Source organism: Vibrio sp. R12-SG2-ISO1 (assembly GCF_059834045.1).
On sequence record NZ_JCBDGO010000008.1, the window covers coordinates 576,714 to 769,496 of the forward strand.

Genomic DNA, 192,783 nt, shown 5'->3' on the forward strand with positions numbered 1-192,783 from the left:
CGGGTAGTTAGCGACAAAGCCCATGATAAAACAGCCAATCGCAGCGGCTAAACAGGTCGCAACAAAGACAGCGCCTTTGTCCATCCCTGCATCGGCCAGCATCGCTGGGTTGACAAAAATGATGTAAGCCATTGTCAGGAATGTGGTCACACCGGCAATGATCTCAGTTTTGACATTCGTGCCATTTTCACTGAGTTTGAACAGTTTTTCGAACATGATCGAATCCTAAAAGGGTAAAAAGTAAACGGTTGCGTAATCGATTGGCGGAATTATAAAGTCATCAAATAGTAAATTCCAGATAGAATTATGACTCTAATCAATATTTCGGGTTGTAAATGGCCAACCTATCGCTATAACAGAGCCACAAACAAAACAAAAACAAAGAAAATTCATAAAGATAGAAAAGAGAGACATCATCATTCAGACGGTGAACTTTTGTACTATGTTGTAAACTTTCAAATCCAGAACGGCAGTTTGTAACCTGAGTAACGCGTGCTTATGTGCATAATATGCAGAGAATGGCATTAATAACGAGAAATCGGTGAGTTGGCGGATAAAAAAACGCCACTCAAAATGAGTGGCGGTTGAATCATGTCAGCGAAAACGGCGCTGCAAATATATTCCAATATTAGGGGGTGAACATAACGTTCGAGATAAACAAGCTTTCAGTGTTAGTAACCAAAGCTAGTGGGGTAAGTAAAGCTTCCTGTATAAACAGATTTGTTTAGCCAGAACGCTGCACTTGGTAAACCTTTCATAACATCACCTTCTAAATCAATTAAACACATCACAATGATTGATTTCTCAGTTCCTTGGAGGCGATAACTCGGACTCATCCTTTGAGCGTTTTTACTTCGCTGCCGAAGTGGTTACAAATATACCTTATAGAAATTAAATTACAACACCCAAAGTGATAAAAGTCACAAAAAAGTGCGATTACTGATTCAAATCAAACCGCAACTGTAATTTAATTACATAAAAATCACTAGCATCTAAGTTAATCTGTCAGATTGATAATCACATAGTTGAATATCCCGTCGATAGAGAGGTAGGCACTTTTCGCTGCAGTTTGCATCAACTCACTTGGGTATCGATCTTGAGAGTGCTATTCTGACCAACATCAAATCGGCAAGTTTGGATGTTTGTGCTACTCATCATTTGGTGCATAAGACAATATTTGCCATCTCTCATTATAAGGAGTTATCCGTGTCTGAGTTCCATTCTGAAATTAGCAGCTTGTCACCAGCGCCTTTGTGGCAGTTTTTCGACAAGATTTGCTCCATTCCTCACCCATCGAAACACGAAGAAGCCCTGGCGCAAATGATCATTGATTGGGCGACCGATCAAGGCCTAGAAGTCAAACGCGATCCAACCGGCAACGTCTTCATCAAAAAACCGGCGACCAAAGGGATGGAGAATAAAAAAGGTGTGGTCCTGCAGGCGCACATTGATATGGTGCCGCAGAAAAACGAAGACACGGATCATGATTTTACCCAAGACCCGATCCAACCTTATATTGATGGTGAGTGGGTCACCGCCAAAGGCACAACCTTGGGTGCGGACAACGGCATTGGTATGGCGTCTTGTCTCGCGGTATTGGCGTCCAATGACATCAAACACGGGCCACTAGAAGTACTGCTGACGATTGATGAAGAAGCAGGCATGACTGGCGCATTTGGTCTTGAAGCGGGTTGGTTAGAAGGCGACATTCTGCTCAATACCGATTCTGAGCAAGAGGGTGAAGTGTACATGGGTTGTGCCGGTGGTATCGACGGTGAAATGACGTTCGAGATCCAACGCGAAGCTTTGCCCGCGGGCTATGTGACCCGACAGCTTATTCTTAAAGGCTTAAAAGGCGGACACTCAGGCTGTGATATCCACACTGGACGCGGTAATGCCAACAAACTCCTCGCTCGATTCCTAGCAGGTCACGCAAGCGAACTGGATTTGCGCCTGATTGAATTCCGTGGTGGTAGCCTGCGTAATGCAATTCCACGCGAAGCGTTTGTTACGGTCGCCGTCCCTGCTGAAAACGAAGCCAAGCTTGCCGAGCTTTATCAGTTCTACACACAACTGCTTATCAACGAGCTCGGCAAAGTGGAAACAAGCCTTGTCACGTTTAACGAAGTGAGTGACAGCCAGGAAGATGTGTTGTCTATTAACGATCAACAACGTTTTATCGCCGCTTTGAACGCTTGCCCGAATGGCGTGATTCGTATGAGTGACGACATTGAAGGAGTGGTCGAGACCTCATTAAACGTTGGTGTCATTACCACAGAAAAAGAAGCCATTCGCGTTCTCTGCTTAGTTCGCTCTTTGATTGACTCGGGTCGCCAACAAGTTGAAGGCATGCTCACCTCCGTGGCTGAGCTTGCTGGTGCTAAGATCGCTTTCTCTGGCGCCTACCCTGGCTGGAAACCGGATGCAGATTCAGAGATCATGGCCATCTTCCGCGACATGTATGAAGGCATTTACGGTCACAAGCCGAACATCATGGTGATTCACGCCGGTTTAGAGTGTGGTCTATTTAAAGAACCTTACCCAAATATGGACATGGTCTCTTTTGGTCCTACCATTAAGTTCCCTCACTCACCAGATGAAAAGGTTAAGATTGATACCGTGGCGCTCTTTTGGGAGCAAATGGTCGCCCTTCTGGAAGCGATTCCTGAGAAGGCATAGTCTTTCATCTACACATGGTATTACTGTACTAGCCGAGCTCTTGCTCGGCTTTTTTGTGGCTCAAAATCGCCGCGCGGCTTGGGCTACTATCGAGTGGTAACATTTGTTGTGACGACAATTAATTTTTGTTAGCCAAGCTATTTACCCCACTGCTAAGGTTCGCGTCCTTACAGCGCTGAGGCGTCAATATTGCCACTTTTTCGCGCTGACTCTTTATCTTAAAAGTCACAGGTGCTCGCTCTGGCATCTGAGTTTCTATTGTTTTGTTTGCACTCATTCGGAGACCATCGCCGGATGAGTATTGCCCTATTAGGAAATCACAGCATGAAAATCGGTGTTCTGTCTCGTAACGCTAAACTTTACTCGACCAAGCGTTTAATCGAGGCAGCAAAAGAACGCGGCCACGAAGTGAAGGTTATTGACGCTCTACGTTGTTACATGAATATCAACTCAGACAAACCTGAAATTCATTTCAAAGGCGAAGAGCTGTCAGGGTTTGATGCCATCATTCCTCGTATTGGCGCCTCGGTGACGTTCTATGGCACCGCTGTGTTGCGTCAATTTGAGATGATGGGTGTCTATCCGGTCAACGAGTCCGTGGCGATCACCCGCTCTAGAGATAAGCTTCGTTCCATGCAGTTACTTTCTCGTAAAGGCATCGGTATGCCGATCACCGGTTTTGCCAGCAAACCAGATGATGTGAAAGATTTGTTGGAGATGGTCGGCGGTGCACCTGTTGTGATCAAGCTTCTAGAAGGAACACAAGGTATTGGCGTAGTGCTTGCTGAAACACGAAAAGCAGCCGAAAGTGTGATTGAAGCGTTTATGGGCTTGAAGGCCAACATCATGGTCCAAGAGTACATTAAAGAAGCCGGCGGCGCCGATATTCGCTGTTTTGTGATTGGTGACAAGGTGATCGCCGCGATGAAGCGTCAAGGGGCGGAAGGCGAATTTCGCTCTAATCTGCATCGAGGCGGCAGCGCATCACTCGTCAAAATCACGCCGCAAGAGCGCCGCACTGCGGTTGCTGCGGCCAAAATCATGGGTCTTAACGTCGCTGGCGTGGATTTGTTGCGCTCAGAACGTGGGCCACTGGTGATGGAAGTGAACTCATCTCCTGGTCTTGAAGGTATTGAAGCCGCAACAGGTAAAGACATTGCAGGGATGATCATCGACTTTATTGAAAAAAATGCGGCGATAAAAGGGACAAAAACTCGTGGCAAAGGCTAAAAGGAATCGCGCGTTCGACTTTCTCGGTGAGACCATCGCACCGGGGGAGCGCAAAATTGTCGAACTCGAAGCGGCAAAACTCTATACCCACTCTCCGCTCTCTATCCCAGTGGAAGTGGTTAATGGTCAACTTGCCGGACCGGTATTGATGGTCAACGCGGCCATTCATGGCGACGAGCTCAACGGGGTCGAAGTGGTCAGACAGCTGATCAATACCATTGACGCCAGTAAGCTCAAAGGAACATTGATCGCCGTACCGATCGTCAACGTGTTTGGTTTCATCCATAAGTCTCGCTATCTTCCGGATAGACGCGATCTGAATCGCTGTTTTCCAGGGAGTGAGAAAGGCTCGCTCGCGTCTCGTATGGCACATACCTTCTTTGATACGGTCGCCAAACGCTGTGACTACATCCTAGACTTGCATACTGGGGCCATACATCGCACCAACTTACCGCAGATTCGCGCCGATTTAAGTAATCCGGAAACATTGCGCATTGCCCAAGCGTTTGCAACGCCGGTGATTGTTGATGCGCCGCTGCGGGATGGTTCACTGCGTAGTGAAGCTGAACGTTTGGGTATTCCAGTGCTGACCTATGAGGCTGGAGAAGCGCTGCGCTTTGAGCCAATCTGCATCAGTGCTGGCTTTCTTGGCGTGCAGCGTGTGATGCAAGCGATCGGTATGCTCAGAGCAAGTCGTAAAAAACGCCCAACATCGGTTATCGCCAAATCAACCAGTTGGTTGCGAGCAGAGAATGATGGCATCTTACGTACCGTGGTGACGCTGGGTGAGAAAGTTGAGAAAGGTCAAATCCTTGCCTACATCAGCGCGCCGCTAGGACATGGGGAAATTGAGCTTAAGGCCCGCAAAGCTGGTATTGTCATCGGCCAGCAAACCTTGCCTTTGGTCAATGAAGGGGATGCCATTTTTCACCTCGCCTATTTTGATGAAGATGAGGATGAGGTGGAACAAGTGGTGGAAGAATTCATCGAAGACGTATTCGATACGGATTCAGAGATGCTGACGACAGGGCAAATCAACTCACCCTCCTGAGAGCCTAGCCCATCACCAAATACACGACAGCCCGCAAACGCGGGCTGTCGTTTCATTCAATCTATGATTAACCGAATGATGCCCAGATCACCGTCGCGACAAGCAGAGGGCAGACAAATTTGACATACACTGGCCATACTTTGCCAAACCACCCCAGGCTAAACTCTGGATACCCTTGCTCTAGCTCGCGAACTTTCCCTTGACGACTCCAAACCCAGCCACCAAAGAGACAGAACATTAACGCCGCCATCGGCTGCAGATACTGCGTGGCGACCATCGCGACTAAGCCAAATAAGGCAGAGAAGTGATACACCACAACCACACTGACTAACGCTATCGCACCGCCCAACCACCAACTGGTCGCCGCTCTCCCCGTACCGAAACGTTCGCCGACTAAGGCAACGGGGCACTCAAGCATCGAGATTGAGGAGGTCAACGCGGCAATGGTCAGCAACAAGAAAAACACCACAGCAAAGAGTTGCCCAAGAAGCCCTAAGCTTTCAAACATCAACGGCAGTACCGTAAACACCAAGGTATCCGAGCTGAGTAATGAGCCATCTTCAGCGTAGATCTGAACACCTTTTTGCATCGCCACAAACATGGCAGGCAATACCACCAATCCCGCAATAAAAGCGACAGCGGTGTCAACCAAGGTGACGTTCATGGCCATCTTTGGCAAGTTCTCTTTTTTACTCAGGTAAGAGCCATAGATCAGCATGGAACATCCCCCTATGGTTAGCGAGAAGAAACCTTGCCCCATCGCTGCTAAAATCAGCTTACGATCCATAATCTTAGAGAAATCTGGCACCAAATAGTGTTTGAGACCTTCCATTGCGCCCGCTTGGGTCATGATGTAGACAAACAGCAAAGCGAAGAGCACAAACAACGCAGGCATGAGCCGAGTCGACCATTTCTCGATGCCCTGTTTAACACCACCTTGAACAATCAAAATAGTTAGAACATAGAAGATCACAGTACCCAATAGGTTACGCTCGATGCTAAAGCCTTTGAACCATGCACTCTGGGCGTCAAGCCCTGCCAGATCACACACCGCCGCGAACAAGAAGCAAATCAACCACCCGCCAACGATGCTGTAAAAAGCGAGCACAGCACACGGGACACTCAGACCAACCCAACCGACCATGGAGCCGATGTTTTTTGCCATAGGGTGAGAGTGAAGTGAGCGCATACTATCAATGGGGTTTGCTTGACCATGACGACCAATTGCCATTTCAACCACTAGCATCGGAAAGGCGACGACAAAGATCATGATCAAATAGACCAATAGAAATGCCCCGCCACCGTTGCTTGCCGCTTGGGTTGGAAAACCCCAAATATTCCCTAACCCCACAGCCGCGCCAGCCGCTGCAAGAATGAATCCTAAACGTGAACCAAAGTGCTCACGAGCTTGTACGTTGTCTGTTTGTGCCATACCACTTTGCACCATTGAACTAGTTGACTGGTACAATATAGATAAACACTGGCCATTTCAATTGCTGGACTACATTTCTCTAGCTTAGTGACATAGAAAACAAAGAAGATGCTAGTAAAGGTAATTTTACAAGCATCTTCATTATTATTAGAAAAGATAAAAAGTAGGGTTAGATGGTAAAGACCGGATAGTTTTTTAACTCTGGGATCTGTTGATGCAGCTGCTGCTCTTGCTCGACCATCTCTTCTAATGAATCACACAATGCATCGCCTTTTTTCTGCAACTGAGTACCATGCTCATCCAACCGAGCCGCAATACGCTCTTTCAGTTCGGCCATGGTTTCCGCCATTTCGGTGAGGTTAATCCCGCCTTCGGCGGTCATCTTCGCCTGAAGCGCAGCAAAACTGCTGGTAATAAACTCTTGGTTAAATAGTGCTTTGGCTTTTTCAAAATCTTCTGCCCAAGTTTGCGCCATTTCACGAAAGCTTTGCGCCGGCAAAATAAGATCACCGTCGTTGTAATATCTCGATTCCATATCCTCATAGAAGGCTCGCAGTGATGCTTTGACCCCCTCAAAGGCGTCGGGTGTATCAAAGCTATCGGCAATATCATCAATAATATCGTCCGCTAACGCTAAGCCATCTTGGGCTAACTGCTTTGCTTTAGGCACATAGCTATTGAGGTTTTGTTTATATTCTTCAATGGCTTTTTTCTGCTCGGCGCTGAGCGGTACGCGCTCGCCGTGAATGGTCAATTCGTTATTCCCATCCACCACCGCACTGTCACCACTGGTTTGATGGATCTCTAGCTGACGTTCATTGAGGTGAATCTCATTTTGCAGCCCAATATGGCATTGAGCCGCGAGCGTAGGTGCCGAAGCACTGAGTGCCAATACCAATACGATTTTTCTCATCATGATTTACCTATGTCTTTTTTGCTGACGCTAGCAGGGTTTTGTCAGTGTTATGCTGCCCCTGTGTCAACATTTAGAAGAAACTCAGCTGCTTGGTTTGCTCTTCAGGCTTCAACATCACGCTTAATCCAAGCAAGCGAATCTCCCGGCCTTGTTGTCTGGTTAATATATCACTAAGCAATTGCTTAAAATACGCCAACTCCAATTGATTGTGTCCATGCTCAATGGTGGTGAGTTGGAAATCGGCGAATTTCATTTTGATGCCCTGTTTGATGATCCCTTTATCCGGTGACGCTCTTTCTAAGCGCCGTTCCAGCTCTGGGAAGAGTCGCTCTTCAATCACTTGCCAGCATTGATCATAGCTGTGAATATTATGACTGAACGTGCGCTCCACACCCACAGACTTTCGCTCTCGCTCTGTCACGACTTCACGTGCATCAATCCCCTGACTCTTGTTCCATAAGGACGCCCCGAGGCGCCCAAAACGGCGCAACAGTTCACGATAATCGCTGTTTTTTATGTCCTCGCAAACATAAAAGCCCGCTTGATGCAGCTTCTCTAAACTTACCTTGCCGACACCGGGGATTTTCTCTAGCGGCAAACTGTCCACGACGCGTTGCACATCCTGCGGTGGGATCACACACTGGCCATTCGGCTTATTGATGTCTGAGGCTACCTTGGCGAGAAACTTCACAGGCGCAATACCGGCTGAGGCGGTCAAATTGAGCTCCTGATGGATATCCTGTCGAATCGCTTGCGCAATTAGGGTAGCGCTGCCATGGCAGTGGGGGGAGTGCGTCACATCAAGGTAAGCTTCATCCAAAGAGAGAGGTTCGATGAGCGGCGTATAGCGCGCGAAAATCTCTCGGATCTGCGCTGAGACCTCTTTGTAAACTTGCATCCGACCGGGTACAACCAATAGATGCGGGCACAGCTTCAGTGCCTGTGCGGTTGGCATGGCACTGCGAACGCCGAACTGGCGCGCTTCGTAGTTGCACGTGCTGATCACTCCACGTTGCTTTTCGCTGCCTCCGACGGCCAGAGGACGCCCACGATAAGCAGGGTGATCACGCATCTCGACCGCAGCGAAGAAGCAATCCATATCAATGTGAATGATCTTCCTCATCGCCTTCTGAACCAAAAACTGTATATCTAAACAGTATAATTTATCTTCCCACAACCACAAAGCCGAATTTTGGTTTGAGAATTGTTAAAAGATTCGCAAGTTAATGAGATACAGTTATTATTAACAGGTGAAATATAGATTAGGAGCACCACGTTGAATAATAAAGTGTTGGTCGTAGAGGATAGCCGCGCCTATCGCAACTATCTTACTCAACAACTTTCCTCACTCGGCTGTCACGTGATTGGTGTCGAATCGTATGCCCAAGCCAAAGAGACTTTAGAGACACATCCGTCGTTTCGCTTCGCGGTGTTAGATTACTGTTTGCCAGATGCGCAAGATGGCGAAGTGATTGATCTGGTTCTTTCTCATGAACAGAAAGTCATCGTCCTTACCGCCACTTTTAATGAGCAAGCACGGGAACGATTTATTGCCAAAGGGGTGATGGATTACATCCTCAAAGACAGCATGGCCTCAGTGTCTTATTTGCTGCCACTCGCCAAACGCTTGCTCAACAACGAAAATCATCATGGCTTGGTGGTTGATGATTCCCCCACCGTTCGTCGCCATGTCGCGCAGCTATTGGAACATCAATACATCAAAACCACTCAAGCAGAAAATGGCCAGCAAGCGCTCGAACTGATTGCGCAGAACCCAGACATTACCTTTATCATCACCGATCATGACATGCCGGAAAAAGACGGCGTGATGATGACAAGGGAACTGCGCCAGACTTACACCAAGAATCAGCTCGCGGTACTGGGTTTATCCGGTACGGGAAGCAAAACCTTAACCGCGCAATTTCTTAAAGCTGGGGCGAATGACTTTCTGACTAAGCCCTTCAATCAAGAAGAGTTTTATTGCCGTGTTCACCAGTTGCTTGATATGAAAGAGGCCACGGATGAGCTGTATAAACTCGCCAACCAAGATGCACTAACAGGCTTATGGAATCGCCGTTTTTTGTTTGATCAAGTGTGTGATGGCTGCGAAAAACGCAACATTGCAATGCTCGATATTGATCACTTTAAGCGAGTAAATGACAACTACGGCCACGATGGCGGTGATGCGGCATTGGTTATGGTCGCCAACATCCTAAAGATCTATTTTCCGGAAGATATTGTCGCCCGATTTGGCGGAGAAGAGTTCTGTATTCAATCTTGCCAACCGTATGACGACTTTGTAAAGCGGCTCGATAGTATGCGCCGCCGAGTCGAAAAGACGCCGATTCATTACGCTGACGACACCATCAATGTCACTATCAGCATCGGCGTTTCTTGTATTGAGGCGAGCCTTGATGGCCAAATAAAAGTGGCTGACGATCGACTCTACACCGCAAAAGCGAATGGTCGCAATCAAGTCGTCAGCCAATGACCTTGGCTCATAACCATTAGGGAATAACCGTTAGCGAATAACGGTTAGGCAATACGGTCCTTTTCCCAAGCGGCCAGCTTTTCTGCTCGCGCCGCTTCTCTTGCTTCGCGTTTTTTACGCGCATCACAAGGCTCAGGGCAATTACACACTTTTTCAATGCCCACAGCACCTAAACCGCCGCAACTGCCCTTCACCACTTTCTTTTGCACTATGTAGCCAATAGACATGGCTGCAATCACTGCAATGAAAACACCGAAGGTGATAATAAATGTACTCATAGTGACATGCTCTCTTGCCGTTTATTGATGTAAGTATGGCTTATAGGTAGACGAAGCGAACTCTTTAAAACCATCGTCTGTTTTTACAATCATGAGTGCCGGGATCTGATGCGCTTCTGCCACCTTCATTCCCTCTTCTTCACCTAATACCATAAGACCCGTCGCCAGCCCATCTGCGGTCATTGACGAAGGATGTAAAACCGTCACCGATACCACTTTATGGTCTATAGGTTTACCCGTTTCAGGGTTGATGATGTGGGAGTAGCGAACCCCATCACGCTCAAAATAGTTGCGGTAATCACCTGATGTGGCAATCGCCATATCGCCGGGTTCAATAATATCTTGAATCGCACGCTCATCGACCGAAGGTTTTTCGATCGCGATACGCCAGCCGACACCCTCACGGTTTACGCCTTTGAGGCGAATCTCACCGCCGACTTCAACCATGTAATTATCGACACCGATGGATTGGATGTAATCCGCCAACACATCCACTCCCCAACCTTTGGCGATGGTTGATAAGTCGACGTAAAGATTGGCAATCTCTTTGCGCAGGGTATTGCCCTCAACATGCAGATGCTCAATCCCCACTCTGGCCTGGCGCTCCGCCAGCTCGTCATCGGTTGGTACCACTTCACGGCGCGCTTCAGGCCCGAATCCCCATAAGTTAACCAAAGGCCCAACCGTCACATCCAATGCACCTAGAGTAAGACCGTTGAGGCGAATGGCTTCTTTCACCACCAACGCCGTTTGTGGCGACACGGGAAAAGGCTCCGTACTTTCACTTTGGTTAAAACGGCTGAGCTCTGAGTCCTTACGATAGGTCGACATTTGGTCGTTGACCTCCTCAAGCAGGCGATCAACCTCTTGCTGAATGACTTCAGGTTCAGGCAGCCCTTCGGTATTGAGGTACTTGATGTTGTAAGTCGTCCCCATCGTTGGGCCGCTTAAATGTATTTGCTCAACGGGCTGTTCACACCCTGCCAGTATCAGTAGGGAAGCAAACGCAACAAGCCACTTTTTCACAAAAAACTCCTGGGTTTCGGGTTGGTTTATCCAGTCAGGTATAAACGGGTCGTGTGGAATGCAAAATGGCTGACTCAAAGAGCCAGCCATCGTTTTAGAGGCGCGAACTATTAACCGCCAAAGTCATCGAGTAGGATGTTTTCATCCTCTACACCCAAGTCTTTTAGCATGCCAATAACGGCCGCATTCATCATCGGTGGACCACACATGTAGTACTCACAATCTTCTGGAGCTTCATGATCTTTCAGATAGTTTTCGTACAAGACATTGTGAATAAAGCCTGTGTAGCCATCCCAGTTGTCTTCTGGCATTGGATCGGACAATGCACAGTGCCAAACAAAGTTGTCATTCTCTTCTTGCAGCATATCGAAATCTTCCACATAGAACATTTCGCGCTTAGAACGTGCGCCGTACCAGAAAGACATCTTACGCTTGGAGTTCAAACGCTTAAGCTGATCGAAGATGTGAGAACGCATTGGCGCCATACCCGCACCACCACCGACGAAGACCATTTCCGCATCGGTATCTTTCGCGAAGAACTCACCGAATGGACCAGAGATCGTACACTTGTCGCCCTCTTTCAACGACCAGATGTAAGAAGACATGATACCAGGTGGTACCTCAGGATTATTAGGCGGCGGCGTAGCAATACGTACGTTCAGCATAATGATCCCGTGCTCTTCTGGGTAGTTAGCCATTGAGTATGCACGGATCGTCTCTTCGTTGACCTTAGACTCGTAGCGGAATAGGTTAAACTTATCCCAATCCTCACGGTACTCTTCTGGTACATCGAAGTCAGCGTATTTCACGTGGTGAGCGGGTGCTTCAATCTGAATGTAGCCACCTGCACGGAAAGGTACAGACTCGCCATCTGGGATTTGCAGCTTAAGCTCTTTAATGAATGTCGCTTTGTTATCGTTAGAGATAACGGTACATTCCCACTTTTTAACGCCGAAGATCTCTTCTGGTAACTCGATATCCATGTCGGTTTTCATCGCGACCTGACAGGCAAGACGCTCACCTTCACGAGCTTCACCTTTAGTAATATGGTCTAGCTCGGTTGGCAGGATATCACCACCACCGGATTTGATTTTAACGCGACACTGGCCACATGAGCCACCGCCACCACAGGCAGAAGATACGAACACACCCGCGCCCGCTAGAGCGCCAAGTAGCTTACCACCTGGTTGTGTAACGATCGCCAGATTCGGGTCATCGTTCACAGAAATTGTAATGTCACCTGTTGGTACCAGCTTAGACTTAGCGAAAAGAATCACTAGTACTAGCGCCAGTACAATCAGAGTAAACATCACTACACCAAGAATAATGTCCATTGACTATTCCTTAATTGTTGCGGTTTACCCGACTTACAGTTGAACACCAGAGAAAGACATAAAGCCCAACGCCATCAAACCCACAGTAATGAAGGTGATGCCAAGACCACGTAGTCCTGGAGGAACGTCAGAATACTTCATCTTCTCACGGATACCTGCAAGAGCGACGATCGCGAGCATCCAGCCCACACCAGAACCAAAACCGTACACGACAGATTCGGCAAAGTTGTAGTCACGTTGTACCATGAAAGATACACCGCCGAAGATCGCACAGTTTACGGTGATCAACGGTAGGAAGATGCCCAATGCGTTGTACAAAGGTGGGAAGAAACGGTCCAAAACCATTTCTAGGATCTGTACTAACGCTGCAATCACACCAATGAAGGTAATGAAGTTAAGGAAGCTCAAGTCAACGCCTTCGACTAGCGCGTTCTCTCGCAATACTAGGTTGTAGACTAGGTTGTTCACAGGAACCGCAATGGTCAATACCACTACAACCGCCACACCTAGACCGAATGACGTCTTTACTTTCTTGGATACCGCCAGGAAGGTACACATACCCAAGAAGAAAGAGAGCGCCATGTTCTCGATGAAAATCGATTTAACTAACAGACTAATGTAATGTTCCATGACGACCTTACTCCTTCGCTTCGACTTGTTCTGGTTTCAGGATACGAATACCCCAAATTAGGAAGCCGATCAGGAAGAACGCCGAAGGTGCTAGGAGCATCAGGCCGTTTGGCTGGTACCAACCGCCGTTGCTCACCAATGGCAGAACTTCTAGACCAAACAACTTACCGCTACCAAACAGTTCACGGAAGAAGCCAACAGTGATCAGAACGAAACCGTAACCCAAACCGTTACCGATACCGTCAATCAAAGACGGCAGAGGCGCAGATTTCATTGCAAATGCTTCTGCACGGCCCATAACGATACAGTTAGTGATGATCAGACCTACGAAAACCGACAACTGCTTTGAGATGTCGTAGAGGTAGGCTTTCAACACCTGGTCAACCACGATAACCAAAGAGGCGATGATCGCCATTTGGACGATAATACGCACACTGTTAGGGATGTGGTTACGAATCAGAGATACACAGAAGTTCGACAATGCCGTAACAAAGGTTACCGCCAGCGTCATAACAAAAGCTGTCTCAAGTTTGGTCGTTACTGCAAGCGCAGAACAGACACCGAGAACCTGTAGCGCGATCGGGTTGTTGTCCAACACCGGCGCTAAGATGCTCTTTTTCACGTTTTGTGCACTAGACATTAGTTCAGACCTCCGTCACGAACTTTTGCTAGGAACGGACCGAAGCCCATATCACCTAACCAGAAGTCAAAGGTGTGTTGAACACCGTTACTTGTTAGCGTTGCACCTGAAAGGCCGTCAACACCGTGCTCAGAACCCGCTGGTGCACCCCCTTTCACGACTTTAATCGCTGGCTTGTGGTTGTCGTCAAACAGTTTCTTGCCGACCCACTGTGCACGCCAAGATGGGTTTTCTACTTCACCACCAAGCCCCGGGGTTTCACCCTGCTCGTAGTAAGTAATCCCTGCCACTGTGTTGCCATCCGTTTCAACCGCGACGAACGCGTACATCATCGACCATAGGCCGTTGCCGTGAACCGGAAGGATAACCTTAGAGACAGAGTCGCCATCTTTCACGAGGTAAACCACGCCTGTGTTCGCGCGACGCAAGATTTTCGCTTTGTCGTCTGCCGCGTCAAGCTTGATGGACTCCGCTGGATCTTTCGCCGCTTTACGCTGATCGAATGTCGCTGCGTTACCTTCAACGAAATCGCCGGTAGTGAAGTCTACAAGACGAGGTTCAATATACTGAGCAAAGAGCTCAGGGACTTTTTGGCCCTGAGAGTCGATGCCAGACACTTCGATAATCTTGCTCTGCTTGTCGAGAACCGCGTTCGCTTTCTGCTTATCACGCAGACCGACCGCTGCTGTTGAAACGATGATTGAACAAACCAGGCTCAACCCGATAACAACACCCAGCGTCTTTTTAATGCTGTCGTTATTACTTGCCATAGCGTGCTAGTCTCCGCTTGATGTTCTTTTCAACTACTACATGGTCGAACAGAGGTGCAAATAGGTTCGCGAATAGTATCGCCAGCATCATACCTTCTGGGTACGCTGGGTTGACGACACGAATCAGAACACACATCACGCCGATGAGCGCGCCGTACCACCATTTACCTTTGTTGGTAAAGGAAGCCGACACTGGGTCTGTTGCCATAAAGAACATACCGAATGCAAAACCACCTAGAACCAGGTGCCAATGCCATGGCATGTTAAACATAGGGTTGGTATCAGAGCCAATCACGTTAAATAGCGTTGCGGTTGCGATCATACCGATCATCACGCCGGCAATGATGCGCCAAGACGCAATACGCATGTAAACGATCATCGCAGCACCGATCATCAGTGCCAATGTCGATACTTCACCAATTGAACCTGGAATGTTACCAATAAAGGCATCCATCCAAGTGATCGGCGCGCCAGTCACGGTGTTCATCAAGGCACCATTACCACCTTGAGCCCATTGGCTCAATGCAGTCGCGCCAGAGAAACCGTCAGCCGCCGTCCATACAACGTCACCCGAGATTTGAGCTGGGTAAGCGAAGAATAGAAACGCACGACCCGCCAATGCTGGGTTGAGGAAGTTACGGCCTGTACCACCAAAGATCTCTTTTGCGACGACAACACCAAAGGTGATACCTAAAGCGGCTTGCCACAATGGAAGCGTCGGTGGAACGATGAGAGCAAACAGAATGGAGGTCACGAAGAAACCTTCGTTGACTTCATGCTTGCGCACCATACAGAACAGCACTTCCCAGAAACCACCAACGATGAAGACCGTCGCGTAGATAGGAAGGAAGTAGGTTGCGCCAAGTAGCATTTTACTACCCACGCCCGCGTCTACTCCGATGGTACCGCCAAGCATTTCTGTTAACCAGTAATGCCAATTACCCGCAACCACAGCCGCAAGTTGATCCCCTGCGTACATATGGTTAAGAGCAGCGATGGCTTGGCCGCCAGCGTTGTACATACCCCAGAACATTGCTGGGAATACCGCAAACCAAACCATGATCATGATACGTTTTAAGTCAACGTTATCACGGACATGTGAGCTTTTCTTTGTCACTAGACCTGGTGTATAAAACAGCGTTGCCGCCGCTTCATACAAGGCAAACCACTTCTCGTGTTTGCCGCCCGGCTCAAAGTGATGCTCGATGTCTTCAAGAAACTTTTTAAGCGCCATGAAAATTACCCTTCCTTCTCGATCTTGTCTAAGCATTCACGAAGTAACGCACCGTACTCGTATTTGCCAGGACACACAAAGGTACACAAAGCGAGATCTTCTTCATCCAACTCCAGCGCACCCAGTGCTTGAGCACTGTCGGTATCACCGGCACACAGGTCACGAAGAAGCAGCGTTGGTTCCATATCAAGCGGCATAATGCGCTCGTAGTTACCAATCGGTACCATTGAACGGTCACTACCGTTGGTCGATGTTGTCATATTGAACAACTGACCATTGAATAGATGACCTAGGAAAGAACGAGTGATAGAGAACTTATTTTTGCCCGGCATCGCCCAGCCAAACAGTTCTTTCTCACGACCTTCGCGCAGGACAGAGACCTGCATGTGGTAACGACCTAAATACGCGTGCGGACCTGTGGCATGAACGCCAGAGAGGACAGAGCCTGAAATCACACGAACTTCACCAGGCATGAGTTCGTTGTCCGTCACGTCGTCTAGAGACGCACCGATCGTGGTACGAATAAGACGAGGGTTATTAACCACAGGACCCGCTAGTGAAATCACGCGGTCTGTGTAGAGTTCACCCGTCAAGAACAGCTGACCAAACGCGATCACGTCTTGGTAGTTGATGCTCCACGCCACATTTTCCGCATTCACTGGGAACAGGTAATGCATGTGAGTACCGGCGAGACCGGCTGGGTGTGGGCCATCAAACACATGTTCTTCAACGTTCGGTTGAGACGAGCGAGGAAGACTAGTGCCAGATTTACAAACGTAAACCTTGCCGTCAGTGAGGGTTGAGAGAATATCAAGACCAGCAACAAAGGCTTCTTGCTGTTCATTAATAATTAACTCAGGTTGAGCTGCCAATGGATTGGTGTCCATGGCGGTAACAAAAATCGCTTTTGTCGAAGACTCGATTGCTGGAACCTTGCTGAACGGTCGAGTACGTAAAGCTGTCCAAAGACCAGATTCAACCAGTTGAGACTTCACCGCTTGTGGGTCAAGACTGGCTAGTTGAGCTGCTTCGTACTTATCGAATGTCACCTGTTGCTCACCGGATACTTCAATCACAACGGATTGGAGTACACGTTTTGCACCACGGTTCACCTCGATCACTTTACCGCTTGCTGGAGAAGTAAACTTCACACCAGGATTCTTCTTATCTTCAAAAAGAACTTGAGCTTTCTTTACTTCATCGCCTACGCGGACATGCATGGTAGGACGCATGCCGACGTACTCTTCGCCAAGCAAGGCGACTTTCTTGATGGTTTTACCATCATTAATCACCTGGGTAGGAGCACCTGCGATAGGTAGATCCAAACCCTTTTTTATTGTAATCATACGCACTTGCACTACTTTTATCGGGAAAAAGATTCTTTGATTGCGTAACTTTTAGACACGACACTTGTGTCCGGTTTTGGTGATGTTTTAAACACCAAAATCGCAACATCCTCTTAAAAATCACATCGCAGAAATGCAACGAGATTTATCAGGTGCGATAGTCTATCATCTTTTGCAAAGACGACGCCATGACCAATACAGGTATTAAAGAAGATATTTCGAACGTTTTGAGTTTAAAAGGCTAAGGAATCGTCATAACTTTGAGCCATCGCACAAAGACCCAAATATCCACAAAGACTTTCTGTCACAATCCGTCATAAGGCGAAATATTTCATTTTAATACCTGCCGTCCATTCATATGTTTCTTTACTGTTAACAGATCGGTTTAATACCCCTACCCTTTAGAGGTATTTACACTGGCACTTTATGCTTTACTACCACCCATGCACATCGGGCTATCTGGCGCACTCTGGTTCTGCGCTTGCCACTCTTGCGCCGTGTATGTGTGGATGGATAAGGCGTGAATATGATTGGCCAATTCATCGGACAAGGCCTGATTTACAAGACGGTGCCTCGCAATTAACCGAGCGCCATCAAAGTGTTCACTCACAACAATGACCTTAAAGTGGCTCTCTGAACCTGCGGGAACATTGTGCATATAGCTTTCATTCACCACTTGCAGGTGGCTTGGCTGGAAAGCCTCGTGAAGTTTCGATTCTATTGTTTGCTGGAGCATGAATTCACCGTTACGCTAATCTGTTTAAGCGAGTTGGATTATGGGCGTGACCATAATAATGTGCTACTCAGTAAAGAAAAGGTTTTAGTTTTCACTGCCAGTAACATTTGCGACAATTTAGCCATTCCTATGATGAGACCATTGACTGCATGAAAACTGAGCTGACTCTTTTTGAGCGAACACTGTTCCTTTACCGTTACCCTAAGCGTAGCAACGACACCTTACAAGCCTGGGACGCCGGAGATGAGTACCTGATCAATCATGTCGAGCAACTTTCTCTCACAAAAGGGAGCCACATCGTTGTTTTAAACGATCATTTTGGTGCGCTCAGCACGTGGTTCTCTCGTGACTACCGAGTCACCATGATGAGTGACTCGTGGATTGCTCACCAAGCGACACACGCCAACCTTGAGGTAAATCAGTGCCCTAAGGTCACGCTCTGCTCAACGCTCGACCCTATCCCTAAAGATGCAGATCTAGTGTTGATGCAAATCCCGCGCACCAATCGCCACTTAGTGTGGCAGCTCGCTCAGTTAAGAGAGACACTGTCGCCAACCATCCCTGTCATTGCGGTCAACAAAGCAAAAGAGATCCACAGCTCAACACTGAAACTGTTTGAGAAACACTTGGGCGACACGACGACCTCTTTGGCGTGGAAAAAACACCGTCTGGTATTTAGTTTCGCTAATTGTGATACGCCTATCCCCGCAGTGGCGATCACTGAATGGCCCGTTCCTCAACACGGGATGACGCTAAAAAATTACCCCAACGTCTACTCAGGCGAAGGGCTTGATCAGGGAGCGAGCTTTTTTCTTGACCACTTGCCAGACAACCTAGGCCACGCTCGAGCACTCGATCTTGGCTGTGGCAATGGTGTGCTGTCCGTTAAGTTAGCACAGCTCAATCCAGCACTGTCACTCACCTGCGTCGATGAAAGTTTCAGCGCCGTGGCGTCGGCGCGAGAAAACTTACGCCCCTATGACACAGGTAAGCGTCAAATAGAGTGTATTGCCAACAACTGCTTGGATGGATTTGATGCTGATAGCTACGATGTGGTGCTTTGCAACCCACCGTTCCACCAGCAACAAACCATTACTGACCACATCGCTTGGCAAATGTTCTGTGATGCAAAGCATGTTCTTCGTGTTGGTGGGCAATTATTAGTTATCGGCAACCGCCACCTCGGCTACGATGGAAAACTGAAAAGAGTGTTTGGTAAACATCAAGTCAAAGTGATCGCATCAAATAAGAAATTTGTTATTTTACAAGCGACTAAATAGTCCTCTATTATCTTTGAACTGAGAGTTAACTTCATACGTGAAGCATTAAGGAAAAGACAATGAAAAAACTGGTATTAGCGGCGTCAATGGCCATCTTGACCGCCTGTGCGTCCCCTCAGCAAGAGCAACTGAACTTTATGCCACAAGCGGTACTCAGTCGCGGTGATTTAGTCCAGGACGCCACCTTTACTATTACCAGTAAAGATGTTCGCTCTGCGCAATATGTCGCCTTGGTCGACAGTGGCCGCTCTAACATCGAACCGATTCATTCAAAACAGAATGTGCGCATCACATTAGAAAATGCCCTGCTGGAGCAGTTCCAATCTCAAGGATTCCGCAACACCGTCAACAGCGAAAACGAACTGAAGATTGAAGTGCAGGAAGCTTTGGTGTCGGTCAAACACTCGGTAATGGAAAATGAGATGGACGGCAAAGTAGTGCTAGAAATCACCGCCGAAACGCCACGCGGCAAGTTAGTAAAAGCTTACACCGGCACAGCGAAACGCACAGGGGCACTCAGTGCATCCAACCAAGAGATCGAAACCGTTCTTAACGATGTGGTCAACTTGGTGCTAAAAGAAGTCGCGAACGATCGTGAATTGCAAACTTACATGCAGGAGCGTTTCTAATGTGGAAGTGGGCACTGACGTCACTGGCATTGGTGAGCCAACTTGTGTTTGCCGGACCAAAAGTCTTGGTGGAAACCACGCTGGGTAATTTCACCCTTGAGCTTAACCAAGAGAAAGCGCCGATTACGGTCGCTAACTTCCTCAAGTACGTCGAAGAGGGCAGCTATTCGGGGAGCCAATTTCACCGCGTGATCCCCGGTTTTATGGCGCAGGGCGGTGGCTTTGACACCAATATGAAACAGTTGAGTACGTACGCTCCAATTCAGAACGAAGCCGCAAACGGGCTAAAAAACGACCGTGGCACGATTGCGATGGCGCGCACCAACAACCCAAATTCTGCCACTCGCCAGTTTTTCATCAACTTTAAAGACAATCACTTTTTAGACTATGACCAGCGCCCTCCGGGCTATGCGGTGTTTGGTAAAGTGGTCGATGGCTTTGACGTCGTTGAATCGATGGCGGGCATCAAAACGCACAATGTCGGTCGCTATAGTGACGTGCCGTCGATCCCTATCGTCATCAAAAAAACCACCCTTATTGAATAAACCTCTACCCGCCCCGACACATGTTGGGGCGGTGGCATCTCCGTCGTTAGTGACCTGCCCTCTTATTTCAAACCGCACAGAACAAGGATACGTCTATGTCTGCGACATCATCGCCAATGTCATGGCGCGACACCATCAAAAGCTATCTCGATAAGCGTCTGCTTTGGGTATTTATGCTAGGCTGCTCAAGCGGCTTTCCGTGGGTGTTGATTGGCTCCAACATGTCAGGCTGGCTTAAAGATGCAGGCTTAACCCGAGCCGCCATCGGCTATTTTGGTAGCGTGTTCGCCGTCTACGCGATCAACTTTTTGTGGGCACCACTGGTTGACCGAGTCCGCCTACCTTATCTCACCGATAAGCTTGGCCAACGCCGCAGTTGGATTTTACTCTGTCAGCTTGTTGTGCTCTCTTGCACCCTGTTCATCGCCGGTGTCGACCCTGCAAAAAACTTAGCGTTCACATCGATGCTCGCGCTGGGTATTGCGATTGCCTCAGCGACACAAGACATTGCCATTGACGCCTTTCGTATCGACACCTTCCCTAAGTCTGAATCCTCTAAACTGCCTCAAGCCTCAGCGATGGCCGTGATCGGATGGTGGACGGGGTATTCTCTACCGGGTTATCTCGCATTTATCAATGCAGACAGCATGGGGTGGAATGGCGTCTATTACGGCATGGCGATCATCGTTGGCGTACTGATGCTCTTTACCTTGCTGGTCGGCGAACCCAAGACTGAGCGAAGTGCGCTGCAAGAACAAGCCGAGCAAAGACATTACCAAGTCGTCGATTCAAAAACTGTCGCGTGGTTAAGTGTCACGGTTGTCGAACCCTTCCTCGATTTCTTCAAACGTAACGGTGTGCGCGTCGCGATCACGCTGTTACTGTTTGTCTTCTTGTTCAAGATTGGTGAGGCGTTCCTTGGCCGCATGTCGATCCCCTTCTACAAAGAAGTCGGCTTTAGCAATGAGCAAATTGGTTACTACTCGAAATTGATTGGTTGGGGGGCAACCATTGTCTTTACCTTGGTCGGCAGTCTATTTAACGTCAAATTTGGCATCGTTCGCGGGCTGATGATCGGCGGTATTGCGATGGCGGGCAGTAACTTAATGTTTGCCTGGATCGCCAAGACAGGACCAAGTGAAACCCTCTTCTTAGCCACGATCATTGTGGACAACTTCACCACGGCTTTCTCAACCGTCGCGTTTGTCTCATTTTTGACTGTACTGACCGGCCAAGCCTTCTCCGCCACGCAATATGCGCTGCTGGCTTCACTGGGCAACTTCGGCCGTACGACCCTTGCATCATTCAGTGGCGAGCTCGCCGATTACTTAAACGATTGGTCACTGTTCTTCATACTGACCGCAGTAATGGTTATCCCAAGCTTATTGATGCTCTATTCTCTGCGTCACTACTTCTCGGATCTACTCGAAAAAGCACGCCAACAGAAATAGACAAGTTGGCAAGAACGACAAAGGCTTGGATTGCTCCAAGCCTTTTCTTTTGTCGATTATCAATCTAGGGAAGAGATTAAGGGTACAAGCCACGTCCAAACATATTGAAGACTCGGGCGACGCCTTGGGTGAAAATCATAGGCTCGGTGAGCACCGTTAAACACAAGCAATCCTCACCACTTTGAGTTTGCGGGCTGTGCTTGACCGATGCGTCTTTATAGAGAAAGTCGCCGACCTCATAGTGCCCTTCTTCGTCAGAAAAGCCACCATGAAGGACTAACGTCGATTCAAACCCTTTATGAGTGTGCTCGGGCACCTTGACCCCTTCCGCCATGTACATGAGATTGACGCGGGCGTTGCCGGAAATCGCGATAGGGGCACTAAACACCTTGCCACCATAATTGCGCCACTCGCCTATTCGATCATACAGCTTGGATAGTGCAAGCGGTAAGGTCATCGAGCGTCCGTTGACATCAATCGTTTTCGGCTGGCGCAGTAGCTTGATAGGATCTTTGATCTGCTCAGTTTGGGTGATGCTTGCCAGCATCTGCTCAAGACTTTGCACCGATGTTTGGTTGTCTGGCACCTCTTGCTCGAGCGCGAACCCGCACTCTTGCTCAAAGGATCTCACTTGCTCTTTACAATGTGGGCAACTTTCCAAATGCACGGCAATAGTGAACGCGTTGACATCATCCAATGACCCTTGTGCGTATTGCTGCAACATTTCGATGTGTGGATGGTAACTCATAAGCGATCGGCCTCTATGGAATGTTTCAGTTTTTCAATCGCGAGCCTTAGGCGCGACTTAACGGTACCAAGGGGAATATTCAGCATCTCTGCCACTTGCTGGTGAGGCATCTCTTCCAGATAGACGGCTTTCACCACGGTGCGTTGGGCATCCGGTAACGTATCTAAATATTTCACCACTTGCTCTTTAAGCATCTCTTGCTCTGGCGAATAGTGCTCAACTAAGTCAGGTGGGCAGTAATCATTGGGCCAAATGTCATCGGAGGACAAATGGGCGTCGCGCCCTTTTTGCTTGCGCAGCATATCAAAGCACAAGTTGCGCGCGATGGTGTAAATCCATGTGGAGAGCGAACTCTTACTGCCATCAAACATGATGCTCTTTTGCCAGACAATGGTCAGTGTTTCCTGTACCACTTCCATGCACACTTGCTCATTGCCCATGTGGCGATAGGTAAATTGCTTTAAACGCGGGGTAAAATGTTGGAACACCAGGGCGAACGCTTGTGTGTCCTTCTGTTTTACCCTATCCATACACTCAGTCCAATCGGCTCGAGTGAACGCCTGAGTATCTTCACTGACCATATCGATTCCTTGGTTTCACCTAGTCTTGAGATGCGAACGGATTACTATACGCGCTCTCGCGCGTTTCGATCACTCTCATTCTAGATCAAGGCTGAGGAGAGGGAATCATCTGATTAATAAAGGCAAGTGCCGCCTCACAAGTTTGCTGTTGGTTAAGTGAATCAAATCGACTGGGTGTGAGAGGCAGTAACTCCAACCAACGCTGTGTCACCCAGCTGGCGTCGTCCATAAAACGCTGTTGGTACAACTCCCCCACTTGCGGGTAGTCGTGATACACCTGAAGCAGATGTTCACCAAGATGAACGTCTGCAGGCGACATCTCTGCGACTTGCCAGTTAGGCAGCGTGCGAATTTTCGCCATGCGCAGCCCATCAAACTCAGTGCGCACCCGCTCGATAGTAAAACGCTGAAGTCCACACACCGTTATACCGAGCAGACCGTCGTCTAGCTGATCAAAATCGACGATGCGAACCAGAGAGCCGGTGTGTGACAGTTGAACGGCGTCTGACTGCTTGGCTCTTTCTAGCAAGCAAATTCCGAACGTGCCGTCTCCTTTCATCGCATCAGAGACGAGTCGTTTGTATCTGGGCTCGAATATCCTCAGTTTCATTTTCCCTTCAGGAAGGACAATGGAACTTAAGGGAAATAGCATGATCTCTTGCACTTTGTTTCACCTCTACATCGTTGCCAATGTGTACGCAGCGCTGAAAAAAACCGATCACTAACCAAATCTGTTGATTCATTGACAAGCATAAAATTTCGCATAAACGTTTGCGTAAACGATATCTGTATCAAAAAGTATGCAAAAGTGTGAAAGTTCCTCGATAACTGAGTTTTCTATCTATAAATGTGATCAACCTCACTAACTTTGTGTGTTTTTGCACTCTGTATCACTACCAATTGAGATTTAAATCGCTATTATGCTCACCAACTGAGCACGTCGGAGAACGTGCTACACAATATATGGACGTCATTTTTACACTTAACGAATACATAGAGAGTCCCACTATGCGTAAATCACTTCTAGCTCTTGGTGTTGTAGCAGCAATGTCTGCGCCTGCGATGGCAGCTGACTATTCAGACGGCGACATCCACAAGAACGACTACAAATGGATGCAGTTTAACCTGATGGGTGCATTCAACGAGAAGCCAGGCTTCCCAGATGATTCAACCCATGACTACCTAGAAATGGAATTTGGCGGACGTTCAGGGATTTTCGATCTATACGGATATGTTGACTACTTCAACATCACTGGCGACCAAGATAGTGACAAAGCTGGTTCTGACAAACTATTTATGAAGTTTGCTCCGCGTATGTCTCTGGACGCGATGACAGGTAAAGACCTTTCGTTCGGCCCTGTACAAGAAATGTACATCGCATCAGAAATGATCTTCAACGGCGGTGCATCTGAAGGCGCTCAAAAATGGGGTATCGGTTCTGATATCGATATGCCTTGGTTTGGCAAAATGGGTCTAAACCTTTACGGTGTTTACGACATGGCGCAAAAAGATTGGAACGGCTTCCAAGTTTCTACTAACTGGTTTAAACCGTTCTACTTCTTCGAAAATGGTTCATTCATCTCTTACCAAGGTTATATGGATTACCAATTTGGTATGAAAGATGAGTACTCAAGTGCTTCTAACGGCGGTGTAATGTACAACGGTATCTACTGGCACTCAGATCGCTTTGCAGTCGGCTATGGCTTGAAAGCATTTTACGATGTATACGGCATTAAAGATGGCGACGACATCCTAGATGATGACAAGAAAGTTATCGGCCAAACAGATTCAAGTGGCTTTGCACATTACATCGCTGTGACTTACAAATTCTAAGTTAACAGCAATTTCATAGCTAAATGGCGCCAATCGGCGCCATTTTTATTGGCATTCTCGCGGCCAATCCGTATCCTTGCCTCAAATCCTTAACCCTTTGCTTGATGATGAATATCGTGATTCTCGGTCCTGGTGCGATTGGTACCTTGTGGGCCCATGCGCTCTATCGAGCGGGGCACGCTGTCTCGGTCTATTCACGACATGACGTGACGAGCCTATCCCTTTGCCTAGATGGTGAATCTCTAACGTTCGCCAACAACCAACCGGACCGCTTAGCCAATGCCGACCTTTTGTTGGTCACACTCAAAGCCCCTCAGGTGTGTGAGGCACTGTCGCCACTCCTAGACCTCCTTCACCCCGATACCATGATCATGCTGATGCACAATGGCATGGGTAACACAGAGCAAGTACAGACCTGGCTGCCCAACAATCCTTTACTGCTGGCGACCACCACACACGGCGCCTTGCGCAGCGAAGGTGGATCGATTCAACATACCGGCCAAGGGGAAACCTATATCGGTTCTGCGAATCTTCGCGCTCAAGCGTGTGGCTTTCTGGCCGAGGTGCTCAACCACGCTTTACCAACAACGGCATGGCACCCAGACATCGAACAAGCGTTGTGGCTAAAACTTGCCATTAACTGCGCCATCAATCCGCTGACGGCTCTAGAACACGTCCGCAATGGCGAGCTGGCCCGAGACGATCTTCAAGCAACCATTGCCGAGATCGTCAGTGAAGTGCATAGCGTCATGCATGCTAAGGGCTACACCATCACTCAAAAAGAACTGTTCGAGAAGATCAATGCCGTGATCGCCAACACCGCTCGTAACTTCTCATCCATGCATCAAGATATTGTGCATAAAAGGCACAGCGAGATAGACTTTATTACTGGATACCTCCTCAAATGGGCGGCGCACTACGGGCTAACCACACCGATGAATCAACGCCTATACCAAGAGATAAAACTGAGAGAACAGAGCTGGAAAGATGACTAAAAAAGTACTGATCCCCATCGCCCCTGGCAGCGAAGAAATGGAAGCGGTCACCATCATCGATATGATGGTACGTGCCGGCTATGATGCCGTGGTGGCCAGCGCCGACTTTGATGGTCATCTGACCATGATTGGCTCACGCGGCATCCCACTCACGGCGCAATGCACACTGGTTGATGTGGCAGACGATGAATTTGACGCCGTCATCCTACCCGGTGGCGTTGGCGGCAGCGAGGTCTTTCGCGACAGCACCGTTTTGGTCGAGATTGTGCGCCAGCAGATGTACGAAGGTAAGTTGGTCGCAGCCATTTGCGCCGCGCCTGCGCTCGTTCTGGTTCATCATGGCTTGTACACCGATGCGCTGATGACCTGTCACCCTAGTTTCTGGCCGATGATTGATGAGCAGAGACGCCGTGTCAAACGCGTCACCTACGACATCAATCACAATCTAATGACCAGTCAGGGACCGGGCACAGCGTTAGAGTTTGCAATGGAAATCATCATTCATCTCTCTGGGAAAGCCCATGCTGCCACAGTTGCCGAGCCGATGGTCACGATTCCGACCCTGCAATATCACAAACTGGGTGAAGCGTGATGAGAGAAACCGCTGAGATCATTGGTCAATTTCCAGCACTCAACCAAGACGTGAATGGCCAGCGTTTGGTCTACCTTGATAGCGCGGCGACGACACAAAAGCCGCAGTGCGTCATCGATACATTGAGCCGTTACTACAGCCAGCAAAATGCCAATGTCCATCGTGGCAGTCACCGTTTAACGGCTCAAGCGACCAGTGAATTTGAAGCGGCCAGAGCTCACATCGCTGAGTTTATTGGCGCGCAGAGTCCGGCGTCCGTTATCTGGACACGTGGCGCAACCGAAGCGGTCAACCTAATCGCTCAAACTTACGCGCGCAGCGCTTTGTCTCCGGGCGATGAGATATTAGTCAGCGAACTGGAGCATCACGCCAATATCGTACCGTGGCAAATTGTCGCTGAGCAAACGGGCGCGAAAGTGGTGAAAGTGCCGATGACGCCACAGTGTCAATTTGATCTTGCAGCCTTTGACGCGCTCCTTTCACCGCGCTGCAAAATTGTCGCGTTAGCGCACGTCACCAACGTGACGGGCACGCGTCAACCGGTTGAAACCGTGATTGAGAAAGCCCATCAAGTGGGCGCGATCGTGGTGGTCGATGGCGCGCAAGGTATTGTGCATGAACCGGTCGATGTCGAGCGCCTAGACGCTGACTTTTATCTCTTTTCCGGCCACAAGCTGTTTGCGCCCGCAGGGATTGGGGTACTGTATGGCAAACTCGATCTTCTCAATGCCATGCCCCCTTGGCATGGCGGCGGAAAAATGGTCGAAAAAGTCTCCTTCTCCGGGACGACGTTCAGCAAGCTACCGGGGAAGTTCGAAGCCGGCACCCCCAATGTCGCGGGCGCGCTGGCGCTCAGTCGCGCAGTGGCCTGGCTGGAGACGTTCAATCTCTCAGACGTTGAAAAACATGTGCGCGCCCTCGCCCGTCAAACCAATGAAAGGCTCTCAGCGCTACCTGATGTTAAAGTGCTGGGTTATCAAGACAACGCCTCGGTGGTCTCTTTTATTGTTGAGGGTGTGCATCATCAAGACGTCGCGACCTTACTGGATCAACAGGCGATTGCGGTGCGCGCTGGGAACCACTGCGCACATCCTTTAATGGATGCTTTGAACGTCTCAGGTACGATTCGAGCCTCCTTTGCCCTCTATAACCAGCAGGATGATGTTGATCGATTGATTGAAGCCGTAGAAAAAGCACTCGATATGCTTTAGAGCGGCACTACGTATAGACAAAAAAGCGCCTTGCTGAACGATCGGCAAGGCGCTTTTTAATTCGTTGTGGTGATCAATCACGCTGACAGTTACAACTCATCAAACGCTTCAATCGCTTCAGACAGCTTTTTCACACCATGGATTTGCATGCCCGCAATCCCCCCTTTAGGCATGTTCGCAGCCGGCACGATCGCTTTTTTAAAGCCGTGCTTAAACGCTTCGTTCAAGCGCTCTTGACCACTGGGCACCGGACGAATCTCCCCCGCTAACCCGACTTCTCCAAACACCACAACATCTTTAGGTAGTGGGCGATCTCTAAAGCTGGATAGCAGCGCCATCACCAAGGCGAGATCGGCACTGGTTTCGGTGACTTTGACACCGCCGACCACATTAACAAACACATCTTGGTCAGCCATCTGCAGTCCACCGTGCTTATGTAGCACAGCAAGTAGCAGCGACAAGCGGTTCTGCTCAAGACCCACCGCCACACGACGTGGATTGGCCAACTGGGAGTAATCCACCAGCGCTTGTATCTCAACCAACAAAGGTCGTGTGCCTTCCCAGACGACCATAACGGAACTGCCTGAGGTTTCTTCTTCGCCGCGCGACAAAAAGATGGCCGAAGGGTTACTGACTTCTTTAAGCCCTTGCCCTGTCATGGCAAACACCCCCAATTCATTGACGGCGCCAAAGCGGTTCTTGTGACTGCGCAGCGTTCTAAAACGGCTGTCGGTGCCGCCATCAAGCAACACAGAACAGTCGATAATGTGCTCAAGCACTTTAGGGCCTGCGAGTGTGCCATCTTTGGTGACGTGGCCGACAATAAACACCGAGACGTTGTTTTGCTTAGCATAACGGGTCAGTGCGGTGGCAGACTCCCTCACCTGAGCGACGCTGCCCGGGGACGACTGCACATCCGAAACGTGCATCACCTGAATCGAGTCAATCACCATGATTTTGGGTTGTTCTTGCTCCGCGATCTGGCAGATGCGATCGACGTTTGTCTCCGAAAGCATTTTGAGGTTGTCTTTAGGTAGCCCCAAGCGCGACGCGCGCATTGCGACTTGCTGCAAGGACTCTTCCCCTGTGACATAGAGGGTCGGCATTTGCGATGCTAAGTAACACATGGTTTGCAGCAGCAATGTAGACTTACCTGCGCCAGGATTGCCGCCGATCAAGATCGCGGCACCTGGGACGACACCACCGCCCAATACTCGGTCTAGCTCTTTGAAACCGCTGCTAAAACGGGGCACTTCCTGTAGATCAATCTCAGACAACGTCTGTACTTTGGTTTCAGCGGCGTTGCCCGCGTATCCGCTCAAGCGCTCGTTACGCGCCGCAGCTGGTGAAGCGGCTAAACGCACCTCACTGATGGTATTCCAAGCGCCACAAGCATTGCATTGCCCTTGCCATCTTGGGAAATCTGCGCCGCAGTCGTTGCACACGTAGGCTCTTTTTGCCTTTGCCATGGTTCCTCACCTGCTATTTTGTGACCTTATCAATTCGAATCTGGGTCACTTTATCTTGATTCGATGTAACATATCATTAAAGATCGTGTTATCAAGGTCGATAGAGAATAATTAGGTAGATCTAACCATAAAATATGCAGCAACAGGAAATCCTTTCAATCGCTGAGCGGCTCATTGCCGCTTACCACTCACAAGACTTTGAGTACCTTCTTGCCCAAATGACAGAAGGCGAGCCTCCGTCGGTCAAAATATTGGTCAAAATGGAGCTCAATCGAGTGATGGCACCGTGCACCAAACCGGTGGACCTGCGCGGTCGGGTCAAAGGTGAGTGTCGAGAATACAAGCTTGATGGACTGCGCCACTGGTTAGATGATGTCGCCTTCAACGCTTATCACAAAAATGTGCGTAAGTTTGGCGGCTATACCGAAGGCGTTTGGGAAGCGCTGTCCAACACACACAACAACTTTCGTGTTATGCAAAAGCGCGGCAAGCCCATCGGCACCGAAGTGCAAGCCAAAAGCAGTGCACTGGAAGTCGAGCCGATTAACTTAGGCTATGACCTGAAGCGCAAAGAGAATCGTCTGCGCCTTTCATCCCAAATCGAGCTCAATCTCGCTAAAGGACAACTGGTTCACGGCGTCACCGTTGACCTCTCTCCTTCTGGGGCCAAGTTTAAAGTCCCGTCTGCGTTTGACTATAAGCTGGGTGAAATTGTCGAGGTACGCTTTGTAGAACTCGCCCAAAGCTCAGAAGTAGAGGCCATTCACTCAGCGTTTAGCTATCGGATTGTTGGTATCGACGAGTCTTACGAAAACGATGCAGTGAAGTTTCTGCGTACCATCATGCTCGACGAAACCCAAGCCATCGAAGCGATCATCGCAGAATGCCTCAACAACGACAGTAAAAAAGCCCGTCACGATAATCAAGATAAGATCATTCGCGCTCGCTCTCGAGGGTACGAGCACACTTATCTCAAACACACCTGCAATCTGCCGGTCTTTTTCAGTGGTGACGAGCTTAAACTGGTGTTGATGACGGAGAACAATCAGCCGATTTGGCAGTACTGGCACGACGAACGTAATCAACAAGCGCTCACCAGTTTGTTTAATAAACAGCGCATGAAACAGCTGACTACTCCGGGTATGCGCGGCAGCAGTAACGTACTTTACTCCTTCACCCATGACCATCAGGGCAAGCAGCTGTTTTTCTCGATGATGATGCCGGAAGCGACGCGCGAACAGCGACAGTTGTTTTGGCATGTGGGCGCGAAAAAAGAGAGTTGGCGAGCGTTTCGCCTCTCTGTGTTTGAGCTGGATGATGAAGAGAAAAGTGAACTGTCTACACACTCGACCGAGCTTGGTCTTGAGCCCAACACCTTGACGCACTGCGGCATTTTACAAGAGATATCAGACAGCAGCAGTCGCAATGACTACTTGCTGACGGATAAGCCGCGTCTTGCCAGCAGCGAGCTCAACCCGTTTCGTCACACTCGCAACCCTGAATCAAACCCCGCTTGCCTCTATTTTGATGCCAAATCCCGTCGCAAAGAGCCGAGGTATCAGTTTCAATCGCCTTTGCAACTGAAAACCGCCGATGGCCAGCGTCACGCTGGGGTTACGTTAGATATCTCCAAGCATGGCGCGAGCATTGCACTCACCTCACCTTGCGGATTAAAAGCGGGCGATCTGTGTCATGTCGACTTTAGTGAATTAAAGCTTTACGACAAAAAGCTGCCGCTTGATGAAGTGCCGTATACGGTGATACGCATCAGCCCTGGCGGCAAGCGGATGCAACTGGCGATCATCGAAGAGCGCCAGACGATGAAGACTATTGCCTTCTTTGGCTCGCTGATTGATCACAACCAAAATAAATTAGTTGCCAAACAAGAGCTACTGCCCAGTAATGCCCTGCTTGAAGGGCTGCACGATATTTTGTTGGATAAAATGGTCAGCTCACCGCTGTTTTTTGAAAAACGCGGCCCGAATCTGCGCCCACGTGTTATCGGGGTCAACTATCCTTTGCCTCCTTACCTTGGACTCCTGGCAAAGCTTGGGGAAGAGAAGAACTTTTCTCTCGAACCTATCTACAAAGGTCGCACCAATACCCTTATCGCCCAACCGATGCGCCGAATTGAAGGCGCTGAGCCTCAATATCATGAGATCTACTTGAGTGCAGTGAAGTTTGGTACGCGCATTCAGTCAATCGAATCGAAATTGGTCAGCGAGTTTGAAACACTGAAAGATCGTATTCGCTTCGTCAAACAAGCGATGTCGATTGGCGAATTTTATGCCCTGAGAATTTGCGCCGCGCCCGTGTTTGACCCTATGACCGCACTGGTACGCACTGACTTAGCCGAGCTTGCCAACATCAGCCTCCACAAGGCAAAAAGCTTAGAAAAAGAGATCGGTACCATCGTCGGTTACGGTGAGCTCAGCGACATCACAGAAGAAGTCCTAATCCGTCTTGAACTCACGCGCTAACCGCTCTTCGCTTTATCCCCATCACCCATCACCCAACATAAAAAAGCCCACTCGAAGGAGTGGGCAATGAGGTTGTCAATTCGGCTCTTATCACTGAGCCTATTGTCGAATCAAACGATTAGGCGTTTTCAGCGATTTTTGCGTGCAGCTCTTGTACAGAGGTGACTGATGCACATGCATCCGCGGTGTGAGACATACACGTTGCAAACGCTGCGTTTAGCGTTGTGGTGTAGTTCACTTTCTCTGCTAATGCGCCACGACGAAGCACTTTTGAGTCTTCAATCGCTTGGCGACCTGCTGCCGTGTTAACGATGTAGGTGTACTCATTGTTCTTGATACGGTCAAGAATGTGAGGACGACCTTCGTGCACCTTGTTCACCAAGCGAGGGTTGATACCCGCTTCACCAAGAATCACTGCAGTGCCGTGCGTCGCATCCAACTGGTAACCGAGCTTCACTAGCTTAGACGCTAGGTCAACCACGCGTTGCTTATCGCCTTCACGAACAGAAAGAAGCGCTCGGCCACCTTCTGGGTAGACGTTACCACAACCCAATTCTGCTTTCGCGTACGCTTCAGCGAATGTCGCACCCACGCCCATGACTTCGCCAGTAGAGCGCATTTCAGGGCCAAGCAGTGGGTCAACGCCAGGGAACTTGTTGAATGGCAACACCACTTCTTTCACTGAGTAGTATGGTGGGATGATCTCTTTGGTAAAGCCTTGAGACTCTAGAGATTGTCCAGCCATCACACGTGCTGCGATTTTCGCCAGTGGAGCACCTGTCGCTTTTGATACGAATGGTACGGTACGCGCAGCGCGAGGGTTAACTTCGATGAGGTACACTTCGTTGTCTTTCACAGCGAACTGCGTATTCATCAAGCCGCGAACACCCAACTCAAACGCCAACTTCTCAACTTGCTCACGCATCACATCTTGAATCTCTTGACTCAAGGTGTAAGCCGGTAGAGAACACGCAGAGTCGCCCGAGTGAACACCCGCTTGCTCAATGTGCTCCATGATACCGCCGATCACAACGCGCTCACCGTCACAGATGGCATCCACGTCAACTTCTGTTGCGTCATCAAGGAAGCGGTCAAGTAGGACTGGAGATTCGTTCGATACGCTGACAGCTTCGTTGAAGTAACGACGCAAGTCTTGCTCATCGTAGACGATTTCCATCGCGCGGCCACCCAGTACGTAAGATGGGCGAACCACCAATGGGAAACCGATGTCTTTCGACTTCTCGATCGCTTGTTCCATTGTGGTGACTGTCGCGTTTTCTGGCTGTTTTAGACCTAGACGCTCAACCGCTGCTTGGAAACGCTCACGGTCTTCTGCACGGTCAATCGCATCTGGGCTGGTACCGATAATTGGCACACCTGCCGCTTCTAGCGCTCGTGCGAGTTTCAGTGGCGTTTGACCACCGTATTGTACGATCACACCTTTTGGCTTCTCAACACGAACGATAGACAGAACATCTTCCAACGTCACTGGTTCGAAGTAGAGACGGTCAGAGGTATCGTAGTCGGTGGATACTGTCTCAGGGTTACAGTTAACCATGATGGTCTCGTAACCATCTTCTCGAAGGGCAAGAGAGGCGTGTACACAGCAGTAATCAAACTCGATACCTTGGCCGATACGGTTTGGACCGCCACCCAGCACCATGATCTTGTCTTTGTCAGTCGGGTTCGCTTCACACTCTTCATCGTAAGAGGAGTACATGTACGCCGTGTCAGAGGAGAACTCCGCCGCACACGTATCGACGCGCTTGTATACAGGGTGAATATCGAACTGATCGCGCAGACGACGAATTTCGCTTTCAGACACACCAAGCAGTGCTGACAAACGCGCATCTGAGAAGCCTTTACGCTTCATCACACGCAACACGTCTTCGGTTAAACCGGCAAAACCGCCTGCTTTAACTTGGTTTTCTAGGTTAACGAGTTCTTCAATCTGAACTAGGAACCAACGATCGATGTTGGTGAGGTTGAATACACCTTCTACCGACATGCCTGCACGGAATGCATCAGCGATGTACCAAATACGCTCAGCGCCCGCTTCTTTGAGTTCGTGACGAATGGTGGTGAGTGCGTCAGGCGCATCAAGATCAACCATTTCGTCAAAGCCATTCACGCCAACTTCAAGACCGCGAAGTGCTTTCTGTAGCGACTCTTGTTGGTTACGACCAATCGCCATCACCTCACCCACAGACTTCATCTGAGTGGTCAGACGGTCGTTCGCACCGGCAAACTTCTCGAAGTTAAAACGAGGAATCTTAGTCACGACGTAATCGATGGTTGGTTCGAATGATGCTGGTGTTGCACCGCCTGTGATGTCGTTTTGTAGCTCGTCAAGGGTAAAGCCAACCGCCAGTTTCGCGGCAATCTTAGCGATTGGGAAACCTGTTGCTTTAGATGCAAGCGCAGACGAGCGCGATACACGTGGGTTCATCTCGATGATAACCATACGGCCATCTTTCGGGTTGATACCAAACTGTACGTTTGAACCACCTGTCTCAACGCCAATTTCGCGCAGTACCGCTAGAGAGGCATTACGCATCAACTGGTACTCTTTATCAGTCAGAGTCTGTGCGGGTGCGACAGTGATGGAGTCACCAGTGTGGATGCCCATTGGGTCGAAGTTCTCGATAGAACATACGATGATACAGTTGTCCGCTTTGTCGCGAACCACTTCCATCTCGTACTCTTTCCAACCGATCAGTGATTCATCGATAAGAAGTTCGTTGGTTGGCGACAGGTCTAGGCCACGGCGACAAATCTCTTCGAACTCTTCTTTGTTATAAGCGATACCACCGCCCGTACCACCCATAGTGAACGAAGGACGGATGATACATGGGAAGCCAACCATATCGAGTACAGCGTATGCTTCTTCCATCGTTTTCGCCGTGTCCGCGCGTGGACACTCTAGACCGATAGACTTCATCGCTTTATCGAAACGCGAACGATCTTCTGCTTTGTCGATAGCATCAGCGGTTGCGCCGATCATTTCTACGCCGAACTCTGCAAGTACGCCGTGTTTTTCAAGGTCTAGTGCACAGTTAAGCGCTGTTTGACCACCCATTGTTGGTAGTACGGCATCCGGACGCTCTTTCTCGATGATCTTACGAACCACTTCCCATTGGATTGGCTCGATGTAAGTCGCATCGGCCATGTCTGGGTCAGTCATGATGGTCGCAGGGTTAGAGTTAACAAGGATGACTCGGTAACCCTCTTCACGCAGTGCTTTACACGCTTGTGCACCAGAGTAGTCAAACTCACATGCTTGACCGATAACAATCGGGCCTGCACCTAGAATTAGAATACTTTTTAAGTCAGTACGTTTTGGCATTCTCTACTACTCCGAATTAAGCGATGTTTTGCGTGTCTGAAATAGACTGTTTAATCAGTTCGATAAAGTGGTCAAAGAGCGGCGCCGCGTCGTGTGGACCTGGGCTTGCTTCTGGGTGACCTTGGAAGCTAAATGCTGGCTTGTCAGTACGGTGGATACCTTGAAGAGAGCCATCAAATAGTGACACGTGAGTAGCACGTAGGTTCTCAGGGAGTGTCGCTTCATCTGCCGCGAAACCGTGGTTCTGAGACGTGATCATCACAACATTACGGTCTAAGTCTTTCACTGGGTGGTTAGCACCGTGGTGACCAAACTTCATCTTCACTGTCTTCGCACCAGAGGCAAGAGCAAGAATTTGGTGACCAAGACAAATGCCAAAGATAGGTAGGCCTTTTTCTAGGAAAACCTTGGTCGCTTCAATCGCGTAAGTACACGGTTCTGGGTCACCTGGGCCATTAGATAGGAATACGCCATCTGGGTTGAGTGCCAATACCTCTTCTGCACTGGTCTCTGCAGGCACGACCGTTAGACGGCAGCCACGATCAACCAACATACGTAGGATGTTACGCTTAGCGCCGAAGTCGTACGCGACAACGTGGTAAGGTTGCTCGCTCTCTGCTTTCGCTTCTGGCAATCCACCTTCTAGCGTCCAAGAACCTTGATTCCATACGTACGCTTCTTTGGTTGACACCACTTTGGCCAAGTCCATGCCTTTTAGGCCAGGAAACTCTTTTGCTTTCGCCAGCGCCAATGCCTCATCAAGATTGTCACCCGCGATGATGCAACCGTTCTGAGCGCCTTTCTCACGCAAGATACGCGTCAGTTTACGAGTATCAATATCCGCAATGCCGACAATGTTTTGCGACTTTAGGTAATCAGAAAGCGTTTGTTCACTACGGAAGTTTGATGCGATAAGAGGAAGATCGCGAATCACAAGGCCTTGTGCATGAATTGAAGAAGATTCTTCATCTTCGGTATTGGTACCGGTGTTACCAATATGTGGGTAAGTAAGGGTGACGATCTGCTGGGAATAGGAAGGATCAGTGAGGATTTCTTGGTACCCCGTCATCGAGGTATTAAAAACAACTTCACCAACGGACGACCCATCTGCTCCAATGGAAACTCCGCGGAACACTGTCCCATCTTCTAGGACTAACAGTGCTGATTTACTCAAGACAACCTCCAGAATAAAAATGCAAAAATAATAAATTTAACTGCAAATTTGCCTTCCTGTGCGCAATAAAAAAGCGGTTTTAGGTATTTCAGACAAATTGGCGGTATTCTAATGAGGCCTGTGACATGTGTCAACACACACGTAAAAAAACACCGAAACTTTAGGGCTCTTTAGACAAAAAACAGACCAAAAGGCCTAAAAGAACAACTTTTGTAAATGAGTAATCGATTTCAATTCAAAAAACTCAAAATCCCTCTTGGTATCACCTGTACCAGATCACACTTTTTTTCTTCGCTCTCACGCAAACGATGAACATCACAGGTAAAGGTAAACTTTAAAGACATTAAAGAGAAAACCAACACCAAGCCATCAAAATAACCAACAAAACTTCAAGAAAAACGAGCATTACCTGAAGTTAACTCATTTTCTTTCAACGCGCAGATATAAAAAACGCCGGGCAAGCCCAGCGCATAATTATTTACAGCTCATTAAGTCCTAGGACATCCGTCATGGTATAAAAACCAGGGGATTTTTGGCTAAGCCAGACGGCGGCTTTGACCGCACCATTGGCAAAGGTCATTCTGTCCGTCGCTTTATGAGTGATCTCTACACGCTCACCAATATCAGCAAACATCGCCGTGTGTTCGCCGACAATATCGCCTGCGCGAATGGTGGCAAAACCGATCTCATCTTTAGTTCGCTCGCCGGTAATACCTTCACGAGCATACACAGCAACATCGCTGAGCTGATTACCCATAGCGCCAGCAATGGCTTCTCCCATACCAATTGCGGTACCGGAAGGCGCATCCACTTTATGACGGTGGTGCGCTTCAACGATTTCAATGTCGCAGTAATCGCCCATCACTTTGGCTGCCTTTTCAAGCAGTTTGAACACAAGGTTAACCCCAACAGAGTAGTTAGGCGCCATCACGACAGGAACACTCTGAGCAATCTCATCAATAGTCGCTCTCTCTTGCTCACTAAAACCAGTGGTGCCAATCACAATGCTTTTGCCATGCTGACGGCAAAGTTCCAAATTCGCTAGCGTGCTCGCCGGTGCCGTAAAATCGATAATGACATCAAAGTTGTCGATCTCTTTGGCAAGATCATCCGTCAGCACGACATCAAATTTGCCCTCTCCGCACAGTTCGCCGACATCGACACCCACCAAAGAAGATTCCGGACGCTCGGATCCTGCACCAACACGGGCGTCTTGATTTAAAAATGTCGCTCTGACTAAGTTACGACCCATTCGACCGGCCGCACCCGCAACTGCAATTCTGACCATTGCAAAAAACTCCTTGGTTCTTGTTCCATTTGTGCCAATAAACTATCAACAATCTCGGCTTGAAACCAGTATTAAAACTCTTGAATGACACGCTTTAGAATCGGCACGTTTGCTTCAGGAAAGGTGTAGTGACTCAAATCCGCAATCGCCACCCAGGCACCTTGCTGTCCCTCTTTGCCGTACGGCTCACCAGAAAACTCATGCACACAGATAAAATCAAACTTGAGCGATTTATCCGGATAGTCATACTCAAGATGTTCAAACGGGGTTTGATGTGACACGACAATCCCCACTTCTTCTTCCAGCTCGCGCGCCATCGCTTGCTCTATACTTTCCCCCGCTTCGACTTTACCGCCGGGAAACTCCCAAAAGCCCCCCTTATGTTTGTCATCCGGACGCTTGGTGATGAAAATCTTCGATTTGTCTTGGTTGAAGATGATCGCCGCAACGATATGAATACGTTTCATTGACTGGTTCCTATTTAGTTATTGCTATCCATCAGACGGATACAAAAAGAGCCGCCAAAGCGACTCTTTTCCTATAGTTCTCACCTTAATCGCTTACGCAATTTTACCGTGACACTGTTTGTATTTTTTACCGCTGCCACATGGACAAGGTTCATTTCGACCCACTTTACGTTCTTCGCGCACCATTGGCTGATGAGCATCATCACTTGCGTCTTCATCACTCAATGGGTTGTCGGCGCTCGCGTGTTGCGCTTGTGCCAAACGAGCCGCTTCTTCTGCTTGCGCTCGACGCTGAGCTTCCATACGTTCCACTTCTTCTTGCTGCTGAACGCGCACTTTAGACAAGACAGTGATCACGTCAGATTTCAGTGCTTCAAGAAGACCTTCAAAGAGCTCAAAAGATTCACGTTTGTACTCTTGTTTCGGGTTCTTCTGCGCATAGCCACGTAAATGAATACCCTGACGCAAATGGTCCATTGCAGCCAAATGCTCTTTCCACAAGGTATCGAGCGTTTGCAACATCACTGATTTTTCAAAGTTGCGCAGCACTTGCTCACCCACCACGGCTTCTTTCTCTTTGTAAACAGAGATAGAGGTCGCAATGATTTTCTCGCGCAGCGCTTCTTCATATAGTTTGTCGTCTTCTTCAAGCCACTGCTTGACCGGCGCATCAAGATCGAAGTCATTTTTCAGACGTGCTTGAAGCCCGTCCACATCCCACATATCTTCTAGTGATTGCGGTGGGATATACTCATCGATAACAGCGTTAAGCACGTCGTCACGGTTTTGCTCAATCATGTCACTGATGTCGTCAGCGCTCATCAGCTCATCACGCAACTCATACACCACTTTACGCTGGTCATTCGCAACGTCATCGTATTCCAGCAATTGCTTACGAATATCGAAGTTGCGTCCTTCCACTTTACGCTGCGCTTTTTCAATCGAACGTGAGAGCATTTTCGATTCGATCGCTTCACCCTCTTCCATACCACTTTGGATAAGGCTAGCCATACGATCCGAAGTAAAGATGCGCAGCAGTGAGTCTTCCATCGATAGGTAGAAACGAGACGAACCTGCATCCCCTTGACGACCAGAACGACCACGAAGCTGGTTATCAATACGACGTGATTCATGACGCTCAGTACCGATGATGTGTAAGCCACCAGCTTCCAGCACTTGATCGTGAACGATTTTCCATTCCGCTTTAATCGCGTCAATTTGCTCTTGAGTTGGGTTGTCCAGTGTCTCCACTTTTGACTGCCAACTGCCGCCGAGGACGATATCCGTACCACGACCCGCCATGTTGGTTGCGATGGTGACTGCACCCGGTTTGCCCGCTTCCGCGACGATCTCTGCTTCTTTCTCGTGGAATTTTGCGTTAAGCACGTTGTGCTTGATTTTCGCTTTCTTCAGCGCATTGGACAGTAGCTCTGATTTTTCTATCGATACGGTACCCACCAGCGTTGGCTGACCTTTTTCAACGCGCTGTTTGATGTCTTCGATAATCGCAGCAAATTTCTCCGCCTCGGTGCGATAAACCATGTCTGGCATATCATCACGAATCATTGGCTTGTTGGTTGGGATAACGACGGTTTCAAGACCATAAATCGATTGGAATTCAAACGCTTCTGTATCTGCGGTACCCGTCATACCAGACAGTTTCTCGTAGAGACGGAAGTAGTTCTGGAAGGTAATCGACGCCAGCGTTTGGTTCTCGTTTTGGATCTTAACGCCTTCTTTCGCTTCCACCGCTTGATGTAGACCTTCAGACCAACGGCGACCAGGCATAGTACGACCCGTATGTTCATCAACGATCACCACTTCACCCTCTTCAGTGACGATGTAGTCAACGTTCTTCTCAAACAATACGTGCGCACGCAAGGCAGCATTAACATGGTGCAGTAGACTGATGTTCGTCGGTGAGTACAAGGTGTCACCTTCGACCATCAAGCCGTTTTTAATCATTAACTCTTCAACAAACTCTTGACCGGTTTCAGTCAAATACACTTGCTTGGATTTCTCATCCACCGTGTAGTGACCATCACCACGGTACTCTTCGGAATCTTCTTTGTCTTGCTTTTGCAGCTGAGGGATGAGCGTGTTGATGCGAGTGTACAGCTCAGAGCTGTCTTCAGCTGGGCCAGAAATGATCAGCGGCGTTCTAGCCTCATCAATCAAGATGGAGTCAACTTCATCGACCACAGCGAAAAAGCGCGCGCGTTGAACGCGGTCTTCGGCGCGAAACGCCATATTGTCACGTAGGTAGTCAAAACCGAATTCGTTGTTGGTACCGTAAAGAATATCTGCTTTATAGGCTTCTTTTTTCTCTTGAGGTGGCATGTTCGGCACGTTAACGCCTACCGTCATGCCGAGGAATTCAAACAACGGTCGGTTAGTTTCTGCGTCTCGCTTAGCGAGGTAGTCGTTGACGGTCACGACATGAACCCCTTTGCCTGGCAGCGCGTTCAGGTACGCAGGGAGTGTCGCGGTGAGTGTTTTACCCTCACCAGTACGCATTTCAGCGATTTGTCCGTTGTTTAGGACCATGCCGCCGATAAGCTGAACATCAAAGTGGCGCATACCATACAAACGTTTTGATGCTTCACGAACCGTCGCGAAAGCTTCAGGTAACAGACTGTCTAGTGTCTCACCTTGATCTAAACGCTGACGAAATTCGACGGTCTTTTGTTTTAGCTCTTCATCAGATAGAGCCTCAAACGTCGGCTCAAAATTGTTGATCTCTTTTACTATTTTTCTCAGGCGTCGCAGGGTTCTGTCGTTGCGACTGCCAATTACCTTTGTCAGTAGCTTAGTTATCATTTGCTATGAATCTCTCTTAACTCAGATCGGGCCCGATCATCTTATAATGCCTTCAGTCTCTACCAGTTTTAAACTAAGAATACTGAGATAAATCACTTTCCTCAGATATTGTGCTATTTACTTTAGAATTCAAGGCTAGAACTGATTTTAGTGGCGCCTATCTTATGAAATTTTCACCCTGACAACCAATAGCAAGGTAATTTGTTTGAAGCACACTTTATTTTTTGTGCTTATATGACGTAAGTTTATCCAATGCAGTGCTACCTACTCGCACGAGCTTCGCTTAGAATGAAACAGACCGTCCAGCAATATAAGGCCCACTATGCGTGACCACCGCCCTACTTTAGGCGACGACATCATCGCTCAATCTCGCTTGTCGACACTGCAACAACACGCCGAAGAGATCATCTTGATCAACCGAGCACTGCAGGCCATTTTGCCTCGTGGTACGGAAACTCATTGCCGGGTGGCAAACATCCGTGAAGGACAATTGATCCTCGAGGTAGCTAGCGCAGGGATCAAGATGAAGATCGATCGTGATCGTCTGCATATTTTGAATCAATTACGATCTCAGGGATTCGCTCGACTGATCGCTGTCAGCGTACAAATCAATCCGGAGCTATATCGATCAAACAGTGAGAAAAGCGAGCAGCCAGCGCCACAAAGGGATCCGATCTCTTCCACTGCCGCGAGCTATCTTGAAATGATCGCCTCAAACGCCTCGCCGAAAGTAAAGGCACGACTTGAAAGCTTGGCGAAATTAGCCAAGAAATCGTAGGACTTCACCACACTGATATGTGGCTGATATTTGTTAGGGCGATCAAAAAAGGCCAGATCATTCGATCTGGCCTTTAAAATTTTTAGCCTGCTGGCTTAATACCCGCGTTTTATGCAAGCACCATATTAGGCTCTGCAAAAGCCATCGGTGCTGGTGCCTCTTCTTCAAAGGTCACCCACTCCCACGCCTCTTGGTCTGCGAGGACTGCACGAAGCAGCTGGTTGTTGAGGCCATGGCCCGATTTGTAAGCTCGGAATTCGCCAATGATAGGGTGACCACACATGTACAGATCGCCAATGGCATCAAGCACTTTGTGCGTCACAAATTCATTTTCAAAGCGAAGACCTTCTTCGTTCAGAATACGATATTCATCCAATACGATGGCGTTGTCAAAACTGCCACCCAGCACCAAGTTTTGAGACTGGAGGTATTCGATATCACGCATGAACCCAAAGGTACGAGCTCGTGAAATCTCTTTCACAAAACCGTTTGTCGAGAAATCAAACACCAAGTGCTGCTCGTCGGCATCAATAGCCGGGTGATTGAACTCGATTTCGAAATCCATACGGAAGCCATTAAACGGAACAAACTCCGCCCACTTGTCTTCTTCTTCAAAACGGATAGGTTTCTTGATACGAATAAAACGTTTTGCGACATTTTGCTCTTCGATACCCGCTTGTTGAAGCAAGAATACGAATGGACTTGCGCTGCCATCCATAATTGGGATTTCTGGCGCATCGACTTCAACGATAACGTTATCGATGCCCATACCCGCTAGGGCAGCATTCAAGTGTTCAACTGTTGAAATACGGACACCTGCGTCATTAACCAGAGCGGTACACAATTTGGTGTCGCGCACAGAGTCTGGGTTCGCAGGGAAGTCGACCGCTGGCTCTAAATCCGTGCGGCGATAAATGATACCAGTATTTGCAGCAGCTGGGCGTAGCGTGAGCGTGACTTTACGACCAGAGTGGAGACCCACACCAGTTGTTTTCACTATTTCTTTCAGAGTACGTTGTCTGATCATCTACCTTGCCTCAACAATATTGCCACAAAACGCGGTCAATCTTTAACATCGACCGCGAATCCTACCACATAATCGAACAGTGTCAAATTATGGATGTCATCAATCAGCTTGGCGACGTAGGAAAGCAGGAATATCTAAGTAGCCACTTTCTTTATCGGCTTTCGGTGCAGCAGCGCTTTGGCTTGCCCCACCGCCAACACCTGACGTCGTCGGCTGAGGTGAAACTTGTGGTTTCTCTTGCAAAGATGGTGCCGCTTTTTCTTCCACTTTGTTGACGCTCGCTTGAGGCGTCACCGTTTGTTGTGGTTGAGTTTGCGTAACCGGCTTCGCTTTTCCACCCGCAACCAGAGTAATGTCAGGTTTTTTCTCGTTACCGATACCTGTCGCTACAACGGTGACACGGATTTCATCAGCCATGTCTGGATCAAGAGAAGTACCAATCACCACAGTTGCATTGTCAGAAGCGAACGCCTTAACTGTGTTACCCACAGTTTCAAACTCATCGAGGCGCATATCCAAACCCGCTGTGATGTTGACCAAGACGCCACGAGCGCCCGCAAGATCAATATCTTCAAGCAGTGGGCTAGAGATTGCCATCTCTGCCGCTTCTTCCGCACGGTCTTCACCTTTCGCGACCCCACTACCCATCATAGCGTGACCCATTTCCGACATCACAGTGCGAACATCCGCAAAGTCGACGTTAATCATGCCAGGGCGAGTGATAAGCTCAGCAATACCTTGTACCGCGTTTTTCAATACGTCATTTGCACTTGCAAATGCTTCGAGTAGTGTGATGCCTCGGCCAAGAACCTTGAGCAATTTCTCATTGGGAATCGTGATAAGCGAGTCCACATGCTTTGAGAGCTCTTCAATACCTTGCTCAGCAAACGCTAGGCGCTTTTTGCCTTCGAAGCTAAATGGCTTAGTGACTACAGCGACGGTCAATACGCCGAGTTCTTTTGCCACTTCTGCAATAACAGGTGCCGCACCGGTACCAGTACCACCGCCCATTCCGGCCGCGATAAATACCATATCGGCACCTGACAACTCTTCTTTAATTCTTTCTCTATCTTCAAGAGCAGCGTCACGTCCTACTTGCGGGTTTGCACCTGCACCTAGACCTTTTGTCATGTCGCCACCAATTTGGATGACACTACTGACACTGGTTTTTCGAAGCGCCTGAGCATCAGTATTGATACTGATGAACTCAACACCTTCGATGGACTCACGCACCATGTGTTCGACAGCGTTACCGCCGCCGCCACCAACCCCAACGACTTTAATTACTGCATCGTCAGACATTTCCATCATCGGTTCAAACATGTGTTATCTCCGTTTTTCCTGCTGCTCAGGTTAAAACTCTTTTTGTATCCAATTACGCACTCGAGCAAAAAAACCGGTAACTGACTGGCGAGAAGGCTCGTTGTATTCCGTCTCATCATTTACCTGACTGTCGCGCGCGTAATGAAGTAAACCCACAGCCGTAGAATGATACGGCTCTTTGACATAATCCGTTAAGCCGCTCACCTCTAGTGGCTTGCCAACTCGTACTTGGTTGCGGAACACGCGCTCCGCACACTCAACCAAACCTTCAATTTGTGATGCGCCACCTGTGAGCACCACACCTGCGGCAAGATGGTGTTTAATCCCCTCTTCACGCAGTCTTTCTTGAACAGTATCGATCGTCTGGTTCACCAGACCCATTAACTCAGTATAACGAGGCTCTATCACTTCAGATAGAGTTTGACGTTGTAAACTTCGCGATGGACGCCCTCCAACGCTAGGAACGTTAACTGTGTCATCTTTGCTGACCAATTCACTCACTGCACAGCCATATTTGACTTTAATCTCTTCAGCATCGCTGACTGGCGTGCCAAATGCAAAGGCTATATCACTAGTCACCGCATTTCCTGCGTAAGAAAAGACCTCAGTGTGACGTAATGCGCCGCCGGTCCAGATGGCCACATCCATGGTGCCTGCACCAATATCAACCACACACACGCCTAGTTCACGCTCATCTTCTGTAATGACCGCATTACTTGACGCAAGGCCAGAGTAGACCAAATGCTCCACCGTTAAGCCGCAACGCTCAACCGCTTTAATAATGTTTCTCGCCATATCATTGTGGCAAGAAATGAGGTGCACGCTGACTTCCATGCGCACCCCTGACAGACCGAGTGGATTTTTGATTCCCTCTTGGTAGTCGATCGTAAACTCTTGTGGGATGACATGCAAAATACGCTGCTCATCGCCAATTTTAATAGACTTAGCGGTATGAATCGCACGATCCATGTCTTCTTGTGACACTTCTTCTTCGGAGATAGTGCCCATCCCCTTTTCGATACGGCTAGCAATATGGCGACCAGACAGCGAAATGTAGACGTTGCGAATTTGGCACTCAGCCATCAACTCCGCTTGGTCCACCGCGCGCTGAACCGATTTCACTACCGACTCTAGGTCGTTGACTCCGCCTTTATCCATACCACGCGACGGGCTAATCCCAGCGCCAATAATATTAATTTGACCATCAGGCAATACTTCGCCCACCAGAGCCGATACGGTTGCAGTGCCTATATCAAGACCAACAATAATGTTGTCATCAGCGGTCTTAGTCATCTGTACTCTCTTGTTCTAACTCTTGATCAGGGAACCATCCAACGGATGCTCCCGTGTCATACCTGAGGTCAATGTAGCTCACTCTTAACGTGTCGCTACCTAAATTCTGATACAGAGAAACAAATCGATTGATGCGTTCCTCTAACGACTCTTTACCCAATTCCAAACGAATGCCGTTATCTAGAATGATTTGCCACGCTCGGCGCTCGTTTTGCACCAAGGACGTAATCGACAAATTGAGCGCGGTAAATTTCGGGCTAATTCGACGCCACACGTCCAACACTTCTTGGCTGGTACCCTGTGGGCCGTAGAGCTTTACCCGCTCTTCTTCTAGTTGGCCGATGTCACCATTGAAGACGTCTCCCTGCTCATTCAGCAATGCGTTGCCATTCCAAATTGCCGCCGCTTGGTGCTCAGTAAGAAACACTTTGACGGTGTCTGGCCATTGCTTGCGTATTGAGGCGTGAGAGACCCAAGGGATCGCTTCAGCCATCGTCTGCAACACCTTGATATCTTGTGACATAAAGGTTCCGACATGATCCAAATGCGCAAAAGCACGTTGGACATCGAGGGCAGAGACGTAGTGCAAATCACCTTGCAAGACAATTTTTGAGAGTGGCAGACGCTGGTCATCCCACATCCATGAAATCGTCGAATAAAGAAGGGAGCCAATTAACAGCAAAACCACCAGTAAAAACCCACCGCCAACCGCGTGGTTTTTAACAAGTGGGGAAGAGGTTAGATGACGGCTTTCATTAAAAGCACTTTTAATCAAAGTCCATAGTCCTTGCTATTTGTTCGCAATTTTCCCTATCTTCTTTTGCAATAAGGCAAAAGCACTTATTTTAACTTTCGGATTATACTGGCGTCACTGAAAGTATCAAATACTGAAAGTGAGAAATCGCCGCTTAAAACACAGAAAGTGCATCAAACCGCGATTTTTCACCCTTAAATCTACGCCTGACGCATCTTATCGATATTTAACTCAAAAGCCGCCAACTGTTTTGCCACTTTACCGACATCCCCCGCCCCTTGAGTAAGCACTAAGTCACCGTCTTGTAAGACATTCGCAAGGACGGAAGGTAACGTACTGCTGTCTGGGACAAAAATGGGGTCAATACGACCACGTGAACGAATCGTTCTGCACAATGATCGACCATCTGCACCAGCAATGGGCTTTTCACCTGCCGCATAGACATCCAGCATGATCAAGACATCCACTTGTTCCAGCACGTTGGCGAAATCATCGTAGAGGTCTCGCGTTCTGCTGTAACGGTGGGGCTGAAAGATCATCACTAAGCGTTTTTCTTGCCAACCGTTTCTCGCGGCTTGAATGGTCACATCCACTTCTGTCGGGTGGTGGCCATAATCATCAACCAGCATTGCATGTCCCTTGCCAGTTTCGAAGTCACCTAGATGATCAAAGCGGCGGCCGGTTCCTTGAGTGCCTGCCATGGCGCGTAAAATCGCCTCATCGCTGACATCATCTTCCGTTGCTACGGCGATGGCCGCTGATGCATTGAGCGCATTATGGCGCCCTGGAATATTCAGGGTAATGTCTAGGTTAGCGCGATGTTTACGTACGACAGTAAACTTGCCCTGCTGGCCTTCTTGGCGATAGTTTTCAATGCGCACATCGGCATCTTCTGAAAAACCGTAAGTAATCACTTGGCGGCTCACTTTAGGAATCAGTTCACGCACGACCGCGTCATCGACACACAAAATCGCTTGGCCATAAAACGGCAGGTTGTGCAGGAAATCGATGAACGTTTGTTTGAGCGTTTCAAAATCCCCGCCATAGGTGTCCATATGATCCGCTTCAATATTGGTAACGATACTGACCATAGGCTGCAAATGGAGAAACGAAGCGTCGCTTTCGTCCGCTTCCGCAATCAAAATACGGCTAGAGCCCAATCTTGCATTGGTTCCCGCGCTTTTGACCAAGCCACCGTTGACAAACGTCGGGTCTAAGCCTTCTTCAGAATATATCTGCGTGACCAAGGCCGTTGTGGTGGTTTTACCATGTGTGCCCGCCACCGCAATACCGTGACGAAAACGCATCAGCTCGGCCAACATTTCTGCGCGGCGAACGACAGGGATACGGGCTTCACGGGCAGCCTTAATTTCTGGGTTTTGCTCGTTGATGGCAGTAGAGACAACCACCACACTGGCGTTGGCGACGTTGTCTGCATGGTGACCGATATAAATCATCGCCCCCTTTTGCTCGAGGCCCTGCGTAACCGGATTTTCTGCGATATCTGATCCCGTGATTTGGTAGCCTTCATTGAGCAACACTTCTGCGATGCCACTCATACCCGCACCACCGATGCCGATAAAGTGAATGCATTTCACGCGGCGCATTTCTGGCACCATGGCACGAATCTGCGCCAAATCTTGTGTATGTTGAATTGTCATAATCGTTCTCTATTTCTGTGCCAGTTCGATGATCGCCGTTGCCACCACTGTATCAGCGTCAAGTTTGGCGGCCGCGCGTGCCTTCTCTGCCATAGAGAGAAGATCATCACGGCTCAGATGGCGAATACCTTCGGTCAATGACGCCACACTGAGCGCCGGCTGCTCAATCATTTTTGCGGCGCCGCATTCTACCAGATGATCCGCGTTCAACGCTTGTTGGCGATCTTTGTGCATAAAGGGAATAAAAATAGCCCCGACCCCCGCCGCTGACACTTCCGACACCGTCAACGCACCAGAGCGGCAGACCAGAAGATCGGCCCAAGCGTATGCCGCAGCAACATCATCGATGAATTCCACCACTTCAGCCTGCTCGACGTTTTGATCTTGATAGGCTTTTTTCACAGAATCCGCGTTATTTTTACCCGCTTGATGGCGAACTTGATAACCACTTCCTAGGTTGGCCATCACCTCAGGTAAGGTTTGATTTAAAATCCGCGCACCTTGACTGCCACCCATAACCAAAATACGAATCTCATCGCTACGCTCACTCATGCGCACTGTCGGGCTTGGCAGTGAAATCACATCCTCACGCACAGGGTTCCCCACCACTTCTGCATGAGTAAATGCCCCCGGAAACGCCTGAAACACCTTGCTCGCAATACGTGATAACCATTGATTGGTGAGACCTGCAACCGCATTTTGCTCGTGCAGTACTACTGGAATGCCCAACAGTTTCGCTGCCACGCCACCTGGGCCACTGACATAGCCGCCCATGCCCAATACCACATCCGGTTGCCAGCGTTTGATGTGCGCTTTGGCCTGAAAGATCGCATTGATGATTTGAAACGGCGCCGCGAGAAGTTTCGCTAACCCCTGTCCACGCAAGCCTTTGACTTTGATAAAGTCGATATCGATACCGTGTTTCGGTACCAACTCGGCTTCCATTCGATCCGCAGTCCCTAGCCAGCGAATTTCCCAACCTTGCTGCTGAAGTTTTTTGGCAACGGCTAAGCCAGGGAAAACATGACCGCCTGTACCGCCGGCCATGACCATAAGTTTTTTAGTCTGAGTCATTATTCGATTTCTGTGTTGAGTCAGGCGCATCAACCCGGCATTCGAAGTCAATGCGAAGTAAGATAGAGACGGCCACCGCCATGATAATCAAGCTAGATCCGCCGTAACTGATAAGCGGCAAGGTGAGACCTTTGGTCGGTACCATACCGGCCGCAGCACCGACATTGACTAAGGTTTGAAACGCAAACCAAATGCCGATACCAAATGCCAGATAGCCGCCAAAAAGATGCTGGTGCTCAAACGCTTTTCTGCCAATAAAAATGGCTTTGATCACCAAGCTAAAAATCAGCATTAGCACGAGCACAACGCCGACAAAGCCCAACTCTTCGGCTAACACGGCAAACACAAAATCTGTGTGCGCTTCAGGTAAGTATTCGAGCTTTTGAATTGAATTACCAAGGCCTTGACCAAACCACTCACCTCGGCCAAAAGCCATCAATGACTGCGTCAATTGGTAACCGCTGCCGAAAGGGTCTTCCCACGGGTCGAGAAACGAGGTGACGCGGCGCATGCGGTAAGGCTCGATCCAAATCAATCCGACTACCGCTGAAATGCCGACCACCATCAAGGCAAGAAACTGAGTCAGCTTGGCTCCAGCGATAAACAGCATGCCAAACAGCGTCACCAACATCACGATAACGGTGCCTAAATCGGGCTGAAGAAGCAGCAAACCAGCTAATGTTCCAAATACGATGATGGGCTTAATAAACCCACCAAAGAAGCTCGATTGAACCTCATCGCGTTTACGCACTAAGTATCCGGACATAAAAATAAACAGTGACAATTTCGCCACTTCGGCAGGCTGTAAGTTAAACAGTCCTAGCGGAATCCAACGTGAGGCGCCATTGACCGATTTTCCCGCCACCAGCACCACGCACAGCAAGAAAATAGACAACAGCAGCAACCAAGTACTGTAGTCGAGCCATTTGCGCATCGGGACTTGTAAAATAACCGCGGACGTTCCGAGCGCGAGGACAAGAAACAGCGCATGGCGAAACATAAAGTGGAAAGGCTGGTCAGTCAGACGTGAGCTGATAGGAAACGATGCGGATGTCACCATCACCAGACCTGTCAACATTAACCCAAGCGCAATCCAGACCAATTGTCGATCGTACAGTGAGTCTGGGCTGTCACTGGTGAGCCAATGTTGCACTCTGTGGATGGCACTGGAAATCGGCATATCGTCCTTGCTATTATGCGTAGGTGAGAGCAAGCTCGCGGAATGCATCACCGCGCGCCATAAAGTTGTTGAACTGATCAAAGCTCGCACAAGCCGGTGAAAGCATCACCATGTCACCCTCGCTGAGCTGAGGGGCGACCCACTCAATCGCATCACTCATACGGTCAAATCGTTTTGCACTAGGGTGCAAGGGCATAAACGCCTCACCATCCACGCCAAAGCAGCAAAGCTGCACGTTGAGCTTCGACAGTGGCGATGCCAATTCGGAAAAATCCGCGCCTTTGCCGACACCGCCGACAAGTAGGTAGAGTCGTCCTGTCAAGGAGAGCCCAGATAGCGCCGCCAACGTACTGGCGACATTGGTCGCTTTCGAATCATTGACCCACTTAACGCCGCGTTTGTCAGCCACCACTTGGCAACGATGTGTTAAACCTTGATAAGCCTTGATAGCCGGTAAGGCTCCCTGGAGCTCTATACCCGCTTGATTCAGCAGCGCCAATACCACCATCACATTCGCAACATTGTGCTGGCCCACCAGAGCAAGCTCATCGGTCGCTAAAATAGGACTATCTTGACATACAATCCAGTCACGACCTTGAGATTGTCGTAAATGGTAATCCGCCTCTTGCTTGAGTGAGAACGTCACTAGGTCGCAAGCGTTGTGATCTGGGTAGGTTTGCTTGTCGTCTGCATTCACAACCCCTTTGATGGCATGGTCGAAAATGCGCAGTTTGGCCGCACGATACGCCGCCATTCCAGAGTAGCGGTCCATATGGTCTTCACTCAGATTGAGAAAAGCCGCGGCCACTAGATGCAAAGAAGAGGTCGTCTCTAATTGAAAGCTCGACAGTTCAAGAACGTAAAGATCCGCCTCTTGCTTTAGCAGATCCAGTGCGGGAACGCCGATGTTTCCACCCACGGCGGTCTTGACGCCCGCAGCGTTCGCCGCCAACCCCGTCAGATCCGTGACGGTACTTTTGCCATTCGAGCCAGTAATCGCGATCACCGGTTTGCTGACATGCCAAGCAAAAAGCTCAATGTCGCCCACGACTGGCGTGCCTTTAGCAATCACTTGCTGAATCTCAGCCGTTGCCAACGCAATACCCGGGTTGACCACGACCAAGTCTGCACGCTCTAGCCATTGCGTTTGCCATCCACCACTGTGCAATGCAACATCACTCGGCAGCGACTCTTGACCCGGCGGGCACTGGCGCGTATCGATCACCTTAATGTCGAGCGCATTCGGTAAACGCTTAAGGTAATTCACCACCGACAAACCGGTGATACCCAAGCCAACCACGACGACGTGGTGAATCGACTCCCATCGAGAGGGATTGGCATGAATAGACTCGCGCATGGCCATTCCTTTTATCCTATTGGCGAAACAAAGCGGGGATTAGCGAACTTTCAGCGTCGCTAGTCCAATCAAAACAAGTACGATAGAGATGATCCAAAAACGAACGATAACCCGAGGTTCCGGCCAGCCTTTTAACTCGTAGTGATGGTGAATCGGCGCCATACGGAAAATACGCTGTCCACGCAGTTTGTATGAGCCCACTTGAAGGATCACCGATAAGGTTTCCATCACAAACACGCCGCCCATGATCACCAATACAAACTCTTGACGCACCAACACGGCAATCGTACCAAGCGCACCGCCAAGAGCCAGTGAACCAACATCGCCCATAAAGACTTGTGCAGGGTAGGTGTTAAACCATAAAAAGCCTAGCCCCGCTCCCACGATCGCCGTACACACGACGACTAACTCTGATGCGTGAGGCACGTATGGAATGTGCAGGTAATTGGCGAAATTAACGTTGCCCGTGGCCCAGGCAATGGCGGCAAAACCTGCAGCGACCAGTACCGTTGGCATGATCGCCAACCCATCCAAACCATCGGTTAAATTGACCGCGTTGCTGGTGCCGACAATCACAAAATAAGTCAGCACGATATAGAACAGACCTAGCTGCGGCATAATATCTTTGAAAAAGGGCACCACCAGTTGTGTCGCCGCGGTATCTTTACCGTGAGCATAAAGTGCAAACGCCACCACTAATGCGATCGCGGATTGCCAGAAATACTTCCAACGCGCGATCAAGCCATCGGTGTTTTTGCGCACGACTTTGCGATAGTCGTCGACAAAGCCGACGGCCCCGTAGCCCGCAAGTACAGCAAGCACAGCCCAAACATACGGGTTAGCCAGATCCGCCCAGAGCAGAACCGTTGTCATGATCGCCGTTAAGATCATCACACCGCCCATGGTTGGTGTGCCACGCTTACTAAAGTGTGACTCTGGCCCTTCGTTACGCACCACCTGACCAATTTGCAACATCTGCAATCGGCGAATCATACGAGGCCCCATCCACAAAGAGATCGCTAAAGCCGTCAATACACTGACAATGGCTCGGAACGACAAATATTCGAACAGGCGAAAAAATGAAAAGTATGGCTGTAGCAGCTCCGCAAGCCAAATAATCATGCAAACATCTCCTTCACAGCAGCCGCGACTTTAAACATACCGGCGCTATTGGCACCTTTGACCAGCAAAGTTTGTGGCCCTTGGTGCGTCTTTATCTGCTGCTTAATATAATCAATCATGCTCTCATGAGAGCAAAAATGTGTCCCCTGGCAAACCTGGCTGATAACCTCTGCGTCATCACCATAGGTCAACACATAAGGGAAGTTAAAGGGGGCAGCATGTTCACCGACTTGACGATGAAGTGCAAGGCTTTCGTCACCAAGCTCTGCCATATTCCCCAAAATTAGCCAGCGCGTCCCATCAAAACTCGATAAGAGATCCACCGCCGCTTTCATGGCGGGGACGCTGGCGTTGTAGCTGTCATCGATAAGACGAATCTCATCGGTCAATGCGACGGTTTCAACGCGCCCTTTCACTTTGGCAAGACTTTCTAGCCCTTTGACAATCATCTCATCGCTGGCACCTAACTCTTTCGCCAGAGCCGCCGCAGCCAGTGCGTTGGCAACATTGTGCTGACCAATAATACCGAGTTTGACGCTCAGCTCACTACTTGGCGTGCGCAAAATAAAACTTGCCTCACCCATCGCGTTTAACACCACGTGAGTAGCAAAGTAGTCTGCGCTTGTATCGGTCATAGAAAAGGTTTTGACCTGTTTATCGGCCAAGACACTGCTCCAATGCTCACCACCATGACTATCGAGATTGACGATCGCCACTGAGCCAGGCGCAAGCCCTTGGTAGATCTCCCCTTTTGCTTGCTTCACGCCCTCTATCGAACCAAAGCCTTCTAAATGCGCCGCCGCAACGTTGTTCACGAGGGCTACATCGGGTTTGACCAAGGCGGTCGTATAGGCGATTTCACCAATGTGGTTGGCGCCGAGTTCAATCACGGCATAATCATCTTCCGGCGTCGAGCGGAGTAAGGTCAACGGCACACCTATATCGTTGTTGAAGTTACCCGCAGTAAACAGCACTTGTCCTTGAAGACTCATGATGCTAGCGACCATCTCTTTCACCGTGGTTTTACCGCAGCTTCCTGTGATCGCCACCGTCGGGGTTTCGCATAACTGATGAACGAAGGCGCCTAACTGCCCTAGCGCCACTTTGGAGTCTTTGACCAATAGCTGAGGGATATCAAGCGGCAAAACTCGACTGACCAACAGCGCCGCCGCGCCGGAATCAACGGCTTTGGCCGCAAAATCGTGCGCATCAAAACGCTCACCGACCAAGGCAACAAACAGCGCGCCCGTTTCGATGGCACGCGTGTCAGTTGACACACTCTCGATCGCCACATTTTGGCCAATCAACTCCGCCGACAGTGGCTCGACTAATTGAGATAACATCATAGTGATCATAATGGAGACTCCAATAGCTCTGCCGCCGACTCACGATCAGAGTAGTGCACGGTTTTATCTGCCAGAACTTGATAATCTTCATGGCCTTTGCCTGCAAGCAAGATAATGTCTTGCGCTTGGCTGTTGGCTAGCGCGTAACGCAAGGCTTGATAGCGATCATGCTCGACAATCGCTAGATTTGGCCTCGCCATGCCATCCAGCATATCTTGCACGATGGCCTTAGGATCCTCGCTGCGCGGGTTATCATCGGCCAAAATAACCTGATCAGCCAGTTGTTCACCAATCGAAGCCATCATTGGACGCTTACCCGTATCCCGATCGCCACCGCAACCGAAAATCGCCCACAGTTTGCCGTTACAATGAACGCGCAGCGCTTGCAACGCTTTTTCTAATGCGTCTGGCGTGTGCGCATAATCGACCACCACTTTCGCTTTCCCGGGTGAAGCGAACAGCTCCATACGTCCAATGACGGGCTCTAGTTGAGGCGCTGTCGCCATCAAGACCGATTTATCAAAACCCAACTCAAGCAACGTTGTCATCGCCACAAGCACGTTACTGGCATTGAACTGGCCGATGAGGGGCACCTGAAGCTCACCTTGGCCATAGAGACCATCAAAGTGCAGCTCGATACCCTGTTCTGAATACAATACATGATGAGCAAACACGGCGCGTTTGTGGGTCGTTGGAGAGAGAGAAACCGCCGTCGCGTGATCAAGCTCAGTCAGCCACTGGGCACCGACGGCATCATCGGCATTGATGATCGCGTGCTGGCAGACATGATCAGTAAAGAGCATTTGCTTAGCACGAGCGTATTCATCCATCGTGCCGTGGTAATCGAGGTGGTCACGACTTAAGTTGGTAAACACGCCCGCTGCAAACGGAAGCGCTTTCACCCGGCCTTGAACCAAACCATGAGACGAGATTTCCATCGCGGTGTAGTGTGCACCTCGCTGCTGAAGCTGAGACAGCATCTGACAAATCGTCACGGCACTGCCTGTGGTATTGACCGCAGGCTGCAAGTTCTCGAGAAAACCATTACCCGCAGTGCCGAGCACCGCCGCACGCAGCCCTAGCAGCTCTAACCATTGAGCGATGAGCTGCGTCACTGTGGTTTTGCCGTTCGTACCAGTGACGCCAATCAGATGATTCCCTGCGACTGGATATAGGGAGAGCGCCAACTGAGATAAACGCTGATCAAGTGCATCAACATAGACTACGGGCACCGACTGAATGTATTCCACCAGACCATGCGGAGCACGCGAACACGCCTGTGCAATAACGGCATTGGCCCCTTGAGCAATCGCAGCCGGAATAAACTTCCTCGCATCCAAAGCGTGACCTTGGATGGCAACGAAGGTCGATCCTTTGGTCACTTGGCGACTGTCGAGCTCAAGTTGGCGAACAGGTATCGCGAGCTCATCGCCCAACTCAAGCCAAGGTCGTAATAATTGCGTTAATGTGAGTGTTGTTGGCATTGGCTCTCTCACTTACTCATTTTTAAATCGGTTTTCATCAGGGGCGACATTGAGCAGTTGCAATGTCCCTTTGAGAATTTCGGCAAACACGGGACCCGCGACCGAGCCTCCGTAGTAGTTATCACCTTGAGGCTCATTGATCACCACTACCAGCGCCACTCGCGGTTTACTGGCCGGCGCTACCCCCGCGGTATAGGCGAAGTATTCATCTCCGTATCCCCCCGCGATCGCTTTGCGTGATGTGCCGGTTTTCGCCGCAACTCGATAGCCCGGTACTGCCGCTTTGGTTGCAGTGCCGCCCGGCTGTGTGACAGTTTCTAGCATTCTCAACACCATTTTCGCGTGCTCGCTGTCAATGACCTGACGTGAAAAATCTTGTTGGTTGTTCTCTATGATGTGCACGGGCTGATAGACGCCGAAGTTGCCCAAGGTGGAGTACGCATGCGCCAGTTGGAGCGGGGTAATGGTCAAGCCATACCCGAATGATAAGGTCGCAATTTCAAACTTCGACCAGCGACGGCGATTGGGGAAGATACCGGAGGTTTCACCGACCAAGTTTAATCCCGAAGGTTGACCAAATCCGACCGAACTGTACATACCAAGCAGAGCCTCAAGCGGCATATCGAGTGCCAGTTTGGTCACGCCGATGTTACTCGATTTCTGCAAGATGGTCGTCAGATCGGCTTTGCCCACTTTCGACGTATCTCTAACCTTGCTGCCACCAATTTCAAACACGCCATTGCCGGTATCGATGACCGTATTGGCATCGGCGCTGCCATTGTCAAGTGCCGCTAGTACCACAAAGGGTTTCACGGTTGAGCCCGGCTCAAATGCGTCGGTGATCACGCGGTTGCGCATTTTCGCTGATTGAAGGTCACTTCGATTGTTGGGGTTGTAGGACGGCGCATTCACCATCGCCAACACCGCGCCCGTTTGTACATCAAGCACCACAGCCGATCCTGACGTCGCACGGTGATCGGCGACCGACTGCTTAATCGCTCGATACGCAATCGCTTGAATGCGCTGATCGATGGTCAGTTCAAGCGGTTTGCCCTCTTCACGCTCTTCGAGTGAAATATTTTCAACAACTCGACCATAACGGTCTTTACGAATGATCTGTTTACCTGCCTCTCCGGTGAGCCATTTATCATAACTGCGCTCAACCCCTTCGAGGCCGTGACCATCAATTCCCGTCACCCCCACTAAGTGCGCACTGACTTCGCCCGCGGGGTAATAGCGACGTGATTCCGCTTTTAATCCTACGCCAGACAGCTTCAGCTCTCGCACGTAATTGGCCATGGCTGGGCTAACTTGCCGTTGCAAATAGACAAAGCGCCTTGAGCGGTTACGATTAATTTTGTCGATCAGCTCCTCGCGCTTAAGGCCCAATACATCGGCCAGCGCGTGCCAACGATCAATATCGCTCAGGCCACCATGTTTGAAAATGTTGACCGGATCGGCCCACACAGCCTCAACGGGCACACTGACCGCCAGCGGCTCACCATTACGATCAGAAATAATGCCGCGCGCCGAGTGTAAGGTTTTCGCGCGCACTGAGCGAAGATCGCCCTGTTTGATCAAGTTACCCGGCTCAACCACCTGAATAAACGCAATACGAGCAACGAGCGCCATAAAAATGCAGAACACAATAAAGAGCACCAAATAAAAGCGCCAGCGAATTAGGCTCGCCGGAGTGTCCGTTTCTTGCGGTTTGATGGGTTCGACGTTCTTTTTGCTCATGGGAGTGTAATGATGACTTCTTTGTCTGAATCGGGGCGCTTCATCTCGAGCTCTTTGATCGCCACATCTTGGACTCGGCTGTGCTCAGCCAGAGCCGTCTCTTCCAAGATCAAGTTGCGCCACTCGTTATCAAGGCGCTCTCGCTCACCAAGAGCACTATCTTTCTCAGTGACCGCCTGTCTCGTGTGATGGGTAGTAAAGACCACCGCCATAGCGCTGGAAAAAATCAACATCAATAAAAGCAGCGGCACTCGACCTACAGTCAGTAGATCGAGTGCGATAATTTTAGCGAGGTTCCCTTTTGCCTGACTCATAGGAGGTTACAGTTTCTCGGCAATCCTTAGCACCGAGCTGCGCGAGCGCGCATTGAGCTCAACTTCTTGTTGGCTCGGTTTAATCGCCTTACCCACCGCTTTGAGGTTGGCACTACCAAGCGCACGAATCTGCGCTTCAGTCATTGGGATGCCATGTGGCACCTCTGGGCCTTTGCTCTCTTTGCGGATAAAACGTTTCACCATACGATCTTCAAGAGAGTGGAAGCTGATCACTGACAGGCGTCCCTGCGGCGCAAGAATGCTCGCGGCGCCCTTGAGTGCGGTGTCGATCTCTTCAAGCTCACTGTTGATGTAGATTCGAAAGGCTTGGAAGGCGCGCGTCGCTGGGTGTTTTTTCTCTTTGAAGCTTTTCGGAGCCGCGTCGGAAATCAGTTTCGCCAGCTGACCGGTGCGCACCAAGGGCTCGTTCTCTTCGTTTTCTCGATAGGCAACAATGGCTTTGGCAATTCGGCGAGCATGCTTATCTTCGCCAAACTCACGAATTACCCAAGTAATATCATCAAGGTCTGCTTGTGCGAGCCATTGAGAGACCGGCATGCCGGAAGTAGGATCCATACGCATATCGAGGGGGCCATCTTTCATAAAGCTGAAGCCGCGTTCTGCGTCGTCAAGCTGTGGCGATGACACGCCAAGATCAAGCAGCACGCCATCCACCTTACCCACGAGATCATACTGTTTCGCGTATTCAGCCATGCCTGAAAATGGACCATGGATGATGGTAAATCGCGGATCATCAATCTTGTTGGCTTCTGCAATCGCTTGTGGATCACGGTCAATACTATAAAGGCGTCCGTTTTCACCAAGCTGAGATAAAATCGTACGGCTATGACCACCTCGTCCAAATGTGCCATCGATATAGACGCCATCAGGTTTAATGGCCAATCCATCAATCGATTCATGAAGTAAGACGGATATGTGTTTAAATGCTTCGGTCATAGTTATCTCGGTTTGCTCTCGCATTCACGTGCTAAGGGTTCCAGTGTACTGATTTAACGCTCATTCGCCACCTTTAGACACAAGGAAGGCGTGATTTTGCGCTAAGTTTATTGCTTACAAAATAAATTTCGTCAGCGTAAAGCAAAAAACCCATCATAACCTAAGTTACGATGGGTCTTAAAAAGGTGGAGCCGACATATAAGCCGGGTTCTGTACCGTTTGCACGGTGGTAGCCATTCGTCTAGGCCAGCAATCACTCACTGGCTCGAGCAACCTACCCGCCCCCTTACGCGAGCAACGCAATGTGGAGGCCTATTTGGTCTTGCTCCGGGTGGAGTTTACCTTGCTACGAACTGTTGCCAGTCGCACGGTGCGCTCTTACCGCACCCTTTCACCCTTACCTGTGCTCATTCCGAAGAAATTGAGCCATCGGCGGTCTTCTCTCTGCTGCACTTGTCGTAGGCTTGCGCCCCCCAGGCGTTACCTGGCACCCTGCTCTATGGAGCCCGGACTTTCCTCCCCTTCATCAGTCTCCCCCACACAAGGTAAGGGGACATCAATAAAGCAGCGGCTACCGAGTCGACTCCGGTGGCGGATTGTATAGAGAAGCCATCAGCCTGTCTAGGGGAATGTGTGTGAGCGCCTAAATAACCAACAACTTGACTAGATTAGAGGTGTTCAAGCCCCCACTTATAGAGTGCATTTTTTTTCAGGTTGTAGATCTCAGCCGCCAGCGCTGCGGCCTTTTTTAACGGCAGTTCTTGGGTCAAAATAGCCAATGTTCGAGTAGCTTCATCCGGCAGGCCGTCATCACTGTCGGCGCGATAACCGTGAATTAATAGCGCCATTTCGCCTTTTTGTTGGTTTTCATCACTGCGCACCCAATCAACGAGCTCACCCAGCGGCATGCCTTGAATGGTTTCGAACGTTTTCGTCAGCTCTCGCGCTAACACCACTTCACGCTCAGGGCCTAAGATCTCCAGCATGTCAGCAAGAGAGTCAAGAATGCGGTGTGGGGACTCATAAAAAATACAGGTTCGCTCTGCCTTTGCAATCTCTAAGAACTTGTCTTTACGACCTTTACTTTTGGCAGGCAAAAATCCCTCAAAACTGAAACGGTCAGAGGGGAGACCGGAGGCGCTTAATGCTGTGACCACCGCACATGCTCCAGGCAAAGGCACAACTTTGACGCCCGCTTGACGACATTGAGTGACCAAATGGTAACCTGGGTCACTGATCAGTGGCGTTCCTGCATCCGAGACCAGCGCAATGGAGTGCCCAGCTAACAATTTATCAACTAACACTTGCGCTTTTTGCTGTTCATTATGATCATGGAGGGCGAAAGTTCGAGTTGGGATATTGAAGTGAGACAGCAGCTTACCCGTGTGACGGGTATCTTCTGCAGCAATCAAATCCACCGATGACAACACCTCTATCGCTCGCTGAGTAATGTCGCCCAGATTACCGATCGGGGTGGGTACAATGTAGAGGGTTGGCACCTCTGTCGGTAAGGTTTTGCTATCTGTCATTTGTTTACCATCACTTCAACGATTAATATAGACACAATTTTATACGGAATTACGAAAGAACTCATGGCTAACAATCACCATAAGCGCCCAAGTGTAACACGCTTACTTACTCCTGTAGCACTCGCTATTACATTGGCTGCGTGTTCCTCATCGCCGAAAACGCCGCAGTCTGTCGATATTTTACTCGATCCCTCTCAACCGGTAGAAACCTACCTAATGCGGGCAGACAGCACGACCGGCAGTTTGCAAGTGGATTGGTTGATCATGGCACTGAAAGCCTCTGTTGAAGCCGGTGACGTGGTGCAGTCAGAGTTACTGATTAAGCGCCTTGCGAGACAAAGCCTCACGCCACAGCAGCAAGCAGAGTGGCAATTGACTCGCGCCGACTTGCTCATCAGTCAAGGTCAGCATGGTAATGCCTTGTCTCAGCTCAATTTTCCAGCGTCTTGGTCGCTGCCTCGTCAGCAGTGGCAAGAGTACTATCAAAAACGCGCCGCGCTGCAGAGCAAGCAAGGTCTCTACCTTGACGCGTCTCGATCCTTAATTGCCCAAAGCGAACTGCTCAATGCCTCAGAGCAAGCCTCTATCGCCGATGGCGTCTGGCAGAACCTGTCGCAGTACTCGCTGTCTGAACTTGCCAAACTGCGCGTGGCACCGAATGAAACCGTACTGACCGGTTGGCTAGAATTGGCCAATGACAGTAAAGCGTTTGCCAGCAACATTCCGCAATTAAAATCGCGCTTGGAACGTTGGATGGCGAGCAATCCTGACCATCCAGCCGCGCTGTATACACCCCAAGCCCTCAGCGACATTCTGGCACTCGATATTACAAAACCCGTGAACACTGCGCTGCTGCTGCCTCTTTCTGGCAAGTTTGCTAAACAAGCGCAACTGATTCGCGATGGGTTTATTTTCAATATGATGAATGATGATGCGCGTGATGAGAACGCGACCCTGACCGTCATTGATACCAATACACTGGATATGGCGAACTTAGACGCGACGCTAATCGAAAAGAACATCGACTTTATCGTTGGTCCGCTATTGAAAGAGAACATCGAAGCGCTGCAAAAAGCGCAACAAGCCAGTGCCCACTCACTGCCGATGTTGGCTCTCAATATTCCAGATGAAACCAACTTGGGTCACAACACCTGCTACTTAGCGCTTTCTCCTGAACAAGAAGTGGCACAAGCGGCGAAGCACTTGTTTGAACAAGGCGCTCGCTACCCACTCATCCTTGCGCCGCAAGGTCGTTTGGGCGAGCGCGTCGTCGAGTCCTTCGAACAAGAGTGGGATAAATACAGTGAGAATAAAGTGGCAGTGAGTCTCTTCGGTGATAAGCGCCAGTTGCAAAAAAACATCAACACCATTTTTGGTTTGCAAGAGAGCCAGCAAAACATCGCGCAAATGGAATCACTGTTAAATATCCCACTTGAAACACAGCCACGCAGCCGTCGAGATGTGGATGCGGTGTACATCGTGGCGACCAGTGCCGAAATAACCCTGATCAAACCTTTCATCGAAGTGGCGATCAACCCAGACACGACGCCTCCAGCACTCTACTCTAACTCTCGCAGTAACAGCGGCCAACGTCAGTACGAGGATTTGACGGGCGTCAGCTACAGTGATATTCCACTCCTTATCCACCCTGATGCCCACCTCAAGCAGCAGATGAACAGTCTGTGGGCCAATAGCTCACACGCGGAGAAACGACTTCAAGCGATGGGGATGGACGCCTACACCCTGATGGAAGTACTGCCACAAATGAAAGTGATCGAAGGCTACTCAGTCGAAGGACAAACCGGAATTCTGAGCATCGATGAGCACTGTGTCGTACAACGTGAAATCAGCTGGGCTCAACACGGCAGTGCGCAATAAACGCGCACACGGCGAACACTATGAACGCCTGGCTGAGCAGCATCTGCTGAGTCAGGGGTTAGTCGCGCTTGAACGCAACTTTACAGCGAAAAGCGGCGAGTTAGATCTGATCATGCGCGATGGCGACGCCATCGTATTTGTTGAAGTTCGTTACCGAAAGAGCACTTCGTTTGGTCATGCTGCTGAAACCGTGACCTACAGTAAAATGCAAAAACTCGTGCGAGCCGCCAATGTGTGGCTCATCAAGCATGGCCTTTCGGTGCACGATACCCATTTTCGATTTGACCTAGTGGCGATTCATGAGCAAGGTAGCCAAATCGAATGGATAAAAAACGCAATCACTCAAGGATAATCAATGCTAGAGAGCATTAAAGACAGTTTTAAAGAAAGCATTCAAATTCAAATTGCCGCCGCAGAAGCGCTACCCGATGCGATCACTCACGCAGCGCAAGGCATGGTGGCAAGCTTACTCAACGGTAACAAGATTCTCTGTTGCGGTAATGGTGGCTCCTCATCGAACGCACAACAATTTGTCTCTTGCTTACTCAATCGCTTTGAAACAGAAAGACCTAGCCTACCCGCGATGGCGCTGACTGCCGACAACACAACGCTGACCGCCGTCGCCAACGATTACCACTACACTGAGATTTTCTCAAAACAAGTGCGTGCTTTTGGCCAACCTGGCGATATTTTACTGGCGATCTCAACCAGCGGTAACAGCAAGAACATCATCAAGGCGATGGAAGCGGCAGTCACTCGCGATATGACCATCATCGCGTTAACCGGTAAAGACGGTGGCGAGATGGCTGGGTTACTCGGTGAGCATGATGTGGAAATTCGCATTCCATCTCACAGAACCGCGCGAATTCATGAGGTTCATATGGTGACTTTGCACTGCTTGTGCGATCTTATTGACCAAGTGTTGTTTCCTGCTCACGAAGAGTAAGCCATGAAGTCATTGAAAACGATTATCTTTGTATTAATTACCAGCCTATCCCTCACAGGCTGTGCCGGGTTGTTTATTGCCGGCGCTGCAACAACGGCCGCTATTGTGATTGATCCACGTACCACGCAGGAGATCTGGAACGATAACAATATTGAGTTCGAAGTGGCGGGAATCGCAAACAAAGAGCCAGTTCGCGGTAATGCTCGTGTTACCGCCAGCTCCTACGAAGGAACAGTCGTCCTAATGGGGCAAGCAAACGATGCGGCGTTGAGTGAGCAAATTGAACAAAAAGCTCGTGAAGTGAAAGGCGTTAAAACCGTCTATAACCAAATTCGCATCAAAGCACCGCTAAGCGCTGGCGAAGTAAGTCATGACAGTTGGATCACAACCAAAGTGAAATCAGCGATCTTGACCGACTCTGAGCTGAGCGGCATCAAAATCAAAGTGATCACAGAGGATAAAGAGGTCTTCTTGCTTGGCTATGTCTCACCACAACATGCCGATAAAGCGACCGATATTGCGCGCAATATCTCTGGGGTGAAACAAGTCATCCGCGCCTTCCAGATTGCGGAAAGTAATGAATAAGCGGCTCGTCGCTTATCTCTAATCGAGCTGCTCTCTAATCGATATATAAAAAAAGCCGCATCACAATGCGGCTTTTTGCTATCGTTTCATTCGCGTTACTTGATGACACGCAAACTCGGTCGACCTTTGGGTCTAGGTGGTTCATCACTTGGCTCAGTCTCTTCGACCTCTTCCTCAGTCGCTACAGACAGTGGGAATAGAGGTTCATCTTCCAAGCTTTCTTCAATCTCACCGAGGTAAGCATCTTCGGGTTCAAACATCGTCCCTGCACCATTTTCACGGGCATAGATGGCTTGAACAGCATAGAGAGGCACAATCACAGAGTGTGGGCGACCACTGAAACGGGCGCTGAAGGTGATCGCCTCATTGCCCAGCTCCAAATTACCCACAGCGCGAGGCGCAATATTGAGGATAATTTGGCCATCTTGAATAAACTCTTCCGGCACACGAACGCCTGGTAATGTTGCTTCAACAACAAGATGAGGCGTTAAATCGTTGTCCACCAACCAGTCATAAAATGCACGAAGCATATACGGTCGGCGTGGGGTCATTTTCTCGATATCCATGCCAACCATTAACGCATTAGACGCATTTCACGTTCAGCTTCAGTCAAGGATGCTAGGAATGAATCACGCTCAAAGACACGGTTCATGTAAACCTTCAGCTCTTTTGAGCCTGGGCCAACCAGTTCGATTCCCATTTGTGGTAAACGCCACAATAAAGGAGCAAGGTAACAATCGACCAAGCTGAACTCTTCGCTCATGAAGTATTCGTATTCCGCGAAGACTGGGCCAAGAGTCAAAAGATCCACTCTGAGTTTGTTACGTGCAGATTCTGCTTCATCAGCTGTGCCGTTAAGCACTTTTTCAGCCAATGAGTACCAGTTTTTCTCGATACGGTAGATCATCAAACGCGTGTTACCGCGAGCAACCGGGTAAACCGGCATCAATGGAGGATGAGGGAAACGCTCGTCCAAGTATTCCATGATGATCTTTGAGTCATACAGTGACAACTCACGATCCACTAAGGTTGGTACTGATTTGTATGGGTTCAGTTCACCAAGTTCCGCAGGTAGGTTTGCTTCATCAACAAGCTCTACTTCAACACTTACGCCTTTCTCTGCTAGAACAATACGTACCTGATGGCTATACATATCAGATGCACTTGAGAATAGAGTCATCACAGAACGTTTATTGGCAGCTACAGCCATGGAGCCCTCCAGCACACTTACATAAATAAAACAATGGAGGCTAAGCCTCCATTGTCAACATAAAAATTTGGAAATTAGCGCAGTATGATAGCACAATTAATGCACATCACGCCAATACTCTTTCTTGAGCAGCACAACCACGATACTAAAGATCACTAGGAAGCCCATTACCCACCAACCTAGCGCATGGCGCTCAAGTTTGACTGGGTCACCGGAGTACTCAAGGAAGTTCACCAAATCGCGTACCGCGTTGTCGTACTCTTCTTGGTTAAGCTCGCCCGTCCCATCCGATTCAATACCGACGACCACTTGCACCTCTTCACCATTCACGACTTTGGTGCCGTAAACAGGTTTAGGAATGCCTTGCAGCTCTTCCAATACATGCGGCATACCGACACTTGGGAACACAACGTTGTTGACCCCAAATGGGCGCGCAGGATCTTCATAAAACGAACGTAGGTAAGTGTACAACCAATCCGTACCACGCACTCGAGCGACAAGCGTCAAATCAGGTGGTGGCGCACCAAACCATTTAGCGGCCGACTCTTCAGGAATGGCATTTTCCATCAAGTCGCCAACTTTGGCTTCTGGGTCAAAAATCAAGTTCTCTTTGAGCAGATCCACTGGAATGCCAATGTCACGTCCAACACGCTCATAACGCTGATATTGCGCTGAGTGACAGCCAAAACAGTAGTTCATAAAGAGCTTGGCACCGTTTTGCAACGACGCTTGATCTGAGATGTCGTTGTTCGCTTTATCGAGTGGAACGCTCACACCCGCTGCCATTGCCAACGATGGCAGCATTGCAAATAAAACTACAATCCATTTTTTCATTTGAATGTCACCCTTTCTGGTAATGGTTTCGTCGCTTCATTTTTGCTGTAGAAGAACAGCAAGACGAAGAACATGAAGTAACCCAAGCTAAAGATCTGCGCAAGGAGTGTGTACGTCGGGGTCGCTGGAAGCGCACCCAAAATACCCAAGGCGATAAAGCTAATGGTGAACTGGATGATATTGAATAAATGGAACTTACTGCGGTAGCGGTAAGAGCGAACTTTACAACGGTCAAGCCAAGGCAAAATGAACAGCACAGCAATCGATGCGCCCATAGCAAGAACGCCGATAAGCTTATCTGGCACCGCACGCAAGATGGCATAGAATGGCGTAAAGTACCAAACAGGGGCAATGTGCTCTGGCGTTTTCAGTGGGTTTGCCGCTTCAAAGTTTGGCGGCTCAAGGAAGTAACCGCCCATTTCTGGGTTGAAGAACAACACATAACAGAACAGGAACAAGAAGCCAGCTACACCAATCAGATCTTTCACCGTGCCGTAAGGGTGGAACGGGATAGAGTCGATGATGTCGTATTTCTTCGTGTAGTACTCATGGAATTTAAATTGAGGTTGGTAATCGTCACCCATTGAGCCTTTTGGCAGCTTAGTTTCGATACCATCTGGGTTGTTTGAACCCACCTCGTGCAGCGCAAGAACGTGCAGCACAATCAGCAGCAGCAACACGATTGGCAGAGCGATAACGTGCAAGGCGAAGAAACGGTTCAATGTCGCGCCCGAGATAACGTAGTCACCACGAATCCAAAGTGTGAGATCATCACCAATGACCGGAATCGCGCCAAAGAGTGAGATGATAACCTGAGCACCCCAGTAGGACATTTGGCCCCAAGGCAGCAGGTAACCCATAAATGCTTCGGCCATCAAGACCAAGAAGATCAACATACCGAAGATCCAAAGCAGCTCACGAGGCTTCTGATATGAGCCGTAGATCAAACCACGGAACATGTGCAGGTAGACAACAACAAAAAACGCAGACGCGCCTGTGGAGTGCATGTAGCGAAGTAACCAACCGTACTCCACGTCACGCATGATGTATTCAATCGATGCAAACGCCCCATCGCCCGATGGCACGTAGTTCATGGTTAACCAAATCCCCGTCAGGATCTGGTTCACTAACACCAACATTGCGAGAGAGCCAAACAGATACCAAAAGTTAAAGTTCTTCGGCATTGGATACTCAGACAGGTGCTTTTTGTACGCATTCATTGCGGGTATGCGTTTTTCTACCCAATCAAGTAGAGCTTGCATTATGCCTCCCCAGTTTCATCAACACCGATAATGATTTTGGTATCACTCAGGTACATATGTTTAGGGACCACTAGGTTTAGTGGTGCCGGAACGCCTTGGAATACTCGACCAGCCATATCAAATTTTGAACCGTGACATGGACAGAAGAAACCGGATTTCACGCCTTGCACTTGCTCGCTAAAAGTGTCGGGTAGATAAGTCGGCGAGCAACCTAGGTGTGTACAGATCCCCACAGCAACGAAGTACTCTGGTTTGATAGAACGGTAGGCATTTTGTGCATATTCAGGCTGTTGTTCTTCGCCTGACTGTGGGTCTCGAAGTTGGCCTTCGAGGTTTTTCAATCCATCGACGACGGCTTGTGCACGACGGACAACCCAGACAGGCTTACCACGCCACTCAACACGAACCATCTGCCCTTCTTCAAGCTTTCCGATTTCCACTTCAACAGGGGCACCCGCAGCTTTTGCTTTTTCACTTGGGTTCCAAGATTTTATAAAAGGAACGGCGACAGCAGCAGCTCCTAAACCACCGACAACCGCAGTTGTCGCAGTCAAGAAACGTCTGCGGCCGTTATTTAAAGGCGCATTGCTCATCCAAACATTCTCCCATTTGCTCCCTATGGTCTGGGCCTCGTGACCCTATTAAAATCCCTTAAAGAGCATGGCTAACAAAATACGAATTTAGTTGTATTTATTTGATGGCAAATGATAAATAAAACCCTACTTTTTGACAAGATAAAGCTACCTTTTTGTAACATTCATCAAGTAATTCGCCTATGGCGTCACAAAAGATGAACCGTGTCTGAAGCAGAGTTGAGAAGAGTGACAGGAAAGCCAGAATGGGAAGACTAAAAAACAAAAAGCCTGGCATGAAGCCAGGCTTTTGAGACCACAATCCAGTAAAAACTGGACGCCAATCTTTGCAAGAAAGATTAACGCTTAGAGAACTGTGGACGACGACGTGCTTTACGTAGACCAACTTTCTTACGTTCAACGCAACGAGCGTCACGAGTAACGTAACCCGCTGCACGTAGAGTAGGACGTAGAGACTCATCGTATTCCATTAGAGCGCGAGTGATACCGTGACGGATAGCACCTGCTTGACCTGAAATACCGCCACCTTTAACAGTCACGTATAGGTCTAGTTTCTCAGTCAATTCAACTAGCTCTAGAGGCTGTTTAACAACCATGCGAGAAGTTGGACGACCGAAGTACTCATCAAGGCTACGCTTGTTGATTACGATGTTGCCGCTGCCTGGTTTGATGAAAACACGTGCAGCTGAGCTTTTGCGACGGCCAGTGCCGTAGTATTGATTCTCTGCCATTTTCGAAATCCCCGATTAGATGTCTAGTACTTGTGGTTGTTGAGCAACATGGTTGTGCTCAGCGCCAGCGTAAACTTTAAGCTTACGGTACATAGCACGGCCTAGAGGACCACGTGGAAGCATACCTTTAACCGCTAGCTCAAGCGCCATTTCAGGCTTACGATCGATCAACTTTTCAAAAGTGATTGATTTTAGGCCACCTGGGAACTCAGAGTGACGGTAGTAAACTTTGTTTTTAGCCTTGTTGCCAGTTACAGCAACTTTCTCAGCGTTGATAACGATGATGTAATCACCAGTGTCAACGTGAGGAGTGTATTCAGCTTTGTGTTTGCCACGTAGGCGAGATGCAATTTCACTTGCTAGACGGCCAAGAGTTTTACCTTCAGCGTCTACAACGTACCAGTCGCGTTTTACAGTTTCTGGTTTAGCAACGAAAGTTTTCATGCTAACAATAACCCGTTAATTTATTAAATTTACACTTAAAGGAGCTTTCGCTCCCACTGACTAAGAGTCCAGTCAACACCCCTTCGAGTGGTTGGTTCTCTCGACCCGTTATCTCGAAATACCTTCGATAATCAAGGTCTGCAGTAACGGTGGGTCGCAGGATTATAGAGAAGTCAGTAGAAAAAATCACCTTTTTTTTCAGTGAAAATTGCATTTTTTTTTCGCCTCCCCATTCCCTCGCAAGCGTGTCACGCTAAATGCTCGCGCGCAAGGTACTCATGACTTTGCATTTCGATCAAACGAGACTGGCAGCGCTTAAATTCGAACGCCAATTGCCCGCCGGTATATAGCGCATCGAGTGGCACTTCCGCCGAGATGATCAAAGTGACATGACGCTCATAAAACTCATCCACCAACGCGATAAAACGACGCGCCGCATCGTCTATGGTGTGGCCCATCTGTTTCACGTCAGCCAGCAACACTGTGTGGTAGAGTTTAGAGAGCTCAATGTAATCATTTTGACTGCGTGCACTTTGACATAGCTGCGCAAACGTCGCGTGCAGGACACCTTCAGCGCTTTGGACGACTTCTATCTGACGGTGGTTGATTTCAATGCGCACTTCACCGACCTTCCCATCGCCCACCAGTTGATGAAAGTAGTGGTCCAGGTTTTGACTGGCCTTATCATCCAGAGGGAAATGGTAAATTTCCGCTTGCTCAAGGGTGCGCAAGCGATAATCAATGCCGCTGTCGACATTCAATATGTCACAGTGCGTTTTGATTAATTCAATAGCAGGCATAAAGCGCGCACGTTGCAAACCATTTCGATAAAGATCATCGGGAGGAATATTGGACGTGGCCACTAAAATGACGCCGCGTTTGAACAGCGCTTGAAACAAGGTACCCAAGATCATCGCGTCAGTGATATCCGACACGAAAAACTCATCAAAACAGATGATCTCCGCTTCTGCCTTGAAGATGTCGGCGACCTGCTCTAGCGGATCGTTCCTTTCTCCTAGTCGATTCAACTCATCGTGAACTCGATACATAAAACGGTGAAAGTGCACACGCATTTTTTTCTCAGAGGGTAGCGCATCAAAAAACGTGTCCATCAGATAGGTTTTTCCTCGTCCGACGCCCCCCCAAAAATAGAGACCTTTCGGCGCTATCACAGGCGCGGCAGTACGCTTGCCAAACCATGCTTTCCAACCGGTGACTTGAGGCTGGGGCTGCGCTTGATAATCAATAAATTGGTGATAGAGACGATCCAGCGCTGTCACCGCTTGCAACTGAGCAGGGTCAGACTGAAAACCGTTTTTTTGGATATCGTTTTGGTAAATCTCTAGTGGTGTCATGACTTCACGGCCTATTAGGGAGTCGTTGAAACTGCTAACGAGAGCACACGCATTTTTCTTTATCGGCTCAGGAAGTCATAGTACCATGTCAAAACAGCATGTGTAATCAATCCGTAAAAAACATGTTAAATAACAATCATAAGGAGCCATTATGCCTTGGATTTACGCCCTCGTAGGTTTGCTTGTTGGTGCCGTTTTAGGCGTGCTTTTTTCCCGTATCAGCACTCCAGGTTACAAAAAACAGAAGAACATCCAAAAAGACCTCGACAACACTAAGTTTCAACTCGAGCAACAAAAGCAAGACCTTACCGATCACTTTGCCCAAACGGCTGAAATGCTTGATGCCCTCGGCAAAGAGTACACCAAGCTTTACCAGCACATGGCTAAGACTTCTGGCGAGCTTTTGCCGAATATTCCTGAACAAGACAATCCTTTTGTTAAAAAAATCACAGAGCAAGCCAGTACAGAATCTGAGGTAATTTCCGAGCAAACACACAGTGTGGATACACCAATGGATGAAGCACCTAAAGACTACGCTCAAGGTGCGACGGGTCTTCTTAAAGAGCAAAAGAAACCCGTCGTCGATGAAAAAGAAGTGCTGTCTGCTAAAGCTTCTTGATTGAATTTCATGAACTTTACAAAGGTTTTTGAGTCATAACTCCCATGAGTGGCCATTGAGTTTTGATTTTGACGTACAAATATCAGACGAGAGCCTTCACTTAATAGGAGTATCCGATGAAAAAACCTTTGCTTGCCTTAACCGTTCTATCCTTAAGCTTAAGTTCCATCATCGCCCCCATGCCGGCGAGCGCTGCCCTACCACTCTCCGTCAATGGAGAGCAGCTTCCTTCTCTTGCCCCGATGCTTGAGAAAGTGACGCCAGCTGTGGTGAGCATTTCTGTTGAAGGTACCCAGGTATCACGTCAACAGATCCCCGATCAGTTCCGCTTCTTTTTTGGTCCAGACTTCCCTACCGAGCAATTGCAAGAGCGTCCATTTCGTGGCTTAGGCTCAGGCGTCATTATTGACGCTAAAAAAGGGCACGTCGTGACCAACTACCACGTCATCAACGGCGCGGAAAAAATTCGAGTCAAACTGCATGATGGTCGTGAGTATGATGCCGAGCTAGTCGGGGGCGACCAGATGTCAGATGTGGCCCTGCTCAAGCTAGAAAAAGCCAAGAACCTCACTCAAGTCACCATCGCGGATTCTGATCAGCTGCGCGTCGGCGACTTTACCGTCGCGATAGGTAACCCGTTTGGCCTCGGCCAAACCGTGACCTCAGGTATCGTCTCAGCCTTGGGACGCAGTGGTCTCAATATCGAAAACTTCGAGAACTTTATTCAGACCGATGCGGCGATCAACAGTGGCAACTCTGGAGGGGCTTTGGTCAACCTCAAGGGGGAGTTGATTGGTATCAACACTGCTATTTTGGGTCCTAACGGCGGCAACGTCGGGATTGGCTTTGCGATTCCATCGAATATGATGACCAACTTGACCGATCAAATTCTTGAGTTCGGTGAAGTGAAACGCGGCATGTTGGGTGTACAAGGCGGTGAAATCACCTCAGAGCTGGCAGAAGCACTAGGCTATGAGTCAAGTAAAGGCGCCTTTGTCTCACAAGTGGTGCCGAACAGTGCCGCCGATGACGCGGGGCTGCAAGCCGGTGACGTGATCGTGTCGGTCAATGGTAAAGAGATCAACTCGTTCAGTGAACTGAGAGCGAAAGTCGCCACCTTAGGCGCGGGCAAACAGATCAGCTTGGGTATCGTGCGTGACGGTAAGTCAAAATCCTTCGATGTCACCCTAGGCGAACAAACCGATGTGAAAACCACCGCCGATAAGCTGCACGAAGGGCTATCGGGCGCTCAACTGACCAACACCAATGCGAGCGACACCGTTCAAGGGGTGAAAGTGGCTTCGGTTGAAAAAGGCTCGAAAGCGGAAGCGTATCAGCTTCAAGCGGACGACATCATCATCGGCGTCAATCGCAAACGAGTGAAAAACTTGGCTGAGTTCCGCAGCGCACTGGAAAAACAACCGGGCGTATTGGCACTCAACATCCAACGTGGTGAGCGTACCCTGTACCTTGTGATTCGCTAACCCGTTCGAGATTTTCTTTCGTTAAGGCAGCCTTCTCAGGGCTGCCTTTTTGTTGATGCTCGCACTGCGCCGCTCACTAACTTCACGTCTGACGGGGTTAGTGCTATTCTTGGCCAACTTACCTATTGAAAATGAATAACAAATGAGGAAAGCATGCTGCGATTTTTATTGCGCTCAGTCGGATTGGGGTTAATCACAGCATTACTCTTGTTATTGGCGATTCCGTCATTGCGCTCCAATATTTTACCGAAACATGTGCCTACTGACCTTCCTCTCTTCTCCCGTGAACAAATTTCGTTTAACCAAGCGGTTAGAAATGCTGCGCCAGCCGTGGTCAACATTTACAGTCGAAAATACACCGAATCCGATCGCACAAAGCTCTCGACACAAGGGCTAGGTTCTGGGGTTATCGTCAGTGAAAAAGGCTATATCATCACCAACTATCATGTTGTCGCTCAGGCGGTTCAAATCATCGTCGCAGTACAAGATGGTCGCGTTGCCGCTGCGCAATTAGTCGGGAAAGATCGCCGTACAGACATCGCGATATTGCAGATCGAGGGCAGCAACCTGCCGGTTATTCCGCTCAATCCAGAGTACACACCAAAAGTCGGTGATGTGGTGCTTGCCATCGGTAACCCATACAATCTCGGGCAAACCACCACATTTGGAATTATCTCCGCAACCGGTCGCTCCTCCATCAGCGCCGATGGTCACCAAGCCTTTATTCAAACCGATGCGGCAATCAACGAGGGGAACTCGGGGGGCGCTTTGGTCAATACTCGTGGTGAATTGGTCGGCATCAATACGGCCTCTTTCCAACAAGCAACCGAGCTCGAAACCTACGGTATCTCTTTTGCGATTCCCTACTCGTTAGCAAATAAAATCATGCAAAAAATCATCGCCGATGGACGCGTAATTCGCGGCTATATCGGTATCGATGGTCAAGACATCAACTCTGTGACGTCGCGTTTACTCGGCAATGAGCATCTCGGTGGCATCGTGGTGTTGGGGGTCGACCCGAATGGACCTGCCGCGCAAGCTGGGTTTGAATCGCAAGACATCATCTTGAAAATCGACGGCAATAAGATCAATGGTCGTCAAAGTGTGTTAGACATAGTGACAGAGCTTCGTCCGGGTACGGTTGTGGATGTTCTTATTCTGCGTAAAGGGGAAGAGAAGACGCTGTCTGTGACCATTGCTGAAGATACTCGTCTCAATTAACGCGACTTTTAGAACACACATAAACCAAATAAAACGCCCACCTTATTGATTAAGGTGGGCGTTTTGCTTTTCTATCACGATGATCTTAGCGTTAAGACTCCGACGTCTCGCTGTCCGAACTGACGTTGCCTACATCAATCTCAATGGCTGTCACACGCTGCAAGCCACGTGGCAGCAAACCACCACGACGACCACGCTCACCGCGGTAGTTGTCGAGATCGTTAGGCTTCAAGCCCAACTTGCGCTTACCGGCGTACAGCGTCACGGTTGCCGCTTTCGGCACTGCAATCAGGTGAGAGACAACCTCCTCACGCTCTTTGGCTTTGGCGGCAGGGATATTAATGATCTTGTTGCCTTTACCTTTACCAAGCTGAGGCAAGTCTTTAATTGGGAACAAGAGCATGCGACCTTGGTTGGTGATGGCCAAGATCTCATCATTGTCTAAATCGCCCACGGCATGAGGTGGCATGACTTCCGAGTTGGCAGGCAAGGTGACCAGCGCCTTACCACTGCGGTTTTTCGACAATAAATCACTGCCTTTACAAACAAATCCGTAACCGGCATCAGAGCCCACCAACCACAGCTGATCTTCTTCGCCCATCACAACCTGACGAACGGTCGAACCTGCACTGATGTTCAAACGACCGGTGATCGGCTCACCTTGGCTACGCGCCGAAGGTAACGAGTGCGATTCAAGCGAGTAACTGCGACCATCACTGCCAAGGAAAACCGCCGGCTGATTACTCTTACCACAGGCATGAGCGAGATAGTTATCGCCAGACTTATAGTTCAAGCTTTCCACGTTCACATCATGGCCCTTCGCGTGGCGAATCCAGCCTTTCTCTGACAGCACTACCGTGATCGGTTCACTTGGTACTAAATCACGCTCTGTAAGCGCTTTGGCTTCTTCACGCTCGACCATAGGTGAACGGCGGTCATCACCGTACTTCTCAGCATCGGCTTTGATCTCTTTCTTCAACAAGGTGTTGAGACGACGTTCAGAACCCAGCAGTTGCTCCAGTTTTTCTCGCTCTTTTTGTAGCTCGTCTTGTTCACCACGGATCTTCATCTCTTCCAATTTGGCGAGATGACGAAGTTTGGTGTCTAAAATCGCGTCAGCTTGAATATCGGTGATGCCAAAGCGTGCCATTAACACGGCTTTTGGCTCATCTTCCGTGCGGATGATTTCAATCACTTCATCCAAGTTGAGATAAGCGACTAGCAAGCCTTCCAAAATGTGCAAACGCGCCATGACTTTATCCAGGCGATATTGCAGGCGGCGACGTACCGTCGAACGACGAAACTCGATCCACTCAGAGAGGATCTGCACCAACCCTTTCACTTGAGGGCGATTATCCAAACCGATCATGTTTAAGTTCACACGATAGTTTTTCTCGAGATCCGTTGAGGCAAACAAGTGATTCATCAATTGGTCGCAGTCGACGCGATTGGAGCGTGGCACCACCACGATACGCGTTGGGTTCTCGTGATCCGACTCATCACGCAAGTCATCCACCATCGGCAGTTTTTTCGCTCGCATCTGAGCAGCAATTTGCTCAAGCAGTTTCGCGCCAGAGACTTGGTGTGGCAGCGCGGTGATCACAATATCACTGCCCTCTTTGTGCCAAACCGCGCGCATTTTTACACTGCCGCGACCGGTGCGATAAATCTTCTCTAGGTCCGCTTTGGGCGAGATGATTTCAGCTTCGGTTGGGTAATCGGGGCCTTGCACAAAGCCCATCACATCATTGAGGTCCGCTTTCGGGTGGTCAATCAGATGGATGGTTGCCTCAGCCACTTCGCGCACATTGTGCGGCGGAATATCAGTGGCCATACCTACTGCAATACCGGTGACGCCATTGAGCAAAATATGCGGTAAACGTGCCGGCAGCATTTGCGGTTCTTTCATCGTGCCATCAAAGTTAGGCTGCCACTCAACGGTGCCTTGACCTAACTCACCCAGCAATACTTCCGCAAACTTTGATAATTTCGCTTCGGTATAACGCATCGCAGCGAAGGATTTCGGATCGTCCGGCGCACCCCAGTTACCTTGACCGTCCACCAATGGGTAACGGTAAGAGAAGGGCTGAGCCATCAATACCATCGCTTCGTAACAGGCAGAGTCGCCGTGCGGGTGATACTTACCCAGCACATCACCGACCGTACGAGCGGATTTTTTGTATTTCGCCGACGCCGAGAGACCGAGCTCCGACATGGCGTAGATAATGCGTCGTTGAACCGGTTTTAATCCGTCACCGATATAAGGTAACGCACGGTCCATAATGACGTACATTGAGTAGTTTAAATAGGCGTCTTCCGTGAACTTGCGCATTGGCAACTGTTCGACACCATCATAGGTAATTTCTGTCGACATTCACTATACCTCTGCCAAATCGCCGTTGCTCTGTAACCATGAGCGGCGGTCATCCGCACGCTTTTTACCCAACAACATATCCATCATCTCTAATGTCGCTTCATTGTCATCAATGGTTAGCTGCACCAGACGGCGGGTGTTCGGGTCCATAGTGGTCTCACGCAATTGCAGTGGGTTCATCTCACCCAGACCTTTGAATCGCTGTACGTTGATCTTGGCTTTTTTCTTCGACAAACGCTCCAAGATGCCTTCTTTTTCATCGTCATCCAGTGCGTAAAACACTTCTTTTCCGCAATCGATACGATACAAAGGAGGCATAGCAACATAGATGTGTCCCGCTTCCACCAGCGCACGGAAGTGGCGAGTAAACAGCGCACACAGCAGCGTGGCGATATGCAGACCATCGGAATCCGCATCGGCAAGAATACAGATCTTGCCATAACGCAGTCCTTCAAGGTTGTCGTTGTCTGGGTCAATGCCTAGTGCCACGGAAATATCATGCACCTCTTGCGAAGCGAGCACTTGGTCAGCCGAGACTTCCCACGTATTGAGAATTTTACCCCGCAGTGGCATCACCGCTTGGAACTCTCTATCACGTGCCTGTTTGGCAGAGCCGCCCGCCGAGTCACCCTCAACAAAGAAAATTTCGGTTCGGTTGAGATCTTGCACCGAGCAATCGGTCAGTTTACCCGGTAAGGCTGGGCCAGAGGCCACTTTTTTACGCACGACCTTCTTGCTCGCTCGCATGCGGCGATGAGCATTGGCAATACAAACTTCAGCCAGTTGCTCCGCCAATTGCGGCTTTTCATTCAGCCACAAGCTAAAGGCATCTTTGACCACCCCAGAGACAAACGCTGCGGTTTGGCGCGAAGAGAGACGCTCTTTAGTTTGGCCTGCAAATTGCGGATCTTGCATCTTGACCGACAGCACGTAAGAACAGCGATCAAAAATATCATCGCCCGTCAGTTTGACGCCGCGTGGCAGCAAGTTGCGGAACTCACAGAATTCACGCATCGCATCCAACAAGCCTTGGCGCAAACCATTGACGTGCGTACCGCCTTGTTTGGTCGGCACCAAGTTAACGTAACTTTCCGTGATCATCTCGCCGCCTTCTGGCTGCCAAATCACGGCCCAATTGGCCATTTCCGTCTCAGCGACGAATTCACCAATGTACGGCTCCTCAGGCAAGACCGGATAGCCTTTTACCCCTTCTGCGAGGTAATCTTTGAGGCCATCTTCGTAGAACCATTTATGCTCTTCGTTGTTAACTTGATCGACGAAAGTGATCTCAAGTCCTGGGCAAAGCACCGCTTTTGCGCGCAGGTTGTTGACCAAGCGAAGGGCAGAGAACTTAGCGCTGTCGAAGTATTTGGCATCTGGCCAGAAGTGAACGGCGGTACCCGTATTACGGTTACCACAGGTGCCCGTAACCGTGAGCTCGGTGACGGCGGCGCCATGTTCAAAAGCTATTTCGTGCACTTGCCCTTGACGCCTAACAGTCACTTCCACGCGCTTTGACAACGCGTTTACCACAGAGATCCCCACCCCATGGAGACCGCCAGAAAATTTGTAGTTGTCGTTGGAGAACTTACCACCCGCGTGAAGCTTGGTCATGATGAGTTCTACGCCAGAAATTCCTTTCTCTGGGTGAATATCCACCGGCATGCCGCGGCCATCATCAATCACCTCTAATGATTGATCGGCGTGCAGAATGACTTTGATCTTCTTAGCATGTCCAGCGAGAGCCTCATCCACTGAGTTATCAATCACTTCTTGCGCTAAGTGGTTGGGTCGCTCTGTTTCGGTATACATGCCAGGACGATGTCGTACTGGGTCGAGACCTTCAAGAACCGAGAGGTCTTTCGCATTATATTGTTCAGTCATAATACGGAGTTCGTTATAAAGAATGAAAACATGACTGTGCGCTGATGAAATCAGGCTTCGAATTGAAAAAGTGGCTCGTGTGACAAATCAACACTTTTGCCAAAACCGCACAAGTATAGGTGGAACATAGTCTGGAAGAGTATCAACTATGTCAAGTGAGACAGCGAAGTAACAAGCAAATTTATGACTCTTCCCTCAATGAGGGCTAGAGCGCTAGGAACTCCACAATCGCCGCAGGGTAGTATTCAAAGCCGACAAAACTGTGATCGCCGCCTTCGATAACGGTCTGTTTCGCGCCAGCTAATTTGCTCACGGCTTGACGGTAGTCCAACACTTCATCGCCGGTTTGTTGCAGCAGCCAAAATTCACTCGGATTTGCAATCACCTCAGTGTCGAGCGCTTTAAGCTCCTCGATATGGCACGCTTGTAAACAATACTCTTCTTGAGTGTAGGGGTTTTTCTGAGGGCCTAAGAAATCCGCCAATAGTTCATAGGGCTTGATAGCAGGGTTAATCACCACCGCTTTAAAGCCAAACTTTTGATTGAGCCACATCGACAAATAGCCACCGAGCGAGCTGCCCACCAAGGCTATCTTATAGTCATGTCGATACTGTTCGACAATCGCCAGCAAATGCGCGGCCGCTTGCTCAGGAAAGCTGGGCAGACGGGGGATCTCTACTCGAATATCAGGGCGGTGAAACTGGCAATAGTCTCGCATCACATTGGCTTTTAGCGACTGAGGTGAGCTGTTAAAGCCGTGAATGTACAAGAGCATTGAAGGTTTCATGATCAGTATCCTGCTGAGCTAAAGTCCGGTTGAAATTGCCCTTCTGGCAATCGCTGAACACGAGTCTCAAACGAGCCATCGGCATTAAGAATCAGTTCTCGCCAGCCTGGTGAGCGCACATCAAGCGCAAAGTCGTTCGAGTTGGGTTTAAATTGCACGCAAGTAGACGGCGTCGCCATCACTTGTACACCCTGATGATTCACCTTCATATCCTGATGGACATGACCACACAGTACCGCTTTGGTGTTGTTGTGTTTACTCACCACCTGCCAAAAATTGTCTGCGTCTTTTAAGCAGTGCTGATCAAGCCATGCACTACCAACCAGAATTGGGTGGTGATGCAACAAAACCAAAGCGTGTTTGTCTGGGTATTGCGCCAGCTTGCTATCGAGCAGGTCTAACTGACTGTCGCTTAAACGACCATGAGGAACGCCAACCACTTGCGAGTCAAGTAAGATAAGTTGCCAATGCTCACCAAGCAGCACGTGCTCAGCAGGCTGAATTTGTGAGGTTGGCAATACCGAAGTCATACTGGGCTTGAAATCGTGATTGCCCGGTAGCCAAAAGCACGTTTTCTCAAGCGGAGCAATACCATTGACGAAGCGTTGATACGACTTTTCGGTGTGATCCTGAGAGATATCGCCAGTCGCCAGAATGGCATCAAACTCGACGTGACGTTCGACAATGGCGTTGACCACTGCGTGGAAGCTATCGCGCGTATTGACGCTCAGTAAGCTGCCATCTTCGGGTTCAAAAAGATGCGTATCGGTAATCTGAACTAATTTGATACTGCCATTCTGCGCTGTATTAGACACTACTTTCAAAATATAAACCTAGATATTTAACGGAGCTTTACTAATGCCCTGCTTCAAACAAAACGACAGCCAATCGCCTAAAAAGCGGTTGAGTTGCACTTTTTCATCTTGTTGAACCATCTTATCGTTCGGATAGTCGTAACGAGGGTTCACCCGTTTTAGATGCTCGCAACCACACACTTCCGCCACGCGAGCATCGTGGTAGAGCCTGACAGACATTTTTGGCAATGGAAATACTGGAACGTCATCACTTTGACAAATATCGACCAAAGTTGTGTACTTTGTGACTTCGCACACTTGAATTTGATACGTCATGCTCGCCGCTTCATAGCAGCGAACGTCGTCGATGCTCGGCTGCGCAGGCAGCAAGGCATTCAACTTGGCGTAATTGGTCTCATAAGTCCGCATCAGATCCGCTAAATCAACATGATACGGTTTCTTCATTGCTACTTGTGTCATCATTCTCTCAAGTGAGTTATGCCTTAGTGGCCCAGTGGGCTCGGACTCGTTGCTGGTTCAATTGCAACCATTGTAGCGCGATGATCGAGGCACCATTTTCAATCGAACCATCCAACACCGCTTGGTACGCGTGTTCACGACTCATCACGTGCACTCGAATGTCCTCTCCTTCATAGTCTAAACCATGAACGCCATGCGCTTTAGAGGCATCCACCTCTCCAACAAAAACATCCAGCTTTTCAGAGCAGCCACCAGACGATGGGTAATAAGAGGTCACTTTCTCAAGGCGCCCAACTTCAATCCCTGCCTCTTCCACCGCTTCTCGGCGCACCACCGACTCGGCGTGCTCGCCAGGCTCAATCATGCCGGCGACAATTTCTAACTGCCAAGGGCAATCATGCTCTAGAGCGCCAACACGAATCTGCTCGATGATCACCACTTGATCCCGCTCTGGATCGTAAGGGAGCATCGCCGCGGCATGGCCGCGTTCAAACATCTCACGCTCAATGGGTTCACTCCAGCCACCCTCAAATAGCTTATGTCTAAAACAATATTTGACCATTTTAAAGAAACCGTCGAATAGCGTCTTCTTCGAGATGATTTCAATATCGCGTCGGGTAAAATGCGTTTTCTGCGGGCTCGGTTGTTGCATTTGGCACCTCTCTGAGTGAATCTTATAGTTTACTCAGTCAATTGCTGAACTTCCAAGGGCCTAGCTCAACTTTTTGTGCAAAATTTATAAATTTATTTAAATTGATTAATTTTTTATATTGCACAGCTGGACAGTTACATGTAAAACTCTGAAAAGATTCGAGCAAAATGACAACAAATTGGGTTAAACTCCATGAGTCAACTTTTTCATATATAGGCAGGAATAGGACCAATGAAGAAACTGCTTCCCCTTTTTATTAGCGCAGCGTTAGGCGGCTTAAGCACTCAAGTATCAGCTGACACGCTGGCAGAAATCTACGATCAGGCTAAAGAGAATGATCCCACCCTTTTGAGTGCAGCGGCTCAGCGTGATGCAGCGTTTGAAGCGGTGACTTCCAGTCGCGCCACGCTACTGCCACAAATTAACTTAACGGCAGGTTACAACCTGACCCGTGGTGAAAAAGAAACAGATGCTGGATCGTCATACGATACGGATGTGAACTCGTTGACAGCGGGTATTGCTTTTTCGCAGCAACTTTATAACCGTACCAGTTGGATTACATTGGACACCGCGGAGAAAAGCGCCCGTCAACAAGACGCCTCTTATGCGGCGATCCAACAAGCGTTGATCCTACGTGTCGCCACTGCCTATTTTGATGTGTTGCGTGCGCAAGATAACCTCGAATTTGTCCAAGCGGAAAAAGCCGCGGTCGGTCGTCAGCTTGAGCAGACTAAGCAGCGTTTTGAAGTGGGCCTGTCAGCGATTACCGATGTGCATGATGCCCAAGCACAATACGACTCAGTGCTGGCTGATGAAGTGCTGGCGCAAAACACATTGACCAACAGCTATGAAGGGCTACGTGAGATCACGGGTCAATCGCACTCTGAACTGTATGTGCTCGATACGGACCGTTTCTCTGCGACCAAAACTCAAGCGGCCATTGATGCCCTAGTGGAAGAAGCGCAGCAGAAGAACCTCAGCTTGCTCTCAGCGCGTATCGCGCAAGATGTGGCAAAAGACAACATCTCTTTGCAAAGCTCTGGTCACCTACCGTCATTAACCCTCGACGGTGGTTACAGCTACACGGATTTAGACAAGTATTACAGCGACTCTACAAACGGTACCACTAACGACTTTAATATCGGTCTTAACCTTAGCGTGCCACTCTACACCGGTGGTGCGACGACCTCGCTCACCAAGCAAGCGGAATTCAACTACGTTGCTGCCAGCCAACAACTTGAAGCGACCTACCGCAGCGTGGTGAAAGATGTCCGTGCGTTCAACAACAACATCAGCGCATCGATTGGTGCCCTGCGTGCTTACGAACAAACCGTCGTCTCTGCAAAATCCGCGCTGGAAGCGACAGAAGCGGGCTTTGATGTCGGGACACGTACCATTGTTGACGTACTTGATTCAACGCGTCGTCTGTACGATGCCAACAAAAACCTCTCAAATGCACGTTACGATTACATCCTAAGCGTGCTTCAATTGCGTCAAGCTGTTGGTACCTTGAGTGAACAAGACATTCTTGATATCAACGCGGGTTTGAAAGCGTCAAGCTAAGCCCACACGTGACTGACAATAAAAAATGGTTGGCTTGTGGGCCAACCATTTTTTCATCTCGATTCTTCTAACCTAATAGCGTTTAGTAGACCTTATCAACCGTCACTTGGTTTTGCACCAGCCACTTCACCATGCCTTGGTAAGTAAGAGCGACGGCTACATCTATCGGCTCTTCGCTGCCCACATCGAACGGCTGACTGAAGGCCACTTCCCAGTGATGCTCATCTTGAGTACGCAAATCAAATTGGTCTGGCGTCAACTGCCAACGCTGATCGCCTTGCTTGAGCGTGACGGTTTCCACATCAAGCTCCGCAGGTAACACGGCATTGCTTTTGAGGTACAAGGCCCCATGCAGCGTATCTTTGATGTCATCACCCACAGTGGGCATTTTATCCAACCAGAGGTTGCTTTCAAGCACCACGGTTGCCTCAGCGACGTCGAGTTGATCGCTACTGTTCCACACCACATCTTGTGCCGCACATCCAAGCAGCAAAGCACTGCCCAATACAAGAGAGACTAACTTTTTCATCACGTTACCTTTGTGCTAACCAGTCTTTGAGAACTTGGATATCATACTGGTATTCGTTTTTCATTTCCTCTACCCAATCATCAATGTTTTCCCACCAAGCGGGTAATTGGGGTGATTGCGCCTTTTGCGCCACACTTTGAATGCGTTTTAACCCTATCGAGCCGGCTGCCCCTTTGATCTTATGCGCTTCAGAGACGATACCCTCTTGATGTTTGGCAGTCATGTTGGAATCGAGCACTTGCAAATACTCTGGCATCATCTCTTCAAACATGGTGATACTGTCAAGGACGGGCTGTGGCCCGACGATGCCGACATAAGACTCCAACATATCGATATCGAGTAGCTGCTGATAGGCTTCAAGATGTTCGTGGCTGTCAGGCGCGGTTTCGCTCTCTGTTGGCTCACTGCCCGATTGCACCTCGGAGAACTTAGCAATAACATCTAATACCGCTTTCACCGACAGCGGTTTACTGATCGCATCGTCCATCCCTTGATTGAGATACTCGCTCTTATCCTTTATCACGTTAGCCGTGAGCGCGACCAAAGGCGGCAGATGAGAGTATGTACGACGGAAATAACTCGCCACATCAAAACCGGTCATATCGGGCAATTGGATATCGAGGAACACCAGATCATAGATCTCTGGATCAAACATCTCCATCGCTTCAGCGCCATCCATCGCAATCGTCACTTCATGGCCGAGGCTTTCGAGTAGTGAACGCGCCACGGTGACATTCAGCTCGATATCTTCCACCATAAAGATATTGAGCTCTTGTGACGCGGCTTGCGTCACAGACTCAGGTTCATTCAAAGAGACAAGCGGCGCTTTGAGCGTCACAGTAAAGGTACTGCCAAAGCCCTCTTCACTGCTGACGGTAATGTCACCTTCCATCATGTTAATCAGCTGTTTAGAGACCGCAAGACCAATCCCCGTCCCAACCGCGTGCAGGTTGTCCGTTTCCGATTTGACTTGGTAATACATGGCAAAGATCTTATCGAGCTCCGCCTCGGGAATACCGATACCACTGTCTTCCACCTCAAAGCTGATGTAGGCATGGGCGTCGTCTGTTTCTGCACTGACGCTCATCACCACCCCACCTTCTTTGGTAAATTTCATCGCGTTGCTGATCAAATTCCACAGCACCTGACGCAGACGAGTCGCGTCCACTTCGATACCGTGAGGCAGCTCGCTTAGCCGCTCAAGATCAAAACGTAGGCCTTTTTGCGAGGCCATCAGCGCAGAGATACTCTCCATCTCTGCCACAAACTCTTCAAAGTTCATCGGCTCTGGGTAGAGCTCCAATTTGCGACGATCAAACTTATCCATATCGATGATGTCGTTGAAGATATTGCCGAGCGTAATCGCGCTGACATTAATGGTTTGCATGTGCTTGCGCTGCTCTTCACTCAACTGCGTATCAAGCAACATGCGGCTCAACCCTACAATGCCATTCAGCGGGGTGCGCAGCTCATGGCTGATGGTGGAGATAAACGTGGTTTTATCGCGACTGGCTTTCTCCAGCGACTCTTCATGACGTTTACGCTCGGTGATATCGCGGCCAAAACCCACCAGCCCTAAATGACGACCGTCCTTGCTGTAAAACGGCACTTTGCGCAGCTCAAAGTAATTTTTGCGCCCATCTGGGTATTCAAGCCACTGCTCGTAGGTCAAGGCGCGATTGTCGGCAAACACCTTTTGGTCGGTATCGACAATCGGTTCCGCGATTTCTCGGCTGTAGACATCCCAAGGGGTTAAACCGACTAACTGGCTCTCTTTCTTACCAGTCAACTCTTCCATCGCTCGGTTACATCCAGAGAAGACCCCATCGGCGTTACGATAATAGATAAGATCGGGTGAGGCATCGATGAAGGATCGCAGCAGCGCGGTACGCTCCGCCAACTCGACTTGAGTGCGCTCACGTTGATAGACCTCATTTTCAAGATCTTTCATCGCTTCTTCGCGCGCCGATTCGGCTTTGATCCGCTCTTCAATTTCTTGATTGAGTTTTTCGATGTTTTGTTGAAGTTTGTAGTTCAGCTCTTGGTCTCTTGAACGCATGTCTTTGAGTTTAGAGACGAGCTTGGATAAACGTTGACGAGACTCTTCAAGCTGATCCACCACCACAGAAAGAAAATAGACCGCCCAAGGCGTGATCAGTAGACCAAAGAAGACTGAGCGGACGATGTCAATATCATCCACGTGGCCACTTAACACCAGCGTGATCCCCACCTGGACCACCACGGCCAGTGCCACCAACGCCAAAGCAAGCAAAATTGAGAAACGTAAAATGCCAAGTTTGACCAAGAGGTCGACATAATACTGAGCGAGGTTTTTTATCGGTTTCATTAAACGCTCCGAGCCTAGAATCACCACTGCCTCATGATGGACAGTGGTTTCATACTACCTGTTTTGCCCTTGGGCTGCTAAGGCTTCTCTGACTCGGGAACGTTTAAATGTGGGATGTGTGAAGCGACAAGGCTTAGGGCCTGGCAAGTGGCGGCGCTGTGTAAACGAATGGACGCTCAATCAACGAGCCTTGCGCACCCAACGCATTGAGCGAGCGCCCAATTTCCGTCATCGCCAGCCAGCGGTTTTCACACCAAAGCGGTGCCAACAAGGTAGGTCTGCGTGCCGCCGAAGAGACGCGATGATAGACCACTTCCGGTGGCGTCATGCGGATCATTTCACTGGCAATAGCAACATATTCATCAAGCTCAGGCGCCTGCAGTTTACCTGCTCGCCACGCTTTAGCCATGGTACTGCCTTCTACAATGTGCAAGCCGTGCAGTTTGATGCCATCGGTACCCACCGCCAACACTTGGCGCAAAGTCTCAAGGTTGTCATCGCGTGTTTCGCGCGGCAAGCCCACAATCAGATGAGTACACACTTTGATCCCGAGCGCTCTAGCGCGCTCGGTGATGCGTGCATAACACTCAAAGTCGTGGCCACGGTTGATGCGTTTAAGGGTGTCGTTGTTGGCGGTTTGTAAGCCAAGCTCTAGCCAGATTTCATAGCCTTGCTCAACGTAGTCAGACAGCAGTTCAAGCACCGCATCAGGCACACAATCTGGCCGCGTCCCTACGCACAATCCGACGATGTCCGCCGCTTTGAGCGCCTCTTCATACATCGACTTGAGCACTTGCACCTCAGCGTAGGTACTGGTGTAAGCCTGAAAATAAGCCAGATACTTGTTCGCGCGGCGAATCTCCCCCGCTCGGTCAGTGAGTTGGGCTTGAATGCTTTTTACTTGAGCTTGCTCATCAGCAAACGAAGCGACATTGCAAAAGGTACAGCCACCACGGCCAATCGTCCCGTCGCGATTCGGGCAACTGAACCCACCGTGCAAGGTCAGCTTGTGCACTTTCTCTTTATAGCGACGCTGGAGATCTTGACCAATGGTATTGACTAATTCGTGTAGCTGCATTTCCCACCCAAACGTAAATAAATCTCATTAAGATTTATGTAAAAAAATTACAATCATGAAAATAATTCGGGGAGGAATCTACCGATTTCAAACAGGCGCAACTTTAATCAGAGTCAATAAACATTCATTAAATACAGGCATTTCGCTAAATGTTACGCAAAAGTTAAACGCAATGGTGCATGTTCATGCGAAAAAAGTGGGCGACAAGGGCGAGTTTTCATTGCATTTGCTGCTGACAAAATTGTAGGATACTTACAGTTTTTGTGATTTTTATTACAGACAAAATTGCAAAATCATCGGCGGTATCCACCTCCCACCTATATAAATCACTACATAGTGACAATAAAAACACGGATATCACCAAGGATTGTTTTTCTCGCAATATTTTTCCTGCGAGATACGGAACGGAATCTAAGTCTCCCACCTCGGTTGACTTCGAATCATACAAATCAAGGACAAGACGCCCCTGCGGATTAGGGTAATTGCGTCTAATTGAACTGGAAGGATGTATCTATGGTAGATAGAGAGCAAAGTTCTCAGGGTCTATATACTCCAGAACTGGAGCATGACGCCTGTGGTATCGGTTTTGTTGCTCACCTGAAAAACCGTAAATCACACGAAGTTGTGACTCAAGCACTCGATATGCTCGCTCGCATGGAACACCGCGGTGGTCAAGGTTGTGACCCTTGTAGTGGTGATGGTGCGGGTATCTTGTTGCAAAAACCCCATGAATTTCTTTTAGAAGAAGCAGTAAAGCTCGGTATCAAACTGCCTTCTTTTGAAAAATACGGCGTTGGCGTGGTTCTCTTCCCGAAAGATGAACACAAACGCGAGCAATGTCGTGACATCTTAGAGCGAAACGCCAAGCGTCTCGATCTAGAAATCATTGGCTACCGCGTACTGCCAACCGACAACTCTATGATCGGCGCCGATCCTCTCAGCACTGAGCCTCAGTTCGAGCACGTGTTTGTCACTGGCGGCCCAGGTATGACGCCAGAAGAGCTTGAGCGCAAGCTGTACGTGCTGCGTAACTACACGGTACGCGTCTGCCTTGAGAGCGTGTCGAACATTGGTGATGATTTCTACATCAACTCCATGTCTTACAAAACCTTGGTGTATAAGGGTCAGTTGACCACAGAGCAAGTGCCTCAATACTTCCTCGACCTGCAAAACCCTACCATGGTGACGGCGCTAGCCTTGGTACACTCTCGCTTCTCTACCAACACCTTCCCGAAATGGCGTCTGGCGCAACCTTTCCGTTATATCGCCCACAACGGTGAGATCAACACCGTTCGCGGTAACTTAAACTGGATGAAAGCCCGTGAGGCGATCATCGAGTCGGATCTGTTTACACAAGCAGAAATCGACATGCTATTGCCTATCTGTCAAGAAGGCAGCTCGGACTCTTCAAACTTCGATATGGCACTTGAGCTACTGGTCCTCTCTGGTCGTAGCCTGCCACACGCATTGATGATGATGATCCCAGAGGCGTGGCAAGAAAACAAAACCATGGATCCGACACGTCGCGCGTTCTACCAGTATCACGCGAACATCATGGAACCTTGGGACGGCCCAGCGTCAGTCTGCTTTACCGATGGTGTCCAAGTAGGCGCAACGCTCGATCGTAACGGCCTGCGCCCGTCTCGCTACACCGTGACTAAAGACAACTTCCTTGTGATGGCGTCTGAGTCTGGCGTTGTGGATATTGCCCCAGAGAACGTCGAGTTCCGCGGCCGCTTGCAGCCAGGTCGTATCTTCGTTGCGGACTTAGAACAAGGTCGCATTATCTCTGACGAAGAAGTCAAAGATACCATCGCAGGTGCTCAGCCTTACGAACAGTGGGTGAAAGATAACCTACTTAGCCTGAAGAAACTGCCTGATGCGAGCAACCAGTTCAGCCAGCCTTCTCCAGAGCGCCTTCTCCATCGTCAACAAGCGTTTGGTGTCAGCACTGAAGAAGTGAATGAAATCATCGTTCCAATGGCGAAAGAAGGCAAAGAGCCGCTGTCTGCCATGGGCGCAGACTGGCCATTGGCTGTCTTGTCTCACCAGTCTCAGCATCTATCCAACTACTTTAAGCAGTTGTTTGCTCAGGTTACCAACCCACCGATCGACCCGATCCGTGAGCGTATGGTGATGTCACTCAATACCTACCTAGGTAAAGACCATAACCTGTTGACTGAAACTCCGCTTCACTGTCAAAAAGTGGAACTGGAATCGCCAGTGCTCGCGAACTCTGAGCTCGAGAAATTACGTGCGATCGACAACGAACACCTACAGGCGAAAACGCTTGATATCGTATTCCAAGCCAATGAAGATCAAGGCAAGTTAGAGCGTGCATTGAAGCGTATCTGTCAATACGCCGAAGATGCGGTGGTCGATGGCTACTCAATCATCCTACTCACAGACCGCGCAGTGAACTCAAACCACGCGGCTATTCCAGCCATGTTGGCCGTCGGCGCCGTTCACCATCACCTGATCCGCAAAGGTCTACGCGCGAAGTGTGACATTGTGGTTGAAACCGGTGATGCACGTGAAACGCACCATTTCGCGACGCTACTTGGCTACGGCGCCAATGCCGTCAACCCGTACTTGGTGATTGAGACCATTGTTGAGCTGCAACGTACCAAGAAGCTCGATCCAGAAGCCAGCCCACGCGATCTGTTTGATAACTATCGCAAGGCGATCAACGGTGGTCTGCTGAAGATCTTCTCTAAGATGGGCATCTCAACCTTGCAGTCTTACCATGGCGCACAGATCTTTGAAGCGCTTGGTATCCACAAATCCGTGGTCGACAAATACTTCACGGGTACCGTCTCTCGTATTCAAGGTTTGACGCTCGATGACATCGCAAAAGAAGTCCTTATTCGTCACCGTATCGGTTACCCACAACGCGAAATCCCAGTGCAAATGTTGGATGTTGGCGGTGTCTACCAGTGGAAACAGCGCGGTGAAAAGCACCTCTTCAATCCTGAGACGATTTCGCTGTTGCAACAATCAACACGCAACAAAGATTACGATCAATTCAAGCAATACGCGGCAGCGGTGGATAAGCAAGGCGACAACGCGGTGACGCTGCGTAGCCAGTTGGAATTTGTTAAGCACCCAGCAGGCTCAATTCCCATCGACGAAGTAGAACCGATTGAAAGCATCGTGAAACGCTTCGCTACCGGCGCGATGTCGTTTGGTTCGATCTCTTACGAGGCGCACTCAACACTGGCCGTTGCGATGAACCGATTGGGCGCGAAGTCTAACTCGGGCGAAGGTGGTGAAGACCCAATGCGCTTTGAGCGCAAAGAAAACGGTGACTGGGAACGCTCAGCTATCAAGCAGGTCGCGTCTGGTCGCTTTGGGGTGACTTCATACTACCTCACTAACGCAGATGAACTGCAAATCAAGATGGCGCAAGGCGCGAAACCGGGTGAAGGCGGTCAGCTTCCGGGTGACAAAGTCGATGATTGGATCGGCGCCACTCGTCACTCAACACCGGGCGTCGGTCTGATTTCTCCACCGCCACACCACGATATTTACTCTATCGAGGATTTGGCTCAGCTAATCTACGACTTGAAGAACGCAAACCGCGCTGGCCGCGTGAACGTCAAATTGGTCTCCGAAGCCGGTGTCGGCACGATTGCCTCTGGCGTTGCGAAAGCCAAAGCAGACGTTGTGCTTATCGCAGGTTTCGACGGCGGTACCGGTGCCTCTCCGATGTCATCGATTCGCCATACGGGCCTACCTTGGGAGTTAGGTTTGGCGGAAACGCACCAAACGCTACTGAAAAACGGCCTACGTAACCGTATCGTTGTTCAAGCGGATGGTCAGATGAAAACGCCTCGTGACCTCGCTGTCGCGACATTGCTGGGCGCTGAAGAGTGGGGTGTCGCAACCGCTGCGCTGGTAGTTGAAGGCTGTATTATGATGCGTAAGTGTCATAAGAACACCTGTCCTGTGGGCATTGCGACCCAAAACAAAACGCTGCGTGAGCGTTTTGACGGCCGCGTCGAAGACGTCGTGACCTTCTTCCAATACATGGCACAAGGCTTACGCGAGATTATGGCAGAACTTGGCTTTAGAACCATTGATGAGATGGTCGGTCAAGGTCAGAAAATGAAGATTCGCCAAGACGTATCACACTGGAAATACAAGAACTTAGACTTGTCTCCTGTGCTACACGTTGAGCAACCGCGCGAGCAAGACGGCGTCTACAACCAGACTGTACAGAATCACAACCTAGAGCAAGTGCTTGACCGTAAACTGATTCAAGCGGCGATCCCTGCGCTCGAAAAAGGCGAAGCGGTCAACGCTGAGTTCCCGATCGTCAACACTGACCGCTCTGCTGGCACCATGTTGTCTAACGAGATTTCCAAGGTGTACAAGGATCAAGGTCTGCCTCAACCGATGAACGTTAAGTTTACCGGTAGTGCTGGCCAGTCGTTCGGAGCGTTCCTTGCGAAAGGCGTCAAATTTGAAGTCGAAGGCGATGCGAACGATTACTGGGGTAAAGGCCTATCTGGCGGGACCTTGGTGCTCTACCCAGATGCTAAATCAAGCATTGTTGCCGAAGACAACATTGTGGTAGGTAACGTCTGTTTCTACGGAGCGACCTCCGGAGAATCCTTCATTCGCGGTATGGCTGGTGAGCGCTTCTGTGTACGTAACTCGGGCGCGAAAGTAGTTGTCGAAGGCGTGGGTGACCACGGCTGTGAATACATGACAGGTGGCGCGGCGATTATCCTCGGATCGACTGGTCGCAACTTTGCCGCGGGCATGAGTGGCGGTGTCGCTTACGTCTGGGATAAGTCGGGTGACTTTGAATCCAAACTCAACCCAGAGTTGGTCGATTTGGATCCTATCGAACAAGAAGACAAAGCCTTCTTACAAGATATGTTGACGAAACACGTTCAATTCACAGGAAGTGAAGTGGCTCAGTCTTTCTTAGACAACTTTGAAGCAAGTTTAGCGGCGATGGTAAAAGTCATGCCACGTGACTACAAAGCGGTGCTTCAAAAACGTCAAGCTGAGGCAGAACAAGCAGAAACGGAGGCAGTGTAATGGGTAAGCCGACTGGATTTTTAGAGCATGGTCGTGAACTTCCACAAAAGATCGACCCCAAAGAGCGCATCAAGAACAACAAAGAGTTCGTCCTGAACGACGAATTTGGTAGCAAGATCAATACGCAAGCATCACGCTGCATGGACTGTGGTGTACCGTTTTGTCATAACGGTTGCCCAATTGGCAACATCATTCCTGAGTTCAATGATGCTGTGTACCGTGATAGCTGGGAAGAGGCGTGGAACATTCTAAGCTCCACCAATAACTTCCCAGAGTTTACTGGTCGCGTCTGCCCTGCACCGTGTGAAAGTGCATGTGTATTGGGGATCAACCAAGACCCTATCACCATCTGTAACATTGAGAAAACCATCGTAGAAACGGCGTATCGTGAAGGGTACGCCAAACCGAAAACGCCACGCTCTCGCACAGGTAAAACGGTGGCCATCATCGGTAGTGGCCCGGCGGGTCTCTCAGCAGCCGAGCAGCTGAACAGCGCCGGCCATAGTGTCACCGTGTTTGAGCGTGATGAGAAAGTGGGCGGATTGCTACGCTTTGGCATTCCAGACTTTAAACTGAGCATGGAAGTGATTGATCGCAAGATCAATCTGATGGCCGAAGCGGGCGTTGAGTTTAAAGTCAACCAACACGTGGGGGTTGATGTCAACGCTCAGCAGCTTCGTCAAGAGTACGATGTGGTGTTGCTCACCGGTGGTTCAACCGTACCGCGCGACCTTCCGGTTCCGGGACGCGAGCTTAACGGTGTGTACTTTGCGATGCAGTTCCTCGCACAAAATAACCGCCGTGCCAACAACATGGATCTCAAAGGTGAAGAGATTCATGCTGCCGGTAAACACGTGGTGGTGATTGGTGGTGGTGATACAGGTTCAGACTGTGTCGGCACTTCTAACCGTCACGGCGCAGCCAGCGTCACCCAGGTGGAAATCATGCCGATTCCGCCAGAGAAACGCCCAGCGAACATGCCTTGGCCACAATACCCAATGATCCTACGTACCTCGACTTCACACGAAGAGGGCGTTGATCGTCACTGGAATATTCTGACCAAAGAGTTTATCGGTAATGACCAAGGTGACGTCACCGGTCTGCGCATCGCTGACATTGTTTGGCAAGACGCCAAAGCGGGTGAGCGCCCGAGCTTCAAAGAAGTCGAAGGCAGCGAGCGCGTGATTCCATGTGATATGGCGTTCTTGGCGATGGGTTTCTTGCATCCAGAACCGACCGGCGTTCTTGCTCAGCTTGATGTAGCTCTTGATGAGCGTGGCAACGTCGCCACACAAGACTTCGCCACCAATCAAGCGGGTGTCTTTGCCGCAGGTGATATGCGTACCGGCCAATCTTTGGTGGTACGTTGTATCAATGAAGGTCGAGAGTGTGCACGTGCTATCGACCAATACCTGATGGGGGGAACCCACCTTGAAGCGAAAGCGGATTCACTTATGCTCTCTGCATAACCGCTTACACTGACATCCTTCCAAACCTATCCAGTTGACCAGCACATTGTGCTGGTCTTTTTTATCCCTCACACTTTCATTGTTACAAAAATGTAACAACAAGAATTCTATCTCTCTGATTTGGCGCACTTTTTTCAGTCAATTACTTGGTAAATAGTCGCCTAGCGTGATCATTCACCAAAAACTTGACCTTTTTCATCATAAGCTATACGTTGTGAAGTCGATGAAAATGAATTCATCCAATTTTGTAAAATAATAAAAGATAGTTTTGTGTATATTTATGCAAAATTTAACAATTTGAAAGCATAGTTAGTCATATTTACCAACCCTTTTTGAGTTCAAGCTGGATACGTTGGTAGTACTGTCTGGAAGACAGCGAAGCAAAGGGAGAATTGCAATGGCTCTATATGATCCTCGTCTTGAAAAAGACAACTGTGGATTTGGTTTAATTGCACACATGGAAGGTGAACCTAGCCACAAGCTAGTTCGTACCGCAATTTCAGCATTGGATCGCATGACCCACCGTGGTGGCATCGCCGCCGACGGAAAAACCGGCGATGGTTGTGGGTTGTTGTTGCAAAAACCCGATTCCTATCTGCGCCTGATCGCCAAAGAGAAAGGTTTCAATCTCGGTAAGCAATACGCCATCGGGATGATTTTTTTCAGCCCAGATCCTGTCAAAGCACAATCTGCAAAAGACATCATTAACAAAGAGTTAGCCAAAGAAACCTTATCAGTCGCTGGCTGGCGCGAAGTGCCAACCAACTCTGCGGTCCTTGGTCCCATCGCCTTAAACTCATTACCGAACATTCAACAGGTGTTTATTTCAGCACCGGCAGGGTGGCGTGAGCGCGATATTGAACGCCGCCTCTATATTGCACGCCGCCGCATCGAAAAACAGATTCACGATGATAGCGATTTTTACATTTGTAGCTTGTCGACTCAGGTCCTTGTCTACAAAGGTCTGTGTATGCCAGCAGACTTACCGCGCTTTTACCTCGACTTAGCGGATCTGCGCATGGAATCGGCTATCTGTTTGTTCCACCAGCGCTTTTCTACCAACACTCAACCTCGTTGGCCATTGGCGCAGCCGTTTAGATACCTGGCGCACAATGGTGAAATCAACACCATTGAAGGCAACCGTCAGTGGGCGCGCGCACGTGCGTACAAATTTGCCTCGCCGCTTCTTCCGGATTTGCAAACCGCCGCGCCTTTTGTCAATGAAACCGGTTCAGACTCCTCGAGTCTAGACAATATGCTGGACTTGTTCCTTGCTGGTGGAATGGATATCTTCCGCGCGATGCGTATGCTCGTGCCGCCTGCATGGCAAAACCACCCAGATATGGATGCCGATCTGCGCGCATTCTATGACTTCAACTCCAAACACATGGAGCCTTGGGATGGCCCGGCAGGCATCGTTCTATCCGATGGACGCTACGCGGCGTGTAACTTAGACCGCAATGGTCTGCGCCCTGCCCGCTATGTGATCACTAAAGATAAGCTGATCACCCTCGCCTCTGAAGTCGGCATTTGGAACTACGCCCCGGATGAAGTGGCGAAAAAAGGTCGTGTCGGCCCCGGTGAGCTCTTGGTGATTGATACGCGCCAAGGCAAGTTGTGGCAATCGAGCGAGATCGACAACGATCTCAAGAGCCGTCATCCTTATCGCGAATGGATGGAGCACAACGTTCGCAAGCTGACGCCATTTGCTGAGTTATCAGACGATCAAGTCGGCCAACGCAGCTTCGATAACGATCTTTTAAAGACGTATCAAAAGCAGTTTGCGATGAGCAATGAAGAAGTCGATCAAGTGCTGCGCGTACTCGGCGATATGGGGCAAGAAGCCGTCGGCTCTATGGGTGATGACACGCCAATGGCAGTGCTGTCATCCAACGAGCGCTTAGTGACCGATTACTTTAGACAGAAATTTGCTCAGGTGACCAACCCGCCTATCGACCCACTGCGCGAAAAGCACGTGATGTCATTGGCGACCAGTATCGGCCAAGAGATGAATGTCTTTTGTGAAACCGATGGTCACGCCCATCGAGTCACGTTTGGCTCTCCGGTTCTACTCTACTCAGACATGCAGCAGTTGCTTGGGCTTGATGATGACCACTACCGCAACACCATTTTAGACATCAACTACGACCCGACTCAGAAAGATCTCAAACAAGCGATTGATGATTTATGTGCACAGGCCGAGCAAGTCGTGCGTGAAGGGACGGTATTAGTGGTGTTGTCAGACCGTGCATTAGTAAAAGGCCGTTTGCCGATTCCTGCAGCCATGGCAGTGGGTGCGGTGCAAACCCGTCTTATCGATGCCAACTTACGTTGTGATGCTAATATCATCGTCGAAACGGCGACCGCGCGCGACCCACACCAGTTCGCGGTACTACTCGGTTTCGGCGCCACCGCTGTCTACCCTTACCTGGCCTACGAAGCGCTAGGCAAACTCATTGATGACGGTGCGGTAGAGAAAAGCTACCGAGAAGTGATGCAGAATTACCAATACGGTATTGATAAAGGTCTGTATAAGATTATGTCCAAGATGGGCATTTCAACCGTGGCCTCTTATCGCTGCTCGCAGCTGTTTGAAGCGGTCGGCTTACACAAAGACGTGGTCGAATTGTGCTTTAAAGGCGTCACCACGCGCATTCAAGGGGCCAACTTTGACGACTTCCAACAAGACCTCTTTAATCTCTCACGCAAAGCGTGGGCGAAGCGTAAATCTATCGACCACGGCGGGCTACTAAAATACGTACATGGTGGTGAATACCATGCCTACAACCCAGATGTCGTCGGCACATTGCAAAAAGCGGTGCGCTCTGGCGAGAGCCACGATTACCAAAGCTACGCCAAGCAAGTAAACGAACGCCCGGTTGCCATGCTGCGTGACTTGATGACGTTGAAAAAAGCCGAGACGCCTTTGCCACTTGAGCGCATTGAGCCAACAACGGAGCTATTCAAGCGCTTCGACTCTGCCGCCATGTCCATTGGCGCTCTAAGCCCCGAAGCGCACGAAGCGCTGGCTACGGCGATGAACCGACTAGGCGGCTACTCCAACTCTGGGGAAGGCGGTGAAGATCCTCGCCGTTTTGGTACCGAGAAAAACTCACGCATTAAGCAGGTTGCTTCAGGTCGTTTTGGCGTGACGCCCCACTACCTAACCAATGCTGATGTGTTGCAAATCAAAGTAGCGCAAGGTGCCAAGCCCGGTGAGGGTGGTCAGTTGCCCGGACACAAAGTGACGGCAGAAATTGCCAAACTGCGTTATTCCGTCCAAGGTGTGACCCTAATTTCACCTCCACCTCATCATGACATTTACTCCATCGAGGATTTGGCACAGCTGATTTTCGATTTGAAACAGGTCAATCCAAAGGCCTTGGTTTCCGTTAAGTTGGTCTCTGAGCCGGGAGTGGGCACTATCGCCACCGGTGTAGCAAAGGCTTACGCTGACCTTATCACCATCTCTGGCTACGACGGCGGAACCGCCGCCAGCCCACTCACCTCAGTGAAATACGCGGGCAGCCCATGGGAGCTCGGTCTAGCGGAAACCCAACAAGCGCTGGTCGCAAACGGTTTGCGTCATAAAATTCGGCTACAAGTCGACGGCGGTTTAAAAACCGGTCTAGATGTGGTCAAAGCGGCCATACTCGGTGCGGAGAGTTTTGGTTTTGGTACTGCGCCTATGGTTGCGATGGGATGTAAATTCCTGCGTATCTGTCACTTAAACAACTGTGCTACGGGCGTCGCGACACAAGACGAAACCTTGCGTAATCAATACTTCAAAGGCCTACCCGAACAGGTAATGAATTACTTCACCGGCCTTGCTGAGGAAGTGCGAGGCTTACTCGCCGAGTTAGGCGTTGAAAAACTCACGGATCTGATTGGTCGCACCGATCTGCTGCAAGCGGTGGAAGGGATGACGGCGAAACAAGCAAAACTGGATCTATCGAATATCCTCGAAGCGCCGGTTTCTCCAGAAGGCCATCCGCTGTTTTGGACTGAGCCGAACGCGCCGTTTGACAAAGCGCACTTAAACCAACAGATGGTCGATGATGCGATGAGCGCAATCGAAGCGCAGCAGCCCGCAAGCTTCTTCTACAATGTCATCAATACCGATCGCTCAGTGGGCGCACGTCTGTCGGGCGAAATCGCCAAACGCTATGGCAACCAAGGCATGGCTGCCACACCCATCAAGATTTACCTTGATGGTACAGCGGGTCAATCATTTGGTGTCTGGAACGCTGGCGGCGTTGAACAAATCCTCACGGGTGATGCCAACGATTACGTGGGTAAAGGGATGGCAGGTGGCAAACTGGTCATCAAACCTCACTTGGGTACGGCCTTCAAATGCCATGAAGCGACCATCATAGGCAATACCTGCCTATATGGCGCGACAGGCGGCAAACTGTTTGCTGCAGGAACGGCGGGTGAGCGTTTTGCGGTGCGTAACTCAGGTACCATTGCCGTCATCGAAGGCGCGGGTGATAACGCTTGTGAATACATGACTGGTGGCATCGTCGCGATTCTTGGCGCGACAGGCGTCAACTTCGGCGCGGGTATGACGGGCGGTTTTGCTTATGTACTAGATAATAATCAAGACTTTGCAGGGCGAGTGAATAACGAGTCGGTAGAAGCGATTTCGTTGGCCGACCTCTATATCCACCAAGAGCATCTACGCGGCTTAATTGCCGAGCACTTGGAGGAAACCGGTTCGGCACACGCCGAGCATATCCTAGCGAACTTTGATGAATGGATTCCGAAGTTCTACCTAGTTAAACCTCAAGCAGCGGATCTGAATACCTTGCTTGGTCACCAAAGTCGTAGCGCTGCTGAACTTCGCGTTCAAGCACAATAAGTCATGGAGGATGTATGAGCCAGAACGTATACCAATTTATCGATGTCCAGCGTGTCGACCCGGCTAAAAAACCGATTAAGATCCGTAAGATAGAGTTTGTCGAGATTTATGAACCCTTTACCAAGCAGCAAGCGACTGCCCAAGCGGATCGCTGCTTAGATTGTGGTAACCCTTACTGTGAATGGAAATGTCCGGTTCACAACTACATTCCGCAATGGCTAAAGCTCGCCAATGAAGGGCGTATCCTTGAAGCCGTTGAGCTGTCTCACCAAACCAACAGCTTGCCCGAGGTGTGTGGACGCGTCTGCCCGCAAGACCGTCTTTGTGAGGGCTCCTGTACCCTCAATGATGACTTTGGCGCGGTGACCATCGGCAATATTGAAAAATACATTACGGACAAAGCGTTCGAAATGGGCTGGAAGCCCGACATGTCTAAAGTCGAGTGGACGGATAAAAAAGTCGCCATCATAGGCGCGGGCCCTGCAGGTCTCGCAGCAGCCGATGTGTTAGTCAGAAATGGCGTGAAACCGGTCGTGTTTGATCGCTACCCAGAAATCGGCGGGCTGCTCACCTTTGGTATCCCTTCTTTTAAATTAGAAAAAGGGGTGATGGAAAACCGTCGTCGTATCTTTAGTGACATGGGTGTTGAGTTCCGTCTTAATGTCGAAGTCGGTAAAGACATTCAAATGAGTGAGCTGATTAACGACTACGATGCGGTCTTCTTAGGGGTGGGTACGTACAAAAATATGCGCGCTGGACTTGAGAATGAAGACGCGCCTGGCGTGTATGACGCGCTGCCGTTTTTGATTTCCAATACCTATAAAGTGATGGACCTTAAAGACGACAAACCGTTTATTGATATGGCCGGGAAAAATGTCGTCGTCCTCGGCGGGGGAGACACCGCGATGGACTGTGTACGCACCTCTATCCGCCAAGGTGCTGCAAACGTGATTTGTGCTTATCGCCGTGATGAAGAAAACATGCCCGGCTCAAGGCGCGAAGTGAAAAACGCTAAAGAAGAAGGGGTAGATTTTATGTTTAACCTTCAGCCTTTGGGGTTAGAAGTCAACGCAAGCGGTCAGGTCACTGGGGTCAAGGTGGTCAAAACAGCATTGGGTGAACCAGATGCTGCTGGGCGCCGCCGCCCAGAGCCGGTCGCAGGCAGCGAACACGTACTGGCTGCCGATGCAGTCATTATGGCGTTTGGTTTCCAGCCGCACCAAATGAGCTGGTTAGAACCTTATGGTGTAGAGCTGGATCAGTGGGGCCGAATTAAAGCGGCATCTGAACAAACTTACCGTTACCAGACCAGTAACGAAAAGATTTTTGCCGGTGGTGATGCTGTGCGCGGCTCCGATCTTGTAGTCACGGCCATCGATGAAGGACGCAAAGCGGCAGAAGGTATCTTAGACTTTCTAGAAGTATAACCTTCTTAAAATCAGTGAAGCCCCCTCTCAGTAAGGAGAACCAATGAAACCCCAATGGCGAACCCTAGCCACTCTGCTACTCGCGTCGTTCGCTCTCGCGGGTTGCAGCCAAGGAGTGACGACAATGACAGACAGAAGCGCCGAGCCCTGTGGTGACAAACCCAATTGTGTCTCTACTCAGGATACGCGAGAGAAGTTTTCTCTCGCACCCTTTATTCTGACTAAAGAGGCCAACATCGATGCGATAGAGCGCGCTGCCCTGCAATTACCTGGCGCCAAAACCGCGGTCAGCGATGAAGGTTACTTACGTATTGAGTGCACCTCAAAAATCCTGCGTTTCGTCGATGACTTGGAGCTAAAAATGACCGACGGAGCACTAATGGTGCGCTCAGAGTCGCGTGTGGGTTACTCTGATTTTGGCGTCAATCGCAAACGCGCAGAGCAACTTCGTGACATCCTGAAAGCCGAAGGGCTCATAGAGTAACCAAGACGCTTAAAATAAAAAACCGAAGCGCTGATAGTGCTTCGGTTTTTTGTCGTTGAGAGATGCTTATCGGTATTAAACCGGGTCTCTGAATACGACGAGACGCTTTGGGGCAATCTTACCGTCGTCGTTCATTTCACCAACGCCGATAAAACACTTCTCTTCACCTTTCGTCAGGCGAACCGTACCCTCGGTCGGAGCGCCGAAAACTTGCACAGGCTGACCATGCATGACGAGATCGGCCAATTCAGGAATCAAGTTCACCTCAGGCAGATCTTCAACAGCGGTGTCCATCGGGAGCAACAGCGGGTCAAGTAACTCACGCGGCGCGCGCTCTTCACGATGCGCTTGTTCAAGAAGCTCATTAAGCTGCTCTAGCGTCACCATATTCTCGTACGGGTAGTTAGCGACCGCCGTGCGACGCAGCATGGTCACATGCGCGCCACAACCGAGCATTTCGCCAAGATCGTCTACGATAGTGCGGATGTAAGTGCCTTTCGAGCAGTGTATTTCCATCTCGACTTCATCGCCTTCGAAGCGGTGGAGGATAATCTCGTACACGGTGATCTTGCGCGCTTCACGAGGAACTTCAATGCCTTGACGAGCATACTCATACAGCGGCTTACCCTGATATTTCAGGGCCGAGAACATTGACGGTACTTGGTCTGATTCCCCGCGGAACTTGTCGATACATGCTTCGAGCGTAGGGAGATCCACATTCACAGGACGCGTTTCGACCACTTCTCCGTCTGAATCGGAGGTGTTGGTTCGCTCGCCCAGCTTGGCAATCACTCGGTATCGCTTGTCCGAATCGAGCAAGAACTGAGAAAACTTGGTCGCTTCACCCAAACAAATCGGCAGCATGCCGGTTGCCAGAGGATCGAGCGCCCCGGTATGGCCTGCTTTCTCCGCAAAGTAGATGCGTTTGACCTTTTGCAGTGCGTCGTTGGATGAAATCCCAGTGGGTTTATCCAATAGGATCACACCATCAATAGGACGACCTTTACGACGACGTGCCATTAGTTCTCTTCCTCTTCATCACGACCTGCGTCGTGTTGTTTGCGTTTGTCTTGGCTAATCACCTCACTAACGAGGTTCGACATGCGCATACCTTCAACTAAGGTGTTGTCGTAATGGAAGCGGATTTCTGGTGTCAGACGCAGACGAATACGCTTACCCAGCATCATACGGATGTGTACTTCGTGCTCACGCAGTGCTGCCAGACACGATTCTGGGGTTTGCTCGCCAACACATAGGAAAGTGACAAACACTTTGGCGTAGGCCAAATCACGTGACACTTCGACATCGGAAATGGTCACCATGCCCAGACGTGAGTCACGAACTTCACGCTGGAGGATCATCGCCAATTCTTTTTGTAACTGCTGCGCAACGCGCTGAGTACGGCTAAATTCTTTTGACATCTCTTTTCTCACATTAGAAAGAATGGGGGGATGGTCAAGCCAGCCCCCCATGGTGTATTCAACAACCCATTGCTCTCGTCTTTCGACCTTTGAGAGTAATGTTAGTCAATTAGTCCAGTGTACGTTTGATTTCCACTGTTTCGAAGACTTCGATTTGGTCACCGACGCGAACATCATTGTAGTTCTTAACGCCGATACCACATTCGTAGCCGTTCTTAACTTCTTGAACGTCATCTTTAAAGCGACGTAGGGACTCAAGCTCACCTTCGTAGATAACAACGTTTTCGCGTAGTACGCGGATTGGGTTGTTACGCTTGATCACGCCTTCCGTGACCATACAACCAGCGATTGCGCCCAGTTTCGGTGACTTAAATACGTCACGTACTTCAGCAAGACCAATGATCTCTTGCTTGAATTCTGGAGCAAGCATACCGCCCATTGCTTGTTTCACTTCGTCAATCAATTGGTAAATGATTGAGTAGTAACGTAGATCAACGCTTGCCGCTTCAATCGCACGACGAGCTGATGCATCCGCACGTACGTTAAAGCCAAGGATGATAGCGTTAGACGCTTCAGCAAGTACTGCATCTGTCTCAGTGATACCACCAACACCAGAACCCACGATGTTCACTTTCACTTCGTCAGTAGAAAGTTTCAGTAGTGAGTCTGCAATTGCTTCTACCGAGCCCTGTACGTCTGCTTTTAGTACAACGTTCAGCTCAGCCACTTCACCCGCAGCCATGTTAGAGAACATGTTCTCAAGTTTGGATTTCTGCTGACGCGCCAGTTTCACTTCACGGAACTTACCAGCGCGGTAGTTAGCAACTTCACGTGCTTTACGCTCGTCACGGACAACCGTGGCTTCGTCACCTGAAGAAGGCACACCAGAAAGACCTAAGATCTCTACAGGGATAGATGGACCGGCTTCTGTGATCTCTTGACCGATTTCGTCGCGCATTGCACGAACACGGCCGTATTCTTGACCACAAAGTACGATGTCACCCTTGCGAAGAGTACCTGACTGAACCAGTACTGTAGCCACTGGACCGCGACCTTTATCTAGACGCGATTCAACCACAACACCAGACGCCATGCCTTCTTTCACAGCTGTAAGTTCAAGAACTTCAGACTGAAGAAGGATCGCTTCTAGAAGACCGTCGATGTTTGTACCCTGTTTCGCAGAGATGTGAACGAACATGTTCTCACCGCCCCACTCCTCAGGAATAACGTCGTACTGAGCAAGCTCATTCTTAACGTTATCTGGGTTCGCATCTTCCTTATCGATCTTGTTCACCGCAACGATCAGAGGCACTTCTGCCGCTTTCGCGTGCTGGATAGCCTCAACCGTTTGTGGCATTACGCCATCGTCTGCTGCAACCACAAGAACAACGATGTCCGTCGCTTGAGCACCACGAGCACGCATTGCGGTAAACGCCGCGTGTCCTGGAGTATCAAGGAAGGTAATCATACCGTTTTCAGTTTCTACGTGGTAAGCACCAATGTGCTGGGTAATACCACCCGCTTCGCCTGAAGCCACGTGTGTACGACGGATGTAGTCAAGCGTCGATGTTTTACCGTGGTCAACGTGACCCATGATGGTCACTACTGGCGCACGAGGTGTCGCTTCAGCGTGGTTATCACGATCGTTTAGAACCGCTTCTTCAAGCTCATTCTCTTTACGCAACACGACCTTGTGACCCATTTCTTCAGCGATCAATTGCGCTGTTTCTTGGTCAATCACTTGGTTGATGGTCGCCATTGCGCCCATCTTCATCATCGCTTTAATCACTTCTGTTGCTTTCACTGACATCTTGTTTGCCAGTTCAGAAACCACGATGGTTTCACCAATCACAACGTCCGCTTTTGCAACCGCAGCGGTCTTGTCGAACGCTTGTTGCATAGAAGAAGGCTTCGCTAGACGACCTTTCGCGCGGCCTTTACCACGTCCAGGGCGAGCGTTGCGTTCTTGATCATCGTTCTTGCTAGAGAGTTTCTTCTTCTTGCGACGACGACCCGCTTCTTCACGGCGATCTGCTTCATCTTCGGCTTCACGTGCGTAGTGTGAAGTCGTTACATGGTAATCTGTATTTTCCATATCACCCTTTTTCTTTTCAGCAGCAGACCAACGCTCTTTATTCTTCTCAGCCAATTCGCGAGCTTCTTCAAGCTGGCGCTGACTTTCCTCTTCAGCCTTACGCTTAGCTTCTTCTTCCTGACGACGTTTAAGCTCGTCGGCCTCTTTTCGCGCTGCTTCTTGCTTAGATTTCTCTTCAGCGCTACGTTCGTTCTGTTGTCCAGATTGACGTTTCGCCTTCTCGGTAGCGTCACGTTTGGCTTTCTCTTCTGCCTCACGTTTCGCTTTTTCTTCCGCTTCGCGTTTTGCTGCTTCTTCTGCTGCACGTTTTGCTGCTTCTTCGGCTTCACGTTTTGCTGCTTCTTCAGCTTCGCGTTTTGCCGCTTCTTCAGCTTCACGTTGAGCGGCTTCTTCAGCCTCACGTTTCGCTTCATCTTCAATTGTGCTCGCTTTCACGTAAGTACGTTTCTTACGAGTCACAACGTTGACTTCTTTGCTTTTGCCGCCACCCGCGTTAACACTCAGTGTGCTGCGAGTTTTACGTTGCAGGGTTAAGCGAGTTGGCTCAGCGTCACCATTGGTGTCGCCGTGCACTTTTTTCAGGTGAGTCAGCAGTTTCTGTTTTTCATCTTCTGTGACTTGATCTGTGCTCGCTTTTTTCATTCCTGCGTCAGCAAGTTGCTCTAATAGGCGGTCTACTGGCGTACCAATTTCTTCACTTAGTGCTTTAACGGTAATTTGCGTCATGCCGCTCCTCCTTGCTGGGAAATTATGCTTCTTCGCCGAACCAACAGATGTTACGTGCTGCCATGATCAGCTCGCCCGCACGCTCTTCAGTTAGGCCTTCAATACCTTCTAGGTCATCAATACCCTGGTCAGCAAGATCTTCCAATGTGGAGACACCTTTTGCTGCCAGTTTAAATGCCATTTCGCGTTCTAGGCCTTCAAGACCTAGTAAATCTTCTGCAGGCTCTAGACCTTCAAATGATTCTTCTTGTGCTAGGGCGATCGTGGTCAATGCTTCTTTGGCACGGCTACGTAGCTCTTCAACAAGATCTTCATCCAAACCATCAACCTCTAGTAGCTCGTTTACGGGCACGTAAGCGATCTCTTCTAGAGTCGAGAAGCCTTCTTCAACAAGCAGTTGAGCAAAGTCTTCTTCAATATCTAGGTACTTCATAAAGTTTTCGATAGACGCTTGTGACTCTTCAGCGTGTTTCTTCTGAAGATCTTCAACCGTCATCACGTTCAGTTCCCAACCCGTTAGCTGAGAGGCGAGACGAACGTTTTGACCGTTACGGCCAATCGCCTGAGCTAGGTTGTCCGCTTCAACCGCGATGTCCATTGAGTGCGTATCTTCATCAACAATGATTGAAGCAACATCAGCCGGCGCCATAGCGTTGATCACGAACTGCGCTGGGTTATCATCCCAAAGCACGATATCAATACGCTCACCACCAAGTTCACCCGATACGGCTTGAACACGCGCACCGCGCATACCCACACAGGCACCGACAGGATCAATACGCTTATCGTTGGTCTTCACGGCAATTTTTGCACGAGAACCAGGATCACGCGCTGCGCCTTTCAATTCGATGATTTCTTCTGCGATTTCTGGCACTTCAACACGGAACAGTTCTGCCAACATTTCTGGCTTAGAACGTGTGATGAATAGCTGGAAGCCACGCGCTTCTGGCGCGACGCGGTACAGTAGGCCACGTACACGGTCACCAGGACGGAAGTTCTCACGTGGTAACTGGTCATCACGCAGAATAACCGCTTCCGCGTTGTTACCCAGATCAAGAATGATGGTGTCGCGGTTCACTTTCTTCACCACGCCAGTCACAAGCTCACCTTCGTTGTCGATGAACTGTTCAACGATCTGTGCGCGCTCTGCTTCGCGAACTTTCTGAACAATCACTTGCTTCGCAGTTTGCGTCGTAATACGGTCAAACGTCACCGACTCGATTTCGTCTTCTACGTAATCGCCAACTTGCAGCTCAGGATCTTCGAATTGCGCCGCTTCTAGTGAGATCTCTTTCGTTGGATGCTCAACCTCTTCCACCACTAACCAACGGCGGAAAGTATCAAACTCACCGGTTTTACGGTCGATAGCTACGCGAACCTCGATTTCGATTTCGTACTTTTTCTTAGTCGAGGTAGCGAGTGCGATTTCTAATGCTTCAAAAATACGCTCACGAGGTACCGCTTTTTCGTTCGATACCGCTTCTGCTACCGCTAAAATTTCTTTACTCATTTTAAATAGCCTCTAAGACTTCGCTTAAAATTTAGGGATCAGGTTAGCTTTTGAAATGTTGCTTAATGCAAACTCTTCATCGTTGCCATCCACAGTAATCGTCACTGTTTCACCTTCGACAGAGTGGATAACACCTTTCCACTTACGACGGTTACCGACAGCCATTTTCAAAACGATGCTGACCTCGTGACCAATAAATTGCTCATAATGTGCCGCTTTGAAAAGTGGTCTTTCTAAACCTGGTGAAGACACTTCTAGGTTGTAAGCCACTGTGATTGGATCCTCAACGTCCATCACCGCACTGACCTGACGACTCACTTCTGCACAGTCATCGACGGTAATGCCATTTTCATGGTCAATAAAAATACGCAACGTTGAGTGTTCGCCTGCGCGAATAAATTCTAATCCAACTAACTCATAACCTGATGCTGCTACAGGAGCTTCAAGCATTTCAGTAAGTTGTCTTTCTAAACCAGTCATTTAAACCACTCCAGAAACAAAAAAAGGGCTCAGAGCCCAATTTAAATTCCAAGCAAGCTCTGAACTTTTAAAAAGTTCAGATAACAAAAAACCCCGATATAGTCGGGGTTTTTTGTTGCTGGACCCTGATACGTTAAACGATGTATTTCATCATTTAACTCGCAGTGACTATTCGACATAATCAAGCCTGCGAAAACTTGCAACATCCTAATTTTCATCAGATAAGAACTGGTCAAATCTCAATATAGGAATTGGTTGCGGGGGCCGGATTTGAACCGACGACCTTCGGGTTATGAGCCCGACGAGCTACCAAGCTGCTCCACCCCGCGTCCGACTTGTCGAGCATTATACGCTCTCCAAGGTGTTTTACAAGTTTGTAAATAATGGTGCCGAGAGAGGGACTCGAACCCTCACACCAAAGGCACTAGCACCTCATGCTAGCGTGTCTACCAATTTCACCATCTCGGCATAAATCTTACTTAAGCGAGCTATCGCTTATTGAGGAATTTCGTCACCCGTTGTAGGTGCAGGAACTTCACTCACGTCACCAGCTTGAATCACTTGACCTTGCGTTGGGTCAACCCACTGAGACTCTGTCTTGTGTGTCGACATGTTGCCAAGCACTAGGCTGATAACAAAAAATACTGTTGCAAAAATTGCAGTCATTCGGGTTAGGAAATTTCCTGAGCCGCTTGCGCCAAACACTGTGTTTGATGCGCCTGCACCGAATGAGGCTCCCATATCTGCGCCTTTACCTTGTTGAATCAGCACGAGGCCGATTACACCAACCGCTGCCAACAGGTAAATCACAAGTAGAACGGTAAACATGCTTTCCACCTATGTTCCAAATTGTTGAGCCAGCGCCGTTCTAGGAGTCGTCCCGAACAAGGCTAGCGACCTCCTCGTTGAAGGCGGAGCAATACTAGCGAAACGACATAACGCTGACAAGTGGTATTTTTGAAAAAATTGGCTTTATCGTGTCGAACGCTTAAAAAAAGGACAAAACCAAGCTTTTCGTGGATAAATCTTGTTCAAACCGCCACTTAGAGGGCGGTAAACTCCGGACTGTAGTCCACCAAGCCCTGTGCACCTTGCACTTCACCTGCTGCTAACTCTATGACTTGAAACGCGCCAGCCGGCACATCCCAACGGCAATGCAACTGATGCTTCTCTGCTGACTCGAAGCCAAAACGGCCATAATAGTTCGGATCGCCCAAGACCACACAGGCGGGATAACCAAACTCATGCAGTGACGCGAGCCCTTCTTCAACCAATTGTGTCGCGATCCCCTGATTGCGATACGCGTTCACCACCGCTAAAGGCGCGAGCCCTTGCCAGTTTTTCTCTTCACCATTAACGGTTACTGGGCTAAACAACACATAGCCGACGACGTCACCCTCATCGTTGCACGCGACCAATGACAAAGTGCGATTGCCGTTTTCTCGCAGGCTCATCACCAAGTTGGCTTCAGCGTCAGTGTCAAAAGTGGTTTGGAGTAATTTTTCGACCGACAGAATATCAGCGGGCGCTTCAGTTCGAATAAGCATGGACAACCTCTTTGTTTAAGGTCTCAGATTGTACGCCTTTCTGAACAAAGTCGGCCAGTTGATTCATGCACATTTGCAAGGGTTTAGGTAAAAGCGTGAGATCAACACTGTCCATCAAGTTTTTGACTTCCAGACCAAGCTCGGTATCCCCTTCAATAGAGAGGCGGCGTTGGAAAAAGAGCGTATCGGGATCTTCTTTACGACCTGCAATCAACACCAAATCATTGAGGTTGCCGCTGAAGGTCACGTCGGCGGTCATCGGAGTATCAGCAACCTGTAGCTGTTCATCTTGATAACTGATGAACCAGCAGAGATCGAGATCTTTGATCGCGACTTTAAGCCATTTGTCTTGCAAGAAGTCAAAATCGCCGTCTTCGAGGGCTTCTTTAAACACCGTGTTTAGTCCATCCAACAAGGCTCTTTTTTGAACAAAATGAGGCAAGAAGTGGATTGGAGATCGCAAAATTGATGCGGCATTACGAACTAGCTGAGTGCGAATCTTGTTAATCACGCTGATGATCCGTTAATTTGTCAAACACAACTAGCCATCATAGTGGATGTCACTGAGAGAAATCCTGTTATTTATCAAAAAACAGTCTTTATCCTTATCTTCCTTGTCATCACGTCACAAAGGTCGTTATAGTTGTATTGACGTCTTAGTAAATATGCCGCTTACTAAGAAGAATCCTCGGAGAACTGGTACAAACTTGATGCTCTCGCAACAACTTCAGCATTGGTTTACAAAAATAACGGCGAAGAGTCCGTTTTTTTTTGCGATCTTAGACAACCAACATCACTATGCTTTGGTGAATGGGCGTTACTGCGACCTTTCTGGCCTCACGCCTGCGGAAATGGTCGGAATGTGCGACAGCGAAATTCTTGGTAAACAGTTCTACCAACAGCTCAAACCCTATTATGAGCGGGCGTTTAATGGCGAAACGTTAGAGGCAGAAATCACCCTTGATGACATCGACCTAGAAACCAGCGTTCATTTCAGTCTGACTCCCGTTGAGACTGAAGGCAAAGTCGAACACATCGTCTTTCATGCCATCGATACCTCTGAAAAACAAATTTTGGTTCGCTCTCTCGAAGAGTCAGAAGGTAAATTCAGCACCTTAACCACGATACTGCCAGATGGATTACTGCTGGTCGAAGATGACTGCATTCTGTCGGCCAATCCCGCAGCGCTGCGTCTACTCGGTTTTGAAATGATTCAAGAACTGCTGGGCGAAAGCTTCTCTCGCCTGTTTGTCGACGAGAAAACCAAGACCGTCTTTGCCAAATCGCTAGAAAACCAGATCGTCAAAGCGCCTTTGGTCTGTTTAACCGGGCCGCGCTGTGGTTTTGAGCGTAAAGTCCAGCTACACGCAGGCGCAACCAAACTGCTTGGTGGCAACACCCAAATCGTGCTGATTCAAGATGCCGAAGTGAGTAACAAAACACTCTCACCAACCAGTAAAGAGGATGCGCACCTCGACTCACTAACCGGTCTCTACAACCGCTTTGGGTTTACCAAGCGCCTTGAGCAACTGATTCACAACGAAACGCCGTTGATTATGCTCTATCTAGACATTGATAACTTTAAAAATATCAATGACTCACTGGGTCATCACATCGGTGACAAAGTGATCAAAGAAGTCTCATCAAGACTAAAACGTCTCTTGCCTCCCCAAGCGATTTTGGGGCATCTGGGCGGTGATGAATTTGGCCTTATTCTGCCCGAGCCAGAAAACAACCGCATGGCCGAGATGCTCTCTGAGCGTATTATCTCGCTGATTAACCAACCTTTTGATTTGCACCACTTTAGTAAGCGCTTAGCCTGCTCTATCGGCAGTGTTGCGTATCCAGGCGATGGCAACGACGCACGCATTTTGTTGCAAAATGCAGACACCGCGATGTACGAAGCGAAAGATCGCGGCCGAAATCGTTTGATCAAATTCAACGATCAAATGAACAAAGAAGCGCGGATGCGCCTTTGGCTCGAAATTGAGCTGCAAAAAGCGCTCCAGCAAAACGGGTTAGAAGTCTGGTATCAGCCGAAAGTGAACGCGCGCGATTTTAGTATCAATGGCGCCGAGGCACTGATCCGTTGGAAACATCCCGTTGAAGGCTACATCAGCCCTGGCGCCTTTATTCCGGTGGCCGAGCGCGCTGGATTGATTGAGCACCTTGGACGCGTGGTGATGCGTGATGTGTTCAATACGGTCAAACGCTGGAAGCTACAAGGCATTTTGCCGGGACGTGTCGCCATCAACTTGTCACCCGAGCAGTTTGGCAACCCTAAGCTTATCGACTACATGGAAAAGCTCTTGCGTACCACTGAGCTGGACCCTAACTGCATCACCTTTGAGTTGACTGAAAGCGCCGTTATGAGTGACAGCGAGCACACGCTACAGATGCTCAACGCGATCAAAAAGCTTGGTTTTTCCTTGTCGATTGATGACTTCGGTACCGGCTACTCGTCACTCTCTTATTTGGCACGCTTTCCGATTGATGAGCTCAAAATAGACCGTGCCTTTATCACCGACATCGACACGCTACCTAAGCAGATCACCGTCATCGAGAACATCATAAATCTCGGTAAATCGTTGAACTTAACCGTGGTGGCCGAAGGGGTAGAAACCCAACAGCAAGCGACCTTGCTCTCTAATCTCAATTGTCATTCGATTCAGGGTTTCCACTTTCACCGCCCTCAACCGAAACAGGACATTGAAGAGCTGTTCGCGCAAAACCGCCGCCACAAGAATTAACCCTGCGGTATTTTTTTACCACTAAGTGATTATTTTCAGAGCGAATTCGCTCAAACCTGCCTCACATCAAATTTGCTATTCATAAACCTTCATAAAATGCCCAGCATACTTTGACACCTCTTCGCCCACGCCTTGGACGTGGCGGATTAAGAACGGGTAATGTGCAATGGAACTCCTATGCCCAGCAGGCAATCTTCCTGCTTTGAAAACCGCGATTGATTGCGGTGCTGACGCGGTCTACATCGGCTTTAAAGATGACACCAATGCTCGTCACTTCGCAGGCCTCAACTTTCAAGGTAAGAAGCTCGATAAAGCGGTCGACTACGTTCATGACCACAACAAAAAAATTCATATTGCGTTGAATACCTTTGCTCATCCAAATGGGTTTGAACGCTGGACCAACGCCGTCGATCGTGCAGCCGATTTAGGCGTGGACGCCTTGATCGTCGCAGATATTGCTGTGCTCGATTACGCCGCCAATCGATACCCAGATCTTGAGCTGCACTTGTCGGTCCAAGCTTCAGCCACCAATGTTGCCGCAATCGAATTCTACCAACAGAACTTCAACGTCAAACGTGTCGTGCTGCCTCGTGTTCTCTCTATTCATCAGGTAAAACAGCTGTCTCGCAACATCACCTCAGATGTCGAACTGGAAGTGTTTGCCTTTGGCAGTTTGTGCATTATGTCGGAAGGTCGTTGCTACCTCTCCTCATACATGACAGGAGAGTCCCCCAATACCGTTGGTGCCTGCTCGCCCGCGAAATACGTCCGCTGGCAAGAGACCGAGCAAGGATTAGAATCACGCCTCAATGATATCCTGATTGATCGCTATCAAGCGGGCGAAAACGCTGGCTACCCTACCCTGTGCAAAGGGCGTTTTGACGCAGAGATCGCAGGAGAACACAAGCGCTATCACGCCCTTGAAGAGCCGACCAGCTTGAATACTTTGTCTATGCTACCTGAGCTGTTTGCGGCAAATGTGGCTTCGGTCAAAATTGAAGGACGCCAGCGCAGCCCTGCGTACGTCGAGCAAGTCACGCGAACATGGCGCGCTGCCATTGACCGCTACCAATCCGCGCCAGAGCAGTATCAGGTGGAACCGCAGTGGGATGCAGCCCTTGCGAATGTTTCCGAAGGAACACAAACCACACTGGGTGCATACCACCGTAAATGGCAGTAGAGACTGATATGGAAAACACGATGAAATACGCCCTTGGCCCCTTACTCTACTTCTGGCCAAAGCAGAACGTTGAAGACTTTTATCAACAAGCGAAGCAGAGCGATGCGGATATTCTCTACTTAGGCGAAAGCGTCTGCTCTAAACGACGTGAGATGAAACCTAGCCACTGGTTTGGCTTGGCGCAAGAGCTGAGCCAAGCAGGTAAACAGGTGGTGCTCTCCACCATGGCACTGCTTGAAGCGCCGAGTGAAGTCAACGTGATGAAAAAGTACATCGACAATGGCGACTTCGCTATTGAAGCGAATGATGTCTCCGCGATTCAGCTCGCCTCACAACACAAAGTGCCTTTTGTGGTCGGCCCTGCGGTCAATACTTACAACGCCCACACGTTAAAGCTGTTCCTTAAACAAGGGATGATCCGCTGGTGCATGCCCGTTGAGCTCTCGCGAGAATGGCTCTCAAACACCTTATCGCAATGTGAGGATCTAGGCATTCGCGGCCAATTTGATGTTGAAGTGTTCAGCCACGGTTACCTGCCTTTGGCCTATTCAGCGCGCTGTTTTACCGCGCGTGCGGAAAACCGCGCCAAGGATGACTGCGAAACCTGCTGCATAAAATACCCGACGGGTCTCAAGGTACGCAGCCAGGAGGGGCAAGAGGTCTTCAATCTCAATGGCATTCAAACGCAATCCGGTTATTGCTATAACTTGGTCAATGACTTGCCGAGCATGCAAGGCTTGGTCGATGTGGTGCGCTTAAGCCCACTCGGATTGGAGACCTTTTCACACGTCAGCGAGTTTAAAGCCAATGAACAAGGTCAAAAACCTCAGATGTTGCACGATCGCCAATGCAATGGCTACTGGCATCAAATTGCTGGGCTTAAAGTGAAAAACATCACTTAACGTGTAGATAGCCATCACCTTTGCATCACTTCACAGCTGAAAATCGCTACCGATAGCGATATAGTGGTGCGATAAGTTGTAGTGATGACACAAGGTTTTTAATGCAGTTTGGTAATGGTAGAGGTGCACAGGAAGGCTTTACTCTTATTGAGTTGGTCACTGTGATTATCATTCTCGGTATATTGGCAGTGGCGGCACTGCCTAAGATGTTGAACCTTTGGACAGACAGCCGTATCCGCGTATTGGAACAGATCGAAGTCAGTGTTGAAACCGCTAACAACCTCATCAATATGAAATCTCAGATGCCAAGTTACTCTACTCAAGCAGTACCGAATCGAGATGATTTATTGGACATCGATCTCGATGGCAATGGCGAGTTTGACATCCGCCTGAAGTGGAATTACCTCGACAATACCGATATTGAAAAACGCATCGTGCTTGATGAGAGTTTCGTGATTGAGTACGAAGGAATCTCTGAGACCTACATCGGCTATGACTTTGATGATGACGGGCAAAGTAAAGATGACAACTGCTACTTCCAGTACACTCAAGCCAGTGATGCCAGTACCCCTCCGGTCTATCAAACCGTGACCTCAGGTTGCTAATCTCCTATCACACTATGAATAAAGCCATCGCATTACGATGGCTTTATTCATTATTGGGTCGCCTCTATGGCTTGCTGCTTCGCTTTGGCGAGCTGTTCCGCTTTCACTTGGTTATAAATCCGGCTCAGTTCCAAGAAAGAGTAGCGGTGCTCGACATACTCATACACATTGAAGGAGATCGCGAGCTTATATAAAGAGATTGCACTAGCGAAATCCCCTTCGCTTTGATAGCGCTTGCCTAGGTAGAAATACGCTTCAGTGAGACGCTGAGCCAGCAACGTGTTATCACGGGTTCCCGCTAAGATCGCTTTAAACGCTTGCTGCTCCGACACTTCACCTAACGTGATCGCTACCAGCACCCATCCCCACTGCTCATCTCGGTCATGATAACGCTCAAGCAAGGTCGTACGGGCTTGCTCTGGTGCGCGCTCCGCTTCAATGATGTAGAGCCACAGCGCTCGAAACGGATCACTCGGCTCCTCGGCAAAATGCTTGTTCATGTCTTCAAGCGCAAGATCAAGTCGATCGCCATAGTACAAGGCAATAGCTCGATTGCGCGCCGCATAAGAGTTCTCAGGATCGAGCTCTAACGTCGAATCGAACGCATCGTACGCTGCGTCGAATTCACCAATTTGGGTAAAGTAGACGCCAAGCAGGTTAAACAGATCGGGCTGCGCGGGATTGAGTGACAAGGACTGATTGAAATCGAGTCGAGCTAAGTCACGCAGACCAACACTGTCATAGTAGTTTCCACGCTCATAAAGCATCTTCGCCCGCACATCATCATTCAGATCCGTACGTTGCAGTAACTGGCTCAAACGCGCTATTTGCACTTCCTGTTGAACACTGGCTTGCAGAGGGACAGCCATGGGAGGGTAGAGCCACTCCGCATTTTGGTGAGACTGAGTGGCACAGCCTGCGGTAATGAGAAGGGTCAGGCCTAGAGTTGCGGTTTGAAACCATTTCACAAATAGATACTCCTGTAGCTAAGCGAGGCTTAGCGAAATCCCTGAAAATAATAAAGGGAGCGTAATGCTCCCTTTATAACATGCTTTTAGAGTAATAATCTAATTTACACCCTTAGGTGGCAAACTCGATTATGCGTCAGACGCTGGCTTCTCTTCTGCCGCTTCTTCCGTTTTCTCTACCGCTTCTTTCATGCTTAGACGAACGCGGCCTTGACGGTCAATCTCAAGCACTTTCACTTGAACTTCTTGACCTTCAGCAAGGTAGTCAGAAACTTTCTCTACACGCTTGTCAGCAATTTGAGAGATGTGTACTAGACCATCTTTACCCGGCAGGATAGTAACGAAAGCACCAAAGTCTGCAAGACGAGCCACTTTACCTGTGTAGATACGGCCCACTTCAACTTCAGCCGTGATCTCTTCGATGCGGCGGATAGCTTCTTTCGCTGCCGCGCCTTCCGTTGCTGCAATCTTGATAGTACCGTCGTCTTCGATTTCGATAGTTGTACCAGTCTCTTCAGTTAGAGCACGGATAACTGCACCACCTTTACCGATCACGTCTTTGATCTTCTCTGCGCTGATCTTCATGGTGTGAATGCGAGGAGCGAATTCAGAGATGTCTTCACGAGCACCAGAGATAGCTTCATCCATTACAGATAGGATGTGCTTACGTGCACCTTGAGCTTGGTTAAGCGCAATTTGCATGATCTCTTTAGTGATACCTTCGATCTTGATGTCCATTTGAAGTGCTGTGATACCCGTGTTAGTACCCGCTACTTTAAAGTCCATGTCACCTAGGTGGTCTTCGTCACCAAGGATGTCAGAAAGAACAACAAAGTCGTCGCCTTCTTTTACAAGACCCATTGCGATACCCGCAACAGAAGACTTGATTGGCACACCTGCGTCCATAAGAGCAAGAGAAGTACCACATACCGAAGCCATTGAAGAAGAACCGTTAGATTCCGTGATTTCCGATACCACACGTACTGTGTATGGGAATTCATCAACAGAAGGCATAACAGCTGCAATACCGCGTTTAGCCAGTTTACCGTGGCCGATTTCACGACGCTTAGGAGAACCTACAAAACCCGTTTCACCAACACAGTATGGAGGGAAGTTGTAGTGTAGTAGGAAGTGATCTTTACGCTCACCAGTTAGCTCGTCGATGATTTGAGCATCACGCTGCGTACCTAGCGTCGCCGTCACTAGCGCCTGAGTTTCACCACGAGTGAATAGTGCGCTACCGTGAGTACGTGGAAGCACACCAGTACGTACGTCTAGCGCACGAACCATGTCTTTTTCACGGCCGTCGATACGTGGGTTGCCCGCGATGATGCTACGGCGAACCACTGTCTTCTCTAGATCGTGGAAGATAGTGTGGATTTCTTTGGTGTTTGCTTCTGGATCTTCAGCAAGCAGCACTTCGTTCACTTCACCTGCGATAGCGTGGATACGGTCGTAACGCGCCATCTTCTCAGTGATTTGGTATGCTTCAACCAATTTCGCTTCAGCCAGTTCTGCGATACGGTTTTTAAGCGCTGTGTTCTCTTCTGGTGCAACCCAATCCCAAGCTGGTGTTGCCACTTCAGCTTTGAATTCGTTGATTGCAGAGATCACGGCTTGCTGTTGATCGTGACCAAACACAACCGCTGCTAGCATCTCTTCTTCAGTTAGGTTATCCGCTTCTGATTCAACCATCAGTACCGCAGATTCCGTACCCGCAACCACTAGGTCTAGCTTAGACGTTTCTAGTTCAGTGTTGCTTGGGTTAAGAACAAGTTGACCGTCGATGTGACCAACACGCGCTGCACCGATAGGACCGTTGAACGGAATACCAGAGATAGCAAGTGCTGCAGACGTACCAATCATTGTTGGGATGTCTGGTTGAACGTCTGGGTTCACAGAGACAACCGTTGCAATCACTTGTACTTCGTTTTTGAATGCATCTGGGAATAGAGGACGGATTGGACGGTCGATCAGACGAGCCGTCAGTGTTTCGCCTTCAGAAGGACGACCTTCACGCTTGAAGAAGCCACCTGGGATTTTACCCGCAGCGTAGGTACGCTCTTGGTAGTTTACTGTTAGAGGGAAGAAGTCTTGACCTTCAACCGCTTCTTTTTTACCTACGACAGAAACGAATACCGCGGTATCGTCCATAGTGACCATAACGGCAGCCGTCGCTTGACGTGCGATAACGCCAGTCTCTAGAGTAACTGTGTGGTTACCGTACTGGAACGTTTTAACAACTGGTTTTTCGAACATTGTTTTTCCTTGTAACTAAGCCCATGTTGGCGCTTAGATTGTGTTAACTCACACTCAAGGCATTACGAATCGCGACTAGTAAAAACGAACTGTACCCAAGGATGCGTTTACATCGGACATCGAATTCACTTTTAATAGCCGCGACCTTTTGGTCGACGAGGTTGACTGTAATGCTATGAGCTTAAAGGTGACAGTCTGATCGTACAAAATAGCCAATCAAAACTATGCGGGGCGTAGTATAGCGAGATTAATTCGGTTTGGCTAAATTTAGCCAACAAAAAAGGGGCACAAAGCCCCTTTTTCGACAAACTGCTAAGCAGTCGCTGATTAGCGACGTAGACCTAGGCGAGCAATAAGATCTTGGTAACGACCTAGATTTTTGCCTTTTAGGTAGTCTAGTAGTTTACGACGGCGAGAAACCATACGTAGAAGACCACGACGGCTGTGGTGATCGCCTTTGTGCGCTTTGAAGTGACCTTGTAGGTGGTTGATAGAAGCAGTCAGTAGAGCTACTTGTACTTCTGGTGAACCTGTATCGCCTTCAGATTGTGCGTATTCTGCAACGATTGCTGCTTTAGTTTCTGCATTCAGAGACATCATTCTCTCCTAATAAGAGTAAGTTAATATTTGTGCCAGCCAATCTCTGATTCAGCCGACACGAGGAGCGCGAATTATAGGGGATGCGACTAGGCGGTGCAATAAGTATTTTGGTTATCAAGGGTTGCAGCAATGGTGGATGCGGTAGCGCCGCGGCAACAAAGGGTGCCCTGCGGCATTTTTCTGATAAACTGTCGGGCAAACAGTATTCTAGTGAAAATGAACAGGATTCATTATGAAAATCGGTATTATCGGCGCGATGGCGCAAGAAGTTGCGATTCTAAAAGACGCGTTAGACAACGTCCAAACCACGACTAAGGCAGGCTGCACCTTTTATGCAGGTCAACTTCACGGTGTGGATGTCGTATTGCTGCAATCTGGCATCGGTAAAGTGGCCGCGGCCGTCGGCACCACCTTATTGATCAGTGAGCATCAACCAGACGTCGTGATCAACACTGGCTCTGCGGGCGGGTTCGACTCATCGCTAAATCTTGGTGATGTCGTGATTTCGAGTGAAGTTCGCCACCATGACGCCGATGTGACCGCGTTTGGCTATGAAATGGGCCAAATGGCCGGCCAACCTGCGGCGTTCGCAGCGGATGAAAAATTGATGGCCGTCGCTGAGCAAGCACTAGCAAAAATGGACGACAAACACGCGCTACGCGGTCTGATTTGTACTGGCGATGCGTTTGTCTGCACCGCAGAGCGTCAAGCCTTTATCCGTACCCACTTCCCATCTGTCATTGCCGTAGAGATGGAGGCTTCTGCCATTGCTCAGACGTGTCATCAGTTCGCGGTGCCTTTTGTTGTCGTCCGCGCAATCTCTGATGTTGCAGACAAAGAGTCACCGATGAGCTTTGAAGAGTTTTTACCTCTGGCTGCGCAAAGCTCTTCGGAAATGGTGATCAATATGGTTCAGTTACTGAAATAAGCGCAGTGGAGCATCATGGAAGATCTGTTCACTCAATTCTACGCTGGGGGCGCACTGCTGGTAATGTGGGGCGCCCTGCTTTGCAATTGGCTGCTTCCTTTTCCCAGAGAGGCACACCCCGCCATCCTCTGGCACAAATTTGCCGAGCAGTTAGCTGAGAAGGTCAATACCCGCGCCAGCTACTCACAAAGCCTCATCTCTGGGACGCTGGCATGGGGCTTAATGATACTGCCGACACTGGCAGTCTTAATCGCGCTTAAACCTTTGGTTTGGCAACCCGCCCTATTCGAACTCGCGTTTTTGCTGCTGGCGATTGAGTGGCGCAATACCCAACGTTTTGGCCGCCTCTTTGTTGAAGCGCTCGCTCGCAATGATAAAGAGCAAGCTCGGCTGCTTATTCGTCCCTATCTCAATCGAGAAACCCGTCCGTTGTCGCTACTTGGGCTTGGGAAAGCGGGCGTAGAAACGTTGACGATGTCGTACGGACGCAATCTGATTGGCGTCTTATTTTGGTATGGCATCTCTGGTGCGACTGGCGCCTTTTTGTATCGCATGTGTGTCGAACTGGCGAGAGCATGGTCACCTTCTCGTGAATACTTTCATCCATTTGGGCTACCCGCGGTGCGCGTTGTCGCGATACTCGACTGGTTACCGCTGCGCCTTTATAGCCTCTTTATACTACTTGGTCAGCGCAGCCGTGCGACTTATCTTTTACTAAGAGAGCAAGCGAGGCAATGGCCGCTACCCGGCCCAGCTTGGTTATTGGTGAGTGTTGGCGCGAAGTTGGAGTTATCGATGGGTGGGCCTGCCATCTACCCCACTGATGCCAAACATCAAGCGAGCAAAAAGCGTATCCGAGCGAAACTCGGCGGGCGAATCGCCCCGTCAGCCATTCATGTTGCCCAAGTCCTGACTTTACTCAACCAACGATTACTCGTCTGGTTTGTGTTACAAAGCCTGATTATGGCAATGATTTATCAAGGATTCTAATGAGATTGCGCCCCCTTTTTGCGCTGTTGGTACTGACTAGCGCCCCTTCGTGGGCGATCGAGCGCATCGTCAGCTTGTCCCCTCACACCACTGAGTTGGCGTTTAGTGCTGGGCTTGGCGATAAACTGATCGGCGTCTCCGAGTACAGCGATTACCCTGATCAAGCGCAACGCATAGAGCGAGTCGCCAACTACCAAGGCTTTAAGCTCGAGAGAATCATTGCCTTGGAGCCGGATTTAATTCTCGCGTGGCCGGGCGGAAATCCCGCCAAGGAGCTCGACAAATTGGCTCAGCTTGGCTTTGATATTTATTACTCTCAAGCACACTCCATCCCGGACATCGCCGAAAACATTGAGCGCTTAGGGCAGTTTGCTGACGACCCATCGGTCGCCAAGCAGCAAGCCGAGCACTTTAGGCAAACGCTGAATGATATGGCTCAGCGCTACGACACCTCGCAACCTGTACGCTATTTCTATCAATTGAGCGAATCACCCATCATCAGTGTCGCGCAAGGAAGCTGGCCGAGCGAAGTGTTTACTTTTTGCGGCGGCGTCAATGTGTTTGAAGATGCCGCCATGCCCTACCCTCAAGTGGGAATGGAGCAAGTGCTGCTCGCCAATCCTGAGGTCATTTTTACCTCCGAGCACGCCATTGCCAATGGCAGCATGTGGCAACGTTGGCAGAGCGAGTTAACTGCCGTTCAAGCCAACAACGTATGGTCACTCCACTCAGACTGGATCAATCGGCCCACGATGCGCACCCTCAAGGCCATTGAGCAAGTGTGTGACTATTTTCAGCAGGCCCGAGAAAAACGCTAGCGATGGCGCGAGCCTTTCCCTTACAATTGCGCCTCCTGTTTTTGCTGCAAATGAAGAGAAACTCGTGTCATGGACACTATGCTGCTCTACTTTTTTGACTTATTCGGTACGGCCATCTTTGCTATCTCTGGCGTCCTGCTGGCAGGCCGTTTAAAAATGGATCCCTTTGGCGTAGTGGTACTGGGTAGTGTGACGGCCATTGGTGGTGGCACCATTCGAGATATGGCGCTGGGTGCCACGCCTGTGTTTTGGATCACCGATACCAATTACTTGTGGGTGATTTTGTCGACCTGCTTGCTGACGATGTTGATCGTCCGCCGCCCTAAGCGCGTGGCGTGGTGGATACTGCCGGTATGTGATGCGATTGGTCTGGCGGCGTTTGTCGGTATTGGCGTGGAAAAAGCCATGGTCTATCAAGATTCGGCTTTGGTGGCCGTCATCATGGGCGTGTTAACGGGTTGTGGCGGTGGCATCATACGCGACGTGTTAGCCCGAGAAGTCCCAATGGTATTGCGCAGTGAAGTGTACGCGACGGCCTGTATTGTCGGCGGCGCTTTTCACACAACCGCCCTCAGCATGGGTTACGACACCAACACCGCGTTCTTATCAGGCGTGTTGTCTACCTTGCTGATTCGTCTAGGGGCGATTCGCTGGCATTTATCACTGCCCACCTTTGCGATTAACCGCTAAATCGCGTTAAACCAACATATAGAAACACAACAAAAAGGTCACTACGATGAGTGACCTTTTTGCTTAATCTAACGCCGAGCTAGACTTTATTTTTGCACGCGGCGTAGGACCTGCTTCAGTGCGTCGAAATCGTTGCCTAAATCTTCAGACAAGAGTTCCATCGCGGCATGTTTGGCGAGGGGGCCTGGCAGTTCGATGTCGGTATCCAGAATCTCATCAACCACTTCTTTGAATTTGGCAGGATGAGCGGTACAAAGGAATAACCCCGTTTCGCCCTCTTGAAGCAGCTCATCCAATACGCGGTAAGCAATCGCGCCGTGTGGCTCACATAAGTAACCCAAAGAATGCAACGCTTTGACTGACTGAGCACTTTGGTCATCAGAAACAGCGCCTTTACCTAGCGTCTCCAAGCCCCACTCTTTGACGCGGCATAGCTCTTCGATGCGCGGCCAGTTGTTTGGCTGGCTGACATCCATCGCATTGGAGGTTGTCGCGACAGTTGGCTTAGGATCCCACTGACCGGTCTCTAGATAACGTGGCACAGTATCGTTGGCGTTCGTCGCTGCAATGAAGCGTTTGATCGGCAAGCCCAACGCTTTTGCGAGTAGACCGGCGGTAAGGTTGCCAAAGTTACCACTTGGTACTGAGATCACTAGGTTCTCACGCTCTGCTTTACTCAACTGAGCAGCCGCTTCAAAGTAGTAACAGATTTGCGCCATAAGGCGGCTGATGTTGATTGAGTTGGCAGAGTTAAGACCAATCTCTTCACGCAGCGCTGCATCATCAAAGGCTTGCTTTACTAGCGCCTGACAGGCATCAAAATCACCATCGATAGCAACAGTATGGATATTTTGACCCAAGGTACAGAACAGCTTCTCTTGCAGTGGGCTGATCTTACCTTTCGGATAAAGGATCACCACATTGATGTCTTCCATACCATAGAAGGCATGGGCTACCGCTGCGCCCGTATCACCAGATGTGGCCGTTAAAATGGTAATTTTACCGCCATCAGACACGGCTGCTAAAGATTGCGCCATAAAACGGCCGCCAAAGTCTTTGAACGCCAGCGTTGGGCCGTGGAACAACTCTAATGCGTAGACCCCATCTTTCACTTTGCTGATCGGTGCTGGGAATTGGAATGCCGCATCCACCATCGAATGCACTTGCTCTTGCGTCAGTTCATCGCCGATCAATGCCGACAAAATCTTAGTGCTACGAGAAACAAAATCCTCTGCTAAAAGCGCATCCACATCATCGAATGTTGGCAGTTCGGATGGAAAAAATAGGCCTTGATTGCGACCTAACCCTTGGCGAACGGCTTGGCCAAAGGAAACTTGTTCATCATTTTCTTTTATGTTGTAAAGCTTCATAGCTCACTTCCTGTTACTGTCGACCCTTGTTTGTTCAAACGACAAACATGGACGAATCCTTCTTCATTTTGTACGTAGTTCTGCTCGAGCCAGTGAGCAACCCGCTCGGCGACGTCTTTGTCTTTGCAAACACTAAATAGTGTGGGACCACTTCCTGAAATGCCCGTTGCTAAGGCGCCCGCCGATGCCGCGTATTTACGCGCATCCGCAAAGCCAGGCAGCAGTTTCTCACGATATGGTTCTGCGATCACGTCTTTGATCATTTTCGCAGCCAACTCAGGCTGACCCGAGTGGCACGCATGAATAAAGCCCGCCAAGTGGCGACCGTGAGCAATAATATCTTGACGGCGGTACTGAGCGGGCAAAATAGCGCGCGCTTGTGCCGTCGACACTTTAATGCCCGGGTAGGCCATTACCCAGTACCAATCATCAAAACAAGGCACTTCTTGGCTGATGATACCGAGCTCTTCTAACATCAACTGCACACCACCTAAATAGCAGGGAGCAACGTTGTCGTAATGGATACCACCGGAAATCTGACCTTCCATTTCCCCCATCAACGCTAGTAGTTCGGTTTCATCTAAAGGCTGTCCATGAAAACGGTTAAGCGCATCCAATGCCGCGACAATAGAACAAGCGCTTGAGCCAAGCCCTGAACCAATCGGCATGTTTTTCTCTAACGTCATCTCAACCGGCAATACGGTCTGCCCTTTTTTGTCCAGCTCTCGCGAGAACACTTGCCAGCAGTGATAGACAATGTTCTCTTTCGCATCACTCGGCAGCTTATCGACGAAGCGACCTGCGGTGCGTAGGTCAAACGCGTCATTCCCAGCTTTCACCAATACACGATCACCAAGTAAGGTGCCATCCACAGGTGACACCGCGGCGCCAAGCACATCAAAACCCACACTGACGTTACCAATTGACGCTGGGGCGTATACCACTACATCCATACTACGACTCATTACACTACACCCCTAATTTCCAGCCAAGTGTACGCATCACGTCAGCAAAGACGCCCGCGGCAGTCACTTCCGTGCCCGCACCATAGCCACGTAGAACCAAAGGAATGGGCTGATAGTAACGGCTGTAAAACGCCAGCGCATTTTCACCATCTTTGATTTTGAACATAGGGTCGTTCTCATCAACCGCCGCCATGCTAACGCGGCACTCTCCATCTTTGATTTCACCGACGTAGCGCAGTACTTTACCCTCTTGGGCAGCCTGCTTTGACAGTTCTTGGAAATAAGCGTCCGCTTGAGGAAGACGTGCCATGAACTCGTCTACCGTACCTGAATCATCAAAGCCTGGCGGCAGCGCCTGATCGACCACGACATCTTCAAGCTCAAGATTCATACCCGCTTCACGAGCCAAGATAAGCAGCTTACGTGCGACATCCATACCGGACAAGTCGTCACGTGGGTCAGGCTCGGTAAAGCCATTCTCTTTAGCGATATTGGTCGCTTGGCTCAACGTCATGCCTTCATCCAATTTACCGAAGATAAAAGAGAGAGAGCCCGACAAAATACCGGTGAAGCGCTCAAGTTCGTCACCCGCTGAAATCAGATTTTGCAGGTTTTCTATAACTGGAAGGCCGGCACCAACGGTTGTTTCGTACATTAGCTTACGACGAGAGCTACGCGCGACATCGCGTAACTGATGATAATAAGCCATGCTCGCCGTATTGGCTTTCTTATTCGGAGTAACGACGTGGAAACCCGCCGCCAAAAAGTCCGCATATTGGTTAGCAATCGCTTCGCTCGAGGTGCAATCAACCAAGACTGGGTTGATGATGTGATTACGTTGAACGGTTGAGATAAGGCGCGCTAAGCTGAACTCTTCGCTTGCGCCATTCATACGATCACGCCAGTGATCCAAAGGCAGTCCATCACTATCAAGTAGCAAACCTTTACTATTGGCAAGGCCGCAGACACGAAGCACGATGCCTTTTTCTGCTAACTTGGCTTGTTGACGCTCGATTTGATCCACCAGCTCACCGCCCACACCGCCGACACCGACAATAAAGACATCAAGGAAGTGCTTTGAGTTAAATAGATTTTCATGACACGCTTTGATCGATTCAGAGATCTTATCTTCTGGAATCACCGCCGAGATTGCACGCTCAGAGGAACCTTGTGCAATCGCAACAATATTGACGTTCACTTCCGCAAGCGACGAGAAGAACTGAGAGGCCACACCGCGTGATGTGCGCATGCCATCGCCCACTAGGGTCACAATGGCAACGTTATCAATAAAATCTACCGGCTCGAGCAAGCCATCTTTCAGCTCCAACTCAAATGCATCAGCGAGCGCTTTTTGCGCCAGCGCTTTATCTTGCGCTTCGATACAGAAGCTGATGCTGTACTCTGACGATGACTGAGTGATCAAGACGATAGAGACGCCCGCCGATGACATGGCACCAAACACACGACTCGCCATGCCCACCATACCTTTCATACCGGGACCTGAGACGTTAACCATAGTCAAATCGTTGAGCGTAGTGATGCCTTTGATCGCCAGCTTGTCTTCGCCCGTATCTTGGCCAATCAAGGTACCTGCACCTTGGGGGTTAAAACTGTTTTTGATGAGGCAAGGAATATGAAATTGAGCAATCGGTGCAATCGTTTTGGGATGCAGTACAGACGCGCCAAAGTACGACAATTCCATCGCTTCTTGGTAACTCAGTGACTTAAGCAGACGCGCATCATCAACTAAACGTGGATCGCAGTTGTAGACACCGTCAACATCTGTCCAAATCTCGCAGCAATCGGCACGCAAACATGCCGCCAGCACTGCGGCAGAGTAGTCCGAGCCATTGCGGCCCAACGTGACCAACTCACCTTTGTCATTGCCCGCGGTAAAGCCCGGCATAATATTGACATGGCCTTGTGGAAGCGGATTCTGACGAAAGTTCTGAGTGGAAATCTCCACATCTACCATGGCTTCAAGTGGCTCACCTTTTGCAAAAAGGTACTCAACCGGATCGATCAAGCTTGCCGCTTGACCTTTCGCTTCCAAGACCGCTTTCATCAATTGAATCGAGACGCGCTCACCTTTGCTGATGATGCGAGCATTCACGTTATCAGGACACATACCCAGTAGGTTGATGCCGTGAACAAATTGACGCAGTTGAGAGAGGGAGGTTTTCACTTGATGGTTGTAGGCACTACCATCGATCGAAGGCAGCACTTGTTTGATGTCTTGGAACAGGTCGCGGAACGAATCTTCAAGCTCGGCGATTTGCAGTTCAGACTCTCCGTTTTTCAACGCTGATTCAATCACAGCCACGAGCTTGTTGGTTGTTTTACCCGGTGCGGAGAGCACCACGGCCACTTCTTCTTGTTGGGCATTATTGGCAATGATATCCGCCGCTCTTAAGAAGCGGTCGGCGTCCGCCAACGACGAACCGCCAAACTTTAATACACGCATCCCTTCCTCCAAATGATAATAAATGGGTATAAAAAAAGGCCTGTATCTTGTTGGATACAGGCCTTTTTTTGAATTTCCTTCGCTTAGCAGCCTGCCCCAACATAAATAGTGTCGGTAATAATAATGGTTGTGGTCATTACTGAGCTGTTAAACATATTTGATTCTACTTGATGTGTTTGCTTCACATAGGTTTAACCTATTTGTGAATAGTGAGTCAACGAAAACTTGCTATTTTTTCATTTGCTTATTCTTGCACCAGGTTCACATCTGCCGACCATAGCAATCAGGCACATAACAAATCATCCACAGACGCTCTGCCTAATAACCAAATGCTATATAATTTCTGCTCAATACGGTGCACTTTTGTGCTTTAATGATAATTACCCTTCCGTTATGACTTGAAGGACAATACACCTCAAGCGTAACGTGGGCAGTGGAGAAAACAGCACGAATCAATCGAGCGACAACGAAACAACCATAAGCTAAGGAGTGGCGTATGAAAACGACAATCGGCCTCTTGCTGCTGCTTACTACTTTTTCGTCTGTTGCCGCCACCTTGCCCCCCTTGCCTGCCTCGCAACACACGTCACCGCACAAGCTCTTCCTTTCGAGTGAAAATGACAGCTTAGATTTTGACTCTTGGAAAATTGATGGCGGGTACTCTTATTCTCTGTTCGACAACATCGATCTCTATGTCGGTGCGCGTCTCAATCAAAGTGACACAAACAGTGAATCAGGATTTCTTAGTGGGGTGAGTTACCAGCTTACGCCGCGTCTCTCTGTAAAAAGTACTTTGCACTCTTACAGCATAGAAAGTGTGGATGAAGGGAAACGTCAGCCAGCGCTCTCAGCCGAAGTCTCTAGCCGAATGAAGCTGACTGAAAACCTCGATATTCATGCCACTCTCGATTATCAAGAGTGGCAACAAGGCGTTGAGGTCGGGTTAGGCTTTCGCTTCTAACTCCACTCTAACGCCTCAGAAGACATCAAGACGCCATTCCAATCCGCGTAAATATAGTCGCCCGGTTGAATCATCTGATTTTGTATGGTGAGGGTCACGTTGACTTCACCCGCACCGCGCTTCTCAGTCTTGAAAGGACAGGTGCCTAGCGCTTTTATGCCTAGCTCCATTTCAGCCATTGTCGCGACATCACGTACCGCCCCATTAACAATGACCCCTTCCCAATTGTTTTCGATCGCCATGATCGCCAATTGATCGCCGAGTAGCGCTTTTTGACACGAACCATGCCCATCGACTACCAGCACCTTTCCGCTGCCATCTTGACTCAGCATGTCTCGCACTTTGGAATTGTCGTGATAACAACGAATAGTGACGATCTCTCCCCAAAAAGCCAACTTACGGCCAAAGCTTTGAAGCGGTAACTCAAGCAGTGTCACTTTATCTTCGTGCTGATCACAAATATCAGGCGTAATATCCATTGTATATCCTCCATGAAACATTCAATTGTTAAAACTGATTCTCTGACGTTCGCCTCGTAACCCCAGAGGGTAAATCGACCTTTATAGGCATCGAGTGCGCCACTGCCCTAGCGATTCTTGTCGACCATCAGGCAAACAAGACACCAAGATCAACGTCTCTCCTTGGACGTAGTAAATGGCATTTTGCCCAAAACGGTTGGCCAATGAAAGCGCGGTTTGCATCGGCATCGTCACCGCCAAGCTCTCTTCGCTCCATTCAAAACGGCGATCCCCCACCAAGATTTCACTCCATGCTGCGCCGCCTAGACTTGTGATCATCGCCTGCTGGCGAAGGCGATTTTGCTCTAAGGTAAGGCGCTGGCTGGCGGGGTTCCACGCCGTCACGATGGCAAACGCATCACCAGGTGGCGGACTGAGAAATCGGAAAAATGGCTCGCGATAGGCTTGCCACAGCTGAGCATTGATTGTCATATCGTCAACAGTTTTACATTTACTCGAGACTATTAATATTTGTTACATTAGAACTCTTGATATAAATCAACAAAGTGATTGGAATTAACATTTCTGCATTGTTAGCATGCTGTTAACATTATAGAATCCGCTTCAACGACTAATGGGATACAGAGGACTAAGGGACCTCGCTGCAAGTCTGTTAGACACCAAGGATGGCGGGCAACTAAAGGCAGTGTAATTTTAAAGTCTTTGGTTTATTATCAACAAGACATTACCTGTATGTTATGTTTTTGCCTAGAATTTATTCTATTAGCACAGTTTTTTCACAAGTTTAGGTACCGCCAATGCAAACCCCGCACATTCTTATTGTTGAAGATGAGCAAGTAACTCGTAACACTCTAAAGAGTATTTTTGAAGCAGAGGGATACGCTGTTTTTGAGGCCAGTGACGGTGAAGAGATGCACCAGGTTCTGTCTGAGAGCCATGTAAATCTGGTGATCATGGATATTAACCTGCCTGGTAAAAACGGCCTGCTACTGGCTCGTGAGCTGCGCGAACAAGCCAATGTGGCACTGATGTTCCTAACAGGTCGTGACAATGAAGTGGATAAAATTCTAGGCCTAGAAATCGGTGCGGATGATTACATCACCAAACCATTTAACCCACGTGAATTGACCATTCGCGCTCGCAACCTGCTTAATCGTTCGATGAACGCCAGTGCCGTGCAAGAAGAAAAACGCAGCGTTGAGAAGTACCAGTTCAATGGTTGGGTACTGGACATTAACAGCCGCTCACTGGTGAGCCCAAGTGGCGATGGCTACAAGCTACCTCGTTCAGAATTCCGTGCCCTACTGCACTTCTGTGAGAACCCAGGTAAGATCCAAACTCGCGCTGATCTTCTGAAGAAAATGACCGGCCGTGAGCTTAAGCCTCATGACCGTACTGTTGATGTTACGATTCGTCGTATTCGTAAGCACTTTGAATCGGTATCAGGCACGCCTGAAATCATTGCGACTATTCACGGTGAAGGTTACCGTTTCTGCGGTGATTTAGAAGAGTAATCGACATCTCGCAGTCAACATAAAAAATGGAGCCTAAGGGCTCCATTTTTGTTGGGTATTTTTGTTATGTATCGCTCGGTTGGATCAGCCTTTTCCACCACGGATGGCTTGAATGATTTCTGTGGTCGAGCAACCGTCTTCAAAATTGAGCACTTTGACTTCACCGCCGTTAGCAATCACCTCAGCTCCACCAGCAATCTCTTCCGGCTTGTAATCACCGCCTTTGACAAGCAGGTCTGGCAATACCGTAGCAATCAAGCGTTGCGGCGTATCTTCACTGAACGGCACTACCCAGTCGACGGCACCGAGCCCTGCCAGTACGGCCATGCGGCGATCGGTTGGGTTGACAGGTCGACCTGGGCCTTTGAGGCGTTTTACCGACTCATCAGTATTGACGGCTACGATCAAACGATCGCCGAGCTCCGCCGCATGATTGAGGTAAGAGACATGGCCGGCGTGCAAGATATCGAAACAGCCATTGGTCATGACCACTTTCTCGCCTTTCTGTTGCGCCTGCTTAACGGCAGTAATTAACGCTTTCTCGCTGATCACTCCGTAATCGGTATCTTGGCTGCCATGTACAGCTTCGGCAAGCTCGATGGTTGATACCGTAGAAGTACCCAGCTTACCCACCACAACGCCTGCGGCGGCATTGGCCAACGCACACGCTTCATCCAACGCTTTCCCTGACGCAACGGAGGCAGCCAACACGGAAATCACCGTATCGCCAGCCCCCGTCACATCAAACACTTCTTTCGCTTGAGTGGGAAGATGGAATGGCGCTTGACCGCGACGTAGCAAGGTCATACCGTGCTCACTGCGCGTCACCAAGAGTGCGTCCAAGTCAAACTGCTCGATAAGGGCTAAGCCCTTTTCCACCAAGTCGTCATCGGACTTCACTTTACCTACCACATGCTCAAACTCTGCCATGTTAGGTGTCAACAAAGTTGCGCCGCGGTAGCGTTCAAAATCTGCCCCTTTCGGGTCGATAAAGACAGGTACGTTTGCCGCTCGCGCTTTTTGAATGTACTGCTGGACGTGCTCGAGCGCGCCTTTGGCGTAATCCGACAACACCACCGCTTTGACGTTGGGCAGTACTTTCTCCATACGGGCAAGCACTAGTGACGGGTCTACACCTTCAAACTTGTCTTCAAAATCGAGACGAATCAGTTGTTGCCCTCGGCTCATCACGCGCAGTTTTGTGATGGTTGGATACTCGGCCAAACCAACAAAATCGCAGGTCACGTTCAGCGCCGTCAGCGTATCACTCAACACCTGAGCTGGCTCATCAATACCCGTTAGACCGACGATGTGCGCATGTCCGCCGAGTGACGCAATGTTCATAGCAACGTTGGCGGCCCCACCTGGACGCTCTTCGTTATTTTCTACTTTAACCACAGGCACCGGTGCTTCTGGTGAAATACGGCCAGTCGGTCCGTACCAGTAGCGATCCAGCATTACATCACCAATGATTAAGACACCAGAATCCTTGTAGTTCGGCAGGATAGGTTTCATCAACGATCTCCAAAATTAAATTCTCGCGAGAGTTTAGCACAGCGTCATACCACCCTAAACCCTTGCCTTGATGCCAAATTGTCGGAATTGGGCGATTTTCTGCCAGCCACCGCGTATCGGCTTTGTCACTTTAGTAAACCTTAAGAGGCCGACTCCAAACTTAACCACTGCGCCCATATTCTCTGCACCAGCGCACGCTCGTCGGTAAATTTATCTTGCGTGACATCGGCGTCAAGGTTGAGCAGATTGCGGTGATGAATTTGGTCGCGCATGGTGGTGTAGGCGTGAGTCAGCGCCTGCGCCGAAGATTCCTCAAGCACACCTTGCGCCATCATGGATTCGAAAATACGGACGTTATCACTCCAACGCGTGAGTTTTGGCTTCTCATGGCTATAGCGAAGCACCAAATATTGCGCTAAAAACTCCACATCCGTGATACCGCCTGGGTCTTGTTTGAGCATAAAGCGGCCAGGCTTTTTCCCACCCAGATGATCGCGCATTTTTTCTCGCATCTCGGCGACGTCTTTGCGCAAACTGGCTTCATCGCGCGGCGTCGCCAAGACCTCATGGCGCGTTTTAGCAAATGCAGCCTGTAGCGGCTCATCACCGTAAATCATGCGGGCGCGCACTAGAGCTTGATGCTCCCATGTCCACGCCTCTTGATGCTGATAATCATCAAAGGCGTCGGCAGGGCTAACCAATAAACCAGAGATACCGGATGGCCTTAAGCGGGTATCCACTTCATACAAAATCCCCGACGCTGTGCGGGTTGAGAAAATATGGATAATGCGCTGGGCAAGACGCAGATAAAACTGGCGCCCATCAATCTCTTTTGCGCCATCGGTGTAGACGTTCACTGGGCAGTCGTGCATGAACACGATATCCAGATCCGAGTTATAGCCCAGCTCCCAGCCTCCCACTTTGCCATAGCCAACGACCGCAAAGCCTTTGCCCTCTCTCTCTTTGAGGTGCGTCGGCTCACCGTACTTCTCAGCCATTTGTAGCCAAGCTTGATGGACGACAGACTCAACAATGGCTTCGGCTAGGTAGGTTAAGTGATCACTCACTTTCATGACAGGCAAGGCACCGGCAATATCGGCGGCGGCAATACGCAAGATGCAAATCTGTTTAAATTGACGCAGCGCCTCCATCTGCTGCTCCATATCATCCTCTGGGATACGGGCAAGAAAGTCGCGCAATTCAGTGCGGTAACTATCAAGTGGGACGGGGTTATACAGCTGCTGAGGGTCAATCAGTTCGTCAAGTAAGATCGGATAGCGACCCAACAGCTCCGATATCATGGGACTGGCGGTACACAAACGTACCAGTTGCGTCAACGCGGCAGGATGTTCATCCAGCAGCTCAAGATAGGTGGTGCGTGTGACAATTTTATGCAATAGATGCAGCACTCTAGGTAAACCGAACTCTGCATCCTGATGTGAATAGATCGCAGCAAAGATCTTGGGCATCAAACGGTTGAGTACCTCACGCCCACGTGGGCCCAAGGTTTTTTTCGCCAAATCATGCTTAAATTGAATGATGGTCATCGCCATCGCACTGGCTTCTTCTCGCCCGATGTCATGAGATAAAATATGCTCCATCACATCCGGTTTTTCTGCCATATCCCACAGCTCATGAAAATGCTTGGCGACATCACTCTGCTCGTGCTCTTCTTCATCGTCACCAATTAATGCCTGAAACACATGGTGAACCCGCTGCATGTGCGCTTCTACCTCGCGCGTTAGTGCGGGCCAATCAGCAAAGCCCATCGCCGTTGCTAACTGACACTGCTCAAGGTCAGACTCTGGCAAGGTTTGCGTCTGTTTGTCGGCCATCGCTTGGAGCAGATTCTCTAAACGACGCAGAAAATGATACGCCTGAGTGAGATGGGCCACTTCATCCCTTGAGAGCAACGCCAGTGCTTCAATCCCCTCTAAGGTGACTAACAATCCACGCTGCCTTAAGCTCGGCTCTCGGCCCCCACGGATCAACTGGAACACTTGGGCGATAAATTCGATTTCGCGGATACCACCAGCCCCTAGCTTGATATTGTTGCTCAGCCCACGGCGGCGTACTTCACTGCTGATCATGGATTTCATTCGGCGCAGCGATTGAATGGCACTAAAATCGATGTAACGACGGAAAACAAAGGGTCGTAACATCTCTCGCAGCGCTTGATATTCGGGATACATCTCTCGCCCCATCACTCGCGCTTTGATCATCGCGTAGCGTTCCCAGTCACGCCCTTGCTCTTGGTAGTAATCTTCCAGCGCGGCAAAACTCATCACCAAAGGGCCACTTTCGCCGAAAGGGCGCAAGCGCATGTCAACGCGGTAACAAAAACCGTCAAAGGTGTGTTGATCGAGCGCTTTGATAATGCGCTGGCCCAAACGGGTAAAAAACTGAGCGTTAGCAATCGAACGACGGGCGCCTTGGGTTTCCCCGTTTTCTGGATAGGTAAAAATCAGATCAATATCGGATGAGAAGTTGAGCTCACCACCGCCAAGCTTACCCATACCAATGATCAACATCGGCTGTGGCTTCCCCGTCTCATCACAAGGCGTACCCCACAATTCGCAACAGGCTTTGTATTGCCATTGATAGGTTTCAACAATCATCGCCTCAGCCAGTTCCGAAAGGTGACTCAGGCTCTCTTCTAATGTCCAACTCTGACAAAAGTCTCGCCAAGCGATGTAGGTCATTTCACGACGACGAAACTGTCTTAAGACTCGCTGTCCTTGCATCTCATCGGAACAGGTTTCCAGTTGCGCGCAAAGATCTGCACGATAGTGCTGCTTGCGATCCTGCTCAGCAAGCATCGCTGGCAGCTGGCGCAGCAGTGACTCATCTTTGGTCAGATTATCTGCAACGAACTGACTTAACCCTAGGACGTACTTGAGCGACTCGAGCAACGCGGCAGGCCATTGCGCCAATGCCTCACTGGGCAGCGCCGCGAACGCTTTATCACTAAGAGGAGACAACGAGGAAGGCAAATGCATGAGGAGTCCTTACAATCGAATGCATAAAAAACCGAAGACGTTAGTTATACCAGACTTGCGTCAATAAAAAACGCCCATGCGTAGGCGATGGGCGTTGGTTCAATCAATTTTATTGGTCGTTGCGCGATTTATTCGTCAGACACGGAAAGAGGTAATTTTCTCATCCAACTCTTCGGCATTGCGCTGCATCATTTCTGACGTCTCAAGCAGTTCCGTTACCACCACCACAGAGGCTTCCACCAGCTCACGAACATTGGTCAGGTTCTGGTTCATCTCTTCCGCCACGCTGCTTTGTTGGCCCGCTGCCGTCGCAATTTGGAAGTTCATATCATTGATTTGGTTAACTTGCGATACGATACCATCCAGCTCACCGCCAGCATTGGTGACCAATTCCACCCCTTCTGCCGCTTCAACAACACTCTTTTCCATCAACTCAACCGCCGAGGATGCGCTGCTTTGCAACTGAGAAATCATATCTTGGATCTCGACCGTCGCTTGCTGTGTGCGCTGCGCCAGATTACGGACTTCATCCGCAACCACAGCAAAACCGCGCCCGGCTTCGCCGGCACGCGCCGCTTCAATCGCCGCGTTCAATGCCAAAAGGTTGGTTTGCTCTGAGATTCCTTGAATGGTGCCGACAACACTGCCGATGGCTTCAACGCTCTCTTCGACCTCGTTAACGGCCTGCGCTGAGGCAGCGATATCTTTCGACAACGCACTGATTTTATCGACCGTACCTTTCACAAAGTGTTGGCCGCTTTGCGCTTGCCCTGTGGCACTTTCCGTCAGTGCAGAAGCATTCTGTGCATGATCAGCTACGGTTTGCACCGTTGAGGTCATTTCACTCATCGCCGTGGCTAATTGGTCAATTTCATTAAACTCTTCTTGCGCCGACTCTTTCGTCTCAGACATGCTAAGAGTCATCACTTCAGTCATCGTTGAGAGCTCTTGCGAGGCCTCTACTTGCAGTTTGATCACCTCTTGCAACTGACGGCGTGTTTTTTCTAGCTCACGCGCCACATCGCCATATTCATCTTTGCAGTCCATTTCAATCGGATTGGAGAGATCGCGATTCGCCATTTGTTTGATTGAATCATTCAAATACTGAGTTTGGCGCAGCATAATACGAGCAGCAAAGAGCAAAATAACGACAAAGACCCCTATCAGAAGTACGGTTTGCCAAGCCACTTGCACTAAATAAGCTTGATAATGCGCTTGTGCCACTTGGGCATTTTGAGTGGCGGCGAGCAGGGCGTCGTGGAAAGTGCTGGCATCCCACAACTGTTTAGCCACGATAAGGACGGTACTGAATACCATCAGTAGCACCATTTTGGGAATCAAACGGACGTTCGTTATCGCTCTCTCCCATGGCTTAAATGCCATTTTGGTCATTGTTCGTTCTCCGCTAAGTCAACTATGATACGGTGTGATTGAGTACTTATCAGACACTTAATGCTTATCGCTGCCTACCGCGAGGGAACGGTCGCACTCATATTATTTATTTCGAGCCTCGTATGAAAAGAGATGATACCAAAGACGATACGAAACCAATGAGCTTACTGTCACTAATTTTGTCTTTCGTCGCACTATTTGTGATTTCAGGCTTATTGTTCTTTCCAGTCAGTCAAGAAACTCGACAAGTCCTTATCGGCTTGGATTTCGCAATCTGTAGCATATTTATCCTGCAGTTGAGCATAGATTTGATCCGTGCAACAGATCGCGTGAAATACATGAAACGCCATTGGATCGATTTTGTCGCCAGCATCCCGATGATTGAACCCCTGCGCTACGCACGTCTGTTTCACATCATGCGCGTGATCTTGGTGATCCGCGCCAGTAAGCACATCTTGCGTCAGATCTTAAGTAATCGTCATGAAATGACCTTAGCGTCGATCTTATTGCTGTTGATCGTTTTACTTACGGTTGGTTCAAGTATGATGTTGTTGATTGAGGGAGGTTCGGATCACGCCAATATTCAATCCGGTGGGGATGCCCTGTGGTGGGCATTGGTCACCATCTCTACCGTTGGCTATGGCGATCACTTTCCCGTCACCCACGGCGGTAAGATCTTAGCGTCGGCCCTGATCATCTGTGGAGTAGGCTTGTTCGGTATGATCTCAGGGCTTATCACTTCGTTGATCACCTCGCCGTCCAAGTTGCAAGCCAAACGATCTGAGCACAAAGAACAACTACTCAAAGAGATTCTCGCCAATCAACGAGCCATCATTAAACGGCTCGATACATTGGAGAATAAAGCGCAAGAAGCCACTTCTCAGACAACAAAAAGGGAGCTTTAAGCTCCCTAGTGATGGTGATGATGCGAGATCAGTGGCGCCAATAAGGCTGAGCCTCTAAGCAGATGATTCGCGTCTGCTCCATCGCATGCAAAATGGAGTTTTCTTGGCGAGTTAGCCAACGCAACAGTTGCTCGCGCTGCTCACCCTCTAATTTGTTGCTGAGTTGATCCAGCGTTTCAAGGGTCAGCAAATCATCGATGCCATGCAGCAAGTCACTCCAAGGCAAGCGGAAGCTGTTGCGCTCATCGACATTGAACAAGCTAGCAAAACTCACCCCTGTGTATAGATTGCGCATCAGATGGTACTGCTGCTCCACATACGCCGGCGCGTTGAGATCTTGCTCAGGCGAGAACACCTCAAGCAACTGTGACCAGGTTTTATCGAGCTGGGCGACAGCAAAGCGCTCTACACCCTCAGCCATCTCTTCACGGGCTTTCTCATCTAAAAACGGCTGCCAGCCGCGAGTCAAAATCCAACGGCTTAAATCCAGCAGCAAACCGGCGTAGCGGGCGGAATGAATCAGAGCCAACATCTCTTCTCTGTCAGGCAACTGCTGCTGAATCTCTTTCAGCTCTGCGACAAGGAACTTACGTGCCTCTAGTTTACGTAACGCGTGCCCTTTATCTTCCAGCAGCTCTTCAAGGTAATCGTACTGCTTAAGCCACTCTAAGCTTTGTTCAAGCCATTTGAGCTCTTGTCGAACCAGGGCGCTGGCACGACGTGGCACCACATCGCCATAGACGGTCAATACTTGGCGAATAAAACTGATGGCGTTTTTGATTTCATGTAGCGCATCAATCGACTCGCGCTCAGAGTAAATCTGCTCATGGTAGTGCCAGTGCGACAACGCATGCTCAAGCGACTGGACAAAACAGGTCTCTACGCTGTCTTTTTGCTGTGTCTCAACCAAACTTAGCGGTTTCACTTCGTCACCTTGGTAGCCTGATGCTAAGCGATAACCTTTGGCCGCTTTGCTTAAGTTGCCTAAGCGCATCCCTCCTTGCTCTGACAAGCTACGCGCTAAGGTAAAGAGGGCATCAGTCTGGCCTGATTTCAGCTCCAGTTCCACTTCGCAAATCGGCGCGGTTAAGTCCCCTGACTCGACACAGCCTAAATCAAACGCCACTTCAATTTGGCTGCCATCTGGCATGCCAACCAGCCACTGCTCACGGGTAAAGTTGGTCGAGAAGAGAGGAGCGATTTGAGATTGCAGTTCCTCAATCGCGCGGCCATCGGGCCAGATGTCTTGCGGATGTAAGGTAAGGACGGGATCATTGCTGTTATGCTCTGCATTGTATTCCGGTCTTTGATGAAGTCCGGCGACCACACGTCCTGCGGTTTTGACCGTTTGCACGAACACATCATCATAACGACGAATTCTTAATCCAATATCATGTTGACGTAGCCAGTTGTCCGGGGTGTCAAAGTAAGTATTCCCTAACTCACGACAACTGTGCTGAAGTACTTTTGTTAACGCTATTTTTTCTCTTAACGTCTCTGAAAATTCAGGTGAAACAAAAAACTTCAGTTCTATCTCGGTTTCCATAGTGTTACCTTTTAACGCAGATAGCCAAAGGATATTGCCTATTTTCTTACTCGGCAAGAGAGAAATATCGCCCCATTGATGATCTAAAACAGTTTAAATGCACACTTTAATGGGTTAACATGCGCGCCTTTATAGCCATCGCTCAACATTTCACCATTCTTATTGGTGTCTGTTTTTTCTAGGTTATATTAATTGGGTTGAATGACCATGCCAGTAAATACAATTATGGGGTTATTTGCAAAGTCCCCTATCAAACCTTTGCAGCGCCACGTTGTGTGTGTGAACGAATGTTGCTCGCACCTAGTGAACTTCTTTGAAGTCAGTTCAAAGGGTGACTGGGAGAAAGCCGCAGAAATCCGTGCACAAATTTCTCACCTAGAGAAAGAAGCCGACGTACTAAAGCGCGAGATCCGTCTCAAACTTCCTCGTGGTTTGTTTTTGCCAGTCGACCGCAGCGACATGCTGGAGCTGCTGACTCAACAAGACAAACTGGCCAACCTAGCCAAAGATATTGCTGGTCGTGTCTACGGCCGACAACTGACTATTCCTGAGCCTCTTCAAGAAAACTTCATTGCTTACGTGAAGCGTTGTCTCGACGCCGCAAACCAAGCGCAAGAAGTCATCAATGAGCTCGATGAGTTATTGGAAACTGGATTTAAAGGTCGCGAAGTGACTCTCGTGGCTGAAATGATCCATCAACTGGATGTGATTGAGGACGACACAGACGCGATGCAAATCCAACTTCGCCAACAACTGATGGCGATCGAAAGCGATTTGAATCCGATTGATGTGATGTTCCTTTACAAGATTCTTGAATGGGTCGGTGGTATTGCAGATCAAGCTCAGCGTGTTGGTGCGCGTCTTGAACTCATGCTGTCTCGCTCATAAACATAAGTTAACCAAATAACGAAGAGCATTTTATAAGCACACCCCAGTAAGCGAGCTACACTGAATTCGCTGTGGGGTTTTGTCGTGTCCAATTTGCTCCGCTTGTTATCAACAACTAGGTATTACGATGGATATCCTTGCGAATTACGGCACTGTCCTGATTATTATTGCAGCAGCCTTCGGCTTTTTAATGGCGATTGGTATCGGCGCGAATGACGTCGCGAACGCCATGGGTACCTCGGTAGGTTCAAAAGCACTCACCGTAAAACAAGCGATCATTATCGCGATGATCTTTGAATTTGCCGGTGCCTATTTAGCCGGCGGTGAAGTGACGGATACGATCCGCAAAGGCGTAATCGAAACTTCTCTGTTTGCCAATCAACCTGACGTTCTTGTCTACGGCATGATGTCTGCGTTATTAGCAGCGGGTACATGGTTGCTGCTAGCCTCTTATATGGGTTGGCCAGTATCGACAACTCACTCTATTATCGGCGCCATCATCGGTTTTGCTTGTGTCTCTGTTGGCACAGAAGCAGTGGACTGGGGCAGTGTGAAAGGCATTGTCGGCAGTTGGATCGTTACCCCTGTCATCTCTGGTTTCTTTGCTTACGTTATTTTCGTCAGTGCTCAGCGCCTGATTTTCGATACTGAAAAACCGCTGATCAACGCCAAACGTTTTGTGCCTGTCTACATGTTCATCACCACCATGGTGATTGCGCTTGTGACCATTAAGAAAGGCCTAAAGCACGTCGGTCTTCACCTATCGAACAGCGAAGCGTGGATGTGGTCAGCTGGCTTCTCAGGGCTGGTCATGATTGGTGGCTACCTCTACATCCAGAAGAAATTTGCGAGCCGCGAAGATGACCACGGATTTGCCGGCGTTGAAGGCATCTTCAGTGTCCTGATGGTCATTACTGCGTGTGCGATGGCGTTTGCACACGGTTCGAACGACGTCGCCAACGCGATTGGTCCACTGTCTGCGGTCGTCTCTACGGTCGAGCACATGGGTGAAATCACTGGCAAGAGCACCATTGCTTGGTGGATTCTTCCGCTAGGTGGCTTTGGTATTGTGGTCGGTCTTGCGACATTGGGTCACAAAGTGATGGCAACGGTAGGTACCGGCATTACCGAATTGACGCCAAGTCGCGGCTTCGCTGCGCAGCTCGCAACGGCATGTACTGTGGTATTAGCATCGGGTACTGGTCTGCCTATTTCGACCACTCAAACACTGGTCGGCGCGGTACTGGGTGTCGGCTTTGCTCGCGGCATCGCAGCATTGAACCTAGGCGTGGTACGTAACATCGTTGCGTCGTGGATTGTGACACTCCCAGCCGGTGCACTGCTGGCCGTGGTGTTCTACTACGCGATTCAAGCAATGTTTGTCTAAGTCATCTGTCAGTACTGTGTTAGTGGATTCTTACTTCTGTTAATACACTGTCATTATTGACTCAATACCGCAGAAAGGGAGGCTCAGCCTCCCTTCTTTGTTGCGAAGCCCCTAGAAAATTCTTACTATTTGCCCTAGTAAAAATTAGACACAAAAAACTGTTAAAGGATTTACCGTGAAAAAATGGGTTTACCTGCTTTTGGCATCGATTGTGGCGGCCCCTGCCGCGTTTGCTCAAGACCGCTACATCTCTGATCAATTGTTTACTTACATGCACTCAGGACCAAGTAATCAATTTCGTATTATTGGTAGTGTCGATGCGGGCGAAAAAGTGACGTTTATCGAGTCCAATAAAGATTCCGGTTACAGTCACATCCAAGACTCGAAAGGACGCCGAGGATGGGTCGAAAGCCGTTTCGTGACCTCACAAGAGAGCGTGACACTGCGCTTACCTCGCGTAGAAAAAGAGCTGGCAGAAGTGAAAGAGAAGCTTGCCAATGCGCGCGCAAACTCTGATCAAGAAAAAGCGGGCTTGGTCGATTCTCTTGAAACACGCAACCGCCAAATCGCCGACCTAGAAAGCGGATACAGTGAGATGAGCCAGCAACTGACGGCTTCTCAAGAAGAGGTACGCAAGCTAAGAGCACAGCTTGACACCCAAAAAGACGACTTGCTACTCAAGTACTTTATGTACGGCGGTGGCGTGGCTGGTATTGGCTTGCTGTTGGGTTTGATTCTGCCGCACATTATCCCGCGCAGAAAGCGTTCACCATCGGGCTGGGCGTAATCCCCTAACCAAGATAACGAAAAGGTCGCCAATGCGACCTTTTCTTTTCCCTCTGTTTTTTACACCAGCCCTAGGGCTACCCTTGCCAATCATACAAGGCTGGGATTTCAATCTGCTCACCCGAGAAACTCACCATACAGTGCTGCGGTTCAATTGACACCAGTTGAACGCCGGTTGCGATCCAGTCTCCCTCTTGATACTCGACACCATTGACCTTAACCCAGCGTTTATCTGGCTTGCTTGAATAGACATGAGTTTGGAAATTGAGCGCGGGTAACTGCCCCGCCCACTTGAGACCTTGCTGCGCGAGTTGACTGACATTCGACGTCGGAGTGGGTGTTGACGATGGTTTGAGGGCACTTTGCACGCGAAGGGCTAACTCGGGCGATAGCTGAGAGAGATCTAAGTCATCAATGAAAGGTTGAGGCGAAGCTTGTACATTAGGTTGGGGAGATACCGGCGGTGTATCCATCAGTTGGCTATCCTCGGCCTCATTGCTACGAGGATCGCTCGGTAAGGCTTCTGCGTCATAAAGAGTGAGTTCGTACGTCATGGCTAACGCCTGCTCGTCTCGCCAAGGGGTAACGCTGAACTCGACAGGGCGCTCAATGACACTAGGCGACGCCGTTTGCTTGAGGAGCCAATCGGCTTCCACTTGACGGTAGTGACGCTCAACACCCAACCCTACTCCTAGCGAGGCAGGCAGCAATATCAGCAAGCTGATGACCATCATACTTGGGCGCGTTGCAACGCTGTCTATCGGCGAGTTGTTGACATCGTCAGCTGCAGATGCAGCTTGATAGCGATGCTGGGACGCCTTCAACGCTTTCATCATTTGTGACATCAGCGGTTCTCCTGCGCATCTGCGCTGTGATTGGCCATGACCATCCGGGTATCTAACCGCGGAGCCTCATGCAGACTCATCTGCTCAATTTTACGCAGCGTTTTCGAGCCAGCAATCCCATCAACCGTGAGCCCCTGCCAACGTTGGAACAATCTCACTTTTTGCTCTAGCGCCTCATCAAAGCGTGCACTTTGTGTTGAGGGTTGGTCAAGAATTGAGGAGAGATGAGCGTCGAGCGCGGCAATGGCCTCCCCTTCCATGCCAGGCTTGAGCGTGCCTCCCCAATAGCGCCGCCAAATATGTCGATACTCGCCATTCCAACGCCTCTCCAGTTCGGTGCTGGGCAAGGTGTACAACTGCCCGTCAAGCAGCAGCGTCGCGTGCTCTGAATCGAGTTGATACAACACCACATAACGTGGAGAGTCTGCCTCCCCCAACGTGAGCAGCACTGGGCGATTGGCTTGCACCAAAGTGGCTAAATCCCCTTGAGTCAGTTGGCATTGAAACACGCTTTGCTCATTCTCCAAACAGAGCTTATCCAACACAGACGCCTGGTAGCCCCAGACGCGATACAAGTTCGCCAAACCTTGCTCAAGATTAATGGCGGAGTCGAGTGCCGTTTTCAGCGTATCTGGCAGCACGTGGTTCACGGTCGGTTCACGGTGCTGGATAGGGTGACTGCGGGCGACTTGCTGCATAATCAGATCATCAGCCCAAAGCGCCGCACTTTGATAACCCACAACACTCAACGCGATACCTATTGCAGCCGCAAACCAATAAGGTGCACCGGATGATCTTGTCGAATGGCGAGGAGAAGTGATTTGAAACGAGGACTGGAAGCTCATCACCTCATCACAGGCACGCTGCACACTGTCATGGCTAGGCTTTAGCTCACCCCTCGAGTAGGCATGACGCAGCGCCGCGTCACACACCAAGTTGATCAACCTTGGGATCCCTTGCGTTTGGGTGGCGATCCACTTGAGCGAGCGCGAAGAGAAGAGTTCAGGATCGCCGCCGGCGAGTGTCAGCCGATGACGGACATAGTTCGCGGTTTCGGCGCTGTCTAGAGGGAGCAAGTGATAGCGGCCCGTGATCCTTTGCGCCAACTGACGCAAGATCGGCATTTGCAATTTTTGCTGCAACTCAGGCTGACCAATTAATAACACTTTCAATAGCTTGTGCTGCTCGGTTTCAAGATTGGTCAACAGGCGCAGCTGCTCAAGCACTTGCGCACTGAGGTGCTGAGCTTCATCAATCACCAACAAGGTTTGTCGACCTTGCGCGTAACTCTCAATTAAAAACTGGTGGATGGCCTGACTCAACTGCTTCAGTGAGGCGTCCTCAGAATAGGCAATGGAGAACTCATCACAGATGGCTTCTAGCAACTCTGATTCGGAAAAGGTTGGGTTGAGTATAAAACCAGCTTGCAGACGTCCTTGATCGACGATCGCATCCAAGTCATTCAACATCGCCTTGGCCACTGTGGTTTTGCCCGTCCCCACTTCTCCGGTTAACATGGCAAAACCGCCCCCTTCCCCTAAACCAGAGGTAAGGCGAAAGATCGCTTCCTTGTGACGCTGGCTGAGATAGAGAAAACGAGAGCTAGGCACAATCGAGAAAGGGAGCTCATGAAAAGCAAAGTGGTGTTTGTACATGCATCTCGTCTCTGAGTGGGTGGCGACTATTTGTTGCTGGGCATTTGTTGATAAGAAAAGTACCATTGCACACCCAATTAGCCAACGGCTATGTTTTAAAATGAGAAGGAGTGGCCATGAAACGATACCTTGTCGGTGGCGCGGTACGCGATCACCTGCTCAATATTGACGTTTACGATCAGGATTGGGTGATCGTTGGGGCCACACCCGATGATCTTATCGCGCAAGGCTACACCCCCGTAGGTAAAGAGTTCCCTGTCTTTCTTCACCCTAAGACGAAGCAAGAGTACGCGCTTGCACGTACAGAGCGGAAAACCGGTGCGGGCTACACTGGCTTTGATTGCTACTTCGCACCAGATGTCACGCTCGAAGAGGATTTACGCCGCCGCGATTTGACCATTAACGCCATCGCGCAAGACAGTGAGGGACATCTGATTGATCCCTACGGTGGCCTAAACGATATCGAACTGCGCCAACTTCGTCATGTCTCAGAGGCGTTTGTGGAAGATCCGCTGCGCGTGTTAAGAGTCGCTCGATTTGCAGCAAAACTCCATCATTTAGGCTTTGAGGTCGCTCAAGAGACGCTGGACTTGATGCGCTCCATTGCCGAGTCGGGAGAACTGTCTCAACTTACCCCTGAGCGAATCTGGCTGGAGTGGCAAAAGTCGCTCACCACAGAAAACCCGCACATTTTTCTTTCCGTACTGCGCGAATGTGGCGCGCTCGCAGTCGTGCTGCCCGAATTTGACGCCCTGTTTGGCGTACCGCAACCGGAGCAATGGCATCCAGAAATCGATACTGGCATCCACACGTTAATGGTCGCTGAACGTGCGGCGCGCTTGTCGCCTTCTGCAAGCGTGCGTTTTGCCGCTCAAGTGCACGATCTCGGCAAAGGGGTCACGCCGAAAAATGAGTGGCCGAGTCACAAACTGCACTGTCATACGGGGCTCAAGTTGATTAGAGATCTATGTGAGCGGGTAAAGATTCCCAATGAATACCGCGATTTGGCCTTGCTCGTCTGCCAATACCACTCCAATATTCATCGCGCCGCTGAGCTCAAGCCGGCAACGTTACTCAAAGTGCTCGATGCCTTTGACGTCTGGCGAAAGCCTGAACGATTAGACGATATCCTGCTCTGCTGCATGGCAGATAGCCAGGGAAGAAAAGGCTTTGAAGCCGAACCCTATCCACAAAAAATCTGGTTCGAACAAGCCTACCAAGCGGCGCTGAGCGTTGAAGTGAAAGACATCATTGCCGCTGGTTATCAAGGTGCAGAGATTCGCCAAGCGCTCAATCAACGCCGCATCGAAGCGATTGCCCAAAGCAAAGCGAAACGTCTCTCTAGTGACCGAAACGAAGAGTAGATGCTTAAAAGAAAAATCGTCACCCAAACGAAAAAGCCTAAGCAACTAGGCTTAGGCTTTGCACTCTACACAGAGTAACGGTTATGCGCTTTGCTCATTGAGTTCCGGCTCATCCGCTTTCTGTTTTAACAAGCGGCTGGTGATCGTACCGGCTGTCATTGCGCCTGAGACATTGAGCGCCGTACGGGCCATATCAATCAAAGGCTCAATCGAGATCAATAGTGCAGCAATCGTCACTGGCAGCCCCATCGCAGGCAACACAATCAGCGCAGCAAAGGTCGCGCCGCCACCTACACCAGCAATACCGAATGAGCTAATAGTAATGATCGCCACCAACGACAGTATAAAATTGATGTCCATTGGGTTGATACCAACCGTCGGCGCGACCATCACAGCCAACATCGCCGGATAGATACCCGCACAGCCATTTTGACCAATGGTGGCACCAAATGAGGCGGATAAGTTGGCAATCGCAGGCGGCACTTTTAATTTGCTGATTTGCGCTTCAACATTCAATGGAATGGTCGCTGCCGAGCTGCGTGACGTGAAAGCAAAGGTCAACACTGGCCAGATCTTAGTGAAGTACTCTTTCGGGCTCACGCCAACAAAAGAGACCAACACACCGTGCACAAGGAACATCAACGCAATTGCAAAGTAAGAGGCGATGATAAAGCCCAGCAGATTAAGAATATCACTCGCACTTGAGGTCGCGACCACTTTGGCCATCAAAGCGGCAATACCGTAAGGCGTGAGAGCCATGATCATTTTCACTAGGCGCATGACAATGGATTGCACAGCTTCAACAAAGGTACGAATCGGCGCCGCCAGTTCGGTTTTTTCCAACATCACCTTACGCGCGGCAACGCCAGAAAGGATACCGAAGATCACCACGGCGATAATCGAGGTCGAACGCGCACCCGTCAGATCAGCAAAGGGGTTGGTTGGAATAAAGCTGACTAGCATCTGGGGAATCGTCAGGTCACTGACACGATCCATTCGACCTTCTAAGGCAGACAGACGCGCCGCTTCACGCGAACCTTCTGTTAACCCTTCAGCAGAAAGACCAAAGCCTTGCGTCACTGCAATACCAATCAAAGCAGAAATCGCGGTGGTAAACAGCAGCACGCCAATGGTTAAGCCACTAATTTTGCCAAGGGAGGCCGAGTTCTCAAGCTTCACTACCGCTGCAAACATTGAGACCAACACCAAAGGCATGATGACCATTTGCAGCAAACCAACATAACCGCGGCCAACCACATTGATCCAGTCTAGGCTCGCACCAATCGCTAGGCTACCTTCCCCGTAAATCAGCTGTAACGCTAAACCAAATCCACTACCTAGCACCAATCCAATCAGCACTTGTCTTGATAGTGTTGCGCCTTTTCTTTGCTGAAGATTCAAGAAGAAAAGAAGCGCTGCAAATACCACTAAATTTGCAATCACTGCGACACTCATGATGTTTCCTTTTTAACCAACGTTGTTATTTGAATAATGTAAGACAAATACGGTAACGGTTTGTTGGAAAAATAGAAAATACTCAATTTCCATTATCTAGAAACTTTAGTTATAGAACTGAGTGCATAATGAGCAATAATGTAAACAGGTCGTAAATATCATTGATATTGTGGATAGAAAAACAAAAACGCTCCACCGAAGTGGAGCGTTTCTAAAGAGCTTTAAAGCTAGACCTTATTCAACAAAGAACTAAGTTTGGCCTTTTACTTCTTTAAGACCGCTTCCTTGAAATATGGAGGTGCACGCTCACCAAGCGCTTCCCAAAAAAAACGCTCCACCGAAGTGGAGCGTTTCTAAAAAGCGTTAAAGCTAAGCCTTATTCAATAAAGAATTAAGCTTGACCTTTTACTTCTTTAAGACCGTTGAAAGGTGCACGCTCACCTAGCGCTTCCTCGATACGGATTAGCTGGTTGTACTTAGCAACACGGTCAGAACGGCTCATAGAACCCGTCTTGATTTGACCTGCAGCAGTACCTACCGCTAGATCAGCGATAGTTGCATCTTCAGTTTCGCCGCTGCGGTGAGAGATTACAGCTGTGTAACCTGCGTCTTTAGCCATCTTGATTGCAGCTAGAGTCTCAGTTAGAGAACCGATTTGGTTGAACTTGATAAGGATAGAGTTAGCTACGCCTTTCTCGATACCTTCAGCAAGGATCTTAGTGTTAGTAACGAATAGATCGTCACCTACTAGTTGAAGCTTGTCACCTAGTAGTTCAGTTTGGTGCTTGAAGCCAGTCCAGTCAGACTCGTCTAGACCATCTTCGATAGAAACGATTGGGAACTTGCTTGCTAGCTCAGCTAGGTAGTGGTTGAACTCTTCAGAAGTGAAGGTTTTGCCTTCGCCTTTCATGTTGTAGATGCCAGCTTCTTTGTCGAAGAACTCAGATGCAGCACAGTCCATAGCTAGAGTCACGTCTTTACCTAGTTCGTAACCTGCCGCTGCAACCGCTTCTGCGATCACTTCTAGAGCTTCAGCGTTAGACTTAAGGTTTGGAGCGAAACCACCTTCGTCACCCACTGCAGTGCTGTAGCCTTTAGACTTAAGAACTTTAGCTAGGTTGTGGAATACTTCAGCACCGATACGTAGACCTTCTTTAAGAGTCTTAGCGCCAACTGGTTGGATCATGAACTCTTGGATGTCAACGTTGTTGTCTGCGTGCTCACCACCGTTGATGATGTTCATCATTGGTAGAGGCATAGAGAACTGACCAGCAGTACCGTTTAGCTCAGCGATGTGCTCGTATAGAGGCATGCCTTTCGCTGCTGCAGCAGCTTTAGCGTTCGCTAGAGAAACTGCTAGGATTGCGTTTGCACCGAACTTAGATTTGTTCTCAGTGCCGTCTAGCTCGATCATGATTGCGTCGATAGCCGCTTGGTCTTTCGCGTCTTTACCTGTTAGAGCAGTTGCGATTTCGCCGTTTACTGCTTCAACAGCTTTAAGAACACCTTTACCTAGGAAACGTGCTTTGTCACCGTCACGTAGCTCAAGAGCTTCGCGAGAACCAGTAGATGCGCCAGATGGAGCAGCAGCCATACCTACGAAACCGCCTTCTAGGTGTACTTCAGCTTCTACAGTTGGGTTACCACGTGAGTCGATGATTTCACGACCTAGAACTTTAACGATCTTAGACATTAATGTTTCCTCTCGTTCAAATATAAATGTCAAATTTAAAAGGCAGCAGCACAACCTTCGCCGCCGCCCGTATCCTTTTTACTTACTTCTCAAACTCGCCGCGTGAGTGCTGACCAGCGGCTTTCACGAAACCTGCGAATAATGGGTGACCATCACGAGGCGTCGATGTGAATTCTGGGTGGAACTGAGCCGCAACGAACCATGGGTGCGCAGGGTTTTCAATCATTTCCACCAGCTTCTTGTCTGCAGAAAGACCAGAGACCTTCAAGCCCGCTTTTTCAATTTGTGGTCGAAGGACGTTGTTCACTTCGTAACGGTGACGGTGACGTTCATGAATCGTCGCGCTACCGTAAAGCTCGCGAGCCTTAGTTCCTTTCTCTAAGTGACATAGCTGAGAGCCAAGACGCATAGTACCACCAAGATCCGAAGTTTCGGTACGTTCTTCAACTTTACCTTCACCGTCGACCCACTCAGTGATCAAGCCTACCACAGGGTATTTCGTCTCTTTATTAAATTCTGTTGAATGCGCGCCTTCCATACCCGCGACGTTACGAGCGTATTCAATCAGCGCGACTTGCATACCAAGACAGATACCAAGGTAAGGGACATTGTTTTCACGCGCGTATTGCGCTGCGCGAATCTTACCTTCGATACCACGGTCACCAAAACCGCCCGGTACTAGAATAGCGTCAAGACCGGCAAGCACTTCAACGCCTTTAGTCTCAACATCTTGTGAATCTACGTATTTAATGGTGACGTTCAAGCGGTTTTTCAAGCCAGCATGCTTAAGCGCTTCGTTGACTGATTTGTACGCGTCCGGCAGTTCGATGTATTTACCGATCATACCAATAGTCACTTCGCCCGTTGGGTTCGCTTCTTCATAGATAACCTGTTCCCATTCAGACAGGTCTGCTTCTGGAGCGTCGATACCAAAACGTGCACACACAAGATCATCAAGACCTTGCGATTTGATCAGTTGAGGGATCTTGTAGATCGAATCCACATCCTTCATCGAAATCACCGCTTTCTCAGGAACGTTACAGAAAAGGGCAATTTTCTTACGCTCGTTCGCTGGGATCATGCGATCGCTACGACAAACCAGAATATCAGGTTGGATACCGATAGAGAGCAACTCTTTCACTGAGTGCTGAGTCGGCTTAGTTTTCACTTCACCCGCCGCAGCAAGGTAAGGGACTAGCGTCAAGTGCATGAACATCGCACGTTCACGGCCGAGTTCAACAGCAAGCTGACGAATCGCTTCCATAAATGGCAATGACTCGATGTCACCGACCGTACCACCAACTTCAACGATAGCCACATCGTGCCCTTCAGAACCGGCAATAACACGGTCTTTAATGGCGTTAGTGATGTGAGGGATAACTTGAATGGTGGCGCCTAGGTAGTCACCACGACGCTCTTTGCGAAGCACGTCTGCGTAAACACGACCGGCAGTAAAGTTATTGCGCTTAGTCATCTTGGTGCGAATGAAACGCTCATAGTGACCAAGGTCTAGGTCGGTCTCTGCGCCATCTTCCGTGACGAACACTTCACCGTGCTGAGTTGGGCTCATGGTGCCCGGGTCAACGTTGATGTAAGGGTCAAGCTTCATCATGGTCACTTTAAGACCACGAGCTTCTAGAATAGCGGCTAGAGATGCAGCTGCAATACCTTTACCTAGAGAGGATACAACCCCGCCAGTAACAAAAATGTAATTTGTCGTCATGTTTAACCTGAAATTGGTTGAATGAGGGAAATGGAATTCTTCTGGACGGGACGAAAATATACCAGAAGACCCTAACCGCCACAACGTGAAATCTATCACAGTGTCATTTTTTCTTTTTTGCTTCAAATCAAATTCACGCGACGGCTGACTGTACTCAGACGAATTCGCGTGATTACTCTGAGCGAGTCTATTTTTCCGCTGCTTTTGCTTCATCCCACAGTGCATCAAGCGCCTCTAAGGGTAACTGTTCTAGCGTCTTATTCTGCGCTGCAACACGTGATTCTAAGCCTTTAAAGCGACGCACAAACTTAAGATTCGCCTTGCTCAATGCCGCTTCAGGGTCATGACCTAGGTGACGAGCAAGATTCACCACCGCAAACAGCAAATCACCGAGCTCCATCTCGACCTTGTCATCTTGCACCGAGACTTGAACCGCTTCCGAGACGACTTCATCGACCTCCTCGCGCACTTTATCCACCACGGGTCCTAAAGTGTCCCAATCAAAGCCCACTTTGGCGCACTTTTTCTGAATTTTTGTAGCACGAGAAAGCGCCGGTAGAGAAGCTGGTATTGAGTCTAGGATACTTTGTTCATTTTTGCCTAGTTGCGCTTTCTCTTTGGCTTTTTCCGCCTCCCAATTGGCGTTAATTTCCTCGTCGCTGGCAAACTCCGCTTGGCCAAAGACATGCGGGTGACGGCGCGTGAGTTTTTCATTCACTGTGTCGACCACCTCAGAAAAATCAAACAATTGCTGCTCTTTAGCCAGTTGACTGTAGAAAATCACCTGGAACAACAGATCGCCAAGCTCTTCTTTTAGATTGGTCCAATCGCGGTTGTGAATCGCATCCACCACTTCATAGGTTTCTTCAATGGTGTGCGGCACTATGGTGTCGAAAGACTGCTTTAAATCCCATGGACAGCCGTGTTCTGGATCACGCAGCTTGGCCATAATTTGCTCTAATTGTTCAATTGGATGACTCATGCCTCTCCCTCACAAAATGAAAAGGTGAGCAGCATAACCACTCACCTTCTAACTGTTAGTCGCGCTTGACGCGCATTGTCAATAATTGCTACCGATTCCGCTTAGCCCAAACGTTTAACGCTCATCACGTCTCGGATCTGTTCCACACGTTTGATCACCCGTGATAACACCTCGATGTTGTTCACTTCAAGATCAAAATCCATGATCGATAACTGTTTACGGTAGTCGACGCGACTCTTCATGCTGGTCACTTTGATTTTCTCATTGGCAAACAGCGTAGTGATGTCTTTTAACAGCCCACCGCGCTCCATCGCCTCAACACGGACAGTGAGAATGTAGGAGCCCACAAAGCCGCTGCCCCAAACGGTATCAATAATACGTTCTGGCGCATGGTGCCTTAACTCATCAAGCTGCTCACAATCGGCGCGATGCACTGAAATGCCACGGCCTTGGGTGATATAACCGCAGATTTCATCGCCCGGGATTGGCTGACAGCATCGAGCGAGGTGGGTCATCAAGTTGTCGACCCCTTCGACCACAACCGCATCCTTCTTAGGGCGGCTCTGAGCCGGCGCTTTGTGCTCTGCTTCTTGGAGCTTTTCTAGGGCTTGCTTGTCTTCTTCTTCTGCGGTGGGCTTATTCACCAACGCATTGATATGATTGATGATTTGGTTAATCCGCAAATCACCGCTGCCCACCCCAACAAACAGTTCATCGGTCGAGTTGACGTTAAAGCGCTTCAGCGAATAACGCTCGGCATCTTTTAACGTCGCACCAATTTTCGCCAGTTCCACCTCGAGAATCTCGCGCCCCGCCTCGAGGTTTTTCTCACGAGATTGCTTGCGGAACCAAGCATTGATCTTCGCGCGTGCTCGCCCTGAGGTCACAAACCCCATCGACGGATTTAACCAGTCGCGCGATGGATTGGGCTCTTTAGCAGTAATGATCTCAACTTGATCGCCCATCGACAATTTATGGGTAAAAGGCACGATACGGCCCGCTACTTTGGCACCAATACAGCGATGCCCCACTTCCGAGTGAATGTGGTAAGCAAAATCGAGTGGAGTCGCGCCCATCGGTAAGTCGACGACATCGCCACGCGGAGTAAAGGCATAGACGCGGTCATCAAACACTTGGCTGCGCACTTCATCCAACATCTCACCCGAGTCGGACATCTCCTCTTGCCAATCAAGCAGTTTGCGTAGCCAGGTAATTTTCTCATCGTACCCACTGCGACCAGCGCCGCCCTCTTTGTACTTCCAGTGCGCGGCCACCCCAAGTTCAGAATCTTCGTGCATCTGCTTGGTGCGGATCTGAATCTCGATGGTTTTGCCTTCCGGGCCGAGGATCACGGTGTGAATGGATTGGTAGCCATTTGGTTTTGGGTTTGCAACGTAGTCATCAAACTCACTGGGCAGGTGTTTGTATTTGGTGTGCACCATCCCCAGCGCGGCGTAACAGTCTTGCAGTTTGTCGGCGATGATGCGCACTGCGCGCACGTCAAACAGCTCATCGAACGCCAAATTTTTCTTCTGCATTTTGCGCCAGATGCTGTAGATGTGCTTGGGACGCCCGCTCACTTCGGCGTTGATGCCCGCCTCTTTCATTTCATCGGAGAGATCATCGACAAAATCTTTGATGTACTGCTCACGGACAATGCGTCGCTCAGAGAGCTGCTTTGCAATCTGTTTGTAGGTTTCCGGTTGCTGGTAACGAAAGGCGTAGTCTTCAATTTCCCACTTCAACTGACCGATACCCAAACGGTTGGCCAGTGGTGCGTAGATATTCGCACACTCTTTCGCTGCAGCACGGCGCACTTCATCGGGCGCTTTCTTTACTTCAATGAGGTTGCAAATTCGCTCAGCTAACTTAATGATTACGCAGCGAAAGTCATCAACCATCGCCAGTAGCATTCGGCGGACATTGTCCACCTGCGCCGATGCAGCGCTGCCTTCCATGGTAATGTTGAGCTGGCCAAGTGCCGCCATCTCTTCTACGCCATCAATCAGTTTGATGGTTTCTTTGCCAAAGTCTTCTTCAAAGGCATCACGCGCGTAGGCGCCAGCCGAGACGAGCGGAAACAGCAACGCCGCCACTAAGGTAGCTTTGTCCATCGACAGCGTGATTAAAATTTCGATCATTTCACGGCCACGCCATAACAGCAGTGGGCCTTGTTCATTACCCTCAAGTACCTTTTCGCACTGGCGGTACACTTCTTTTAAGCGCTGGGCAATTTTTGCGTCCTGATTAAGGCTCGCAATCCATTTTTCTAGCTCAAACTGTTCGTCTTGATTTAAGTGTGCGCTTCTTACCGCAACCATCTCTATCGTCCTAGTTTTTTATTTTTTTAACCTCGCCCAGCGGGCGGGTCTAATCCTTAACAAATAACGCCATTGATTCTAAATGGCTGGTATGGGGGAACATATCCAACATCGCGAGTTTTTCTAATTGGTAGCCCTGCTCGAGAAGGCTTTGCGAATCCCTTGCTAGGGTAGCAGGATTGCAAGAAACATAAACGACACGAGTCGCACCCAAGGCAGAAAGTTGTTCTACGATGCCGCTCGCGCCCGCTCGTGCTGGGTCGAGCAACACTTTATCGAACTTTTCACCCGCCCAGGCGTTATTTGCGATGGGCAGCTCCAAATTCGCTTGGAAAAACTCGACATTGGAGAGTTGATTGAGCGCCGCATTGTTCGCCGCTTTCTCAACCATCGCCTCCACACCTTCAACACCAACCACATGCGCTACATGCTTAGCGATTGGCAAGCTAAAGTTGCCTAGACCGCAAAACAGATCCAACACACGATCGCTGTCGCTCAACGTTAGCCACGCCATCGCCTGTTGGACCATTTGCGCGTTGACCTTCTGATTGACCTGAATAAAGTTATTTGGTTCAAACGCAATAGTCACGCCTGCTTCTTGGTAGACCCCAGCCTCGCCCCTCACCAACGTCAACTGATGACTTTCCGGCATCAAGTAAAGCGTGATGTGGTGAGTGGTCGCAAAGGCGATCAACGCCGCTTCTTCATTCTCGGTCAGCGGCTTGAGATGTCTCACCACCAAGATATTAACGTTGTCTCCCTTCACCAATTCCACATGGCCAAGGTGCTCTGGCTGACTGAACTCCGACAACAAGCCATACAGCGGTGCCATTAACGCGCTCAGCTCTGGCGCTAATACTGGGCAATCGGTCAGTGTGATGATCTCTTGGCTCTGTTTTTTACGAAAACCGAACTGTAACTGACGCTGCTTTTTATCCCACTTGATACTGATGCGCGCGCGGCGCCGATAGCCTTGCTCATCGCCAGAAATCAGGGCTGAGAGCGCTGCATCCTGTCCGCTGAATTTGCGCATCAACTGCGCCAAGGTGCGCGATTTATGCGCTTGTTGATCGGCGCTAGAGAGGTGCTGCATGTTACAGCCGCCACACATGTCATAATGCGGGCAAAATGGCGCAATACGCTCTGGGCTAGGCGTGAGAACTTTGATCAATTTGGCACGCGCGTACTTGGCTTTGCTTTCCGTCAGTTGAATCAATACCTCTTCTTTAGGCAGAGCGCCTTCAATAAAAATCGGCTTTTTATTTTGGTATGCCATGCCCGCACCGTGGTGATCGAGTTTCTCGACCAGAACAGATTGATGCTTAGTATTGAGTTGAGTTTTCTTTTTAGGTTGGAAGAAACGCGCCATGTGCCGTGCCTATTTCGCAGTCAACAGACTGTATTTGCTCTAATTACAGTGTCGATTCCCGCTTTTACAGCAGAATCATTGTGTGAGCCGACCGAGTTGATTATGCTTAAACCTTCGGCGGCTTCTATTTATGGAAGTTATTTTCCCATATCCACACCACGATGTTTAGACAATAATGACCAGATATGGCTTACGCGCCCGCGTTATTTCTCTTACTCTCGCCCCCACCTTGATCATCGGGCTTCTGCTGACCGCCTTCTTTTCCTTTAATCGCTATCACGATTTGGAAACTCAGGTCATCAATTCAGGTTTAAATATCGTTGAGCCTTTAGCAATTGCCAGTGAAGATGGGCTTCGCAACAACAGCCGCGAAGCTGTCAGGCGTATCATCAGCTTTGCGCATCGTAAGAACTCGAAATTTGTCCGCAGTATTGCCGTGTTTGATTACAAGCACGATCTGTTCGTGACCTCGAACTTTCACCCAAACTTCGAGTCGCTGACCTTTCCAAAACAAGAGCCCATCCCGCTGCTACTCACCTCTGATTTGCGCGACAACACCTTAATTCTTCGCGCACCCGTTATCTCTGAAGCGGGCTTAACCGCGACACTCGAAGGGCAAAGCACCACACCAGCACTCGGCTATGTCTCGATTGAGCTCGATCTCTCTTCGCTGCGCTTGCAGCAGTATCAAGAAATTTTTGCCGCTGCGTTAGTGTTGCTCGTCGGACTCGGCCTATCCGCCGTCTTCGCCTACCGCTTGATGTACGACGTGACCCGTCCGATCTCTCACATGAAAAACATGGTGGATCGCATTCGTCGCGGGCATTTGGATGTACGTATCGAAGGCAAAATGCACGGCGAGCTCGACTCGTTGAAAAACGGCATCAACGCAATGGCGGTCTCGCTGTCGGAATACCACGTGGAAATGCAGCACAGCATCGACCAAGCCACTTCCGATCTGCGCGAAACCCTTGAGCAGCTTGAGATCCAAAACGTCGAGCTCGATATTGCGAAAAAACGCGCGCAAGAAGCAGCGCGAGTGAAATCCGAGTTTCTGGCAAACATGTCACACGAGCTAAGAACGCCGCTAAATGGTGTGATAGGTTTTACTCGCCAGATGTTGAAAACCAAACTCACCAACAGCCAAACCGATTACTTGCAGACCATCGAGCGTTCCGCTAACAACTTGCTCAACATCATCAATGACATTCTTGATTTCTCGAAACTTGAAGCGGGTAAGCTGGCGCTAGAGAATATTCCTTTTGAGTTCCAAGAGTCGCTGGAAGAGGTGGTTAGCCTGCAAGCCACCAGCGCCCATGAGAAAGGGCTAGAGTTGACGCTCAAAGTGGATCCGAAAATTCCGGCGGGTCTCGCTGGCGATCCGCTGCGCATCCAACAAGTGTTGACCAACCTGGTGGGCAACTCCATCAAGTTTACTGAGCGTGGCAACATCGATATCAGCGTCGAACTTCGCTCACAGCGCGATGACGTGGTTGAGTTGCAATTTATGGTGCGCGACACGGGTATCGGTATTTCAGAGCGTCAACAAGCGCAGCTTTTCCAAGCCTTTAGTCAAGCAGACGCCAGCATCTCGCGCCGCTATGGTGGCACCGGGCTTGGGCTAGTCATCACGCAGAAACTCGTCAGTCAAATGGGCGGTGAAATCAGCCTAACCAGTCGCTTGCACCAAGGTTCTACCTTCTGGTTTACCCTGAGATTGCATGTCACCGATATGCCGGTGAGCGATCTCATCGAAGCGCAAACCCTAGCGCAGCGCCAGTTGCTACTAATTGAACCTAATATGCAAGCGGCCTCGATCGTACAAAACATGTTGACTCGCGAAGGGTTGTCGGTCACTTACCGCTCGTCGATGCCTGAAGAAGCCGCCAACTATGATTACGTGCTGCTTAATCTGGCTCCGAGCCAAGATAACACCGTTAGCGAAGTGGAAAGCTTGGTGGAACGCGCCATGGCCTACGCGCCGCACGTTGTCCTCGGCATGCCAAGTACCGCCCTCGCTTTGTCTGATCACTTGATTCAAAAGTATCAAGTTCACTGCATCACCAAACCATTGTCACGCCGTAAGCTTCTACAGACGTTAGCCGCCAACCAAGAGGCGCTGCCTATATTGGAGCCCAACACGCCTGTCAGCACCGATAAATTACCACTGACGGTGATGGCGGTGGATGATAACCCCGCGAACTTGAAACTCATCACCGCTCTGCTCAAAGAGCGCGTTGAGCGAGTGATCACCTGTAGCAATGGTGAAGACGCCGTCGCACAGGCGGAACATCAGCATTTCGATATGATCCTTATGGACATTCAAATGCCGAAAATGGATGGGGTTACCGCCTCCAAAGCGATCAAAAAACTGCCGCTCAATGAGCAGACTCCGGTGATCGCTGTCACCGCTCATGCCATGCTAGGCGAGCGCGACCGCCTACTTAAAGCCGGCATGGATGACTACCTCACCAAACCAATAGAAGAGCATGTATTGCAGCAGGTGTTGATGCACTGGAACCCCAATGCCACTGTGCAAGAGTTGGAAAAGCTCGATCTTTCAGTCCACACAACACCGGACGTGCCGAGCACACCGTCCGCGAGTGATAGCCAAATCGTCATTGACTGGCCCGCCGCGCTGAAGCAATCTGCCAACAAAGCCTCGCTCGCCAAAGAGATGCTGCAAATGCTGGTCGACTACATCCCCGAGGTCAATTCGGTTGTTGAACAGGCGCTCACGGGGGATGGGAATGAAGAAGCTCGAGCGAATCTGATTCATCATGTCCACAAACTGCATGGCAGCAGTTCATATTGCGGTGTGCCACGTCTTAAGTTGATTTGCGCGACATTAGAGAAAGCGCTGCGCTCAGACGCGAGTATTGAAGAGGTGGAGCCGGAGCTGTTTGAGTTGCAAGATGAGATGGAAAAAGTGACCGAGATGTCGGCCCACTACCTAGCACTTAATTAGGTCTCGGCCTGACATCAGGCCGATTCGTAAATTACCGTCGCCATCGCATAGTGGCGCTCATCAGAGATCGACAGGTGGACATGCGCCACCTGTTTTTGATTCGCCAATGCTAAAGCTTTATTCGCCAGCGTCAGGACGGGCGCACCGAGTTCGTCATTGCTGATGGTAAAGTCTTGAAAGGTCACGCCGAGCGCGATTCCCGTTCCCAATGCTTTTGACGCGGCTTCTTTCGCAGCGAAGCGTTTGGCGAGAAAACGCGCCTTCTGTTTAATGGCATGAAACGTATCGAGCTCAGGCGGCGTTAAGATTCGCTGGGCAAACGCATCACCACTGCGAGCGAGGGCTTTTTCCACTCGCTCGATTTCCGCAATGTCTGTGCCTAATCCTACGATCGCCATAGTGACTACTTTCTAGCTTCAACCATAATGGCCTTCATGTCAGCCACGGCTTTTGCCAAACCATCAAAGGCCGCGCGGCCGATAATTGAGTGACCAATGTTCAACTCGTACATTTCTGGAATGGCCGCAATCGGTGCCACATTGTGATAGGTGAGGCCATGCCCGGCATTCACGGTAATGCCGAGATCGGCGGCATAGCTGGCGCCTGCGGCGATCTTTTTCAATTCGTCTTGTTGGTCTGCATCATTGGTTGCATCGGCATAGTGGCCGGTGTGCAGTTCAATGTACGGTGCGCCACACGCTTTTGCGGCGTCGATTTGCTGGCGATCGGCATCAATGAACAGAGAGACTTTAATGCCGGCATCGGTGAGTTTTTGGGTCGCCGCTTTGATTTTCTCAAGTTGCCCCACCACATCCAGACCACCTTCTGTGGTCAGCTCTTCGCGTTTCTCTGGCACCAAGCAGACATACTCTGGCTGGGTTTGCAGCGCAATCTCGACCATTTCATCGGTAACGGCCATTTCCAGATTCATTCGCGTTTGAATCGTTTCACGTAAGATACGAACATCACGATCGTTGATGTGACGGCGATCTTCGCGTAGGTGGATGGTGATCCCATCTGCACCGGCGCGCTCAGCCACTTCTGCGGCATGGACAGGGTCTGGGTATTTTGTCCCGCGTGCGTTACGTAGAGTTGCGATGTGATCGATGTTCACGCCAAGGTAGATTGAGCTCATTATTCCATACTCCGTGCTCTGGGAACCCTTGCGATGAAAAGTTCCCTGCTTTTTAAAGGTTTGCCGCCAAGATACGGCTTTAAGGCCAGTCGTGTAAAGCGTTTTGCCGCTTTGAGTTGTTCTTTTGTGGTGAAGCGACGCTCGCTGATCGCGATCAGTTCATTGCCTAAAAACGTCAGGTTGTCGTTTCTCACTGAGGCAATGAATCCTTTCTGCTCGCGATAGCGATAGGTCATCTCCGGTGAGACTGGCTCGCCACTGCCCGCACAGTGTAAAAAATCCACGCCATACCCCATCGCCGACAGCAGCGCCAACTCAAAGCGGCGCAAAGCAGGCTCTGGATTCTCGCTTTGCGCCAACTCCGTCAACGCATGCAGGTAGTCATGAAACAGGGCGGGCATCGCCACTTCGGCCATTAACACTCGGCCAATCAACTCATTGACGTACATAGCAGAATAGAGATTAATACCAAAGAGAGGGAGACCTAAACTGATCGGCTCGGCTTGGCGCAGTGTTTTCATTGAACCTTTGCCTGACCATTTCAATAGCAGTGGTGTGAAGGGTTGCAGCGCCCCTTTGAGGTTAGAACGTTTGCTGCGTGCACCTTTTGCCATCAAGGTGATGCGGCCATACTCTTCACTGAAGACGTCAAGAATCAGGCTCGATTCACTATAGGGTCGGCGATGAAGTACAAAGCAGCGTTGTAAACCTTCTGATGACATAGCCTTTGATCACAACAGACACGAGGTTACGATCCTTCGTCAACCCAGTGAGGAGAATGCTCTCTTAGCGAGGCGCTAAGAGAGCCAACGGTTAAAGATCGTCGATGTAACCGAGAGAGCGTAGTGCGCGCTCGTCATCCGCCCAACCCGATTTCACTTTGACCCACGTTTCTAAGTAGACCTTACGGCCAAACAGTTCTTCCATATCGAGGCGCGCTTCGCGACCAATCGTCTTGATTTTCTCGCCGCCTTTGCCGATGACCATTTTCTTCTGGCCACTGCGTTCCACCAAGATCAGTGCGTTGATGTGGAAACCGTCGGTGTCTGGATTGTAATCGAAACGCTCGATTTCCACCGTCACCGAATAAGGTAACTCTTCGCCAGTAAAGCGCATCAACTTTTCACGCACAATTTCAGACGCCATAAAGCGCTGAGAGCGGTCAGTCACATACTCTTCAGGGAAGTGATGGGCCGCTTTAGGTAAGTGTTCACGGACATGCTTACGCAGCACATCAATGTTTTTACCGTGTTTGGCCGAAATCGGTACCACATCGACGAATTCCATCTTCTTCGACAGATCCATCATGTGCAGCATCACTTCGTTGCGATCTTGAACGTTGTCGACTTTGTTGACACAAAGCACAACAGGGAAGTTCGACTTCTGCAACTTGGTGAGCACCATCTCATCGTCTTTGGTCCAGTGGGTGCCATCAACGAGGAAAAACACCAGATTGACATCACTCAATGAAGAGTTGGCCGCGCGATTCATCAAACGGTTGATGGCGCGTTTCTCTTCAATGTGTAGCCCTGGGGTATCGACATAAATCGCTTGGTAATCCCCTTCTGTGTCCACCCCCATAATACGGTGGCGCGTGGTCTGAGGTTTACGTGAAGTTATCGAAATTTTTTGACCTAGAATGCGATTCAGTAGTGTCGATTTGCCAACATTCGGTCGGCCAACAATGGCAATAAAACCACAGTGTTGGTTCTCTGGCGACGCGGTTTCACCACTTGATGAAAAGAACGCATCGATATCAAATTCGTTGTTGTCAGTTGAGTCAGTCATTGTTAAGTTGCTCTAGCGCTAATTCCGCAGCCGCTTGTTCTGCCTTGCGGCGGCTGGTGCCTTTGCCAATGACAGGATCTCCGATGCCTGCCACTTCACACGAAACCGTAAATTGCTGGTTGTGTGCTTCACCTTTAATAGTAGTCACTGTATAGACAGGAAGCGGTTTTCTTCGCCCTTGCAGAAATTCTTGCAAACGCGTCTTGGGATCTTTTTGCGATACCCCCGGCTTAATGGCATCCAAACGACTCTGGTACCAGCTGAGTATAATCCTACGGACTACTTCAATATCGCTATCCAAGTATATCGCCCCAATGATCGCCTCTACAGCATCGGCAAGAATGGAATCACGACGGAAACCGCCACTTTTTAACTCACCTGGACCTAATTTTAAGTGATCTCCGAGTTCGAATTCTCGACCCAGTTCCGCCAGCGTATTGCCACGCACTAAGGTCGCACGCATACGGCTCATGTCCCCTTCGTTCACTTTAGGGAAGCGGTGATAAAGATCGTCAGCAATGACAAAACTTAAAATTGAATCGCCCAGAAACTCAAGACGCTCATTGTGTTTTCCATTTGCGCTGCGGTGTGTCAACGCAAGTTGGAGTAACTCGGCATCGTTGAACGGATAGCCGAGTCTGTTTTCTAGATTAGTGATTGGAGAATTCATGCTCTCTCGATAGTTTGTGCTTTAAACAAGCTAGTTAATGCCACCAATGCGGTTAAAACGCACACCAGTTGGAATCCAAGTCGGTAAGACACTGTCTGCATCACGATCAAACTCAAAACTGATCCAAATTGCAACGGCCTTGCCAACGAGGTTGGCCTCTGGAACAAAGCCCCAGTAGCGGCTGTCAGCACTGTTGTCACGGTTATCACCCATGACAAAATAGTGCCCTTGCGGTACGACCCACTCGTTCACACCACTGCGTGGCTGATACGCCGACACGCGATCACGACGAAGAGGGTTAACCAAAATTTGATGCTCCACTTCACCCAACTCTTCATTCAGTTGGATAAGTGGTACGCCGTCTTGAATAAACGGACTCTCTACCACATTCGATAATCCCACTTGGCGGCAAGTGCTCTCACCTTGTGGCTGAATGCAGATCTCTTTTTTGCTGCTGTAACGCACGGTATCACCCGGAAGGCCGACCACACGTTTGATGTAATCGATGCTCGGTTGTGGTGGATACTTAAAGACGACCGTATCACCGCGCTCCGGTTTGCCTGTTTCCACCAGTTGTGTACGCCAAACGGGATCTTTGAGTCCATAAGCGTATTTCTCAACCAGGATAAAGTCGCCGACTAATAGCGTTGGCATCATGGAGCCTGATGGAATCTGAAACGGCTCATAAATGAACGAACGCAGCACCAACACAATCGCAATCACTGGGAAGATGGAAACACTGTTTTCGATCCACCAAGGCTGCTTTTTCACTTTGGCTAACGTCGCGTCATCCAAACCTGTGGTTTGCGCTTCGATATCCATCACTTGGCGTTGACGCTGCTTAGCAAAAACCAGCTTCTCCAGTAGCCAAACAATACCTGTCACCAAAGTGACGATGACTAGGATGAGTGAAAATGTGTTCGCCATTGACTTCCCTTATCTCAAAAATACGAAAGTGAAAGGGTAACCCCTTTCACTCAAAACGTTGGCGCCAAAGCAAGTCAACATCGCCGACCCACTAGCGCGCTCAATCTTTACCGGTGGGCAAACTTAATCTTTGCCTACGTGCAGAATAGCAAGGAACGCTTCTTGTGGCAGCTCGACGTTACCGATCTGCTTCATACGCTTCTTACCCTCTTTTTGCTTCTTCAGTAGTTTCTTCTTACGACTCACGTCACCACCGTAACACTTAGCGATAACGTTTTTACGCAGCTGCTTCACCGTAGAGCGAGCAATAATGTGATTACCGATCGCCGCTTGAATCGCAATATCAAACATCTGACGTGGAATGAACTCTTTCATTTTTTCCACCAGCTGGCGGCCGCGAGTTTGCGATTGATCTTTGTGCGTGATTAGCGCCAGCGCGTCGACTTTATCACCGTTGAGCAGTACATCCACGCGTACCATGTTAGACGCTTCAAAGCGTTGGAAGTTGTAATCCAGAGAAGCGTAACCACGTGAGGTAGACTTCAAGCGGTCGAAGAAATCAAGCACCACCTCTGCCATCGGGATATCGTAAGTCACCGCTACCTGGTTGCCGTGGTACACCATATCCACTTGAACGCCGCGCTTTTCAACACACAAGGTAATCACGTTACCTAAGTAATCAGAAGGCACCAAAATATTACAACGTGCAATTGGCTCACGAATCTCTTCGATATCGTTGATCGCCGGCAGTTTTGCTGGGCTATCCACATAGATCAGCGTGTCGTCGGTCTTTTCCACTTCGTACACTACGGTTGGCGCAGTGGTGATAAGATCAAGATCGTATTCACGCTCTAGACGCTCTTGAATGATCTCCATGTGCAGCATGCCAAGGAAACCACAACGGAAGCCAAAGCCCAGTGCCGCCGAGTTTTCTGGCTCGTAGAACAAAGAGGCATCGTTCAAACTCAGTTTACCTAGCGCGTCACGGAAGTTTTCGTAATCGTCTGAGGAGACAGGGAAGAGACCCGCATACACCTGAGGTTTGACTTTCTTAAAGCCCGGTAGTGGTTTTTCGCTGCCGTTTTTCGCCAACGTCAGCGTATCACCAACAGGCGCGCCCAAGATGTCTTTGATACCACACACAACCCAACCGACTTCGCCAGTGCGAAGAATGTCGGTATCGACTTGTTTTGGAGTGAAAATACCTAAACGATCCACCCCCCAAGTTTGACCTGTGCTCATCACTTTGATCTTGTCGTTCTTTTTCAATTGACCGTTCTTGATGCGCACCAAAGAGACGACACCTAAGTAGTTGTCAAACCAAGAGTCGATGATCAACGCTTGCAGAGGTGCATCGGGATCGCCTTCTGGCGCTGGAATCGCAGCAACGATGTTTTCCAGCACATCGTCCACACCTAGACCCGTCTTCGCTGAGCAGCGAGTGGCCTCCATCGCATCAATCCCGACGATCTCTTCGATCTCTTCGGCAACGCGCTCAGGATCAGCGGCAGGCAAGTCAATCTTGTTCAGAATAGGCACAACTTCCAGATCCATTTCGATCGCGGTGTAGCAGTTCGCTAGGGTTTGTGCTTCAACGCCTTGACCGGCATCTACCACCAACAGCGCACCTTCACAAGCAGCCAAAGAGCGCGACACCTCGTAGGCAAAGTCAACGTGCCCTGGAGTGTCGATAAAGTTGAGCTGATAAGTTTCACCGTCTTTAGCGGTGTAGTTCAGTGTCACACTCTGCGATTTGATGGTGATACCACGCTCACGCTCCAGATCCATTGAGTCGAGAACCTGAGCGGCCATTTCACGGTCGCTTAAACCACCACAAACTTGGATTAAACGGTCTGATAGGGTCGACTTACCGTGGTCGATATGGGCAATGATCGAAAAGTTACGAATGTGCTTCATGATTTGGTGTGACTAAACTCTTTCAAATAGGGACGAAATACCAATCGAAATAACCCTCTGCCGAGCAGTTCAGTTCAGAGAGTTATCCAGATTGGTATGAGAAAGCCGTCATCTGACGGCATTTCAAACAAGTTGGCAGATTCTACCCAATTTCTAAGCGCTACGCACTAGCTAATTGGCTCACCGAGAATCCGTATCAAAGTGACTTGTCGCGACGATTGTCGCTCAAGATGAGAGGCGAACGTCTTGGCAAAGAGGATACCCGCTGCCGTTGCCAGTGCGGAGCACAAAATGACGACGCCCTCGCCAAGGCCAAACCAAGGCGCGATGAGAGCGGAGCCAAGCCAAGCCCCCAAGATCAAACCAAACAATGGTAGCAGATAGACCAGCGCGGCCGACTGCAACACGCGTTTCTCAGGCAGGCCAATTTCCACCACCTGCCCTTCACGTACCGCTTGTTTGGTCTCTAAGTGCCAGTAGAGTGATTTATTGCCAACCGCTTTCGACACAATCCCCGTGCCGCAGCTTTTTTGCGACGAGCAACTGTTGCAACTGGTCTGCTGCTCACAGCTCAGCTCGACGTGAAATCCGCCATGGTGCGCCTTGACCGAGGAGACGGTCGCCAGTGCCGTCATCATTGGTTGTGCCTTGAAGCATCAATCGTGACGGACTGAGCGATGCGTTTCGCCGTCGCAGGAGGAATATCACCAATCACAGAGATTTCCGCTGAACCACTGACAAAACTGTGCAACGTTCTTCGTCCTTGACGAACAAGCTGCCCTTTTAGTGACAAGTTGTCACTGTCGGAGACATAAATCGAGAAGCTGAACAGACCGTCGCTGTACATTTGACTCTCCACCATGCGCTCAGTGTTCGCCATACGATAACGGTTGAGCTCTTTGGGCTCAAAGCCGTTTGGAATCCAGTCTGCATGCCAATTAGGATTGTCTAAACTGCCTTTGGGCAGTGAGAGAACCTCTGGCAATTTTACCTCATTCAAACCACTTAAAATCGTGCCGATATGGTCGTTGACGCTATAGGAAATGGTGCGATATTGCTCTAACACTTCGCCATCACGATCCACCAGATCCGCTCTTAGAGGCAAATGCGTTTTCTCATCGACCCACAGCACGTAGGAGTAACGCAATCCGTCTTTGGGTACAACACGCAGCACTTGGCACGCCGTACCGGCCTCGCGAGCTCGGCCCACTTGGACGAAATCGTAGTACTGGCTTAATTCGTCAACATCGGCATTAAGCAAAGGGATGGTGGGGGCGACAATTTCACCCGACTCAATCGTAAACGGTTCGACACCAGGCTCAATGTAGCTGACTTCATTGCCACGGCGAATCACTTCACGGATAGGCCCACTGAGATAGACAAGGTGGGCAAGTTGTTGGTCGTCCGCTCGCGCGTGACGGTACAGCAAAGGCTCAATACTGTTTTTCTTGATCAGGATGTAAGAAAGCTCGTAATTGAGGTGCTGGCTGGCATCGTTCATTTGATCCAACAACGCCTTCGCAGCGTCATCGGCTGCAAAGGCGATTGGTGTATTCAAACTGAACAGTGCCAGCGCACTGATCAGGATTTTTCTCATTCAACTACCATTTCTGGGTGGTCATTCATCTGCTCTGTTTTACTGTTCAGACGCAGCTGAAGTTCATAATCTTGCAGCATAGCGTTAATGCGACGGCGTTGCTCTTGCACATCGACTTGACTCGCCGTACTGGATTGCGGCTCAACCGACGAACGCGTCAAGCTGACCGGCTCTGCACTGCCCGCAAACGGAATGGTTTGCAAAACAGGTAACTGGTCTGATTCTGGCGCGGCGGCATCAGACCCGCCGTATTGCTGAACGCCTAAAATAACGGCCAGCGATACGCAAGCCGCGACCGCGACTTGGCCAAACTGATTGAGCCATGCAGGCAACTGACGACGGGCTTGAGCAGGCGTCGGCTGCGACTCTACCTCGGTCTCTTTGATCTCTCGCACTGACGTATCTTGCAGAATCGAATGCGTAGGCTCAGACTCCAAAGCCAAAGCGACACTGTCTGCGATATTCCATTCAGGCTTTTGCGGCGCATCGCCACGCATGACATCACCAATGAGATGGTAATGCTTCCAAGCTTGTTGGCTGGACGCATCTTGCTCGAGCTCTGCAATCAGACCTTTGTCCACCAACTCTCCATCCATGAGCGCTGAAAGTTTCTCTTTGTCAGCCATTATCATTCACCATTAATCCTATCTATCAGGCATTAGGGTTGTCATTTACCTATCATTGACGTTGCATTAGCGGTTGGATTTTCTTCTCCACCGCCTCTCGAGCACGGAATATTCTCGAACGTACGGTTCCTACTGGGCAATCCATAACCCCAGCAATCTCTTCATAGCTCAAGCCGTCGAGCTCACGCAACGTCATCGCGGTTTTTAAATCATCAGGCAGTGCTTCAATCGCACTGAAAACAACGTGTTTCAATTCATTGGACAACGTTAAATTCTCAGGGTTCGATATTTCTTTCAGTGCACTACCGTTTTCGTAATATTCAGCTTCTTCAGTATCCACATCTTGCGCGGGTGGTCTGCGACCTTGGGCAACAATATGGTTTTTCGCAGTATTAACGGCTATTCGATACAACCAAGTGTAAAACGCGCTCTCGCCTCGAAAACTTGGGATGGCTCGATACGCCTTAATAAATGCTTCTTGTGCTACATCCGGGACATCCCCTGGGTTATTGATGTAGCGGGAGATAAGATTACAGACTTTGTTTTGATAGCGAATCACCAACAGGTTGAACGCTTGCTTATCTCCATTCTGAACTCGCTCAATTAATACTTGATCGGTCAGCTGCTCGTTCATTCGAGCGGGTACTCCTATTGTTATCGACTCTTATCCTCTCAGATATGAGCATTAATTATGCAAAATGTAGTATTGACACCACTGCTTACTTGAGCACTATTGTGACCTAGTAATAAAAATAAAGTTCAAAACAAATTTCACTATTTTTTGAGAAGTGATGCCCTTGCCACGAAGACGATTTGATTGTGCGCAGTGCCAAGGGGAAAAGCAATGTAATTTACGAAGAATTGCACCACTGGCGGTGCTATGATAGCAAGCCAGAGCAAGCTTTTATTGCAATTCATGGCTACCCGTACGCGACAGCTGACCGTGGCGGATGGATTTTGTCGGGTACAAATTAACTCGGGAACGTAACAGTTTTATGAACACAAACCGTGAACATCAATGTGATGTGTTAGTGGTGGGCAGCGGCGCTGCGGGTCTTTCATTGGCGCTTAGAGTGGCGGAGCATGGCAAAGTCATTGTATTGAGCAAAGGACCGCGTAGCGAAGGCGCGACTTACTATGCACAAGGAGGCATTGCCGCCGTTTTCGACGAATCAGACAGTATTGAATCCCATGTCCAAGACACCCTCATCGCTGGTGCAGGATTGTGCGAAGAGGAAAGCGTCAAATTTATCGCCGAAAATGCAAAAAAATGCGTACAGTGGTTGATTGATGGTGGTGTACCGTTCGACAAAGAAGATGACGACGGCAATGGCGAATCGCCTCGCTACCATCTCACGCGAGAAGGCGGCCACAGCCACAGACGTATTTTGCACGCTGCCGATGCGACGGGCATGGCGATGCAAACGTCGCTGCAAGACAACGCTCACAACCACCCAAACATCACGGTGCTCGAACGCCATAACGCGCTCGACCTCATCACAGAAGATAAAATAGGCGGTGATAAAGACAAAGTCATCGGCGCCTATATTTGGAACCGTAACCAAGAACACGTCGAAACCGTGCGCGCAAAGTTTGTGGTGTTAGCCACCGGCGGCGCCTCCAAAGTCTACCAATACACCTCAAACCCTGACGTCTCATCCGGTGACGGTATCGCAATGGCGTGGCGTGCAGGCTGCCGAGTGGCGAACTTAGAGTTCAACCAATTCCACCCAACCTGTCTCTATCATCCAGAGGCGCGAAACTTCTTGCTCACTGAAGCACTGCGTGGTGAAGGTGCGTACTTGCGCCGCCCCGATGGTTCTCGCTTTATGCCCGATTTCGATGAGCGAGAAGAGCTGGCCCCTCGAGATGTGGTTGCTCGCGCTATCGACTTCGAGATGAAACGCCTAGGTGCCGATTGCATGTATCTCGACATTAGCCACAAACCGGCAGACTTTATCGAGAAGCATTTCCCAACCATCAATATGCGTTTGCTCGATCTTGGTATTGATATGACCAAAGAGCCGATTCCTGTCGTTCCGGCTGCTCACTACACTTGTGGTGGCGTGATGGTCGACTTCAACGGTCAAACCGATTTGGCGCAGCTTTATGCGATCGGTGAAGTGAGTTACACCGGCTTGCATGGTGCCAACCGCATGGCCTCGAACTCTCTGCTCGAGTGCGTGGTGTATGCGTGGTCTGCCTCACAAGACATCATTGAGAAACTGCCATCGGCGACACTGGCCTCGAACTTACCGGCTTGGGATGAAAGCCAAGTCAGCTGCTCTGACGAAGAGGTGGTGATCCAACATAACTGGCATGAACTGCGCCTGTTCATGTGGGATTACATGGGCATTGTCCGTACCGACAAACGCTTAGAGCGCGCCATGCGCCGTATCCAACTGCTTCAGCAAGAGACACACGAGTACTACAGCAACTTTAAAGTCTCGAATAACCTGTTGGAATTGCGAAATCTACTCCAAGTGGCTGAGTTAATGGTGCGCTGTGCCATGCAACGTAAAGAGAGTCGCGGCTTGCATTACACCCTCGATTACCCTGAACTGGCCAAAGACAGCGGCCCGACCATTCTCGTGCCCGATAAACGTCAGTCGATCAAAAATTAACATTAGGGAGCGCGCTGCTCCCTTTTTGTTTGCTGCAACTTAGTTTGACGCAACGCCACCAGCAAATGCCGATATTGCCCATCGGGCAGACTGTCTCGCCACAACAACACACGCTTACCGTCACTACGCGTCAAACATAGCGCCCACGCAGACAAAGCGGTGGAGACTGCTTTAATCCCAAACTGTCGACCTTGGTAGTGATAGCAAAAATCAGCATCAAATGTGATAGCCCCCTTTAGAGAATCATGGAGCATCCCGCCTGAGTTGGCCCATAGAAACAGAGACAACAACACAATAGGCGTTACGACTAAAGGTAAGGCGCTTGTGATGAGCAGGCAGCAAGTCAACATCGATACAATGACATTGACTTGAGCGGCCATAAAAGAAGGATGAGCGCAAACGCTCATGGATGAAGGGGAGTTAACGTACCTTACTGAGGTTGTGGGCGACAATTTTGTCCACCATTGCTGCATGACCTAGGTTTTCACTGCGACCGTGCCCCATTATCCAGGTGAACAAGTCCGGATCATCACACTCCAACAGTGACACAAAATCGCGCTGTTCGTTTTCTTGCAGGCTATCAAAGCACTCTTCGAAAAACGGCATGATGACCACATCCAGCTCCAACATTCCTCGGCGACATCCCCATTTGATACGCGCTTTCTCTTCCGCGGTGTACATTCTATTTATTCCTCACCTTGTCGGTTGTTTTCGCCGAGTGTAACAAGCAAAGCACTTTGCAACTACTAACTCAGTCACAGTCCGAACGCTTGCTGTTGAAGACAAAGGTTGTTTCAGGGCGCAGAGGGGCATTATGATAGCCAAATTAAGTCACCTTCATTACTCATTAGGTAGTCAACTATGGACTGGAACACGACATTTTCGCCACTCCCACTCTCTTCGCAAGACGCTCTTCCTTCGCTTGCCATAGCGCCACTGGAGTCTTGGGCGCTGATTCAGGCAACCGGCCAAGACAGTAAGTCTTACCTGCAAGGGCAGTTGACCTGTGACGTCGTGACTCTGGCGCAAGATGAAGTTCGCCTCGGCGCCCATTGCGATGCGAAAGGTAAGGTATGGAGTGCGTTTCATCTCTTTCATCACCAACAAGGCTATGGGATGTTTCAGCCTAAGGCTTTAGTTGAGAAAGAGATCGCCGAGTTAAAAAAATACGCCATTTTTTCCAAAGTGGAGTTCAGTGAAAGTTCGCTAACACTCCTGGGCGTGATGGGCAGTGCCGCCGATGCATTTATTGATGCTTTGACTCAAGAGCGCGGTGATGTGCGTTTGCTACACGAAGGTAGCGCGGTACGTATCGGCCAGCAGCGCTGGGTTGTGATCACCAATGAAGAGACGGCATTTCAAATCGTCGATACCTTTGAAGGGCAAAAGAGCGATGAGTCACTGTGGCGCCTGTACGACATTCAATCGGCCAGCCCTAGCCTTACTCAAGCGCAGCAAAATGAGCACATTCCTCAAGCGCTGAACCTTCAAGCTCTCGGCGGGATTAGCTTCACAAAAGGCTGCTACACCGGACAAGAAACCGTAGCAAGAGCGAAATACCGTGGCATCAACAAGCGAGCCCTGTTTATTTTAAAAGGCCAGTGCGATGTAGCGCTGGAAGAAAACGCGGAACTTGAACGTGCGGTCGGTGACAACTGGCGCAGTGCGGGCCATGTATTGGCGAGCTACCAATACACCGATGGCGTGTGTCTCGCGTTAGCGGTGCTGCCAAATAACCTAGAGGCAGAGACGCCCTTTCGTTTCAAGCACCTTGAGCACTCTCGTCTGACGTTTGCACCGTTGCCATACTCACTTGACGAGGCGTAAGCATATCCGCACTCAAGTCACGCAGTTTCTAGAGCAGCAGCAGGTGTCTTATCGCTTGCTGCCTCACGAGAGCGAAGCGATCACAATTGACGAGGCAGCACGGCAACGTGGCGTGCGCCCAGCCCAAATGGTTAAGTCTATTTTGCTGCGTGATATGAGCGATCGCTACGCCTTGGCGTGCGCCCCTGGGCACTGCCGCGTTGACCCGAAAAAAGTGAGAGCGCAGCTCAATTGGCGCCGCATGACTTGCGTTCCGATAGACGAAGTCCCCACTATCACCGGCTACCCTATCGGAGCTGTCGTACCTTTACTGCTCGCTCAGGAAATGCCGATACTGTTCGATGCTCACATTCTTAATGAACCCATTGTCACCATTAGTAGTGGTTCTCCCCTTGCAGGTATCGCTCTTCAGTGCGACGACCTGCTTAAGCTTTGCCAACCCTTGGTATCAGATATCATTCATACATGATACACAGCTCTCACTTTCAGAGATTTTGTGATAAAGATCGCAATTAGCAATCACTAATTAAAAATTTTTATTCATTTTTAAAGCATATATAGTCACAAGAAATAAAATGCAGTATCCTGCTCGCGTTGGTTTAAGAATCGAGCGAATTAAGATGTATTGCTTGGCACTGCGATTTTATTCACCTAGTGTAAAGCGCGTAGTGTAATCCTTCTCCAACAAAAAAGTGAATCCACTGATTGTTTCAGGACATCCACTTTTTGTGTAATGCATCTGTGACTATTCGCCCGCCTTGTGCGGGCATTTTTTCTGGCAATTAACAATTTTCTAACACTTTCCTATTAGTTTGGGCTATTCTTATTTCTGTCATATTGCTCTGGCTTAATTTCCGGCGTTGAGAAACCCCAAACCGAACAGAATCGACAGAACATAAATGAGGTAACAATCACACCAATTTGGATATTTATCCGTAAATTTGCCTACAGCAACACAAATATCCAAATAGAAAGACTTTAACTGCATATTCCCCCATAACAATCACACATTCTAATTGGGGAATTTAGTATGATTCGCAGTGCTTGCTAAAGAAAAGGAACAACGTATGAGACTGTTTAAGCGCTATACACCAAGTATGATTGCTAAACACGTGAGTCGGCTATTTAAGGGAAGAATCTACATCTACGGAGTCGGAGGTTTTGAGTTTGATAATGGCAAGCTCATCCTACCCGCAAAAGCAGAAAGCAAACACTTCAAAGCGGTGAAGGAAGTGAATCAAGAAATTATGAAGCTCCGTTGCGCGTACGCTTGAGCGTTACCATACCGCCAATGAGCGCGGGTGGAACACTCAAAGAGATAAAGTAAAAGGGTTGGCTAGTGGCCAACCCTTTATTATTTTCCCGGCTATGGTTTTCGCGGCTATGGACGCTTGATAAACACACGGAGTGAGGAGAGTGTCCTGAATTCTGTGTAACTGTCTAGACTTAAGCCTTAAAGGCTAAGGATGGACAATATGGATAAGAAAGCACTCGAAGCTTTTGCTCGTGAAGCAGCAAAGTCAATTAAGACTGAATCTGATCTTGATGACTTCCGAAAAATGTTAACCAAGGTGACCGTTGAAACGGCGTTAAACGCTGAACTCGATGAGCACCTTGGGTATCAAAAACACCAACCTAGAACTAGCTCCAACTCCCGCAATGGCTACTCGGGTAAATCAATCATCACCGATGATGGAGAAGTCGATATCGACGTCCCTCGCGATCGTGAAGCTAGCTTTGAACCTCAACTCGTCCGCAAGCACCAAACTCGATTCCAATCCATGGACGACAAGATATTAAGCCTATATGCGAAAGGCATGACCACACGTGAAATCGTCGCAACGTTCAAGGAAATGTATGATGCAGACGTCTCACCAACGCTGATATCAAAGGTGACCGACTCGGTACTCGAGCAAGTGATTGAATGGCAGTCGCGACCTCTCGACGAAATTTACCCTATCGTCTATCTCGATTGCATCGTGGTTAAGGTGCGTCAAGACAAGCAAGTCATCAACAAAGCGGTCTATCTTGCGTTAGGCGTCAACATGGAAGGCCAGAAAGAACTGCTCGGCATGTGGCTCTCTGAAACGGAAGGCGCCAAGTTCTGGCTTAACGTGCTGACAGAGCTTCAAAACCGTGGGGTAAAAGACATCCTTATCGCTTGCGTTGACGGACTAAAAGGTTTTCCTGACGCCATCAATACTGCGTTCCCAGAGACGCAAATACAGCTCTGTATCGTCCACATGGTGCGAAACTCGGTCAAATACGTCCCTTGGAAAGACTACAAAGCGGTGACGGCTGACCTGAAGAAAATCTACCAATCAGCCACAGAAGATGAGGCACTGCTCGCTTTAGAGCAGTTCTCTGAACGATGGGATAGTAAGTATCCTCAAATCAGTCGCTCTTGGACGGCGCATTGGGACAACCTCAACACCCTGTTTAACTACCCAGAGGATATTCGCCGAGCCATTTACACGACTAACGCCATTGAATCCCTCAACAGCGTTATTAGAAAAGCGATCAAGAAGCGCAAGCTCTTCCCAACGGATGAATCAGCTAGAAAGGTGATCTACCTGGCTATCCGAGATGCTTCCAAGAAGTGGACGATGCCGATTAGAAACTGGCGACAAGCTCTAAACCGCTTTATGATTATGTTCGAAGACCGACTCACTGAATACATGTAACCCCCGACAGTTACACAGAATTATTTACAGGGTCGGAGTGAGCTTAATCGGGTTGGAGTGTTCGAGCCCGTTTGGCCAACTCAGGGAGATTGCCTTTAAGCCCAAGGGCGCGCTTCATCACTTCATCTTTTGCGCCCGGTAGTTGCCCCAACAAAGACATACCAATCCCTCGCACCAGTTTCTTCGCAGGGTTGTCGCCGGAAAACAGATCTTTAAATCCTTGCATGGCGGCAATCATTTTCGCCGCTTCCGCTTTCCGCCAGCGTTCATAGGCGCGCAAATTGCGCTTGCGGCCAATATCTTCACCGCGCTGCCAAATCTCGACGATCTCTTGCGCTAGGCTAGCTGCATCCAGCAAGCCCAAGTTCACGCCTTGACCGGCCAATGGATGAATGGTGTGCGCGGCATCGCCCACTAAGGCGATACGCTCAGCAACAAAGTCTCGTGCGTAACGCATTTTAAGAGGAAAAGCAAAGCGTTCACCTTGCACTTCACATAGCCCTAGCCGCCCGTCAAACTCAACCATCAACTGCTTGTTGAACTCGCTGTCACTCATCTCAACTAAGCGCTGAGCTCGGTTCGGATCGGTGGACCAGACAATCGAGCTCATCTTGCTATCATTAAGGGGAAGAAACGCAAGCGGCCCTTGCGCAGTAAAAATCTGCCGAGCGACTCTTTGATGCTCATCTTCTGTGACGACATTCGCCACCACCGCACTATGGCCATAATCCCAATTGGTCAATGGAATATCTTGCTGCTGTCGAACCCAAGAGTTCGCGCCATCTGCGCCAACCACCAGCTTGGCCGTCAATGCTTGACCATCATCCAACGTCAACCACGCTTCGCTTTCACCGACCGCAAGGGTTTGACACTTGGCCGGCATAAACATTGATACATTGGCTTGCTGCGTCACTTTCTCAAGCAACGCGAGCTGTATGACTCGGTTTTCAACAATATGGCCGAGATCGGGCTGGGCGAGCTGCGTGGCATCAAACTCGATACGTGCAAAGCTGTCTTGCTCCCACACTTCCATCGCTTGATAAGGCGCTGCACGTCTTGAAATAATGCCATCCCAAGCGCCAATATTGCGCAATAGAAGTTCACTGGAACGACTGAGCGCAGAGACGCGCACGTCCGGCAATGCTCCTAGCTCAGGCTCGGGTTGCTGACTTTCAATCACGGCAATCCGCAAATCGGTCTCTTTGAGCGCTGCGGCCAACGCTAGACCAACCATTCCGCCACCAACGATAGCAATATCAACACTTTGCATGAACTGTCCTTTCTTTTCTACGATGTGATGGCCGGTTAACGTGCCACCAAACCCAATGTGCGTTGTAAAAGTGGCTTTTTCACTGGCGGCGCCCACTCCATTACCGCCAGTCCTAGGTTTCGACCAATTCGCATGGCTAAGTAATCGTTCGAGAAGGTATGAACCAGACCGGCGGTCAACGCAATGGTTTGCTCACGATCCGCTTCTCGACGCTGGCGATATTTGGACAAAAGATCATAGTGCCCAGGATCGTTGGGTGCGCCCGCGATCAGCTCAGCCAGTGTCGCCACATCTCGGATACCCAAGTTAAATCCTTGCCCTGCGATAGGGTGCAAGGTTTGCGCTGCGTTGCCCACCACCGCGATACGATGGGCGATCGTTTGTCGACGTGTACGCAAAATCAGTGGATAGCTGGCGCGTTGGCCAGCCTGTTGCAACTGGCCAAGTCGCCAGCCAAACGCCGTTTGTAGCTGAGCTAAAAACGCGCGGTCAGTGAGGGAAAGCAACTCGCTAGCGCGATCAGGTTTGACGCACCACACCAAAGACAACCGCTCTTGCGACATAGGTAACAGCGCCAAAGGGCCGGTTTCAGTGAAGCGTTCAAATGCCTGTCCATGATGTGGCTGCTGAGCACGAATATTGGCAATGATTGCCACTTGATCAAAGTCATGCTCATTGAGGGTCAGCCCCACTTGATCGCAGCTCGATGATAACGCACCGTCTGCCGCAACCAGCAATCGACTTCGAATGTGCTCACCACTAGACAGGATAATCTCAACGTGCTGAGCACTTCTCTCCAGTTGTAGCACAGAATCTGGGCAGTAAAGCGCAATCGCGGGGCGCTCACTGACCAGTTGGTGATAAATACGCCCAACATCGGCCAACTCGACAACGTAGCCCAACGCTTGATCACCGATCTCTTCTCTGCTGATCGACGTCATGCCTGCATGGCCGCGATCAGAGACATGGATATGATTGATGCTCGTTGCCACTGGCGCGATGGCTGACCACAGCCCCCACTGCTTCAACTGCTTCGCACTGCCATAAGAGAGCGCGATAGAGCGCGAATCAAAGCCAGGGTGTCGACTGTGATCGGACTCGAAAGACTCCACAACCGCAATCGACAACTCACCATGACACAGAGTATCCAGCGCGAGAGCCAGCGTCATTCCCGCCATGGCTCCCCCTGATATCACCACATCATACTGCTTCATCCTGATTCCTTACTGACGAATTAATGGATCGTAGGTGCGCGCTCGGGCGTACTCGGTTTTTGACCGAACTCGGCATGAATCGTCAGTACGCACGCTTTGATGTGCTCGATCACTTGCAGAAGCAGATCCGCTTGCTCTTGCAGATCATCATCTTCGTCGATCCCCAATTTCGAGATCTCCTCAAGATCCGCAAGGGCTTCTTTGCACTCTTGAGACGCTTTTTTCAAATTGGTGCCGACCAAGCCAAGCCCAGAGATAAAATGGTTTACCCAATCGGCCACACCATCAGCCACATCAAACAACGAGGCACTGGCCTCCTCATCGGGCAATAGCAAGGCCATCTCTAAGCTGGCGCTGGTCATATCTGCAACCGTCACATCCAACGTCTTTTGCGCGTGTGCTAACGCACTGGTTGGCCATCCCATGCCTTCGTTGGTGTAGTCAAACAGCATCGGTTGCCAGCTTTTATCAGTCAGACTCAAACCACCGCTGAGCATGCCCGTCAATAAGCCGTGTAGCTCAGAAGGGTTCACAGCCAGTCCGGCACTTTGCAGTTCGCTAGCGAGAGAGAGGTAATCTGGTAGGGATTTATTGCTCATAGAAATGACCCAAATTTTACAGGAATTGGACTAATCCTAACACTTACCACACCTGGCGAAAACGCACGAATCGACAATAGTGAATAGCTTTTACGCAAATTGTCCATTTCGTGTCTTTTTACACTCGAGTCGGTCGTGAAAAGCTTGAATCTTATCTAGGCTTTTCCTATAGTTTCCTCCTCGGTGACATTGCGTAGGGCGCTGGATTGTCATCTTAATCGGAATATTTGAATTGATATGAGTAATCAAGCGGTAGATGTCGAAATTTTAGGAAAGCTGACGAGAGTGAATTGCCCTGCGGGACAAGAAGACTCACTACGTCGAGCTGCAAAGCGCCTTGATGAAAGCCTAAAAGAGATGACCGCAAAAACCAAAATGACCAATGAAGTGCAATTGTTGACCTTCGTCGCGTTGAACTTCTGTCATGAACTCGAAACCCGTGATACTGTGGAAGAGCAACAGAATCACATGTGTGAGCGCATGGAATTGCTCACCGCATCGATTGACGATGCATTGAATAAAGTAAAGCCAGGACAGCAATAATCAAGAATTTACCCTGGAGTGTGCGTGAGGGGATTAGTCCCTGAGCCGATAAGCAATACCCAAGGGTCGGTACTTGATAGCTATTGAGCAAGCTCGGCATGCACCGAGAAGCCTACGGTTATCATTGCTGATCCGCCTTGAACCAGCTGGTTCAAGGGTCAACATCTCCAACGGCACTCTGGGGTATCCTCCTTGCGCAACATGCGTTGGATTTACCCTTTGATAGGGGTAACGCAGCATGTCTGAGTCTCGACAACAATTTCGTCAAACCATCCGCCAAAAACGACAGCAACTTGCCAGTGATGTGCAACACCTCGCCGCGCTTGATCTCGTGCGTCAGTTTTCATCACTTCCAGAGCTCACCTCTGCCGAGCACATCGCACTTTATCTCTCAACGGACGGCGAAATTGACACCATGCCGTTAATCGAATGGCTATGGCAACAAGGTAAAAAAACCTATCTCCCTGTGCTGCATCCTTTTTCCAAAGGCCACCTGCTGTTTTTGCACTATCACGCCAACACGCCGTTAGTGGAAAACCGCTTCTACATTCCAGAGCCCAAGCTTGACCAAACTCAAGTCATCCCGGTAGAAAAACTGGATTTAATCTGCACACCTTTGGTCGGTTTTGACTCCAGTGGCCAACGTCTTGGCATGGGCGGCGGCTACTACGATCGTACCTTAGCCAAATGGTTTGCCTGCTCGCAAGGCGCAAAGCCAATTGGCTTAGCCCATGATTGCCAACACGTTGATGTCCTACCTGCTGAGCAATGGGACGTGCCACTTCCAAAAATAGTGACCCCAAGCCGGATATGGGATTGGGAATAGACGCCATTTGCGGCTATAATCGCGCGCAATTCACCGATATTTACACCGCATTTAGGAGATGGGCATGACTCAAGATGAAATGAAAAAAGAAGCCGGCTGGGCTGCACTACAATATGTCGAAAAAGGCAGCATTGTCGGTGTGGGTACGGGCTCCACTGTGAATCACTTCATCGATGCATTGGGCACTATGAAAGACGACATCAAAGGTGCCGTATCCAGCTCTGAAGCTTCCACCGAGAAACTCAAAGGACTCGGTATCGAAGTGTTTGATTGCAATGACGTGACCAAACTGGATGTCTACGTCGATGGCGCGGATGAAATCAACCCAGCACGTGAAATGATCAAAGGTGGCGGCGCGGCACTGACTCGCGAAAAGATCGTCGCGGCGATTTCCGACAAGTTCATCTGTATTGTCGACAACACCAAAGCCGTTGAGGTTCTTGGTCAATTCCCATTGCCCGTTGAAGTCATCCCTATGGCTCGCGCTTACGTTGCACGTGAACTGGTTAAACTTGGTGGTGAGCCTGTCTACCGTGAAGGTGTTCTGACCGACAATGGCAACATCATTCTCGACGTTCACAATATGAAGATTGTTGAACCTAAAAAGACCGAAGATCAGATCAATGCCATCGCGGGCGTCGTGACCGTTGGCCTGTTCGCTCATCGCGGCGCGGATGTCGTGATCACCGGGACACCAAACGGAGCCCAAATCGAGGCATAAAACGACTTAATTTAGTTATTTCCTTACAAACGGCGCCTTTAGGTGCCGTTTTTCTTTTTAGCCCGATAAAAATTATTCCTTATTCCGTAATTTTCTTACCCAAGCTGTATTTTTTTTGTTAACTTAGTGAGCAGAAGACGCACAAGGAAAACGTTTGCGTCACACTAAGTGTCGAAAAAACGTTGTCATTTAACATGTGCGCCAGTTAAGCCCCAATTTCCCATTATAAGGATGAACATAATGGCCAAAGTTTCACTGGAAAAAGACAAAATTAAGATTCTACTCCTAGAAGGCCTTCACCCATCGTCGGTCGAAGTTTTGCAAGCCGCTGGCTACTCCAACATTGAGTACCATAAAGGTTCCCTTGCAGAAGATGAGCTTCTAGAAGCCGTTAAAGATGCACACTTTATTGGTATTCGCTCGCGCACCAACCTCTCCAAGGAAGTAATTGATGCTGCTGAAAAGTTAGTCGCGATTGGCTGTTTTTGTATTGGTACCAACCAAGTGGATCTTAATGCGGCGTCCGTTCGCGGTATTCCAGTGTTTAATGCCCCATTCTCGAACACGCGCAGTGTGGCAGAGTTGGTGCTAGGTCAAGTTCTCCTACTCCTTCGCGGTATCCCTGAAAAGAATGCCCTTGCCCACCGTGGCATTTGGAAGAAGAGTGCTGATCACTCTTACGAAGCGCGCGGTAAACGCCTTGGCATCATTGGTTACGGTCACATCGGTACCCAGCTTGGCATCATCGCTGAAAACTTGGGTATGCGCGTCTACTACTACGACATTGAAAACAAACTCTCTCTTGGCAACGCGACACAAGTCCACACCATGAGTGAGCTTCTCAATAAGTGTGATGTCATTTCTCTGCACGTACCAGAAACGCCAGAAACCAAAAACATGATGGGCGCTGAAGAGTTTGCTCGCATGAAGCCAGGCTCAATCTTCATCAACGCCGCTCGTGGTACCGTGGTGGATATTGAAGCGCTGTGCCATGCAATGGAATCAGGCCACCTAGCTGGCGCGGCGATTGATGTGTTCCCGGTGGAACCAAAGACCAATGCGGACCTATTTGAATCGCCATTACAGAAGTTTGACAACGTTATCCTCACCCCTCACGTCGGCGGTTCGACACAAGAAGCGCAAGAGAACATCGGCGTGGAAGTCGCGGGTAAGTTAGCGAAATACTCAGACAACGGGTCAACCCTATCGAGTGTTAACTTCCCTGAGGTGTCGCTGCCTGAACACCGTGACTGTTCGCGTTTGCTGCACATTCACAAAAACCGTCCTGGCATCCTGACGCAAATTAACACCATCTTCGCAGAAGATGGCATCAACATCGCGGCTCAGTACCTGCAAACCAGCGCAGAGATCGGCTACGTGGTGATTGACGTTGAAACGGGCCGCTCTGAAGAGGCGCTTGAGAAGCTAAAAAGCATTGAAGGCACCATTCGCGCGCGAATCCTGCACTAATGGTTCGTTGAGCAGCAATAAAAAACCACCGCTAGGTGGTTTTTTATTGGGATAAACTTAATTAAAGATGGGTTTATGGCTTGAGCGTTCGCTCTCCGCGAGCAATGCCTACCACGCCACTTCGCGCCACTTCAATCACATCCGTCACTTCAGAAATCGCTTGAATGAAGGCATCCAGTTTGTCACTGGTCCCAGCCAACTGAACGGTGTATTGCGAAGAGGTCACATCGACAATTTGACCGCGGAAAATATCCGCCGTGCGCTTCACTTCAGCGCGAGCAAAGCCACTGGCTTTGACTTTCACCATCATCAGTTCGCGTTCGATATGCTCAAACTCGGTGACTTCTTGCACTTTCAGCACGTCAATCAGCTTGTGCAGTTGCTTTTGAATCTGTTCAAGCTGCATGTTATCTGAAATGGTCGTAATGTTGAGGCGTGATAAGGTCTCATCGTCTGTCGGTGATACCGTCAATGACTCAATGTTATAGCCACGCTGAGAGAATAGCCCCACCACGCGAGACAAGGCACCCGGCTGGTTTTCCAGTAGTAGTGAAATAATATGTCGCATAATTAGGTTCTCTCCGTTTTGCTCAACCACATTTTGTCCATACCCTCGCCTTTGATCTGCATTGGGTAAACGTGCTCTGTTTCATCGACATTGATATCCACAAACACCAAACGATCTTTCATATCCAAAGCTTGCTTTAGGCCCGCTTCCAGCTGATCGGGGGTTTCGATACGGATACCCACATGCCCATACGCCTGTGCAATGGCTGCAAAGTCAGGAACAGAACTCATGTAGGAGTTGGAGTGTCGCCCTTGGTAGATAATGTCTTGCCACTGTTTGACCATGCCCAAGAAACGGTTGTTGAGGTTAATGATCTTCACCGGAATATCATACTGCATCGCCGTAGAGAGCTCTTGGATGTTCATCTGAATACTGCCATCGCCCGTCACGACAACCACTTCTTCATTCGGCTTAGCAAATTTCACCCCCATACCCGCAGGAAGGCCAAAGCCCATCGTGCCTAGACCACCAGAATTGATCCAGCGGCGAGGTTTATTAAACGGGTAGTAGAGCGCGGCAAACATCTGGTGCTGACCAACATCAGAAGCCACATAAGCGTCGCCATTCGTCAGCTTGTGCAGTGTCTCGATAACTTGCTGAGGCTTAATCCGCTCTGGAGAGGTTTCATACGCTAAGCAAGCGCGATCGCGCCATGTTTGAATGTCGTCCCACCAGCGAGTCAATGCTTGTTGATCGTTGGATGCTTGTTGATCTTCTAGCAGATCCACCATAGCTTGCAGTACTTTGTCCGCAGAGCCGACGATCGGCAGATCCGCTTTGACGTTTTTAGAGATGGATGAGGGATCAATGTCGACATGCATAACTTTCGCATCGGGACAATATTTCTCTAGATTGTTGGTGGTGCGATCATCAAAGCGAACCCCAACACCAAAGATCAGATCGGCGTTATGCATCGCCATGTTTGCTTCATACACGCCATGCATCCCGAGCATACCGAGCGCATTTTTGTGTGTGCCAGGAAAAGCCCCTAGTCCCATCAGTGTGCTAACAACCGGCAAATTCAGCGCTTCTGCCAATTTAAGCAGCGGTTTATCTGCTTCGGCGATCACCGCGCCACCACCGACATAAAGAACCGGCTTTTTCGCGTCGAGCAGCGCTTTCAGCGCCTTTTTGATCTGCCCTTTGTGGCCGCTGGTTGTCGGCTTATAAGAGCGCATTGAAATGGATGAAGGATACTCGTAAGGCAGCTTCACCAAAGGATTCATCACATCCTTAGGCAAATCAATCACCACAGGACCTGGTCGCCCGGTAGTGGCAATATAAAAGGCTTTTTTGACCGTTTCAGGAATATCTTCCGCTTTTTTCACCAAAAAGCTGTGCTTTACCACAGGGCGAGAGACGCCAACAATGTCACACTCTTGGAACGCATCGTTACCAATCAGGTTATTAGGCACGTTGCCGGAAATGACGATCATCGGGATAGAATCCATGTACGCCGTCGCGATCCCCGTAATGGTATTGGTCGCTCCAGGTCCAGAACAGACAAGCACCACACCTGGGTTGCCCGTTGCTCTTGCATAGCCGTCGGCCATGTGGGTAGCGGCTTGTTCGTGACGCACGAGAACGTGCTTGATTTGGTCGGTTTTGGCGTGCAGCGCATCATAGATATCAAGAACGGAACCACCTGGGTATCCAAAGATCTGTTCAACGCCTTCTTCGATCAGAGATTGCACCACCATCTCTGCTCCGGACAACATTGCTGCCATATTTTTCTCCTTACCAGTACCTCAATCAATAAGGTCAATCAATTGAGCTGGTTTTACATAGTCTAGGTCTTATTCGTAGCCTAATCGAAATACATACACTTTTTCGGCTATGTCCTGCTCTGTCGTAACAAAAAGCAAGGTAACGCAACAAATGTAACGTTTAATTAGCACCAGGTCTAATGCGATTTACCTCGCAAAATTGACAAGATGCTACTAAACAAGGAAACAGGGCCTTAAATACTCACCGAGTGGCACCAAAGCAATACAAGGCATTAAAGTAATGGAAAATTTTAGTCATATATATTGTTTCATCACTTCTCGTCATCCTCATCTCATTGGCTAAAGCTGATGAGTAAAGCGCAAAAAAAATCCCTCAATGACTCATGTATGTCATTGAGGGATTTTTCATCAATCGAAAAATTATCCTAGCGCGGAACTACTTGTGTTCCGGCTTATCACTGTACATTTCTTCGATTTCGTCCTGATATTTATCATTGATCACTTTTCTGCGCAGTTTTTGAGTGGGCGTTAGCTCGCCATCGTCCATTGAGAAGGCTTTAGGCAGCAGTTTGAACTTCTTCACTTGCTCAAAATTGGCCAACTCTTTTTGCAGATCTTTGACTCGCTTTTCCAGCATTTCGACCACTTGGTGGTGTTTTATCAGCTCGACCCTGTCGTGATACTTAATGTTCAACTCTTTGGCGTACTCTTCCAAGCTGTCAAAACAAGGCACAATCAGAGCGGAGACAAATTTGCGCGTATCGGCAATCACCGCCACCTGCTCAATGAAGTGATCTTTGCCGATCGCCCCTTCGACCACTTGAGGCGCAATGTATTTACCGCCGGAGGTTTTCATCAGCTCTTTGATACGGTCGGTAATAAAGAGATGGCCATCCTCATCAATATGCCCCGCATCTCCTGTCTTCAAGAAGCCTTGCTCGTCAAAACTCTTCGCTGTCTCCTCGGGCATTTTGTAATAACCACGCATGACCATAGGGCCACGGACGAGAATCTCGTTGTTCTCTCCGATTTTCACTTGCGCACCGGGCATAGTGACACCAATGGAGTCAGGGTTAAAACCGGTATCGCTCCAGCATGACACCGTCGCGGTGGTTTCCGTCATACCGTAGCCTAACTTGACGTTAATGCCTAAAGCATGGAAAAAACGGCCAATGGTTTCATCAAGCTTTGCGCCGCCACAAGGCATAAAGTTGATGCGACCACCCAATAAAGCACGCAGCTTCGACAGGACCAATTTATCCGCAAGCGCATGTGACTTTTTCAGTAGCAAAGAAGGCTCTCGTCCCTCTTGATGACACGCCGACACCTTGGCGCCCATATTCACCGCCCAGGTGAACAGCACTTTGCGAATCAGTGGAGCTTTAGACACTTTCTCATGAATGGCCGAGAAGATTTTCTCGTAAAATCTTGGCACCGCACACATCACAGTAGGGCGCACTTCGCCTAAGGCATCACGCACTTGCATGGTGTCTTGCAGATAACAGTTGGTCGCGCCTTTGTAGAGCACGTAGTAAGTCCACGCCCGCTCAAACACGTGAGACAACGGCAAGAAACAGAGCGACACATCATCTTGAGAGAGGCTCAGACGTTTGTCATGCCCTTCGAGTTGCGCGGCAATGTTAGCGTAATCGAGCATCACGCCTTTCGGTTGACCGGTAGTACCTGAGGTGTAAATCAGTGTGAGCAGATCATCGGCGTTTGATTGGCTTAAACGCGCGTCAAGCTCCGCTTGGTGCGCTTCGCTGCCGCTGGCAATAAAGCCTTTCCAGCTCATCGCGTTCGGCGCATCCCCTAATTCGATGTCATCGGACATAGCGACAATCAACTCAAGCTGAGGGCACAATGTCGTGATCTCTAACGCCGCATCAAACTGAGTTTGCTCGCCAACAAACAGCACTTTCACATCCGCGTTTTCTACGATATATGCGGACTGGGCAGCGGTGTTGGTCGGATAAATAGGAACGGTCACGATACGGGCTTGCAGCGCACCGATATCAGCGATGGTCCATTGCGGCATGTTGTTGGAAAAAATGCCGACTTTATCTTGTATTCTCAATCCTTGAGCCAATAGTGCAAGCGACACGGCGTCCACTTGCTGACCGAACTGCTTCCAACTGATGTCTTGCCAAGCACCGTTCACTTTGTGCTTGAGCGCGGCGCGATCGGCGCCTTGTGCAATTCTGTCTCGAATTCGTTGTACGATATGAAAATCTAAATTGGCCATCACTTCTACCTTTAGCTTACACCTGTAAGCCTTATTTCAGCGCACAAGTGTACATTTCAAGTTTGAAAAGGCAACTGACACTCATCAAACTTCTGCCGCTAAATAGTAAAAAACCTCGGGAGGCGAGAGCCACCCAAGGTTTTTTAATACAAGAAAAGTGTGTCAATTAGTTTAAAGCGACCACTTCACCGCACACCATCATCAGTTGATCACGCAACCAGATGTGGCCTTTGTCTTTTTCACTCGACTCGTGCCAGCTGAGGTAGCCACTGATACTGGCGTTCTCAAACGGGAACTCAAGTACTTGTAGCTGCTCTTTGTTGGCGGCATTTTCAACCATCCAACGCGGTGCGATAGTCACGAGCTCTGACTGACCGACCACGTACAGCACGTTACTCAAGCTCGTACCTTCATAGTACGCTTGTAAGTCTAGATCACGATAAGCTTGCTCAGAGAAGCTACGCTGACCATGAATTTTAGACAGTTTTGCATGACGCTCACGCAGCAAGTCATCTGCGCTCACGCTGCCGTTAATGCGCGAGTGTGCTTTTGATGCGACGACAACCAATTCGTCTTGGAAGATTTCTGTGCTTGAGAAACCTTGCTCATCAAAACGGGCGTAATCAATCACAAAATCAATTTCTTGATAACGCATGCGCTCAGCTAATTGGCGGTCAAATTCCGCATCGAGGTGCAGTTGGACATTCGGTGCCAACTCGTGAATCGTTGCCATGATTTTGGGTGCAAAACGCATGTCACAAGGGCTGCAAATACCAAGCTTGAAAAGACGTGTTGACGTTTCAGGAGAAAACACAGAACTTGGCAGCTCGTTACGGATCAGTTGCAACGCTTGACGCACAGGGCCAAACAGTTGGCGAGCGCGTTGAGTCGGTTGGATACCGCGACCTTGACGCATAAAGAGTTCGTCATTAAACATCACTTTTAGGCGTGCGACAGCGTTGCTCACTGCAGGTTGGGACATGCCCAAGTTATGCGCAGCGCGTGTGATGTTTTGCTCTTGCATCACCGCATCAAACACAGTTAATAGGTTGAGATCCACTCCACGTAACGTACTTTCCATACGGTAGCTAGACATAGCGCTAACCGATTCTTTCTTGTCATTCATTTGGCAAGCCTCATTAAAATTCGTCAAATTCATTCAATATTTTTGATGCGAATAGGTGGGGAACAGAAAGCCGTGGCACGGGATGGCACTCGTATTTCTAAGTCAGATATTTCCTAACGCATTACTACTATCAACGAATCAAACTGCGCTTATCAACTAGATTGATATTTAATCAGTATTTTTTATCATACAAATCAGAAAGGCCTTACGAATCAAAACATTAAGCCACATGTAAAAATAACTAAAACGCTGTTTTTTATAGAAATATACAAATATTTCATATACCTCACGCATTTCCATATCGCGCCGCTATTATGGAGGGAATCAATAGTTACTCTCGCGGATACAAAAACAGCATCAATAACTGATGCTGTTTTTGTCGAATCAACGTAGCGCCTATCTCAACGCTAGGAGGGGGTAACATAACTTGGAAAATCCACTCGCTCCCATAGTTCACCGGTCAACGCCAACTGATCATCCCAACGCCCTTTTTCAATCCACGCCACAATTGCCTGTGCGACATCGGGGTAATTCACACTCTCTGCTCCAGGCTCATCGAGCCAACGACGAACAATCGAGGCATCCAGCATCTCCATCGACGACGCCAACCCAAGATCCTCTAATGTTGCCACATTGCTTAGTTGCTCAAACTGCCCACTCAAGGGCTTGAGTAGCAGCTTCTTACCCAACGTCAACGCTTCTGACGGCAGCTCAAAACCACCATTGGCAATCACCCCACCGCATCGATTGAGATGGTAATGAAAAGAGGAGACGCTGAGTGGCATAAACTCGATATTGTCGATCAATTCAGGTTCGATGATTTCTGGGTGATAACAGATAAAGCGATGGTTAACAAAACGAAGCAACAACTCCGAAATGTCGGCGGTGCTTTCAAACGGCAAATAAACCAAAATAAACGCTTCTTCTGCCACCTCTTCTCTATGCGTATGCACAATGGGTGGCAAAATGGGTTGATCAAAATGATACCAATGCAGCCCGATGTGATAATTGGCTGGGGCAAAATGCTCGATGACTTGTTTATCAAACCAACTCGCGCCACGTAAAGGGACAGGGTAGCGAAAGGCGTTTTGGTGGCTGATGCTAATCGATGGGATGTTTTGTTGCCGTGCGGCCCAAGCAGACACAGGCTCGAAATCATTGAGGACGAGATCGTACTGAGACAAATCGAGCTGTTTGACTTCTCGCCAAAAATGCCAGGGGTTATTGCTCAAGGCGGTTTTTAGGTAATCCACCTGGCCTTTATTGGTCACAAATGAAAAGCCTTGCCGAGTTTGATAGTCGCCAAACTCCTCCATAGAGAAGTACTTAGACTTTTCTCGGCCAGAAAAGAGAAACTGCACCTCCAACCCGCTCTTTTTTAAACACTGTGCCATTGCTCTTGCACGTGCGATATGACCATTACCAGTGCCTTGAACGCCATACAGTATTTTCACTCATTAACCTCCAATCAGGGTGAGGGCAGCTTGAGCACACATCATGCCCAAGACTGCGCCTAACAACACATCAGTGAGAAAATGGACACCCAACAAGATACGAGATAAGGCGATAAAACAGGCCCAGACTAACGCGATGACCGCCAAGCCTGGATAAAAGTGTCCGATCAAGGTGGCCATTAAGAACGCCGCTGCCGTATGCCCAGAGGGTAAACTGTAGCGATCGGATGGAGTAATAAAAGAGGGCACCAGATCTGACAACTCCTGCGGACGGCGGCGCTTAAATAAGTTTTTCAACGTCCAGTAAATCGGAAGCTCGATAAGAAACGCCGTTAAACCAGCAAGCAGAAACCAAGCCCCAGTATCGCCACCCCAGCCCCACGCTAGAGCGCCAAATAACACATAAAGGTGTCCATCACCTGTGTGAGAGACGGCTTTGCTCAAGCGAGACACAGGCCAAGAAAACTTGTGCTGCAAGCAAAACAATGAGAACGCCAAATCTAACTTTGCGATAGGTTCGATAGTACGCATGACCGACTCCTTTCCATGACGGTATTGATGACAAACTAAGCGTTCTTGGTGACAGGTTCGTGAACGTTTCACTGTAGTTGCGTGACATCAACACTCAGTAGAAAACGCAAACCTTTGCGTCTGTTGAAAATAAAGAAAACAAGAAAGAGGAGAAAACTTGCACTTTAGGGTTGACCTAGGCGGTTGAGTACGGTACTAATTTGTTAACTTAATTTTGTGGATATATAACGACCTTTAAGGACACGTTAATCATGTATATGCGTTTTTCTCTCCTGCTGAGCCTCCTCCTTATCGTGACCAAATCGCGCGGGTAGGCTGTGGACGAAAAACCACCACACAGATTCAAAAAGCCCGCATCAATATGCGGGCTTTTTTTTACTATAACGAAACCGGAAGTCATCGATTCACTCACTCAAATGTGTAGAAATCACTAAGGAAGCAAACATGAACGATCAAGTCATTATTTTCGACACCACATTGCGTGATGGCGAACAAGCGTTGTCAGCAAGTTTGACAGTTAAAGAGAAACTGCAGATTGCCTACGCGCTTGAAAGGCTCGGCGTTGATGTTATTGAAGCAGGCTTCCCTGTATCGTCTCCGGGTGATTTTGAATCCGTCCAAGCGATTGCTCGCAACATCAAGAATAGCCGAATCTGTGCGCTTTCTCGTGCAGTAGCGAAAGACATCGATGCGGCCGCTGAAGCGTTAAAGGTCGCCGACCAATTCCGTATCCATACCTTCATTTCGACCTCTACAGTGCACGTTCAAGACAAGCTTCGCCGCAGCTACGACGATGTAGTCGAAATGGGTGTCAAAGCGGTTAAACATGCGCGTAACTATACCGATGATGTCGAGTTCTCATGTGAAGACGCTGGCCGTACTCCAATTGACAACCTATGTCGTATGGTCGAAGCGGCGATCGATGCTGGTGCCAGTACGATCAATATCCCTGACACCGTAGGCTACACGGTGCCCAACGAGTTTGGCGGCATTATTCAAACTCTATTCAACCGCGTGCCAAACATCAATAAAGCGATTATCTCTGTTCACTGTCACGATGACCTTGGTATGTCTGTTGCCAACTCAATTGCAGCGGTTCAAGCAGGTGCACGTCAAATTGAAGGCACCATTAATGGCATCGGAGAGCGAGCGGGCAACTGCTCTCTCGAAGAGATCGCGATGATCATCAAAACTCGTCAAGAACTGCTTGGCGTTCACACTGGCCTTAAACACGACGAAATCCATCGCACCAGTAAACTCGTCAGCCAATTGTGCAATATGCCGATTCAATCCAACAAAGCGATCGTCGGCGCCAACGCGTTTAGCCACTCTTCCGGCATTCACCAAGATGGCATGCTGAAGAATAAGAACACTTACGAAATCATGACGCCAGAGTCGATTGGATTGAAAAACCAAGCGTTGAACCTAACCAGTCGCAGTGGACGTGCCGCTGTGAAGAGCCATATGGACTCAATGGGCTACAAGAGCGAAGAGTACAACCTAGATGCGTTGTACGAAGATTTCTTGAAGCTGGCTGACCGCAAGGGGCAAGTGTTTGACTACGATTTGGAAGCCTTGATGCACTTCTCTAACTTGCGCGAAGAAGATGACTACTACAAGTTGAACTATCTCAGCGTGCAATCTGGTAGCGTAATGGCCACCACCAGTATCAAGTTGCAGTGCGGTGATGAAGAGCGCTGCGAAGCGGCCGTCGGCAATGGCCCGGTGGATGCCTTGTACCAGTGTATCTATCGCGTCACTGGGTATGATATTGTGCTGGATAAGTTTGACTTAACCGCCAAAGGTGAAGGGGAAGATGGTTTGGGCCAAGCGGATATTATCGCCAACTACAAAGGCCGAAAATATCACGGTACCGGCGTTTCAACGGACATTGTCGAAGCCTCCGGCCAAGCCCTTCTTCACGTGATCAACAGCATTCACCGTGCAAACCAAATTGCTGAAATCAAACAGAAAAAAATCGCAACCGTATAAGACGCCTGAGACTCCGGTCTCAAGGCTTCACGATAATTAAAATTAAAGGATTAACATGACAGACAAAACGTACAACATTGCCGTTCTCCCTGGTGACGGCATCGGCCCAGAAGTAATGGCGCAAGCCAATAAAGTACTGGATGCGATTGAGAGTAAGCACGGAATCCGCTTTGAGCGTGAACAGCATGATGTGGGTGGCATCGCCATCGACAACCACGGTACGCCACTCCCAGAGAGCACGGTGAAGGCGTGTGAAGAGTCCGATGCCGTTCTATTTGGCTCAGTAGGTGGTCCGAAATGGGAACATCTACCGCCAAACGATCAACCTGAACGTGGTGCGTTACTGCCGCTACGTAAACATTTCCAACTCTTTTGCAACCTGCGCCCAGCTCAAATCCATTCTGGACTGGAAGCCTTCTCACCACTGCGCGCAGACATCTCTGAGCGTGGCTTTGATATCGTCGTCGTGCGTGAGCTGACTGGCGGCATCTACTTCGGTCAACCGAAAGGACGTGAAGGAGAGGGTGCTAACGAGAAAGCGTTTGATACGGAAGTGTATCACCGCTTTGAAATCGAGCGCATTGCGCGTATTGCGTTTGAGTCTGCGCAGCTGCGCCGCAAGAAAGTGTGCTCAATTGATAAAGCGAACGTACTGCAAAGCTCTATTCTTTGGCGAGAAGTAGTGGAAGAGATCGCTAAAGAGTACCCAGATGTTGAGCTTTCTCACATGTACATCGATAACGCCACGATGCAGCTTATCAAAGATCCGGCTCAGTTTGATGTCATGCTGTGCTCGAATATTTTTGGCGACATCATCTCAGATGAATGTGCGATGATCACCGGCTCAATGGGTATGCTCCCTTCTGCCAGTCTCAATGAGAGCAAGTTTGGTCTGTATGAACCCGCTGGCGGTAGTGCCCCGGACATCGCAGGCAAAAACATCGCCAACCCAGTAGCGCAAATTCTGTCAGCAGCGCTCATGCTGCGTTACAGCCTAGGCGAAGAAGCAGCAGCGCAAGATATTGAACATGCCGTATCTAAAGCGCTAGCCGCTGGTGAACTTACCGCAGACCTTGCCGGTAACAACCCCGCTCTGACGACCTCAGAGATGGGCGACAAAATCGCTGGATACATTTTAAACTCGTAATAGACAGACCAAACACAACAGACTATAAGTCGTCATGACACCGCCAATCGCCGCTTGGCATTGGCGGGTTTATCGACAAGGACGACGAGGAAGAGCAATGGGTAAAACATTATACGAAAAGGTGTATGACGCACATATCGCCGTCGAAGCCGAGGGTGAAAACCCTATCCTTTATATTGATCGTCACTTAGTGCATGAAGTGACCTCACCACAGGCGTTTGACGGCTTGCGTGAAAAAGGACGCACCGTGCGTCAAGTCAGCAAGACCTTCGCAACCATGGATCACAACGTCTCAACCACCACCAAAGACATCAATGCATCCGGTGAAATGGCGCGAATCCAGATGGAAACGCTGTCCAAAAACTGTGAAGAATTTGGCGTCACACTGTATGACATCAACCACAAATACCAAGGCATTGTCCACGTAATGGGCCCTGAGCTCGGTATTACGCTTCCGGGTATGACCATCGTATGTGGTGACTCACATACCGCAACGCACGGCGCCTTTGGTTCCTTGGCATTCGGTATCGGCACCTCAGAAGTTGAGCATGTGCTTGCCACTCAAACCTTGAAGCAAGCGCGCGCCAAAACAATGAAGATTGAAGTCAAAGGCAAGGTCGCCCCTGGCATCACGGCAAAAGACATCGTACTTGCCATCATAGGGAAGACCACTGCCGCGGGCGGCACGGGTTACGTGGTCGAGTTCTGCGGTGAAGCGATCCGAGATCTGTCGATGGAAGGTCGCATGACGGTGTGTAACATGGCGATTGAATTGGGCGCAAAAGCAGGCCTGATTGCACCCGATCAAACCACTTTCGATTACATCAAAGGTCGTAAATTTGCGCCTACGGGCGCCAACTGGGACGCTGCTGTAGAGTATTGGCAAACCCTGAAAACCGACGATGACGCCAAGTTTGACGCAGTCGTTACGCTAAATGGTGCAGACATCAAACCACAAGTCACATGGGGGACAAACCCAGGACAAGTGATCGCCGTCGATAGTCCAATCCCTACGCCCGAGAGCTTTCAAGACCCTATCGAGAAAGCCTCTGCTGAGAAAGCCCTTGCCTACATGGGACTAGAAGCTGGCAAAGCACTGTCTGACTACTCCGTCGATAAAGTGTTCGTTGGTTCTTGTACCAACTCTCGTATCGAGGATATGCGCGCCGCTGCCGCTGTGGCGAAAGGACGCAAAGTGGCGGCTCATGTGCAAGCGTTGATCGTACCAGGTTCCGAGCAAGTGAAAGCGCAAGCCGAAGCTGAAGGGCTTGATGTCATCTTCAAAGAAGCTGGCTTTGAATGGCGCTTACCTGGTTGCTCTATGTGTCTTGCCATGAACAATGACCGCTTAGGGCCAGGAGAGCGTTGCGCCTCCACATCAAACCGAAATTTTGAAGGTCGACAAGGCCGTGGGGGTCGTACCCATCTAGTCAGCCCTGCCATGGCCGCAGCTGCCGCCATTGCTGGCCACTTTGTTGATATTCGTGAGTTAAACTAAGGAGACACCACATGTCAGGATTTAAACAACATACCGGCTTGGTTGTGCCTCTCGATGCAGCGAATGTCGACACTGATGCAATCATTCCTAAGCAGTTCCTGCAAAAGGTGTCACGCTTAGGGTTTGGCAAGCATCTCTTTCATGATTGGCGCTTTCTAGATGATGCCGGTGAACAGCCTAACCCAGATTTCGTCCTCAACGCTCCGCGTTATAAAGGGGCCTCAATCCTGCTCGCACGCGAGAACTTTGGTTGTGGTTCATCACGTGAACATGCTCCTTGGGCGTTAGCCGACTACGGTATCAAAGCCATGATCGCGCCGAGCTTTGCCGATATTTTTTACGGCAACTCGATCAACAACCAAATGGTCCCTGTACGCTTAGCAGAACAAGAAGTCGACGAGATTTTTCAATTTGTTGAGGCCACTGAAGGCGCGGAAGTGGAAGTGGACTTAGAAGCGATGAAAGTGCGTGCTAACGGCAAAGAGTACAGTTTCGAGATCGATGAGTTCCGTCGTCATTGCTTGCTCAATGGACTCGACAACATCGGTTTGACCTTACAACACGAAGAGAAGATCGCCGCTTTTGAGGCGAATATCCCCGAGTTCTTGCGTTAATCTCGCGCTTACCATAAAGCTGGCAACCTGCCAGCTTTTTTTTGATCACTCTGAAGATGAAATATATCAGGCACTCGGAGGGTCTCAATCACTATGTACGATTTGTCAGATCAGATTTGTAAAGGTATAAGATGAAAACATCGCTCGCTGCACTTCTTCTGCTCGCCCCTATCTCCGCGTTGGCTGCACCCGAATCAAAACTTTGGGCATATTGGAACACAAGCAACCCGGAACACGCAGAGTCAATCTCTCATCAAGCATGGCAAGAGCTCCTTGATAAATATCTGGTTGTGCAAGGCGAAGACCATCTGTTGCGTTATGGCGCGTTTGAGCCTCAAGACACACTCAAACTCAATCGATATATCGAGTCATTGGAGACGCTCGACCCTCGTCAATTACGCCAGAACCAGCAATATGCCTATTGGGTAAACCTGTACAATGCCGTCACCGTTAAACTCATCATCGACCACTACCCCGTATCATCCATAACGAAACTCGGTGGGCTATTTAGCTTTGGCCCTTGGGATCAAGATGTCCTGACGATCAATGGCCAAGAGGTCACTCTCAACGATATCGAGCACCGCATTTTACGCCCAATCTGGCAGGATCCTCGTACTCACTACGCCGTCAATTGCGCCAGTCTTGGCTGTCCAAACTTGCAGGCGTCTGCGTTCACCGCAGAGAATACTGAAGCGCTGCTAGAACAAGCCGCAGAGGCATTTATCAATAGTCGTAAAGGAGCAGAGATACAAGGTGAGACACTCACGCTCTCCTCAATTTATGATTGGTTTGCCGCTGACTTTGGCGACAAAGAAGCGCTGTTTGATCACCTAACCCACTACCGCCCGGAACTGGCCGAGTTTTCAGGCAAAATACGCTACGATTACGATTGGCAACTGAACGAACGAAAAGAGTAGTCGAGAACAACAAGAGTAAAAACGAGAAACGCCCAGCTGAATTAGCTGGGCGTTTGAGTATTTAAGCCTGGCGATGTCCTACTCTCACATGGGGAAGCCCCACACTACCATCGGCGCTAATTCGTTTCACTTCTGAGTTCGGCATGGAATCAGGTGGGTCCAAATCGCTATGGTCGCCAAGCAAATTTTGTTGTCTACTCACCATGATGAGTGAGACGAATAACTGGTGCTGATACCCAGACTCGAACTGGGGACCTCATCCTTACCAAGGATGCGCTCTACCACCTGAGCTATATCAGCACACAAAATCTTGTGTCGGTGGACTAAAAAAACCCGTCTAACAACGGGCTCTCTTTATTTTTAGATACCTTGTTCTAAAAATCAGAGGTCTTACCTTTGTCTTCATTTTTCTATAAAAAATGAAAAGAAATTGGAAGCCTGGCGATGTCCTACTCTCACATGGGGAAGCCCCACACTACCATCGGCGCTAATTCGTTTCACTTCTGAGTTCGGCATGGAATCAGGTGGGTCCAAATCGCTATGGTCGCCAAGCAAATTTTGTTTAAGTTCCTAGTCTCTAGTGCCTAGTTCCTAGAACTTAATAATTCGGAAAGCTGTGTTTATCGTTTCTAGCTACTAGGAACTAGTCACTCGTCTCTTTTACACATTCAATGTTCTTTCATTGAGTCCATCAAAACCCTTTGGGTGTTGTATGGTTAAGCCTCACGGGCAATTAGTACAGGTTAGCTCAACGCCTCACAGCGCTTACACACCCTGCCTATCAACGTTCTAGTCTCGAACAACCCTTAAGGGCACTTAAAGTGCCAGGGAAGACTCATCTCAGGGCTCGCTTCCCGCTTAGATGCTTTCAGCGGTTATCGATTCCGAACTTAGCTACCGGGCAATGCGATTGGCATCACAACCCGAACACCAGAGGTTCGTCCACTCCGGTCCTCTCGTACTAGGAGCAGCCCCCTTCAATCTTCCAACGCCCACGGCAGATAGGGACCGAACTGTCTCACGACGTTCTAAACCCAGCTCGCGTACCACTTTAAATGGCGAACAGCCATACCCTTGGGACCGACTTCAGCCCCAGGATGTGATGAGCCGACATCGAGGTGCCAAACACCGCCGTCGATATGAACTCTTGGGCGGTATCAGCCTGTTATCCCCGGAGTACCTTTTATCCGTTGAGCGATGGCCCTTCCATTCAGAACCACCGGATCACTATGACCTGCTTTCGCACCTGCTCGAATTGTCATTCTCGCAGTCAAGCGGGCTTATGCCATTGCACTAACCTCACGATGTCCAACCGTGATTAGCCCACCTTCGTGCTCCTCCGTTACTCTTTGGGAGGAGACCGCCCCAGTCAAACTACCCACCAGGCACTGTCCTCACCCCGGATAACGGGGCTAAGTTAGAACATCAAACATACAAGGGTGGTATTTCAAGGTCGGCTCCACAGATACTGGCGTACCTGCTTCAAAGCCTCCCACCTATCCTACACATGTAGGCTCAATGTTCAGTGCCAAGCTGTAGTAAAGGTTCACGGGGTCTTTCCGTCTAGCCGCGGGTACACTGCATCTTCACAGCGATTTCAATTTCACTGAGTCTCGGGTGGAGACAGCGTGGCCATCATTACGCCATTCGTGCAGGTCGGAACTTACCCGACAAGGAATTTCGCTACCTTAGGACCGTTATAGTTACGGCCGCCGTTTACCGGGGCTTCGATCAAGAGCTTCGACCGAAGTCTAACCCCATCAATTAACCTTCCGGCACCGGGCAGGCGTCACACCGTATACGTCATCTTACGATTTTGCACAGTGCTGTGTTTTTAATAAACAGTTGCAGCCACCTGGTATCTGCGACTCTCAATAGCTCCATCCGCGAGGGATTTCACCGTCAAGAGCGTACCTTCTCCCGAAGT

General features: G+C 49.5%; 162 protein-coding genes, 3 tRNA genes, 3 rRNA genes, 2 other RNA genes and 1 other annotated feature (1 of these 171 cut by a window edge). Of the genes, 58 read left to right on the plus strand and 112 right to left on the minus strand.

Annotation, left to right across the window (positions count from 1 at the left end):
- Together AC6R10_RS08050 and vcdP are read right to left on the minus strand one after the other, a co-directional pair.
- Positions 1 to 216 carry the start of an NCS2 family permease gene (locus AC6R10_RS08050; RefSeq protein WP_500638135.1) on the minus strand. The gene continues 1,077 nt to the left of window position 1, outside the view, so the window shows 216 of its 1,293 coding nt (coding positions 1-216); the start codon lies at positions 214 to 216; the stop codon falls past the left edge of the window.
- A 455-nt stretch (positions 217 to 671) separates the two neighbouring features.
- Positions 672 to 836, minus strand: coding sequence for a small protein VcdP (gene vcdP / locus AC6R10_RS08055; RefSeq protein WP_500631742.1), 165 nt, complete (start codon positions 834 to 836; stop codon positions 672 to 674).
- 370 nt (positions 837 to 1,206) lie between these two features.
- On the opposite strand from vcdP, the gene AC6R10_RS08060 reads away from it, so the two are divergent.
- The 3 genes from AC6R10_RS08060 (at position 1,207) to AC6R10_RS08070 (ending at position 4,960) form a co-directional block, all read left to right on the plus strand.
- A complete protein-coding gene (locus tag AC6R10_RS08060) occupies positions 1,207 to 2,679 on the plus strand; it encodes an aminoacyl-histidine dipeptidase (RefSeq protein WP_500671941.1) in 1,473 nt (490 codons plus the stop codon).
- 324 nt (positions 2,680 to 3,003) lie between these two features.
- Positions 3,004 to 3,909, plus strand: a complete 906-nt coding sequence (rimK, locus tag AC6R10_RS08065) for a 30S ribosomal protein S6--L-glutamate ligase (protein ID WP_334554418.1) — start codon at positions 3,004 to 3,006, stop codon at positions 3,907 to 3,909.
- Complete coding sequence (locus AC6R10_RS08070; RefSeq protein ID WP_500671942.1) at positions 3,896 to 4,960, plus strand: succinylglutamate desuccinylase/aspartoacylase family protein; 1,065 nt, start codon at positions 3,896 to 3,898, stop codon at positions 4,958 to 4,960. Before rimK ends, AC6R10_RS08070 begins: the two co-directional genes overlap by 14 nt.
- Before the next feature lie 67 nt (positions 4,961 to 5,027).
- Here the strand turns inward: AC6R10_RS08070 and AC6R10_RS08075 are convergent, their stop codons facing one another.
- The 3 genes from AC6R10_RS08075 to dinB form a co-directional block, all read right to left on the minus strand.
- Positions 5,028 to 6,392 carry a sodium-dependent transporter gene (locus AC6R10_RS08075; protein ID WP_500671943.1) on the minus strand — a complete coding sequence of 455 codons (1,365 nt, stop codon included), beginning with the start codon at positions 6,390 to 6,392 and terminating at the stop codon, positions 5,028 to 5,030.
- 169 nt (positions 6,393 to 6,561) lie between these two features.
- A complete protein-coding gene (locus AC6R10_RS08080; RefSeq protein ID WP_500672025.1) occupies positions 6,562 to 7,305 on the minus strand; it encodes a DUF2884 family protein in 744 nt (247 codons plus the stop codon).
- A 73-nt stretch (positions 7,306 to 7,378) separates the two neighbouring features.
- Positions 7,379 to 8,431, minus strand: coding sequence for a DNA polymerase IV (dinB, locus tag AC6R10_RS08085; RefSeq protein WP_487901294.1), 1,053 nt, complete (start codon positions 8,429 to 8,431; stop codon positions 7,379 to 7,381).
- 153 nt (positions 8,432 to 8,584) lie between these two features.
- Here dinB and AC6R10_RS08090 point away from each other — a divergent pair, with 153 nt between their 5' ends.
- Entirely contained in the window at positions 8,585 to 9,799 is a 1,215-nt protein-coding gene (locus AC6R10_RS08090; RefSeq protein ID WP_500671944.1) for a GGDEF domain-containing response regulator, read from the plus strand.
- A gap of 44 nt (positions 9,800 to 9,843) precedes the next feature.
- On the opposite strand, the gene nqrM is transcribed toward AC6R10_RS08090, so the two are convergent.
- From nqrM to bolA, 9 genes are all read right to left on the minus strand, one after another.
- The gene (gene nqrM, locus AC6R10_RS08095; protein ID WP_334554408.1) at positions 9,844 to 10,077 is read right to left on the minus strand and encodes a (Na+)-NQR maturation NqrM; all 234 of its coding nucleotides are present in this window, start codon (positions 10,075 to 10,077) and stop codon (positions 9,844 to 9,846) included.
- 21 nt (positions 10,078 to 10,098) lie between these two features.
- Entirely contained in the window at positions 10,099 to 11,103 is a 1,005-nt protein-coding gene (locus AC6R10_RS08100; protein WP_500671945.1) for an FAD:protein FMN transferase, read from the minus strand.
- Positions 11,104 to 11,213: 110 nt separating this feature from the next.
- On the minus strand, positions 11,214 to 12,437 hold the full coding sequence (gene nqrF, locus AC6R10_RS08105; RefSeq protein ID WP_334554404.1) for an NADH:ubiquinone reductase (Na(+)-transporting) subunit F: 1,224 nt from the start codon (positions 12,435 to 12,437) through the stop codon (positions 11,214 to 11,216).
- Positions 12,438 to 12,470: 33 nt separating this feature from the next.
- Positions 12,471 to 13,067, minus strand: coding sequence for an NADH:ubiquinone reductase (Na(+)-transporting) subunit E (gene nqrE, locus AC6R10_RS08110; protein ID WP_014232790.1), 597 nt, complete (start codon positions 13,065 to 13,067; stop codon positions 12,471 to 12,473).
- 7 nt (positions 13,068 to 13,074) lie between these two features.
- The gene (locus tag AC6R10_RS08115) at positions 13,075 to 13,707 is read right to left on the minus strand and encodes an NADH:ubiquinone reductase (Na(+)-transporting) subunit D (protein WP_500671946.1); all 633 of its coding nucleotides are present in this window, start codon (positions 13,705 to 13,707) and stop codon (positions 13,075 to 13,077) included.
- Entirely contained in the window at positions 13,707 to 14,477 is a 771-nt protein-coding gene (locus AC6R10_RS08120; protein WP_334554398.1) for a Na(+)-translocating NADH-quinone reductase subunit C, read from the minus strand. Before AC6R10_RS08120 ends, AC6R10_RS08115 begins: the two co-directional genes overlap by 1 nt.
- Positions 14,467 to 15,711, minus strand: coding sequence for an NADH:ubiquinone reductase (Na(+)-transporting) subunit B (locus AC6R10_RS08125; protein ID WP_334554396.1), 1,245 nt, complete (start codon positions 15,709 to 15,711; stop codon positions 14,467 to 14,469). Before AC6R10_RS08125 ends, AC6R10_RS08120 begins: the two co-directional genes overlap by 11 nt.
- Before the next feature lie 5 nt (positions 15,712 to 15,716).
- Positions 15,717 to 17,057 carry a Na(+)-translocating NADH-quinone reductase subunit A gene (locus tag AC6R10_RS08130; RefSeq protein ID WP_334554394.1) on the minus strand — a complete coding sequence of 447 codons (1,341 nt, stop codon included), beginning with the start codon at positions 17,055 to 17,057 and terminating at the stop codon, positions 15,717 to 15,719.
- Positions 17,058 to 17,481: 424 nt separating this feature from the next.
- A complete protein-coding gene (bolA, locus tag AC6R10_RS08135; RefSeq protein ID WP_487901300.1) occupies positions 17,482 to 17,793 on the minus strand; it encodes a transcriptional regulator BolA in 312 nt (103 codons plus the stop codon).
- A gap of 149 nt (positions 17,794 to 17,942) precedes the next feature.
- Between bolA and AC6R10_RS08140 the strand changes: the two genes are divergently transcribed.
- The 4 genes from AC6R10_RS08140 to AC6R10_RS08155 all read left to right on the plus strand — a co-directional run bounded on the left by AC6R10_RS08140 (position 17,943) and on the right by AC6R10_RS08155 (position 21,698).
- Positions 17,943 to 19,073 carry a methyltransferase gene (locus tag AC6R10_RS08140; RefSeq protein WP_500671947.1) on the plus strand — a complete coding sequence of 377 codons (1,131 nt, stop codon included), beginning with the start codon at positions 17,943 to 17,945 and terminating at the stop codon, positions 19,071 to 19,073.
- A gap of 59 nt (positions 19,074 to 19,132) precedes the next feature.
- Positions 19,133 to 19,702: a YajG family lipoprotein gene (locus AC6R10_RS08145; protein WP_500671948.1), complete on the plus strand. Its 570-nt coding sequence runs from the start codon at positions 19,133 to 19,135 to the stop codon at positions 19,700 to 19,702.
- Complete coding sequence (locus AC6R10_RS08150) at positions 19,702 to 20,247, plus strand: peptidylprolyl isomerase (protein WP_500671949.1); 546 nt, start codon at positions 19,702 to 19,704, stop codon at positions 20,245 to 20,247. The genes AC6R10_RS08145 and AC6R10_RS08150 overlap by 1 nt, the downstream gene beginning before the upstream one ends.
- Before the next feature lie 95 nt (positions 20,248 to 20,342).
- Positions 20,343 to 21,698 carry an AmpG family muropeptide MFS transporter gene (locus tag AC6R10_RS08155; RefSeq protein ID WP_500671950.1) on the plus strand — a complete coding sequence of 452 codons (1,356 nt, stop codon included), beginning with the start codon at positions 20,343 to 20,345 and terminating at the stop codon, positions 21,696 to 21,698.
- Positions 21,699 to 21,774: 76 nt separating this feature from the next.
- Here AC6R10_RS08155 and AC6R10_RS08160 read toward each other — a convergent pair whose 3' ends face one another.
- The 3 genes from AC6R10_RS08160 to AC6R10_RS08170 form a co-directional block, all read right to left on the minus strand.
- Positions 21,775 to 22,446, minus strand: a complete 672-nt coding sequence (locus tag AC6R10_RS08160; RefSeq protein WP_500671951.1) for a ChrR family anti-sigma-E factor — start codon at positions 22,444 to 22,446, stop codon at positions 21,775 to 21,777.
- Positions 22,443 to 23,027: an RNA polymerase sigma factor gene (locus tag AC6R10_RS08165; protein WP_334554380.1), complete on the minus strand. Its 585-nt coding sequence runs from the start codon at positions 23,025 to 23,027 to the stop codon at positions 22,443 to 22,445. The genes AC6R10_RS08160 and AC6R10_RS08165 overlap by 4 nt, the downstream gene beginning before the upstream one ends.
- A gap of 85 nt (positions 23,028 to 23,112) precedes the next feature.
- Positions 23,113 to 23,679, minus strand: coding sequence for an LON peptidase substrate-binding domain-containing protein (locus AC6R10_RS08170; RefSeq protein ID WP_500671952.1), 567 nt, complete (start codon positions 23,677 to 23,679; stop codon positions 23,113 to 23,115).
- Positions 23,680 to 24,035: 356 nt separating this feature from the next.
- Between AC6R10_RS08170 and AC6R10_RS08175 the strand changes: the two genes are divergently transcribed.
- From AC6R10_RS08175 to csdA, 4 genes are all read left to right on the plus strand, one after another.
- A complete protein-coding gene (locus tag AC6R10_RS08175) occupies positions 24,036 to 24,860 on the plus strand; it encodes a nucleoside-specific channel-forming Tsx family protein (protein WP_500671953.1) in 825 nt (274 codons plus the stop codon).
- A gap of 107 nt (positions 24,861 to 24,967) precedes the next feature.
- On the plus strand, positions 24,968 to 25,855 hold the full coding sequence (gene panE / locus AC6R10_RS08180) for a 2-dehydropantoate 2-reductase (protein ID WP_500672026.1): 888 nt from the start codon (positions 24,968 to 24,970) through the stop codon (positions 25,853 to 25,855).
- Positions 25,848 to 26,447, plus strand: a complete 600-nt coding sequence (locus tag AC6R10_RS08185; RefSeq protein ID WP_500633938.1) for a DJ-1 family glyoxalase III — start codon at positions 25,848 to 25,850, stop codon at positions 26,445 to 26,447. Before panE ends, AC6R10_RS08185 begins: the two co-directional genes overlap by 8 nt.
- On the plus strand, positions 26,447 to 27,658 hold the full coding sequence (gene csdA / locus AC6R10_RS08190) for a cysteine desulfurase CsdA (protein ID WP_500671954.1): 1,212 nt from the start codon (positions 26,447 to 26,449) through the stop codon (positions 27,656 to 27,658). Before AC6R10_RS08185 ends, csdA begins: the two co-directional genes overlap by 1 nt.
- Positions 27,659 to 27,747: 89 nt before the next feature.
- Here csdA and radA read toward each other — a convergent pair whose 3' ends face one another.
- The gene (gene radA, locus AC6R10_RS08195; protein ID WP_334554370.1) at positions 27,748 to 29,127 is read right to left on the minus strand and encodes a DNA repair protein RadA; all 1,380 of its coding nucleotides are present in this window, start codon (positions 29,125 to 29,127) and stop codon (positions 27,748 to 27,750) included.
- A gap of 134 nt (positions 29,128 to 29,261) precedes the next feature.
- On the opposite strand from radA, the gene AC6R10_RS08200 reads away from it, so the two are divergent.
- Complete coding sequence (locus AC6R10_RS08200; protein WP_500671955.1) at positions 29,262 to 31,607, plus strand: PilZ domain-containing protein; 2,346 nt, start codon at positions 29,262 to 29,264, stop codon at positions 31,605 to 31,607.
- Positions 31,608 to 31,725: 118 nt separating this feature from the next.
- Here the strand turns inward: AC6R10_RS08200 and carB are convergent, their stop codons facing one another.
- The 5 genes from carB to secA all read right to left on the minus strand — a co-directional run bounded on the left by carB (position 31,726) and on the right by secA (position 40,702).
- Positions 31,726 to 34,953 (minus strand): carbamoyl-phosphate synthase large subunit, encoded by a 3,228-nt coding sequence (gene carB, locus AC6R10_RS08205; protein ID WP_500626522.1) that lies wholly within the window; start codon positions 34,951 to 34,953, stop codon positions 31,726 to 31,728.
- Between the two features lie 16 nt (positions 34,954 to 34,969).
- Positions 34,970 to 36,127 (minus strand): glutamine-hydrolyzing carbamoyl-phosphate synthase small subunit, encoded by a 1,158-nt coding sequence (carA, locus tag AC6R10_RS08210; protein ID WP_487901311.1) that lies wholly within the window; start codon positions 36,125 to 36,127, stop codon positions 34,970 to 34,972.
- A 478-nt stretch (positions 36,128 to 36,605) separates the two neighbouring features.
- Positions 36,606 to 37,415 carry a 4-hydroxy-tetrahydrodipicolinate reductase gene (gene dapB / locus AC6R10_RS08215; RefSeq protein WP_334554362.1) on the minus strand — a complete coding sequence of 270 codons (810 nt, stop codon included), beginning with the start codon at positions 37,413 to 37,415 and terminating at the stop codon, positions 36,606 to 36,608.
- Between the two features lie 71 nt (positions 37,416 to 37,486).
- Positions 37,487 to 37,882, minus strand: coding sequence for an 8-oxo-dGTP diphosphatase MutT (mutT, locus tag AC6R10_RS08220; protein WP_334554360.1), 396 nt, complete (start codon positions 37,880 to 37,882; stop codon positions 37,487 to 37,489).
- A gap of 93 nt (positions 37,883 to 37,975) precedes the next feature.
- Positions 37,976 to 40,702, minus strand: a complete 2,727-nt coding sequence (secA, locus tag AC6R10_RS08225; protein ID WP_500671956.1) for a preprotein translocase subunit SecA — start codon at positions 40,700 to 40,702, stop codon at positions 37,976 to 37,978.
- A gap of 322 nt (positions 40,703 to 41,024) precedes the next feature.
- On the opposite strand from secA, the gene AC6R10_RS08230 reads away from it, so the two are divergent.
- Positions 41,025 to 41,480, plus strand: coding sequence for a DUF721 domain-containing protein (locus AC6R10_RS08230; protein ID WP_500671957.1), 456 nt, complete (start codon positions 41,025 to 41,027; stop codon positions 41,478 to 41,480).
- A gap of 109 nt (positions 41,481 to 41,589) precedes the next feature.
- Here the strand turns inward: AC6R10_RS08230 and lpxC are convergent, their stop codons facing one another.
- The 16 genes from lpxC to rsmI form a co-directional block, all read right to left on the minus strand.
- Entirely contained in the window at positions 41,590 to 42,507 is a 918-nt protein-coding gene (gene lpxC / locus AC6R10_RS08235; protein ID WP_487901315.1) for a UDP-3-O-acyl-N-acetylglucosamine deacetylase, read from the minus strand.
- 99 nt (positions 42,508 to 42,606) lie between these two features.
- The gene (gene ftsZ / locus AC6R10_RS08240) at positions 42,607 to 43,830 is read right to left on the minus strand and encodes a cell division protein FtsZ (protein ID WP_500626517.1); all 1,224 of its coding nucleotides are present in this window, start codon (positions 43,828 to 43,830) and stop codon (positions 42,607 to 42,609) included.
- Between the two features lie 30 nt (positions 43,831 to 43,860).
- Positions 43,861 to 45,123, minus strand: a complete 1,263-nt coding sequence (gene ftsA / locus AC6R10_RS08245) for a cell division protein FtsA (protein WP_487901317.1) — start codon at positions 45,121 to 45,123, stop codon at positions 43,861 to 43,863.
- A complete protein-coding gene (locus AC6R10_RS08250; protein WP_334554348.1) occupies positions 45,116 to 45,898 on the minus strand; it encodes a cell division protein FtsQ/DivIB in 783 nt (260 codons plus the stop codon). The genes ftsA and AC6R10_RS08250 overlap by 8 nt, the downstream gene beginning before the upstream one ends.
- 179 nt (positions 45,899 to 46,077) lie before the next feature.
- Positions 46,078 to 47,538 carry a UDP-N-acetylmuramate--L-alanine ligase gene (murC, locus tag AC6R10_RS08255; RefSeq protein WP_500671958.1) on the minus strand — a complete coding sequence of 487 codons (1,461 nt, stop codon included), beginning with the start codon at positions 47,536 to 47,538 and terminating at the stop codon, positions 46,078 to 46,080.
- 9 nt (positions 47,539 to 47,547) lie between these two features.
- Complete coding sequence (gene murG, locus AC6R10_RS08260; RefSeq protein ID WP_500671959.1) at positions 47,548 to 48,612, minus strand: undecaprenyldiphospho-muramoylpentapeptide beta-N-acetylglucosaminyltransferase; 1,065 nt, start codon at positions 48,610 to 48,612, stop codon at positions 47,548 to 47,550.
- Positions 48,599 to 49,792: a cell division protein FtsW gene (ftsW, locus tag AC6R10_RS08265; protein ID WP_487901320.1), complete on the minus strand. Its 1,194-nt coding sequence runs from the start codon at positions 49,790 to 49,792 to the stop codon at positions 48,599 to 48,601. The genes murG and ftsW overlap by 14 nt, the downstream gene beginning before the upstream one ends.
- A 13-nt stretch (positions 49,793 to 49,805) precedes the next feature.
- Positions 49,806 to 51,149 (minus strand): UDP-N-acetylmuramoyl-L-alanine--D-glutamate ligase, encoded by a 1,344-nt coding sequence (murD, locus tag AC6R10_RS08270; RefSeq protein WP_500671960.1) that lies wholly within the window; start codon positions 51,147 to 51,149, stop codon positions 49,806 to 49,808.
- A gap of 39 nt (positions 51,150 to 51,188) precedes the next feature.
- Entirely contained in the window at positions 51,189 to 52,271 is a 1,083-nt protein-coding gene (gene mraY / locus AC6R10_RS08275) for a phospho-N-acetylmuramoyl-pentapeptide-transferase (RefSeq protein WP_334554339.1), read from the minus strand.
- On the minus strand, positions 52,268 to 53,626 hold the full coding sequence (locus AC6R10_RS08280; RefSeq protein WP_500671961.1) for a UDP-N-acetylmuramoyl-tripeptide--D-alanyl-D-alanine ligase: 1,359 nt from the start codon (positions 53,624 to 53,626) through the stop codon (positions 52,268 to 52,270). Before AC6R10_RS08280 ends, mraY begins: the two co-directional genes overlap by 4 nt.
- A complete protein-coding gene (gene murE, locus AC6R10_RS08285; protein WP_500671962.1) occupies positions 53,623 to 55,101 on the minus strand; it encodes a UDP-N-acetylmuramoyl-L-alanyl-D-glutamate--2,6-diaminopimelate ligase in 1,479 nt (492 codons plus the stop codon). Before murE ends, AC6R10_RS08280 begins: the two co-directional genes overlap by 4 nt.
- 12 nt (positions 55,102 to 55,113) lie before the next feature.
- Positions 55,114 to 56,841 carry a penicillin-binding transpeptidase domain-containing protein gene (locus AC6R10_RS08290; protein ID WP_500626511.1) on the minus strand — a complete coding sequence of 576 codons (1,728 nt, stop codon included), beginning with the start codon at positions 56,839 to 56,841 and terminating at the stop codon, positions 55,114 to 55,116.
- A complete protein-coding gene (gene ftsL, locus AC6R10_RS08295; protein ID WP_500626510.1) occupies positions 56,838 to 57,155 on the minus strand; it encodes a cell division protein FtsL in 318 nt (105 codons plus the stop codon). The genes AC6R10_RS08290 and ftsL overlap by 4 nt, the downstream gene beginning before the upstream one ends.
- A 6-nt stretch (positions 57,156 to 57,161) precedes the next feature.
- A complete protein-coding gene (rsmH, locus tag AC6R10_RS08300; RefSeq protein WP_500626509.1) occupies positions 57,162 to 58,112 on the minus strand; it encodes a 16S rRNA (cytosine(1402)-N(4))-methyltransferase RsmH in 951 nt (316 codons plus the stop codon).
- Positions 58,113 to 58,295: 183 nt separating this feature from the next.
- An RNA gene (rnpB, locus tag AC6R10_RS08305) (RNase P RNA component class A) lies at positions 58,296 to 58,699 on the minus strand.
- An 81-nt stretch (positions 58,700 to 58,780) separates the two neighbouring features.
- Positions 58,781 to 59,641, minus strand: coding sequence for a 16S rRNA (cytidine(1402)-2'-O)-methyltransferase (gene rsmI / locus AC6R10_RS08310; protein WP_334554327.1), 861 nt, complete (start codon positions 59,639 to 59,641; stop codon positions 58,781 to 58,783).
- Between the two features lie 63 nt (positions 59,642 to 59,704).
- On the opposite strand from rsmI, the gene AC6R10_RS08315 reads away from it, so the two are divergent.
- The 4 genes from AC6R10_RS08315 to AC6R10_RS08330 are packed head-to-tail and all read left to right on the plus strand — an operon-like array spanning position 59,705 to position 63,050.
- Positions 59,705 to 61,519, plus strand: coding sequence for a penicillin-binding protein activator (locus AC6R10_RS08315; RefSeq protein WP_500671963.1), 1,815 nt, complete (start codon positions 59,705 to 59,707; stop codon positions 61,517 to 61,519).
- Positions 61,461 to 61,871 (plus strand): YraN family protein, encoded by a 411-nt coding sequence (locus AC6R10_RS08320; RefSeq protein ID WP_500671964.1) that lies wholly within the window; start codon positions 61,461 to 61,463, stop codon positions 61,869 to 61,871. Before AC6R10_RS08315 ends, AC6R10_RS08320 begins: the two co-directional genes overlap by 59 nt.
- 3 nt (positions 61,872 to 61,874) lie before the next feature.
- Positions 61,875 to 62,465, plus strand: a complete 591-nt coding sequence (locus AC6R10_RS08325) for a phosphoheptose isomerase (RefSeq protein WP_334554322.1) — start codon at positions 61,875 to 61,877, stop codon at positions 62,463 to 62,465.
- 3 nt (positions 62,466 to 62,468) lie between these two features.
- Positions 62,469 to 63,050 (plus strand): BON domain-containing protein, encoded by a 582-nt coding sequence (locus AC6R10_RS08330; RefSeq protein ID WP_487901328.1) that lies wholly within the window; start codon positions 62,469 to 62,471, stop codon positions 63,048 to 63,050.
- A gap of 95 nt (positions 63,051 to 63,145) precedes the next feature.
- On the opposite strand, the gene sspB is transcribed toward AC6R10_RS08330, so the two are convergent.
- From sspB to zapE, 8 genes are all read right to left on the minus strand, one after another.
- On the minus strand, positions 63,146 to 63,616 hold the full coding sequence (gene sspB, locus AC6R10_RS08335) for a ClpXP protease specificity-enhancing factor (protein WP_334554318.1): 471 nt from the start codon (positions 63,614 to 63,616) through the stop codon (positions 63,146 to 63,148).
- Between the two features lie 8 nt (positions 63,617 to 63,624).
- Positions 63,625 to 64,260, minus strand: a complete 636-nt coding sequence (sspA, locus tag AC6R10_RS08340; RefSeq protein ID WP_334554316.1) for a stringent starvation protein SspA — start codon at positions 64,258 to 64,260, stop codon at positions 63,625 to 63,627.
- Between the two features lie 96 nt (positions 64,261 to 64,356).
- A complete protein-coding gene (locus AC6R10_RS08345; RefSeq protein WP_487901329.1) occupies positions 64,357 to 65,094 on the minus strand; it encodes a cytochrome c1 in 738 nt (245 codons plus the stop codon).
- A complete protein-coding gene (locus tag AC6R10_RS08350) occupies positions 65,091 to 66,356 on the minus strand; it encodes a cytochrome b (RefSeq protein WP_334554312.1) in 1,266 nt (421 codons plus the stop codon). Before AC6R10_RS08350 ends, AC6R10_RS08345 begins: the two co-directional genes overlap by 4 nt.
- Positions 66,356 to 66,949, minus strand: a complete 594-nt coding sequence (gene petA / locus AC6R10_RS08355; RefSeq protein ID WP_334554311.1) for a ubiquinol-cytochrome c reductase iron-sulfur subunit — start codon at positions 66,947 to 66,949, stop codon at positions 66,356 to 66,358. The genes AC6R10_RS08350 and petA overlap by 1 nt, the downstream gene beginning before the upstream one ends.
- A gap of 338 nt (positions 66,950 to 67,287) precedes the next feature.
- Positions 67,288 to 67,680, minus strand: a complete 393-nt coding sequence (rpsI, locus tag AC6R10_RS08360; protein ID WP_005436094.1) for a 30S ribosomal protein S9 — start codon at positions 67,678 to 67,680, stop codon at positions 67,288 to 67,290.
- Positions 67,681 to 67,695: 15 nt separating this feature from the next.
- Complete coding sequence (rplM, locus tag AC6R10_RS08365; protein ID WP_005372872.1) at positions 67,696 to 68,124, minus strand: 50S ribosomal protein L13; 429 nt, start codon at positions 68,122 to 68,124, stop codon at positions 67,696 to 67,698.
- Positions 68,125 to 68,372: 248 nt separating this feature from the next.
- A complete protein-coding gene (gene zapE / locus AC6R10_RS08370) occupies positions 68,373 to 69,479 on the minus strand; it encodes a cell division protein ZapE (protein ID WP_500671965.1) in 1,107 nt (368 codons plus the stop codon).
- A 151-nt stretch (positions 69,480 to 69,630) separates the two neighbouring features.
- On the opposite strand from zapE, the gene zapG reads away from it, so the two are divergent.
- From zapG to degS, 3 genes are all read left to right on the plus strand, one after another.
- On the plus strand, positions 69,631 to 70,098 hold the full coding sequence (zapG, locus tag AC6R10_RS08375) for a Z-ring associated protein ZapG (RefSeq protein WP_487901331.1): 468 nt from the start codon (positions 69,631 to 69,633) through the stop codon (positions 70,096 to 70,098).
- Positions 70,099 to 70,214: 116 nt separating this feature from the next.
- The gene (locus AC6R10_RS08380; RefSeq protein ID WP_500671966.1) at positions 70,215 to 71,582 is read left to right on the plus strand and encodes a DegQ family serine endoprotease; all 1,368 of its coding nucleotides are present in this window, start codon (positions 70,215 to 70,217) and stop codon (positions 71,580 to 71,582) included.
- A 153-nt stretch (positions 71,583 to 71,735) separates the two neighbouring features.
- Positions 71,736 to 72,803, plus strand: coding sequence for an outer membrane-stress sensor serine endopeptidase DegS (degS, locus tag AC6R10_RS08385; protein WP_500671967.1), 1,068 nt, complete (start codon positions 71,736 to 71,738; stop codon positions 72,801 to 72,803).
- 91 nt (positions 72,804 to 72,894) lie between these two features.
- On the opposite strand, the gene parC is transcribed toward degS, so the two are convergent.
- The 6 genes from parC to nudF all read right to left on the minus strand — a co-directional run bounded on the left by parC (position 72,895) and on the right by nudF (position 79,774).
- Positions 72,895 to 75,177, minus strand: coding sequence for a DNA topoisomerase IV subunit A (parC, locus tag AC6R10_RS08390; RefSeq protein ID WP_500671968.1), 2,283 nt, complete (start codon positions 75,175 to 75,177; stop codon positions 72,895 to 72,897).
- Positions 75,178 to 75,180: 3 nt separating this feature from the next.
- Positions 75,181 to 77,061, minus strand: coding sequence for a DNA topoisomerase IV subunit B (gene parE, locus AC6R10_RS08395; protein WP_487901334.1), 1,881 nt, complete (start codon positions 77,059 to 77,061; stop codon positions 75,181 to 75,183).
- Between the two features lie 205 nt (positions 77,062 to 77,266).
- Positions 77,267 to 77,848, minus strand: coding sequence for an esterase YqiA (gene yqiA, locus AC6R10_RS08400; protein WP_500671969.1), 582 nt, complete (start codon positions 77,846 to 77,848; stop codon positions 77,267 to 77,269).
- A 2-nt stretch (positions 77,849 to 77,850) separates the two neighbouring features.
- A complete protein-coding gene (cpdA, locus tag AC6R10_RS08405) occupies positions 77,851 to 78,672 on the minus strand; it encodes a 3',5'-cyclic-AMP phosphodiesterase (protein ID WP_500671970.1) in 822 nt (273 codons plus the stop codon).
- A 9-nt stretch (positions 78,673 to 78,681) separates the two neighbouring features.
- Positions 78,682 to 79,122, minus strand: a complete 441-nt coding sequence (locus AC6R10_RS08410; protein ID WP_334554536.1) for a DUF1249 family protein — start codon at positions 79,120 to 79,122, stop codon at positions 78,682 to 78,684.
- A 16-nt stretch (positions 79,123 to 79,138) separates the two neighbouring features.
- Positions 79,139 to 79,774, minus strand: coding sequence for an ADP-ribose diphosphatase (gene nudF, locus AC6R10_RS08415; protein ID WP_500671971.1), 636 nt, complete (start codon positions 79,772 to 79,774; stop codon positions 79,139 to 79,141).
- Between the two features lie 231 nt (positions 79,775 to 80,005).
- Between nudF and tolC the strand changes: the two genes are divergently transcribed.
- A complete protein-coding gene (gene tolC / locus AC6R10_RS08420; protein WP_500631778.1) occupies positions 80,006 to 81,337 on the plus strand; it encodes an outer membrane channel protein TolC in 1,332 nt (443 codons plus the stop codon).
- A gap of 82 nt (positions 81,338 to 81,419) precedes the next feature.
- On the opposite strand, the gene AC6R10_RS08425 is transcribed toward tolC, so the two are convergent.
- From AC6R10_RS08425 to mnmL, 3 genes are all read right to left on the minus strand, one after another.
- A complete protein-coding gene (locus AC6R10_RS08425; RefSeq protein WP_500628111.1) occupies positions 81,420 to 81,866 on the minus strand; it encodes a hypothetical protein in 447 nt (148 codons plus the stop codon).
- A 4-nt stretch (positions 81,867 to 81,870) separates the two neighbouring features.
- Positions 81,871 to 84,213: an aerobic respiration two-component sensor histidine kinase ArcB gene (gene arcB, locus AC6R10_RS08430; RefSeq protein ID WP_487901340.1), complete on the minus strand. Its 2,343-nt coding sequence runs from the start codon at positions 84,211 to 84,213 to the stop codon at positions 81,871 to 81,873.
- A gap of 133 nt (positions 84,214 to 84,346) precedes the next feature.
- Positions 84,347 to 85,291, minus strand: coding sequence for a tRNA modification radical SAM protein MnmL/YtqA (mnmL, locus tag AC6R10_RS08435; RefSeq protein ID WP_500671972.1), 945 nt, complete (start codon positions 85,289 to 85,291; stop codon positions 84,347 to 84,349).
- Positions 85,292 to 85,804: 513 nt separating this feature from the next.
- On the opposite strand from mnmL, the gene gltB (AC6R10_RS08440) reads away from it, so the two are divergent.
- The 5 genes from gltB (AC6R10_RS08440) (at position 85,805) to AC6R10_RS08460 (ending at position 98,584) form a co-directional block, all read left to right on the plus strand.
- Positions 85,805 to 90,343: a glutamate synthase large subunit gene (gltB, locus tag AC6R10_RS08440; protein ID WP_500671973.1), complete on the plus strand. Its 4,539-nt coding sequence runs from the start codon at positions 85,805 to 85,807 to the stop codon at positions 90,341 to 90,343.
- Positions 90,343 to 91,812 carry a glutamate synthase subunit beta gene (locus tag AC6R10_RS08445; RefSeq protein WP_500628114.1) on the plus strand — a complete coding sequence of 490 codons (1,470 nt, stop codon included), beginning with the start codon at positions 90,343 to 90,345 and terminating at the stop codon, positions 91,810 to 91,812. Before gltB (AC6R10_RS08440) ends, AC6R10_RS08445 begins: the two co-directional genes overlap by 1 nt.
- Positions 91,813 to 92,209: 397 nt before the next feature.
- Complete coding sequence (gene gltB, locus AC6R10_RS08450) at positions 92,210 to 96,673, plus strand: glutamate synthase large subunit (RefSeq protein ID WP_500671974.1); 4,464 nt, start codon at positions 92,210 to 92,212, stop codon at positions 96,671 to 96,673.
- Positions 96,674 to 96,687: 14 nt separating this feature from the next.
- Complete coding sequence (locus tag AC6R10_RS08455; protein ID WP_487901344.1) at positions 96,688 to 98,100, plus strand: FAD-dependent oxidoreductase; 1,413 nt, start codon at positions 96,688 to 96,690, stop codon at positions 98,098 to 98,100.
- A 43-nt stretch (positions 98,101 to 98,143) separates the two neighbouring features.
- Entirely contained in the window at positions 98,144 to 98,584 is a 441-nt protein-coding gene (locus tag AC6R10_RS08460) for a DUF1499 domain-containing protein (protein ID WP_500671975.1), read from the plus strand.
- A gap of 75 nt (positions 98,585 to 98,659) precedes the next feature.
- On the opposite strand, the gene truB is transcribed toward AC6R10_RS08460, so the two are convergent.
- From truB to ubiT, 10 genes are all read right to left on the minus strand, one after another.
- Entirely contained in the window at positions 98,660 to 99,604 is a 945-nt protein-coding gene (truB, locus tag AC6R10_RS08465) for a tRNA pseudouridine(55) synthase TruB (protein ID WP_334554275.1), read from the minus strand.
- Complete coding sequence (rbfA, locus tag AC6R10_RS08470) at positions 99,604 to 100,005, minus strand: 30S ribosome-binding factor RbfA (RefSeq protein ID WP_334554273.1); 402 nt, start codon at positions 100,003 to 100,005, stop codon at positions 99,604 to 99,606. Before rbfA ends, truB begins: the two co-directional genes overlap by 1 nt.
- A gap of 109 nt (positions 100,006 to 100,114) precedes the next feature.
- Positions 100,115 to 102,826 carry a translation initiation factor IF-2 gene (gene infB / locus AC6R10_RS08475; protein ID WP_500671976.1) on the minus strand — a complete coding sequence of 904 codons (2,712 nt, stop codon included), beginning with the start codon at positions 102,824 to 102,826 and terminating at the stop codon, positions 100,115 to 100,117.
- Positions 102,827 to 102,848: 22 nt separating this feature from the next.
- Complete coding sequence (nusA, locus tag AC6R10_RS08480; RefSeq protein ID WP_334554270.1) at positions 102,849 to 104,336, minus strand: transcription termination factor NusA; 1,488 nt, start codon at positions 104,334 to 104,336, stop codon at positions 102,849 to 102,851.
- A 24-nt stretch (positions 104,337 to 104,360) separates the two neighbouring features.
- Positions 104,361 to 104,816 (minus strand): ribosome maturation factor RimP, encoded by a 456-nt coding sequence (gene rimP / locus AC6R10_RS08485; protein WP_334554268.1) that lies wholly within the window; start codon positions 104,814 to 104,816, stop codon positions 104,361 to 104,363.
- 252 nt (positions 104,817 to 105,068) lie between these two features.
- Positions 105,069 to 105,145, minus strand: a tRNA-Met gene (locus AC6R10_RS08490).
- A gap of 55 nt (positions 105,146 to 105,200) precedes the next feature.
- Positions 105,201 to 105,284, minus strand: a tRNA-Leu gene (locus AC6R10_RS08495).
- A gap of 27 nt (positions 105,285 to 105,311) precedes the next feature.
- Positions 105,312 to 105,644, minus strand: coding sequence for a preprotein translocase subunit SecG (gene secG / locus AC6R10_RS08500; protein WP_334554266.1), 333 nt, complete (start codon positions 105,642 to 105,644; stop codon positions 105,312 to 105,314).
- Between the two features lie 215 nt (positions 105,645 to 105,859).
- The gene (locus AC6R10_RS08505) at positions 105,860 to 106,363 is read right to left on the minus strand and encodes a GNAT family N-acetyltransferase (RefSeq protein ID WP_500671977.1); all 504 of its coding nucleotides are present in this window, start codon (positions 106,361 to 106,363) and stop codon (positions 105,860 to 105,862) included.
- Entirely contained in the window at positions 106,347 to 106,874 is a 528-nt protein-coding gene (gene ubiT / locus AC6R10_RS08510) for a ubiquinone anaerobic biosynthesis accessory factor UbiT (RefSeq protein WP_500626487.1), read from the minus strand. The genes AC6R10_RS08505 and ubiT overlap by 17 nt, the downstream gene beginning before the upstream one ends.
- A 199-nt stretch (positions 106,875 to 107,073) precedes the next feature.
- On the opposite strand from ubiT, the gene AC6R10_RS08515 reads away from it, so the two are divergent.
- The 4 genes from AC6R10_RS08515 to AC6R10_RS08530 all read left to right on the plus strand — a co-directional run bounded on the left by AC6R10_RS08515 (position 107,074) and on the right by AC6R10_RS08530 (position 111,800).
- Complete coding sequence (locus tag AC6R10_RS08515) at positions 107,074 to 109,113, plus strand: sensor domain-containing protein (RefSeq protein WP_487901349.1); 2,040 nt, start codon at positions 107,074 to 107,076, stop codon at positions 109,111 to 109,113.
- A 166-nt stretch (positions 109,114 to 109,279) separates the two neighbouring features.
- Entirely contained in the window at positions 109,280 to 110,293 is a 1,014-nt protein-coding gene (gene ubiU / locus AC6R10_RS08520) for a ubiquinone anaerobic biosynthesis protein UbiU (protein ID WP_500671978.1), read from the plus strand.
- A 20-nt stretch (positions 110,294 to 110,313) separates the two neighbouring features.
- The gene (locus AC6R10_RS08525) at positions 110,314 to 111,195 is read left to right on the plus strand and encodes a U32 family peptidase (protein WP_500672027.1); all 882 of its coding nucleotides are present in this window, start codon (positions 110,314 to 110,316) and stop codon (positions 111,193 to 111,195) included.
- 101 nt (positions 111,196 to 111,296) lie between these two features.
- Positions 111,297 to 111,800, plus strand: a complete 504-nt coding sequence (locus AC6R10_RS08530) for a type II secretion system protein (RefSeq protein ID WP_500638180.1) — start codon at positions 111,297 to 111,299, stop codon at positions 111,798 to 111,800.
- A 50-nt stretch (positions 111,801 to 111,850) separates the two neighbouring features.
- Here the strand turns inward: AC6R10_RS08530 and nlpI are convergent, their stop codons facing one another.
- The 3 genes from nlpI to rpsO all read right to left on the minus strand — a co-directional run bounded on the left by nlpI (position 111,851) and on the right by rpsO (position 115,624).
- Complete coding sequence (gene nlpI, locus AC6R10_RS08535; protein ID WP_500631793.1) at positions 111,851 to 112,768, minus strand: lipoprotein NlpI; 918 nt, start codon at positions 112,766 to 112,768, stop codon at positions 111,851 to 111,853.
- A 129-nt stretch (positions 112,769 to 112,897) separates the two neighbouring features.
- Entirely contained in the window at positions 112,898 to 115,027 is a 2,130-nt protein-coding gene (gene pnp / locus AC6R10_RS08540; RefSeq protein ID WP_500671979.1) for a polyribonucleotide nucleotidyltransferase, read from the minus strand.
- 327 nt (positions 115,028 to 115,354) lie between these two features.
- Positions 115,355 to 115,624 (minus strand): 30S ribosomal protein S15, encoded by a 270-nt coding sequence (gene rpsO, locus AC6R10_RS08545; RefSeq protein ID WP_334554534.1) that lies wholly within the window; start codon positions 115,622 to 115,624, stop codon positions 115,355 to 115,357.
- A 235-nt stretch (positions 115,625 to 115,859) separates the two neighbouring features.
- Between rpsO and mtnN the strand changes: the two genes are divergently transcribed.
- The 4 genes from mtnN to AC6R10_RS08565 all read left to right on the plus strand — a co-directional run bounded on the left by mtnN (position 115,860) and on the right by AC6R10_RS08565 (position 119,053).
- Positions 115,860 to 116,555 carry a 5'-methylthioadenosine/S-adenosylhomocysteine nucleosidase gene (mtnN, locus tag AC6R10_RS08550; protein ID WP_500626482.1) on the plus strand — a complete coding sequence of 232 codons (696 nt, stop codon included), beginning with the start codon at positions 115,860 to 115,862 and terminating at the stop codon, positions 116,553 to 116,555.
- Positions 116,556 to 116,570: 15 nt separating this feature from the next.
- Positions 116,571 to 117,545, plus strand: coding sequence for a cobalamin biosynthesis family protein (locus tag AC6R10_RS08555; RefSeq protein WP_500671980.1), 975 nt, complete (start codon positions 116,571 to 116,573; stop codon positions 117,543 to 117,545).
- A complete protein-coding gene (gene btuF, locus AC6R10_RS08560) occupies positions 117,545 to 118,363 on the plus strand; it encodes a vitamin B12 ABC transporter substrate-binding protein BtuF (RefSeq protein ID WP_500671981.1) in 819 nt (272 codons plus the stop codon). The genes AC6R10_RS08555 and btuF overlap by 1 nt, the downstream gene beginning before the upstream one ends.
- 69 nt (positions 118,364 to 118,432) lie before the next feature.
- Positions 118,433 to 119,053, plus strand: coding sequence for a TRIC cation channel family protein (locus tag AC6R10_RS08565; protein WP_500626479.1), 621 nt, complete (start codon positions 118,433 to 118,435; stop codon positions 119,051 to 119,053).
- 86 nt (positions 119,054 to 119,139) lie between these two features.
- Here AC6R10_RS08565 and thrC read toward each other — a convergent pair whose 3' ends face one another.
- Genes thrC through thrA form a run of 3 tightly spaced genes read right to left on the minus strand, consistent with a single transcriptional unit; the run spans position 119,140 to position 123,852 of the window.
- Positions 119,140 to 120,423, minus strand: coding sequence for a threonine synthase (gene thrC / locus AC6R10_RS08570; RefSeq protein WP_500671982.1), 1,284 nt, complete (start codon positions 120,421 to 120,423; stop codon positions 119,140 to 119,142).
- Positions 120,420 to 121,376 carry a homoserine kinase gene (gene thrB / locus AC6R10_RS08575; protein WP_500631797.1) on the minus strand — a complete coding sequence of 319 codons (957 nt, stop codon included), beginning with the start codon at positions 121,374 to 121,376 and terminating at the stop codon, positions 120,420 to 120,422. The genes thrC and thrB overlap by 4 nt, the downstream gene beginning before the upstream one ends.
- 16 nt (positions 121,377 to 121,392) lie before the next feature.
- Entirely contained in the window at positions 121,393 to 123,852 is a 2,460-nt protein-coding gene (gene thrA / locus AC6R10_RS08580) for a bifunctional aspartate kinase/homoserine dehydrogenase I (RefSeq protein ID WP_500671983.1), read from the minus strand.
- Between the two features lie 29 nt (positions 123,853 to 123,881).
- Positions 123,882 to 124,003 (minus strand) — a sequence feature (Thr leader region).
- 345 nt (positions 124,004 to 124,348) lie between these two features.
- On the opposite strand from thrA, the gene AC6R10_RS08585 reads away from it, so the two are divergent.
- Entirely contained in the window at positions 124,349 to 124,813 is a 465-nt protein-coding gene (locus AC6R10_RS08585; RefSeq protein WP_500671984.1) for a hypothetical protein, read from the plus strand.
- Here AC6R10_RS08585 and AC6R10_RS08590 read toward each other — a convergent pair.
- Positions 124,810 to 125,292: a putative 4-hydroxy-4-methyl-2-oxoglutarate aldolase gene (locus AC6R10_RS08590; RefSeq protein WP_334554238.1), complete on the minus strand. Its 483-nt coding sequence runs from the start codon at positions 125,290 to 125,292 to the stop codon at positions 124,810 to 124,812. The two genes, AC6R10_RS08585 and AC6R10_RS08590, sit on opposite strands and share 4 nt — an antisense overlap.
- Positions 125,293 to 125,373: 81 nt before the next feature.
- Positions 125,374 to 125,763 carry a DUF3293 domain-containing protein gene (locus AC6R10_RS08595; RefSeq protein WP_500671985.1) on the minus strand — a complete coding sequence of 130 codons (390 nt, stop codon included), beginning with the start codon at positions 125,761 to 125,763 and terminating at the stop codon, positions 125,374 to 125,376.
- A 326-nt stretch (positions 125,764 to 126,089) separates the two neighbouring features.
- Between AC6R10_RS08595 and arcA the strand changes: the two genes are divergently transcribed.
- Positions 126,090 to 126,806, plus strand: coding sequence for a two-component system response regulator ArcA (arcA, locus tag AC6R10_RS08600; protein ID WP_334554234.1), 717 nt, complete (start codon positions 126,090 to 126,092; stop codon positions 126,804 to 126,806).
- Positions 126,807 to 126,890: 84 nt separating this feature from the next.
- Here arcA and hldE read toward each other — a convergent pair whose 3' ends face one another.
- The 3 genes from hldE to AC6R10_RS08615 form a co-directional block, all read right to left on the minus strand.
- Positions 126,891 to 128,321 (minus strand): bifunctional D-glycero-beta-D-manno-heptose-7-phosphate kinase/D-glycero-beta-D-manno-heptose 1-phosphate adenylyltransferase HldE, encoded by a 1,431-nt coding sequence (gene hldE, locus AC6R10_RS08605; RefSeq protein WP_500671986.1) that lies wholly within the window; start codon positions 128,319 to 128,321, stop codon positions 126,891 to 126,893.
- A gap of 140 nt (positions 128,322 to 128,461) precedes the next feature.
- Positions 128,462 to 131,320: a bifunctional [glutamate--ammonia ligase]-adenylyl-L-tyrosine phosphorylase/[glutamate--ammonia-ligase] adenylyltransferase gene (gene glnE / locus AC6R10_RS08610; RefSeq protein ID WP_500671987.1), complete on the minus strand. Its 2,859-nt coding sequence runs from the start codon at positions 131,318 to 131,320 to the stop codon at positions 128,462 to 128,464.
- Between the two features lie 135 nt (positions 131,321 to 131,455).
- On the minus strand, positions 131,456 to 132,712 hold the full coding sequence (locus AC6R10_RS08615) for a methyl-accepting chemotaxis protein (protein ID WP_334554228.1): 1,257 nt from the start codon (positions 132,710 to 132,712) through the stop codon (positions 131,456 to 131,458).
- Between the two features lie 122 nt (positions 132,713 to 132,834).
- On the opposite strand from AC6R10_RS08615, the gene AC6R10_RS08620 reads away from it, so the two are divergent.
- Complete coding sequence (locus tag AC6R10_RS08620) at positions 132,835 to 133,617, plus strand: potassium channel family protein (RefSeq protein WP_500671988.1); 783 nt, start codon at positions 132,835 to 132,837, stop codon at positions 133,615 to 133,617.
- 28 nt (positions 133,618 to 133,645) lie between these two features.
- Here AC6R10_RS08620 and AC6R10_RS08625 read toward each other — a convergent pair whose 3' ends face one another.
- Positions 133,646 to 135,163 carry a CYTH and CHAD domain-containing protein gene (locus AC6R10_RS08625; RefSeq protein ID WP_500671989.1) on the minus strand — a complete coding sequence of 506 codons (1,518 nt, stop codon included), beginning with the start codon at positions 135,161 to 135,163 and terminating at the stop codon, positions 133,646 to 133,648.
- 207 nt (positions 135,164 to 135,370) lie between these two features.
- Here AC6R10_RS08625 and AC6R10_RS08630 point away from each other — a divergent pair, with 207 nt between their 5' ends.
- From AC6R10_RS08630 to AC6R10_RS08640, 3 genes are all read left to right on the plus strand, one after another.
- Positions 135,371 to 136,051, plus strand: coding sequence for a TIGR00153 family protein (locus AC6R10_RS08630; RefSeq protein WP_334554222.1), 681 nt, complete (start codon positions 135,371 to 135,373; stop codon positions 136,049 to 136,051).
- A 127-nt stretch (positions 136,052 to 136,178) separates the two neighbouring features.
- Positions 136,179 to 137,438 (plus strand): inorganic phosphate transporter, encoded by a 1,260-nt coding sequence (locus AC6R10_RS08635; RefSeq protein WP_500626469.1) that lies wholly within the window; start codon positions 136,179 to 136,181, stop codon positions 137,436 to 137,438.
- Positions 137,439 to 137,613: 175 nt separating this feature from the next.
- On the plus strand, positions 137,614 to 138,225 hold the full coding sequence (locus AC6R10_RS08640) for a TIGR04211 family SH3 domain-containing protein (RefSeq protein ID WP_334554218.1): 612 nt from the start codon (positions 137,614 to 137,616) through the stop codon (positions 138,223 to 138,225).
- Between the two features lie 76 nt (positions 138,226 to 138,301).
- Here the strand turns inward: AC6R10_RS08640 and AC6R10_RS08645 are convergent, their stop codons facing one another.
- Both AC6R10_RS08645 and AC6R10_RS08650 read right to left on the minus strand, forming a co-directional pair.
- The gene (locus tag AC6R10_RS08645; protein ID WP_500671990.1) at positions 138,302 to 139,069 is read right to left on the minus strand and encodes a general secretion pathway protein GspB; all 768 of its coding nucleotides are present in this window, start codon (positions 139,067 to 139,069) and stop codon (positions 138,302 to 138,304) included.
- Positions 139,069 to 140,724, minus strand: coding sequence for an ExeA family protein (locus AC6R10_RS08650; protein ID WP_500671991.1), 1,656 nt, complete (start codon positions 140,722 to 140,724; stop codon positions 139,069 to 139,071). Before AC6R10_RS08650 ends, AC6R10_RS08645 begins: the two co-directional genes overlap by 1 nt.
- A gap of 116 nt (positions 140,725 to 140,840) precedes the next feature.
- Between AC6R10_RS08650 and AC6R10_RS08655 the strand changes: the two genes are divergently transcribed.
- The gene (locus AC6R10_RS08655) at positions 140,841 to 142,088 is read left to right on the plus strand and encodes a multifunctional CCA addition/repair protein (protein ID WP_500671992.1); all 1,248 of its coding nucleotides are present in this window, start codon (positions 140,841 to 140,843) and stop codon (positions 142,086 to 142,088) included.
- Between the two features lie 81 nt (positions 142,089 to 142,169).
- Here AC6R10_RS08655 and AC6R10_RS08660 read toward each other — a convergent pair whose 3' ends face one another.
- The 6 genes from AC6R10_RS08660 to rlmD form a co-directional block, all read right to left on the minus strand.
- On the minus strand, positions 142,170 to 143,543 hold the full coding sequence (locus tag AC6R10_RS08660) for an L-cystine transporter (protein ID WP_334554211.1): 1,374 nt from the start codon (positions 143,541 to 143,543) through the stop codon (positions 142,170 to 142,172).
- Between the two features lie 391 nt (positions 143,544 to 143,934).
- Positions 143,935 to 145,236, minus strand: a complete 1,302-nt coding sequence (gene eno, locus AC6R10_RS08665; protein WP_334554209.1) for a phosphopyruvate hydratase — start codon at positions 145,234 to 145,236, stop codon at positions 143,935 to 143,937.
- A gap of 82 nt (positions 145,237 to 145,318) precedes the next feature.
- Positions 145,319 to 146,959 (minus strand): CTP synthase, encoded by a 1,641-nt coding sequence (gene pyrG, locus AC6R10_RS08670; RefSeq protein WP_334554207.1) that lies wholly within the window; start codon positions 146,957 to 146,959, stop codon positions 145,319 to 145,321.
- A 187-nt stretch (positions 146,960 to 147,146) separates the two neighbouring features.
- Positions 147,147 to 147,941 carry a nucleoside triphosphate pyrophosphohydrolase gene (gene mazG / locus AC6R10_RS08675; RefSeq protein WP_500671993.1) on the minus strand — a complete coding sequence of 265 codons (795 nt, stop codon included), beginning with the start codon at positions 147,939 to 147,941 and terminating at the stop codon, positions 147,147 to 147,149.
- 101 nt (positions 147,942 to 148,042) lie between these two features.
- The gene (relA, locus tag AC6R10_RS08680) at positions 148,043 to 150,262 is read right to left on the minus strand and encodes a GTP diphosphokinase (RefSeq protein ID WP_334554203.1); all 2,220 of its coding nucleotides are present in this window, start codon (positions 150,260 to 150,262) and stop codon (positions 148,043 to 148,045) included.
- 49 nt (positions 150,263 to 150,311) lie between these two features.
- Complete coding sequence (rlmD, locus tag AC6R10_RS08685) at positions 150,312 to 151,631, minus strand: 23S rRNA (uracil(1939)-C(5))-methyltransferase RlmD (RefSeq protein ID WP_500671994.1); 1,320 nt, start codon at positions 151,629 to 151,631, stop codon at positions 150,312 to 150,314.
- Positions 151,632 to 151,806: 175 nt separating this feature from the next.
- On the opposite strand from rlmD, the gene barA reads away from it, so the two are divergent.
- Entirely contained in the window at positions 151,807 to 154,599 is a 2,793-nt protein-coding gene (gene barA / locus AC6R10_RS08690; RefSeq protein WP_500671995.1) for a two-component sensor histidine kinase BarA, read from the plus strand.
- Between the two features lie 14 nt (positions 154,600 to 154,613).
- On the opposite strand, the gene acpS is transcribed toward barA, so the two are convergent.
- From acpS to rpoE, 11 genes are all read right to left on the minus strand, one after another.
- Positions 154,614 to 154,997 (minus strand): holo-ACP synthase, encoded by a 384-nt coding sequence (gene acpS, locus AC6R10_RS08695; RefSeq protein WP_500626462.1) that lies wholly within the window; start codon positions 154,995 to 154,997, stop codon positions 154,614 to 154,616.
- A gap of 5 nt (positions 154,998 to 155,002) precedes the next feature.
- Positions 155,003 to 155,734, minus strand: coding sequence for a pyridoxine 5'-phosphate synthase (gene pdxJ, locus AC6R10_RS08700; RefSeq protein ID WP_334554195.1), 732 nt, complete (start codon positions 155,732 to 155,734; stop codon positions 155,003 to 155,005).
- Positions 155,734 to 156,456 carry a DNA repair protein RecO gene (recO, locus tag AC6R10_RS08705; protein WP_500671996.1) on the minus strand — a complete coding sequence of 241 codons (723 nt, stop codon included), beginning with the start codon at positions 156,454 to 156,456 and terminating at the stop codon, positions 155,734 to 155,736. Before recO ends, pdxJ begins: the two co-directional genes overlap by 1 nt.
- A 91-nt stretch (positions 156,457 to 156,547) precedes the next feature.
- On the minus strand, positions 156,548 to 157,522 hold the full coding sequence (era, locus tag AC6R10_RS08710; RefSeq protein WP_334554191.1) for a GTPase Era: 975 nt from the start codon (positions 157,520 to 157,522) through the stop codon (positions 156,548 to 156,550).
- Positions 157,515 to 158,192 carry a ribonuclease III gene (gene rnc, locus AC6R10_RS08715; protein ID WP_334554189.1) on the minus strand — a complete coding sequence of 226 codons (678 nt, stop codon included), beginning with the start codon at positions 158,190 to 158,192 and terminating at the stop codon, positions 157,515 to 157,517. The genes era and rnc overlap by 8 nt, the downstream gene beginning before the upstream one ends.
- Positions 158,193 to 158,222: 30 nt before the next feature.
- Positions 158,223 to 159,119 carry a signal peptidase I gene (gene lepB, locus AC6R10_RS08720; RefSeq protein WP_500627902.1) on the minus strand — a complete coding sequence of 299 codons (897 nt, stop codon included), beginning with the start codon at positions 159,117 to 159,119 and terminating at the stop codon, positions 158,223 to 158,225.
- Between the two features lie 123 nt (positions 159,120 to 159,242).
- Positions 159,243 to 161,036, minus strand: coding sequence for a translation elongation factor 4 (lepA, locus tag AC6R10_RS08725; protein ID WP_500671997.1), 1,794 nt, complete (start codon positions 161,034 to 161,036; stop codon positions 159,243 to 159,245).
- Positions 161,037 to 161,203: 167 nt separating this feature from the next.
- The gene (locus AC6R10_RS08730) at positions 161,204 to 161,674 is read right to left on the minus strand and encodes a SoxR reducing system RseC family protein (protein ID WP_500671998.1); all 471 of its coding nucleotides are present in this window, start codon (positions 161,672 to 161,674) and stop codon (positions 161,204 to 161,206) included.
- Positions 161,671 to 162,633, minus strand: a complete 963-nt coding sequence (gene rseB, locus AC6R10_RS08735; protein ID WP_487901380.1) for a sigma-E factor regulatory protein RseB — start codon at positions 162,631 to 162,633, stop codon at positions 161,671 to 161,673. Before rseB ends, AC6R10_RS08730 begins: the two co-directional genes overlap by 4 nt.
- Positions 162,630 to 163,259, minus strand: coding sequence for an RseA family anti-sigma factor (locus tag AC6R10_RS08740; protein WP_500671999.1), 630 nt, complete (start codon positions 163,257 to 163,259; stop codon positions 162,630 to 162,632). The genes rseB and AC6R10_RS08740 overlap by 4 nt, the downstream gene beginning before the upstream one ends.
- 52 nt (positions 163,260 to 163,311) lie before the next feature.
- Complete coding sequence (rpoE, locus tag AC6R10_RS08745; protein WP_500672000.1) at positions 163,312 to 163,893, minus strand: RNA polymerase sigma factor RpoE; 582 nt, start codon at positions 163,891 to 163,893, stop codon at positions 163,312 to 163,314.
- A 361-nt stretch (positions 163,894 to 164,254) separates the two neighbouring features.
- Here rpoE and nadB point away from each other — a divergent pair, with 361 nt between their 5' ends.
- Positions 164,255 to 165,883 carry an L-aspartate oxidase gene (nadB, locus tag AC6R10_RS08750; protein ID WP_500672001.1) on the plus strand — a complete coding sequence of 543 codons (1,629 nt, stop codon included), beginning with the start codon at positions 164,255 to 164,257 and terminating at the stop codon, positions 165,881 to 165,883.
- 2 nt (positions 165,884 to 165,885) lie between these two features.
- Here the strand turns inward: nadB and AC6R10_RS08755 are convergent, their stop codons facing one another.
- Both AC6R10_RS08755 and AC6R10_RS08760 read right to left on the minus strand, forming a co-directional pair.
- Positions 165,886 to 166,356 (minus strand): protein YgfX, encoded by a 471-nt coding sequence (locus AC6R10_RS08755; protein WP_500672002.1) that lies wholly within the window; start codon positions 166,354 to 166,356, stop codon positions 165,886 to 165,888.
- Positions 166,304 to 166,564, minus strand: a complete 261-nt coding sequence (locus AC6R10_RS08760; RefSeq protein ID WP_334554172.1) for an FAD assembly factor SdhE — start codon at positions 166,562 to 166,564, stop codon at positions 166,304 to 166,306. Before AC6R10_RS08760 ends, AC6R10_RS08755 begins: the two co-directional genes overlap by 53 nt.
- 180 nt (positions 166,565 to 166,744) lie before the next feature.
- Here AC6R10_RS08760 and ygfZ point away from each other — a divergent pair, with 180 nt between their 5' ends.
- The 4 genes from ygfZ (at position 166,745) to AC6R10_RS08780 (ending at position 170,394) form a co-directional block, all read left to right on the plus strand.
- Positions 166,745 to 167,710, plus strand: coding sequence for a tRNA-modifying protein YgfZ (gene ygfZ, locus AC6R10_RS08765; protein ID WP_500672003.1), 966 nt, complete (start codon positions 166,745 to 166,747; stop codon positions 167,708 to 167,710).
- Positions 167,697 to 168,179, plus strand: coding sequence for an aminoacyl-tRNA deacylase (locus AC6R10_RS08770; RefSeq protein ID WP_500627908.1), 483 nt, complete (start codon positions 167,697 to 167,699; stop codon positions 168,177 to 168,179). The genes ygfZ and AC6R10_RS08770 overlap by 14 nt, the downstream gene beginning before the upstream one ends.
- Before the next feature lie 598 nt (positions 168,180 to 168,777).
- Positions 168,778 to 168,984 (plus strand): DUF1107 domain-containing protein, encoded by a 207-nt coding sequence (locus AC6R10_RS08775; protein ID WP_334554167.1) that lies wholly within the window; start codon positions 168,778 to 168,780, stop codon positions 168,982 to 168,984.
- Between the two features lie 201 nt (positions 168,985 to 169,185).
- Positions 169,186 to 170,394, plus strand: a complete 1,209-nt coding sequence (locus AC6R10_RS08780) for an IS256 family transposase (protein ID WP_500625857.1) — start codon at positions 169,186 to 169,188, stop codon at positions 170,392 to 170,394.
- A 43-nt stretch (positions 170,395 to 170,437) separates the two neighbouring features.
- Here AC6R10_RS08780 and AC6R10_RS08785 read toward each other — a convergent pair whose 3' ends face one another.
- From AC6R10_RS08785 to AC6R10_RS08795, 3 genes are read right to left on the minus strand one after another with little or no spacing between them, the layout of a single operon-like run.
- Positions 170,438 to 171,664, minus strand: coding sequence for an FAD-dependent 2-octaprenylphenol hydroxylase (locus tag AC6R10_RS08785; protein ID WP_500672004.1), 1,227 nt, complete (start codon positions 171,662 to 171,664; stop codon positions 170,438 to 170,440).
- A 35-nt stretch (positions 171,665 to 171,699) separates the two neighbouring features.
- Positions 171,700 to 172,878, minus strand: a complete 1,179-nt coding sequence (ubiH, locus tag AC6R10_RS08790; RefSeq protein WP_500672005.1) for a 2-octaprenyl-6-methoxyphenyl hydroxylase — start codon at positions 172,876 to 172,878, stop codon at positions 171,700 to 171,702.
- 20 nt (positions 172,879 to 172,898) lie between these two features.
- Positions 172,899 to 173,477, minus strand: a complete 579-nt coding sequence (locus tag AC6R10_RS08795; RefSeq protein ID WP_487901387.1) for a YecA/YgfB family protein — start codon at positions 173,475 to 173,477, stop codon at positions 172,899 to 172,901.
- Positions 173,478 to 173,714: 237 nt separating this feature from the next.
- Between AC6R10_RS08795 and AC6R10_RS08800 the strand changes: the two genes are divergently transcribed.
- The 5 genes from AC6R10_RS08800 to serA all read left to right on the plus strand — a co-directional run bounded on the left by AC6R10_RS08800 (position 173,715) and on the right by serA (position 177,037).
- The gene (locus AC6R10_RS08800; protein WP_334554159.1) at positions 173,715 to 174,020 is read left to right on the plus strand and encodes a cell division protein ZapA; all 306 of its coding nucleotides are present in this window, start codon (positions 173,715 to 173,717) and stop codon (positions 174,018 to 174,020) included.
- Positions 174,021 to 174,027: 7 nt separating this feature from the next.
- A non-coding RNA gene (gene ssrS, locus AC6R10_RS08805) (6S RNA) lies at positions 174,028 to 174,209 on the plus strand.
- A 49-nt stretch (positions 174,210 to 174,258) separates the two neighbouring features.
- Entirely contained in the window at positions 174,259 to 174,846 is a 588-nt protein-coding gene (locus AC6R10_RS08810) for a 5-formyltetrahydrofolate cyclo-ligase (protein ID WP_500672006.1), read from the plus strand.
- Positions 174,847 to 174,910: 64 nt separating this feature from the next.
- Positions 174,911 to 175,567 carry a ribose-5-phosphate isomerase RpiA gene (rpiA, locus tag AC6R10_RS08815; RefSeq protein ID WP_500628780.1) on the plus strand — a complete coding sequence of 219 codons (657 nt, stop codon included), beginning with the start codon at positions 174,911 to 174,913 and terminating at the stop codon, positions 175,565 to 175,567.
- A 240-nt stretch (positions 175,568 to 175,807) separates the two neighbouring features.
- A complete protein-coding gene (gene serA, locus AC6R10_RS08820; protein WP_500672007.1) occupies positions 175,808 to 177,037 on the plus strand; it encodes a phosphoglycerate dehydrogenase in 1,230 nt (409 codons plus the stop codon).
- Between the two features lie 73 nt (positions 177,038 to 177,110).
- On the opposite strand, the gene ilvN is transcribed toward serA, so the two are convergent.
- The 6 genes from ilvN to AC6R10_RS08850 form a co-directional block, all read right to left on the minus strand.
- The gene (ilvN, locus tag AC6R10_RS08825) at positions 177,111 to 177,605 is read right to left on the minus strand and encodes an acetolactate synthase small subunit (RefSeq protein WP_334554152.1); all 495 of its coding nucleotides are present in this window, start codon (positions 177,603 to 177,605) and stop codon (positions 177,111 to 177,113) included.
- A 2-nt stretch (positions 177,606 to 177,607) separates the two neighbouring features.
- Positions 177,608 to 179,332: an acetolactate synthase 3 large subunit gene (locus AC6R10_RS08830; RefSeq protein ID WP_334554150.1), complete on the minus strand. Its 1,725-nt coding sequence runs from the start codon at positions 179,330 to 179,332 to the stop codon at positions 177,608 to 177,610.
- A 436-nt stretch (positions 179,333 to 179,768) separates the two neighbouring features.
- Positions 179,769 to 181,577: an AMP-dependent synthetase/ligase gene (locus tag AC6R10_RS08835; RefSeq protein ID WP_500626337.1), complete on the minus strand. Its 1,809-nt coding sequence runs from the start codon at positions 181,575 to 181,577 to the stop codon at positions 179,769 to 179,771.
- A gap of 166 nt (positions 181,578 to 181,743) precedes the next feature.
- Complete coding sequence (leuO, locus tag AC6R10_RS08840; RefSeq protein WP_500626336.1) at positions 181,744 to 182,703, minus strand: transcriptional regulator LeuO; 960 nt, start codon at positions 182,701 to 182,703, stop codon at positions 181,744 to 181,746.
- A 407-nt stretch (positions 182,704 to 183,110) separates the two neighbouring features.
- The gene (locus AC6R10_RS08845) at positions 183,111 to 184,157 is read right to left on the minus strand and encodes an MJ1255/VC2487 family glycosyltransferase (protein WP_500626335.1); all 1,047 of its coding nucleotides are present in this window, start codon (positions 184,155 to 184,157) and stop codon (positions 183,111 to 183,113) included.
- Positions 184,158 to 184,160: 3 nt separating this feature from the next.
- Positions 184,161 to 184,688, minus strand: a complete 528-nt coding sequence (locus tag AC6R10_RS08850; protein ID WP_500672008.1) for a phosphatase PAP2 family protein — start codon at positions 184,686 to 184,688, stop codon at positions 184,161 to 184,163.
- Between the two features lie 444 nt (positions 184,689 to 185,132).
- On the opposite strand from AC6R10_RS08850, the gene leuA reads away from it, so the two are divergent.
- From leuA to AC6R10_RS08875, 5 genes are all read left to right on the plus strand, one after another.
- Complete coding sequence (gene leuA / locus AC6R10_RS08855) at positions 185,133 to 186,680, plus strand: 2-isopropylmalate synthase (RefSeq protein ID WP_500672009.1); 1,548 nt, start codon at positions 185,133 to 185,135, stop codon at positions 186,678 to 186,680.
- 55 nt (positions 186,681 to 186,735) lie between these two features.
- On the plus strand, positions 186,736 to 187,827 hold the full coding sequence (leuB, locus tag AC6R10_RS08860; RefSeq protein ID WP_500628783.1) for a 3-isopropylmalate dehydrogenase: 1,092 nt from the start codon (positions 186,736 to 186,738) through the stop codon (positions 187,825 to 187,827).
- A gap of 97 nt (positions 187,828 to 187,924) precedes the next feature.
- Entirely contained in the window at positions 187,925 to 189,325 is a 1,401-nt protein-coding gene (leuC, locus tag AC6R10_RS08865) for a 3-isopropylmalate dehydratase large subunit (protein WP_487901397.1), read from the plus strand.
- Between the two features lie 11 nt (positions 189,326 to 189,336).
- Positions 189,337 to 189,939: a 3-isopropylmalate dehydratase small subunit gene (leuD, locus tag AC6R10_RS08870; RefSeq protein WP_334554132.1), complete on the plus strand. Its 603-nt coding sequence runs from the start codon at positions 189,337 to 189,339 to the stop codon at positions 189,937 to 189,939.
- Between the two features lie 131 nt (positions 189,940 to 190,070).
- A complete protein-coding gene (locus AC6R10_RS08875) occupies positions 190,071 to 190,856 on the plus strand; it encodes a DUF547 domain-containing protein (protein WP_500672010.1) in 786 nt (261 codons plus the stop codon).
- A gap of 65 nt (positions 190,857 to 190,921) precedes the next feature.
- On the opposite strand, the gene rrf (AC6R10_RS08880) is transcribed toward AC6R10_RS08875, so the two are convergent.
- The 4 genes from rrf (AC6R10_RS08880) to AC6R10_RS08895 form a co-directional block, all read right to left on the minus strand.
- A 5S ribosomal RNA gene (gene rrf, locus AC6R10_RS08880) occupies positions 190,922 to 191,037 on the minus strand.
- Positions 191,038 to 191,080: 43 nt separating this feature from the next.
- Positions 191,081 to 191,156 (minus strand) — tRNA-Thr (locus tag AC6R10_RS08885).
- A gap of 136 nt (positions 191,157 to 191,292) precedes the next feature.
- Positions 191,293 to 191,408 (minus strand): 5S ribosomal RNA (gene rrf / locus AC6R10_RS08890).
- Positions 191,409 to 191,568: 160 nt separating this feature from the next.
- Positions 191,569 to 192,783, minus strand: a 23S ribosomal RNA gene (locus AC6R10_RS08895); the annotation flags it as partial.

What these genes read in the sequence shown, in the direction of transcription:
- mtnN (WP_500626482.1), top strand. Translation starts at nt 115,860, where the DNA reads ATGAAAATCGGTATTATCGGCGCGATGGCGCAAGAAGTTGCGATTCTA.
- AC6R10_RS08290 (WP_500626511.1), bottom strand. Translation starts at nt 56,841, where the DNA reads ATGAGCAAAAAGAACGTCGAACCCATCAAACCGCAAGAAACGGACACT.
- lepA (WP_500671997.1), bottom strand. Translation starts at nt 161,036, where the DNA reads ATGAAGCACATTCGTAACTTTTCGATCATTGCCCATATCGACCACGGT.
- ftsZ (WP_500626517.1), bottom strand. Translation starts at nt 43,830, where the DNA reads ATGTTTGAACCGATGATGGAAATGTCTGACGATGCAGTAATTAAAGTC.
- AC6R10_RS08315 (WP_500671963.1), top strand. Translation starts at nt 59,705, where the DNA reads ATGGCTAACAATCACCATAAGCGCCCAAGTGTAACACGCTTACTTACT.
- AC6R10_RS08280 (WP_500671961.1), bottom strand. Translation starts at nt 53,626, where the DNA reads ATGATCACTATGATGTTATCTCAATTAGTCGAGCCACTGTCGGCGGAG.
- arcB (WP_487901340.1), bottom strand. Translation starts at nt 84,213, where the DNA reads ATGAAACCGATAAAAAACCTCGCTCAGTATTATGTCGACCTCTTGGTC.
- rimK (WP_334554418.1), top strand. Translation starts at nt 3,004, where the DNA reads ATGAAAATCGGTGTTCTGTCTCGTAACGCTAAACTTTACTCGACCAAG.
- infB (WP_500671976.1), bottom strand. Translation starts at nt 102,826, where the DNA reads ATGACGCAAATTACCGTTAAAGCACTAAGTGAAGAAATTGGTACGCCA.
- mutT (WP_334554360.1), bottom strand. Translation starts at nt 37,882, where the DNA reads ATGAAACGTATTCATATCGTTGCGGCGATCATCTTCAACCAAGACAAA.
- rsmH (WP_500626509.1), bottom strand. Translation starts at nt 58,112, where the DNA reads ATGACCGAAGCATTTAAACACATATCCGTCTTACTTCATGAATCGATT.
- glnE (WP_500671987.1), bottom strand. Translation starts at nt 131,320, where the DNA reads ATGCATTTGCCTTCCTCGTTGTCTCCTCTTAGTGATAAAGCGTTCGCG.
- rpiA (WP_500628780.1), top strand. Translation starts at nt 174,911, where the DNA reads ATGACTCAAGATGAAATGAAAAAAGAAGCCGGCTGGGCTGCACTACAA.
- leuO (WP_500626336.1), bottom strand. Translation starts at nt 182,703, where the DNA reads ATGAATGACAAGAAAGAATCGGTTAGCGCTATGTCTAGCTACCGTATG.
- zapG (WP_487901331.1), top strand. Translation starts at nt 69,631, where the DNA reads ATGCCTTGGATTTACGCCCTCGTAGGTTTGCTTGTTGGTGCCGTTTTA.
- ubiH (WP_500672005.1), bottom strand. Translation starts at nt 172,878, where the DNA reads ATGAAGCAGTATGATGTGGTGATATCAGGGGGAGCCATGGCGGGAATG.
- zapE (WP_500671965.1), bottom strand. Translation starts at nt 69,479, where the DNA reads ATGACACCACTAGAGATTTACCAAAACGATATCCAAAAAAACGGTTTT.
- AC6R10_RS08175 (WP_500671953.1), top strand. Translation starts at nt 24,036, where the DNA reads ATGCGTAAATCACTTCTAGCTCTTGGTGTTGTAGCAGCAATGTCTGCG.
- vcdP (WP_500631742.1), bottom strand. Translation starts at nt 836, where the DNA reads ATGAGTCCGAGTTATCGCCTCCAAGGAACTGAGAAATCAATCATTGTG.
- AC6R10_RS08780 (WP_500625857.1), top strand. Translation starts at nt 169,186, where the DNA reads ATGGATAAGAAAGCACTCGAAGCTTTTGCTCGTGAAGCAGCAAAGTCA.
- AC6R10_RS08555 (WP_500671980.1), top strand. Translation starts at nt 116,571, where the DNA reads ATGGAAGATCTGTTCACTCAATTCTACGCTGGGGGCGCACTGCTGGTA.
- nudF (WP_500671971.1), bottom strand. Translation starts at nt 79,774, where the DNA reads ATGCAACAACCGAGCCCGCAGAAAACGCATTTTACCCGACGCGATATT.
- AC6R10_RS08460 (WP_500671975.1), top strand. Translation starts at nt 98,144, where the DNA reads ATGAAACCCCAATGGCGAACCCTAGCCACTCTGCTACTCGCGTCGTTC.
- acpS (WP_500626462.1), bottom strand. Translation starts at nt 154,997, where the DNA reads ATGGCGATCGTAGGATTAGGCACAGACATTGCGGAAATCGAGCGAGTG.
- dapB (WP_334554362.1), bottom strand. Translation starts at nt 37,415, where the DNA reads ATGGTCAGAATTGCAGTTGCGGGTGCGGCCGGTCGAATGGGTCGTAAC.
- petA (WP_334554311.1), bottom strand. Translation starts at nt 66,949, where the DNA reads ATGAGCAATGCGCCTTTAAATAACGGCCGCAGACGTTTCTTGACTGCG.
- AC6R10_RS08230 (WP_500671957.1), top strand. Translation starts at nt 41,025, where the DNA reads ATGCGTGACCACCGCCCTACTTTAGGCGACGACATCATCGCTCAATCT.
- AC6R10_RS08800 (WP_334554159.1), top strand. Translation starts at nt 173,715, where the DNA reads ATGAGTAATCAAGCGGTAGATGTCGAAATTTTAGGAAAGCTGACGAGA.
- AC6R10_RS08140 (WP_500671947.1), top strand. Translation starts at nt 17,943, where the DNA reads ATGAAAACTGAGCTGACTCTTTTTGAGCGAACACTGTTCCTTTACCGT.
- AC6R10_RS08155 (WP_500671950.1), top strand. Translation starts at nt 20,343, where the DNA reads ATGTCTGCGACATCATCGCCAATGTCATGGCGCGACACCATCAAAAGC.
- AC6R10_RS08620 (WP_500671988.1), top strand. Translation starts at nt 132,835, where the DNA reads ATGAAAAGAGATGATACCAAAGACGATACGAAACCAATGAGCTTACTG.
- recO (WP_500671996.1), bottom strand. Translation starts at nt 156,456, where the DNA reads ATGTCATCAGAAGGTTTACAACGCTGCTTTGTACTTCATCGCCGACCC.
- thrC (WP_500671982.1), bottom strand. Translation starts at nt 120,423, where the DNA reads ATGAAGCTTTACAACATAAAAGAAAATGATGAACAAGTTTCCTTTGGC.
- AC6R10_RS08655 (WP_500671992.1), top strand. Translation starts at nt 140,841, where the DNA reads ATGAAACGATACCTTGTCGGTGGCGCGGTACGCGATCACCTGCTCAAT.
- nqrF (WP_334554404.1), bottom strand. Translation starts at nt 12,437, where the DNA reads ATGGACATTATTCTTGGTGTAGTGATGTTTACTCTGATTGTACTGGCG.
- AC6R10_RS08455 (WP_487901344.1), top strand. Translation starts at nt 96,688, where the DNA reads ATGAGCCAGAACGTATACCAATTTATCGATGTCCAGCGTGTCGACCCG.
- secA (WP_500671956.1), bottom strand. Translation starts at nt 40,702, where the DNA reads ATGATAACTAAGCTACTGACAAAGGTAATTGGCAGTCGCAACGACAGA.
- lpxC (WP_487901315.1), bottom strand. Translation starts at nt 42,507, where the DNA reads ATGATCAGACAACGTACTCTGAAAGAAATAGTGAAAACAACTGGTGTG.
- AC6R10_RS08635 (WP_500626469.1), top strand. Translation starts at nt 136,179, where the DNA reads ATGGATATCCTTGCGAATTACGGCACTGTCCTGATTATTATTGCAGCA.
- parE (WP_487901334.1), bottom strand. Translation starts at nt 77,061, where the DNA reads ATGACTGAACAATATAATGCGAAAGACCTCTCGGTTCTTGAAGGTCTC.
- ilvN (WP_334554152.1), bottom strand. Translation starts at nt 177,605, where the DNA reads ATGCGACATATTATTTCACTACTACTGGAAAACCAGCCGGGTGCCTTG.
- AC6R10_RS08625 (WP_500671989.1), bottom strand. Translation starts at nt 135,163, where the DNA reads ATGGAAACCGAGATAGAACTGAAGTTTTTTGTTTCACCTGAATTTTCA.
- pdxJ (WP_334554195.1), bottom strand. Translation starts at nt 155,734, where the DNA reads ATGAGCTCAATCTACCTTGGCGTGAACATCGATCACATCGCAACTCTA.
- AC6R10_RS08130 (WP_334554394.1), bottom strand. Translation starts at nt 17,057, where the DNA reads ATGATTACAATAAAAAAGGGTTTGGATCTACCTATCGCAGGTGCTCCT.
- leuD (WP_334554132.1), top strand. Translation starts at nt 189,337, where the DNA reads ATGTCAGGATTTAAACAACATACCGGCTTGGTTGTGCCTCTCGATGCA.
- AC6R10_RS08850 (WP_500672008.1), bottom strand. Translation starts at nt 184,688, where the DNA reads ATGCGTACTATCGAACCTATCGCAAAGTTAGATTTGGCGTTCTCATTG.
- AC6R10_RS08650 (WP_500671991.1), bottom strand. Translation starts at nt 140,724, where the DNA reads ATGTACAAACACCACTTTGCTTTTCATGAGCTCCCTTTCTCGATTGTG.
- mraY (WP_334554339.1), bottom strand. Translation starts at nt 52,271, where the DNA reads ATGATTATTTGGCTTGCGGAGCTGCTACAGCCATACTTTTCATTTTTT.
- murE (WP_500671962.1), bottom strand. Translation starts at nt 55,101, where the DNA reads ATGCCAACAACACTCACATTAACGCAATTATTACGACCTTGGCTTGAG.
- leuA (WP_500672009.1), top strand. Translation starts at nt 185,133, where the DNA reads ATGAACGATCAAGTCATTATTTTCGACACCACATTGCGTGATGGCGAA.
- rlmD (WP_500671994.1), bottom strand. Translation starts at nt 151,631, where the DNA reads ATGGCGCGTTTCTTCCAACCTAAAAAGAAAACTCAACTCAATACTAAG.
- AC6R10_RS08145 (WP_500671948.1), top strand. Translation starts at nt 19,133, where the DNA reads ATGAAAAAACTGGTATTAGCGGCGTCAATGGCCATCTTGACCGCCTGT.
- AC6R10_RS08165 (WP_334554380.1), bottom strand. Translation starts at nt 23,027, where the DNA reads ATGGTCAGTGAAGATACTCAGGCGTTCACTCGAGCCGATTGGACTGAG.
- rbfA (WP_334554273.1), bottom strand. Translation starts at nt 100,005, where the DNA reads ATGTCAAAAGAATTTAGCCGTACTCAGCGCGTTGCGCAGCAGTTACAA.
- AC6R10_RS08775 (WP_334554167.1), top strand. Translation starts at nt 168,778, where the DNA reads ATGAGACTGTTTAAGCGCTATACACCAAGTATGATTGCTAAACACGTG.
- mazG (WP_500671993.1), bottom strand. Translation starts at nt 147,941, where the DNA reads ATGAGTCATCCAATTGAACAATTAGAGCAAATTATGGCCAAGCTGCGT.
- bolA (WP_487901300.1), bottom strand. Translation starts at nt 17,793, where the DNA reads ATGCTCCAGCAAACAATAGAATCGAAACTTCACGAGGCTTTCCAGCCA.
- AC6R10_RS08740 (WP_500671999.1), bottom strand. Translation starts at nt 163,259, where the DNA reads ATGGCTGACAAAGAGAAACTTTCAGCGCTCATGGATGGAGAGTTGGTG.
- rseB (WP_487901380.1), bottom strand. Translation starts at nt 162,633, where the DNA reads ATGAGAAAAATCCTGATCAGTGCGCTGGCACTGTTCAGTTTGAATACA.
- gltB (WP_500671974.1), top strand. Translation starts at nt 92,210, where the DNA reads ATGGCTCTATATGATCCTCGTCTTGAAAAAGACAACTGTGGATTTGGT.
- yqiA (WP_500671969.1), bottom strand. Translation starts at nt 77,848, where the DNA reads ATGAAACCTTCAATGCTCTTGTACATTCACGGCTTTAACAGCTCACCT.
- AC6R10_RS08525 (WP_500672027.1), top strand. Translation starts at nt 110,314, where the DNA reads ATGAAATACGCCCTTGGCCCCTTACTCTACTTCTGGCCAAAGCAGAAC.
- AC6R10_RS08410 (WP_334554536.1), bottom strand. Translation starts at nt 79,122, where the DNA reads ATGACACAAGTAGCAATGAAGAAACCGTATCATGTTGATTTAGCGGAT.
- AC6R10_RS08760 (WP_334554172.1), bottom strand. Translation starts at nt 166,564, where the DNA reads ATGTACACCGCGGAAGAGAAAGCGCGTATCAAATGGGGATGTCGCCGA.
- AC6R10_RS08445 (WP_500628114.1), top strand. Translation starts at nt 90,343, where the DNA reads ATGGGTAAGCCGACTGGATTTTTAGAGCATGGTCGTGAACTTCCACAA.
- AC6R10_RS08075 (WP_500671943.1), bottom strand. Translation starts at nt 6,392, where the DNA reads ATGGCACAAACAGACAACGTACAAGCTCGTGAGCACTTTGGTTCACGT.
- csdA (WP_500671954.1), top strand. Translation starts at nt 26,447, where the DNA reads ATGAGAGAAACCGCTGAGATCATTGGTCAATTTCCAGCACTCAACCAA.
- AC6R10_RS08645 (WP_500671990.1), bottom strand. Translation starts at nt 139,069, where the DNA reads ATGTCACAAATGATGAAAGCGTTGAAGGCGTCCCAGCATCGCTATCAA.
- rimP (WP_334554268.1), bottom strand. Translation starts at nt 104,816, where the DNA reads ATGACTGGTTTAGAAAGACAACTTACTGAAATGCTTGAAGCTCCTGTA.
- AC6R10_RS08530 (WP_500638180.1), top strand. Translation starts at nt 111,297, where the DNA reads ATGCAGTTTGGTAATGGTAGAGGTGCACAGGAAGGCTTTACTCTTATT.
- rpoE (WP_500672000.1), bottom strand. Translation starts at nt 163,893, where the DNA reads ATGAACGAGCAGCTGACCGATCAAGTATTAATTGAGCGAGTTCAGAAT.
- mnmL (WP_500671972.1), bottom strand. Translation starts at nt 85,291, where the DNA reads ATGCAGCTACACGAATTAGTCAATACCATTGGTCAAGATCTCCAGCGT.
- AC6R10_RS08125 (WP_334554396.1), bottom strand. Translation starts at nt 15,711, where the DNA reads ATGGCGCTTAAAAAGTTTCTTGAAGACATCGAGCATCACTTTGAGCCG.
- secG (WP_334554266.1), bottom strand. Translation starts at nt 105,644, where the DNA reads ATGTTTACCGTTCTACTTGTGATTTACCTGTTGGCAGCGGTTGGTGTA.
- AC6R10_RS08630 (WP_334554222.1), top strand. Translation starts at nt 135,371, where the DNA reads ATGCCAGTAAATACAATTATGGGGTTATTTGCAAAGTCCCCTATCAAA.
- thrA (WP_500671983.1), bottom strand. Translation starts at nt 123,852, where the DNA reads ATGCGTGTATTAAAGTTTGGCGGTTCGTCGTTGGCGGACGCCGACCGC.
- carB (WP_500626522.1), bottom strand. Translation starts at nt 34,953, where the DNA reads ATGCCAAAACGTACTGACTTAAAAAGTATTCTAATTCTAGGTGCAGGC.
- murD (WP_500671960.1), bottom strand. Translation starts at nt 51,149, where the DNA reads ATGCGCGAGTCTATTCATGCCAATCCCTCTCGATGGGAGTCGATTCAC.
- AC6R10_RS08200 (WP_500671955.1), top strand. Translation starts at nt 29,262, where the DNA reads ATGCAGCAACAGGAAATCCTTTCAATCGCTGAGCGGCTCATTGCCGCT.
- degS (WP_500671967.1), top strand. Translation starts at nt 71,736, where the DNA reads ATGCTGCGATTTTTATTGCGCTCAGTCGGATTGGGGTTAATCACAGCA.
- relA (WP_334554203.1), bottom strand. Translation starts at nt 150,262, where the DNA reads ATGGTTGCGGTAAGAAGCGCACACTTAAATCAAGACGAACAGTTTGAG.
- pnp (WP_500671979.1), bottom strand. Translation starts at nt 115,027, where the DNA reads ATGTTCGAAAAACCAGTTGTTAAAACGTTCCAGTACGGTAACCACACA.
- barA (WP_500671995.1), top strand. Translation starts at nt 151,807, where the DNA reads ATGACCAGATATGGCTTACGCGCCCGCGTTATTTCTCTTACTCTCGCC.
- AC6R10_RS08660 (WP_334554211.1), bottom strand. Translation starts at nt 143,543, where the DNA reads ATGAGTGTCGCAGTGATTGCAAATTTAGTGGTATTTGCAGCGCTTCTT.
- truB (WP_334554275.1), bottom strand. Translation starts at nt 99,604, where the DNA reads ATGGCACGTCGTCGTAAAGGTCGTCCTATTGATGGTGTGATCCTATTG.
- AC6R10_RS08160 (WP_500671951.1), bottom strand. Translation starts at nt 22,446, where the DNA reads ATGAGTTACCATCCACACATCGAAATGTTGCAGCAATACGCACAAGGG.
- AC6R10_RS08615 (WP_334554228.1), bottom strand. Translation starts at nt 132,712, where the DNA reads ATGACCAAAATGGCATTTAAGCCATGGGAGAGAGCGATAACGAACGTC.
- AC6R10_RS08505 (WP_500671977.1), bottom strand. Translation starts at nt 106,363, where the DNA reads ATGCTTATTCGAACTGAAGCGCCCGCTGATATTCTGTCGGTCGAAAAA.
- dinB (WP_487901294.1), bottom strand. Translation starts at nt 8,431, where the DNA reads ATGAGGAAGATCATTCACATTGATATGGATTGCTTCTTCGCTGCGGTC.
- ygfZ (WP_500672003.1), top strand. Translation starts at nt 166,745, where the DNA reads ATGGACTGGAACACGACATTTTCGCCACTCCCACTCTCTTCGCAAGAC.
- era (WP_334554191.1), bottom strand. Translation starts at nt 157,522, where the DNA reads ATGACTGACTCAACTGACAACAACGAATTTGATATCGATGCGTTCTTT.
- rsmI (WP_334554327.1), bottom strand. Translation starts at nt 59,641, where the DNA reads ATGACAGATAGCAAAACCTTACCGACAGAGGTGCCAACCCTCTACATT.
- AC6R10_RS08380 (WP_500671966.1), top strand. Translation starts at nt 70,215, where the DNA reads ATGAAAAAACCTTTGCTTGCCTTAACCGTTCTATCCTTAAGCTTAAGT.
- nqrM (WP_334554408.1), bottom strand. Translation starts at nt 10,077, where the DNA reads ATGAGTACATTTATTATCACCTTCGGTGTTTTCATTGCAGTGATTGCA.
- AC6R10_RS08785 (WP_500672004.1), bottom strand. Translation starts at nt 171,664, where the DNA reads ATGCAAAGTGTTGATATTGCTATCGTTGGTGGCGGAATGGTTGGTCTA.
- AC6R10_RS08835 (WP_500626337.1), bottom strand. Translation starts at nt 181,577, where the DNA reads ATGGCCAATTTAGATTTTCATATCGTACAACGAATTCGAGACAGAATT.
- AC6R10_RS08795 (WP_487901387.1), bottom strand. Translation starts at nt 173,477, where the DNA reads ATGAGCAATAAATCCCTACCAGATTACCTCTCTCTCGCTAGCGAACTG.
- ftsL (WP_500626510.1), bottom strand. Translation starts at nt 57,155, where the DNA reads ATGAGTCAGGCAAAAGGGAACCTCGCTAAAATTATCGCACTCGATCTA.
- btuF (WP_500671981.1), top strand. Translation starts at nt 117,545, where the DNA reads ATGAGATTGCGCCCCCTTTTTGCGCTGTTGGTACTGACTAGCGCCCCT.
- hldE (WP_500671986.1), bottom strand. Translation starts at nt 128,321, where the DNA reads ATGAAACCTATCCTGCCGAACTACAAGGATTCTGGTGTCTTAATCATT.
- AC6R10_RS08425 (WP_500628111.1), bottom strand. Translation starts at nt 81,866, where the DNA reads ATGAAAAAGTTAGTCTCTCTTGTATTGGGCAGTGCTTTGCTGCTTGGA.
- AC6R10_RS08320 (WP_500671964.1), top strand. Translation starts at nt 61,461, where the DNA reads ATGAGCACTGTGTCGTACAACGTGAAATCAGCTGGGCTCAACACGGCA.
- radA (WP_334554370.1), bottom strand. Translation starts at nt 29,127, where the DNA reads ATGGCAAAGGCAAAAAGAGCCTACGTGTGCAACGACTGCGGCGCAGAT.
- pyrG (WP_334554207.1), bottom strand. Translation starts at nt 146,959, where the DNA reads ATGACGACAAATTACATTTTTGTTACTGGCGGGGTTGTATCCTCTCTA.
- sspB (WP_334554318.1), bottom strand. Translation starts at nt 63,616, where the DNA reads ATGGATATCGAGAAAATGACCCCACGCCGACCGTATATGCTTCGTGCA.
- AC6R10_RS08325 (WP_334554322.1), top strand. Translation starts at nt 61,875, where the DNA reads ATGCTAGAGAGCATTAAAGACAGTTTTAAAGAAAGCATTCAAATTCAA.
- murG (WP_500671959.1), bottom strand. Translation starts at nt 48,612, where the DNA reads ATGACTCAGACTAAAAAACTTATGGTCATGGCCGGCGGTACAGGCGGT.
- AC6R10_RS08830 (WP_334554150.1), bottom strand. Translation starts at nt 179,332, where the DNA reads ATGGCAGCAATGTTGTCCGGAGCAGAGATGGTGGTGCAATCTCTGATC.
- AC6R10_RS08875 (WP_500672010.1), top strand. Translation starts at nt 190,071, where the DNA reads ATGAAAACATCGCTCGCTGCACTTCTTCTGCTCGCCCCTATCTCCGCG.
- lepB (WP_500627902.1), bottom strand. Translation starts at nt 159,119, where the DNA reads ATGGCGAACACATTTTCACTCATCCTAGTCATCGTCACTTTGGTGACA.
- AC6R10_RS08730 (WP_500671998.1), bottom strand. Translation starts at nt 161,674, where the DNA reads ATGATGACGGCACTGGCGACCGTCTCCTCGGTCAAGGCGCACCATGGC.
- nqrE (WP_014232790.1), bottom strand. Translation starts at nt 13,067, where the DNA reads ATGGAACATTACATTAGTCTGTTAGTTAAATCGATTTTCATCGAGAAC.
- AC6R10_RS08585 (WP_500671984.1), top strand. Translation starts at nt 124,349, where the DNA reads ATGAAAACGACAATCGGCCTCTTGCTGCTGCTTACTACTTTTTCGTCT.
- eno (WP_334554209.1), bottom strand. Translation starts at nt 145,236, where the DNA reads ATGTCTAAGATCGTTAAAGTTCTAGGTCGTGAAATCATCGACTCACGT.
- AC6R10_RS08150 (WP_500671949.1), top strand. Translation starts at nt 19,702, where the DNA reads ATGTGGAAGTGGGCACTGACGTCACTGGCATTGGTGAGCCAACTTGTG.
- AC6R10_RS08185 (WP_500633938.1), top strand. Translation starts at nt 25,848, where the DNA reads ATGACTAAAAAAGTACTGATCCCCATCGCCCCTGGCAGCGAAGAAATG.
- AC6R10_RS08515 (WP_487901349.1), top strand. Translation starts at nt 107,074, where the DNA reads ATGCTCTCGCAACAACTTCAGCATTGGTTTACAAAAATAACGGCGAAG.
- AC6R10_RS08170 (WP_500671952.1), bottom strand. Translation starts at nt 23,679, where the DNA reads ATGCTATTTCCCTTAAGTTCCATTGTCCTTCCTGAAGGGAAAATGAAA.
- nadB (WP_500672001.1), top strand. Translation starts at nt 164,255, where the DNA reads ATGAACACAAACCGTGAACATCAATGTGATGTGTTAGTGGTGGGCAGC.
- rplM (WP_005372872.1), bottom strand. Translation starts at nt 68,124, where the DNA reads ATGAAAACTTTCGTTGCTAAACCAGAAACTGTAAAACGCGACTGGTAC.
- thrB (WP_500631797.1), bottom strand. Translation starts at nt 121,376, where the DNA reads ATGGATGTAGTGGTATACGCCCCAGCGTCAATTGGTAACGTCAGTGTG.
- nusA (WP_334554270.1), bottom strand. Translation starts at nt 104,336, where the DNA reads ATGAGTAAAGAAATTTTAGCGGTAGCAGAAGCGGTATCGAACGAAAAA.
- ftsA (WP_487901317.1), bottom strand. Translation starts at nt 45,123, where the DNA reads ATGACTAAGACCGCTGATGACAACATTATTGTTGGTCTTGATATAGGC.
- AC6R10_RS08080 (WP_500672025.1), bottom strand. Translation starts at nt 7,305, where the DNA reads ATGAGAAAAATCGTATTGGTATTGGCACTCAGTGCTTCGGCACCTACG.
- arcA (WP_334554234.1), top strand. Translation starts at nt 126,090, where the DNA reads ATGCAAACCCCGCACATTCTTATTGTTGAAGATGAGCAAGTAACTCGT.
- rpsO (WP_334554534.1), bottom strand. Translation starts at nt 115,624, where the DNA reads ATGTCTCTGAATGCAGAAACTAAAGCAGCAATCGTTGCAGAATACGCA.
- AC6R10_RS08330 (WP_487901328.1), top strand. Translation starts at nt 62,469, where the DNA reads ATGAAGTCATTGAAAACGATTATCTTTGTATTAATTACCAGCCTATCC.
- AC6R10_RS08590 (WP_334554238.1), bottom strand. Translation starts at nt 125,292, where the DNA reads ATGGATATTACGCCTGATATTTGTGATCAGCACGAAGATAAAGTGACA.
- leuB (WP_500628783.1), top strand. Translation starts at nt 186,736, where the DNA reads ATGACAGACAAAACGTACAACATTGCCGTTCTCCCTGGTGACGGCATC.
- serA (WP_500672007.1), top strand. Translation starts at nt 175,808, where the DNA reads ATGGCCAAAGTTTCACTGGAAAAAGACAAAATTAAGATTCTACTCCTA.
- AC6R10_RS08755 (WP_500672002.1), bottom strand. Translation starts at nt 166,356, where the DNA reads ATGCAGCAATGGTGGACAAAATTGTCGCCCACAACCTCAGTAAGGTAC.
- murC (WP_500671958.1), bottom strand. Translation starts at nt 47,538, where the DNA reads ATGACAATTCAACATACACAAGATTTGGCGCAGATTCGTGCCATGGTG.
- ftsW (WP_487901320.1), bottom strand. Translation starts at nt 49,792, where the DNA reads ATGCCGATTTCCAGTGCCATCCACAGAGTGCAACATTGGCTCACCAGT.
- panE (WP_500672026.1), top strand. Translation starts at nt 24,968, where the DNA reads ATGAATATCGTGATTCTCGGTCCTGGTGCGATTGGTACCTTGTGGGCC.
- gltB (WP_500671973.1), top strand. Translation starts at nt 85,805, where the DNA reads ATGGTAGATAGAGAGCAAAGTTCTCAGGGTCTATATACTCCAGAACTG.
- AC6R10_RS08350 (WP_334554312.1), bottom strand. Translation starts at nt 66,356, where the DNA reads ATGCAAGCTCTACTTGATTGGGTAGAAAAACGCATACCCGCAATGAAT.
- AC6R10_RS08595 (WP_500671985.1), bottom strand. Translation starts at nt 125,763, where the DNA reads ATGACAATCAATGCTCAGCTGTGGCAAGCCTATCGCGAGCCATTTTTC.
- rpsI (WP_005436094.1), bottom strand. Translation starts at nt 67,680, where the DNA reads ATGGCAGAGAATCAATACTACGGCACTGGCCGTCGCAAAAGCTCAGCT.
- rnc (WP_334554189.1), bottom strand. Translation starts at nt 158,192, where the DNA reads ATGAATTCTCCAATCACTAATCTAGAAAACAGACTCGGCTATCCGTTC.
- AC6R10_RS08565 (WP_500626479.1), top strand. Translation starts at nt 118,433, where the DNA reads ATGGACACTATGCTGCTCTACTTTTTTGACTTATTCGGTACGGCCATC.
- AC6R10_RS08810 (WP_500672006.1), top strand. Translation starts at nt 174,259, where the DNA reads ATGTCTGAGTCTCGACAACAATTTCGTCAAACCATCCGCCAAAAACGA.
- sspA (WP_334554316.1), bottom strand. Translation starts at nt 64,260, where the DNA reads ATGGCTGTAGCTGCCAATAAACGTTCTGTGATGACTCTATTCTCAAGT.
- leuC (WP_487901397.1), top strand. Translation starts at nt 187,925, where the DNA reads ATGGGTAAAACATTATACGAAAAGGTGTATGACGCACATATCGCCGTC.
- AC6R10_RS08115 (WP_500671946.1), bottom strand. Translation starts at nt 13,707, where the DNA reads ATGTCTAGTGCACAAAACGTGAAAAAGAGCATCTTAGCGCCGGTGTTG.
- ubiU (WP_500671978.1), top strand. Translation starts at nt 109,280, where the DNA reads ATGGAACTCCTATGCCCAGCAGGCAATCTTCCTGCTTTGAAAACCGCG.
- AC6R10_RS08345 (WP_487901329.1), bottom strand. Translation starts at nt 65,094, where the DNA reads ATGAAAAAATGGATTGTAGTTTTATTTGCAATGCTGCCATCGTTGGCA.
- tolC (WP_500631778.1), top strand. Translation starts at nt 80,006, where the DNA reads ATGAAGAAACTGCTTCCCCTTTTTATTAGCGCAGCGTTAGGCGGCTTA.
- AC6R10_RS08120 (WP_334554398.1), bottom strand. Translation starts at nt 14,477, where the DNA reads ATGGCAAGTAATAACGACAGCATTAAAAAGACGCTGGGTGTTGTTATC.
- parC (WP_500671968.1), bottom strand. Translation starts at nt 75,177, where the DNA reads ATGTCGACAGAAATTACCTATGATGGTGTCGAACAGTTGCCAATGCGC.